Here is a 225,401-nt window from a genome sequence, read left to right on the forward strand (position 1 = left end):
TCGCACGAGGGCAAGCCGTTCACGGATGCGGACCTGAAGGGCAAGCCCTTCGCGGTGTTCTTCGGTTTCACGCATTGCCCGGAGGTGTGCCCGACGACCCTTTACGATCTCACCCAGGATCTGGAGGCTCTCGGGCCCGACGCGGACAGGCTGCGCGTCGCCTTCGTCACCGTCGATCCCGCACAGGACACGCCGGAGTTGATGAAGACCTATCTCTCGTCCTTCGATCCGCGCATCGTCGGCCTCACCGGAACGGACGACGAGATCGCCGCCGTCGCGAAGGAGTACCGGATCTATTACCGCAAGGTTCCGACCGATTCCGGCTACACGATGGATCACACGGCCACGATTTTCCTCATGGACAGCAAGGGCGATTTCTACGGAACCTCCAACTTCCAGGAAACGCAGGACGTGCGGCGCGCCAAGCTGAGGCAGTTGGTCAAGAACGGGTGACGCCTTTCGCTGCCGTCATCCCGGGGCAAGCGCGGCGATGACGGGAAAGCGGGGAGATGACACGAGAGGCGAGGATGATCGAGGATTCGAACGTCGGATGCGCCATTTCACGAGAAAAGCCCCGGCCCTTGCAGGACCGGGGCTTTTCCCTTTCGAGCCTCTGGAAGGCTTCGTTGTCGCATCGCCCGGCGAGCGGGATAGCCGTTGGGCGATGCGGGTTATGGCTCAGTAGTTGTAGGCGCGCTCGCCGTGGTCGGCGAGATCGAGACCCTCGCGCTCGGCGTCCTGCGTGACGCGCAGGCCGGTGATCAGGTCGGTGATCTTGAAGAGGATCACGGAGCCGATTCCTGTCCAGACCAGGGTGATGAGGACCGCCACGAACTGCGTGACGACCTGGCCGCCGATGCTGAAATCGGCCGCGCCCGTGCCGCCGAGCGAGGGCGCCGCGACGATGCCGGTGCCGATGGCCCCGACGATGCCGCCCACCCCGTGGATGCCGAAGACGTCGAGCGCATCGTCATAGCCGAGGGCATTCTTCACGGCCGTCACGGCGAAGTAGCAGACCGCGCCGGCCACGAGGCCGAGCACGATGGAGCCCATGGGGCCGGCAAGGCCCGCGGCCGGCGTGATGGCGACGAGGCCCGCGACCGCGCCCGACGCGATGCCGAGCAGCGAGGCCTTGCCCTTGCCCATGGCCTCGACCGTCATCCAGGCCAAGCCCGCCGCGGCAGGCGCCACGATGGTGTTGAGAAGCGCCAGGGCCGCGCCGCCCGTCGCCTCGAGATTGGATCCGGCATTGAAGCCGAACCAGCCGACCCACAGGAGACATGCGCCCACGAAGGTGAGGGTGAGCGAATGCGGCGCCATCAGGTCGCGGCCATAGCCGATGCGCTTGCCGACCAGGAGCGCGCCGACGAGGCCGGCCACGCCGGAATTGATGTGCACCACCGTGCCGCCCGCGAAGTCGAGGGCGCCGAGGCCGAAGAGATAGCCTTCCGAGAACCACACCATATGGGCGATCGGCAGGTACACGAAGGTCAGCCAGAGACCGGTGAACAGCATCACGGCCGAAAACCTGATGCGCTCGGCGAAGGCGCCGACGATCAGGGACGGGGTGATCGCCGCGAAGGTGAGCTGGAAGGCGATGAAGGTGAATTCCGGAATCGCCACGCCCTTGGTGAAGGTATCGGCGGTGGAATTGCCGCTCACGCCGGCCAGGAACGCCTTGGAGAAGCCGCCGATGACGGCGCCGAGCGCGCCTTCGGGGCCGGACGTGAAGGCGAGCGAATAGCCGTAAGTCACCCACAGGATGGCGACGAGGCTGAACACCGCGAAGATCTGCATGAGCACGGACAGCATGTTCTTGGAGCGCACGAGGCCGCCGTAGAACAGCGCGAGCCCGGGGATCGTCATGAGGATCACGAGGATCGTCGACACGAGCATCCAGGCGGTGTCGCCCTTGTCGACGGTGGGAGCGGCGGCGGCCGCGTCCTGCGCGAGGGCAGGTTGGGCGGCGGCGAGGCCGAGAGCCAGCGCACCGAGCGCGGGCACGAGAAGATGACGGAACTTCATCGGATCGGAACTCCGGAGAATGGCTGGAAAAATGAAATCAGAGGGCGTCGGCATCGGTCTCGCCCGTCCGGATGCGGACCGCCTTCTCGAGCGACGTGACGAAGATCTTGCCGTCGCCGATCTGGCCCGTGCGTGCGGCCGCCGAGATCGCGTCGATCACCGGATCGACCAGCTCCGACGCCACGGCCACCTCGATCTTGAGCTTCGGCAGGAAGCTCACGGCGTATTCGGCACCGCGATAGATTTCCGTATGGCCCTTCTGCCGGCCGTATCCCTTCACTTCGGTCACCGTCAGCCCGTGCACGCCCAGGGTGGTGAGCGCGTCGCGCACCTCCTCCAGCTTGAACGGCTTGATGACCGCCATCACGATTTTCATGGGTCAGGCCCCCTTTGAGACGCTGGCCCGAGAGTCTCGGGCCGTGGTTTCGGAACGAACCCGCCTCTCAAGGCAGGTCTCGGCAGGGGATAAGCAATAATCATGCCAAGTCCGCGCGGCAGGGCGTGACGGCCCTGCCTCTTTCCTGGGCAGGCCGGAAATGGGCAGAAAAAGTCCTGGCTGATGAATTCTTGAGCAACCGAATTCTTGGGCAACCGAATTCTTGGGCAAGCCGGTTCGCAGGCCATCGGCCCCGGGGGCTTTCCCGATAGGCGCGGGCAGCGCCTCTATCCCTCAAGCCCCGTACTGGCCCGCGACGGTTCCGTGCTTGCCACAAGCCGGAACACGCGGCTTGCAGGGGCGAGGAGATGGGACAGGCGGGTGAGCAGAAGCCCGACTCACCGCCCTCACGTCATCCCCGGCCTTGCGCCGGGGAGTCACGTCTTCATGGCAGGCCCCCAAGACGCGGATGATCGGGTCCGATCCTCGGATCAACTCCGGAGCGGCCATGACGTCGTACGGCCATATCCTGAAGCCGTCAGGCGCTGCGGTCGCGGATGAGCCCTTCCTGAGCGACCGAGGCCACGAGGGTGCCGTCCTGCTTGAAGATCAGGCCGCGGGAGAAGCCGCGCGCGCCCGAGGCGTTGGGAGTGTCCTGCGCGTAGAGCAGCCACTCGTCGGCCCGGAAGGGGCGGTGGAACCACATGGCATGGTCGAGGCTCGCCGCCTGGACGGTGGGATCGAACACGGTCAGGCCATGGGGGATGAGCGACGTGTCCAGCAGCGTCATGTCCGACGCATAGGCGAGAACGCATTGATGGATGGCGGGATCGTCCGGCAGCCGGCCGGTGGTCTTGATCCAGACATGGAAGCGCGGCTCGCCGGGAGCCCTGGAGGTGTAGCGGTTGATCTCCACGGGCCGGATCTCGAGGGGCCGCTCGCGCTCGTAATAGGTGCGCATGGGCTCCGGCATCTGAAGCAGCAGGCGGCCCTTCACCTCCTCCTCGGACGGAAGCTCGTCGGGACCCGGCACCTTAGGCATCTCGGCCTGATGCTCGAACCCGCCCTCGTCGACCTGGAACGAGGCCGACATGGCGAAGATCGCCTGTCCGTGCTGGGTGGCCACCACGCGGCGGGTGGTGAAGCTCTTGCCGTCGCGGATCCGGTCCACCTCGTAGATGATCGGCACCTTGGGATCGCCCGGCAGCATGAAATAGCAATGAAGCGAATGGGGATGGCGAGCGTCCACCGTGCGGGTGGCGGCGACCAGGGATTGTCCGATCACCTGCCCGCCGAAGACCCGCTGCCAGCCGCTCTTCGGGCTCTGGCCGCGAAACAGGTTCACCTCGAGCTGTTCGAGATCGAGAATGGAGAGAAGGTCTGTCACGGCGCCGGACATGAATCGGTCATCCTCTAGAGGAAAGCATCATCCATCGACGAGGGTGGCGAGAACGTCAAGCTTGACGCTGGCCGATGGATCGCTGACACCCAAACTAATAGGGTCAACGCGGCGCACGGCGAGGCGGTGCGCCCACAGACCCCTTCGAGAGGCAGGAGAACACCATGGCAGCAGCAGGCACGGAACGGTCGCGCATTGTCATCGCGGGCGGCGGGTTGGCCGGGCTCTCCCTCGCGCTGGCCCTCAAGCGCGCGCTGGCCGATGGGGTCGACGTGGTCATGTGCGATCCAGCGCTCGCCCGCGATCCGCATGGCGACCGGCGCTCCTTCGCGATCGCCGCGGCGGCGCGCCGGATGTTCGAGGCGCTGGGGCTCTGGGAGGCTGTTTCCGCCAAGGCGCAGCCGATCCTCGATATGGTGATCACGGATTCGAGCCTGCAGGACCCGGTGCGTCCCACCTTCCTGACCTTCGAAGGCGCGGTCGATGGCGAGCCCTTCGCCCATATGGTGACGTCGGGCGACCTGACGGCGGTCCTGCTCGACGCCTGCCGGTCCGGCGGTGTGTCCTTAAGACCCGAAGGCGTGACGGGCTTTACTCTGCGGGGCGGGCACACCGATATCACCCTGGCGGGAGGCGAGACGCTCTCGGCCGCCCTTCTGGTCGCCGCCGATGGCGCGCGCTCGCGGCTGCGGGAGCAGGCGGGTATCGGCTGGATATTCTGGCCCTACAAGCAGTCCGGCATCGTCGCCACGATCTCGCATGAGCGCGACCACGAGGGCAGGGCGGTCGAGCATTTCCTGCCCGCAGGCCCCTTCGCGATACTGCCCCTGGCGGACGAGGTCCAAGCCGACGGATCCGTGCAGCACCGCTCCTCCATCGTCTGGAGCGAGCGCAGCGAGAACGTGCCCGCCCTGCTCGAATCCCATCCGGAGGATCTGCTGGCGGAACTCGAGAAGCGGTTCGGCCTGCAACTCGGAACGATTGCCTTCGAGACGAAGCCGCAGGCCTATCCCCTGGCCTTCGGCGTGGCCCGCTCCTTCGTGGGCGAGCGCCTCGCGCTCTTGGGGGATGCGGCCCATCTCATTCACCCGATCGCCGGCCAGGGACTCAATCTCGGCCTCCACGACGTGGCGGTCCTGGCGGAGATCATCGCCGATTCCATGCGGCTCGGCATGGACCCGGGCAGCGCCGACGTGCTCATGCAGTACGAGCGCGCCCGACGGGCGGACATCACCGCCATGGGCATCGTGACCGACGGCCTGAACCGGCTGTTCTCGAACGACATGCTGCCGGTGCGCCTGGTCCGCGATCTCGGCCTCGGCCTGGTCGACCGCATGCCGGGCCTGAAGCGGTTCTTGATCCGGGAGGCCGCGGGCCTGAGACGCGACGACGCGCCGCGCCTGCTGAAGGGCCAGACGCTCTGAGTGCGGCCGACCTGCCGCGAGCTGTCGAAACATTTCGATAACCATGGTCGCCGGCTGCAGCGGCGCTGTCTTCGGTGCGACGGAAAGATGCGCGCTGGGCCCTTTTCGTTTTAAACGAAATAACGTATCGGATATGACCATCGATCCTTTGCTCGTTGGAAGAGACCCATGGCCGAGAATTACTACTTCGATCCCGACAACCTCCCGACCCGTGAAGCGGACGGCAGCGTGGCCCTGCTTGATGGGACGGCCTTCGTCGGCGTGACGATCAGCAACCGCACCGCAGGCAAGAATGCCATCAATGCGACCGGAATCCAGGACATCACGCTCATTCCGGGTGTGACAATCTTCGGCCAGAACGACGGCATCGCCTTTGCCGCTGAGGGCTCCGCGACCAAACCGAATCGGATTTTTAACGGCGGCGGGTTCATTTCCTCGGTCGTGGGTGCAGCGATCCATTTCTCTGCGGGCGGAGAGGGCATCGTCACCAATCAGGGCACGCTTACCGGCGTCACCGGCATTAAGATGGACGGCAACGGCAAGCTCGATGTGCTGAACACGGGCACGCTTATCGCCTCCGGAAAAGCCATCGTAAGCGGTTCCGCGGGCGACCGGGTCGTCAATGCCGGGCTCATCCGCTCCACGGGGCCGGAGGGGATCGCGGTCGACCTGGGCGACGGCGACGACATCTATGACGGCAGCGGCGGCACGATCATCGGCAGAATCGTGCTCGGCGACGGCAACGACCGGGCCTTTGGCGGCGCCGGCTCCGAGGTCTTCGTCGGCGGCAAGGGCAACGATGTCTATGACGGCGGCGCGGGCAGCGACACGGTCGATTACTCGGCCCCGCCGACCGGCACGACGAGCGGCATCAACGTCGATCTGTCGCAGACGGGCCAGCAGTTCATCGGCGGCGGCTTCGACTCCAACACGCTGGTGAATATCGAGAACGTCGTCGGCGGTGCCAACGGCGATTGGATCAAGGGCAACGTCGCGGACAACCTGCTCCAGGGCGGCGACGGCAACGACACGCTCGAAGGCGGTGCCGGTAACGACACGCTCGAAGGCGGCGAGGGCGAGGATACGGCGAACTATTTCGGGACGGCCGCGGTCAAACTGGACCTCAGGCTCAACGGCGTCTCCCAGAATACCTTTGGGTCCGGCTGGGACACGGTGAAGGACATCGAGAACGTCAACGGCAGCAGCAACTGGGACACCATCGACGGCAGCGACAGCGCGAACAAGCTCTGGGGCTGGAGCGGGAACGATAGTCTCAGCGGTCATGGCGGCGCCGATACGATCGAGGGCGGCGACGGCAACGACACGCTCGACGGCGGCGCGGACAGCGACAGCCTCAATGGCGGCCTCGGTCAGGACAGCCTCGTCGGCGGTGCGGGCATCGACAAGCTGATCGGCGATGCCGGCAACGACACGCTCTGGGGCGGCGATGGCGACGACACCCTGGAGGGCGGAGACGGCAACGACATGGCCGTCTTCTCGGGTACCAGGAACAATTATCTCGTCTCCGTACCGACCGGGACCGAGGAGACGTCCTATACGGTCGAGCATACGATCGAGGGCGCGACCGGCGGCAAGGACAGCCTCAAAGGGATCCGTCTGCTGAAATTCCTCGGAAATCCCGATACGGCGACCGACGACGAGACCTATGCGCTCACCAACTCGGCGGCTCCGACGACGGTCAGCATTTCAGGCAGCGGCATCCGGGAAAACAGCGCCAACGACGCCGCCGTCGGGGTTCTCTCGGCTGTCGATGCCGACGGCGATGCCCTGACCTTCACCCTGCAGGAGAACGACCTCTTCAAGCTGGACGAGGACGGCAAGACCATCCGGGTCAAGGACAAGGATCTCCTCAATTTCGAAACCCTGAGCAACGGGCTCGCGACCGCCACCTACACGATCCACGTGACGGTGAGCGACGGCCTCAAGAACCTCAGCGACGGCGCCATGACGGGCACCGCCACGCGGGACGTGGTGATCACGATCGTCAACGAATACGAGGATGCCGCCGTCATCCGTCAGGGAACCAATGCCGGCGAGCAGGTCGTCGGCGAATACGGCAACGACAGGGTCTATGGCCTGGGCGGCAATGATCAGGTCTTCGGCCACAAGGGCAACGATCTCGTCGATGGCGGAGCTGGCAACGATACCGTCGTCGGTGGTTACGGGACCCGCGATGCCGGATTGATCGCTACCGGCAACGACACCCTCTATGGCGGGGCCGGCAACGATTACCTCGTCGGAGGTGACGGCGCCGACATTCTCTATGGCGGCACGGGCAAGGACGTGCTCGATGGCGGTGTCGGCGACGATGTCCTTTACGGCGGCACCGGCAATGATACCCTGTATGGCGGTGCCGGGAAGGACAGCTTCGTGTTCAACGCGTCTCGGGCGGGGTCGAACATCCAGTACATCGCCGATTTCAAGCCCGCCGACGACACGATCAGGCTGTCGCACGCGATCTTTTCCAAGATCGCCAGAGGCACCCTGTCATCCAAGGCCTTCGTGGTGGGCGACCACGTCAAGGACAAGGACGACAGGATCATCTACTACAAGGCGGCCGGCGCCCTGTTCTACGATCCGGACGGGACCGGCAAGGCAAAGGCGGTTCAAGTCGCGTTCATCGGCAAGAACCTGAGCCTGACCCACAGCGATCTCGTCATCTTCTGAGCAAGGTGGAAACGAAAAGCCCGGCTTGCGGAAGCCGGGCTTTTCGAGAAACGCAGCGGCCGGAGGATCCCTCCGGCCGGTCTCATGAGGATGGCGGGCTTACTTCTGCTTGGCCCGCTCGACGGCTTCCTGGATCAGGCGCCGAGCGTCCGCCACGTCGCCCCAACGGATGATCTTGGCCCATTTGCCGGGCTCGAGGTCCTTATAGTGCTCGAAGAAATGCTCGATCTGCTTGAGGGTGATCTCGGGCAGGTCGGTATAGTTCTCTACCCGGTCATAGCGCTGAGTCAGCTTGCTCGACGGAACGGCGATGATCTTCTCGTCCTGGCCGCCGTCGTCCTCCATCACCAGCACGCCCACGGGACGCACGTTCATGACGGCGCCCGGCGCGATGGCGCGGGTGTTGGCGATGAGAACGTCGCAGGGATCGCCGTCGCCGGACAGGGTATGGGGGATGAAGCCGTAATTCCCAGGATACCGCATGGCGGTATACAGGAAGCGGTCGACGAAGAGGGCACCCGACTCCTTGTCCATCTCGTATTTGATGGGCTCGCCGCCGAGCGGCACTTCGACGACGACGTTCACGTCCTCGGGCGGGTTCTTTCCAATCGGGATCGCGTCAAGGCGCATAGAGCTGTTCTCCGGAACAAGGCTTGAGGCATCGACCTCGGTGAAGAAAGGGCTGTTTCACCGAACAATGCAGCAAAATGAAGCCCTCCGGGGCGGACGCAGCCGGATGGCTCGCCGCGCGCCCTGCAAGGCTTTGGCGCTTCACTAGCTGGACTGGGCTCCCGCAACAAGAACCAAGAATCGGTTTTCAGCGAAAGAGATAGGCGACTTTGGCGAGCGGCGTGCCGCCGATGCGCTCCTCGACATGGGCGATGCTGCGTCCGCCCAGGCCTTCGTAGAAGGCGCGGGCACGCTCGTTCTCGGCCAGGGCCCACACCGCCACCCGCGGCATGTCGCTGTGGCGCAGATCGTTGAGAACGGCCTTGAACAGGCGCCGACCCAGTCCGATCCCCTGATATTCCGGCAGCAGGTAGATCTCGTCGATTTCCCCTTGAGCGGGAAGCGAGCGGTCGCGGCAGCGGCCGTAGGATGCATAGCCGGCGATCCCCTGGCCGATATCCAGCACCACGAGCGGGCGGCCCCGGGTCACGGTGGAGCGCCACCAGCGCTCGCCCCTGCGGGCGAGCATCTTGTCCAGGGTCACCCCGGGAATGATGCCGAGATAGGCCTCGCGCCAGGCGGCGTCGAACACCCTAGACAGGGCGGGAGCATCATCGGGCTTGGCGTGACGGATACTGACGAGAAGGTCGCTCATGGCTTTATGGCAATGTCTTCAGGAGGCAATGACGGGAGTTTCGCCGGTTTATGGTTAACGAGCCGTTAACGGCTCGAAGGACCCCCGCCTGGGCAATACGTCGCTTCTTTAGGCCAAAGGGAAGCCATGCGGGACAGGCAAAACGCCGCAACGTTTGGGCCCGGGTGAATTGGCGCAGGTCAGTTCCCGCGATCGTCCGAGGTGCCGTGCGACGGCCCGACGAGGCGCTCGTTGCCCAGATTTGGGGCGGATGCGCTGGGACGCCCGGAGCCTTCGAGTTTCAGCTTGTCGTTTTGTGAAATGGAAGGATATAACGAAATAAGAGGATATTACAGCATGGCCAGCCCGCAGATCCTGAACCTCAACTCCTTTGCAAGAGTTCCCAATCAGGAAGTCCTTATCGACGAAGACCAGAACGCGCAGGTGCTGCCGGGCGACCACCCTCTCAGTGCTCTTGCTTTCATGAACTTCGGAAACACGGTCGAACTCGGAGTGCGAACCCAGCAAGGCGGAGTCGAGCTGCCCGACGGCCTGATCGTGGGCGGAAGGATCATGGTCGGCGGCGTTCGCATCGGGACGGTCGACGTGGCGAACATCTCATCCCAGCTCAACTTTTCCTTCGACGCCACGGCCACGCCCGAGCATGTGCAGACCCTCGTCCGGGCCCTGACCTGCAAGGACCTGTTCACCGGGATCGGATTCTCTGCAGACCGGGCGCTATACCTCCGCATGGTTGACACAGGCGATCAGTTAGCCTCTGTCGAACTTCCCATCGGCGACGCCGTAAGCGGCACGGACGGCAGCGACACCTTTGCCGTCTCTGGAAATCTGATCGGCTGGGGCGATGTCTTGGATGGCGGCGGCGGCGACGATACGCTCGCGCTGACCGGCGGCGGCCAATTCGCCCTGGATCAGATGGCGCAGCTTGCCAGCATCGAGACGATCCGGGGCAGCACCGCGTCGGATGCGATCGCGATCGGGGCCGGCCAATGGGCCGGCGTGACCCATTTCGACGGCGGCGGCGGCTTCGACCAGCTTCGACTGATGGGAAGCAATTTCGACCTCAGAGGCAAGACGATCACCAGCATTGTCGACATCCAAATCTTCACGGATGGAGCGCAGATCACGCTTCAGGATGCGGGCGATATCAATGACCTGGCGCTCGCCAGCCTGATCAAGGGAGATCGGGCTGCGAACGACGAGCTCACCTTCATCACCGGCGCGTTGACGCCCGAGCAGCGATCGGCCCTCCATCGACAGGGCATCGACAAGGTCACGGCCGGGGGCGTGACGACGATCCACGCGGCACCGGAAATCAGGGCGTTCGGAGAAGCTCGCGTCGCAGCCAGCGTCGGAGATGCGGTGTTCCTCGATCCTGACCAGGATGTAGCGCTGGACTCCGACGAAGGCCTACTGCGCTTTCTGTTCGTGTCCGTTCGGGAAGGAACCGCCCAGGAGGCGATCGGGATCGACACGTCGACGGGAATCACGCTGTCACCTCCATCGGATTCCGGCCAACGCAGCATCAGCGTGGACGGCGTCGAGATCGGCAGGACCAACGCATTCGACTTAGGCGGACCCGTCCTGTCCCTTGTGTTCAACCAAGATGCCACCCCCGAACGTGTCGAACGGGTCGTCAGGGCCCTGACCTACACCAGCAACGACGGAAGCGAAGGCGGAATCCGCACCATCGAACTCTCCCTGGCCGACGCAGGAGGGCGGCTGACCACGACCAGCGTCGAAATCAACTTCAACCGGGCACCGACGGATGTGCGCCTCGATCGGTTCAAGGCCGCCGAACTGGCTGCGACCGACACCAAAGTCGGCGATCTCATGACGGCCGACATCAATCCGAATGATACCTTCACTTACAGACTCCTCGATGATGCCGGAGGTCGCTTCCGGCTCAGCACCGACGGCAAGTCCATCCTGGTCGCGAAGGGTGCGAAGATCGACTACGAGCAGTTTCGCTCCCATACCATTCAGGTCGAGGCCAAGGATGCAGCCGGCCTGACCGTCGTCAAGAACATCGTCATTCAAGTGGGCAATGTCGCGGCCGAAACGACCTCCGGCACGGTCGGCAACGACACCTTCATTGGCGGCAGCGGCAGAGACAGGCTTTCGGGAAGCTCCGGCCATGACAGGATCACGGGCGGATCAGGGAAAGACACGGTCAACGGGGGCACAGGCAACGACACGCTCGACGGCGGCACCGGCAACGACACCCTCACGGGCGGCACGGGCCGGGACATCTTCGTGTTCAAGGACCGGCCGGGCCTCGCGAACGCGGACAGGATCATCGACTACAACAAGACTTCCGACAGCTTCCAGCTCGACAACAAATATATGACAAAGCTGGGCGGCCCGGGTCGGTTGAGCAGCTCCAAGTTCGTGGTCGGCAAGGTGGCCAAGGATCACGACGACCACCTGATCTACGACAAGGGCACGGGCAAGCTCTACTACGATGCCGACGGCTCCGGCGGCCAGGCGCAGGTGCTGATCGCCCAGTTCACCAACAAGATCGCGCTCACCGCCTCCGAGTTCACGATCATCTGAGGGTGGGGCGAGCGGCTGCAGCCGGGAGTTCCACCTTCACCCGCAGACCCCGCGACGCTTCCATATCGTGAAGCAACCGATCCGGCAAAAAAGCCCGGGTGATGAATGCATCACCCGGGCTTTTTGCGTCAGGCCCAGAGCATTGTTCGGCGAAGTGGATCCGGTTCGCCGCCAAAAATGCGGCCGAGCCAAAGAAAAGAGCTGATTCCACGCCAGCGGAATCAGCTCTAAGCCCGCTCTTCCAACGAAGAGCGGGCGCTTTGTCGTCGTCTTACGCCGCGAGCTGGCGCAGGACGTATTGGAGGATGCCGCCGTTGCGGAAGTATTCCACTTCCTCGAGCGTATCGATGCGGCAGAGCACCGGAACGCGCTTCACCGAACCGTCCGGGGAGGTGACTTCCATCTCCATGCGCTGACGCGGCTTCAGGTCGCCGGACAGGCCCTTGATGGTGATCGTCTCGTCGCCCTTCAGGCCCAACGACGCCCAGGAATCCTCGCCCTGGAACACGAAGGGAGCAACGCCCATGCCGACCAGGTTCGAGCGGTGAATGCGCTCGAAGCTCTCGGCGACGACGGCCCGGATGCCGAGCAGGTTCGTGCCCTTGGCCGCCCAGTCGCGGGACGAGCCGGTGCCGTATTCCTTGCCGGCCAGGACGATCAGCGGAACGCCCTCCGCCTTGTAGCGCATGGCGGCGTCGTAAATGTACATCCGCTCGCCGCTGGGCTGGTGGATGGTGTAGCCGCCTTCGACCACGTGCCCGCTCTCGTCCTTCACCATCTGGTTCTTGATGCGGATATTGGCGAAGGTGCCACGCATCATGACCTCGTGGTTGCCGCGACGGGTGCCGTACTGGTTGAAGTCGGCAACGCGCACCTGGTGCGACTGCAGGTACTCGCCGGCCGGCGAAGCGGCCCGGATATTGCCTGCGGGCGAGATGTGGTCGGTGGTGATCGAGTCCTGGAAGAGACCGAGGATGCGGGCGTTCACGATGTCCGTGACCGGCTGCGGCTCCTTGGTCATGCCCTCGAAATAGGGCGGGTTCTGCACATAGGTCGAACCGGTCGGCCACTCGTAGGTGAGACCCGGCTCGAAGGTGACCTTCTTCCAGTTCTCGTCGCCCGCGAACACGTCGGAATAGCGGGACTTGAACAGCTCGCTGGTGATCGTGCGGTCGATGAACTCCTGCACCTCCGCGGAGGAGGGCCAGATGTCCTTCAGATAAACCGGCTGACCGTCCGAGCCGGTGCCGAGCGGGTCCTTCGTCAGGTCCACGAGCATGGAGCCGGCAAGTGCGTAGGCCACCACGAGCGGAGGCGAAGCGAGGTAGTTCGCGCGCACGTCGGGGTTCACGCGGCCTTCGAAGTTGCGGTTGCCGGAGAGCACCGACACGGCCACGAGGTCGTTGTCGTTGATCGCCTTCGACACGTTCTCGGGCAGCGGGCCCGAATTGCCGATGCAGGTGGTGCAGCCGAAGCCGACGAGGTTGAAGCCCAGGGCGTCCAGGCTCTCCTGGAGACCGGCCTTCCTGAAGTATTCCTCGACGATCTGCGATCCGGGCGCGAGCGAGGTCTTCACCCACGGCTTGGACTTGAGGCCCTTCTTCACCGCGTTGCGGGCGAGGAGCCCCGCGCCGATCATCACGCTCGGGTTCGAGGTGTTGGTGCAGGAGGTGATCGCCGCGATCACCACGTCGCCGTGGCCGAGATCGAAATTGGCGTTCTCCACGCTCACGCGCTTGCCGATCTCCTGCGCCTTGCGGAACTCCTTCTCCATGGCGTCCGCGAACGAGACCTTGGAGGTGTCGAGGGTCACGCGGTCCTGCGGACGCTTGGGGCCGGCGAGCGAGGGAACCACGTCGCCGAGGTCGAGCTCGAGGGTGTCGGTGAAGACCGGGTCCGGCGTCTCGGCCGTGCGCCACATGCCCTGAGCCTTGGCATAGGCCTCGACGAGGGCCACGCGCTCATCCGTGCGGCTGGTGGTCTTGAGGTAATCGACGGTCTTCTCGTCGACCGGGAAGAAGCCGCAGGTCGCGCCGTATTCCGGAGCCATGTTGCCGATCGTCGCGCGGTCGGCCACGGACATGTCGGTGAGGCCGGGGCCGTAGAATTCGACGAACTTGCCGACCACGCCCTTCTTGCGCAGCATCTGGGTGACGGTGAGCACCAGGTCGGTGGCGGTCACGCCTTCCTTCAGCTTGCCGGTGAGCTTGAAGCCGATGACTTCGGGGATCAGCATGGAGATCGGCTGGCCGAGCATGGCGGCCTCGGCCTCGATGCCGCCCACGCCCCAGCCGAGAACGGCGAGGCCGTTGACCATGGTGGTGTGCGAATCGGTGCCGACGAGGGTGTCCGGATAGGCCACTTCCTGACCCGAAGCCACATCCTTGCGGGTCCAGACAGTCTGGGAGAGGAATTCCAGGTTCACCTGGTGGCAGATGCCGGTGCCGGGAGGAACGACCGAGAAGTTCTCGAACGCGGTCTGGCCCCATTTCAGGAAGCGGTAGCGCTCGCCGTTGCGCTGGTATTCCAGCTCCACGTTGCGGTCGAAGGCCTTCGGCGTGCCGAACTCGTCCACGATCACCGAGTGGTCGATCACGAGGTCGACGGGGACGAGCGGGTTGATCTTGCGCGGATCGCCGCCGAGGTTCCTCATGGCGTCGCGCATGGCGGCGAGGTCCACCACGGCGGGAACGCCGGTGAAGTCCTGCATCAGCACGCGGGCGGGGCGATAGGCGATTTCCTTCTCGTCCTTGCCCTTGTTGTCGAGCCAGGCGGCCACGGCCTCGATATCGGCCTTGGTGACCGTGCGGCCATCCTCGTAGCGGAGCAGGTTCTCGAGCAGCACCTTCATGGAGAAGGGCAGCTTCGAGGCGCCCTTGAGACCGTTCTTTTCGGCCTCGGCGAGGGAGTAGTAGGTATAGGTCTTGTCGCCGACATGGAGTGTCTGGCGGGCGTTGAAGCTGTTGGTGAGCGTCACGGCGAATCCTCGCGTGCATTTGGGTTACGAACAGTTTGTTCGGCCGAAAGCGCGATATGCGCGCGCCGCTCCGGGGGCGCCCGGACAGGGGAAAAGCGCGCGAGGCGGATTGGACGCCTTGGCGCGCGGCGCAGCCGAGGGTGCTATAGATCATTTCCAACCATCCCGCTACACGGTTTAGAACCATTCTGGGGTGCAATGAGGGCAGGGGCCGAGTTTGGGGCAGGGTTTGCGTCTGAGCGTTAACGATTTGGCATGCGAGCGGGGCGGCCGCCGGATCTTCGACGGCGTGTCCTTCACGCTGAAATCCGGCGAGGCCCTGGTGATCACGGGCCGCAACGGGGCCGGGAAATCGACCCTGCTGGAACTCCTGGCCGGACGGCTGACGCCTGCGGGCGGAACGGTCCTGTGGGAGGGCGCCGGCGAGCGCAGCCTGCCCGAAAGCCTTCATTACGTCGGCCACCGGGACGCGCTCAAAAGCGCCCTGACCGCCCGGGAGAACCTGGATTTCGCCCGCGACTTCCTCGGGCATCCGGCTCTATCCGCCGTCGAGGCGCTGGAGGCGGTGGGGCTCGCCCATGCGGCCCGGCTGCCGGTGGGTTATCTCTCGGCGGGGCAGCGCCATCGGGTGGCGCTCGCGCGCCTGCTCGTGGCGCATCGTCCGCTCTGGCTTCTCGACGAGCCGACCTCCGCCCTCGACACCGCCTCGCAGGACACCCTCCGCCGGCTGCTGGAGAGCCACCGCGCGACCGGCGGCATGATCGCCGCCACGACGCATGCGCCCCTGTTCCTGTCGGGCCCGAAGGAGATCCGGATCGAGCGTCCGTCCCGCCTCACAGGGAGGGACGCGTGATGTTCCGGTCCTTCCGCGCCCTCCTGGTCCGTGACCTGAAGCTCGCCGCCCGCGTGGGCGGCTCGGGCGTCATGGGCCTCATCTTCTTCCTGATGATCGTGACGCTGATTCCCTTCGCGCTCGGCCCCGATCTGAACCTGTTGTCGCGAATCGGTCCGGCGATCCTCTGGATCGCGGCCCTGCTCGCGACCCTCATCGGCCTCGACCGGCTGTTCCAGGCGGACCAGGAGGACGGCTCCCTCGAGCTTCTCCGGCTCTCGCCCGCGCCTCTCGAGGTCGTCGTGCTCGCCAAGGTGGTCGCCTATTGGCTCACCACGGGCCTGCCGCTCGCCGTCGCGGCACCGCTCTTCGGTCTGCTCGTCGCGCTCTCGCCCGAGGGCATGCTCGCCATGGTGGCGACCCTTCTGGTCGGCACGCCTGCGCTCACTTTCATCGGCGCGGTGGGGGCGGCTCTCACCGCTTCGCTCCGGCGCGGCGGCCTGATCCTGGCGATCCTGGTTCTGCCCTTCATGATCCCGACCCTGATCTTCGGGGTCTCGGCCGCGAATGCGGCGCTGGGCGGCACGATTCCCTTCGCGACACCCTTCCTCGTCCTGACCGCGCTCTCCCTCATCGCGGCCGTCGTCGGCACGGTGGGCGCGGCGGCGGCGCTCAGGTCGGGGGAATAATCCACCCTGTTTTATCCAGGGGCCGTGCAGGCGGGATGACATGAGGGGCCGGATGACAGAGCGTTAGCGGAGGGGCGAGGGGCCTCACGGTCCCAGGCTGACCCCGAAGGCCTGCTCGATGGCGGGCTTGCCGTCGCGCTCGACGCGATAGATCGCACGGTAGAGGCCGGGCCGGAAGCCGCCCGCAGGCTGCTTGACCCCGGCGAACATCATCCATTGTGCCTTGTCGCGGTCGAGAGGTGGGGCCGTGTTCCGGGCAAGCGGCTTCCCGTCGGTGTCGAACAGGGTGAGGCTCTGCACGTCGCCACCTTTGAGTCCGATGGCGCGCACATAGGCCACGAGGGCCGGGGAGGTGGTGGCCGGCGGGCTCTGCTCCGCCGCACCCGATTCGATGGATTCCATCGTGACGGGGCCCGGGGCGAAGCCCTCGTTCAGCACGCCGCCCGGCTCGTAGCCGAGATTGCGCAGCGCGGACGGCTCCCAGAGCGAGGCCGTCTGTTTCGTGCCGCAGGCCTCGGCCGCCGGGCCGGACGTGAACGGATCGACGACGTGCCCGTCCTTGCGGACGGTGAAATGCAGATGCGGGAATTCCGTCATGCCCGACAGGCCGATCCGTCCGATCGGATCGCCCGCCCGCACCGCATCGCCCGGCTTCACGGACAGGCTGCCCTTGGCCATGTGGCAGTATTGCGTCTGCCAGCCGTTGCCGTGGTCGACCACCGCGCCGTTGCCGCATTCGGCATTGGCCACGCTGTCGCGGCCCTGGCCCGCGACGGAGACGTCCTCCATCCCGTCCCGGATGCGCAGAACCCTGCCGTCGGCCGAGGCCACTACGGCGACGCCCGCCTTCTGGGCCGCCAGGGTCGGAAGGCGGATGTCAGTTCCGTCATGCCCGTCATAGGTGACGGTCCCGCACCGATAGTCGCGGGCCGCCGGGCTCGAATCGTGGTCCACGTAATGCTGGATGATGCAGGTGCGCCCGATCTCGCAGGCGACGGGCAGACGCAGCGAGATCCCCTGCGCGGAGGCGGCGCCGGACAGGCCCAGGGCAATCAGGAGGACAGGAAGACGCATGGCTTGCTCCGCAACAAAGATACGCCTAACCATAGGGCGGATCCCGTGGCGATTGAAAGGCACGGGCACCGAAGAGCGAAAGGGCGGATACGCCGATGCGTCTTAAAGCCATACGGGCAACACCGGATTGCCGGGGCAGGGGCTTGCCGCTACACACCGGCCACTCTGGCGAAATCGTTATCGGGCCGAAAAGCTGCTCCTCGTTGCAGGCGTCGGCGAAGGCCGCTACATCGTGCGTATGATCCGTGAGCTTGCCAATCCGTCCCGCTTCATGAGCTTCAGCGGCAGCCTGCTGCCCTGGGTGACGGGCCTGGCCGTGCTGTCGCTCGCCCTCGGCCTCTACATGGTCTGGTTCGTGGCGCCCGCCGACTACCAGCAGGGCGAGACCGTGAAGATCATGTACATTCATGTGCCGGCGGCCTGGCTGTCCCTGTTCTTCTACATGATCATGGCGTCGTCCGCGATCGGCACCCTGGTCTGGCGCCATCCCCTGGCGGACATGTCGCAGAAGGCGGCGGCGCCCATCGGCGCGGCCTTCACGCTGATCTGCCTCGTCACCGGTTCGCTCTGGGGCAAGCCCATGTGGGGCACCTACTGGCAATGGGACGCGCGACTCACCTCGATGCTGGTGATGCTGCTCATCTATCTCGGCATTCTGGCTCTCTGGCGCGCCATCGAGGAGCCGAACCGCGCCGCCCGCGCCGTGTCGATTCTCACGCTCGTGGGCGCTGTCAACGTGCCGATCGTGAAATTCTCCGTCGATTGGTGGAACACGCTCCACCAGCCCGCATCCGTGTTCCGCCTCGGCGGGCCGACGATTCATCCTTCCATGCTCGTGCCCCTGCTCGTGATGGCGGTCGGCTTCACGTTCATGGGGGTGGCGCTCCATCTTTCGGGCATCCGCACGGAAATCCTGCGCCGCCGGGTGCGCACGCTCCATCTTCTCGAGGCAGAGCGCCTCGACGCACAGGCCGCCTGATGACCCATACGTTCTTCATCGTCTTGTCTTATGCGGTCACGGCCCTGGTGGTCGCGGGCCTCGTTCTTCGCGCCGTGATCGATCATCGCGCGCAGGTCCGTACCCTGGCAGAGTTCGAAGCCCGCGGCATCGGCCGGAGGTCGCGCCGTGGCTGAGGCAACCGCGCCGCGCTCGCGGCTGATCTTCATCCTGCCGGTTCTCGTCTTCGTCGTGCTGGCGATGCTGTTCTTCCTGCAGCTCACCTCGGGTCGCAATCCGTCGGACCTGCCCTCCGCGCTCATCAACAAGCCGGCGCCCACCTTCAATCTCGCGCCGCTGGAGGGCCTCCTGGCCGAGGGCAAGCCCGTGCCGGGCTTCTCCAACGAGGACCTGAAGGGCCGCGTCACCATCGTGAATGTCTTCGCCTCCTGGTGCGCCCCCTGCCGCCAGGAGCACCCGCTCCTCGTGGACCTGGCGAAGGATCCGTCCGTGCGGCTAGTGGGCATCAACCAGAAGGACAACCCCGACAATGCCCGCCGCTTCCTCGGCGCGCTCGGCAACCCGTACACCGCCGTCGGAGTCGATCCGAACGGCCGCGCCTCCATCGACTGGGGCGTCTACGGCGTGCCGGAAACCTTCATCGTGGGCCCCGACGGCATGATCCGCTACAAGCATATCGGGCCGCTGACGCCCGGGAATCTGGCGGCCTTCAAAGAGAAGCTCCGCCAAATCCCGCGCGCTTGAGGCGGTTGATCGCCACGTCCAGCGCCGAGAGGAAGGCCGACCTGTCCTTTTGCGAGAACGGCTTCGGTCCGCCGGTCACGTCCCCCATGGCGCGCAGATCTTCCATCAGGTTGCGGGTGGCGAGCGCCATGCCGATCGAGGCTTCCGTGAACGGCTTGCCGGTCGGGCCGATCACATCGGCACCGGCCGTCACGCAGCGATGGGCCAACGGGATGTCGGCGGTGATCACGACGGCGCCGCGGCGCGCCCGTTCCGCGATCCAGTCGTCCGCCGCGTCGAAACCGGCGCCCACCACCACGCGTTCGACCAGGGGGCTCTGCGGCACGAGGAGGAAGCTGTTCGACACCACGAAGACCTTGACTTGGTGGCGTTCCGCGACTTTGTAGACCTCGCTCTTCACCGGGCAGGCATCGGCATCCACATAGATCGCAATAGCTTGAGAGGTCTCGGTCATGAGCCATTTATTCCTTCGGCATGGTCTGTCCTGAAGCGCGAGCCGATCCGCTCTTCCGGCGCCTGTTCGTGATAAACCCGAGATCGGACGAAGAGAACCCGTGGATCAATTGTCGCGCTTCCGCTCCGCCTGGATCGCGCTCCTCAGCCGCCGCAGATCGCGGGAGCTGAGCGGGACGACCCATCGGCTGATCCGCGAGGCCGATGCCGGAGCCCTCCAGAGGGCCGGACTGGTGCGCATGGTGGTGGCGGGATTGCTGCTCCTGACCGTCATCGCCGTGACCGGCGGAATCGAGCTCACCAATCCCGTGGCCGTGAGGCAGATCTGGATCGCCGAGCTCACCCTGACCCTGTTCGGGGCGCTCGGATGGTGCGGGGCCTGGCTCGCGTCCAAGCGGATCGCCGTGGACAGGCTGCCCATGATCACGGCCGTGCTCGACGCCCTCTTAATCCTCGGCAATCTCGCCTACACCCATTGGGGCTTAGGTATTCCCGGCAACCTCTTCGCGGCCTTTCCGGCCGCCTGGGTGGTGCCCATCACCATTGCGGCGGCGGCCATCCATTATCAGCCGCGCCTTCAGGCCTTCGTGGCCCTGATCTATGTCGTCGGCCTGTCGCTCCTCGCCTATGGCGGCGGCTCCCTCACCCCTGCGCAGCGGCAGCAGGACCTGTCGGAAATCTCCGGATTGTTCTCCGAGCAGGCCAATATGGTGCGCATCGCCATGGTGCTTTCGCTCGCGATGATCCTGATCCTCGTGGCGCGGCAGAGCCGGGTGCTTCTGGAGCGGGCCGTGCGGGAGACGACGCTTCGCCTCAACCTCACGCGCTACCTGCCGCGCGAGCTGGCGCCCGTCCTCACGGAGGAATCCTTCGCGTCCCTGAGACAGGGGCGGCGCACCCGGATCACCGTGCTGTTCGTCGACATGCGCGCCTCGACCTCTTTCGGCGAGACCATGGATCCGGCGCAGCTCGCCGTGTTCATCACGTCGTTTCGCCGCCGCGTGCTGCGGGCGGCGAGCCGCCACGGCGGCGTGATCGACAAGTTCACCGGCGACGGCGCGCTGATCCTGTTCGGCGTGCCAGGCGCGCAGGACGGCGATGCGGGCCGGGCGCTCGCCTGCGGGCGCACGATGCTGGAGCTGATTCAACGCTGGAACGCGAAGCGGCGCTTCGATCCGCCCGTGCGCGTGGGAATCGGCATCCACTCGGGCGAAGTCTTCTGCGGCGTCGTGGGCGACGAAAGCCGCCTGGAATTCACCGTCGTGGGCGAAACCGTCAACATCGCATCCCGCATCGAGCAGGCCACCAAGAACGCCGGCTGCGACATGCTGGCCTCACGGGAGGCGGTGCAGGAGGCCGGTGAGGACGGCCTATGGACCGAAATCGCGCACGAGCCCTTGCCCGGCGTCACGCGCACCATGGTGCTGATGCGGCCGGCCCAATGACCGCGCCCTATCGTTCATTGGATTCCTTCCGTCATGGCCGCACCGACAGCATCGGACCTAAAAGTGGAGTCCACTTTTGGGATCCATTCGATGCTCTAGGCCTCTTCCGCCTTCTTCACCTCGTAGCGCAGCAGCAGCGGCGTCTGCGCGAGGGCGAAGGCGATGGTCAGCGGCATGATGCCGAAGACCTTGAAGCTCACCCAGAAATCCGTGGTCTGCGTACGCCAGACGATCTCGTTGAGAGCGGCGAGCGCGAAGAAGAAGAGAGCCCAGCGGAGAGTGAGCTTGCGCCAGCCCTCTTCCGTCAGCTCGAACATGCTGTCGAGGACGATCTCGAGCAGCGGCTTGCGGAAATAGAGACCGCCCAGAAGGATCAGGCCGAACATCGTGTTCACGATGGTGGGCTTGAGCTTGATGAAGGTCTCGTCGTGCAGGAAGAGCGTGAGCCCACCGAACACCACGACGACCACGCCCGACACTAGCGGCATGATCGGAAGCTTGCGCAGGAGCGCATAGGAGGTGGCCAGCGCCGCCACGGTCGCGGCGATGAAGAGAGCGGTCGCCACGAAGATGCGCTGGCTCTCCGCGACGCCGAATTTGTCCGCATAGGCGTTCGCGATGAAGAACAGGGCGAGCGGCCCCATTTCGAGGGCGAGCTTGAGAACGGGCGGGAGGCGCTTTTCGTCGGTCATGGTGTTGCTTCTATCCCGGCGATGGCTTTTGCGAAATCCCCTGCGGTGAAAGGCTCCAGGTCCTCCACGCCCTCTCCGACGCCGATGAAGTGAACCGGCAGGCCGAACTTGGCGGCAAGCGCCACCAGAATGCCGCCGCGCGCGGTCCCGTCGAGCTTGGTCATCACGAGGCCGGTCACGCCCGCCGCCTTCTGGAACAGCTCGACCTGGCTCACCGCGTTCTGACCCACGGTGGCGTCGAGCACGAGCAGGGTGGCATGAGGCGCGCTCTCGTCGAATTTGCGGATCACCCGCACGATCTTTTCCAGCTCGGCCATGAGTCCGGCCTTGTTCTGCAGGCGGCCCGCCGTGTCGATGAGCAGCACGTCCGTGCCGTTGGCCTGCGCTTCCTGGAGCGCATCGAAGGCCAGGCCCGCCGCGTCGGAGCCCTGCTCGCGGGCGAGAACCGGCGCGCCGACCCGCTCGCCCCAGACCTTGAGCTGCTCGATGGCGGCGGCCCGGAAGGTGTCGCCCGCCGCCAGCATCACCTTGAGGCCCTGGCGCCGGAACTTCTGCGAGAGCTTGCCGATGGTGGTGGTCTTGCCGGCGCCGTTCACGCCGATCATGAGGATCACGAAGGGCTTTTTGGCGCGATCGATCTCGAGAGGGCGCGCCACGGGCTGCAGCGTCTTCTCCACTTCACTCGCGAGAATGGCTTTCACCTCTTGCGGCGAGATCTCCTTGTTGTAGCGGCCCGCCGAGATCGCCTCGGTGATCCGCATGGCGGTCGGCACGCCGAGATCGGCCTGGACGAGCGCGTCCTCGAGATCCTGCAGGGTCGCATCGTCGAGCTTGCGCTTGGTGAAGAGGCCCGTGACGCTGTCCGACAGGGACGTGGACGTGCGCCGCATGCCCTCCGTGAGGCGCTGCCACCAGCCCCGCTTCTCCGCCGGGGCAGGCCCGGCTTCGGGCAGAGGAGGTGGAACCACCTCGGCGGGCGCAGGCTCGGGGGAGGGCAGATCCGCGGCCGCGATATCGAGGCGCAGCTCGGGACCGGCTTCGGTGAGGATGTGCGGGATCGGCTCCTGCGGGCTGCCGCCTTCGGGCTCGCGTGTCTCGACGGGCTGCAGATCGGCCCCGGCAAGCCCGGGAGCTGTCTTGTTCTCCTCAGGCGTGTCCGGCGAGGCCGTGGTGACGCCCGGCGGAGCCGCCGTCAGATCGTCCGCCGCCGTCGCCGGCGGGGAGGGCATGGTCTCCGGCTCGCCGCCGACATGGGGAATCCGGGGAACCTCGGGTGTCTGGGGTGCCTGCGGCGTGGGTTCCGGCTGCGGTTCGGCCTTGCGCCCGAAGAGACGGGACAGGAATCCGGGCTTGGTCTCGGCCATGGGTCTTTGCTGCCTCGTGAATGCTTGTGCTTGATTTAGTGCCTGTGCCTCGATAGCCGAGGCGTCATGAATGCGGAAGAGATAGTGAGCCGTTTGCTGTATCGCGATGCCCTGATGCTCGTGATCGACAAACCCGCCGGTTTGCCGGTGCATCCCGGCCCCAAGGGCGGGGAAACTTTGTTTCATCATCTCGATGCCCTGCGCTTCGGCCTGCCCCGCCGTCCGGAAGCGGCGCATCGCCTCGACAAGGACACCTCCGGCTGCCTGATCCTGGGGCGGCACCCGAAAGCCATCGCCCGTCTTAACGAGCTGTTTCGCAAGAACGAAGTCGACAAGGTCTATTGGGCCGTGGTCGAGGGCGGGCCCGAGGCGGATGAAGGAGAGATCGATCTACCCCTGGCGCCGAAATCACCCGATCGCGGCTGGTGGATGAAGGTGGATCCCAAGGGCCAGCCTTCGCTGACGAAATGGCGGGTGCTTGGCCGCACAGAAGGCCTCTCCCTGCTCGAACTGCGCCCCGTCACGGGCCGCACCCATCAGCTGCGCGTCCATTGCGCCGCCATGAACTTCCCGATCCTGGGCGACCCGATCTACGGCACGGCCCCGCGCTTTCACGGCCCGGGCCTGCATCTCCATGCCCGCAGCGTCACGGTGCCGCTCTATCCCAGGAAGCCGCCGATCGCCGTGGAGGCGCCGGTGCCGGAGCACATGTGGGAGCGGGTGAGAATGTGCGGTGTGATCGCGGACGGCGAAGCCCATCCGGGATTGCACGACTGATATGCCCTTCGTCATGGCCGGGCTTGTCCCGGCCATCCACGCCTTCCTCCCATGGCTGTTTGCAAGACGTGGATCCCCAGCACAGGGCCGGGGATGACGGGTGTTTCACGCCGCCAGCAATTCCTTGCCGTCATGGCCCGCGATGGTGACCGGCACGATTGCGCCCGGCGTCACGTCGCCGGCAAAGCGCACGAGCGTAAAACCTTCCGTGCGGCCGAGCCGGCCGGTCTCGACCAGCACGTTGCGTTTGGCGCCGACTTCTTCACCGAGATGCTTCACCAAGGCGGCCTCGCCCTTCTCGCGCAGGCGGCGGGCGCGGTCCTTCACGAGGTCGCGGGCGACCTGCGGCATGCGCGCGGCGGGGGTGCCGGGGCGCGGAGAGAAGGGGAAGACGTGGAGGTGCGTCAGGCCGCATTCCTCGACGATATCGAGGGAGCGGGAGAACATCTCTTCCGTCTCGGTCGGGAAGCCCGCGATGATGTCCGCGCCGAACACCATGTCGGGGCGAAGCCGCTTCACCTGCTCGCAGAACGCGATGGCGTCGTGTCTGAGATGCCGGCGCTTCATGCGCTTGAGGATCATGTCGTCGCCCGCCTGGAGCGAGAGATGCAGATGGGGCATCAGGCGGCTCTCGTTGGCGATGGCGTCGAGCAGGTCGTCGTCCGCCTCCACCGAATCGATGGAAGAGATGCGCAGGCGTTCCAGTTCCGGCACGTGGCGCAGGAGGCTCTTGACCATGGTGCCGAGCTTCGGCTCGCCGGGCAGGTCCTTGCCGTAGCTCGTGATGTCGACGCCCGTGAGCACCACCTCGCGCGAGCCGTGCTCCACCAATGTGCGCACCTGATCCACCACCGCGCCCATGGGCACGGAGCGGGAATTGCCGCGGCCGTAGGGGATGATGCAGAAGGTGCAGCGGTGGTCGCAGCCGTTCTGCACCTGCACGAAGGCGCGGGTGCGCCCGCGCATGCCGTCGATGAGATGCACGGCGGTTTCCTTCACGGCCATGATGTCGTCGACGAGAACCTTTTCGGATGCGCCCACGCCGAAATCGCGCATGGCGCTCCAGGTTTCGGCCTGCATCTTCTCGTGGTTGCCGAGAACCTGGGCCACCTCCGGCATGGACGCGAAGGTTTCCGGCTCGACCTGGGCGGCGCAGCCCGTCACGATGATGCGCGCATCGGGCTTCTCGCGGGCGATCCGGCGGATCGACTGGCGCGCCTGGCGCGTCGCCTCGGAGGTGACCGCGCAGGTGTTGACGATGACGACCTCGCCCAGCTCGGCCGCTTGGGCGTGGCGCTGCATCGCCTCCGACTCGTAGGTGTTGAGCCGGCAGCCGAAGGTGACGACCTCGACACCCATCACGCCGCCCCCGCGAAGACGACCGGGGACAGGAAGCCCTCGTGCTCCAGCTCCGTCGCGCCGGTCATGAGCACATGGCCGTCGCTCTCGCGCCATGCGATGACGAGATCCCCGCCGGGAAGCGAGATCGTGGCCCGGCGACCGGTCAGGCCCTTGCGGGCGCCCGCAACCAGCGTGGCGCAGGAGGCGGAGCCGCAGGCGCGGGTTTCGCCCACGCCGCGTTCCCAGACGCGCAGGATCACGCGATCGGGGCCGACCACCTGAGCGAAGGAAATATTGGCGCGCTCGGGGAAAGCCGGATCGTGCTCCAGCACCGGGCCAATGGCGGCAAGATCATAGGCCGCGGCATCCCCGACCCAGAAGACAGCGTGCGGATTGCCCATGCCGACGGCGGAGGCGGTCCTGAGTTCGGGATGTTCGGGCAGATGCGTGTCCACCGCGACGGCGCGGGTGTCGGGATAGGGATCGCGCAGGGGAATTTCGTTCCAGTCGAGGCGCGGCGGACCCATGTCGACGGTGAAGACCGTCTCGGAAACCTGTGTGACCGGCAGAAGGCCCGCCTTGGTTTCGAGCACCAGCCCCCCGTCCGCCGGGCGGCTCATCACCGGATCGGTCACCATCGCCCAGGCCACGCAGCGGGTGCCGTTGCCGCAGGCGCCGGATTCCGAGCCGTCCGTGTTGTAGATGCGCAGATAAGCGTCCGTTCCGGGGGAAACCGGATCGTGGAGCACCATGAGCTGGTCGAAGCGAGAGCGGGGATCGACCGCGATCGCGCGGGCTTCCGCCGCCCCGACCACATGGGCCGAGCCGCGCAGATCGAGCACGGTGATCTCGTTGCCGAGACCGTTCATCTTCAGGAAGCGGTGGTTTGCGAGGGGGCTCATCGGGGGCTCGTTCATCGGGGGCTTATGGAGGCGCTCATAGGCCCGTGTATGGCAAAAAACGTCGAGAACCGCGAGAGGGGATGTCGGGCTGCTACCATCCGTCCTCCACAGAGGCCTCCGGACGCCCTCGCGACCGGACCAAAACCCTCCTATGCTCCGGCCCGTGATCTCTTCGTGATTCGAGGCTTAAGGCACTCTCCCATGCGGCTGCACTCTTCCTCCATCGTTCTCGTGCTTGCCCTCTGCTCGGGCGTGGCTCTGGCGCAGACGCCGCCCGCGAGCCCGCCTCCGGCCGATCCGGCGCCCGCTCAAGCGGCTCCTGCCCAGATGGCTCCTGCCGCTCCCGCGAAGCCGGAGGCCGCGCCCGCGAGCCCGACCCCCGAGGCGGCCCCGGCCGCCCCTGCTCCGGAAACGCCGGCCCAGAACCAGCCGCCCGCGACGGCACAACCCGCGCCCGCGAGCCCGGCTCCGGCGAACCCGGCCACGCCGGCACCGGCTCAGCCGTCGGCGAGCACGACGCTCTTTCCCAATCCCAGCGATGCCAGCGGCGTGGAGGAGGGCGTGCTCACGGCGAAGCCCGCCGTCGTGTTGTCCGGCACCAGCACCTGGGACGAGGCCTTCGCCAATCTCAAGAACGCCGTCGCCAAGCTCGACGGCGAACTGAAGAAGGCCGGGATCGCCCCGGCGGGCCGCCCCATCGCGATCTTCATCGATACCGACGACAACGGCTTCAAATACGAGGCCATGATCCCGGTCGCGCAGGTGCCGGAGGGCAAGACCGAGCTGACCCCCGAGATCAAGTTCGGCAAGACTCCGGAGGGCAAGGCTCTCCGCTTCGTGCACAAGGACGCCTATGACGAGATCGATGGCACCTACGAGACGATCACGGCCTATCTCGACATCAAGGAAATCGTCGCCAAGGACGCCTTCATCGAGGAATACGTGAGTCAATTCACGGATGCGCAGGACACCGATTTCGAGGTGAACATCTACGTTCAGCCCAAATGATCAGGCTGGCGGCGATCCAGCTTCCCAGGCCTCGCCGGGCCTGAGAGGCTTGAACCGCCCATCCGGAATTCCCGCCGCCCGCAGCGCCGCCGCCAAATCGGCAGGCGGCTCCTCGAAGCCCTCGTTGGTGAGTCGGAAGGTGCCCCAATGGTGGCCGAGCGCCTGGTCCGGCTCGACGATTCGGAACGCCTTCACGGCGTCCTCGGGATTCATGTGCTGCGGCTCCATGAACCAGCGCGGCTCGTAGGCCCCGATGGGGAAATGGGCGAGGCGGATCTTGCCGAAGCGCTCGCGGACGGCGTGGAAGATCCGGCCGTCTCCGAAGCCCGTATCGCCGATATGATAGATCGTGCCCTCGGGCGTCGTGAGCAGATAGGCGCACCAGAGCGCCATGCGACGGTCGTTGATGCCGCGCGCGGACCAGTGATAGGCGGGTTCCAGATGCACGGTGACGCCGTGGCCGAGATCCACCGAGCCGCCCCAATCCCGGGTCTCGACGGCAATCTCCGGGTGCTCCGCCCGGATCACCGCATCGTTGCCGAGCGGAGCGACGAAGCGGGGCCGGTGGACCTGCCAGAGGCGCCCGAGAGTGTCGGTGTCGAGATGGTCGTAATGGTTGTGCGTGATCAGCACCGCATGGATCGGCGGCAGGTCCTCGAACGCGATGCCGGGCGGATTGACCCGCTTCGGCCCAGAGAAGGAGACCGGGCTCGCCCGCTCCGAGAAGACCGGATCGATGAGGATGTTGAGCCCCGCCACCTGGACCAGAAAGGAGGCATGCCCGATGAGGGCCGTCCGCAGGCCCCTGACCGCGGCGGGAGGGCGGTCCCGAAAGGGGCTCGGAAAGGTCTCCGGCCACGGTTTCCTGCCGCCGCCGAGCTGCCAGCGCAGCAATTCGACGAAGCCCTTGTCCTGCGGCTGGCCGGGCGAGAAGAACCGCACCCCGTCGAAGTGGTCCGTCACGGGGCCCTGGTAGTAGCGGTTCGTGGCCCGGGCGACTTTCATCCAGCCGAAGAGGCCCGTGGCGGCAAGGGCGGGGATGCCCAGGCCTTTCAATATGGTGCGGCGGTTCATGGTCATCTTTGGTGCAGGCGGAGTTTCTAAGCTTGGGGATCGGCATTTCCTGTCGCAAGACCTGACGATGACGGGACTTTTCTGGTCTTTTCTTGACTCTTCGGCCCCTTTCCTCTATCGGCTGACCGCAAATCTGTAGAGCGAGCCCTTTGAGCCGCCGACCAGCCCGCGAGGCTGGAGGTCAACGTCCGACAGCGCGATGCGCCCTCGGGCGCGTTTCTCTTTGGGTCTTCCGCTCGCCCGTCATGGTCAGGTCTGTCCTGGCCGTGACGACGAAGGGATGGACGAGGCGATGGCCGACGAGACATTGCGCATCGAGGATGCGGTCAACGAGACCTGCCCGTGGTCGGGAAAGCCGATCGCGGCGGATTCGCTCACCCGTTATCGCGGAGAGGTCGTCGGCTTCTGCAATCCCGGCTGCCGCGACAAGTTCGAGGCGGCGATCCAGCACTTTGAAAAGGCCATCGCGGATCGCGATGTACCACTCATCGCAAAAGGAATTGAGTGAACATGTTCGAAGGCCTTTCCGACAAGCTCTCCAATATCCTCAATTCGCTCACGCGCCGTGGCGCGCTGACGGAAGAGGATGTGAACGCCGCTCTACGCGAAGTCCGCCGGGCGCTGCTCGAGGCCGACGTGGCGCTCGAGGTCGTGCGCTCCTTCACGGACAAGGTGCGGGCCCGCGCGGTCGGCGCGGAGGTCGTCAAGTCGGTCTCTCCCGGACAGCAGGTGGTGAAGATCGTCCACGACCAGCTCGTGGAGATGCTGGGTTCGGACGCGGAGGTGATCAGCCTCAACGCGGTTCCGCCGGTCGGCATCCTCATGGTCGGTCTCCAGGGCTCCGGCAAGACGACGACCACCGCCAAGATCGCCCGGCGCCTGAAGGATCGCGAAGGCCGCCGCGTGCTCATGGCCTCGCTCGATACGCGCCGCCCGGCCGCCATGGAACAGCTCGCCGTGCTCGGCAAGCAGGTGGGCGTCGACACGCTCCCCATCGTGGCGGGCCAGAGCGCGGTGCAGATCGCCCGGCGCGCCATGGAGGCCGCGCGCCTGGGCGGCTACGACGTGGTGATGCTCGACACCGCGGGCCGCGTGACCGTGGACGAGGCGCTCATGGTGGAAGCCGCGGACGTGCGCGCCGCCACCAACCCGCACGAGGTTCTGCTCGTCGCCGACGCGCTCACCGGTCAGGACGCGGTCAACACCGCCCGCGCCTTCGACGAGCGTCTGGGCGTCACCGGCATCGTGCTGACCCGCATGGACGGCGATGCGCGCGGCGGCGCGGCTTTGTCGATGCGCGCCGTGACCGGCAAGCCGATCAAGCTCATCGGCACGGGCGAAAAGGTCGATGCGCTGGAGGAGTTCCATCCCTCGCGCGTCGCCAACCGCATCCTCGGCATGGGCGACATCGTCTCCCTCGTGGAGAAGGCCGCCGAGAATTTCGACGCCGAGAAGGCCCAGCGCATGGCCGACAAGATGCGCAAGGGCAAGTTCGACCTCGAGGACCTGCGCGATCAGCTCAGCCAGATGGAAAAGATCGGCGGCATCGGCGGCATGCTCGGCATGCTGCCCGGCATCGCCAAGATGAAGTCGCAGCTCGAAAACGCGAATATCGACGACAAGGTCATCAAGCGCCAGTGCGCCATCATCGATTCCATGACCCCGGGCGAGCGCCGCAATCCGGACATCCTGAAGGCCTCGCGCAAGAAGCGCATCGCGGCCGGTTCCGGCGCGAAGGTCGAGGACATCAACAAGCTCCTCAAGATGCACCGCCAGATGGCCGACGTCATGAAGATGATGGGCGGCGGCAAGGGCAAGGGCATGGCGGGCGCGCTCGGCAAGATGTTCGGTCTCGGGGGCGGAATGGGCGGCATGCCCCAGCCGACGCCGGAACAGATCGAGGCGCTGCAGAAGCAGATGGGCGGCAAGCTCCCGGATTTTCCGGGCGGCGCGGGCGGGGCTCTTCCGCCCATGCCGAAGGGCCTGTCGGGCCTCGGCGGCGCGCCGAAGATTCCCGGGCTTCCCGGGCTCGGCGGCTTCCCGTTCGGAAAGAAGAAATAGGTTTCGCCGGTCCGGTCGGTCCGGACCAGCGCAAGGTTTGATCACAGGACACAACAAGGAGTTTCCCATGTCCCTGAAGATCCGTCTCACCCGTGGTGGTGCGAAGAAGCGTCCCTATTACCGCATCGTCGTCGCCGATTCGCGCTCCCCGCGCGACGGCCGCTTCATCGAGAAGGTCGGCACCTACGACCCGATGAAGCCGAAAGACGACGCCGGCCGCGTCGTTCTCGAAGCCGAGAAGATCCAGGCCTGGCTCGCCAAGGGCGCCCAGCCGACCGACCGCGTCCTGCGCTTCCTCGACGCTGCCGGCCTCCTGAAGCGTTCGGCCCGCAACAACCCGCAGAAGGCGGTTCCGGGCAAGAAGGCCCAGGAGCGCGCCGCCTCCAAGGCTGCCGCCTCCGGCGAAGGCGAGGCTGCGTAAGCACCATGACGAAGAAGGAGCGCTTCAATCAGCGCTCCACTTCTCCCTTCTCCCAAAACGAGAAGGGCAGGGGTGGGGGTGCCGGCGCAAACCAGCACAAGGTCGCGCATACACCCCCCTCTCCAGCTCTCCCCGACAAGGGGCGAGAAGGCAGGTCGGCGCCTGTCGGGGACGATCTCGTCCTCGTGGGCGAGTTTGGCCGTGCCCACGGCCTGAAAGGCGAGGTTCGGCTGAAATCCCATACCGGGGACCCGCAGGCGATCGCCGGCTACAGGCCGCTCGCCGGATCGAACGGCAAAAGCCATTCCCTCAAGACCGTCCGCCCCGCTCCCGGGGGAGCGCCGGATCTTCTCATCGCCGTCGTCGACGGCGTGACCACGCGCGAGGCGGCCGAAGCCCTCAACCGCGTGCAGCTCTTCGTCGAGCGCGCCAAGCTGCCGCCGCCCGACGACGAAGACGAGTTCCTGCTCGCCGATCTCGTCGGACTGTCCGTTCAGACCGAAACGGGCGAGACCATCGGGGCCATCGTCGGTGTGCCCAATTACGGCGGCGGCGATCTTCTCGAAATCGCGCCCGCCCAGCAGGGGCCGACCGTGCTCCTGCCGTTCACCAAGGCCTTCGTTCCGCTCGTGGACCTGGCGGGAAAACGCGTCGTCGCCGCGCTCCCGGACGATTTCTTCGAGGTCGGAAAGCCGGAGCCCGGCGAGGATCGCGCGTGAGCTTTTCCGCCACCATTCTGACCCTTTACCCCGAGATGTTCCCGGGCCCCTTAGGCCTGTCGCTCTCCGGCGATGCGCTGTCGCGCGGCGTGTGGTCGCTCGAGGCCAGAAACATCCGGGATCACGGCCTCGGCCGTCACCGCGCGGTCGACGACACGCCCGCGGGTGGCGGACCCGGCATGGTGATCCGCTGCGATGTCCTGGGCCAGGCCATCGACGCGGCGGTTCCTGCCGAGGACCCGCGCCCGAAGCTTCTCATGAGCCCGCGCGGCAGGCCGCTCACCCAATCTTACGTTCGCGAACTCGCGGCCGGTCCCGGGGTCGTGATCGTCTGCGGTCGCTTCGAGGGCGTGGACGAGCGCGTGATCGAGGCGCGCAACCTGACGGAAGTGTCCATCGGCGATTACGTGCTCTCCGGCGGCGAAATGGCCGCGATGATCGTTCTCGATTCTTGCGTCCGCCTGCTTCCCGGCGTCATGGGCAAGGAGGCTTCGGGGACGGAAGAGAGCTTCGAGACGAACCGCCTCGAGTACCCGCATTATACGCGGCCCCGCGAATGGGAGGGCCGCACCATTCCCGATGTCCTTCTCTCCGGCAACCATGCCCTCATCGAGCGCTGGCGGCGCGGGGAATCGGAACGGATCACGCGGGAGCGGCGGCCGGATCTGCTGGAGGATCAATAATCTGACCAGACGGGATGGCCGTTCTCACCCCAGTAGCGGCACCAGCGGGCGGTAGAGAGGATAATCAGGAGCAACTCCTCCTCGTGTGAGATCTCGTCCCCCATCTTAAGGCTCATGACACCGCACGTGATTTCTTGCTCCCGCACGTAATGTCGGGCAGCTGCCTCAAGCTGATCACTGTACTCAACCAGTTCCTGGGGTGAGAAATGCATCCAGGCTTGGATATGGAGATCTGATCCAAGGATCTCCTCGATGCCGTCCTCCGTCAGCGCCTTGCCGCGAAAAGCATAACCTTCCACGTACCTGCCAGGGCCGCTGGCGTAACTCGGCAAGCCATCACTGGGAGGAGCGAGCCCAAGCACGTACTCGCCATGAAGCCGACGCTTAAACTCTTCGAACGACATGCCCTCGCGCTTTTCAGCGCTCTTGTCATAGGCCGTCTCTGCCCATGTATCCGCAGCAGGGTCAATGCCGACCCGAGGGCATCCTAAAGTCTCGTATGGAGAGATGGAGATGCCTTCCAACTGCTTAAGAAGGATCGGCCCATTCGCCTGCCGACCTATGCTGACGTCGGATGTCGCTCTGAGCCTCAGGAGCACCTGAAGCTTTTTGCTTCATTCTCACCAATGCTGAGGGGGACGGTATGTCGACGAAACTGGCTGATTTGAGCGCTTCGAACAGTCGCGCGTGCTCATTCTCATGGCTTGGCTTGGGCTTTCCAAGCGGGATTAAGTCCAAGCCCATCGTTAATTCCCCTGGCGAATTCTCTGTTCCTAAGTAACAATTTGGATACAAGAAGCTCGTCGAAGTGAGAAAGTGCCCTGCAGGGCAATGAACAAAAAATTATGCGAGCTGCGCCCCGTACGTTCTCAGATACTTCATCCCCGTATCGCACATGACCGTGACGACATTGGCATGAGGCCCCAGGCGCCTGGCCAGCCGCAGGGCGGCCGTCACGTTGGCGCCCGTCGACGTTCCGGCGAAAAGGCCCTCCTCGCGCGCGAGCCGAAACGCCATCGCAGTAGCTTCCTCCGTGGAAACCCGCTCGATTTCATCGGCGATGGCGGCCCGCCAGAGCGGCACCACGTAGCCCGCGCCGATCCCATCGATCCTGTGGGCGCCGGACGGGCCGCCGGACAGGACCGCGGATTCGTCGGGCTCCACGGCGACGATAAGAATGTCCCCGTCGCGCCGCCGCAAGCCTTCCGCAATCCCGCGCAGGGACGCCGCCGTGCCCACGCTCTGCACGAAGCCGTCGATCCTGCCGCCGGTCTGGCCGAGGATTTCCTCGGCCATGCGATGATAGGCGGAAAGCTGGTCCCGGTTCTTCATCTGGTCGGTCCAGAAGGCCCCGGTCTTGCGGGCCACGATTCCGGCCGCCTCGATCATGTCGCGGGTGAGCTTTTCCGTCATGCGGCCGGAATCGCTCGCAAGGACCTGGAGCGTCGCCCCGAGGATCCTCATGTGATCGAGCTTTTCGCGCGCGAACGCATCGGACGTGACGATGTGGAGAGGATGTCCCTTCACGGCGCAGACGAGGGCCAGGGACACGCCGGTGCTCCCGCCGGTATATTCGACGACGGAGCCTTTGTCCGGGAGGCGACCGTCCGCCTCCGCCGCTTCGATCATGGCGAGCGCCATGCGGTCCTTCATGCTGCCCGTCGGATTCTCGCTTTCCAGCTTCACCAGGATGCGGCCGCTGCCGGGCGGGACGATCCGGCGCAAGGCGACAAGGGACGTGCCGCCGATGCGGTTCAGAATGCTCGCTTGCGTCTCGGTCATGATCAGGGCTCGTGTCGTGATGGGCTCTGACGCAACCAATAGGCCGGCGCGTCCCGCTCGTCCGGTCCGGAATCCGGACTTCTCCGCCGCCTGAGGCCGTGGTAGCGCTCGACCATGTCCGGCTATGGTCAGTTCTGTTCGGTCGCGCGCGCCCATGAGGCCATCGGGGGACGCTGGACCTTGCTCGTCGTGCGCGAGCTTCTCTGCGGCAGCCGGCGCTTCAACGATATCCGTCGGGGCATACCGCGGATCTCGCGCACCATGCTGTCGGAACGGCTGCAGGAGCTGATCCATCTGGGAGTCGTCAAGCGCATCGAGGGCGGGCATGGTCCGGAATACGAGCCGACCGAGGCGGGCCGGGAGCTCATGGCCCTCGTCAGTGCGCTCGGCACCTGGGGACAGCGGTGGCTGCCCCGACACGCGGAAAGCGAGGATCTCGATCCCGAGCCTGTGCTCGTCGACATGCAAAGGCGGATCCGCTCCGAAGCACTGCCCAGGGACCCCCTCGTGGTCCGTTTCGACATCGACGGGCACCACAAGCCTCGCTTCCTGCTGCTGAGGGCGGGAGAGGCCTCCCTTTGCACGCAGAATCCCGGATTTCCGGAGCCCATATGCGTCCGGACGTCTCTCTCCGCCCTGGCTGCATGGTGGCGCGGGGACGTGAGCTTCACAGAGGCTCGCCGGCTGGGGATGAGCCTCGAAGGGCCGAAGGAGCTCGTCCGGGCGTTTCCCGGCTGGTTCGAGCGCTATCTCCTTGCCGATATCGGTCCTGCGGCGGCGGAGTGATGGAAGGGCCGCATCATCCGCGCTCGGCGGCGGCGCGGCCGATGAAGCGGTTCAGCCCCAGCTGCCATTTGAGATTCACCCCCGCGCTACCGATCAGGATCAGCAGGATGCCGCTCCATTGGTTGAGGGACAGCGTGCGCCCGAAGGCCAGATGATCGACGAGAATGGCCACCACCGGATAGATGAACGAAAGCACCGCGATCACGGTCGTCGGCAGTTTCTGAAGGGCCGAATACAGCAGAATGTACATGATGCAGGTGTGCACTACGCCGAGCACCAGCAGACATCCCCATTGCGCGGTATCGAGCGGCAGACGGGAGAAATCGGCGAAGGGCAGAAGCATCAGGGTGCCGAGAATCGCCTGCACCAGAGCGATCACGTGAGGCGAAAAGCCCTTGAGACGCTTGATGATCACGGACGCGACCGCATAGAGCAGAGCCGCTCCCAGGGCCTGAAGAAGCCCGGTCATGTACGTGCCGGTGAGGGCAATGCCGCCCGCATCGATCTGCGTCACCAGCAGGAGGCCGATGAAGGCCAGGGCGACGAAGCCCAGCATGTCTGCCGTGGGCCGCTCGCCGAAGAAGACTGCGCCCAGGAGAATGAGGAAAAAGGGTTGCGTGTTGTAGACGGCCGTGGCGATCGAGATCGTCGCATGGCTGTAGGAGGAAAACAGAAGGATCCAGTTCAGGACGATGGCTGCACCGCCCAGAAGCGCCAGCAGGAGAGCCTTCGCGGTGAAGCGCCAGGGCAGCAGCAGGCCCGTGGCCGCGCAATAGACGAAGAGGCCGAGCGCTCCGAACAGGCAGCGGAAAAACACGACGTTCCAGACGTCCTGTCCGGATTTGACGACGAAGAAGCCGATGGTCCCCGAGAGCACCATTGCGGCGATCATTTCCAGGCGCCCGACCAGAGTGGATGACAGAGTCGATGATGGTGTCATGGATCTTTCTCCCGAAGAGGTGAACTTTACCTTCTCGGGAAGGCGGCGTACCTTGCGGTCCTAAGGCGGATTAACCTTCATGGTCTATGAAACGATGGCAATTCCTGTCAAAGGCCTAAAAAACAGAAGCGGCGTCCTCGATGAAATCGATCAGTCGCTGATCGCGCTTCTCGCGGAGAACGCCCGACTGCCGGTGGCGGAGCTGGCCCGGAGCGTCGGGCTGTCCGCCCCCAGCGTGTCGGAGCGCCTCCGGCGCCTGGAGGAAGACGGAGTCGTGAGCGGGTACCGGGTCGAAATCGACCCTAAGGTCTTGGGCTACACGCTCACGGCCATCGTGCGCATCCGTCCTCTTCCCGGCCAGCTTCACACCGTCGAAAAGCTCCTGGTGGAGAGCTCTGAGGTGGTGGAATGCGACAAGGTGACGGGCGACGACTGCTACGTGGCCCGCTACCTCCTGCGGTCCATCGAGGAACTCGATCCAATCCTCGATCGGATCGCCCAACGCGCCCAGACGAGTACCTCCATCGTCAAGACGTCGCCCGTCAAGCGCAGGCTCCCTTTGCTCTGGTGACGGGTGAGGGGCGAATCCCCATCGACATGGCGGGAAAATTCCTGTATAGGCGCGACCTCAACTTAAAACAGGACGCCGAAATCCCGCTGGTCTGGGGCGAGCCCCAGCGCCAAGCAACGGCAGGAGTAGAACTCATGAACATCATCCAGCAGCTCGAGCAGGAGCAGATCGCCAAGCTCGGCAAGAACATCCCGGACTTCCAGCCCGGCGATACCGTCATCGTCAACGTGAAGGTGAAGGAAGGCGAGCGCAGCCGCGTGCAGGCCTATGAGGGCGTCTGCATCGCCCGTTCCGGCGGCGGCCTCCAGGAGAGCTTCACGGTCCGCAAGATTTCCTACGGCGAGGGCGTGGAGCGCGTGTTCCCGGTCTACTCGCCGAATGTCGATTCCATCAAAGTCGTGCGCCGCGGCGCCGTCCGTCGCGCCAAGCTGTACTACCTGCGCGATCGCCGTGGTAAGTCGGCCCGTATCGCCGAGCGCGTCGAGAAGAAGACCGAAGCTCCGGCTGCCAAGTAAGGTTTGCCGTTCAACACGATTTTAAGAAAGCGCGGTTTCAAAGCCGCGCTTTTTGTTTATGGAGGCGCGCCTTGCCGCGAGAGCATCGGACGCGGGAAGTGGAATCCACTTTTGGGGCCGATGCTCTCTTGTTGGAAAGAGCGCATCGTTCAGGCGAAAAACCGGGACCACTGTTTCGCACGATGCGCTCATCCGGGGCGAAAGAATTTTATTGCGCATCCCGGGCAATCAGCTATGCGATCCTTTCAAAGCGGTGCGCGTTCGGGACACCTTTTCCTCCCGCTCGAGTGCCGTTAGAAGACGTCCGAAGACCTTTCTCATTGCTGGAAGATTCCCATGGCCAAAGCCCGCACCCTCTACGACAAGATCTGGGACGACCACGTCGTCGATCAGCAGGATGACGGGACGTGCCTTCTCTACATCGACCGCCACCTCGTCCATGAAGTGACAAGCCCGCAGGCCTTCGAGGGCCTGCGCACCGCGGGCCGCAAGGTGCGCCAGCCGCAGAAGACCCTCGCGGTGGTCGACCACAACGTGCCGACCTCCGACCGGTCGCAGGGCATCGAGGATCCCGAATCCGCGACTCAGGTCGCGACGCTCGCCCAGAATGCCGAGGAGTTCGGCGTCGAGTACTATAACGAGCTCGATACCCGTCAGGGCATCGTCCACGTGGTCGGACCGGAGCAGGGCTTCACCCTGCCGGGCATGACCATCGTGTGCGGCGACAGCCATACCTCCACTCACGGAGCCTTCGGGTCGCTCGCCCACGGCATCGGCACGTCGGAAGTCGAGCATGTGCTCGCGACGCAGACGCTGATCCAGAAGAAGGCCAAGAACATGCGCGTGACCGTGGACGGGCAGCTGCCCTCCGGCGTCACGGCGAAAGACATCATCCTGGCCATCATCGGCGAGATCGGCACGGCGGGCGGCACCGGCCACGTGATCGAATTTGCCGGCGAGGCGATCCGCTCGCTGTCGATGGAAGGCCGTATGACGGTCTGCAACATGACCATCGAGGGCGGCGCCCGCGCGGGCCTGGTCGCGCCGGATGAGAAGACCTATGCCTATCTGAAGGATCGCCCCAAGGCCCCGAAGGGGAAGGCCTGGGAGGCCGCCGTGCGCTACTGGGATTCCCTGCGCACGGACGAGGGCGCGTTCTTCGACGCCGAAATCAGGCTCGACGCCGCCAATCTCCCGCCCATCGTCACTTGGGGCACGTCTCCTGAGGACGTGATCTCGGTCGCCGGCGTCGTGCCGAACCCGGACGACATCCAGGACGAGAACAAGCGTCTCTCCAAATGGCGGGCGCTGGAATATATGGGCCTCACCCCGGGCAAGAAGATCACCGATATCGAGCTCGACCGCGTGTTCATCGGCTCCTGCACCAACGGCCGCATCGAGGACCTGCGCGCCGTCGCGAAGGTGGTCGAGGGCAAGAAGGTGCACGAGCGCGTCAACGCCATGATCGTGCCGGGCTCCGGCATCGTGAAGATGCAGGCGGAGGCCGAAGGCCTCGACAGGATCTTCAAGGCCGCGGGCTTCGACTGGCGCGAGCCCGGCTGCTCCATGTGTCTGGCCATGAACGCGGACCGCCTCGCCCCCGGCGAGCGCTGTGCGTCCACCTCGAACCGCAACTTCGAAGGCCGCCAGGGCTTCAAGGGCCGCACCCATCTCGTCTCACCCGCCATGGCGGCGGCTGCGGCGATCGCGGGCCGGTTCGTGGATATCCGCACCTTCGGCCGACCGATTTCTTGAGACCGATAAAAAGGCGGCGGGTCTGAAGACCCGCCGCCTTTTTCATGCCAATGCGCTCCCCTAGGAAGGGAGCATCGGATTCAATCCCAAAAGTGCAAATCCACTTCCCGCGTCCGATGCTCTAAGGACCCGGGTTTGCTCGGCTTGGCCGATCAGTCCACGTAGGCCCGGCGGCCCGCGACGACGCGGCGGCAGACCTCGACCGGACGGCGCACCACCACGCCGCCGGGGCGCACGCGCTCACGCATTTCCGTGCGGCACACGGTGCGGGACCGGACAGGACGCACCACGCGGCGCTCGACGACCCGCTCGCGATAGACCGGACGATGATGCCGCTCCTGCACCACGCGAACGCCCGCCGGACCTACATGCACGCCCACGCCCTGAGCCGATGCCGCACCGGCGCCGAGAACCGTCAGCCCGGCCACGGCCAGGATACCAAGAATCTTACCCATTGTTGCCTCGTTTCGAGTTACCTATTCCGAGAGCATCAACGGCCAAGCCCGCAAGACGTTCCGTTGAGCGGGGCCGAAGCCGGGCTTATGGTTTCGGGAAACTTGCGTCGGAAAGGACATCGATCATGAACGATGAGGAGCGCCAACGCGAAGCCCGGGAGGCCCTGGAGCGCGTGCGCCGCGACACGGAAGCCGTCGGCTCCTCGGCGCTCGCCCGCATGAGCCGGCAGGCACAGGAGCATTTCGGCGCCCGCGATGCCGTCGGGGCCGGCGAGGACGGCGGCACGGACCCCATCGAGCTCTGGGGCCGGCGGATCGGGCGCGCCCTGTCCCTGGTCGGCGTCGTTATCCTGGGCTTGTGGCTCCTGATCCAGCTTGGCATGCTCTGAACCCATGACAGACTGGGCCTCTCTCCACGCTCCCTCCCTCGCGACCTTCGAGACGCTCGCCGAAGCGGCCTATGCGCGCCTGCCGGAAGAGTTCCGGGCGCTGTGCGAGGGCGTCGTGATCCGTGTCGAGGATTTCCCGGACGACGAGACCCTCACCGAGATGGAGTGCGAGACGCCCTTCGATCTCCTGGGCCTCTTTCGCGGCATCGGCCTTGCGCAGGGTGGCGCCACGATGCAGACTGGCCAGTTTCCCAACATGGTCTGGCTCTACCGCCGCCCGATCCTCGATTACTGGGCCGAGCACGAAGAAAGCCTCGGCCATCTCGTCACCCATGTGCTGGTGCACGAGATCGGCCATCATTTCGGCCTCTCGGACGAGGACATGGAGGCCATCGAAGCGGCGGCTTCATGAACTTGAATTTCAAGGGGCTTCCTTCTGCAAGTATTGCCAGAGCACAAGAAGCGGCAGCGCCAGGGCAAGCGCGGCAACAGCCGTTAGAAGAATAACGTACGACTGAGAGGCCAGGAGGGAGATGCACCCTCCCGCCAGGCCGAGCGCAAGGAGCCAGAGGGCGAGCATGGCCATCCCGATCAGCCGGATGGCGACCTCCTCCAGAAGGCCGGACAGGATTTTACGAAGACGCCGTCTCATTGCAATAACGTTGCCTAAGCGCGTCTTCGGATCAAGCGCGGAATGAAGAGGTTTGGCACGACGGTCTGCTGCTCGTATCAGATCGTTGCGCCAGACGTCGTCCCGCCGACAAATTCTTGCCTGGCGCGACCATCGCGAGGCTAGTCCTGTCGCGAAGCCTTTGCTAAGAGGCAATCCACAAAGCTCTTTGCCGCTTGAAGGAAGGTTCGTCCATGGAAAAGTTCACCGTGCTGGAAAGCGTCGCGGCGCCGCTGCGGATCATCAATATCGACACCGATATGATCATCCCCAAGCAGTACCTGAAGACCATCAAGCGCACGGGGCTTGGAACCGGCCTCTTCTCCGAGATGCGCTATCGCGAGGACGGATCCGAGAACCCGGATTTCGTGCTGAACCAGCCCGCCTACAGGAATGCCCAGATCCTGATCGCCGGCGACAATTTCGGCTGCGGCTCGTCGCGCGAGCATGCCCCCTGGGCGCTGCTCGATTTCGGCATCCGCTGCGTGATCTCCACGAGCTTCGCCGACATCTTCTACAACAACTGCTTCCAGAACGGCATTCTGCCGATCAAGGTCTCGCCGGAAGATCTCGAGAAGCTCTTCGACGACGCCAGCCGCGGCGCCAACGCCACGCTCACGGTCGATCTCGAAGCCCAGGAGATCCGCGGCCCGGACGGCGGCAAGATCACCTTCGACATCGATGCGTTCAAGAAGCACTGCATGCTCAACGGCCTCGACGGCATCGGCCTGACCCTCGAAAAGGCCTCGACCATCGACAGCTTCGAGGAGAAGCTCTCGGAACGCGCCTGGGCCTGAGCGTTCCGCATTCCGTCTTTTCATTCCAGGCTTCACGCCTCTTGTCATGGCCGGGCTCGTCCCGGCCATCCACGTCTTGGAAGCCCTGCGCCAAAAGCCTACAGCATCGGACGGGACATCGAACCCACATCCGATGCTGTCAGTTTCTGTTTTGGAGCATCTTTTCACGCAAAACCGGGTCCCACTTTTGCGCTCGATGCTTTGGATACCCGGCCCAAAGGCCGGGCATGACGGGGAGCGCAGGCCCGTTACCATAAGTTTAACCAAATTGCCTGCAAGGTCGCGGGCATGAAACGCATCCTTCTCCCCGCGATCTTCGGCGTGCTGTCGCTGGCCGCCGCTTCATCGGCCTCCGCTCAAGGAGATTTCCGTTCGTGCCTGTCGTCCCTGCGCGCCCAGGCGGCCGCCAAGGGCATTTCGGGGCAGGCCTTCGACGCCGCGACCCGCGGCATCCAGCCTGATCTGTCGATCCTCGACCTGATGAGCAACCAGCCGGAGTTCAAGACCCCGATCTGGGATTACCTCTCCGCCCTCGTGGATGACGAGCGCGTGCAGGACGGAAAGGCCGCCATGCGGCAATGGGGACAGGCCTTGGCCTCCGCCGAGGCGCGCTTCGGCGTCGACCGCTATGCGATCGCGGGCGTGTGGGGCGTGGAATCCAATTTCGGCAAGGATATCGGCGGGCGGCCCCTCGTGCAGTCGCTCTCGACACTCGTCTGCTACGCGCCACGCCGCAACGACTATTTCAAGGGCGAGCTGATGGCGACCCTCAAGATCGTGCAGGACGGGGACATGGACCCGGCGTCCCTGCGCGGCTCCTGGGCCGGGGCCTTCGGCCATACGCAGTTCATGCCGTCCACCTTCCAGCGTCTCGCCGTCGACGGCGATGGCGACGGGCGGCGCGACATCATGGCCTCCGTGCCGGACGCGGTTCACTCCACCGCCAACTTCCTGAAAAAAGCCGGCTGGGTGAACGGCATGCCCTGGGGCTACGAGGTGCGCCTGCCGCGGTCCTTCGACGCCAAGCACGCCGGCCGCAAGAACAAGCGCCCGGTCTCGTCCTGGGCCTCGATGGGCGTGACCCGCATCGACGGGCGGCCGCTTTCGGGCAGTTACCAGGCCGGCATCATCATTCCGGCGGGCATCGACGGCCCGGCCTTCCTCGTCACCAAGAACTTCGACGCGGTCTATTCCTACAACGCGGCCGAATCCTACGGCCTCGCCATCGCCCTGTTGGGTGATCGGATGAAGGGCCTGCCCGGCATCCAGGCCGCTTGGCCGACGGACGACCCGCCGCTCTCCCGCGCCCAGCGCCGCGAGCTGCAGAGCCTGCTCGCCGCCCGCGGCTACGATATCGGGGATGTGGACGGCAAGATCGGCTCCAAGACCCGCGAGGCCATCAAGGACGTGGAGCGCCGGATCGGCCTCGAACCGCGCGGCCGTCCCGGCGGCAAGGTGCTGGAAGCGCTGAGGGGATAGAGACCATGTCGGGGAGTGGGCTGCTTCTGTTCGTCCCGGCGTGCTTTGCACTCAACATGGCGTTCGGGCCTAACAACCTGCTCTCCCTGACCTACGGTCTGCGGGAAGGGGTCCGCACCGCCGTGATGGCATCCTCCGGCCGCCTCGTCGCCTTCGCGCTCATGATCGCCCTGACGGCGCTCGGGGTCGGAGCCGTGCTGGCCGCCTCCGAAACGGCGTTCTCGTTCCTCAAATGGCTGGGTGCCGCCTATCTGATCTGGCTCGGCGTCAAGATCCTCAGGGGAAACGCCGCCATCGATGCGCCGGCGGCCTTTGTTCGCCGGCCCCTGAAGGCCCTTGCCCTGCAGGAATTCTGGACCGCCATCGGCAACCCCAAGGCGATCCTCATCTTCACCGCCTTCCTGCCGCAATTCATCGAGCCCGGCGCCTATTGGCTCAGTTTTGCGATCGTGGGCGCGATCTTCCTCGTGCTCGAAGTGGTCGCGGTCTTCGTCTATTCCGTGCTCGGCCACCGGCTCAACCGGCTCTCCCGCAACGGACGGGTGTTCGGCTGGCTGAACCGTCTGTCCGGCATCACCATGATCGGCTTCGGGATCGCGCTCCTGTTTACCAGGAAAGCGTCTTGAGGGGGAAAACCCGTTTCCCGCCGGCCCCGGCGAGGTTGCGTTAAGGAAGGGTTAGGGGTTTAGTGCGCGCATGCTCATCGCGCTCCTGACCGACATCCATGGCAATCGCGAAGCCTTCTCGGCCTGCCTCGCCCATGCCCGTTCGCTCTCGGTCGACCGTTTCATCCTCCTGGGCGATTATGTCGGCTATGGGGCCGATCCGGCCTGGGTCGTCGATACGGTCAGAATGCTCGTGAGCGAAGGCGCCGTCGCGCTCCTCGGCAATCACGACGCCGCCATCGACGGCTCGGACGAGGACATGAACAGCCTGGCCCAGGAATCGATCCGTTGGACGAGGGGCCAGCTCGGCATGGAGCAGCGCGCGTTTCTCGCGGACCTTCCCCTCGTGCACGAGGAGGGAAGCGTCCTCTACGTCCATGCCAACGGCTACGCGCCGCGCAGCTGGAACTACATCACCGACACGCTGGAGGCCGCACGGCATTTCAGCCGGGTGGATGCGCACATCACCTTCTGCGGGCATGTGCATGTACCGATGCTCTACCACATGAGCACGACCGCGAAGGTGGGCTCCTTCGCGCCCGTCGGCGACAACGAGATTCCGCTTCTGGCCACCCGCACGTGGCTGGCCGTGATCGGCGCCGTGGGACAGCCGCGCGACGGCGTCCCGGCCGCGAATTACGCCGTGTTCGACGCAAGCCGCCAGAGTCTGCGCTATTTCCGCGTGCCCTACGACACGGTCACGGCGGCCCGGAAGGTGCGCGAGGCGGGTCTGCCCGAAAGGCTTGCCCAGCGTCTCGAGGAGGGTCGCTGAGCATGCGCCTTCGCCTCGCGCCGGGCATGGTGATCGACGGGTTCACGCTCAAGGAGCATCTGAGCACCGGCGGCATGGCCGAGATCTGGTCGGCGGAGCGGGAGGACGATCCGGCGCTACTGGTCATGAAATTTCCCAGGCTCATCGACAGCGACGATCCCATTCCCATCGTCTGCTTCGAGACCGAGCAGATGATCATGCCGCGCCTGTCGGGCCCGCACGTGCCCCGCTTCGTCGCCGCGGGACCGCTCGATCCCCAGGCCTACGTCGTGATGGAGCGCATCCCGGGGGAGTCCCTGAAGGCGCGCCTCTCCCATGTGCCGCTGCCGTGGCAGGAGGCAGCCCGGATCGGCGCAAAGGTCGCCCGCGCCTTGCACGACCTGCATCTCCAGAAGGTCATCCATCTCGACGTGAAGCCCAGCAACGTCATGTTCCGCGAGACGGGCGAGGCGGTGCTCGTCGATTTCGGCTTCGCGCGGCACGAGCAGCTTCCCGATCTTCTGGCGGAGGAGTTCCGCGAGCCCCTGGGCACCACGCCCTACATGGCGCCCGAGCAGGTGCTGGAGGATCGCGCCGACCCGCGCAGCGACCTCTTCGCGCTGGGCGCGATGCTGTATTTCCTCGTGACCGGCGAGCGCCCCTTCGGCGTGCCGAAGGGCGGCCAGATCCGCCGCCGCCTGTGGCGCGATCCGGTGCCGCCGCGGGCGATCAATCCCGATTGCCCGCCCTGGCTGCAGGAGATCGTCCTGCGCTGCCTGGAGGTGGACCCGAACGACCGCTACGCAACGGCGGCGCAGCTCGCGCTCGACCTCGAACACCCGGATCAGGTCACGCTCACGGAACGCGCCGGGAGGCTGGAACGCAACGGCGGCATGCAGACCTTCCGGCGCTGGCTGAAAGCACGCCGCGCTCAGCCGCTCGAGACCCCCAACATCGCGCGCCAGCTCTCCCAGGCGCCGATCATTCTCGTCGCCATCGATCTCGCGCCGGGCAGCGAGGATCTGAACGAGGCGCAGCGCGTCCTTCTCGGACGCATCCTGTCCATGGAGACCGAGGCGCGGGTGGCCTGTGTGAACGTCCTCAAGCTCTCGCGCCTTGCCGTCGACGTGCTCGAGGACGAGGAGGGGCGCAGCCTGCACGTGCAGCGCCTCATCCAGCTCAAGCACTGGGGCGCGGGCCTCGAGATCCCGAAGGAGCGGATCACCTACAGCGTGCTGGAGGCCGTCGATCCGGCCGACGCTCTCGTCGAGTACGCGCGCCACAACGATGTGGACCACATCGTCATCGGGGCGCGGGCCTCCTCGGCGCTCCGCCGCTATCTCGGCAGCGTCTCGTCCCAGGTGGTGGCGCAAGCGCCCTGCTCGGTGACGGTGGTGCGCACGCCCCGCGACCGGCGGCCGGCGGAAGAGTGAAAGAAGGTGGAACTTCGGCTTCCGGTGCGCTTACGCCTAACGGCCAAGGCGGAAAAGCTTGCCAATCAGGCTGTTCGGCCGTTTAAGAACCCGGCACATCACTTTTTGCACAACAAGGGGCCTCTCCCATGGCAACGCACAAGCTTCTCCTTCTTCCCGGCGACGGCATCGGTCCGGAGGTCATGCGCGAGGTCGAGAAGGTCGTGGGCTGGTTCCGCCAGCGCGGCGTCGGCTTCGAGACCGAGACGGATCTCGTCGGCGGCTCGGCCTATGACGCGCACGGCAAGTCCATCTCCGAGGAGGCCATGGGCCGGGCTCAGGCCGCCGACGCGGTGCTCTTCGGCGCCGTGGGCGGCCCGAAATGGGACGACGTCCCTTATGACGTGCGCCCCGAGGCCGGTCTTCTGCGCCTGCGCAAGGAGCTCGGCCTCTTCGCCAATCTTCGTCCGGCCATCTGCTATCCGGCCCTCGCCGACGCCTCCTCGCTCAAGCGCGAGATCGTGGAAGGGCTCGACATCGTCATCGTGCGCGAGCTCACCGGCGGCGTCTATTTCGGCGAGCCGAAGGAGCTGGTGACCCTTGAGAACGGCCAGCAGCGCGCGGTCGATACGCAGGTCTATACGACCGGAGAGATCGAACGCATCGCCCGCGTCGCCTTCGACCTCGCTCGGAAGCGCCGGAACAAGGTGTCCTCGTCCGAGAAGATGAACGTGATGAAGACCGGGGTGCTCTGGCGCCAGGTGGTGTCGCGCGTCGGCAAGGCGGAATTCGCGGACGTGGAGCTCGAGCACGTGCTCGCCGACAACTGCGCCATGCAGCTGGTGCGCAATCCCAAGCAGTTCGACGTGATCGTCACCGACAACCTCTTCGGCGACATCCTGTCCGACATCGCCGCCATGCTCACGGGATCGCTCGGCATGCTGCCTTCCGCCTCGCTCGGCGCGGAGGATCCGAAGACGGGCAAGCGCAAAGCGCTCTACGAGCCGGTGCACGGCTCGGCTCCCGACATCGCCGGCAAGGGGCTCGCCAATCCGATCGCCATGATCGGCTCCTTCGGCATGGCGCTGCGCTATTCCTTCGGCCTGATCGAGGAGGCGGATCGCCTGGAGAAGGCCATCGCCAACGTGCTGGCCGCCGGCATGCGCACCAAGGACATCGCGGCTCCCGGCATGAATGCGGTCGGCACGCAGGATGTGGGCGACGCCATCGTAAGGGAGCTGGAAGTCCAGTCCTGAGACACGCTGGTCAACGTCAGGAACAGAAAAGCCCCGGGGCCTGCCGGGGCTTTTTGCTGATCTGGATCATCGGATCGATCCGGTCGCCTCCACGTCTGGAACGCCGAATTTCGGGAAGGGATTACGCGCGCCGACGAAGGGCCCACCGAGGGGATCGGGCAGTACGCCTTCGCCGAACCGTTCGCGCTGGCCAATCCAGGGCGGGCTCAACAGGTAGGACAGCATGCCCTGCGTGGCATAGTGGTTGAGGGAGCCCACGGGTACGTCGTTACCGGGGTTCAGGAAGCTGCGGGGCTGAACGCGGAAGACGAGCGGACGCTCTTGGGTCTGCGCTTCCGCCGCGACCGAGACGGCCGCGAGCGACGCGAGCGAGACCAAACCGAGAAGCGCGGAGCGGCGCACCATGTCACAATCTCCAAGGTCGGCGCCAGCATCTGCCGCTGGGCCGCGTGATCGAATCTAAAAGCTGTCAGAACAAGGCAACCTGCCTAAATTGGTTCCTTCGAATCGCGAGGTTCGAAGGTGAGTGAGAGGCAAACCGCATGCAGGAACGGATGAAGGCCCTTGAGCTGTTCGGGAAGGATCGCCTCTCGGTGCTGGGCGAAACGCCCTTCGTGGCCGAGACTCCAGAAGCGCTGCTCGACGATGAAACGACCCCGGTTTTTCGCTTCTTCATCCGCAACAACGGCCTCCTGCCCGAGCCGGTGGAGGATCCGGAGGCATGGCGCCTGATGATCGACGGAGAAGTGGAGTGCCCGCTCGATCTGTCGCTGGCCGAGTTGAAGAGCCGGTTTCCGGCCAGGACATTCCGCATGGTGCTCGAATGCGGCGGCAACGGGCGCTCGTTCTTCGAGCCGCCGGCGGAAGGCAATGCCTGGACGAATGGCGGTGCGGGCTGCGCGGAATGGACGGGTGTTTCCCTGGCCGACGTCCTTCGGGCGGCAGGCCTGAAGAAAACGGCGCGCTTCACCGGCCATTTCGGAGCCGATCCGGACAAGACGGGAAGCCGGGAGCAGCAGGCCATGTCGCGCGGCATGCCGATCGCGAAGGCGCTGGAGGAACATACGCTGCTCGTCTGGGCCATGAACGGCGAGCCCCTGCCTTTCGTTCACGGCGGCCCTCTGCGGCTGATCGTGCCCGGCTGGCCCGGTTCCTTGAGCCAGAAATGGCTGACGCGGATCTGGATCCGCGACCGGGAACATGATGGTCCGGGCATGACGGGTCTCTCCTATCGGGTTCCGGTCCGGCCGCTGCCGCCCGGTTCCGACGGGCGGCACGTGGAGACACGGATTCTCGAATCGATGCCCGTGCGCAGCATCGTCACGGCTCCGGCCCATGGCTCGCGCCTTGCTTCGGGGACGAAGAGCATCGCGGTCCGGGGAGCGGCCTGGGCCGGGGACGATACGGTGGCGTGCGTGGAATGCTCCATCGACGGCGGCGCGACGTGGCTCGCCGCGCAGATGACGCCGCCACGCAACCGCTACGACTGGGTGCGCTGGACCACAACGGTCGCGCTGCCCGGAGACGGCTATTATGAGATCATGGCCCGTGCGACGGATTCACGGGGCCGCGCCCAACCGTTCCGGGCTGTCAACTGGAACCCGAACGGCTATGGCTGCAACATCATGCACCGGGTGGCGATCACGGTCGGGGAGGGGGCCTGACGCCCGCCGAGGACGTCCGGGCTGCGATGGCGCAGGCCTCCGTCCGGTTCCGATCGACGCGCAGGAACAGGGCTTTCAGCGAAGGGCTTCCAGCACCGGAGAGCGCGATGCCGTCGATGAGGCAAGCGAGCTGCGCATCGTCCGGGGCACCCGCCTGCCCGTCGCAGAGCCAGCCCTGGAATCCGAAGCCGGAATCACCATCGGAGAACCGGAGGGCTTGGCATTCCTGTTCCCGAGACCCCACGAGGGTCACGACAGCGGCCTCGACGGGACCGAACTTGGTCGCCACCATCCGGCTTTGCGCAAGACGCGAGACGGCCAGGCCCGCCTGGGCGGCCCGGCGCGCCACGTCGACGAAGAAGCTGCGGGGCGGCTCCGCCGAGCCCTGGACCAGGGTGAGCCTGGCATAAGGGGCATTCCCGAAGCGGCCGAGGATCAGGATATCCTCCCGCGCTCCGCTCGCGTTCTGCCGCGCCTCGATGGTGAGGGCGCCCGTGGCCTTCTCGAGCGCATAGAGAGCCGGCGCCGGCGCAAGTGGCGTCCAGGCGGGAGCGGGCGCAACCAGAACGGACGGGGAAGCGCTTCCACGGGCAGAAACCCGGGCCTCGTCGTTCTTCTGCCGGGCGAAATAGACGAGCCCTGCGATGATGAGGCCCGACATGAGCGTGACGCGAAACCACCGGGTCGGCCTCCTGCGCGCGCGGCGAGCCGGGCGTTCGTCGAAAAACGCCTCGTCCTCGTTCCACGCGGGAGAGCCGGCCCGTGCCATCTCGCTTCAAACACCTGTCGGTTGGATCCGTCCCACCATGTTCTAGCGTGTCAGAGCATGGTCCCGAACGTTTTTGCCCAGCAAGGTAAACGAAAGCTTGTTGCTCGGTCCGACCGCCGGATGTGCCATTCTTGCAGAGAGTGCTTGACGAACACGCGCCTTTGGTGTGTTGCTGGGCGCATCGAGGCCCGGACCGGGCCTGGAGCATTTTTGGGCGAAGCGGATTCCAGTTCGCCGCCGAAAAGTGCGGCAATAGAGAGATCAAGAGCCGATTGCACGCCCGTGAAGGCGGCTCTGGATGGACGAAGGCAAATGGCGCTGCTCACCCTCACGACGAGCAAAACGAAAACCGCCACGACGGCCGTGAAAACGACGGCCGAATAAGCCTCGTCGTCCCCGGTCCTCTCTCCCGTCGGGGCGAGAGGCGACACCCGAAAAGGGTTCATGACAAGTCCCGGGGAGAGCGATAACAGGAGAAGTCCAATGGGTTACAAGATCGCCGTCGTCGGTGCGACCGGCAATGTGGGCCGCGAAATGCTGAGCATTCTGGCCGAGCGGGCTTTCCCGGCCGACGAAGTGGTGGCTCTGGCCTCCCGCCGCAGCCAGGGATCGGAAGTGTCCTACGGCGACAAGACCCTGAAGACGAAGACGCTCGATACTTACGACTTCTCCGACGTCGACCTCTGCCTCATGTCCGCTGGCGGCGAAGTGTCCAAGGAATGGTCGCCGAAGATCGCCGCCCAGGGCGTGGTGGTGATCGATAACTCCTCGGCCTGGCGCTACGATCCGGAGGTGCCGCTGGTGGTGCCGGAGGTGAATGCCGAGGCGCTGCGCGAGATCAAGAAGGGCATTATCGCGAACCCGAACTGCTCGACCGCCCAGCTCGTCGTGGCGTTGAAGCCCCTGCATGACCGCGCCACCATCAAGCGCGTGGTCGTCGCCACCTACCAGTCCGTGTCCGGCGCGGGCAAGGACGGCATGGACGAGCTCGACCGTCAGACCAAGGCGCTCTATTCCCTGCAGGACGTGCAGGAGAAGAAGTTTCCCAAGCGCATCGCCTTCAACCTGATCCCCCACATCGACGTGTTCATGGAGGACGGCTACACGAAGGAAGAGTGGAAGATGGTAGCCGAGACCAAGAAGATTCTCGACCCGAAGATCAAGCTCACCGCCACTTGCGTGCGCGTGCCGGTCTTCATCAGCCATTCGGAAGCGGTCAACGTGGAATTCGAGAAGCCGATCACGGCGGACGAGGCTCGCGAGATCCTGCGCGCCGCGCCCGGCATCATGGTGGTCGATAAGCGCGAGCCCGGCGGCTACATCACGCCCCACGAGGCGGCGGGCGAGGACGCCACCTACATCTCCCGCATCCGCGAGGACATCACCGTCGAGAACGGCCTCGCCTTCTGGTGCGTCTCCGACAACCTGCGCAAGGGCGCGGCGCTCAACGCCGTGCAGATCGCCGAAGCCATGGCCAATCGCGGCCTCTTGAAGGCGAAGAAGCAGGCGGCCTGATCCAAGATGAAAAGGCGGGAGCGGGCCCGGTGCCGCGCCCCCCGTCGTTTTCCGGCCCTGCGGCGCGGGATCCCGCGCCGCCGCTCCTGCCGCTACAGCGTCGGACGTGACATCGAACCCAGATCCGATGCTGTCAGTCTTTGGACTTGAGCATCTTTTCACGCAAACCGGTTCCCACTGCCCGCGTTCGATGCGCTGTTCTATCGTGGGAGCATCATTCTCGTCATGCCCGGCCTTGAGCCGGGCATCCACGTCTTTGTGGCGCAGTCGTTCCCAAGACGTGGATGGCCGGGACTGATCCCCGGATCAAGTCCGGGACGGCCATGACGATGAATGGCTACAGCGTCGGACGTGAAATCGAACCCACGTCCGACGGCTTCAACAGTTTGGTTTCGAGCATCCTTTCCACGCAAAACCGGTCCCCACTTTGGCGTCCGATGCTCTAGTACTACAGCCGGGGTTTGCGCGTTGTCCTAGACACGGAGGTGTCGTGCCATGACGCATGCAAGCGAGGCCCACCGCTGGGCCAACCAGTTGGACGATCTGTGCCTTCGGATTGCTCCCCGCTTCAGCCGGATCGAGCCGCGTTGACGGGCCCGAGCCAATCTGCGGGGATTGCTCGCCCCGCTTGAACGGAAGAACGGCTGGCATCTGGCGGAAGCCGCCGGCGATGTCACCCCCGATGGCGTGCGGGATTTCCTCGCCCGCATGCGCTGGGATGCCGATACGGTCCGCGATGATCTGCGCGCCTACGTGGTCGAGCATCTCGGCGACCCCGAGGCCGTGCTGGTGCTCGACGAGACGGGCTTCTTGAAGAAGGGCGACAAGTCTGTCGGCGTCAAACGCCAATACTCCGGCACCGCAGGCCGCATCGAGAACAGTCAGATCGGGGTATTTCTCGCCTATGCCAGCCGGTATGGCCATGCGCTCATCGATCGGGCGCTGTACCTGCCCAAGACTTGGGCCTTCGATGCGGCGCGCCGCATGCAAGCCGGCGTGCCGGACGAGGTCATGTTCGCCACCAAGCCGAAGCAAGGGCAAGCCATGCTGCAGCGGGCGTTTGCGGCCGGCGTGCCGTGTGCCGGGGTGGTGGGCGACAGCCGCTATGGCGCCGATTCCCAGACGCGGCGCCTGGTCGAGGCGCCTAGTCGAGGCGCATGGGTGTGGCTATGTGCTGGCAGTGACCTCGGCCCAGCGGCTCGGCTTTAAGCACGTCGAGGATTGGCTTGAGGACGTGCCGGCGAGAGGCTGGCCGCGGCTGAGTGCCGGCGATGGCGCCAAAGGGCCGCGGCTGTATGACTGGGCCTATCTGCCCTACGGCCTCCCGCCGACCGGCTGGCAGGCCAGCTTGTTGATCCGGCGCACGAGGGGCCGGCCGCATCAGTTGACGTTCTATCTCACCTGGGCGCCTGTAGGCACGGCGCTGACCACGCTGGTGCGCGTGGCAGGCCAGCGCTGGACGATTGAACCTTGCTTTGAGGAGGCCAAGGGGGAAACCGGGCTTGATCAGTACGAGGTGCGCTCGTGGACGGGCTGGCATCGCCACATCACGTTGTCGATGCTGGCGCATGCGTATATCACCGTCGTGCGGCGGCACGCCATCGGGGGGAGAGGAGCTCGTCGTGCACGCGGCGGGACCGGTACCCTTCACCGTACCGGAAGTGCGACGGCTGCTTTGGCATCTGGTGTGGGAGCAGCTACCGTCGGTTGAGGCTGTCGCGCATTGGTCTGTCTGGCGACGACGGCACCAGCAACGGGCCCGTGACTGCCACTGGAGCAAACGAACCCGACACCGGCGCAAACCCCGGCTGTAGTATTAGGAGCCCCTTTCAGATCTGATGTTGGAATGCCCAGCCCTCGGCTCCGGTATATGATGCGCTATTATATTTCATTGAAGGGCGAGCCGTAAAGCCCGCCCTCGACATGTCCTGCGCTAGATGAGATGGAAGTACTCGTTTGTGAGAGCCGGCTTGGTCGTGCTGATGATCGTGGCGATCAGGTTGGCCGCCACTCCTACCCCGAAACCATCCCGGTCGTACCAGATCTCCCCTGTCGCCTGATTGTAGACGATGCGGTGGTTCGCCTGCGCCGTTGCGAGCGTCCCTGCATGGAAGACGCTGGCCTTCAAGATGCCACTATCCACGTCAGCCGCCGTGATCCCTGTGAAACGGCTCTGGGCCAATTCAATGCGGTCACCATTCACGGCCGGATTTCCTGGATCCTTCAGGTCGAACTGGACAATCTTGTCCGTGTTCAGATTCGTGATAGCCGCATCAAATCGGAATGCATCGTCACCTGCGCCTCCGTTCAGGCGGTCGGATCCACCGCCTCCACTCAGGGTGTCGTTACCGATACTGCCGTTCAGCGTGTCGTCGCCGGCTCCTCCCCTGAGATAATCGTCGATGCCGATCCCCGGGATACTGGTCGACAGCCCGTTCACCGTCTCCTTCTGGAGATTCAGGATCGTAATGGTCTTCGTAAACCGCACGGTGGTGGTACCGTCGAAGACATCGACCACGACATCGAAAGTGGGGGCGAGTTCGCTGTCGATTTTCGTCTGGTTCTTGACAAGCAGCGTGCCATTGCTGCCCAACTCGACGCGCCCTTGCGCATCGTCGACCAGGGTCCAGGTCAGCGCATCCGTGTCCGTTGCGGTGAACCGGCCGATGATGTTGCCACGCCCTAAATTCTCGCGAACCGTGTTGTCCGTGAAGGCGATGTTCGCTGGCGGCGGATTTTCGTCCGCACCAAGGACACGAACAACGTAATCGACGACCGGGCTCACCAAGTTCCCGTCATAGGCCTGAACCTTCAGCGTATGATTGCCTGCGTCGGCAGCCGTCGCGTCGCGGTTCAGTTCGATCAGACCCGAATTGGCGTTGATCTTGAACAGGCCATCCTGACTGACCAAACCGTTCGATCCGGCCAGAGCATCGGTGAACCGGAACTTGTTGACCTGGAATTCGGGATGGACGGTATCCGGATCCTGCGCCGTCGCGGTCGTGACATCGTCCCCAGCCCTGCTGTTGACGCGGACGGCATTCGCCGGGCTGAACGAAACGCCGGTCGGCGCCTCGTTCACGTCGGTGACGTAGACCCTGAGGGTCGTCGTCTGCGTCTCCCAGCCGGTCGCGGTTTCGGTCCCCTTCACGGTGAGCAGGTAGAATTTGCGTTCCTGGGGCGTGCCGCCGAACTCGGTCTGCAGATCCGGATCATCGTTCGGCCCCGCCTCGTAATCGACCGCGCCGATCAGCGTGATGGTCCCGCCCGCCCGGTCGATCGCGAACCTGTTTCCGGGATTGCCGACGAGGGAATAGGCGATCTCGCCCGCCGCGACATCGGGCGATCGCACCACGGCAACGGCCGTCTGCGGGGCGGCGTTCTCGTCGATCGTGCGGACCGTGCCCTGCACGACGGGCGCCGTCGGCGAGGAGGGCGAAAGGGAGATCGTCCCGTCCGTGAATTGCAGAGACTCGAAGTTGCTTAAGGTATCCTGGCCGTCGCCGCCGACGCGGCTGTCGGTCACCGTGAGGGTGCCGTCGAATTGCCGGGCGATGACGTAATTCGTCCGCGCTCCCGAAAACACCGCAACATCCCGACCCGCTCCTCCGTCCAGGAGATCGTTGCCTTTTCCTCCGGTCAGGACGTTATCGCCGCCATTACCCGTGATGACGTTCGAGAGGTCGTTGCCTGTGCCGTGGATGTCGGCGGCTCCCGTCAGGACGAGATGCTCGGCATTCGCTCCGAGGGTGAAGTTGACGGAGGCCCGGACCGTGTCGGTGCCTTCGCCCTCGTTCTCGACGACGACGTCGCCTTGATCGTCCACGATGTAGGTATCGTCGCCGCGCCCGCCGGTCAGCGTGTCGGCGCCTGTGCCGCCGTCGAGCATGTTGTTGCCGTCGTTGCCGGTGATCGCATTGGCGAGAGCATTGCCGGTGCCGCCGACATCGGCGGCTCCCGTCAGGACGAGGTTCTCGACATTTGCTCCGAGCGTGAAGGAGAGGAAGGTCTCGACCGTGTCGATTCCCCCGCCGGCACTCTCGGTCACCACATCGCCCGCGTCGTCGACGATATAGATGTCGTTGCCCCTGCCGCCCACGAGCGTATCGGCGCCCGCTCCACCGTCGAGCCTGTTGTTGCCGACATTGCCCCTGATGGTGTTGGCGAGGCCGTTTCCCGTGCCGGCGATAGAGTCGCTCCCACTTAGCGATAGGCGTTCGATATGGGCCGCGAGCGTAAACGAAACGGTGGCCACAACGAGGTCGTTGCCGGGATCGTCCTCCTCGATGACAACGTCGCCTTCATGGTCGACGACATAGGTATCGTTGCCGAGACCGCCGATCAGCGTGTCGGCGCCGGCCGCGCCGTTGAGCGTGTTGTTGCCGGCATTGCCCTTGATGGTGTTGGCGAGGTTGTTCCCGTTGCCGCTGAGGTTGCCCGATCCCGCCAGAACCAGGCATTCGACCTCGTCAGCGAGCGAGAAGGACACGAAGGCCCGGACCGTGTCGGTGCCTTCGCCGCCATTTTCGACGATGACGTCGCCCGTATTGTCCACGACGTAGGTATCGTCGCCGCGCCCGCCGGTCAGCGTGTCGGCGCCTGCGCCGCCGTCGAGCATGTTATTGCCATCGTTGCCCGTGATCGCATTGGCGAGCCCGTTGCCGGTGCCGTTGATGTCGGCCGCCCCCGTCAGCTCAAGGCGCTCGATATTGCCTCCGAGGATGTAACTGACGGAAGCTTTGACCGTGTCGGTGCCTTCACCCTCGTTCTCGACGACGACGTCGCCTTGATCGTCCACGACGTAGGTATCGTCGCCGCGCCCGCCGGTCAGCGTGTCGGCGCCTGTACCGCCGTCGAGGGCGTTGTTGCCGTCGTTGCCGGTGATCGCGTTGACGAGAGCATTGCCGGTGCCGTTGATGTCGGCCTCGCCGGTCAGGACGAGGTTCTCGACATTCGCCCCGAGCGTATAGGAGAGGGAGGTTTCGACCGTGTCGGTGCCTTCACCCTCGTTCTCGATGACGACGTCGCTTGCGTCGTCCACGATGTAGGTATCGTTGCCGCGCCCGCCGGTCAGCGTGTCGGCGCCTGCGCCACCATCGAGCGTGTTGTTGCCCTCATTGCCCGTGATCGCGTTGGCGACTTCGTTGCCCTCGCCGCGCAGATGAGCCGATCCGGTGAGAACGAGGTTCTCCAGAGCGGAGAAAAGACCGAGACTGTAGGAGATGGACGCCCGGACGGTATCGGTTCCGTCGCCGGGATTCTCGCCGACGGCGTCGCCCTCGTCGTCGACGATGTAGGTGTCGTTGCCCGCGCCGCCCCCGAGGGTGTCGGCGCCTGCGCCACCGTCGAGCGTGTTGTTGCCGGTATTTCCGATGATCGTGTTGTCGAGGCCGTTGCCCGTGCCATCGATGTCGTCCTCGCCGATCAGGAAGAGGTTCTCGATGTGATCGCCCAGCACGAAGGAAATCGAGGCAGCGACCCCGTCGGTTCCCTCCCGGTCGTTTTCGATGACGGCGTCGCCTACGTCGTCGACAAAGTAGACGTCGTCGCCGAGCCCGCCGATCAGCGTGTCGGCTCCCGCAGCCCCGTCCAGAACGTTGCTGCCCGTATTGCCGGTGATGACGTTGGCGAGGTCGTTCCCGGTGCCGGAGAGATCTCCCGTTCCCGTGAGGATGAGGTTTTCGATATGCGGCCCAAGCGTGAAGGAGATCGAGGTCTCGACCGTGTCGGTGCCTTCCCCGGCCTCTTCCTGGGCCCAGTCGCCTTCGTCGGTGACGATGTAGGTGTCGTCGCCGAGGCCGCCCACCATGTCATCGATACCCGAGCCGCCATCGAGCGTATCGTTCCCGGCACCGCCTTCGAGAACGTCGCTCCCGCCCTCGCCGTGGAGGGCATCGTCACCATCGCCGCCGGTCAGGGTATCGTCCCCGTCGCCACCATGGGCCGTGTCGTCTCCGTCGCCGAGATCGATCATGCCGATCACCGTTCCGCCGCGCCCGTCGAACATGTCGTCGCCCCCGAGAAGATGGATGTCGCCTGCGATCATGCCGCCGTTGCGGATCGCCTCTCGTCCGTCGCCGCCCTGAACGGCGGTGCCGCCGATGATTCTTCCCGTGTTGGCGAGCGTCGCCAGAGAGGCGGGAAGGCCGAAGAGGGAAGCCCTGGTGCCCAGCCACACGCCGATGCTGTCCGGGCCGCCGATCGCTTGAATCGTGCCCGCATTGGTGGTCCGGCTGCTGTTGTCGAGCCAGAGGCCGTGGGTGATGCCGACGATCGTGCCGGTATTTCCGACTTCCGTCCTGTCGACATCGAGCGATGCGAGACCCTGAATGCCGATTTCGCCGAAGATCACGCCGCTATTCGCAACGGCGACGTCGGCATAGCTGGCGAAGATGCCGATCCGGTCGCCCTGAACCTGACCGTTGTTGAAGACCCGGCCCCCATTGCCGATGTCGATGCCCGTCTCGCCCCCATGGACGAAGCCCGTGGATCCTACGAAAGCCGTGCTGTACTGGTTGCTGAAGTTGATCCCGGCGATCGCCCCCGAGATCTGCCCGAACACGGAGACGGCGGAATAGTCGTTGAATTCGAAGTACGAGACCGCATAGGCGAGATCGTTGCCGGGGTTGAGGATAAGACCTGCCTGCGTAACGATGAGATGGTCGCCCGATCCGACATATTGCGTCTCTTTCTGGAGGTCCAAAACATAGAGGATCGTCATGATGGGAGCTCGCGATCGCAGACATCAAGTCTAGATCGCTTATATGTTATATAATATCAATAGTTCGTCAACGTGACACCCGAAACGCCTTCGGAACGACGGAGCCGGCCCGCCCCCGCGACAGACTCCCGGCTACGGCCCTGCCGCATGGCCGGAGCCCGTCCCCTGAGTGGGCGCGGCCGTGACGGCCGATCCCATCGCTCCCCCCACCAGGGCGCCGATCGGCCCTCCGAGAAGAGCGCCTGCGAGGAATCCGAAGAAGATCCCGAAGGTCTGATCCTGCGAGACGCACGGGGCTCCGGCAGGGCACGCGGCCGGAGCGGCCGGAGCGGCCGCGTGAGAAGCCGTAATGGCTCCGGTACGGATCGGCGATGCGGCGACGACGTGCCGCACCTGTCGTTTCGCCCCGCCCAACCGGGCGCCGTGCTTCGCGGCCAGGTTCTTCGGCCTATTCCCCGACACATGCCTCGGCGCGGGACGGGGCGTCGCCTTCGCGGATTCGCCCGGCGGGTTGATCGACGAGACGGCAATGTCAGGAGGGTAGGGGGGCGGTGGGATATCGGGTTCCGCCTGCGGCTCCGGAGCGGCCGCGGGGCTCTCCGGGCCGGGCTTGCGGGGCTCGACGGAAGCCGTGCTCTGCGCGGGCTGCGGTTCGGCCTCCGCACCGGCCGCAAGGGCGGCGGGAGGACCTGAGGACGACCCCGGAGCCCCTGCCGAAGGCGGCAGCGAGGCGATCAGGGCCTGAACGTCGGGGCGGGTGAAGACCGGCTGAGCCCGGATGCCGGGAGAAAACCGCTCCTGGAACTCAATGCCGGGATCGGCCTGCGGCTGATCGGCGGACGAGGGCAAAGGCTGCGCGTCCAGTGGCAGCGATGCGGCATGCAATCCGCAGACGAGACTGGCGACGGCGATGGCACAGGTGCCCGAATGAGTCCTGCCGCGACGCGACACGGATCGACTCCCGACACGATCTCCGTGGTGTCGGTGAACCCGGGGCGAAACCGATCGTTCCGTGTCGACCGCCGCGGCGACCGCTTGTCACGTGCAGTTGACGATCGGGCCGTTAGAGCGGCCCCGCATCTCTGGCAGAGAACATCGACACGCGTGCGGGAACGTCCTCCACGGCAGGCTTGAACTCTCCGGTCTCGGGATCGCGCACCAGCAGGACGCCCGTGGCCACGCCGAAATAGGCGCCGTGAAGCTGAAGCTTCCCGCGCTCCACCAGGATGCGCACGCACGGGAAAGTCATCAGGTTCGTCAGGCTGTTCTCGACGGCGGCCAGTTCGAGGCGCGGCAGGTACTCGTCGAGCTTGCCGGGAGGGGGGCCGAGGCGTTCACCCGCGGGCTTGATCAGGGACATCCACCGGCCGATGAAATCGCCCGGCGACAGGGGGGCGGTGTCATCCGCGAAGGCACGCACGCCACCGCACCGGGCATGGCCGAGCACCACGATGTGCTTCACGCGAAGCGCCTGCACGGCGAATTCCAGCGCCGCCGAGGTTCCGTGAAAGTCGCCTCCGGTTTCGAAGGGCGGCACGAGGTTCGCCACGTTGCGCACCACGAACAGCTCGCCCGGGCTCGCGTCGAAGATCACCTCCGGCGAGACCCGGCTGTCGCAGCAGCCGATCACCATGGTCTCCGGCGACTGCCCCTTTTCCGCGAGAGCCTCGAAACGCCCCTTCTCTCGCGGAAAGCGGTCGTCGAGAAAGGAGCGGTAGCCATCGGTGAGGCGCTGGGGAAACATGGGCAGTTCCTTGGCTGTTAATGGGTCAGTTCGGCGAGTCTGACGAGTTCGACATTGGCTCCGCACAGGAGAATGCCGATCCGCTCGCCGGCTCGGGGTTTATAGGCCCCCGAGATCAATGCCGCCAGTGCGGCACCGCCGCCGGGTTCCGCAGCGATGCGATAGTCGCGCCAGAGAACCCGCTGCGCATCGCGAATGGCCTCGTCGGCGACGAGCGCCACATGGTCCACCGTCCGGCTGCAGATATCATGGACGAGATCGCCCGTGTTGCGGGCTCCGAGCGAATCGGCCGCCACCGAATCCACCTCCACGTCGACGGGCCGGCCCGCCTGCAGGGCGGCATGAAGCGCGCGCGAGCCCTCGGGCTCCACGCCCACCACCTTCACGCGGTCCGCCCACCAGCTCGCGATGCCGCCGATGAGCCCGCCCCCGCCGACCGCCACCAGAACCGTGTCGAGGGCGGGGCCGTCCTGCTCCCATTCGAGGCCCACCGTGCCTTGACCGGTCATGGTGCTCTCGGCCGCGAAGGGGTGGACGCGAAGGGCGCCGCTCTCGGCGACGTAGCGGTCGCAGGCATCCTGCGCATCGGCATAGCGGGCGCCGCCGATCGCCACCTCCGCTCCATGGGAGCGGATCACGGCGATCTTCGCCGGGCTCGAGATCTCTGGAACGAAGATGCGGGCCGCCACGCCGAGCCGGCGTGCCGCATAGGCCACCGCAGCGCCGTGATTGCCGCCGGAGGCCGCCGCGACCCCTGCGGCCGGAATCGGCTTCGACAGGAGCGTGTTGAAGGCGCCGCGGGTCTTGAAGGAGCCCGCATGCTGCAGAAATTCCAACTTCAGGCTCACCGGCCCGTCATGTCCGAAGGCGCCCGGCGCGTTGAGGAGCGGGGTGCGGCGGATATGGGGGGCGATGCGGGCATGAGCTTCTTCGATATCGGCGCGGGTGATGGTCATGACGGGTCCCTGAGCGTCCAGATAGCGACCGGCAGGCCGTGGGCGTCACGGCCGGGCGGATCGGGAAAGGATCGCCCTCCACCTGTCGCGAGATCGAGCGCCACGGTCAACCCCGCCAATGCGTCGAGCAGGTCGTCGGCCGCTGCGCCCCTCGGCGGCGCCGCATCGACGAGCGCCTCGCCCAGGAGTCCGGACTGCGCCAGCAGCGAGCGGCGCAGGTGCAGGCCGGGCGCGAAGGGAACGCCCTTCACCTTCTTGGGCTGGTCGAGGGCCGTTCTTCCGTTCAGGGCCCAGAAGACGAGTTCGGGATGCACCTCGAAGATCGTCTCCGTCAGGACGGGCCTGATCCGCAGCAGCGTGTCGATCTCGCGGATCTTGGGAAAGATGCCAAAGCCCTGCCGCGAGACTTTTCGCGGCGGATCGGATGTGGCGAGCGCCAAGGCGCAGGCTTCGCCGTAATCCTTTGCATAGACCGCCCGCCGCGAGGGAATGGCGAAGACCGAGGATTGCCGCTGCCCGAGGAGAGGGCGGATGAGCTGTTCCGGGATCCGGCCCGACCCTCTCGTCTCCTCGGGCAGACCGATGGGCATGTCGACCGCGATCACGGTGGGCCGCTCGGGCGCGTCGACGATGGCGACGAGATCGGCCGCGACGGCGATCCTGGCCGAGGCGGGACGGCCCACCTGCATGAACGCCGCGATCCATCCGGCCCGGCAGCCATCCACGCCCGCGACCCACATCGCCTGCTCCCCTTTGCGTCCACCCGCGCACCTGATTACAACCGTTTGCGCAACGAGGAACCATCATGATCGCGATCCGTCCCCGCCGTAGCGCCCTCTACATGCCGGGCTCGAATGCCCGCGCCGTCCAGAAGGCCAAGACGCTTGCCGCCGACGTCGTGATCTTCGACCTCGAGGATGCGGTCGCGCCCGACCTGAAGGCGCAGGCGCGCGATGCGGTTTGCGCCGCCGTGACGGCGGGCGGCTACGGACCGCGGGAACTCGTGATCCGCGTCAACGGCCTCCAGACGCCCTGGGGCGAGGCGGATTTCGCCGCCGCCGCCGGGGCCGCACCCCATGCGGTCCTGCTTCCGAAAGTCTCTTCGCCCGAAGATGTGCTGGAGGCGGGCCGGCGTCTTGATATCCTCAGCGCGCCCGAAAAAGTCCGCATCTGGGCCATGGTCGAGACGCCGCTCGCGATCCTGCAGGCGCAGGCGATCGCGGCAACGGCGCAAAACGACGGGTCGCGTCTCGCCTGCTTCGTCATGGGCACGAACGATCTCGCCAAGGACACCCGCGCGCGCCTCGTCCCCGGACGCGCCGCGATGCTGCCCTGGCTCATGACGGCGCTTGCGGCGGCGCGCGCCTACGGCCTCGATATCCTCGACGGCGTCTACAACACCCTGTCGGACGAGGCCGGCCTGCGTGCGGAATGCATGGAAGGACGCGATTGCGGCTTCGACGGCAAGACGGTCATTCATCCCGGCCAGATCGCGGCCGCAAACGAGATCTTCGCGCCGTCACTCGAGGAGGTCGAGACTGCGCGCGAGATCGTCGCCCTGTTCGAAATGCCGGAGAATGCCGGCAGGGGCGCTGTCAGCCATAACGGCCGCATGGTCGAACGGCTGCATGCGGACATGGCGCAAAGGACGCTGGCTCTGGCGGAGGCGATCGCGCGGAAAGAATCGTGAGTGGCGTGATCCCGGTCCGAATGGGCCGCTCCCTCGCCGATTTATCTCGCGAGCCATTCTTTCCTATCTGGCACCGGCCGGCAGCCTTGCTATAAAAGGCTATGGCTTTCGGGGGAGCAGGACCATGGCAAGAGACAATTCACTGACGACGCTGACCGACGAGGACCTCGCGCAGGTCGTCGGGGGCGCCGGTCCTTCGAACGCGTCCCACCTTCCGGACCGTTCGGGCGAAGGGTTCCCGGGCATCGATGCCGCCGATCTCGGCTCCGTCATCGACAGGGAACTCACCCTTCCGGCGCGTTTCGCGCAGGCCGTCGCGCACGCGAACGAGCAATGGAGGCAGGCCATCGAAGAGGGGGCTTCGCGACCCGTGCTTGAGAAAGAGCCGCGGATCGCTGAAGAGGCGGCCAAGCTCCAGAAGCTCGTCAACGACTACCGCAACGCTCTTTCGAAAGATTAGAGCATCGTGCGAAGAAGTGGGAACCGGTTCTTCGCGAAAAACGATGCTTCGCCAAAGAGAAAGAGCAAGCATTCTGACCCCGTCAGAATGCTTGCTCTAGAGCCTTTTCCGCAAAAGTGGATGCCGGTTTTGCGAAGAAAAGGCGTCTTTCTCAAACAACAAATGCCTTTTCCGTGAACCGAAGTTCATGGAAAAGGCTCTAGTCCGCAGGGCTTCCGTCCCGGTCCAATGGAGCCGGCAAGTGAGTGGATGGTGAGAGGATGGCCCGTCAGTCGATCCCAAGCCCCAGGAGAGCCGGAAGCTGGTTCATATCCGTGAAGGGATGCGCGCCTTCCGCCTCGAGCTGCTCGCAAGCGAGTTCCTTGGCGAAGCCGAGCACCCGGCAGCCCGCGGCGATCCCGGCGCGCACGCCGGGCAAGCTGTCTTCGACGACCACGCAATCCTCAGGTTCGGCGGAGCAGGCCAGCGCCGCTGCCAGGTAGATGTCCGGCCAGGGCTTGGGCCGCGGCACGTCTTCGAAGGAGAGGACGCGTCCTGAAAACAGGCTCGTGAAACCGAGACGATGCAGCTTCGTGCCGAGCTCGAGACGGGTCGAGTTGGACGCGACGGCGATCGGAAGTCCGTGCGACGCGATGGCCTGGAGGGCCTCCGGCGCTCCCGAGACAGGCTCGACCTCCTCCTTCATGACCGCGGCCACCTGGTGCGAGATCAGGGTCATCCAGTCCGCCGGCAATGCCCCGACCACCGCCTCGATCCGCGGCACCATGTCGGGCAGCGCGGTTCCGAGAAAGGTGTGGCCCGCCTCGTCCGGCGTCATGGGCCACCCCCGGACGGTGAGGTCCGCCGCGATCACCCGGTTCACGAGGGGTTCGCTGTCGGCCAGGACACCATCGCAATCGAAGAGGACGGCCGCAGGGCGGCGCGCCGGTCGAGAGGAAATCATCGAGCTTCTCTGCCTTTGTCTCGAAAACGAAGGGTACGGCCGTCGGGCCGCGCCCTTCAGGATGTCCGCCTTCGTTACTGCATCAGCGCGGTCGTGTCCTTGATAAGCTTGTCGAGGCCCGCTTCGGGCGAGGTCTCGCCCCGCATGACGCCGTTGATGATGTCGCGCTGCAGGCGCCAGATCCGCACCGAGCTGCCGCCCGGATAGCCCTGCCAGGGGACCGAGCGGTCCGTCTGGTACGTGATGGTCTTGAAGTTTGGATTGGCATCGTAATACGGCCCGAGGAATTCGGGGCCCGACGCGCGCTGGTTCGTCGGGAGATAGCCGGTGATTTCCACCACGATCTTCTGCGCCTCCGGACCGGTCATGAACTTGACGTATTCCCACGCGGCCTTCTGCTTGGCCGGATCCCGCGCCGTGATGACCGCCGAGCTGCCGCCGGTGGGCAGGCCGCCCTTCGCCTTGTCGTCGACGGGGAAGATCGCGGTTCCGAGGGTGAATTTGGTGCCGATGAGGTCCGTGATCTGGCGCAGCCGGGCGGGGGTCTCGAAGAGAATGCCCGTCTGGCCGGCGGTGAATTGCTGGCGCGACGAATCGAAGTCGATCAGCGGCATGCCCGTCTCGGTCACGAAACGGCGCATATAGGTCAGCGCCTTGAGGCCTGGCTCGCCCCCGAAGGCGACCTTCGTGCCGGATTCGTCGAGCATGTTCGCACCGCCCTGGTGGATGAGGGCGCGGAACAGCCAGTCGTCGGGCCAGTCGTGGACGTTGTAGGACAGACCCGCCACGCCCGGCGAGGCGTCGCGGATCTTCGTCGCGAGGGCGATCACGCCATCCCACGTATCCGGCATCTTGCGCGGATCGCCGCCGGCCTTCTTCACGAGCTCTTCGTTGAAATACATCAGCGGTGTCGAGGCGTTGACCGGCATGCCGTAGAGCTTCCCGTTGACGCGGCCGAGATCGATGATCTTCTCGGAGTAGTTGGCGTTACGCCATTCCGCCGGCTCGGCGTCGAGCAACGGCCCGAGCTCGGTGATCTGCTTGCGCTTCAGGAGCGCGTTGACGAGTTCGGTCTGCAGGTGGAAGCCGGAGAAGTATAAATCCGGCAACTGGTTCGTGACCGCCTGCCGCAGCATGACCTGGTGGCCTTCGTCATAGTTCGCGACGGGAGCCCGGAAGGTGATCTTGATGTCGGGATGGCGCTTCATGAATTCCTGAGCGATAGGCTCATGGAACTTGGCGAAGGAAGGCTGGGGATACAGAACGTCCAGCGTCGTTTCCGCCAGAAGCGGGGTAGCGGTCACGCTACCCGCGAGCGCCATGCCCGCGAGCGCCGCCGTGAATTTCGAGTAATAGCCCATAGCTGTCTCCTCCCAGGGTCCGTAGTGCAGATGTCGGAAGTGTCGGAAGCTGCCGTTCCTTCGGCAGTCGTTATTTGACGCCCGTCATCGTGATGCCTTGAATGAACTGACGGCGGGCGAAGAGAAACGTGATGACGAGGGGCGCGGTCAAAATCGCGGCGGCTGCGGTCAGCGCGCCATAGTTCGAGCCGGTCTCCGCATTGGCGAAGAACATCATGCCGAGCGGGGGCGGGGCCAGGGAGGCGTCGGTGATCACGATCAGCGGCCAGTAGAGGTCGTTCCAATGCGCGACGATCGAGAACACCGAGAAGGCCGCGATGGCCGGCCAGGCGCTCGGCGTCACGATGCGCCAGACGATTTCGAACTCGCTCATCCCGTCGAGGCGCGCCGCGTGGATGATGTCGTCCGGAAAGCTCTTGAAGAACTGACGAAGCAGGAAAATGGCAAAGACGGAGAGGAAAAACGGGACCATCATGGCGAAATAGGTGTCCAGAAGCCCGAGATTCGCCAGGCCGATATAGAGCGGCAGGGCCGGCACCTGCACGGGGATCGCAAGCCCGAGCAGCACCAGGACGAAGAGCAGGTCGCGCCCGGGGAAACGCAGCTTCGCCAGGGCATAGGCGCATGGAATGGCCACGAGCAGCTGCACGGCCAGGATGCCGCCGCACAGGATCACGCCGTTCAGGGCGAACCGGAGAAGCGGCGCCGCCGTCAAGGCATAGGAATAGTTCTCGACACCGTAGAACCGCTTCGGCCACAGGCTGAAGGTGGCGGTGAACACCTCGTCGGGGGGCTTTATCGATGTGGCGAGCATCCACACGAACGGCATCAGGATGAACACGGCGCCCGCCAGCAGGAACCCGTGCGTGAGCGCGAGCCCGAGCATGCGTCGCGCGCGGGCCAGTCCCGGCGAGGGCCGGGCGGTGGAGGGGAGCGGAGACTGCGTGCTCATCAGTAATGCACCCGGCGATCGAGAACGAAGGTCTGGATGACGGAGAAGATGAGGATGAAGACGAGGAAGATGATCGTCAGCGCGGCCGCATAGGCCGTGTGGAAGTACTGGAAGCCTTCCAGGTAGACCGCGTAGAGCAGCACCTCGGACGCCCCGGCCGGGCCGCCGCGGGTCATCACCGCGACCGTGTCGAAGACCTTGAAGGCGGTGATCGAGGTGGTGACGATCACGAACATGGTCGTCGGCCCGAGAAGCGGCCAGGTGATCGTGAGGAACCGGTCGATCCCGCTGGCGCAGCCGTCGATCTCGGCGGCCTCGTAGAGGTCCTTTGGAATGGCCGAAAGGCCCGCCAGGAACAGGACCATGTTGAAACCCACGAGCTGCCATATGCCGATGACGGCGAGCGTCGGCAGCGCAAGAGACGGATCGCTGAGGAAGGCGACCTCGCCGATGCCGATCGCGCGGAGAAAGGCATTGATGGGTCCGAGCCGCGGATGGAGCAGAACCTGCCAGACCGTCGCCATGGCGATCAAGGTCGAGGTGACCGGCAGGAAATAGATCACCTCGTAGAACGAGCGGGTTCTCCTGCGGCCATGGACGAGCACCGCCACCAGGAGACCGAGCCCAACCGCGCCGGGCAGGACGATGGAGACGTAAAGAACCGTGTTCCAGAGAGAGCGCCTGAAGACCGGATCCGACATCGCCTTCTGGAAATTGCCGAGGCCGACATTCGTGAAGTCCAGTGCGCCGAGTTCGTAATCTGTGAGGCTCAAATAGAAGAGGACGATCAGCGGAGTGATGGTGATGACGACGAGAAGCAGGAAGGCCGGGAATGCAAATCCCATCCCGACCAGCTTCTCGATCATGGCCTGCCGGTTGACGCGGGCCCGCGGCGGAACGGCCTCGATCGGGGATGCGGCTGTCGCGGCCATCACGCGGCTCCTCCGCGCGTGACGAGCGTGAGCGGACGCGCGATCGGCTTCCCGTTCGACTGGTCAGGATCGACGCGTTCGCCCCGCTCGTCGAAGATGTGGCAAGCCGCCACGTCGAAGCTTAGTTCGACGTCGCCGCTGACGGCCTGAACCTCGGGACCGGCGGGAACGCGCGCGACCACCGATGCGGGCCCGGCGACGTCGAAATGGAGGATGAATTCCGAGCCGAGATTTTCCTTGCGGCGCAGCCTCGCCGGCAGCGACGCGCGGCCGGGGCGCGCCTCCCCGGTCGTGGCCGGGGACACCGCCTCCGGCCTGATTCCGAGCGTCACGTCCGAGCCCGGCGCCAGTGAGGTTTTGAGCGGAAGCCGCCTGCCCATCAGCTCGATGCAGCCGTCATGGCCCACCTTCGCTTTCAGGAGATTGATGGTGGGACTCCCGATGAAGGACGCGACCTTGATGTTGACCGGCCGCTCGTAGAGTTCGGTCGGGGTGCCGAGTTGCAGAATGCGTCCGGCATCCATCATGGCGACGCGGTCGGACATGGTCATCGCTTCGACCTGATCGTGGGTCACGTAGATGAATGTCGTCTTGAGTCGCTGATGAAGCTCCGCCAGTTCGGTCCGCATGTGGACGCGCAGCTTGGCGTCGAGATTCGACAGCGGCTCGTCCATGAGGAACACGTCGGGATGGCGCACCATCGCGCGCCCGAGCGCGACGCGCTGGCGCTGTCCTCCCGAAAGACGCGCCGGCCGGCGGTCGAGCAGGTGCTCGATCTGGAGCTGCTCGGCGATGGCGCGCACCTCGCGCGCGATCTCGGGCATGACCCTCCGGCGGCGGCTCGAAAAGTGCTTGATCAGCGGCAGCCGCTCCCACAGCGACAATCGCTGCATCGTCAGTGGAAGCGCGATGTTGGAGAACACCGACATATGGGGATAGAGGGCGTAGGACTGGAACACCATCGCGACCCGCCTCTCGTGCGGGCGAAGATGGTCGATGGGCGCGCCGCCGATGAACATGGAGCCCGACGTCTGCGGCTCGAGCCCGGCGATCATTCGGATGAGGGTCGACTTCCCGCATCCCGATGGACCGATGAGCGTCAGGAACTCCCCGTCGGCGATGTCGAGATCGATCCCGCTCAGGACCGGAACCGCCCCGAAGGACTTGGCAAGGGCACGCAATTCAACTCGGGCCATCTCGGGCTCCTCTACGCTGGTCCCACGTCGTCAGGCCGCTTGCCGCGGCGGATAGACCTCGTGCACCACGTCGTCGATCCAGTATGTGGTGAGCCCGGGCACGTCCTCGCGGGTCGCCGTCACGTCGGAATCCGCGAAGTCGTATATCACCGCGCCGAGGCGGCACTCTCCCGGCATCGGCGGCTGCATCTCGGGTCCCACGACGAAGCCGGCGGATGGACCCCAGATGTAGCGGCAGCCATCCACGCGCAGGTCATGGGATTTGTGGAGATGTCCCGTCGCGATGAGTGCGACGTCGAACTCCCGCACGAGGTCCAGAAGCGCCTTTCGCGGCCCGGGTTTAACCGACCAGTAGCCTGTATCGGGCTCGTCCGGTCCTTCGAGGAAGAGCGGCTTGTGCGTGAACCAGGCGATCCGGCGCCCCGTGGCGTCGGTCATGGCCTTCCGGAGCCAGGCGAGCTGCTCCTCCTCGTCGGGCAGGTCCGAGCCGAACAGCATCGCGTTGAGACCCAGCAAACGCCAGTTTTCCACGTCCCGGAGCCACCAGTCGCCACCGAAATGACGGCGCCAGCGCTCGAGCCGCGCCCGGTCGACGGGCTGGTGCGGATGATAGGCCTCGCCGACATCGTGGTTCCCAGGCACCGACAGGACGGGCGCCGGGAGATTCCTGAAGATCGAAGCGCAGTAGGCCAGATCCTCCTCCTGATCCGCCCCGTCGACCGACACGTCGCCGGTATGGATGATCAGATCCGGCCGCTGCTCCGTTGCCCATGCCAGAAGCGCCGGCCAATTGGCCGCGAAGTGCCTCTTCGTCGGACTCAGATGGGTGTCGGAGATCTGAAGCACGCGCATTATGGTGTTCACCCTCTACGGTTTTCGTGAGAGCGCAAATCGATCCGCCGCGCCCGGCCTGCTTCCGATCCTGGCTCGAACGGCATCGACGTGCCTCCCGATCTTGCTGGGTTCGCGACCGGCTCATTCGGCTAATCGGCAACGGCCGATCTCGCGAACCTTCAAACCTTCTCGAATTCAGAATACATATGCATTATGAATTTTACAAATGGTTAGTTCGTTGAATTTGCAATCTCCATCGTCCGGACGAGGCCCGCGGGCACCAGGGCTTCTCGCGGCCTCGATGAAGCAGCGCCCACGAGCGCTGCTCGCCCCGTTGGGGCTTATCCGGGAGGCAGGCTGGACCGGCGGATATGACATGCGAACGTCGAGGATTTGAGGAACGAAGCGGCGTCAGCGCCCGCCGCGCCGCCGCTCCGGTCTCGCCTGAGAGGCCACGCCGGTGCCGATCAGATCGCAGGCGCCTCTGGCCGTCTCCTCATCGCAGACGATCACCGAGGCGAAGCGCGCCTTCAGGGCTCCGGCGATGGCTTGCGTCTTGTTCTTCCCGCCCGATGCGAGAATGACGGTGGGGATCCGCGAAAGCTCGTCGAGCGGGAGCGCGATGGCGCGGCGGTTCAGCGGATGATCGATCATCCGTCCCTCCGCATCGTAGAACTGCCCCAGGATGTCCCCAACCGCGCCGCACGCCGCGAGTTCGTCGACGATCACGTCGCGCGGCAGGCCATAGCGGATCAACAGCGAGCGGGGAGACAGATCGCCGATGCTGAGCACCGCGACGTCGTTGGTCGCGATGCGCTCGAACGTCTCGCGGAACACGTCCTGCGCCAGAATGATGTCGCGGGACTGCGGGCTCCCCGCGTAGATGGGCGCGGCCAGATATTGGCACTCGGCATTCAGGAGGTTGGCCAAGCTGCTCGCGGTCTCGAAGGTATTGAGTTCAAGCCCATGCGTCAGGCCGCCCATCATCGAGTTGACGCACAGGTCCGGGTAGCGTCCGGCGCGCGTCTTGCGGATGGTTTCACGAAGCGTTGCGCCCCAGCCCAGTCCCAGGCCCGTGATCCGGTTCGTCTCAAGAAGGTTCGACAGATATTCGCCCGTGGCCTGCCCGATCAGGACCGGAACGAGATCGGGGTCGCCGGGCGTCGGGATGATGACCGCGTCCTTGAGGCCGAATTCGCGAACGAGGAATTGCTCGAGTTCGACACAGGTCGCGAATTGCGAATTGAGCGTGATGTTCACGAGGCCGCTCGCGCGGGCGTCCACCAGCATCCGGTTCACGCGCAACCGGGTCATGCCGAGTTTTTCCGCGATCTCGGCCTGCGTCAGCCCTTCCATGAAATAGAGCCAGGCGACGCGGGTCTCGAGAGAGTTGTCTGCCGAATTGATCATGGGCTCAGGGCTTCAGCAGCCTCCCTCATGTGGCGACAGGCCCCGGAGTGATCGGCCTGCGGCGGTCTTGGCTCGGTCATTCTCTAAACCCTCCGCGAGGGCTGTGGAAGCAGGGACGGCCCGTTGCCAGTCTTATACATATGTAATACAAAGTATTCAAATGTATGGCCAGTGAGGAATCAATGACAGATCAGGCGCAGGTTCTCGGCGACGCGATCCGGACGGCGGCAACCACGCGCTTCGTGCGGGTGGCTCCGTCCGCTCTGGCCGCGTTGCCGGACGCCGTCAGGGTCGCAGGAGACCGGCCGCCCATGATCGTCGCCGACCAGAACACGATGGCCGCGGCCGGGCGCGATGCACTCTCCCTCCTGGAGCAGGCGGGGTTTCTCACGGAAGCCCCGGTCATCCTGGAAGGCAAACCGCGCCTGAAGCCGAATGCCCAGGTTGCACGCGACATGGCGAACGCGATCAAGGCGCGGGGCGTGATTCCGGTCTCGGTCGGGTCTGGCGTCGTCAACGACCTCACGAAATATGCCGCCGAGCTGGCGGGTGTCGCCTATGTCAGCGTCCCCACGGCGGCGTCCATGGACGGCTATGCGGCCTCGGGCGCCGCACTGCTCGACAACGGGTTCAAGCGCACGCTCGCCTGTGCTCCGCCTGTCAGCATCGTTGCGGATCTCGACGTGATTGCCCGGGCACCGCCCCGCATGGCCGGCTGGGGTTACGGCGACCTTGCCGGCAAGATCGTCGCGGGTGCCGATTGGACGCTGGCCGACGCCCTCGGCGAGGAGCCGCTCAACCGGGAGCCGTTCGCGCTCGTCCAGGAGAATGTGCGTGCGTGGCTGTCGAAGCCCGCTGACATCGGCAGAGCCGATCCGGCGGCACTCGGTGATCTGATGGATGGCCTGCTCGTCTCGGGTTTCGCGATGCAGGCCCACGGCAATTCCCGGCCAGCGAGCGGAGCCGAGCATCTCATCTCCCATGTCTGGGAAATGGAGGGGCTGACCCATCGGGGTGAGCCGGCTGCACATGGCGCCTGCGTCGGGATCGGGACGGTGGCGATCCTGGCGCTCTACGAATGGTTCCTGGCGCAGGACATCGATGACGAGGTCGTCCGCCGTGCTGCCGGCAGGACGGCCTCGCCTGACAGCATCGAAGCCGAGATCGCTGCGGCCTTTCCCAATCAAGCCATCGCCGAGAGCGCCCGCATCGAGATGCGCGAGAAGCTGGGGCAGGCCACGCGACGCGCCGAGCGGCTTTCCACGCTCCGCGCGACCTGGCCGAGTCTGCGGGAAGAACTGCGCCGTTTCTGCGTTTCACCGGGCGAGGTCGAAGGCTGGCTCCGAGAGGCCGGCGCGCCGACCCATCCGGAGGATCTCGGGGTGCCTTTGCAGACGCTGGCGGCGGAGTATCGGAGGGCCCGCCTGATCCGCCGGCGGTTCACGATCCTCGACCTTCTCGACGATCTGGGATGGCTCGACAGGGGAGTCGTCGCGCTCTTTGCCGAGGGTGGCTTCTGGGGTCGTCGCTCCAGGGAGGGAGAGCGGCCCGCCGCGTCGGCGCAAGGCTGCTAGCCCCTACAGCATCGGGTGTGAAATCGGCCCCACATCCGATGCGGTCAGCCTATGGTCTTGAGTATCTTCTCACGCAAAACCGGGTCCCACTTCCCGCGTTCAATGCTCTCCTTGCTTGAGCATCTTTTCACGCAAAACCGGTTCCCACTTTTGCGTTCGATGCTCTCATGAGATGCCGGATGCGCTGCAAGGGGTGGAGCGCTTCGGCCTTCGCCAGGAGGCTGCTCTGGCAGCGGCAGGAAAAGCCGGTTGCCAGGATGGCTCCGCCCGCTTCGTCCACGTGCCGCTTCCAGGAGAGATCGAAAATCCTGGCTGACGTGTCGGCATTGCGCGTCTCGTGCCCCCAGGTTCCCGCCATGCCGCAGCAGCCCGCGTTCGGGACCGAGATTCCTTGCCCGAGCGTCTCGAAGATCGAGACCCACTCGCCCTTGCCGCCCGGGTGGAGCGTGCGTTCGGTGCAATGCAGCATAAGGGTGAGGCGCTCTCGGGCCTTGTTCCCCGCGCAAGCGGCCAGGGCCTCGGTCTGCGTGGCAAGCCATTGCTGCGGCAATAGAACCGGGATGCCCGCGGGGATCACGTCCCGGTACTCGTCCCGATAGGCGAGAGTCATGGCAGGCTCGATCCCGACGAGGGTGAAGCCGTCATTGGAGAGCTTTTGCAGGCTGGCGCCCGTTCGGCGCGCCTGTCTTTCGAAGGCCTTGAGACGGCCGAGCACGTGCAGCGGCTTCCCGTTCGGGCGGAACGGCAACAGGTAGGGTTCAAAGCCGAGAGCCCTGATCACGAATGCCAGGTCGAGCACCAGATGGGGTTCGAAATAGCGCGTGAAGGCGTCCGGCACGATCACGACGGCCCTGTCGGGGCGCGGTGGAGCCGCAAGGTTCAACGGCTTCAGTCCGGCGGCCGCCAAATCCCCCCGGCCGAGGGCTTTCGGCAGAGCCGGAACATGGGTCAGGCCGAGGCTCTTGAGAAGTGGCGAGAACGGCCCTTTCAGGGCGAGGTTGGCGAGCCTTGGAAAGGCCGACGCGAATGGCAGAAGCTTCTCGAGGCAGCCGAGAAGATGATCGCGGGCGGGGCGTGGGTTGCGGGCATACCAGCTTTCCATGAACTTCGCGCGAAAGCGCGGCACATCCACCTGCACAGGGCACGCGCGTGCACAGGCCTTGCAGGAGAGGCACTCGTCGAGGGCGTCCTTGACCTCCCGTTCAAAGCCTGGATCGGCGCGGCCTTCGGGCCCCCCTTGGCGCAGCCACTCGCGCACGAGGGCCGAGCGGCCCTTGGGCGAGTTCCGGCGATCGTTCGTGGCCTTGTAGGACGGGCACATGACCTCGTGATGCGCGTGATTGAAGCAAGCGCCGTTGCCGTTGCACGACACCGCTCCCTCGTATTGAGCGCGCTGCGCCTCGGGGATCTGCCGGTCCGCCGCGCCGCGCAGGGGCACTTCGTCGATCTTGAGAAGCGCCGCCCCTCGGGCGGAGGCGATCTTGCCCGGGTTCAACTGGTCGCCAGGATCGAAGGCGCGCTTGATCTCCTCCAGAGCCGGGTAGAGGGGCCCGAAGACCTTGGGTACGAATTCCGAGCGCACGCCCTTGCCGTGCTCGCCCCACAGAAGCCCGCCGTATTTGCGCGCCAGCGCCTCGACCCGCTCGGTCACGCGGCGCACGAGCGGCTCCTCCGCCGGATCGATGAGATCGAGGGCGGGGCGCACGTGCAGCACGCCCGCATCGACATGGCCGAACATGCCGTATTGCAGCCCCTCTTCGTCGAGCACCGCGCGGAACTCTCGAATGAAGGGCTCGAGGTTCTCGGGCGGGACGGCGCAATCCTCCACGAAGGGCATCGGCCGCCGCTTGCCCGCGGTGCGGCCCAGGAGGCCCACGGCCTTCTTGCGCATCTCCGTGATCCTGGCGACATCGCCCCCTCGTGCGAGGGTATGGCTGCGGCGCCCTTCCGCCGGTTCGCGCAGCCGGGTCAGGGCGGCCTGGATTTGCGCCTCGACGGATGCCTCGTCGTCGCCCGTGAACTCGACCAGGTTGACGCCCTTGGCTTCAGTGTCGGGGAAGAAAGGCGAGACGTATTCCCAAACCGGATCGGCTTGAGCGAGGCTCAGCACGCGGCTGTCGACGGTCTCGACGGCGGCCGCGCCGAGGCCCGCCATGACCCGGGCATCCCTCAAGGCAGCCTGGAAATCGTCATAGAAGACGTTGATCTGCTGCGAGGCCTTCGGGATCGGTACGAGATTGATCCTGGCCTCGGCCAGCATCGCGAGGGTGCCTTCGGAACCGCAGAGAACGGCGCGGGGATCGATGCGCCCATCCGCATCGCGCAGATGCGCCAGATCGTAGCCCGTGAGCGAACGGTTCAACTTGGGGAAGCGCTCCGCGATGAGCCCGGCATTGTCGCGTGCGACCCGCTCGAGGATGCGCAGGATGTCTCCCTCGCGGCCCTTGAGGGTGGCGATCTCCCGGGCGGTGCGAGGCTTGGTATCGAGAACCTCGCCGCCCACCAGAACGGCCTTCAGCTCCAGAACGTGGTTCGATGTCTTGCCGTAAAGACAAGAGCCCTGGCCGCAGGCATCGGTCGAAATCATCCCGCCGATCGTGGCGCGGTTGGAGGTCGAAAGCTCGGGCGCGAAGAAGAGGCCGTGCGGCCGGAGCACCTCGTTGAGCCTGTCCTTGATCACACCGGGCTGCACCCGCGCCCAGCGCTCCGCGACGTTGATCTCCAGGATCCCGGTGAGATGGCGCGAGAACTCGACAACGACGCCGTGACCCAGGGACTGGCCATTGGTGCCGGTGCCGCCGCCGCGCGGGCGCAGCACCACGTCCTCGAAGCGAGGGTCGGCGAGAAGCCGGCCGATGCGTTGAAGGTCCTGAACGGATCTTGGAAAGACGACGATGTCGGGCAGGACCTGATAGATCGAGTTGTCGGTTGCCAGGACCTGGCGCTCGGAGCGTTCATCCGAGAGGTCTCCCTCGAATCCTTCCGCCTTCAGGGCCGCCAGAAAATCCGCATAAGGTCCCATTGCTCTGTCATTCGCCACATATGTGCGGGGGCGGCTAGAGCATCGGACGTGAAAAGTGGAATCCACTTTTGGGTCCGATGCTCCCTTCTTGGAAGGAGCGCATCGTGCGAAAAACCGGATCCACTTTTTCGCACGATGCGCTAGGCCGCCCCACCGGCCGTCCGGCGTCACTTGCCGAGGGCAAGGCGCTTTTCGACGATTTCGGAAATCGCATCGCTCATTTCGGTTTTCCGGAGCTCCTTGGCATCGATCGTGCCCTGGTTCTCCTGAACATCGGCTACGGCATCCGCGAGGCGTCCGACAAAGCCGAGCTCGTCGTAGGTCTTCGCCACTTCCCGCATTTCTGCCGCACGGCGGATACCATGGCGAAGGGTTCGCTCAAACATGTATTCAATGTTTTTCGGCCAGCCGAGGCCCGGGAAGGTCTCCGCAAGCGAGCCCATCACGCGATCGAGGCAGCCCGAAGCGCGCGCGGCCAGCATGGTCTCGACCGTGAGCGCTTCGAGGCCCTTCACAAAGAGCGACCGGACCATCTTGATGGCGGTGGCGGCACCCACCTCGTGACCCACGGTTTCGAACGCGAAGCCGTGAGCGGCAAGAATGGGCTCCAGCGCGTCGGCGGTCTTGCCCGCGATGAGAACCGGAGTCGCATGGCCGCGCGGGTGCACGGGAGCCATCACGGCCATGTCGAGGTAGGACGCGCCCGTGGCCTCCACGAGCGCCGCCGTCTCCCGTTTGCGACCCGGCGAGACGGAGTTGATGTCGATGTAAAGCTGACCCGGCTTCAGAGCGGACAAAGCCGATTTCGCAGCCTCGAGCGATTGGTCGGCCGTCACGGCGGCGAAAACCCAGTCCACGCCTTCGATGGTCGCTTTCACGGACTGTTCGAACCGCAATCCCCGCGAGCGAGCCTCGGCCGCCATGGCCTCGTCCTGCCTGAGGTCATAAGCTGCGACGAATTCGGCCTCGCCCTTGCCCTTGAGAGTATCCGTGAAGGCGCGTGCAGCCTCGCCAAAGCCGATGAACGCAATTTTCATGTGGTGACCTCGGTTCTGAGTGCAGGATCGGCCTGCCTTAAAATGACCTCCAGGGACGTCCCTTCGTCGCCAAGGAAAGGCCGACCTCTTTCTGGGATCGATTTGTGCACTCCAAATCACGGAAATGCTTCATCGGAAGTCGTCGATCCTCTATAAAAAAATGTGAAACGAGGCTATTTCGGCGGGACGAAACCTTCGATCTCCTCGGAGAGCACCTCGTAGAAGCTCTCCAGGAAAAGCAGCTGCGTCCGGCTCGGCAGCCAATCGCTTCTCATCGTGATGCCGATGGCGCGTCCCCCGGCGGAGACGTGAAATCGCAAGGGGGTGAGCAGGCCCAGTTTCACCTCCAGGGCCACTTGCCGCACGGAAAGAACCGCGAGCGCGTCGCTGTCGAGAAGAATGGAGCGCATCAACAGGGTCGAGGGGGCTTCGATCCTCACCCGGGGCCCTTCCTGCCGCCCCGCGAAGAGAGCGTTGAGGGCATTTCGCACGGGCGTGCCCTCGCGCTGGGCGACCCATTCGCACGATGCCAGATCGTCGATGGACACATCCTTTCCTTCGAGGGGATGTCCCTTGCGGGCGATGATCGTATAGGGGTCGCTGAAAAGGTACGTCTCGGTCACGTCGCTGGCGGGCGGGGGATGGCGGATCGCGCCGATGAGCATGTCGGCCTCGCCGGAACGCAATGCCCTCAGCATCGTATCGTATACCCCTTCCAGAACGACGAAATTCACCTGCGGCGCCCGCGCCCGGGTGCGGTTGATGGCCTTGCCCAGGATCGCGGACCGGATCATAGGGAGGGAGGCGATGAGCACGCGCCCCTTCAGCGATCCGTCCGAGCCCTTCAGCTCCTCTTCCGCCGTGACGATTTCGCGAAGGGCAATCTGGAATTGACGCGCCAGTTCCGCGCCCGCCCGGTTGGCGGCGAGGCCCTGCGGGGTCTTGGTGTAGAGTTCGTAGCCGAGATTGCTTTCGACATCGCGTGCCGCCCGATGAAGTGCGGACACGGAAATGCCGTCCGCCTTCGCGGCCAGGAGCAGAGAGCCATGATGGCTCACCGAGACATGCGCGAAGAGCTGCGACGCCGTGAGGCGCGCGACAATGTGACCGCTCTGCGACAAGGTCGGCGCGACCGCGCGTTCGGACGCGACCATGATCCCCCTTTGGAGGATGCGAAAGAAACGGTCGCAACGTTGCCAGAGAACATTGCCCTCCCGGGTCGGCTGACTGCCGCCGCTTTTTCGCGTCAGGAGCGGCACCGCGTAATGCTCTTCCAGGCGGGAAATGGCCTGCGTAATCGCCGGCTGCGCGATGTTCAGGCCCTTCGCCGCCGCGTTCAGCGATCCGAGCTCGCAGACCGATAGAAACATTCTCAGGTGGCGCAGGTTCGGGAAGTGTGCGGGCCGTTTCATCAAAACTTATATCACATTTCGTCACTTCTATTATCGCTGCGCGACCATTCCGACGCAATATGACCAGAGTTTTATCCTATGCGCCCAAGGACAAGGCAAGCGGCGTGCGCGCTTGATCGAAAGTCCGTTTTCTCACAAACGTAGATAGGCATAGATCCCAGGGAGGGAGGAAACATCATGGCTGAGATTCGGCCGTTCAATCAGCCCGGGCAGGATCGGCGTCCTGAAACGAGATCTGGCTTCTAACAGCCTCCTGTGACACGATCTAAGGCTTCACCATGCAAATATTCATCGACACCCTTGGCGTGCTGTTCTCGCTGCCTGGGCTTTTGTCGCTCATCGCCGGCACGGCAATCGGGATCATCGTCGGGGCTCTGCCCGGCCTTGGACCATCGATCGGCATCAGTCTTCTGATCCCGTTCACCTACACGATGACGCCCGAAAACTCGATGCTTCTGTTGATCTCCCTCTATATGGCGGCGGAGTACGGCGGTTCGGTTTCGGCAATTCTGCTTTCGACACCGGGAACGGCCGCCGCCGCCGCCACGACCATCGACGGCTTTGCGATGACGCAGCGGGGGCAGGCCAACAAAGCGCTCGCGATTTCGCTCTCGGCCTCGACCGTCGGCGGCCTCGTCGGTGGCGTCGCTCTGCTTTTTCTCGCAATGCCGCTCTCCAGGCTTGCGTTGCAGTTCGGCCCTGCAAGCTACTTCGCGGTCGGCCTGTTCGGCCTGACCTCGGTCGCGGCCCTATCGGGCGGATCCCTCACCAAGGGTCTGATCGGCGCTGCCTTCGGTCTGCTGCTCGCCTTCGTGGGCATCGATCCCATCGCCGGCATGCCGCGCTTCACCTTCGATCAGATCGCGCTCTTCGAAGGCATTCCGATGCTGGCCGTGCTGATCGGTCTCTTCGCGGTCTCCGAGGGCTTCATTCTGGCGGAAAGCGCGGGTAAGGCCCGGGATCGCGTCTCCAAGGGCGCCGTGCGCGCGGTGTATCTGACGTTTTCAGAATGGAAGGAGCTGATCCGCACCATGATCTCGGGGTCGGTGATCGGCACCTTTCTCGGAATCCTGCCCGGAGTCGGCGGCAACATCGCGTGCTGGGTGGCCCGCGACTATGCCATGCGGCGCAATCCGAAGCTCGCTTTCGGCAAGGGCGAGCCGCGCGGCATTGCGGCGCCGGAATCGTCGAACAACGCGACCGTGGGCGGCGCGATGGTTCCGCTTCTCGCGCTCGGAGTGCCCGGATCGCCGACCACGGCCGTCATCGTCGGCGCACTCGTGCTTCACGGCTTGCGTCCCGGCCCTCAGCTCTTCACCGAGCAGCCTGTCCTCGTCTACACGATCCTTCTCGGATTGCTGCTCGCATGCGTGATCATGTTTCTTCTGGCATCGCTCTCGCTGCCCTGGATGGCGCGCGTAATCAATCTGCCTGATTCGGTGCTCGCCGCGGGCATCCTGATCTTCGCGATCCTGGGCGCATACTCGCTGCGCAACCTCGCCTTCGACGTGTGGCTCACCATCGCCTTCGGGGCTCTCGGGTATCTCATGAAGAAGCTCTCCTTCCCGGTTGCGCCCGTCGTGCTGGCGCTGGTTCTGGGTTATCTGGTGGAGACGAACTTCCGCACGGCTCTCGTGACCTCGCGCGGTTCCTACAGCATCTTCTTCACCGACCCCGTCTCGGTGATCTTCCTGGTCCTCAGCCTGGTGAGCATTCTCTATCCGGCCTGGCGGTCCTGGCGCGAAAAGACACTCAAAACAGCGTGAAAACATCTCTCGGAGGAAAAGGCATCATGACGTTCAACCCATCACGCCGCTCGCTGCTGACCGCTCTGGGAGCAGCGCCGCTCGTGCTCAGCGCCAAAGGCGCGTTCGCGGCCGGTTTCCCGAACAAGGCGGTCAATCTCGTTGTCTGGTCCGGCGCAGGCGGCGCGCTCGACACCTACGGCCGTCAGCTCGCGGAGCTGCTCACCAAAGAGGCCGGCTGGACGGTCTCGGTACAGAACCGTCCCGGCGGTTCGGGCGCCGTCGGCGTGTCGACCGTTCTGGCTCAGAAGGCCGACGGCTACAACATCCTCGTCTGTACCGGCACGCTGACGTTCGGCATCGCACAGGGCCTCATCCCCTTCAAGCTGGAGGATCTGCGTTACGTCCGCGCCATGCAGGCGGAGCCGTCATCCGTGGCGGTTCGCGCCGACAGCCCGTTCAAGACCCTGGACGACTTCGTCGCCTCCATGCGCGACAACCCGAACAAGCTCCGCGTCGGCGGCCATGCCCCGGCGGGCTTCCACCAGTTTATCCTCTATCAGCTCGGCAAGATCGGAAAATTCGAAGCGGGATGGATCCCGCACGATGCGTCCGGCAAGGTTCCGCTCTCCCTGCTCGGCGGCCACATGGACGTCGCGATCATGACGCCGTCGAGCGGGCTGTCCCAGGTGGAAAGCGGTGAGATCCGCCTGCTCGGTATTTCGACCGAAGAACGCTCGCCGTTCTTCCCGAACGTGCCGACCTTCAAGGAGCAGGGATACGACATCGTCGACTCCGTCTGGCGCGGCATCGCCGTTCACGGCAAGACTCCCGACGACGTCATGGGCAAGATCCAGGAGGCGATCGACAAGGTCGAAGCCTCCCAGGATTGGCTCGATTTCCAGAAGCGAGAGAAGCAGGAGAACATCAACCTCGGCGAACAGGCCTATACACAGCTGGTGCAGCGGCAACTTGCGACCCAAAGCGAGTTCCTGAAGTCCGTAGGGCTGATTCAATGAGCTCGGTCGAGGCGATCAAGGAAAAGGACGGCGGAGCCACCGTCCTTCTGCTCGTACAAAAACTCGCCGTCACGGCGGCGGCGCTCGTCTTTTTCGCGGTGTTCTTCTGGATTGCGCGGCAGATGCCGCCCGTTCGCGCCTCCGGCGACGTGGGCTCGGCCTTTCTTCCGTCGATCCTGGCCGTATTAGGCTTCTGTCTGAGCCTGTTCTATCTGTTCCAGATCGTCACGGGCCGCGACAGAACCAGAGCGCCTGTCCAAGCCATCGCGCTCGCGCTTCTGATTCTGACGCTGGCGGCCGTCGGGTCGGTCTACTGGCTCGGCATGCCCGTTGGACTCGGAATCGGCGCGGCCCTCATGGTCCTTGTCCTCGAGCGCGGGAAGCGGCCTTTCTGGGCCATCGGAACAGGCATCATGTTCTGGGCGATGACACAGTTCGGCTTCGGCATGCTGCTGGGCGTGCCTTTGCTCTGAGCGTTCCGGCCGGATTGCGATCTGCAAAAGAGGGGGCCTGCCGTTGGCTGGCCGCTGCCAGAACGAGTCGGCCATCCTGGTGGCCGACCTTGGCTCCAGCGCCAATGGCATGCTTCAAGAACGGACGCCGGAGGAGCTGCGTTTCCAGCATCGACGGACTGAAATCCCGATCCGCGGACCCGCCCGGATGAACCATGGCGCCGCGCAATATTTGACCGCAGATGCACGGAATTGATCGTTTTCGTCAGATTATTCATTTGTCTTGCCGGTCCTCCCCCCGCACAACCAGTAAGGCGTCAGGTGCATCTCCACGACAGCCTTGAACAGACTTGAAAGGTGTTCCGATGATCATCGACTGTCATGGCCATTACACGACGGCCCCGAAGGCGCTGGAGGATTGGCGCAAGCGCCAGGTCGCCAGCATTTCCGATCCGTCGCGGCGGCCATCGGTCTCCGCGTTGAAGATCAGCGACGATGAGCTGCGCGAATCGATCGAGGGCAACCAACTCCGCCTGATGAGAGAGCGGGGCCTCGATATGACGATCTTCAGCCCGCGCGCGAGCTTCATGGCGCACCATATCGGCGACTTCTCGATTTCATCGGAATGGGCCGCGATCTGCAACGAACTCTGCCATCGCGTCTCGCAGCTCTTTCCGGACAATTTCATCGGCGCGGCCATGCTGCCGCAGAGCCCGGGCGTCGATCCCAGGACCTGCATTCCCGAGCTCGAAAAATGCGTGAAGGAATACGGCTTCGTCGGGATCAACCTGAACCCCGACCCGACCGGCGGCTATTGGAAGAGCCCGCCCCTGACCGACCGGCACTGGTATCCGATCTACGAGAAGATGGTGGAATTCGACATTCCCGCCATGATTCACGTATCGACGAGCTGCAATGCCTGCTTCCATACGACGGGCGCGCATTACATCAACGCCGACACGACCGCCGTGATGCAGCTCATCGAAGGCGACCTGTTCAGGGATTTCCCGACGCTCCGCTTCGTCGTACCTCACGGCGGCGGCGCCGCGCCTTATCACTGGGGCCGGTATCGCGGTCTCGCGCAGGCGCTGAACAAGCCGGAGCTGCGCGAACATCTCCTCAGGAACGTCTTCTTCGATACCTGCATCTATCATCAGCCGGGGATCGATCTGCTGACCAAGGTCATCCCGGTCGAGAACATCCTTTTCGCCAGCGAGATGATCGGTGCGGTGCGTGGGATCGATCCCGAGACCGGGCATCACTTCGACGATACCAAACGCTACATCGAGGCGGCTCAGAACCTGAGTTCCGAGGACCGCTACAGGATTTACGAAGGCAACGCGCGCCGCGTCTACCCACGCCTGGACGCCGCCCTGAAGGCGCGCGGACGATAAAGGACACCATCATGACCGAACTCGGAATCGTCAAACGCAACATCAACCGCGCGGATCGCACGACCGTCGACCGGCTTGCAGGACATGGCGTCTCGACCGTGCACGAGGCGATGGGGCGCACCGGGCTCATGAAGCCGTACATGCGGCCGATCTACTCCGGCGCCCAGGTGTCGGGCACGGCCGTCACCGTCCTGCTGCACCCCGGCGACAACTGGATGATGCATGTCGTCGCGGAGCAGATCCAGCCGGGCGACATCGTGGTCGCGGCGATCACCGCCGAATGCACGGATGGCTATTTCGGCGACCTTCTCGCGACGAGCTTCAAGGCACGCGGCGCGAAGGCGCTCATCATCGACGCGGGCGTCCGGGATGTGAAAACCTTGAGCGAGATGGGCTTCCCCGTGTGGAGCAAGTGCATCTCCGCGAAGGGCACCGTCAAGGCGACGCTCGGCTCGGTGAACATCCCGATCGTCTGCGCCGGGGCGATGGTGGAGCCGGGCGATGCCGTCGTGGCCGACGACGACGGTGTCGTCGTCGTGCCCGCCGCGCTGGTGCACAAGACGGCCGAGGCGGCCGCAGCGCGCGAGGCCAACGAAGAGAAGAAGCGCGCCACGCTGGCCGCCGGCACCCTCGGCCTGGACCTGTACCAGATGCGCGAGCCGCTGGCCCGGGCGGGGCTGAGATACATCGACTGAACTCGATGGAGCAGGTCCCGCAAGGGAGGAGATCCTCATTGGCCCAACACGTTGACGGCATTTCGTCCATGGCGACCCGGCAGATCCTGGCCGAACTCGCCGCGCTCTACGAGCAAGCGACCGGATCGCGGGTTGCGATCCGGTCCATGGGGGGAGTGGAGGCGGCAAGGCTCGTCCGCGCCGCCGAGCCGACCGATGTCGTTATCCTCGCGGCGAGCGCGATGGAGCAACTGGAGGGCGAGGGGCATATCCTTCCGGGGACCCGCTCCGGTTTCGCGCGCTCCGCCATAGCGGTGGCGGTCCGCGCCGGCGCGGAGCGGCCGGACATCGACAGCGAGGAGGCCGTGATGCAAGCCCTCATGGCCGCCCGGAGGATCTGTTACTCCACAGGGCCCAGCGGCGATCATCTCCTGCGTCTGCTGGACAGGTGGGGAATCGCCGAAACGGCGTCCCAGCGCCTGCTCCAGGCACCTCCGGGCGTACCGGTGGGCGCCATGGTCGCAAGAGGGGAGGCGGAGCTGGGCTTGCAGCAGTTCAGCGAATTGCTGCCCGTCCAGGGCATCGAAATCCTCGGTCCCCTGCCGCCGGAAATCCAGGCGACGACCGTGTTCACGGCCGGCATCGCGCAAACGTCCGCCCAGCCGGAGAAGGCGCGCGCTCTGATCGGCTTTCTGAATTCGGACCAGGCGTGCGAGGCGAAGCGCAGACACGGCATGGAGCCTGCCTAGAGCCTTTTCCGCAAAAGTGGATGCCGGTTTTGCGAAGAAAAGGCGTCTTTCTCAAACAACAAATGCCTTTTCCGTGAACCGAAGTTCATGGAAAAGGCTCTAGCGCATCGTGCGAGAAAGTGGTCTTGGTTCTTCGCAAGAAGCGATGCTCAAAAACATAGACTGACAGCATCGGACGCGGGTTCGATTTCACGTCCGATGCTCTAAGTCGCTTTTCCCAGGCGCCTCGTTGCCAGGATGTCTCGGAGGCGGGCAGGGCCCGCCTCACGATCGGCCGATTAGCGCTTCACGCGCTCGATCAACGCCTGCAGCATGTGTTCTTCCTCCGCCGTCAGGTCTGTCAAAGGCGGCCTCACCGGACCGGCCGGGAAGCCTTGAAGGCGCACGCCCGCCTTGACGGCGGACACCGCATAGCCCTTGGCCCGGCTGCGCAGGCGCATGAAGGGATAGAAGAACTCGTGCAGGATCGCCTCGCAGCGTGCCCGATCATTGGCGCGTACGGCCGTGTAGAATTCCATAGCGAGAGCCGGAACGAAGTTGAACACTGCCGAGGAATAGGTCGTAAATCCCGCGCTTAGGTAAGCTTCGGCGAAGAGCTCGGCCGTCGGCATGCCGCCGAGATAGGTCAGCCGGTCTCCGAGGGTCGCCGTGATCTGGCGAATCGTGCCGATCTCGCCTGTGCCATCCTTGAAGCCGACAAGGTTCGGGCATTCGTCGCAAAGCCGCGCAAGGGTGTCCGGCTGAAGCACGGAATTGTCGCGATTGTAGACCATCACCCCAATCCCGACCGACGCGCAAACCCGCTTGACGTGCTGGTAGAGGCCCTCTTGCGGCGCATCGATCAGATAGTGGGGAAGCAGCAGGATTCCGTCAGCGCCGGCACCCTCGACCGCCCTGGCGATGGACATGGCGACTTCGGTGCCATACCCGCAGCCGGCGATGATCGGCGTGGCGCCTGCCGCTTCCTTCGCGGCCCTCACGACCTGCGGAACCTCGTGGGGCTGGAGCGAGAAGAACTCGCCGGTCCCCCCGGCAGCGAACAGAGCCGCCGCCTTGTACTCCGAGAGCCAGGCAACATGTCTCCGGTAGCTTTCGGCATTGAACCGATGCTCGGCATCGAAATGCGTGACGGGGAAAGACAATAGGCCGGCGCCGATTGCCGCCTTCATATCCCGAGGATCCATGTGAAGCTCCTGTTTCCTGGCCCTTATTCCGCAACCCTTAGCGGTTCGAAGGAAACAGGTCAACAGTTGTATGATGAATTACATCATGCAAGAATCCGGCCAGCGCCGCCCAGCTCAGGGCGGCTGCAACGCAAGTCACATGAAATCATGTCATCATACATATTACGTCCTTGACGCGCCTGAGCGGGCCATTCTACGTTGACGGCATGTGCTCTGATCGATGCGCCAAGGCTGTTTCGTCAGCCGCATCGCGGGTGCGCTCCGACAGCATGGCGTTCAAGACCAGGCATCGCGACAGAGGCAGAAATCCAGAAGACGGGAGAAGCAGCAGAAATGACGGTTGACGGCAATCAGGTCAGGGTCGGCGTCGATATCGGCGGAACGTTCACCGACGTCGCCATGGAGATCGGCACTCAGCTCCATTCCACGAAGGTGCTGACCAATTACGCATTTCCCGAACAGGCCATCGTCGACGGAATCCGTCAGGTCGCGGAATCCGCCGGACTGGCGCTCTCGCAGATCGATATGGTCATCCATGGCACCACGCTCGCGACCAACGCTCTGATCGAGCGCCGCGGCGCGAAGATGGCCTTCGTGACGACCAAGGGCTTTCGCGACGTTATCGAGATGCGGACGGAAAATCGGTTCGAGCAGTACGATCTCGACATCGTATTGCCCGCTCCGCTGGTCGAGCGCAGCCACCGCTACGTCCTCGATGAGCGGATCGGGGCGGACGGATCGGTCCTCAAGGCGCTCGACCCTGCCGAGGTCTCCGAATTGGCGGACCGTCTCGCCGCCGGACCTTTCGAAAGCATCGCGATCGGGTTCATTCACTCCTACCTGAACGGAGTTCATGAGCGCCAGGTGCGTGATGCGCTCATCGCGCGCAATCCGAAGCTCTCGGTGTCGATCTCGTCGGAAGTCTCGCCCCAGATGCGCGAGTTTCAGCGCTTCAACACGGTCTGCGCCAACGCTTACGTCAAGCCGTTGATGGCCTCCTACCTTCACCGGCTCGTCGGACGCCTCTCCGAGGAGGGAATCGGCTGTCCGATCTTCATGATGCATTCCGGAGGCGGCATCATCAGCGTCGAGAGCGCCATCGCGTTTCCCGTGAGGCTCCTGGAGTCGGGGCCCGCTGGAGGCGCCATCTTCGCGGCCGATATCGCGGCGCGCTATGGGCTCGACCAGGTCCTGTCCTATGACATGGGCGGCACCACGGCCAAGATCTGCCTGATCGAGGGGCAGGTTCCGAAAACCGCAAAGACTTTCGAGGTCGCCCGCACCTACCGTTTCAAGAAAGGCAGCGGCATGCCGATCTCGATCCCCGTCATCGAGATGGTGGAAATCGGCGCCGGCGGCGGCTCGATCGCAACCGTCGATTCCATGCGGCAGATCCGCGTCGGGCCGCACAGCGCAGGTTCGGAGCCCGGCCCGGCCTGCTATGGCCGCGGAGGAGGCCATCCGACCGTGACCGATGCAGACCTGCTCCTGGGAAGGCTCGATCCGGAGGAATTCGCGGGCGGATCGTTCAAGCTGCACCCTGCGGCGGCGCACAATGCCGTGGAGCGTGACCTGGCGTTGAAATTGGACATCGACAGCACAACCGCGGCATTCGGGCTGAGCGAAGTCGTCGACGAAAACATGAGCAACGCCGCCCGCATGCATGCGGTGGAGAATGGCAAGGAGCTCTCCGAGTTTACGCTGATCGCATTCGGGGGCGCAGCGCCCATCCACGCATCCCGCCTCTGCGAGAAGCTCGGCGTGCGCGAATTGCTGATCCCGCCGGGCGCCGGCGTCGGGTCGGCCATTGGCTTCCTCCGCGCTCCCTTCGGGTACGAGTCCGTGCGCAGCGCCTATTTGCGGCTGAGCCGGTTCGACGCGGCCAAGATCAACGCCGTGCTGAAGGACCTGATCGACGAGGCGACATCCTTCGTGCATCTGGGAGCTCCGGGAATCACCCCCAATCTGGAATGCGTGGCCTATATGCGCTACCTCGGTCAGGGCTGGGAGGTCCCCGTCCCGGTGGAGGTCCGCGACTATGCGGATGCGGACGGGGCGACCTTCCGCAAGAATTTCGACGATCAATATACCCGGTTCTTCGGCCGCCTGATCGACGGCCTGGACGTCGAGATCGTCAGCTGGTCGCTTCGGGCGAGTTCCGAAGTTCCCCAGCCCAGCGCCGTCGCCCGGACGCATGGCCTGCGGGCCATCGATTCTGCCGGTAAGCGACAGGTCTTCGACGCGCAGAGCGGCCGATTCGTCGAGGCAGGCGTCATTGCCCGCAGCGCAATGAAGACCGGCGATTTCATCAACGGGCCCGCCGTCATCACGGAACGGGAAACGTCGACGATCGTCACCGTCGGGCGAGAGGCCGTGATGCAGGCCGACGGCTGCCTGCTGATCCGCGCGTCATCCGTCTGAGGCCGAGGAGATTACATCATGACCAATTCCGCACTGTCCGATGTCCACATGCAGATCATGTGGAACCGCCTCATTTCGGTCGTCGAGGAACAGGCCGTCACCTTGATCCGCACGGCCTTCAGCACCAGCGTGCGCGAGTCGGGCGATCTCTCGGCCGGCGTCTTCAACCGCGGCGGCAAGATGATCGCTCAGGCCGTCACCGGCACACCCGGCCATGTGAATGCGATGGCCGAGGCCGTGGGGCATTTCATCAACGACATCGGCCCGGGCAACATCTTCGAGGGCGACGTCTATATCACGAACGATCCCTGGAAAGGGACCGGCCACCTGCTCGACATCACCATGGTGACGCCCTCGTTCCGCAACGGCCAGCTGATCGGCTTCTTCGCCTGCACGGCGCATGTGGTCGATGTCGGCGGCCGGGGCTTCGGCCCCGACGCCAACGAGGTGTACGAGGAAGGCATCTTCATTCCGATCATGAAGTTCGTGGAGCGCGGCGTCGTCAACCGCGATCTCGTCAACATCCTGCGCCACAACGTCCGGGAAGCGCATCAGGTCGTCGGAGACGTGTATTCCCTCGCGGCCTGCAACGAGATCGGACATCGCCGCCTGATGGACATGATGGACGAATTCCATCTGGAGGACCTTGAGGCTCTCGCCGGCTTCGTGTTCGAGCGAAGCTATACGGCGACGATCGAGAAGATCGCGGCGCTGCCCCGGGGAGCCTACGACAACGTCATGCGGGTGGACGGCTACGGAAGCCCGATCGACATTGCCGTACGCATCGATGTCGCGGCAGATCATATCCTGGTCGATTTCGACGGAACCTCGGGTCCCAGCCCCCTCGGCATCAACGTGCCGATGATCTACTCCAAAGCCTATGCGTGCTACGGGCTCAAATGTTCGCTGGCACCGGAGATCCCGAACAATTACGGTTCGCTCCTGCCGTTCCAGGTGACCGCGCCCGAAGGTTGCATCCTGAACGCACGGCATCCCGCGCCGGTCGCGGTCCGTCACGTCCTGGGCCACTTCATTCCGGACGCCGTGCTGGGAGCCGTCCACAAGATGCTGCCTGGAAAGATCCCGGCCGAAGGATCGGGCGCACTCTGGAATCTCCATCTCAGCGCACGCCCGCTTCAGGGAGACAGGGCGCCCGAGGATGGAGGGCAGCGAGCCGAAGTGCTGCTGTTCAACAGCGGAGGCGCGGGTGCGCGCCCGACCCTCGACGGGCTCAGCGCCACGGCTTTTCCGAGCGGCGTTCACACGATGTCGATCGAAGCGACCGAACATGTCGGTCCGGTCGTTTTCTGGCGAAAGGAGCTTCGCAACGGTTCAGGGGGAACGGGTCAGTACCGCGGCGGGCTGGGCCAGGTCGTCGAGATCGCCGCGACCGGAGGGCACGAGTTCTATTTCAACGCGATGTTCGACCGGATCGATCACCCTGCGCGGGGCCGTGCGGGGGGAGGGGACGGCGCCCCCGGCGCCGTGCTTCTGGACGACGGGACCCGGCTTGCGTCCAAGGGACGCCAACATGTGCCCTCAGGCCGGCGGCTCGTGCTGCAGCTTCCGGGCGGCGGCGGTTACGGTCCCGCGGAGAAGCGCAGTCCGGAGGCCGTCAAGCGAGACTTCGCATTCGACTACGTTCTCAACGATTGAACCCGTATGCATGAAGAGGATCCGGGACCGAGCGGGCCGTTGCCGCCGCCTGGATCCTCTTCCTCATGGAGAAGGCAGGATGAAGTACGAAGCCGACGTGATCAGGACGATCAAGGCCTCTCCGGCGATGGCGATCTCGATGAAGGCGAGGGCGATGACGGCAGCGGGAACCGATGTTGTCGATCTGAGTGTCGGCGAGCCCGATTTCGCCACGCCGCCCCACATCGTCGACGCGGCGATCGCAGCCATGCGCCGAGGGGAGACCCACTACACCGCCGCCGACGGCACGGCCGAATTCAAGGATGCCGTCATCGAGAAGTTCCGACGTGAGAACGGTCTCGATTTCGCGCGGAATCAGATCTCGGCGGGCAATGGCGCCAAGCAGATCATCTTCAACGCGCTGATGGCGACGCTCGAGCCCGGCGACGAGGTTCTCGTTCCGACGCCGTACTGGGTTTCGTATACCGACATGGTCACGCTGCTGAGAGGCACGTTCAGGCTTCTCCCCTGCACGTATGAAGAGGGCTACAAACTGACGCCCGAGAAGCTCGATGCCGCGTTGAGCGAGAGCACCCGCTGGCTGTTGTTGAACGCACCGAACAATCCTTCTGGCGCCAGCTACACCCGCGCCGAAATGCGCGCTCTGGGGGATGTGATCGCCCGTTACCCGAATCTCCTGGTCCTGTCGGACGAGATCTACGAGCAGATCACCTATGGGACGGATCCGTTCTGCTCCTTTCTCAGCGCATGCCCGGAACTCCGGGAGCGCGTCGTCATCGTCAACGGGGTCTCGAAAGCCTATGCCATGACTGGCTGGCGCATCGGCTTTGCCGCCGGGCCCGCGGATTTGATCTCCGCCATGGCGAAGATTCAGTCGCAGAGCACCTCCAACCCCTCTTCGATCTCGCAAGCGGCCGCTGTTGCCGCGCTCACGGGACCCCAGGACTTCGTGCGGGAAGCCCTCGCCGAATACAGGGCGCGCCGCGATCTCGTTCTCGATGGGTTGCAATCCATTCCAGGTCTGCGGCTGCGCGCACCGGACGGCGCCTTCTACGTCTTCCCCGAATGCGGCGCCCTGATCGACTCGAGATCCGGAAGCGAAAGAGCCATTGAAGACGATGCTCGCCTCGCATCCCATCTTCTCCACGAGGCTCATGTGGCGGTCGTGCCGGGCGCAGCCTTCGGGGCGCAGCCCTGTCTGCGCATGTCGTTTGCGACGTCGCGGAACAATCTCGAGAAAGCCGTCGACCGGATCGGCCGGGCGCTCGCCCGCCTGGCTTGAAAGACCGGGTATTCCGCTGATGGAACGATCTTGTAGGGACGAGCGCCATGAGTCCTGAAAAGCGTCTGACCGCGTTGGGTCTCACCCTGCCCGCGCTTCGACCCTCCGCGGGAGCCTATCTACCCTTCCGCTGGGCCGGAAATCTCCTCTTCGTCTCGGGCCGAGGCGCGACCCGGAGCGATGGGAGATTCATGACCGGACGCGTGGGCCTGGATGTCTCGGTCGATCAAGCGCGCCTGCATGCGCGCGATGCCGGACTGCAGCTTCTGGCGGCCGCAAAAGCCGCCCTGGGCGATCTGGAGAGGATCGGCGCTGTGGTCAAGCTCACCGGGATGGTGAACGCCGTCGAGGGATTCACCGAGCATCCGGCGGTCATCGACGGCTGCTCGCAGTTGCTCGCCGATGTGCTGGGAGAGGCCGGGCGCCATGCCCGAACGTCCATGGGCGTCGCAAGTCTCCCTCACGGGATGAGCGTCGAGATCGAGACGATCCTGTGGGCAGACCGGCCGTCCGGCTGAGACAGACCGGACAGGGCGCCTTAGAGCATCGAACGCGGGAAGTGGGAGCCGGCTTTGCGTCAAAAGATGTTCAAGATCATCGACTGACTGCATCGGGTGTGGTTCCGATGCCGCAGGCCGCCTCCTGCGGCCCGGCATCGTAGGGCCTTGCCCATTCCCGCTCCGATTACCTTGGGAGATCGGGGTGGGGGACGCTCGATACCGTCGACTGGCGCGCTGTACTCATATGTCATACATATGAGCATCGATTGGAATGTAATCGCGTTCGAACAGGAATAGCCTCATGCTAGGCAGAAAAGAGAGCCTTTCTTCGCAACTGACGAAAGAGCTCACGCAGAAAATCGAAGCGCACGTCTATGCGCCGGGCTCGCGGATTCCGACCGAGGCGGAACTCTGCCAGGAATATGGCGTCAGCCGGACGGTCGTGAGGGAGGCCATTGCCTCCTTACGTGCCGACGGTCTCGTGATCCCGCGCCAGGGCATTGGCGTTTTCGTCAGCGAAAGAACGAGACTTCTTCCCTTCGAGTTCGATGCGACATCAGAAGGGGCGCTCGCCGATATTCTCTCTATCCTGGAGCTTCGGCTGAGCGTTGAACTCGAAGCCGCGGCTCTTGCCGCGGAACGTCGCAATACCCGGCAGCTTCAGGCGATCAAAGCCCGCTTCAAGGATATCGCCAAAGAGATCAGCGACGCCCAAGGAGACGGTGGCCGCAGCGACTTCGAGTTCCATCTGGCAATCGCCCGGGCGACGAACAATCCTTATTTCGAGAAGTTCCTGAGCTTCATCGGCCCGCAGATCATCCCGAGAATCAGGATGAGCAGCCTGCAGACGCAGCGGGTGTCGGATCAGGAATATCACGCGACGCTTCAAAAGGAACACGTCGCCATCGTGGAGGCTATCGCCGATCGGGACCCGAATGCTGCACGAGACGCGATGCGGGCCCACCTGTCTGGGAGCCTGGAACGTTACCGCGCGCAAAACCCGCGCAGCTGACGAGAGCCGGCGACCTTTCGAAAGCCCGGAACTGCGATCGTCTTCGGATCAGGATGGCGTATGGAGCGATGCTCCGGCGCCTTGTCGCCGAATTCCTTCGAGCGCATGCGCGGGCAAGGCTTTCCGGAAGTCCTGTTGGTGTCGAATACGCCAGGCCGACGGCAGTTGACATATATGACAACTGATGACAGGTTTTCATATCAGATGCCGTGCAGCGGTCGTTCTCAAGAGAAGAGACGAGACAGCGCAGCAAAGCTGCCCGAACTCGTCCGCCACTCCAGCGAACAGAGGGAAAATCATGTCATTCAAAGCCTATCTTGCCGCAGCGGCTCTTTCGGCAGCCGGTCTCGTCACAACAACCGCATCCTATGCCCAGACCGTCTGGACGATGGCTTCGGGATATCCGGAAAGCAGTTTCTTCACCAAGAACGTTCGGGAGTTCATCAAGGAGGTCGAGACCAAAAGCAGCGGAAAGCTGAAGATCGATCTGCGCCCGCATGACAGCCTGATCAAGCTCGATGCGATCAAGCGGGCGGTGCAGTCGGGACAGGTGCAGATCGGCGAGATCCGCATGGGCGTCTACGGCAATGAAGCCGCGATGTACAATCTCGACAACATTCCCGGCGTCGTGCCTACGTTCGACAAGTCGTACAAGCTGATGGAGTTTCAGAAGCCGTTCTACGACAAGCTCTTCGGCAAGAACGGCATGCGGGTCATCACCTATGTCGCCTGGCCCGGACAGGGATTCTTCACGAAGGAGCCCGTGACCTCGCTCGCCGACCTCAAGGGCCAGAAGCTGCGCATCTATTCCAAGCAGACCCAGATCATGGGCGAAAAGCTCGGACTGGAATCCTTGATCCTGCCGTTCGCTGAAGTGCCGCAGGCCTTCGCGACGGGCATGATCCATGCGCTGTGGACGAGCGCCCAGAGCGGAACCGACGTTCAGATTTGGGACTACGTGAAGAACTTCACCTATACCGGCACGATGCACAACAAGAACGCGATCATCGTCAACGAACGGGCCATGCGGGCACTTGATCCGGAGCTGCAGAAGATCGTCATGGATGCCGGTGCTGCAGCGACGGATCGCGGCTGGCAGATGGCCAAGGAAGCCAGCGCCGAGCGCGAACAGGTTCTGCGCGACCATGGCGTAACGATTGCTCAGGCTCCCAAAGATGTGCTCGATAAAATCGACGAGATCGGCAAGGAGATGGTTCAGGACTGGCTGAAAGAAGCCAATGCGGAGGAGAGAGCCGTCTATGAGCAGTACCAGGCTGCACTGAAGTAAAGGGGCCTGAAGCCTTCGACCGGCCAAAAGGAGAACGCCGCTCATGATCAGGCTCGTCCTGAACAAGCTCTATCTTTTCAGCGGTTACATCGCAGCGGTGTTTCTGGTTGGAATCGCGATCGCCATCATGACCCAGATCATCGGGCGCATGAAAGGCGTCACCGTCGATGCGACGGAGGCGGCGGGACTTTGCCTCGCCGCCGCCACTTTCTTCGGTCTTGCCCATACCTTCGGCCATGGGGGACACGTGCGCATCACGGTCGTCATCGAGCGCCTGACCGGCGGTACCAGGCGCGCCGTCGAGATCTTCAACTGCCTGATCGCATCCTTGGCCGTGTGCTACCTGTCATGGAACGTCATCCTGCTCGCCGTGCAGTCATACGAGTTTCATGACGTGAGTCCCGGGCTCCTGGCGATGCCGTTTTGGATTCCCCAGGCAGGCATGGCATTCGGCGTGACCATGTTCGCGGTCGCGCTTCTCGACGAGCTGTTCTGGGTCATCGGTGGGCGAAAGCCTCGATACGACCATGTCGACGATCCGGCGCAAGACGACAGGCCCGTGGCTTAGGAGGAACCGATGGATCAGACCATTCTTGCCTCTATCGTTCTCGTCGTCCTGACGTTCGGATTGCTGGCTTCCGGAGTTTGGGTCTCGGTGACGCTCCTCATCGTCGGCATGGCCGTCATGGAGCTATTCACGACCGCGCCCATGGGGTCTCTCATTGCGTCGACCTTGTGGGATTCCAGCTGGGGGTGGGCGCTGACGTCGCTGCCGCTCTTCGTATGGATGGGAGAGATCCTGTTCCGGACGAACCTGTCGTCGGACATGTTTCGCGGGCTGGCGCCCTGGCTGTCGCGCCTGCCCGGCGGATTGCTGCACGTGAACGTCATCGGATGCGGCATCATGGCGGCCGTTGCGGGCTCGTCGGCCGTGACCTGCGCCACGATCGGCCGCATGAGCGTCCCTGAGCTCACCCGGCGCGGTTACCCGCTGAATATGACGATCGGGACCCTTGCGGGATCGGGAACCCTGGGCCTTCTGATTCCGCCCTCGATCGTCATGATCGTCTATGGAGTGACCGCCGAGCAGTCGATCGGTCGGCTCTTCATTGCAGGCGTTCTTCCAGGGCTCGTTCTGATCCTTTTGTTCATGGGCTACACGGCGATCTGGAGCCTGCTGAACAAGGAGAAGCTCCCGCCGCCGGAGCCGCGCATCAGCCTTCTTGCGCGGATCAACAAGTCCCGGAGCCTCATCCCCGTTGCGCTGCTGATCGGATTGGTCGTCGGCTCCATCTATGGGGGAATTGCGACGCCGACGGAGGCTGCGATGTTCGGGGTCGTCGGCGCCCTGATCCTTGCGGCCTTCAGCAGAACGCTGACCTGGGCGAGCTTCATGGACAGCCTGATGACGGCGGTCCGCACCTCGTGCATGATCTCGTTCATCATCGGATGCGCCGCCTGCCTCTCGATCGCCGTCGCGTTCGTCGATATTCCCCGAACGCTGGCAGCCTGGGTCGACGCGATGCAGCTCTCGCCCTATGTGCTTCTGGCGGTTCTGGCGGTCTTCATGCTGATCCTGGGATGCTTCCTCGAGGGCATTTCCATCATCGTGCTGACGTCGTCGGTCATGCTGCCCATGGTGCAGAGTGCCGGCATCGATCTGATCTGGTTCGGAATCTTCATCGTCATCCTGATCGAAGCGGCGCAGATCACCCCGCCTGTCGGATTCAACCTGTTCGTCCTGCAGAGCATCACGGGCAAGAACATCATCACCGTCACCAAGGCGGCGACGCCGTACTTCTTCGTCCTGATGCTCCTGCTCGTGCTGATCACGATCTTCCCGTCGATCGTCCTCGTTCTACCGAGCTTCATGAGCGGGTAGCGACATCAGCTCCGTCGATGAACCGGCGAAGCCGCACCGGTCGCTCCGGCGTGGCTTCGTCATGCCGGCGAGCCTCATGACATCGGTCCTGGAGGGGCTCACAACCCTGTCCGCGCACGGGGACGCTGCGCAGTCCTCGCACTCATCGCCATTTCTCAAGGTTCCGGTGTAAAAGAAGAGCGCCACGTGGGCGCTTTGAAGTGCACGACCGTAGGGGCAAAAGGCGGTCGATGGATTCAATTTATACGTATAATCGGAAAACTCGATTGATCCTTCGATCTACCTCTTCAGAGGTAGGACTCACTCTATTGTCGTACACCGAACGAATCAAATATCCCTATATCTGCCGTGGGGGCATGACGGTACAGGGCCGCTGACCAGAACCATCCAAGAGTTCCGGCGCGGCCCTTTTTTCTTGCGCGACGGTTCGTTGCACTTGGCTCGACTGACTGGAGCATCGGACGTGAAAAGTGGCTTCCACTTTTGGGATCGATCCGATGCTCCCTTCTTTGAAAGTGCGCATCGTTTGAGTGAAAAACCGGGGCCACTTTTTCGCACGATGCGCTATGAACGGCGACGGGGCGGGGCAATTCAAGCGGCGGTGTAAACGACGCTGCGGTCGCGGCCTTGTTGCTTGGCCTGATAAAGAGCCGCATCGGCCTGAGCGATCAACGTCTCTGGGCTTCCGGCACTTTCAGGGCCAAGTGTTGCGATGCCGATGCTGACCGTGACGAGATCATCGATTCCGTAAGGGTGCGGGATCCGGGCCGAGGTCAGCAACGATCTCACCCGCTCGGCCGTCTCCAAGGCCTGGGCGCCACCGGTATCCGGAAGAATCAACGCGAATTCTTCACCCCCATACCGGGCCGCCAGGTCCTCGGAGCCGCTGCCCGCTTCCGACAATATGGGAGCACAGCGCCGGAGAGCCTCGTCCCCGGCCTGGTGCCCCCAACAATCGTTCAGGAGCTTGAAGCGGTCGAGATCGACCAGCAGGAGGGACAGCGGGCGCTGTGTCCGCTGAAACCGCCGCCAGGTGCGCTCGAGAGCTGCGTCGAAGGCGCGGCGATTGGCCAAGCCGGTGAGACTATCGGTTTCCGCAAGCTGCCTCAGGTCCTGGTTGCGACGCCACAGTTCCAGTTCATCCATGGCGATCGCGCCAAGATCCTGAAGAGGCGACAATTCAAATTCCTCTGCCGGCTGGGGAGCGTGCTTGAGAACGCACAGCGACGCGACAGTGATGCAATCCTCCGTCATGAGGGGCACGCCGGCATAGAAGCGGAACGGCAGATGAGGAAGAGCCGGATGGCCCTCAAGACGAGGGTCCGACTGTAGGTCGCCGATCACGAGCGGCTCTCCCGACGCGATCATAATCTGACAAATCGTCTGGTCCCGGTCGGCCCATGGCGCGATGCCGCCGCCGTGAACGGACTTCATCCATTGGTACCTGTCATCGACGAAGCCGATAAAGGCGGCATCGGCATCATAGAACTGCGCCGACAGACGGGTGATTCGGTCGAAGCGCTCGTCCTTTTCCGTGTCGAAAATTCCGCAGGAGAAAAGAAACTTGAGGCGCTCTGCTTCGTTCGAGGGCCGCTGAGGCACGACAAACATGTCAGAACTCCTGCTTTTCGAAACGTCGGACTGAGATGGCCTCCATATATCATGCGTGGCGGGCTTGCGACCGGTTGCGGACAAAAAGGGACACTGGGCCCGTTCGGACGAAGGGGTGCCGGTTCGCCGCTCGAAAAGTGCCGCTGAGCCGAAGACGTGAGCTGATTCCACAAAATCGGGAAACAGATCGGGCCCCATCGATCACGCCAGATGGCTGAAACTTGGCTTGGCCAGTGGCTCACGGCGGCAATTTCGGCGGCCTTGTCGGGTTGGACGCCATGGATTCCAGAGTTGGACCCAAGACCTTGATGGCGAAGCCGAGAGCCCCGCCGATCAACAGGCCGGTCACGATGACAAACGGCAGCAGGCTCCAATCACGGTGATTATCCATCCTGCGAGCCATGATGTGCCCAATCTGATTTGCTCGGAGTCCCGATCCGAGTTTAGCGCTATTCCGTCATCCATGGGAGCATCGTGCGTGCGAATGCAGGCTCACCCTAGAGCATCGGATTGGATCCCAAAAGTGGGTCCACTTTTGGGATCCAATCCGATGCTCCACTCCGAAAAGAGCGCATCTTTCGGAGCGGACCCGAAGGGCCACGGCCGTGAAAACCGGTCCACTTTTCGCTAGCGCGGCCCGCTGGGTCCGCACGATGCGCTAGTTCCACCCGCCTGCAGGCTCGTCGTCATCGTCGCTCGGCGGCACCATTTTCGCGTTGGCCAGTACCGCGATCAGCTTAACCGCGAGGGCAAAGCCCACGAGGAGAATTATTGCGCGCGGGAGCGTCATCTCCGAAATGAGTTGAGCCATTCCCGCTCTCCAATCGTACATATGATTGAAGCGATAAGATATGTATGATACTTCCGTCAATCATAGATACGATAAAAAAATTGACGAAAAGAGGCCCGCTTGACTCAATTTCGTATATACGTCACTCCATCCAAGGTTGGACGTAAAAAGCCGTCTAAAGTGGGTCGCAAAAAGCAATTTCAGACGCGGATCACACTGCCCCTCTCCGACGAGATGGCGGAACGCATCACTGCGACGTTACGTCCTGACGAAGTTCGTCTCGATTTCATCCGCGATGCCATCGAGCGGGAGCTGAAACGGCGGGAGCGCCTCAAGGACGGCCCAGTCAAAAGGACCGAATCGGGCTCAGACGCGTAGAGCATCGGACGTGACAAGTGGAATCCCGAAAGGGGATTCCATCCGATGCTCCCTTCCTGGAAAGAGCGCATCGGGTCCCGACGACAATGCGAAACGGCTCGCCTTGCACAGCAGGGCGAGCCGTTACTTTTTCCTGGTCTCTGCGTTGCAGGCTCGGCACCGTCTGCTCCGGAGCGACGCGCCCTTTAATCCGTCAGCTGCCGCGCCTCTTCCGGCAGCATGATCGGGATGCCGTCGCGGATGGGATAGGCGAGTTTGGCGCGCCGGCTGATCAGCTCCTGGCGTGCGGCGTCGTATTCCAGGGTTTCCTTGGTGAGCGGACAGACGAGAAGCTCGAGGAGCTTCGGATCGATGCGCGTTGCCTCGACGGGCTGCGGAGCATCGGTGTGGGGCGAGGCATTCGTCTCTGCAGACATCGTTTTCAACCCTATTGCAGCGTCGAATCGGAGCTGACGCCACCGCGGGCGAGCTCGATCTCGGTGAGCGCGATGAGAACTTCCGCGCGGGTTTTCAGATTCGGCGCTTCGAGGAGCGCCTGCTTCTCGCGTACGCCGAAGGGGCTCATCATGCACAACGCATTGACCAGCGCCTCGTTGGGCGCCTCCTCGATGCCGCGCCAATCCACCTTCACATGGGCGGCATCCACGAAGTCGCGAAGAGCCTTGACGACGCCGTTCCGATCCACCTCGTTCTCGCCCGCGCGGGCGATGAAGTCGTTCCCGAAAGGCTCGAAGTCCACGCGGCAGCGGCGGAAGAGCTCGACGGGCGGCAACTCCTCCTCGACACGGAACCGCGCGATGCCGATCAGCGTGATGAGATAGCGGCCGTCGCCCGTTTCGGCGAATTGCGTGATGCGGCCCGCGCAGCCGACGGAATAGAGCCTGGGGATGACCGAATTGGGATTGCTGTCCGCGTCCGGCTGAATCATGCCGATCACCCGGTCGGCCTTGAGCGCCTCGTCCACCATGGAGAGATAGCGCGGCTCGAAGATGTTGAGCGGCATCTGCCCGCGCGGCAGCAGCAGCGCGCCGGGGAGGGGAAAAACGGGAATGACCGACGGGCAATCTTCCGGCCCCCGGTATACCGCGTTCATTCCCATGCCGATCTCCCCGTTGACGTCGAGCGACGTCAGGCAAACAGAAGCGAGGAAAGCTTCCGCCGTCCCGCGATGGTCATCTCGTCCATCGGGCCCCAGGCCTCGAAGAACTGGACGAGCTGCTTGCGTGCGCCGTCGTCGTTCCAATTGCGGTCGCGGCGGACGATTTCAAGGAGGTGGTTGACCGCTTCCTCGCGCTTTCCGCGCGCATTGAGGGCGATCGCCAGATCGAAGCGCGCCTGGTGATCGAGCGGGTCGGCTTCGACCCGGCGCTGAAGTTCGGCCGCATCGCCCAGGGAGCCCGCCTGCTCGGCGAGCTCCACGGCGGCCCGGGCGCCGGCGATCGCCGGGTCGTTCGCCTTGGCGGCGGGCGCCATGGCGAGGAAGCGCTTCGCGCCTTCGAGATCGCCGACATCCACATGGAGCTTCACCAGCGCGGCGAGAGCCGCCGTGTTGTCGGGCTCCTGCGAAAGGACGGCGGCATAGAGCTCGGCCGCGCCCGCCATGTCGCCGGCGGCTGCGAGCTGGTCCGCTTCGCTTAAGATTTCTTCCGTGGCGCCGGGGCCCAAGGGGCCGACGAGGCGTTCGATGAACGCCTTCAGCTGGCTCTCCGGCAGGGCGCCCATGAAGCCGTCCACCGGCTGACCGCGCTGGAAGGCGAAGACGGCGGGAATCGACTGCACCCCGAGCTGGCCCGCGATCTGCGGATGATCGTCGATGTTCATCTTCACCAGCTTCACCTTGCCGCCGGCGGCGCGAACCACCTTCTCCAGGACGGGGGTGAGCTGCTTGCAGGGGCCGCACCAGGGGGCCCAGAAATCGACCAGCACAGGGCGGTTCATCGATTCGGCCAGCACGTCCTGGCGGAAATCGGCCGTGGTGGTGTCCTTCACGAGATCGTCGGACGGCATTCCGGAGGAGGGGGTATCGGTCAACATGCGATCCTCGAGGGGGTGATCGTGAAAAGAAGGTCTGTCCCTAGATGGGAGCTCAACCGTTGTCTGGCAAATCCGCAGGCGGTTCCGGCAGCTTCAGGATCAGCGGGTCGTGACCGGTCGCGCGCAGGAACTTCACCAGATCCTCCCGCGACACGCCAGTGGTCATGGAATTCACCAGGGGATGAAAGTTCACGCGCTCGTGCTCCATCAGATTGGCGTCGAGCACCATAGTCACCTTGCCTTCCGTATCGTTCACCACCGCGAAGGCGGTCACCGAGCCGGGCTCCACGCCCAGCATGGTGCGCAACTGGTCGGCGGAGCCGAAGGAGAGGCGGCCCGAAGCCCCGAGGGCCTCGTGGGTGCGCTTGAGGTCGATGGCGGTGTCGTGCTTGGCGGAAATGAGAAAGAAGCGCCCCTTCTTGTCCTTCACGAACAGGTTCTTGGAATGAGCGCCCGGAACCTGCTCCTTGACGGATTTCGATTCGGCGACCGTGAACACGGGCTCGTGCTCGACGGTCTCGGACGGAATTCCCAGCGCGTCGAGGCGGTCCAGGAGTTCTTTGGGGGAGAGATGGGCCAAGGCAGGAAACTCCGACAGATCCCCGGCTTCTAGCGCATCGTGCGAAAAAGTGGACCCGGTTTTTCGCCAGAACGATGCACTCTTCCCAGGAAGGGAGCACCGGAGGCGATCCCGAAAGGGCAAATCCACGTTTCACGTGCGCGGCTCTCGCGGTCCTGGAAACCGGGCTCGAGCGCCGCGTCAAAAAGTTTGGCGAAAACCCCCGAAGCCCCTCTTGCCAAGCGACCCGATTTGGGGCAAATCAGCGGCCTCGCAACGATGCTTTGCCGCATCGCGGAGCGCGGGTGTAGCTCAGGGGTAGAGCACAACCTTGCCAAGGTTGGGGTCGAGGGTTCGAATCCCTTCGCCCGCTCCATTCTCTCAAGCGAGAGTCTTACGAAAGCCCGCCGTCAGGCGGGCTTTTCGTTTTTGCGGTCCAAGCTGCGGTCCAAGCCGTCTGCCGGCGGTCTCCCGGAGAATCTCTTTAGACATTTGCTTCAGGATGGCTTTCAATCCTGAAGGTCAGGGTTCGCGGTGTCGCCGGATGGACTGGAACGATCTCAGATATTTTCTCGCTGTCGCCCGGACCGGGAGCCTGTCGGCTGCAGCACGAGACCTGCGGGTCAGCCAGGCGACGATCGGCCGGAGGATTCAGGCTCTGGAAGCCGCTCTCGGAGGCGTCTTCTTCGAACGCCTGAACACCGGCTATGTTCTGACCTCCGCCGGCCGCCAGATTCAGAGCCGGGCGGAAGCGGCGGAGGCGGCCGTCCTTGCAGTCGCGCGCGGCGCGGATGCGGAGCGCGGGAACCTGGAAGGGAGCGTGCGCCTGGCGACGGGGGAGGCTCTGGCCAGTCATCTGATCACCCCCCACATGCCGGCCTTCCGGACGGCCTATCCGGCTCTCCAAATCGAGTTCGTGACAGGAATCCGTGCCGTGAGCCTGTCCCGGCGCGAGGCCGATCTGGCATTGCGGCTGATTCGTCCCGATGAGGGGGATCACATCCGACGTCGGGTGGGGCAGGTCGGGTTCGGACTTTACGCAGCCTCCAGCCTCATGGAGGTCCGGCCCGACATCAGGGAGAACCCCTGGGGTTTCGACTTCATCGGCTGGGATGCGTCGATGCAGGACACTCCCATGGCGGAATGGACGAAGGAGCAGGCTCTCAGCCGGATCGTCGCGACGACCACCAGCATGAATGTCCAATTGGCTCTGGTTCGGCAGGGAGTCGGGACGGCGATTCTGCCCTGCTTCGTTGCCGAGACCGTTCCCGGGCTGGTACGGCTCGTCGACCCGGCGGGGGTCGGTTCGCTCGATCTCTGGCTCGTCGCGCACCGGGATCTCAGCCGCGCACCGCGAGTCCGGGCAGTTCTGGATTTCGTGCGGGATATATGTGCGCGGGAAAAACCCCGGCTTTCGGCTCTCTGAAGCTCCGGCGGACCCGCTGTCCCTTCGCTGGAGCTGTTCTTCGGGTCATCCACATTTTTTGACCACGAACCGGATCCTCATCGCCGAAAAATGCTCTGGGTCCCGCCTCGGACTTGCGCTTTTCATCCTTGAAAAGGGTATCGCCACAAGCGTGGCTTCCGATGCCTGGAAGGCCCGGCCTATGACCAGCCCTGGTTTCAGTCGAAAGGGGTAAGTCATGCCGACCGTCATCGAAATGTCCAGGCTTGGTGGCCCGGAAGTTCTTGTCGCGAAAGAGGTTCCCGTAGAGGCACTCGGACCGGGCCAGCTGCGCCTGCGTCACACCGTGATCGCCTTCAACTATGTCGACGTGTATCTTCGTCGGGGTGTGTACGAGGTGCCGCTCCCGTGCGTGCTTGGCGTCGAAGCCACGGCCATCGTGACGGAGGTGGGCGAGGCCGTCGCCGGCTTCAAGATCGGCGACCGCGTGGCTTACACGAACGAGCTGGGGGCTTACTCGACGGAGCGGACACTGGAGGCGTCCCGCGCCATTCCCCTGCCGAACGATCTCTCGGACGAGAGCGTGGCCGCGCTGCTCTTCAAGGGGCAGACGGCTCACATGCTCGTCAGGCGCGCCTACAAGGTCGCCGCGGGCGACACGATTCTCGTCTATGCGGCCGCGGGCGGCGTCGGCATGGCCGTGACGCGCTGGGCCAGGGCGCTGGGCGCCACTGTGATCGGCGTCGTCGGCTCCGAGGCGAAGGTCGAACTGGCCAGGGTCAACGGCTGCGATCACGTCGCCGTGCTTGGCAAGGACGACGTGGCCGCCTTCGCTCGCAAGGTCACGGATGGCGCAGGGGTCCAGGCTGTTTACGATTCCATCGGGCGTGACACCTTTGAAGCGAGCATGAAGAGTCTGGCTCCGTTCGGAACCATGGTTTCCTATGGGCGGGCCTCGGGCGAGATCGATCCGATCGAGCCGCGTCCCCTCAGCCGCTACGGTTCGCTGCTGTTCACGCGCGCCAATGTCGACTGGCACATCGCCGATATCGCGATGTACCACAGCTCTGCGTCGGAGGTTTTCGATCTCATGCGATCCGGGGCCCTGGTCCCGCATATCGGTCAGCGCGTTCCGCTCAGCCAGGTCGCCGAGGTGCACCGGCAGGCCGAGGACCGTAAAACCCAAGGGGCGACGCTGCTGATCCCCTGATAGGCGAGATGGGGGACTGCGGGGCGATGATCCTTGCAGGCCCCCGCCGCTGGGCGTCCCCTTCCCGGGAAGCGCCTCGCGAATCGGACAGGGCGTCACTTTCCCCTCGCCAAGCCGAGCCGGCGCTATAAGATGATCCCCGCACGATGAAGGGGGTCCCATGGCCGACGCGCGGCATCTTCGTTTTCTGTCGGAGCTCGAGCGCAAGGTGCTCTGGCTATCGACCTGGACGATTCACAACGCCAATCACCTGCGCTCCAACGAGGACGGGCTGAAAATCGGCGGGCACCAGGCCTCCTCGGCCTCGCTCTCGACGATCCTGACGGCGCTCTATTTTTCCGTGCTGCGTCCCGAGGACAGGGTGGCGGTCAAGCCCCATGCGAGCCCGATCTTCCACGCGATCCAATATCTCTTCGACAACCAGACCCGCGAGAAGCTGGAGAATTTCCGCGCCTACAGGGGCGCGCAATCCTACCCGTCCCGCACCAAGGACGTGGACGACGTGGATTTCTCCACGGGCTCGGTGGGCCTCGGCGTCGCCCAGACGCTCTTCGCGAGCCTCGTGCAGGATTACGTGAAGGCCCATGGCTGGGCCAAGGACAGGCCCGAAGGCCGCATGATCTCGCTCGTGGGCGATGCGGAGATGGACGAGGGCAACATCTTCGAGGCGCTGCTGGAAGGCTGGAAGCACGGCGTGCGCAACACCTGGTGGATCGTCGACTACAACCGCCAGAGCCTGGACGCCGTGATCCGCGAGGGCCTCTGGGAGCGTTTCGAGGCGCTGTTCCGCAATTTCGGCTGGGACGTGGTGATCCTGAAATACGGCTCGCTCATGCAGGAGGCCTTTGCCGAGCCGGGCGGCGAGCGCTTGCGGGCCTGGATCGATACCTGCCCGAATCAGCTCTATTCCGCGCTCACATTCCAGGGCGGGGCCGCGTGGAGGAGGCGTCTCCTCGACGATCTCGGCGATCAGGGCCCGGTCACGCGCCTCATCGAGAGGCGTACGGATGAGGAGCTGGCGCGCCTCATGTCCAATCTCGGCGGGCACGACCTGCCGGGTCTCTTGGACGCCTTCGAGAAAGCGCGGACGCACGACCGCCCGGTCTGCTTCATCGCCTATACGATCAAGGGCTTCGGCCTGCCGCTGGCCGGCCACAAGGACAACCATTCGGGCCTGCTGACGCCGACCCAGATGGAGGCCTGGCGCGCCACCCAGGGCGTGCGCCCCGGCCATGAATGGGACAAGTTCGAGGGCGTCGCGATCCCCCGGGCCGAGCTCGAGGATTTCCTGCGGAAGGTGCCCTTCGTGCAGAAGGGGCGGCGGCGATATTCCGCCCCGACCGTGCCGGTGCCGGAGAGGCTCTCGTTCCCGGCCAATCCGGCCATGTCGACCCAGCAGGGATTCGGGCTCATCCTCAACGAACTCGCCCGCTCCGATCAGGCGCTGGCGGACCGCATCGTCACCACCGCGCCGGACGTGACCGTATCGACCAATCTGGGCGCCTGGGTGAACCGGCGCGGGCTGTTCGCCCGCAACAGCCTGGTCGACACCTTCAAGAAGGAGCGGATACCCTCGACCTATAACTGGGAGTTCTCGCCGAAGGGCCAGCATCTGGAGCTCGGCATCGCGGAGATGAACCTCTTCATCACCCTCTCGGCCCTGGGGCTCTCGCATTCGCTGTTCGGGGAGCGGCTCATTCCCATCGGCACGCTCTACGATCCGTTCATCTATCGCGGCGCGGACGCGCTGAACTATGCCTGCTACCAGGACGCCCGCTTCATGCTGGTCGCCACGCCCTCCGGCGTGACGCTGGCGCCGGAAGGCGGCGCGCACCAATCCATCGGCACGCCGCTCGTCGGCCTGGCGCAGGACGGCCTGGCGTCGTTCGAGCCGGCCTTCGTCGACGAGCTCGCCGTGATCATGCGCTGGGCCTTCGACTACATGCAGCGCAACGGGGAAGGCGAGCCGAACGAGACCACGTGGCTTCGCGACGAAACCGGCGGCTCGGTTTACCTGCGCCTCTCCACCCGGACCCTCGAGCAGCCCCAGCGCCCGATGCCGCAGGAGTTCGCCGACGACATCATGGCCGGGGCCTATTGGCTGCGCAAACCCGGGCCGAACGCCCAGGTGGTCGTCGCCTATACGGGCGCGGTCGCGCCCGAAGCCATCGAGGCGGTCGGCCTCATGGCCGAGGACCGGCGCGATATCGGCCTGCTCGCCATCACGTCCGCCGACCGGCTCAACGCGGGCTGGACGGCGGCGCAGCGCGCCCGCGAGCGGGGTCTCGTCCATGCGCGGTCCCATGTGGAGCGCCTGCTGGCCGACGTGCCGCCCCATTGCGGGCTCGTGACCGTGATCGACGGCCATCCGGCGACGCTCGCCTGGATGGGCTCCGTCGTGGGCCATCGCACCCGCTCGCTGGGCGTGGAGCATTTCGGCCAGACGGGCACGATCAAGGATCTCTACCGCCATTTCGGCATCGACGCGCAGGGCATCATCGCGGCGGCCGAGATGATCGCACCGGGCAAGCCGATGCGGTACCTGAAGGTGGTGTGACGCCCTTTACAGCGTCGGACGTGACATCGAACTCACGTCCGATGCTTCAACATTTTGGAACTCACGTCCGATGCTTCAACATTTTGATCTTGAGCATCTTTTCGCGCAAACCGGGTCCCACTTTCCGCGCTCGATGCTCCACGCCTTCAGTGGCGCATCGTTTGAGCGGACCCGAAGGGCCGTGTCCGTGAAAACCGGGTCCACTTTTCGCTAGCGCGGCCCGCCGGGTCCTCACGATGCGCTAGGACTGCCCCGCCTTCAGGGCCACGGTGGCGATGCCGGCGCCGATCAGCAGGCTGCCGCCGGTCTTGTTGACGAGGCCGATCGTGCGCGGGTTGCGGATGATCCGACGGGCCCGCGCGGCGACGAGCGCATACGCGAAGACGTTCGCGAAGGCCAGGATCAGGAAGGTCGCGGCGCACAGGCTCACCTGCGGCAGAAAGGCGAGCTTCGGGTCGATGAACTGCGGCAGGAAGGCCACGAAGAACACGAGGCCCTTCGGGTTGAGGGCCGTCACGAGCCAGGCGTGGCCGAGCATTTTCAGGGATGAGGTCGCGTCCGTGCGGGGCGTCACGTCGAGGCTTCCGCCAGCGCGCCAGAGCTTGATACCGAGCCAGACGAGATAGGCGGCCCCGATCCATTTGAGGATCGTGAACACCGTTGCCGATGCGGCCAGCAGCGCGCCGAGGCCCAGAAGAGACAGCGTCATGGCCGTGAAGTCGCCGAGCGCGACGCCGGCCGCCATGGGCAGGGCCGTGCGCCAGCCTTGTCCGAGCGCATAGGAGACGACCAGCAGAATGGTCGGCCCCGGGATGACGAGCAGCACGGCGGCGGCTGCCGTAAAGGCAAGCCAGGTTTCAAAGGGCACGACCGTTCTCCTCTCCGGATCACCGGAACTCAGCCACAGAACGCCGGGCCTGTCGAGGGGAGGGGCGATTTTGCCGGCAAAGCGTCACCCGGCGGCAGAAGGGTTTGCCGCTCAAGGGATCGCGTGGTAACTCGCGAGGCGAAATTACGAGAGAACCAAGCATTCCGATGGCCCGCACACGTCCGATCCGCGGCAGCACCGCCCCCCTGGTCAAGCGCCTCTGGCGCGAATGGATGCGTCCGCATTCCAGGGCCCTGGTGGCTGTGCTCGTGTTCGTCGGGCTCGTGTCGGGCGCGACGGGGCTCTACCCGGTTCTCATCAAGGCGGCTTTCGACGCCTTCGACACGAAGGATATGACGGCGATCTACCTCGCGCCGCTCTTCGTGATCGCGGTCACCTCCGTGAAGGGCTTTTCCCTCCTGGCGCTCACCATCCTGACCAACAAGGTGGTGACGCGCATCGAGGCGGACATGCAGACCAGGCTCTACGGCCACATGATCGAGGCGGATCTCGCCCAGATCGGGCGGGAGAGCCCAGCTGCGCTGACCCAGCGCTTCACCACCGACTTCATGTTCATCAAGGAGGCGCTGACCCGCCTCTCCACCGTGTTCCTGCGCGAGGTCTCCACGGTGATCGCCCTGGTGGGCGCGATGATCTGGATCGACCCGATGATGACGCTGGTGGCCGGCATCACCATGCCGTTCTTCATCTATCCGGTCGAGAAGATCGGCCGCAAGCTGCGCCGCGTCGCCACGTCCACCCAGGAGCAGACCGGCCAGATGGCGGGGCTCATCACGGAGAGCCTCGCCGGTACCCGCTTCGCCAAGACCTACCGGCTGGAGGGCTATCTCAAGGACAAGGCGGCCAGCACCTTCGACGAGATCCGCCGCCTGCGCATGAAGGGCGCGAATGCCCGCGGGCGCCTCGATCCCCTGCTCGAGGTCGGCGGCGGCGTCGCCGTGGCGGCGGTGCTCGTGCTGATTGGCCAGCGCATCCTCTCCAACAGCAGCACCGTCGGCGATTTCACGGGCTTCGTCAGCGCGCTCCTCCTCGCGGCTCAGCCGATCCGGGCGCTCGGCAATCTCAACGCCATCGTGCAGGAGGCCGCCGCCGCCCTGCAGCGCACCTTCACGGTCATGGACGAGGCTCCCCTGATCAAGGACAGGCCGGATGCGAAGCCGCTCGCCCTGAAAGGCGGCGAGATCCGCTTCTCCGACCTCTCTTTCTCCTATACGGGCAATGCAATCGCCGTGGACGGCGTCGACTTCGCGGCGGAGGCCGGCAGCACCACCGCCCTCGTCGGACGCTCAGGCTCCGGCAAGTCGACCCTGCTCTCCCTCGTGCCGCGTCTGTACGACGTGACGGGCGGCGCGATCCTCATCGACGGCCAGGACATCCGCGACGTGACGCTGGCGAGCCTGCGCCAGGCCATCGCGGTGGTGAGCCAGGACGTGGTGCTCTTCGACGACACCATCCGGGCCAATATCGCCTTCGGTCGTCCCGGCGCCACCGAGGAGGAGATCGTCGATGCCGCCAAGGCCGCGGCCGCCCACGACTTCATCATGAAGCAGCCGAACGGCTACGACACCATGGTCGGCCCCGGCGGCGGACGGCTTTCGGGCGGCGAGCGCCAGCGCGTGTCGCTGGCCCGCGCCTTCCTGAAGAACGCCCCGATCCTGCTGCTGGACGAGGCCACGAGCGCGCTCGATTCGGAATCCGAGCGCCTGGTGCAGGCCGCCATCGGCAAGCTCATGAAGGGCCGCACGACCCTGGTCATCGCCCATCGCCTCTCGACCGTGCGCGACGCGGACAAGATCGTCGTGATGGAAGCGGGACGCGTCATCGAGATGGGGCCGCACGAGGCCCTGATCGCCAGGGGGGGCACCTATGCCCGCCTGCACCGGCTGCAATTGTCGGACGATCTGGAGCCGAGCTGGGCGGCAAATTCCTGAGCCCGGACGCTTCGACGCAAGGCCTTGTCGGGCCCGGATAGCGCCAGGCTTTCCCGCGAGAGCATCGGACGTGAAAAGTGGAACCCACTTTTGGGATCGATCCGATGCTCCCTTCTTGGAAAGAGCGCATCGTCCTTGCGAAAAACCGGGACCACTTTTTCGCACGATGCGACAGGGGGCGCGGGGAACGGGCGGCCGTCCGCCGCTATTCCCGCCGCATGATCTTGTCCACGAGCAGGTTCGACCAGTAGCCCGGGCGGAACTCCCGCTCGAGGGCCTTGGCGTCGTAGACGGTTTCCAGCCAGGTCAGGAACGATAGGCCCCTGGCCGCGCCGTCGCGGCGATAGGCGTCGAAAAACGCATCGAGGATGCCGGTCTTCGAGAACCGGAAATGGCCGTAGCGCATGTGGAGCTGCCGCTGGGCCTCGTCCACGCTCCGGCCCTCGTGCAGGATGAGATAGAGCGCCGCCATGAAGCCCGCCCGGTCGGCCCCGGACTTGCAGTGCATCACGGCCGGATATTCGATGCGCTCGAAAAAGTCCTTGGCCGTGAGGAGGGACTTCCGGTCCGGTGCGCCGCGGGAGCGGATGACGAATTCCACGAGATTGATGCCCAGGCGCTCGCAGGCTTCCTTCTGAAGCTGCCAGGAGCCGTGCTCGTGCCCACCGCGCAGGTTCACGATGGTGCGCACGCCTTTCTTCTTGAGCGCCTCGATCTGGTGCGGGGCCGGCTGGGCCGTGCGCCAGAGCCGGTCGGTGACCCGGTGCTTGTTCAGGTAGACCAGGCGGAAGACTCCATGGTCGACGAGGAGCATGTTGGCCCAGGCGCACAAGCGGCCAAAGGTGCCCTGGACGGGTTTATCCCATCGGGCGATGCGAGCCATGCGTCGTGCGCGACGAACGGCAGGTCTGCGGAACCTGTTGAGCACGTTGATCCGGTCTCGAAATCGTATTCTGCCAGTGAGATCAGGAGCCTTGGGGGCGCCGGGTTGGCCCTTATCGACGATCGAAATGGATTAATCAATCGGCTGCCCTCTTAACCTTTGCCGCAGGTTCTGTCATCGTGCGGCGATCAGGAAAGAGCCGGGACGCAACCAATCGGTTGCCGCTGAGGCCCCCGTCGTGTAAGGGGAGCGTTCCGATACAACCCTCCTTGACGAAAAGAGCGGCTGGATCTGGGCCTGATAGGGTCCGGTGGCGGCGGAATCGTTGAGAGTCAAGCATTTCAGGAGAGCGGCGTCATGTCGTCCACCTTCGAGACCGTCGCCGGCATCATTTCAGAGACCGCCGACATCCCGCGCGAGCAGATCACGCCCGAGAGCCACGCCATCGACGATCTGGGCATCGACTCGCTCGCCTTCCTCGATATCGCGTTCGCCGTCGACAAGGCCTTCGGGATCAAGCTGCCCCTCGAGCAGTGGACCCAGGAAGTCAACGAGGGCAAGGCTCCGGCCGAGGAATACTTCGTTCTCAAGAACCTCGTGGCGCGCATCGACGCGCTCGTCGCCGCCAAGCAGGCTTGAAGCACCACAAGATTTCCATCCCGGTGGGCCGGACCGACCTGAGGCCGGCCCGAAGAGGCGATCCATTCCAGAGCCCCGCCTCATGGATTCCTTTTCCTGGACCGCCCGCCGGGAACGATAGAGACCGGGATCGGGATGCGCCTCGAATATTTTGAAATGATCGACCGGGTGGTGTCCCTCGACCGCGACGCGAAGCGGATCGAGGTGACCTCCACGGTGCCGCAGGAAAGCCCCGTCTTCGAAGGGCATTTCCCCGGACATCCTCTCGTGCCCGGCGTCCTGCTCACCGAGACCATGGCCCAGGCCTCCGGCTATCTCGTGCTCGGCCTCATGGGCTTCACCCACATGCCGTTCCTCATGGCCGTGGACAAGGCGCGTTTTCGCACCTTCGTGGGCCCCGGCGCGGTGCTCACGGTTCAGGCCCAGCTGGAGCATGAAGGCTCGGGCTATGCAGTGACCAAGGCCAAGATTCTGGCCGAGGGCAAGCCGATCTGCGATGCTGAGCTGCGGTTCAGGATCATGCCTTTCCCGAACGGCATGGACGGCCAGATGCGGGCTCAGGCCCAGCGCATCGGCCTGATAGGGGAGATCCAGGATGCGTGACGTCGTGATCACCGGAATCGGCATCGTCTCCTGCGCGGGAGAGGGCCTGGACGTGCATCTGGCCGCGTTGTCCGGCACACCGAACACGGACGACGAGACTTTCGCGCCCCATCCCGTTCATCGGGCGAGGGCGCTGGAATGGGACCGCCAGATCCCGAAGAAATCCGACCAGCGGCAGATGGAGGCCTGGCAGAGGCTCGGCTGCTATGCCGCAGGCCTGGCCCTCGACTCGGCGGGAGCGAAGGACGATGCGGGGCTTAAAAGCCGCATGCAGCTCATCGTTTCGGCCGGGGGAGGCGAACGCGATTACGCGGTCGACGGGCAGATCCTGACGGGCCTCCGGACGGCCGGGGATCCTGGCGTGTTTCTCAACGAGCGCCTGATGGGCGACCTGCGGCCCACGCTCTTTCTCGCTCAGCTCTCGAACCTGCTCGCGGGCAACATCTCCATCGTGCATGGCGTCACGGGCGGATCGCGCACCTTCATGGGCGAGGAATCGAGCGGCGTGGACGCCATCCGCATCGCCCGTCAGCGCATCGCCTCGGGCCAGGACGACATCTTCCTCGTCGGCGGCGCCTACAATGCCGAGCGACCCGACGTGCTGCTGATCTACGAGATGGGCGGATTCCTCTGGAAGAAGCCCTATCGGCCGGTCTGGAGCCGCCCCGCGGAAGGCGGCGGCATGATTCTCGGTTCGGCCGCCTGCTTCCTGGTGCTCGAAGCCCGCGACCATGCGCAAGAGCGTGGCGCCAAGCCGCTCGCCGCCCTCGCGGGCGTCGCTTCGGATCGCTCCCGCCGCCAGCCCGGCAGCGTCGAGCAGGCGCTCCACGGCCTTTCCGCGCAGCTTCAGGCGAAGCCCGACGTCGTGATCTCCGGCGCGACCGGCGTAAAGGGTATCACGGAAGAGGAGCAGGCCGCTCTGAGGGACATCGCTCCGGGGGCCGCCATCCACGCGACTGGCGACCTGATCGGCCATGCCATGGAGGCTCAGGCGCCCGCGGGCGTGGCGCTCGCGGCGGGCCTCATCGCGCAGGCCAAGGCAAACGACGCCCTCGTGACCTCGGTCGGTCACTGGCGCGGCGAAGGCGCCCTGCGGCTCACCAAGGCTTGAACAGGAGAACGGCATGGCGCTTCGCGACAAACAGGGCCGTCCGCTCGTCGCCGTCACCGGCATCGGCGTGGTCACCTCTCTCGGCCAGGGCAAGGACGCCACCTGGGCCGCGCTGACGGCCGGGCAATCGGGCATTCACCGCATCAACCGCTTCCCCACGGAAGGCCTGCGCACCACGATCGCGGGCACCATCGATTTCATCGACGTGGAGCCCTTCTGCGCCCCGATGCTCTCCGAGCGCCTCGCCGTTCTCGCGGCGGATGAAGCCGTCGGGCAGTCTGGACTGGCGTCGGGCGATTTTCCGGGCGCGCTGTTCATCGCCGTGCCGCCGGTCGAGATGGAATGGCCGCAGCGCAAGGCGCTGGCAGAGGCCTCCGATCAGGCCGGCGAGATCACCTACAAGGATCTCTTGCAGGCTGCGGCGACCGGCCGCTTCAAGGCGTGGCACGACCTGTTCATCTTCGGCACCGTGGCGGACCGGGTCGCCGACCGCTTCGGCACGAAGGGCTCGCCGATCTCGCTTTCGACCGCCTGCTCGTCGGGCGCCACCGCCATCCAGCTCGGCGTCGAGGCGATCCGCCGGGGCGAGACGGATGCGGCGCTCTGCATCGGCACGGACGGCTCGGTCAATCCGGAATCGCTCATCCGCTTCTCCCTGCTCTCGGCGCTCTCCACCCAGAACGAGACTCCGGAGGGCGCCTCGAAGCCCTTCTCCAAGAACCGCGACGGCTTCGTGATGGGCGAGGGCGGCGCCGCCCTCGTTCTGGAGAATGCGGAGACCGCGAAGGCGCGGGGTGCGACGATCCTCGGCTATGTGCTCGGCTGCGGCGAGAAGGGCGATCATTTCCACCGTACCCGCTCGTCCCCGGACGGCTCGCCCGCCATCGCGGCCATCCGTCAGGCGCTCGACGACGCGGGCGTCACGCCCGACGAGATCGGCTACATCAACGCGCACGGCACCTCGACGCCCGAGAACGACAAGATGGAGGCCATGAGCTGCACGGCCGTATTCGGCGAGCGCATGGGAAGCCTTCCGATCTCGTCCAACAAGTCGATGATCGGCCACACGCTCACCGCCGCGGGCGCGGTGGAGGCGGTGATGTCGCTGCTGACGCTCTCCACGGGCCGCCTGCCGCCGACGATCAACTACCAGATGCCCGATCCGGCGATCCCGCTCGACGTGGTGCCCAATGTCGCGCGCGACGCGGATGTGAAATTCGTGCTTTCCAATTCCTTCGGCTTCGGCGGCCAGAACACCTGCCTCGTCTTCGGGGCCGAGCCCAAGGGGGCTTAAACTCATGACGCGCATTCTCGTCACCGGCGGCGGCAAAGGCGTCGGAGCGGCCATCGTGCGCGCGCTCGCGGCGGCCGGCCACGACGTGGATTTCACCTATCGCTCGTCGGGCGATGCCGCGAAGGCGCTGGCCGAGGAGGTGATGCAGGCTCATCCCGGCCGCGGCGTCAGGGCGCATGCGATCGACCTTGCCGACAAGGCGGCCCTCGAAACCTTCTGCGAGATGCTGGAGGGCGAGAGCTTTTTCGGGCTCGTCCACAATGCAGGCCAGCCCTACGACGCGCTCGCCGCCATGATGCAGCAGGACAAGGCCGAAGCCGCCATGCAGGTGAACTTCTGGTCGCTCACCCGCATCGCCAAATCCCTCATGCGCGGCATGGTCCGCGCCCGGGCGGGGCGTATCGTCGCGATCGGCTCCGTGGCGGCGCTCCAGGGCAATCCCGGCAACGCGGCCTATGCCGCCTCCAAGGGCGCGCTGATCTCCTATTGCCGCACGCTCTCCGTCGAGACCGCCAAGCGCAACGTCACCGTCAACGTGATCGCGCCGGGCTTCATCGACACGGACATGATGGCCCCTTACGCAGCCTATCGCGACACCATGGAAAAGCAGATCCCGGCCGGACGCTTCGCGAAGCCGGAAGAGATCGCGGGCCTCGCGGCATTTCTGATGAGCGAACCTGCCGCCTACATCACCGGCGCGGTGCTGCCCATCGACGGCGGCCTGACCGCGATGCTGGGCGTGCATCGGTAATTCCGAGGACACCCGTTCAATCGAGTTTCCGGATCTCCTCGGGCGGCAGCGCCGCGAGGGCCTCCGTGATGCGCTGCCCGCGCACCATGAGATCCGGCGCGATCTCGGCGAGCGGGACAAGGACGAACAATCGCTCCAGCATGCGCGGATGCGGCAGGACCAGGCCGGGCTCGCCGAGTTCGAGATCGTCATAGGTCAGAACGTCGATGTCGATGACCCGCGGCCCCCATTTCATCTCGCGGATGCGCCCCAGTTCCCGCTCGATCCGCAGGCACAGGGACAGCAGGGCCACCGGGGCGAGGCCGGTCTCCACGAGGATGCAGGCATTCACGAACCGGTCCTGCTCCACCGGCCCCCACGGCTCGGTGAGGTAATCGGCGGAACGGGCCAGGATCGTGATGCCGTCGTGTTCGAGTGCGGCGATCGCGCCCGCGATGGCGGCGCGCTTGTCGCCGAGATTGCTGCCCAGGCTCAACGTGGCCCTAGCCATGGCGGGCGCGCCTGATCTCGACCGAGACGCCCTCGATCACGAAAGGCACCGGAGCCTCCGGCTTCTCGACCAGAACGGTCACTTCGGCGACGCGCGGAAAGGCCTCCAGAACCTTCGCGGCGATCGCCTCGGCCAGGCCTTCGATGATGCGGAAGCGGCGGGTCGTCGCCGTCTCGTGCGCCACGCGAGCGAGCGCGGCATAGCAGACGGATTGCCCGTAATCGTCCGCTTCGCCGGCGGGCCTGAGGTCGAGCGCGCAGGTCAGGCTGATATAGAAGCGCTGGCCGAGCCGGGCCTCTTCCTCGTGCAGGCCGTGATGCGCATAGAGCGCGAGGCGGGACACGGTGATCCGGTCGCTCATGCCGGGTGTACTCGTCCTGAATTCGCTCATGCCGGGCTCCTCACCAGGGCGTCCGCCACGCGGCAGGCTTCTGCGTGCGCCTTCACGTCATGGACGCGCACGATATCGGCTCCGCGCGCCACCGCCGCCACATGTCCGCCGATGCTGCCGAACAGCCGCTCTCGCGGCGGCACGTCCGGAGCGTAGAACCGCCCGAGCACGGATTTGCGCGAGGCGCCGATGAGCAGCGGAAAGCCGAGCGCCTTGAACTCCGGCAGGCGGCGGAGCGCCTCGATATTCTGCTCGCCCGTCTTGCCGAAGCCGATGCCGGGATCGAGGATGACGTTCCGGTCGGGGATGCCGGCCCGCCGCGCGAGATCGAGCGAACGCTCGAAGAAGGCGAGCATGTCGGCGACGATGTCGATGGCCGCATCGGCCTGCGGCCTGTTGTGCATCATCACGACAGGGGCGCCGTGCTCCGCGACGACCGCCGCCATGTCGGGATCATGCTGGAGGCCCCAGATATCGTTGACGATGCGGGCCCCCGCCACGAGGGCCGCGCGGGCGGTCGCGGCCCGGTAGGTGTCGATCGAGATCGGCACCGTCAGCTTCGGGGCGAGTTCCCGGATCACCGGAAGCACGCGCCGCTGCTCCTCCTCGGGGCCGATCGGGACGTATCCCGGACGGGTGGATTCCCCGCCGATATCGATGATGTCGGCGCCCTCGGCCTCCAGCCGCTCCGCATGCGCAAGGGCGTCTGGCAGATCGAGGAAAAGCCCTCCGTCCGAGAAGGAATCCGGCGTGACGTTGAGCACGCCCATCACGAGGGTGCGGGAGCCGAGGCCGGGAAGGATAGTTGGAGACGATGTCATCGTGGCGCCATGCTGAGACGAAATTGTGCCCCTTGTCGGATTCTGTCCGGCAGGTCGAGAGGCAGGTCGACAGGGAGATCGAGAGCCTCGACCGGCCCGCGGAGCGGATCGGGGCAGCGACAAGAGCTTGTCATTCGCTTTGGCACACTTTAAGCCGCCGCCAACAGATTTCTCCCGTCATGGCAGGTATGTTCCGGCCATTCAGGTCTCAAGAACCCGGCGGATCAAAGACACGGGATCCCCGAAAATGTTCGGGGTGACGACGAACAGGATTGTCCCTCATGCGCTCCCTTCAGCTTTTCGGCGACCGTGACATTCGCATCACCGAGATCGACGCGCCGCCGCCGCCCGCCGCGGGCGAGGTGCAGGTGCGGGTCAAGGCGCTCGGCCTGAACTATCTCGACGTCTGGGGCTTCCGCGGAATGGCGTTCGCCAAGCGCAAGATGCCGCAGGCCGTGGGCGTGGAGGCCGCGGGCGAGATCGCGGCCGTGGGCGAGGGCGTGACCCGGTTCAAGGTGGGCGACCCCGTCACCATGTACGGCGCCGAGACCTGCGGGCATTGCCGGGCCTGCCGGGAGGGCCGCGACAATCTCTGCGAGAACGTGGCCGGGATCATGGGCTTTCATATCGACGGCTTCGCCCGCGAGCTCATCAACCGCCCCGAGCGCCTCGTGATCCCGGTGCCGAAGGGGGTGAGCTTCGAGCAGGCGGCCTGCGCGCCCATCGGCTTCGGCACGGTGCAGCACATGCTGTTCGACAACGCCAGGCTCGAACCGGGCGAATCGATCCTCGTCCATGCGGGCGGCTCCGGCATCGGCACGGCGGCGATCAAGATGGCGAAGGCCATCGGCTGCACGGTCTACACGACTGTGGGCGATGACGAGAAGGGCGAGAAGGCCAGGGCCCTCGGCGCGGATCACGTGGTCAACTACCGCACGGAGCGCTTCGAGGGCGAGGTGCGCCGGCTCACCAAGCGCAAGGGCGTCGACGTGGTGTTCGAGCATGTGGGCGCGGAGACCTGGAACGGCAGCCTACTCTGCCTCAAGCGCGGCGGCCGCCTCGTCACCTGCGGCTCGACCTCGGGCGTGTCCACCACCATGAACCTGATGCAGCTCTTCCAGCAGCAATACCGGATCTTCGGCTCCTTCGGCTGCCGCATGGAGAATATCGCCCAGTCCCTGGACAAGATGGCGGGCGGGATGAGTCCGGTGATCGACTCGGTGTATCCCCTCGACGAGTTCCGGCAGGGTCTGGAGCGTCTCGAAGGCCGCAAGGTCTTCGGCAAGGTCATCGTGACCTTCTGACCCCTGGTACGAACCGGCCTTTCACCATAGATCTTGACGAAACGGGCTCCTCGCGAAAAACACGCGGAGCCTTTTTCCTTGTCCACGCCCGGATTTTCCCATCGTGCAGCATAACTCCCGCCCTCGCAGCCTTCTCTCGCGTCTCGTGGAGACGGTCATGGTCGGCGTCGTGCGCGGCGTGTTCGCCTTCTCGCGCGCCATCGGGCCGGAGCGCTCGGGCTCGTTAGGTGCGGCGCTCGCCCGCACCATCGGGCCGCTCCTGAAGGCGCATCGGACGGCACTCGCCAATATCCGGGCGGCCTATCCGGACAAGCCCGAGGCCGAGGTGAGAGCCCTGGCGCGCGCGGCCTGGAATAATCTCGGCCGCACGGGCGGGGAATATCCGCATCTCGGCAACCTGTTCGATTTCGACCCGGACGGCACCGTTCCCGGACGCACGGAGGTCGACGGCATCGAGCATTTCCTCAGCCTGCGTGACGACGGCAGGCCCGGGATCATCTTCTCGGCCCATCTCGCCAACTGGGAATTGCCCGCCATCTGCGCGGCCCGTTTCGGATTGGACGCCACCGCCGTCTTCCGGGCGCCGAACGATCCGGCCATTGCCCATGTCCTGCACGAGATCCGCAGCGAGACCATGGGGAATCTCGAGGCGGCGCGCCAGGGAGCAGCCTTCGCCATGCAGGGGGCGCTGGAGAAGGGCGGGCATCTGGGCATGCTCATCGATCAGCATTTCACCCGGGGCGTCATCGTGAACTTCATGGGCCGCCCGGCCCTGGTGAACCCGATTCTGGGCAAGTTCGTCCGCCGCTTCGACTGCCCCGTTCACGGGGTGCGCGTCATCCGCCTGCCGGGCCACCGCTTCCGCCTTCAGCTCACGCCCCCCCTCGACCTGCCGCGCGATCCGGACGGGCAAGTGAACGTGCAGGGGGCGATGCAGGCCATGACGTCGGTGGTGGAAGCCTGGGTCCGGGAATATCCCGAACAATGGCTCTGGATGCATCGCCGCTGGCGGGTTCCCGCCAAAACCGAGGGCCTCGCTCAAGGTAACGTGAGTTCCCAATGAACGGGCCTTGGTGTTTCATGACGGGCATCATGGCGTCCCGATTGAAACTCGTTCTGGTGGCCTCCGGCCTTACCGCTCTCCTGCAGCCCGCATTCGCGGAACCTCCCCGCGCCGTTGTCGAACTCTTCACCAGCCAGGGCTGCTCGAACTGCCCGCCGGCGGATGCGCTGTTGGTGGAATATTCCCAGAAGCCCGACATCGTGGCGCTCTCCTTTCCGGTGAATTACTGGGATTATCTCGGCTGGAAGGACACGCTTGCCCATGCCGAGTTCACCCACCGGCAGAAGGATTATGCCCACGCACGCAGCGACCGTCAGGTGTTTACGCCCCAGATGATCGTGAACGGGAAGAAGTCCTGCATCGGCTCCGATCGGGCGCAGATCGAGAAAGCGATCCAGACGACCGCGAAGGGCCGCTCCACTCTTCCGGTCGACATCGCGCTGACCGAGCAGAATGGCATGATCATCGTGTCGATCACGGAGATCGCCGAGGTCGCCCATCGCGAAGCGGAGGTCTGGGTGCTGCCGGTCCTGCGGTCGCAGACCGTGCCCATCGAGCGCGGCGAGAACAAGGGCAGGACCGTCACCTATGCCAATGTGGTGCGGGGCTTGAAGCGCATCGGCGAATGGCACGGCGGCTCCGCCCGCTTCGAGCTGCCCGCCGAGGCTGCCCGCAGTGGCGCCGACGGCTACGTGGTGCTCCTGCAGGCCGAGGAGGATGACAAGCCCAGCGTGATCCTCGGAGCCGCCAAGAGCGCCGGCCTCTGAGCGCGCGGGTCTCCGCCCCCCAAGAGCATCGGACGTGAAAAGTGGGAACCGGTTTTGCGTGAAAAGATGCTCAAGACCATAGGCTGACTGCATCGAATGTGGGTTCGATGTCACGTCCGATGCTGTAGAACAACGCATCGTTTGCTGCGAAAAACCGGGTCCACTTTTTCGCACGATGCGCTAGAGAATCACCACCTTGTTCGGCAGTTCATTCCTGTCCTGCGCCCCGGGCGGCGCGTGCTCGGCCAGGATGACGCCCGCGCGGTGGACGGCCCGGAGCAGCCCGTCGGCCGGTTTCTCCCGGCGCATCGCCTCGACGAGATCCGCGATGATCTCCTGCCACGCGGCAGGGCCGGCCCGGTCGGCGATCCCGATATCGGCGATGATTTCGGCATAGCGCTCCGCCGCCGCGACATAGATCAGGACGCCGGTCCGTCCCTGCGTGCGGGACAATCCATGGCTCGCAAATTCCCTGACGGCCGCCTCGTGGGCCCGCGCCCTTTTGATCGATCCGGGAACAAGCGCCAGATGCACCCGGGGCCACCCGAAGACGAGATTGAGGCCGCAGGCCACGACGAGCTGGATCAGGAAGATCCGGGAGGGGCCGAGCTCGGTGAACCAGATCAGCGGCCAGGGCACGAGGAGCGCCACGAACAGGCCCAGGAGAGCCGGGATCGCCAGATAGGCATTGGCTTGGCGCGTCACCACCACGACGATTTCGCCCGCGGTCGTCTTCTCGGCGTCGTGGATGGCCTGCGAGATCCGGGTCCGGTCGTGTTCTGAAATCATCTACCAGCTCCCCGAGGCACCGCCGCCGCCGGACGAGCCGCCCCCGCCCGAAAAGCCTCCGCCCCCACCGGACCAGCCTCCGCCTCCCGACCAGCCCCCGCCGGTCGGAATGATCCAGGGGCCGGAACCGCGTCTGCGGCCGTAGGCGCCTGGTCTGCCGCCCCCGCCGCCGCCGCCGCCGCGCATGGCGCGGAAGACCTGGAACAGGATGAAGGCGATGATCAGGAAGGTGATGAAGGTGTCGAGATTCGAGGTCTGATCCTCGCGGACTTCCGCGCGGCGCTGCCATTCCTGGGCATCCCCGGTGAGAATCGACAGGATGGCGTCGACGCCCGCGTTGATGCCGCCCGCGAAATCGCCTTTCTGGAATTGCGGCGCGATGGCGGTGGTGATGATGACCTTCGAGAGCGCATCGGTGAGCGCCCCTTCGAGCCCATAGCCGACCTCGATGCGCACCTTGCGCTCGGTGGGAGCGACGAGCAGCAGGACGCCGTTGTCGTTCTTCTTCTGCCCGAGCTGCCAGGCCCGGAAGAGGCGATTGGCGTAATCCTCGATGCTCGTGCCTTCGAGCGAGCGGATCGTGGCCACCACCACCTGGTCGGAGGTCTTATCTTCGTACGCCTTGAGCTTGGCCTCGAGCGCCGCCCGCTCGTCGGGCTTCAGGACATTGGCCGCGTCGACCACGCGTCCGGTGAGCGGCGGGAATGTCTGGGCGAAGGCATCGAGGGCGAAGAGGGCAAGGACGAGCGCCGCGATGAGAGCGCCCGCATGGTGCGGCCGCACCCGTCTCCCAAAGGAGGAGAAGGCACCCGGGCCCGTCATCCGCTTAGAGCATCGGACCCAAAAGTGGATTTGCACTTTTGGGAATGGATCCGATGCTCCCGTCTTGGAAAGAGCGCATCGTTCTTGCGAAAAACCGGGGCCACTTTTTCGCATGATGGGCTAGAATTTCACTTCGGGCGGCCGGTCGGAGCCGGCGGTGGCCGTGAAGGTCTCCATGGGCTTGGCGTCCGGATAGACCACGGCCGCTATCCAGCGGCCGGGGATCGTGCGCAGCTCCGTGTTGTAGGCCTGCACGGCCGAGATGTAGTCGCGGCGCGCCACGGCGATGCGGTTCTCGGTGCCCTCCAGTTGCGATTGCAGGGCCAGGAAGTTGGCGTTGGACTTCAGCTCCGGATAACGCTCGACCGTCGCGAGCAGGCGGCCGAGTGCGCCGGAGAGCTGGTTCTGCGCCTCCTGGAACTGGCGGAACTTTTCCGGATCCGTCACCGTGGAGGCATCGACCTTGATCTGCGTGGCCCGGGCGCGGGCTTCCGTGACCTGGGTCAGCACCTCGCGCTCCTGCTGGGCGAAGCCCTTCACGGTCTCGACGAGGTTCGGGATCAGGTCGGCCCGGCGCTGATACTGGTTCTGCACCTCGCTCCAGGCGGCCTTGGCCTGCTCTTCCAGGGTCGGCACGTTGTTGATCCCGCAGGCGGAGAGGCCGAGCGCGAGAGCCAATCCGGTCAGGGCGGCCCTGATCCGTGTCCGCAGGGGCGAAGCCGTCATATCTGTCCTCTCGGGATTGAAATTTTTCGCAACGTTACCGGGTTCAACAGATGGGTCAGGCGTAGCGTTTCTACAAGGCATTTTTCACTGGCTGCGCATGGGCGATTGGGGCAAGATCCGCGGATTCACGAGCAAAGCCTAAAACTCCCATGACCTTCCTGCCGAACTTCAGTACCCTGATTGCCTATTCCCTCGCCTGCCTCCTGCTGTTCATCACGCCGGGGCCGGACATGAGCCTGTTCCTCGCCAAGACAATGTCGGGCGGGCGCAAGGCCGGCATGGCCGCGATGCTGGGAGCGATGGCGGGGTGCTGCGTCCATACGCTGCTCGCGGCCTTGGGCCTCTCGGCCCTGCTGGCGGCCTCGGTCACGGCGTTCACGGTTCTGAAAGTCGTGGGAGCGCTCTATCTTCTGTGGCTCGCGGTGGATGCCGTGCGCCACGGCTCGGCCCTGTCGGTGAAGCAGGAGGGTCGTGCCGAGGTCTCGTTCTGGAAGACGTTCTTCGTGGGCGTGGGCATCAATCTCACGAACCCGAAGGTGGTCCTGTTCTTCGTGACCTTCCTGCCGCAATTCGTCGACGCGCACGATCCCCACGCCTCCGACAAGCTCCTGTTCCTCGGCCTCTACTTCATCGCGCTCACGGGCCCCATGGGGGCCGCCATGATCTTGGGCGCCGAGAAGGTGATGGCGCTCCTGCGCAACCATCCGAAGCTCATGCGGGGAATCGATTATTCCTTCGCGGGCCTCTTCGGGGCCTTCGCGGTCAAGATCCTGACGGCGTCTGCGCGGTAGATCGGATCAGTCCCAAAAGTGACTTGCACTTTTGGGACTGATCCGATGCTGCATTCTCTCAAAACCGCATCGTCTCGTCTGGAATAGGGGTGCCTACTTTTCCAGACGAGACGATGCGGTCGGAGGCGGGGGAGTGCCGCGCCCGCCTGCGTCCCGGCCCGCGATGGTCCAATAGACCAATCCCGCTACCGCGCCGGTCAGGCCGAGGATCGCGCTCACATGGAGTTCCGCCGGATTGGCGACCCGCGCCGCCCCGCGCAGGATCCACGGCACGGAGGCGGTGAACACGCCGGTGGCTACCGCATACCAGACGAGGCTGCGTATCTTCAGCGCCTCGCTGATCACCGCGATCACCAGGGGCGGCAGAACGAGAAGCGTGAACATGATCCGGCCGACGCCGAGCATGGCCTCGGCCACGATAGGACCCGGATCCTGGCTGGAAAACACCGCGTCCACGAGGTTCCAGAGCCCCACGAACAGCGTCTCCCCCGTGAGCGTCGCCATGAGCGGATCGACCATCGAGGCGATGAGGAAGAACACGCTGCTCATGCCGATGGCGATGAGGAGCGCGAAGGGGACGAGGAGCAGCCAGCGGATCATGGCTCGGCTATAGCATGGCCCGCCTCGGGAGTCCGCCGGATTGCGATGCGCCAATAGATGAAGCCGCAGATCGCGCCGGACAGTATCATCGAGATGCGGATTAGCCAGAAGCCGTTTCCCGTCCGCTCCTGTCCAGCCTGAAGAACACAGCCGAACAAAGCTCCGAGTGCCGCACCGAACATGATCGCGATGGCTGGGTGACGAAAGCCTATCCAGATCAGGACGCCTCCAAAGCCGCCCGCCGCAATAGCGATGGGAAGGCCGTAGATCACGAGTCCGGCGGTTCCCACGATTAAGGTCGCCGCCAAGTATTCGAAGGCATCGCCAATGCCGCTGAGGCCGTGTTCGGCGAGAGACGGAAGGCCCATGAATAGGGATGTCAGATAGGGTGCGGACGCACTTGCAATGACCAGTGCCTTCACATGTCTGGATACGTCGTCAGGCATCCGGCTCACGGCTCCAGAGGCGTCGGCAGTTCGATTGAAAGAAGATCGATCTGAAGAACGGGCTCGAGTGCGAGCACGATGAAGACCATGGCATAGGGAGCCATCGCACTGGCTGCTAAAAGTCCGACGATCTGCCGCCTCATCAATCCGCCGCGTTGTTGGCGGACCCGACCAGCGCATTATAGGCATTCACGAGCGCCTGGGCCTGCTGTCCTCCCCCGCGGCGGAGATCGCCTTTCAAGGGCTTGATCGTATCGCGAAACTCACGCGCCGCTGCCACGAAAGATCGGACGCCACCCTGGAGGCTCTTCAGGGCGTCGGGGTCGGATTTCCGGTAATCCTCGAAACCCGCGGAGGCGTTCACCAGGGCCGTCACGTCGGCATCGAGGGCAGCCACATCGACGGTGGGATCGTCGCTGTCCGGCAGGCGGTCGACGATGCGCCGGGCCGTGATCATCAGATGGGTGCGGTGCCAATGGGCCTTCCGGCCCTCCCGCTGCTCGATGGCCGCAAGCTCTCTCATGGCGAGGTTCGCCCGCTCGGCCTGGAAATCCTGCTCCACCTTGGCGCGGGCCGCCAGGAATGCCTTGGCGCGGGCCGCCAGGAATGCCTTGGCGGCGGGCGCGAGCCTCGCATGGATCTGCTTCCCGCGCGCCAGATTGTCGTCCAGATAATCCTTGCGCTCGTAATAGGTGTTGGCTTCGTCGATGATGGGCGCTAGCCCCGAATAGGCTTCGATATAGGCCTTCATGCTGCTGTCGAGATCGGGCAGCTTCGGCCCCTGGCCGAGGGCTTCCGATGCCTCCGCGATCAGGTCCGTCACATCGTAGAGCTCGTAGACGCCGAAGGCCCGGTTCTTGTTGACCGGGCCCTTCTCCATATCGACCCAGCTCTTGTAACGTTCGATGGATTCGCTGGCCCGGAGGGTCCGGTTCATCAGCGCCACATAGGCGTTCATCTTCGCATTGATCGTTTCGAGAGCGGCATCGTCCGTCTGCTGTCGCCGGGCCGCATCGGGAGCTTGGGCAGCCGCCATGGGGACTGTGCTGAGGAGCGCGATAGAGAGGAGCAGGGTGCGGATCATGGCGGAGGTCTCAAGGGGAGGGCTAGAGCCTTTTCCGCAAAAGTGGATGCCGGTTTTGCGAAGAAAAGGCGTCTTTCTCAAACAACAAATGCCTTTTCCGTGAACCGAAGTTCATGGAAAAGGCTCTAGCGGCGTCGCTTGGATGCCGGCGGCTCCGGACATCCCTTCATTGGTACTTTATATCATATTCTGGTGCGCAGCGACAACAGGTTCGGGCGGCCCGACGATGTCGAAGGGGCGCAGCTTCTCGGTTTCGCTCTAGAGCTGGCCGCAGGTGGCGAGAATATCGCGGCGGCAGAACGGACCGGTTTTCTGTCCTTGGCGACGCGCTACTTAAAGAACCGGGCAGCGGGCATTCACGCAGGAGAACGCCATGGCGACGTCTAAGCTGGACGAGCGGCGGCTCATGAACGACGAGGAATACACCCTCGTCGAACAGACCCGGTATCCAGTGCTGGGCAAGCTGGAGGACGCGGCGCTCAAGGAGCTGACACAGCGCCTACGGGAGCGGCGCGACCGCGCTCGGGATATTGCCCATCGCCAGCGCCGCGAGGTCCGTGGCAAGGGCCGGCAAGCCACGGCCTTCGAGAAGAAGGATGCGGGCAACCGTCAGAAAGCCCGTGTCCTGGCCGAGGCGCTGACCCGAATCAACAGTGAGCGCACGCGCCGCAAAGCAGAGGAGCTTCGCGCCAACGCCCACCGTGCATTCGCCTTGCGGCAGGGTTCGGAGGCATCAGCGCGGCCCGATGCCGGCAGGACGCCTCGGAAGGGCATGCACAAGAACGCGAGCAGCCGTCGCGATCGGATCGTCAGGCCAATGGACGTCGGTCGCGTCTCGCAGGCGGGCAAGCGCGCGCAGGCGGTGCGGGACAGCGCTTAGAACGTTGCGCGGCTTCCGACGCGCACCCGTCGGTGCTCAAGGTTCTTGGGGCGCCTGTTCCTCTCACGTCATCACCGGCCCCGTGTCGACGATCCCGATCCGACGTGCGCGGTGCTTCACGCAATCGAGATGGCCGGGACCGGTCCTCGGATCACGTCCGGGAACGGCCATATGATCTGGGCCGTCAGGGAACTGAATCCCGCATAGAGGGTGGCAGCCAAGTAAGGGACGAGGGTGCTCGCCGTGAACACGCTCAGGAGCTGGCGCTTCATGATGGCTGAGGCTCGACGGTTTGACGGGGCCGTATGGCGATGCGCCAATAAATCCAGCCGCAGATGGCGCCGGAGAGAGCGCTTGACATCAGGAACGGGATTGGCGGGCTGTCATCGGTAGAAAGGGCCGCCGTGAAGCCGAGGCCGAGGATGATCCCGCCCAATACTGGTCCGCACCAGGTCGGCCGCTTGGCGGTATTCACCGCCATTGCGCAGAGGCTTGCGAGGACCAGCAGGGGGATTCCAAACACCACAACGCCGAAGGTGCCCATGGAAATGACCTTGAGCAGATCGAGAGGCTCCTTCATCCCAACCTGATCGCCCGAGACGAGGCCGAATAGGCTCCACAGGAACAAGACGAGATAGGGAGCGGCGATGGTGGCGGCCAGAACGCCGAGAATGTGTCGGCGCGTGGTTATGCTCGCTTTGCCGCTTCAGCCAGGATCTTTCGTGCCATCAGCTAGTAGAGCCAGGCGCAGACGAGGCTGATGGCCATGATCTCGTAGAAGAACGGCCGGAGCAGGAGACGGACGGTGAAGCCCCAGTGCAACAGGACGAACCCGAGTCCGATAGCCGCTCCTCCTGCCTGACAGATCCAGGGAGAGCGCCAGCGACAACAGAATCCGATGAGCGCAAAGAGAAGCGAAGCGGGAAGCGCCGTCGAGAAGACCGCGTTGAAGCTGAGTAGCAGGACCGCGAAGGATACCCCTAGATGTGATCCTAAAGTCCTGGGAAGGTTCGGGTCGGTCAGCGCCATGGCAGTGCCGACCACGAGGACGAACAGGCATGGAGCCGCCGCGTTTGCCGCGACCGCGGCGATCAGGACCCGAAGCATCATAGTCCCTCCGAAGAACGTTTCGGAGAGTCTTATACGTTATAATGAATCGGAAAAGGAACTGCCCGTTGTGGCAGACAGGTCTCGCCTACTCCCCGTTCCCCACAGCGTAGACGCCTTCGGCCCCGATGCCCTGCTCGGCCATCATGCGGGCGCGGGCGCGGAGTTTCTCCGTCTCGCTCTTGAGCTGACCGCAGGCGGCCAGGATATCGCGGCCGCGCGGGGTGCGGACCGGGGAGGCGTAGCCCGCCCGGTAGACGATCTCGGAGAAGCGCTCGATCCGCTCCCAGTCCGAGCACTCGTATTTCGAGCCGGGCCAGGGATTGAACGGGATCAGGTTGATCTTCGCCGGAATGCCCTTGAGGAGGCGCACCAGCTCGCGCGCATCGGCGTCCGAATCGTTCACGCCTTTCAGCATCACGTATTCGAAGGTGATGCGGCGCGCGTTCGAGAGCCCCGGATAGGCGCGGCAGGCATCGAGGAGCTGCTTGATGTCGTATTTGCGGTTGATCGGCACCAGCACGTCGCGCAGGTCGTCGCGAACCGCGTGGAGCGAGATCGCCAGCATGGTGTTGGCGTCCGAGCCCAAGCGCTCCATCTGCGGCACGACCCCGGAGGTGGAGACCGTGATGCGGCGGCGCGAGAGGCCCAGCCCCTCGTTGTCCGACAGCACGCCGATGGCGTCGACCACGTTGTCGATGTTGTAGAGCGGCTCGCCCATGCCCATGAACACGATGTTGGACACGAAGCGTCCGCCGTCGGTCGGCACGAAGGCGCCTTCCGGCGGCGTGGCATGGGGCCAGTCGCCGATGGAATCGCGCGCCACGATGAGCTGGGCCACGATTTCCGCTGAGGTGAGATTGCGCACGAGGCGCTGGGTGCCGGTGTGGCAGAAGGAGCAGGTCAGGGTGCAGCCGACCTGGCTCGACACGCAGAGCGTGCCCCGGTCGACTTCCGGAATGTAGACGCACTCGATCTCCGCGCCCTTGTCGAGCGGGCCCGTGGAGGCCATGCGGATCAGCCACTTGCGGGTGCCGTCCTTCGAGACCTGCTCGGACACGACCTGCGGGCGGGCCAGCGTATAGGCCTGGCTGAGCCTGGCGCGCAGCTCCTTGCCCACGTTGCTCATCTCGGAGAAGTCTTTGGCCCCGCGGAAATAGATCCAGTTCCAGATCTGGGCGACGCGCATCTTGAGCTCGCGCTCGGGCACGCCGATCGCCGCCAGGGAATCCTTCAATTGATCGCGGGTGAGACCGACAAGCGACGCGCCGCCGGGGGCGGCTCCCGCCACCACGTTCATCTCGGCCGTCTTTTCGATGGACAAAGCGGTCTGCCCCGCCGCGCGCGCGGCATCGCTCACGGCCAGGGGGGCCGCATTGGGGTTACGCTTGGCGATGTCGAGCGCCGTCGCCATGGGAAATCTCAAGCCTCGTTGTTGGGAGTGGCTGCGTCGTATAACACGATTGCGCCGAAACCGTGAGCTTCGCACAAGCAAAATTCCGGGCGCGAGGCCCGGAAAATGCTCATTCCCAGCACAATTTGCAAGGGCAGGGGACCTTGAAGGAGCTCTGGCAGAGGCTCCGGCAGGAGTTTTGCAGGCGCTTTAGACGCCGCATTCCCTGCGGGCTTGTTCCAGAGCCTTGGTGAAGCCGCTCAAGGAATAGCGGTCCGTCAGGCTGGACCCTCGGGTGGATTGGCTCTTCACCATGAGGCTCGACCCCTTCGCCATGGTGGCGATGGCCTGTCCCTCCTCGGCGGGATTCTTCAGCCAGGCGTTGGCGGCCTTGGTCACCAATTCGTAGGAGGCGTTGCCGATGGCGGCCGAGGCTGGGCCGTTCTCCTTCGCCGTGAAGCCCAGCACGAGGGCCACCTCGTTCTTCACGTTCTCGGCCGGGCGGAAGGACACGAAGAGATAGGCCGGATCCCGGCTCAGGTTCTTCGGAAGTCGTTCCTGGGGCTGGCTGAGGGCATAGCAGATCTTCGAGCGGCCGGTCTGGGCCGTGTAGACGCCCCAGTCGCCGTAGGTGTTCACGAGCGAGGCGCCGCCCGGGCCGGTGGCCGCCTGAGCGGGCTTGGCGGCAGCCGCCGCGGCTCCGGCGGCGGCCGCAGCGGCCGGCTTCGCCGCCGATGTCGCCTTGCCGGTCGCGGGCTTCGCCTTCGAGGGAGCCGTCGCGGGCTTGGCGGTCGGAGCAGACTTCTGTCCGGTCGCGCGCTGGGGCTGAGCCAGGGCGGCGGACCCGGTTCCCATGGCGAGGACGGCGGAAAGGACGCCCGCGGCAAGGGCGCGCTGGAAAGATGCTGTATTCATGAGGGCGGACAATACGCGCGGATGGTTAAGAACTCTTCACCATCCCGTAGCCTCAACGCCCGAGCCTTGGCGATGCGTCGAAACGTGGCAGCATCGCCGCCGGCAAAATAAAAGGGCCGCATCCGCGGCCCGTCGAGTTGTCTACTCATAAAGGTGTTCATTGTTCAAATGGAGGAGGATCAAATGACTTCTGATGAACGAGAATCAATTTAGCGATAATATATAATATTGCAACAGGTTCATATTCTTTGTTCTGACCATAATCCTATCGATTCTCCTGGATTAACGATCGCCCTCGGCGACTTCCCCTAGGGATTCCCGGGCTTTGGCCCGGTGCTCTTCCGTAATGGAACTCGCCACCTGCGTGATCGCGGCCGCCAGAACGGCCGCGTCGTCGGCAAAGCCGATCAGGGGAAGGAAGTCGCTCACCGCGTCCAGGGGCATGACGAAATAGGCGATCGCGCCGAGCAGGATCAGTTTCACGCGGCTCGGCGTCTTCGGATCGACGGCGCAATAGAAGGCCGCCACGAGATCCTCCGTGAAGGGGATCTTTCCGGCCACGCGCCTGAGCTTGTTCCAGAACCGCCGCTTCAACCCCTCCTCGTCGCGGGTGGCCGCGCGCATGGCGTCCATCTCGGCCTTGGTGAAAGGTTTCACGATCGTTTCGCTCATGCGGGTTCAGCTCCTCGTCGATCTCAGGTATCCGCCTTCGCCAGGATGACATAGAACCATCCTTTCACGAGGAGAGAACCCATGAAGCTCGACAAAATGATGGCAGCCATCGTCACGGGAGGCGCTTCGGGCCTCGGAGAGGCGACCGCGCGGATGCTCGCCGGACAGGGCGTCAAGGTCGCGGTCTTCGACATGAATGCCGAACGCGGCGAAGCAGTCGCCCGCGACATGGGCGCCCTGTTCTGTCAGGTGGACGTGACCGACGAGGCGTCCATCGATGCGGGCCTGGTCAAGGCGCGGGAGGCGCATGGGGTCGAGCGCGTCCTCGTCAATTGCGCCGGGATCGCCCCGGGCCGCCGCACCGTCACGAAGAAGCGCGAGACGGGGGAGCTCATCCCGCACGATCTCGCGAGCTTCCGCAGGACCGTGGAGATCAACCTCATCGGCACCTATGCGATGATTTCCAAATGCGCGGCCGCCATGGCGGCCCTCGAGCCCGTCACGCCGGACGGTGGACGCGGTGTCATCGTCAATACCTCGTCGGTCGCGGCGCAGGACGGCCAGATCGGGCAATCCGCCTATTCCGCCTCCAAGGGCGGCGTCCTGGCCATGACCCTGCCGGTGGCGCGCGACCTGTCGGGCTTCGGAATCCGCGTGATGACGGTCATGCCGGGCCTCTTCCACACGCCGCTCTTCGAGGGCATCGCGGAGGATTACCGCAAGGCGCTGGAGGCCAATGTGCCGTTTCCCTCGCGCCTGGGGCGGCCCGAGGAATATGCCCAACTCGTCCGGAGCATCCTCGAGAACGACATGCTCAACGGCGAAGCGATCCGTCTCGATGGCGCCCTGCGCATGCAGCCGAAATAACGGCCGTCAGGCCAGTTCCAGGAAGCGCGCCGTATCGGGATCGACCGGGATCCCGGTCCGGCTCCGCTCCGCGAGGGTCCGCCACTCCCGGTCGCCCGGCGCGAGAACCGGTTCGCCGGTCTTCGCCGGCGAGGCGCGCAGCCCTGCGAGATACTGCGCCATGAGTCCATCGTAGGCCTCGCGGCCGACGAATCGCGCCGGGTCGATGGCGAGGCAGAAATGGCCGATATCATGAGGCCTCACGTTCCCGTCGCCCATCGGCGTGACGAGGTGGTCCGGCGTCGCTCCGGTCAGGACGGCCGAGAGAATCGTCACGAGACCCGCGAGGCCCGCTCCCTTGAACCCGAAGTCCAGTCCTCCGAGCGGCGTCAGGATCTCGGCCCGGTGGGGATCGCGCGTCGGCTCGCCGTCGATGTCCGCCGTCACGTCGGCGGGCAGCTCCCGCTGCAGCGAGCGGTAGAGCAGAACCCGGTTATAGGGGATGGCCGAACTCGCCATGTCGAGGAGCCAGGGCCTCGAATCGCGCACGGGCGCCGCCGCCGCAACCGGGTTCGTGCCGTGAAACCGCGTCTTGCCGCCGTAAAGGGCCACGAGCGAATCGGCATTCGTGGTCGAGATCGCGATGAACCCGGCCTCGGCTCCGCCCAGGGCATAGGCCCCCGCCGCGCCGTAATGGGTCGAGTGGGCGATCCCGACGGCGCCGACCCCGCTCTCCCGCGCGATCCTGCAGGCCTCCTCCATCCCGCGATAGGCCGCCGCATGGCCGAGGCCGTGATCGGCGTCGAGCATGGCGCTCGCGGCGGCGGTGCGATGGAGCTTGAACGCGGGAGCGCCGTTGATCTGTCCGCTTCGCAGGCACTCGGCATAGAAGGATGCGAGCCGGACGCCGTGGCTGTCGATGCCGAGGCGCGAGGCATGCATCATCGCGCGCGTGGCGGCGGCTGCGGACGCCTCGTCCGCGCCTGCCTCCCGCAAGGCCAGGTCGACGCGTTCCTGCAGGAGCTCGGCCGGAAATCTCGGGCTCTCGACCGGCCCGCTCGAAGCGTCAGACAAAGTTCCATCCTCCCAAGATGTCGCCCAAGGTTTCGCCCAGGATTTCGTCATCCCGATAACGGCGATTGCTGTGTCAGGCCGGAGGCCGCGTGGCAAGCCTGACCGGTTCTGCGCCATGGCTTCCGCGGACCGCCCGGCGAGGATCAGGACGTCACGTCGCCTCGGTTCTCGGGATAGCCAATCAGATCCGGCGTGCAGAGCCAGGATTCCCGACGTTTCGTCCAGGCCTCGTAGGTCGGCCTGAACAGATCCGTCCGGTCGAAGGCGCCGAGCATGATCTCGATTTCGCCGCCGCCATCCGAATAGACGACGAGCGAACCGCATTGGGGGCAGAAACGACGCTGGCCTCCAGGCATGGCCTCCCAGCTTCGGCTCTCACCCGAGATCGTCACCCTGTCGGCGGGAAAGATCGCGAAGGCATTGAAGACGCTGCCGGTCGTCTTGCGGCAGGTCATGCAATGGCACAGGCCCACGCGCTTCGGCGCGCCATGCGCCCGAAAGGTGAGCTGGCCGCAGGCGCAACCGCCCGTGAAGGTCTCCGAATCCTGCATGGTTCACGCCTTCGCCAGACCGGCCGCCAGCTGATCCATGCGTTGCGCGAGCTCGATGTCGCGGCGCGTGAGACCCTTGGCGTCGTGGGTGGAAAGGGTCACGTCGACCCTGTTGTAGACGTTGAACCATTCCGGGTGGTGGTTCATGGGCTCGGCCACCAGGGCCACGCGGGTCATCCAGCCGAAGGCCGCGTTGAAATCGTCGAATACGAAGCGCTTGCGAATGGCATCCCGGCCTTCCACGAGCGTCCAGCCGTCGAGGCCGGAGAGAAGGTCATGGCGTTCGGAATCGGTCAGGCGGGGCATGGGGCGTCATCTCCGGGAAACGCTCCCGTTCGCGCATCGTGCGGCCCTTCGGATCCGCTCGAACGATGCGCTCCTCTCGGAGGGAGCATCGGATTCAATCCCAAAAGGGCACATCCACCTTTGGGTCCGATGCTCTAGTGATGAAGCGCGCGGGCGATGTTTCAAGCCCCGGACGTCCAGTCCCCGGGTGTCAAGCCACGGATGTCTTGGAAGGAACGGCGGCTTCCTCGATGGTGCGCCAGTCCTCGTGGAGGGAGAATGTTTCGCGGTCCATCACGAAGAAACAGCCGCCGCCGGGATGCTGCGGCCGGCTTTCCCGTCCGATCTCCACCGCCTGCAGATGGGCCATGAGCAGGCAGCCGACCCCGCCATGAGCCACAACGAGGGTGTCGCCGGGCTCCTCGGCCGCGATCCTGCGCACGGCCGTCACGATGCGCGTCTGCGCATCGATGGCGCGCTCCCAGCCGCGGATGCTCTCATGGGGATTGGCGAAGAAGGCGTCGACCACCTCCCAGAATTCCGGCGGCGCGATGTAGCCCGTGGCCGAGCGGTCGTTCTCGCCGAGATCCTCGTGCGTGCGATAGGAGAGACCCAGGCGCTCGGCCACGATGGCGGCGCCGTCCATGGCCTTGCGCTCGGTGCTGGCATGGATCGACGTGAGGCCGCTGTCGGAAAGCGCCTCGGCGAATTGCTCCATCCGTCCGCGCCCGATGGCGTTCAAAGGCCATTGCGGCACGGGCACGAGCGGGTCGATCACCACTTCCGGGTGGGTGAGGAAAATCAAGGAAGCCATGCTTCATGGCGTAGCGGCTCGAAGCTCGGCCGTCGAGTCATCCGAAGGGGTAGGCCGCTTCGACGATGTAGGGGCCTCCGCCCACCGAAGCCCGGGACGAGTAGAGGACGAAGCGGTCGGCCGTGAAGGTGAGCTTCGGGAAATGCCCGCGGACCGCCATGTAATCCGCCACGTCGAGGGGGGAGACGTTCTTCAGGCGCGCCAGCGTCACGTGCGGGGTGAATTTGCGGGTCTCCGGCGCCAGGCCAATCTGGCGCATCATCCGCTCCTGCTCGGCCTGAAGATCGGTTAGCTCGCCGCTGCCGGAGACGCGCGCGAAGACCGCGCGCGGCTTGCCGCCGCCGAAGGTATCGAGCCCGTCGAGGGTGACGGCGATGGGTTCGCGCCAGCGCGAATCGCCCAGGATCGAGCACACGTCGTCCGCCATGCGTCCGTCCACGTCGCCCATGAAGCGAAGGGTCAGGTGATAGTTTTCGGGATCGATCCAGCGCGCCCCCGGCAGGCCGCCGCGACAGGCCGACAGGGCAAGACCGATCTCGGGAGGAATCTCGATGCCGGTGAAAAGACGTGGCATGCGATCCCTCCCGTGATTCGTTTACGCTTGATGATTCAGACGACGAACGGGCAGGCTTTGTTCCTGCCGGGCCGCCGTGCGGCCATGCCCGCAACCGGTGCAGGCATGGCCGGCACGGCCGTTACGGGCACGGATTGCAATGCTCGACATGGATGGCGTCGATGCGCTGTTCCAGCTCCGGCGTGATGGTCACGCCGATGGAAGCGATGTCCGTCTTCAGCTGCGTCATCGAGGTCGCCCCGATGATGTTGGACGTCACGAACGGCCGTGAATTCACGTAGGCCAGCGCCATCTGGGCGGGATCGAGGTCGAATTCCCGGGCGAGGGCGATGTATTTGCGGATCGCCGCCTCCGCGGTCGGATTCTCGTAGCGCTGGCCGCGGTTGAAGAGCGTGGTGCGCGCGCCCTCGGGCCGCGCCCCGTCGAGATACTTGCCGGTCAGGTAGCCCTGGGCGAGCGGCGAATAGGCGAGCAGGCTCACCTGCTCGCGCGTGCTCACTTCGGCGAGAGCGACCTCATAAGTGCGGTTGAGCAGGTTGTAGGCGTTCTGCACGGATTGCACCCGTGCGAGGCCCCTGGCCTCTGCGTGCCTGAGAAAGGTCATCGTGCCCCAGGCGCTCTCGTTGGAGAGGCCGAAATGACGGATCTTTCCGGCCTTCACCAGGTCCGTCATGATCTCCACCGTCTCGGCGATGGGGTGAGAATCGCCTTCCTGGTGCTTGTAGATGGTCGGGTTCGAGCCCCAGGGCATGGGGCGGTCCGGCCAGTGGATCTGATAGAGGTCGATGTAATCGGTCTGGAGCCGCTTGAGGCTCTTGTTCACGGCCTCCTCGATCTGCAGGCGCGAAAGCTCGGCCTTGGAGCCGTCGCCGCGGAACCAGGTATTGTCGGAGCGGCCCACCACCTTGGAGGCGAGGATCACCTTGTCGCGGGCGCCGCGCGACCTGAACCAGGAGCCGATGATCCGCTCCGTGGACCCTTGGGTCTCGGGCCGCGGGGGGATCGAATAGAGTTCGGCGGTGTCGAAGAAATTGATGCCCTGGTCGAGGGCGTAATCCATCTGCTCGTGGCCGTCGGCCTCGGTGTTCTGCTGACCCCAGGTCATGGTGCCGAGGCAGATCAGGCTGACATTGAGATCGGTGCGGCCAAGCCGGCGGTATTGCATTGTCAAGGCTCCTGGCGGCGGGCGGACCACCGCGCGTGGGAAGGAATTGAAAAGCGCCAAACAGGAATTTCAGCGCGAGGTCAGGCGGGCAAGAAAGCTCTCGACGCTGGGAAGGATGCGTTCGACGATGATCTCCACCCCCTTCGCCGTCGGATGCATGCCGTCGGACTGGTTGAGGGAGAGCTTGCCGGCGACGCCGTCGAGGAAGAAGGGATAGAGCACAAGGTCGTGCTTCTTCGCAATGTCGGAATAGAGGGTGTCGAACTTCTCCGTATAGGCCGCGCCCAGGTTTCGCGAGGCGTACATGCCCGCGAGCATCACCGGAATGTTCCGGGCCTTCAGGCGTTCCACGATGGTCTCGATGTTCTTGCGCGTGACGGCGGGGTTGAGGCCGCGCAGCATGTCGTTGGCGCCAAGCTCCAGGATCACCCCGTCCGTTCCGTCGGGCACGGACCAGTCGAGCCGGTCGACGCCGCCGGAGGAGGTATCGCCCGACACGCCCGCATTGGCGATCTCGACATTGTAGCCCTTGGCCTTGAGGGCGCGCTCCAGCACCACCGGGAAGGCGGCCTCCTGAGGCAGGCCGAAGCCCGCGGTCAGGCTGTCGCCCAAAGCCACGAGATGCAGGGTCCTGCCCTGGGCCAGCGGCGCAAAGGAGGGGGTGATCATGGCGGCAAGGGCCGCCGCACACGCAAAAATGATCGTCATGAGAGAGCCGGATTGGCGCTTCATCGGTAGGATTCCCATCTATGCCGGATTAGACGAACGTCTCTTGGCTGCCAACAAATCGGGTGAACGGGCATGAAGGACAAGGCCATCGCGCTGCACGATGTCGACCTGAGCCTTGGGCGCGGGGCGGCCCGGGTGCATATTCTGAAAGGAATCTCGCTTGACGTCGACAGGGGCGAGGCGGTCGGTCTCGTGGGGCCTTCGGGCTCCGGAAAATCCACCCTGCTCATGACGATGGCGGGCCTCGAGCGCCCGGATTCGGGCCGGGTGATCGTCGACGGCACCGATCTGTCGGGCCTCGACGAGGACGCGCTGGCGCGCTTTCGCGGACGGCGCATCGGCATCGTGTTCCAGTCCTTTCATCTCGTCCCGACCATGACGGCGCTCGAGAACGTGGCGCTGCCCCTGGAACTGGCGGGCGAGGACGACGCCTTCGAGCGGGCCGAGGCCGAGCTCAAGGCGGTCGGCCTGGGGGGCCGGCTCCATCACTATCCGGCGCAGCTCTCCGGCGGCGAGCAGCAGCGCGTGGCCATCGCCCGCGCCATCGTGCCCAATCCCGCCATCCTGGTGGCGGACGAGCCCACCGGCAATCTCGACGAGACGACGGGCCAGTCCATCGTCGACCTGCTATTTGCCCTCAAGCGCGACCGCGGGGCGACCCTGGTGCTGGTGACCCATGACCTGAACCTCGCCCGCCTCTGCGACCGCATGGTGCGTCTGCGCTCGGGCCAGGTCGATGCCGACGCGGCTCCGGCCGTCGCGTAAGGGAGTGAGCGCATGCACGGCACCCTGTCCGCGCCGCGGCGTCGAGCCCCGGCCTCGCGCCTGCCGCTTCTCCTGCGTCTGGCCCTGCGCGAACTGCGCGGCGGCCTGAAGGGCTTCGGCATCTTTCTCGCCTGCATCGCCCTCGGGGTGGCGGCGATCGCGAGCGTCTCCTCCCTGTCGCGGTCGCTGACGGAAGGCATCTCCCGCGAAGGCCGGCGGATCCTCGGCGGCGACATGGCCTTCTCGTTGATCCAGCGGGAGGCGAGCGGGCCCGAGCGGGCCTTTCTGGACGGAAAGGGCCGCGTGAACGTCATCGCGTCCATGCGCGCCATGGCGGTCGCGGGCGACAAGGGCTCCGGCCTCGTGGAGATGAAGGCGGTCGATGCCGGCTATCCGGCGGTGGGCCTCCTCGAAACCGATCCGCAGCTCGCGCCCGCCGATCTCTTCGCGGAGCGGAACGGCGCCTACGGGGCGGCCGTCGATCCGGCGCTGCTGGCGCGCCTCGACCTGAAGGTGGGCGATCGCGTGACGGTGGGCGGCGCGAATGTGGAACTGCGCGCGCGTCTCGTGACCGAGCCCGACCAGATCGCCGATGGCATCGGGTTCGGTCCGCGTCTGCTGATCTCCCAGGATGCCTTGAGGGCGACGGGCCTCGTCCAGCCCGGCAGCCTCGTGCGCTGGACCTATCGGCTGGTCTTGCCTCCGGCCCTGTCCAACGAGGAGGGGCTCGCGCGGATCGAGGCGGAGGCGAACCGGGTGCTGCCCGAGGCCGGGTGGCAGATCCGCACGCGGCTGAATGCCGACCCGCGCTTTGCCAAGAATATCGAGCGCTTCACCCAGTTCCTCACCCTCGTCGGCCTCACGGCCCTTCTGGTCGGCGGCGTCGGGGTCGCCAATGCGGTGCGCGGCTTCGTGGACCGCAAACGCGCCTCCATCGCCACGCTGAAAAGCCTCGGCGCGCCGGGCGGCCAGGTGGTGATGCTGTATCTGACGCAGGTGATGCTGATCGCGGCCGTCGGCATCGGCATCGGCCTTGCGGTCGGAGCGGCCCTGCCCTTCGTCCTGACGGGGCTTTTCGGCCATCTGCTGCCCATCCCGATCCAGCCGGTCGTCGCGGTTCCGGAACTCGGCGTCGCGCTTCTCTACGGCGTGCTCACGGCGCTCGTCTTCGCCATCGCGCCGCTGGGCCGCGCGCACGACGTGCCGGTCTCGGGGCTGTTCCGCGACCAGATCGATCCGGAGCGGCGCTGGCCGCGCCGACGCTATCTCGCGGCGCTGGCCCTGTCCGTCGCGGCGCTGGTCGCGCTCGCGGTGATCGCGGCCTATGACCGGCGCATCGCGCTCATGTTCGTGGCTGCGGCGGCGGGCTCCTTCCTGCTCCTGCGCATCGTCGCCATCGGCATCATGGCGCTCGCCCGCCGCCTGCCGCGGCCCCGGCGCACGGCGCCGCGCCTCGCGCTCGCGAACATCCACCGGCCCGGCGCGCTCACGCCCTCGCTGGTGCTGTCGCTCGGGTTGGGGATCACGCTTCTCGTCACCCTCTCGCTCATCGATTCGAACCTGACGAGGCAGCTGACGCAGAGCCTGCCCGAGCGCGCGCCGAGCTTCTTCTTCCTCGACATTCCCAACCAGCAGGCGGATGCGTTCGAGGGTTTCCTGAAGGAGCAGGCCGCCGATGCCCGGGTCGAACGCGTGCCGATGATGCGCGGACGGCTCGTCAGCCTGGGCGGACGGCCCGTCTCCGAGGTGAAGGCCCCTGAGGATATCGCCTGGGTGCTCGAGGGTGACCGCGGCATCACCTACGCCAAGACCCTGCCGGAGGGCTCGAAGCTCGTGCAGGGGGAATGGTGGCCCGAGGACTACCGGGGCAAGCCGCTCGTGTCCTTCGACGGCAAGATCGCGGAGGGTCTGGGGCTGAAGGTCGGGGACGACATCGTGGTCAACGTGCTCGGCCGCAACATCGCCGCCACCATCGCCAATCTGCGCGAGGTCGAGTGGCGCTCGCTCGGCATCAACTTCGTGATGGTGTTCTCGCCCAACACTTTCGCGGGGGCTCCGCACACGCATCTGGCGACCGTCACCTTCCCGCACGGGTCCGATGCGGCCACCGACGCCAGGATCATCAGACGCTCGGCCCAGGCCTTTCCAATGGTCACGAGCGTGAGGGTGAAGGACGCCCTGGAAGCGGTGAACGATGTTGTCTCCCAGCTCGTCATGGCGATCCGCGGCGCGAGCTCCATCGCGCTCGTGGCAAGCCTGCTCGTGCTCGCGGGCGCGCTCGCGGCGGGGCATCGCGCCCGCCTCTACGATGCCGTGGTGCTGAAGACGCTGGGCGCCACCCGGGCCCGGCTGCTGTCGGCCTACGCTCTCGAATACGGCATGCTCGGCCTCGCCACGGCTGCCTTCGGGCTCCTGGCCGGCGGGATCGCGTCCTATTTCATCGTCACCCGCCTCATGAACCTAAGCTTTAGCCTAGATTTATCTGGCGCGCTTCTCGCGTCGGCCTTGGCCGTTCTAGTGACGATCGGCCTGGGGTTGATCGGGACATGGCGCATCTTGAGTCAAAAGCCGGCCCAATACTTGAGAAATCTTTAAGGCCGAGCTCGCCCTCGGGCATTATCGGGAGGCGCCTTGCGTTTTTTGGGGAGCGGCTTCTACTCCGCTCCCCAAAACTATTGCTCACAAAAAGGTGAAGCTTGGCGTTGCCTCTTGCGAAGCAAGGGCGGTCCCCTCATATTTCCGATGTCGCCGGGAATCGCCGGCGGCCGAGGGCTGACTCCCCAGCCTTTCGAGGGAACACAACGGGACACCGTGAGAAAGGACTCCGATGCAACCGTATGAGCAAAACCAAACCGCCTATGGCACCGGCTTTGCCCGGACGGCGGCACAGGTCGACCAGGGCCTGCGCGCCTTCATGCTCGGCGTCTACAACAACATGGTCCTGGGTCTGGCGATTTCGGCTGTGGTCGCGCTCGGCATCAACATGCTGGCCACCACGAGCGATCCGTCTCAGGCGGTCGCCCGCATGGGCGGCATCGGCCTGACCCAGTTCGGCGCGACCCTGTACGGCTCGCCGCTGATGTGGGTTGTGGCGCTGGCGCCTCTGGCCTTCATCTTCTTCTTCTCGTTCCGCATGGACCGCATGTCGGCGGCCTCGGCCCGCGGCACCTTCTTCGTCTTCGCGGCGGTGATGGGCGCTTCGCTCTCGACGCTGCTGCTGCGCTATACGGGCGCGAGCGTCGTTCAGGTGTTCTTCATCACGGCGGCGTCCTTCGGCGCGCTGTCGCTGTGGGGCTACACCACGAACCGCAGCCTGTCCGGCATCGGCTCGTTCCTGATCATGGGCCTCTTCGGCCTGATCATCGCCTCGATCGTGAACATCTTCGTCGCCTCGAGCGCGCTGCAGTTCGGCATTTCCGTGATCGGCGTTCTGATCTTCGCGGGCCTCACGGCCTACGACACCCAGAAGCTGAAGGAGATGTATCTCTACGGCAACTACGACACCGAAGCCGCCGGCAAGGTCGCGGTCTTCGGCGCGCTTCAGCTCTATCTGGACTTCATCAACATGTTCCAGTTCCTCCTCGCGCTGCTGGGCAACCGCAACCAGTAAGAGCGAACGGATTTCGAACCTCCAATGAGCCCCGGCGCAAGCTGGGGCTTTTTTCTTGAGCGGGTTTCTTTCTTGGGCGGATTTCTCAAGCGGAATTCTCGGGTGGAATTCTTGGGCGGATTGCCCGCGGCGCAGCTTCCGCCTACCAATGGCGCATGAGCCTTCTCGTGCGCCCCTCGGCCGACGCGGACCTGCCCGCCATCGCGGCCATCTATGCCCATGCCGTGACACACGGCACAGCCTCCTTCGAGCTCGATCCGCCCGACGAGGCCGAGATGGCGCGCCGCCGGGAGGCGGTTCTCCAGGCCGGCTATCCCTATCTCGCGGCGGAGCGGGACGGCGAGATCCTCGGCTATGCCTATGCGGGTCCCTACCGCACCCGGCCGGCGTACCGGTCGACCGTCGAGGATTCGATCTACGTCGCGCCCTCCGCTCAGGGACGGGGCGTCGGGCGGGTTCTGCTGGAGCGTCTCATCGGGGAATGCGTCGCGCGGGACTTCCGGCTCATGGTTGCCGTGATCGGCGACGAGGACTCGAAGAGCTCCATCGCCCTGCACAAGAGCCTCGGCTTCGAGCCTGTCGGCGTCCTCAAGGGCATCGGCTACAAGCACGGGCGCTGGCTCTCCACCGTGCTGATGCAGCGTCCTCTCGGGCCCGGCATGGCCGCGCCGCCGTCGCGGCCCGTCGCTTAGCTCGGCTCAGCTTCGCCGCATGCGCGCGGCGGCCTTCGTTCCGAGCAGCAGGGCGAGCCCGGTCAGGGCGACGGCCCCGATCACGCGGCTCGTGTTCCTCGCCGAGGACGGCAGGCCCTTGCGCTCGCGCCACCCGCCGCTGACGCCTCGCCCGGCCGGGCTCGGATCGAGCAGCGCGCCTTCCGTGCGGGGGGCGGGGGACGCGCGCTTCAGGGCCCGGCGCATGGCCGCACCCATCAGATGCTCCGTCGGGCCGGGCGCCAGGGCATAGGCGATCTGCGCCGCGCGGGCGGGCCAGCCGACCGCCACCTCGTCACGCGGCCAGCGCACGAGCGACACGAAGGTTTCCGCAACGTCCTCGGGCGCGTAGACGATCGGCCCGATGTCGATCCGCCGTCCGGACACATTAGCCCCATGCGCGAAGCCCGGCGTGTCGACGATGGCGGGAAACACGCCGCAGACATGGATATCCGGCCAATCCTTCAGCTCCTGCCGCAGGCTCGCGGAAAAGCCGCGCAGGCCGAATTTGGAAGCCGAATAGGCGGCTGCGAAAGGAGACGGCGCCCATCCGCCGATCGAGATGGTGTTGATGAGAATGCCGTGACCCTGTCTCAGGAAGAGCGGCAGAACCGCATAGGCTCCGTGCATCGCGCCGAGCAGGTTGACCTCGATGGTGCGCCGGTGCAGGGCGAGGTCCGCGTCCTGATAGGGGCCGAAGACGCCCGTGCCGGCATTGTTGATCCAGACATCGATGCGCCCGAAGGCGCGCTGCGCCTCTTCCGCCAGCCCGGCGACGGCTGCGGCATCGGTCACGTCGGTCGGCACGGCAACAGCTTCTCCGCCCAGGTCCCGGCATTCGCGCGCCGCTTCCTTGAGCAGATCCGCACGCCGCGCCGCCAGAGCGACGCGAGCCCCGCGCTGCGCGAAGGCACGGGCCGCCGCGCGGCCGATGCCGCTCGATGCTCCCGTGATCACAACGGAAAGGCCGGCCATCTCGTGTGCCATGGAATCCTCGGGAATCGTCGTCGCTGCATGATCCTGCGGCAACGCGAGGGGCGGAAGGGTGTTCCGGAGGCAGGCTTACGGATGAAGGCGTCATGTGGCAGCGGGCAGGATCAGTTCGACACCACCTTAGGCTTGTCGAGCACGCGCAGGACGCGGGCGAGTTCGTGTCCGCGCTTGAGGATCAGGCCCGTCGAGACGATGATCGAATACGCGCCCTGCTTCTTGGCGAGCTTGGGATCCTTTTCGATACGGTAGAGAGGCATTTCCGATGTGCGCCGGTAGACCGAGAAAATCGCCTTGTCGGGAGTGAAATCGATGGCGTAATCGCGCCATTCGCCGGCGGCCACCATGCGGCCATAGAGATTGAGAATGGTCTGCAGCTCGGCTCGGTCGAAGGACACCTGCTTCGGCGCGGCGGGGAAGGGCAGGATGCGAGCCGAGCTCTGCACCGAGCCGCCGCGCAGCGGCTCCGAGATGTCGCCTTCGCTCATGAAATCTCCCATCCTGTTCGTCTCATGCTGATGATGGGTCCGGCTCAGGATCGGATCAAGGCGTAAAGATCATATGAATCGCTCGTTTCAGGGCAAATCTTATTCCTGCCGCAATCGCGCCCATAAGGCGCCTCACTAAATGGCGTAAATGCTTGCGTTGCCTCGACGGCCCGGCTTGCCCATCGGCTTGGACACGTCAGCCCCCCAGCCCTCCAGGCTTTTGGAGAGCCGGGCCACCAACCCTCGAGACACAGGCCGCCTTTCCAGGCGGCCTTTCTTTTTTCTGCAGCATCGGACGTGACATCGAAGTCCCATCCAATGCTGTCAGTCTATAGTCTCAAGCCTCTTCTCACCCAAAGCCGGTTCCCACCTTTGGGTCCGACGCTCTAAAATCCCGCCAGCACGATTTTGCCCCGGGCGCGGTTGCTCTCGATGAAGGCATGCGCCTTCCTGAGATGGGCGGCGTCGATCGGGCCCATCACGTCCGCGAGCGTCGTCCGGATCGTGCCGTCGTCCACGAGGTGTGCCGCTTCGTTGAGAATCTCATGCTGCCGCTCCATGTCGGCCGTCTGGAACGTCGAGCGCGTGAACATGGATTCCCAATGGATCGAAACGCTCTTGCCCTTCAGAAGCCTGATGTCGATGGGGTTTTGCGGATCGTCGATCAGCGCGAAGCGACCCTGGGGGGCGATCATCTCGGCGATCTCGGGAAAATGCGCCTCCGTGTGGGTGATCGAGAACACGAAGGCGGGAGCGCCGATGCCCAGCGCCTTCACCTGCTCGGCGAGAGGCTTCGTGTGGTCGATCACGTGGTGGGCGCCGAGCGTCCGGCACCATTCCTGCGTCTCGGGCCGAGACGCCGTGGCGATCACCGTCACGTCGGTGAGGCGACGCGCGAGCTGGATTGCGATGGAGCCGACGCCGCCCGCACCGCCCACGATCAGGATGGCATGGGCCGCGCCCTTGACGGGCCTGCGGATGTCGAGGCGGTCGAACAGGGTCTCCCAGGCCGTCAGGGTCGTCAGCGGCAGGGCCGCGGCCTCCTCGAAGCTCAGGCGCGCGGGCTTCCGGCCGACGAGCCGTTCATCGACCGCATGAAACTCCGCATTGGTGCCGGAGCGCGTGATGGCGCCCGCATAGAACACCTCGTCGCCCGGCTTGAACAGGGAGGCCTCCGACCCGACCGCCCGAACGATGCCGGCGGCGTCGTAGCCCAGCACCTTGTACGTGCCGGGTTCGGGCACGGCGCGGCGGCGCACCTTGGTGTCCACGGGATTGACGGAAATCGCCCTGACCTCCACCAGAAGGTCCCTGGCTCCCGGCTCGGGGCGGGGCAGCTCGATATCCATCAGGGAGGCTTCCGAATCGATCGGCAGGGATTGCTGGTAACCGACGGCGCGCATGGCTTGTCTCCTTATCGATGGAGACAGAGTCGAGCACAGGGGCTATGATTGCAAGAACGCACATTAAGCGCCCATAGTGTCAAAAAGGATACCGTCATGCCGCGTGCCGCCAGGAAGCCGACCTCCTCCGGATGCTCGGTCGAGCGTGCGCTCAATCTCATCGACGGCAAGTGGAAGATTGTCATCCTCTACAAGCTCCTGCGCGGAACCCTGCGCTTCAACGAGCTGCGCCGGCTCATTCCCGGCGTGACACAGCGAATGCTCACGCATCAGCTGCGGGAGCTGGAGGCGGACGGCCTGATCGTGCGCGTGGTCTATGCGCAGGTTCCGCCGCGAGTCGAGTATTCGCTCTCGGCCCGCGGACAGAGTCTGGAACCGGTCCTCATGGCGCTGAAGCACTGGGGAGACACGAATCTGTCGTCTCTCGAGGCGAAAGCGGCATAAAATTGCTGCCTCCGCAGAAACTTAACCCTCAGACCGGAAGACTCTAGGGTTGTGTTGCGCGATCGGATACTCTGTGGCAACGCTCGCGCAACGAACATAAGAGGATACGCGCATGAAGCTGGAAACGCCGACCAGCGGAAGCGAACTGACGGCCGAGGCCGTTGCGGTTCTGGAAGCCGGGCATAAAGCCATTCCGCCTACCTTCGTCCGTGATCTTTACGGGCGCGTCCCGCCCGAGGATCTGGCGGCCTATTCGCCGGCCGCGCTCGCCGAGCTGGCCGCAGCGGCCTACGAGCATCTCAAGGCGCCCCGGGTCGGAGGAGGGGAGGACATCCGCCTCGTCGATCTGGAGGTCGAGCGCGAGGGCCGGCGCCGGGACGTGACGGTTCTCGAAATCGTCAACGACAACATGCCCTTTCTGCTCGACTCGACCCTCGCCGAGCTGGTCGACCTGGGCTATGAGCCGTATCTCGTCGCGCATCCGATCCTGGCCGTGGAGCGTGACGCCCAGGGCGGCCTCGTGCGCCTCGTGGGCGAAGCCACCGGCACCGGCCGTCACGGCGTCAAGCGCGAGAGCTTCATCCACGTCCATCTGCCGCGTATCGACGACGCCGAGACCCGCGAAACGCTCGTCGAAACCATGCGCCGCGTCCACAAGGACGTCTCGCTCGCGGTGCACGACTGGCCCGCGATGCGCGCCCGCATCACCGAGATCGTTCATAACTACCGTCTCAATCCGCCGCCGCTGCCGGACGACGAGGTGAAGGAAGCCGTGGCCTTCCTCGACTGGATCGCGCGCGACAACTTCACGTTCCTGGGCCTTCGCGAATACCGGCTGCCGGCCGGCGATGCCGCCGCCGATCCCGTGGAGGGGTCGGGCCTGGGGCTTCTGCGCGACCCGTCCGTGCGGGTGCTGCGCCGCGGGCGCGAACTGGTGGCGATGACGCCGGAAATCCGCGCCTTCCTGGAAAAGCCCAAGGCGCTCATCATCACCAAGGCGAACGTCAAGTCGCGCGTCCATCGCCGCGCCCATCTCGATTATATCGGGGTCAAGCTGTTCGACACGGACGGCAGGCTGCAGGGCGAGCTGCGCATCGTCGGCCTCTTCACCGCGAGCGCCTATACCAACACGACGTCGGAGGTGCCGTATCTGCGCCTCAAGGTGGCGCACGTCGTCCAGCGGGCCGGGTTCGATCCGTCGAGCTATGCGAGCCGCGCGCTGCTCAACGTTCTCGAGAATTACCCGCGCGACGAGCTGTTCCAGATCGACGAGGACACGCTCTATCACTTCGCCATCGACATCATGAACCTGTCGGAGCGTCCGCGCGTGCGGGCGCTGGCCAGGACCGACGAGTTCGACCGCTTCGTGTCGGTGCTCGTCTTCGTGCCGAAGGACCGCTACGACACGAGCGTGCGCCAGCGCATCGGGCAGTTCCTGGCGGGAATCTACGAGGGGCGCGTATCCGCCTCCTATCCGGCCTATCCGGAAGGTCCGCTCGCGCGCACCCACTACATCATCGGGCGCGACGAGGGACAGACCCCGCAGGTCTCCCGCGACACCCTGGAAAAGGGCATTTCGTCGATCGTGCGCACCTGGGGCGATTCCTTGCGCGACCAGCTCGACGAAACCATGGGCGGCGCACGCGCCCGTGCGCTCGCGGCCCGCTATGCGGATGCCTTCAGCGCGGCCTATCGCGAGGCCTTCGGGGCGGATCAGGCGATCAAGGACATCGCGCTCCTGGAGCAACTGTCCGAGGCCCGTCCCCGGGCGGTCGATCTCTATCGCCGCGAGGGCGACGGCGAGACGCGCGTCAACCTGAAGGTATTTTCGCGCGGCGCGGCGCTGCCTTTGTCGGACCGCGTCCCGCTGCTCGAAAATCTCGGCTTCAGGGTGGTGAACGAACGGACCTACCGCGTGGTCTCCACGGGCGTGACGGGCATGGATCGCGTCTGGCTCCACGACATGGCACTTGAGCGCGCCACGGGCGGCGCAATCAGGATCGACGAGATCCAGGCGCTCATCGAGGCGGCCCTGCTCGCCCTGTTCCGGGGGCTCGCGGAATCGGACGGCTTCAACCGTCTCGTGCTCGAAGCCGGGCTCGGCTGGCGCGACGTCGCGATGGTTCGCACGCTCGGCCGGTACCTGCGCCAGATCCAGGTGGCCTATGCGCAGGATTATCTGGCCAACACCCTCTCGCGCCATGCCGCGATCACCACGAACATCGTCAAGCTCTTCTACATGCGCTTCGACCCCCGGCACGGGGGCAAGGCGGAGGCCGAAGCCGCCGTCCGCTCGGCCATCGAAGAGCAGCTCAAGGACGTCACGAGCCTCGACGACGACCGCATCCTGCGCCGTTTCATCAACCTGATCGAAGCCGCGGTGCGCACCAACTTCTTCCAGCTCGAAGGCAACGGCCTGCCGCGCCAGACCATCGCGTTCAAGTTCGAATGCGCGAAGGTGGAGGGGCTGCCGCTGCCCAAGCCCCTCTACGAGATCTTCGTCTATTCGCCACGGGTCGAAGGCGTGCATCTGCGCTACGGCAAGGTCGCGCGCGGTGGCCTGCGCTGGTCCGACCGTCCGCAGGATTTCCGGACCGAGGTGCTGGGTCTCGTGAAGGCCCAGCAGGTCAAGAACGCCGTGATCGTGCCGGTCGGCGCCAAGGGCGGCTTCGTCCCCAAGCGCCTGCCGCCCCCGAGCGACCGTCAGGCCTGGCTCGCGGAAGGCACCGAGAGCTATCGCATCTTCGTGCGCACGCTCCTGCAGCTCACCGACAACATCAAGGGCGATCACGTGGTGCCGCCCGCCGACACGGTGCGCCACGACGGGGACGATCCCTATCTCGTGGTCGCGGCCGACAAGGGCACGGCCACCTTCTCCGACATCGCCAACGAGATCTCCCTCGAGAAGGGGCATTGGCTCGGCGACGCCTTCGCGTCCGGCGGCAGCCAGGGCTACGACCACAAGAAGATGGGCATCACCGCCCGCGGCGCCTGGGAGGCGGTGAAGCGCCACTTCCGCGAGATGGACATCGATATCCAGAAGGAGCCGGTGACGGTGGCGGGCGTGGGCGACATGTCCGGCGACGTGTTCGGCAACGGCATGCTGCTCTCGCGGGCGATCAAGCTTGTCGCCGCCTTCGACCACCGCGACATCTTCCTCGATCCGAGCCCGGATCCGGAAGCATCGTACAGGGAGCGCGAGCGCCTCTTCAACCTGCCGCGCTCGAGCTGGCAGGATTACGACAAGGCGCTGATCTCGGCCGGCGGCGGCGTCTTCCCGCGCAGCGCGAAATCGATCAAGCTGTCCGCGGAAGTGCGCGCGCTCATCGACCTCGACAAGAGCGAGGCGACGCCCGCGGAGGTAATGTCCGCGATCCTCAAGGCCAATGTGGGCCTGCTCTGGTTCGGCGGCATCGGCACCTATATCCGCTCGTCGGCCGAAACCGACGAGCAGGTGGGCGACCGCGCCAACGATTCGATCCGCATCGCCGGCACGGATGTGCGCGCCAAGGTGATCGGCGAGGGCGCCAATCTGGGCGTCACGCAGCGCGGCCGCATCGAGGCGGCGCAAAGCGGTGTCCGCCTCAACACGGATGCCATCGACAACTCGGCGGGCGTCAACACCTCCGATGTGGAGGTGAACATCAAGATCGCGCTCGCCACGCCCGAGCGTGACGGGCGGCTGACGGAGGAAGCACGCAATGCGCTTCTCGCCGCCATGACCGACGAGGTCGCGGGCCTGGTGCTCCGCAACAACTACCTGCAGACCCTGGCGCTCTCGCTCTCCGAGCAGCACGGCGTCGCCGATCTCGGCTTCGCCAGCCGCCTCATGCAGATGCTGGAGGCTCAAGGGCGCCTCAACCGCAAGGTGGAATACCTGCCCGACGACGCGACGCTCACGGAGCGCGCCCGCCGCGGCGAGGCCCTCACCCGGCCGGAACTCGCCGTGCTGCTGGCCTATGCCAAGCTCTCGCTGCACGACGAGTTGCTCGACAGCGCCGTCCCCGACGATCCCTACCTCGGCAAGGAACTCGAACGCTATTTCCCGGCCGAGATGCGCGAGCGCTTCCCGGACGCGATCGCAAGCCACCGCCTGCGCCGCGAGATCATCGCGACGCAGCTCGCCAACGCCATCATCAACCGGGGCGGGCCCACCATGGTGGCGCGGCTCGTCGACCAGACCGGGGCGGATGCGCCGACCATCGCGGCGGCCTATGCGGCCACGCGCGATTCCTTCGGCATGACCGAGATGAACGCCGCCATCGACGCCCTAGACGGGGTGGTGCCGGGCAGCCTGCAGCTCACTCTCTACGGCGAACTGCAGGATCTGTTGATGAACCGCATCGTCTGGTTCATCCGCAACATGGATTTTTCGAGCCACTCCCTCGACACGATCATCGGCGCCTACCGGTCCGGGATCGCCGAGATCGAGCGCGGACTGCCGGAGACCCTGTCGCCCGAGGCGCTCACTGCCTTGGACGCCCGTGCGGCGGCGCTGATGGAGCTCGGCGCTCCCGAGGATCTGGCGCGCCGCATCGCGGCCCTGCCGGATCTGGTGGCGGCTCCCGACATCGTGCTGACCGCCCAGAAGACGGGCAAGCCCGTGAGCGACATCGCCTGCACGCATTTCGCCCTCGAGGCGGCCTTCCGCCTCGGTTCGCTCATCAGCGCGGCGCATGAGATCGCGGTCAGCGATTATTTCGACCGCCTGGCGCTCGACCGCGCCATCGACAGCATCGCCTATGCCCATCGCGGCCTGACGGCGGAGGTCGCCGCACAGGACATCTCCGGCGTGGACGCGGTCCGGGCGTGGAGCGAGAAGCGGGGTGCCGACGTGGAGCGCATCCGCAGCGCGGTCGACAGCATCGTGTCCTCGGGCCTGACCCTGTCCAAGGTCACCGTGGCAGCGAGCCTGCTCGGCGATCTGGCGCGGACGGGCTGAGGCGTGGCGCGGATCATCGACGAAGACAGGCCGGCGAGCGGGAGCGGGCGGCAGGTCCGGCCCGTCATGGCCTCGCGCCCCGCCATACTGGGTTGGCTTCTGTTCGACTGGGCCTGCCAGCCGTTCTTCACGCTGGTCACGACCTTCGTGTTCGCGCCGTATTTCGCGGCCTCGCTCGCGCCCGATCCCGTGACGGGCCAGAGCCTGTGGGGCTACGCGACGGCGGCGGCGGGCTTCGCTCTCGCGATTCTCTCGCCCGTTCTCGGCTCGGTGGCCGACGCCACGGGGCCGAAGAAGCCCTGGATCGCCGCCTGCGGCCTCGCGCTGTTCGTGGCCTCCTTCGCCCTCTGGTACGCCGCGCCGGGCGCGCCGCATGCGATCGCAACCGCCCTGGTCGGCTTCGCCTTCGCGACGATCGCCGTGGAAGTGGCGGCCGTGTTCAACAACGCGATGATCCCGCATCTCGTGCCGCCGGATCGCTACGGGCGGCTCTCGGGTACCGGCTGGGCAATCGGCTATCTCGGCGGGCTGATCTCGCTGGTGATCGTGCTGGGCTTCCTCGCGGCGGATGCAGGCAGCGGCAGGACGGTTCTCGGCTTCACGCCTCTCTTCGGGCTCGATCCCGTCTTACGCGAAGGCGATCGGGTCACCGGTCCGTTCTCGGCCCTGTGGTTTCTCGTCTTCGTCCTGCCGCTCTTTCTCTTCACGCCCGACATCGCGCGCTCCAAGCTGCGGTTCGGCGAGGCAGTGCGCCAGGGGCTCGCGCAGGTGCGGAGCACGCTCGAGGACGCCCGGCGGCACGAAGGCGTGCTGAGATTCCTCATCGCCAACATGGTCTATCAGGACGCGCTCGTCGCGCTCTTCGCGTTCGGGGGCATCTATGGCGCGGGTGTCTTCGGATGGCAGGCGACGGAACTCGGCCTCTTCGGCATCCTGCTCACCATCACGGGAACGGCCGGGGCGCTGATCGGCGGGCGTCTCGACGACCGCTTCGGCGCGAAGCCCGTGATCCTGGGTGCGATCCTGGTGCTCGCCCTCGTCTGCGTGGGCGTGCTGTCGCTCGGCCGCGAGCACGTTCTCTTCGTGATTCCGACCGCACCGTCCGCGCCCGACGGCGGCCTCTACGATTCCGCGCCCGAAAAGCTGTTCGTTCTGCTCGGCCTCGTCATCGGGGCAGTGGCAGGGCCGCTGCAGGCCTCGTCCCGCAGCATGCTCGCGCGGCTCGTGCCGGCCCGCGAGGCCGGGCGCTATTTCGGTCTGCTGGCCCTGTCCGGCAAGGTCACGTCCTTCCTGGCGCCGCTCGCCGTGGCTCTTGCCACCGCGATCTTCAGGACGCAGGCCGCGGGACCGGCGGTGCTGATCCTGTTCCTGCTCGCGGGTTTCGCCCTTCTGAGCGGCGTGAAGAAGGCGTAAGCCGATTGTCTGTCAGTTCGTCATCCCCGACGCCGGGCTGGGGATTCAGTTCTTTCTTTCAGACGTAGCGCATCGCGCGAAACAGTGGCCCCGGTTTTTCGCGAGATCGATGCGCTCTTTCCAAGAAAGGAGCATCGGATCGAATCCCAAAGGTGCAAATCCGCTTCCGCGTCCGATGCTCAAGTGCTGCCAAAGACGTGGATGGCCGGGACGAGCCCGGCCATGACAGAAGGAGCGTGGGGACAGCTCTGACATTCAGTGCCTGAAATGCCGATGGCCCGTGAAGACCATGGCGAGACCGGCCTCGTCGGCGGCCTTGATGACCTCGTCGTCGCGCATGGAGCCGCCGGGCTGGATCACGGCGGTGGCGCCGGCCTCGGCTGCGGCGAGCAGGCCGTCCGCGAAGGGGAAGAAGGCGTCGGATGCCACGACCGAGCCCTTGGCGAGGGTCTCGGGCAGGTTCGCGGCCTTAGCGGCCTCCGCTGCCTTCCAGGCGGCGATGCGGGAGGAATCGACGCGGCTCATCTGGCCCGCGCCGATGCCGACCGTGGCCAGGTCCCTGGCATAGACGATGGCGTTCGACTTCACGTGCTTGGCGACCCGGAACGCGAAGCGCAGATCCGCGAGCTCGCGCTCGCTGGGCGCGCGCTTCGTCACCACCTTCAGGTCCATGGCGTCGACGATGGCGTTGTCGCGGCCCTGCGCCAGGAAGCCGCCCGCCACCGTGCGGATGGTCAGGCCCGGCTGGCGCGGATCGGGCAGGGATCCCGCGAGCAGCAGGCGCAGGTTCTTCTTGGCGGCCACGATGGCGATGGCCTCCTCGCTCGCTTCCGGCGCGATGATCACTTCCGTGAAGATCTCGGTGATGGCTTTTGCCGCCTCCGCGTCGAGCGGGCGATTCATGGCCACGATGCCCCCGAAGGCGGAAACGGGGTCGCAGCGCAGGGCCTTCTCGTAGGCCTCAACGAGGCTCTTGCCTTCCGCCACGCCACAGGGGTTGGCGTGCTTGACGATCACGATGGCGGCGGAGCGGTCCGGGTTGAACTCGGCCACGGCCTCATAGGCCGCGTCGGTGTCGTTGATGTTGTTGTAGGAGAGCTGCTTGCCCTGTACCTGGCGGGCGGTGGCGACGCCGGGGCGCTGCTCGGGGGTGCGATAGAAGGCGGCGCTCTGGTGCGGATTTTCGCCGTAGCGCATCACCTCCGCGATCGCGCCGCCAATGGCCCTGAAGGGCGGGTTCGGCTCGTTCAGCTCGTTGGCGAACCAGTTGGAGATCGCGGCGTCATAGGCGGCCGTGCGGGCATAGGCCTTCTGGGCGAGGCGGCGGCGCAGGGTCGCGGTAACGGCGCCGTCGTGCTGGGCGAGATCGAAAAGGACCGCGGCATAATCGGTGCCGTCCACCACCACGGCCACGTCGCCGTGGTTCTTGGCCGCCGCGCGGATCATGGCGGGGCCGCCGATATCGATGTTCTCGATGCAGTCGTCGAAGGGCTTGCCGGCCGCCACCGTCGCCTCGAAGGGATAGAGGTTCACGACCAGGAGGTCGATGGGCTGGATGCCGTGGGCGAGCATCGCCGCCTGATGCTCGGGGTTGGCCCGGATGCCGAGGAGGCCGCCATGAACGGCGGGATGGAGCGTCTTCACTCGCCCGTCCATCATCTCGGGAAAGCCCGTGAGATCGCTCACGTCCTTCACCGGAAGGCCGGCCTCGCTCAATGCCTTGTGCGTGCCGCCGGTGGAGACCAGCTCGACCCCGCGCTCGGACAGCGCCCGGGCGAAGTCCACGAGACCCGTCTTATCGGATACGGAAAGCAGAGCGCGGGAGATGCGCTTCGGATCGCTCGGCATGGCGGCCGCTCCATTGAAGGGGTAAGAATGCGGGCGCGATAGCACGATGAATCCGGGTTGGGAACCCGAGTGGCCGGATTTGCAGCCCTGCGGTCAGAGCAGATCGGAGTTGGCCTCGGAGGGCTGGCCTGGATTGAACGTGCGGGCCAGGCGCTCGAAGCGCCAGCGGACGGACGGGGTCTCGCCCGGGCGGATGCCGAGAACGATCTGCTCCGTGCGGCGCATGCCGTCGGGCGCGGCCAGGAACACGCTGTCCTCTACGGAGGCTTCGACGGGAAGGGCCGAGAACTGCCAGGCCTCTTGGTTGGGCAGCACGAGCATGACCACCCGGCCGCCCTGCGCCCGGCTCGCCCGGACGCCGGGGGCGAGATGGAAGCGGATGACCGCTTCCGTCGTGGCGGCGCCTTCGCCCCAGAAGACGTCCTCGCCCTCCAGGAGATTGCCCTTGGGAGCGAGCTGCAGCCGACGTTCGTGGGTCAGGCCGAAACGCGGGCGGTAGCCGTCGTGGCTGGCGGTGAGAACCTGCGCGTGCTCGCGCTCGCTGCGTTCGGAGGTGACCCGCTCGGGGCCCGAGATCACCACCGGCCCGATGCGGCCGAGGAGCCAGCGCCCGATCCGGCGGTTCAGCCAGGTGCCCCTGTCGCCGACCATCTGGCAGGACGAGACGTCGCTGATCGAAGCGGTGGAATGCGCGGCCGTCGAGCGCGAGGCCTGGATGATGGCGTCGCCCGCAATCCGGGGCGTGCCGCAATTGACCACGATCCGCTGCGAACCCGAGGAGAACTCGAAGGACAGGCAACCCGCCCCAGCCTCCGTCGACAGGGGCGTCGGTGGCGGCGCGCCCACATCCATCACCAGCAGGCTGCGCCCGGCCTCCATCCGCTCGTAGCCCGAATGGGGCGCGTGCTGGATCGGCTGGCTGCGCATGTCGTCGTAGGTGAGCAGGGTGGCGAGATGATCCGCCGCCGTCACGCCCATGCCGTTGAAATGCGAGAGCGTGCCGTCTCCGTGACGGAACATCCGCACCATGGGCAGCATGCGATCGATGGCGTTGAGCAGGGCCCCGGGCGTGTCGACCTCGCGGCTGGCGAACATCTGGCGCAGCGGCAGAAGGTCGAAGAGCAATTCGACCAGGATGCGCGGATTGCGGCTCGCATGGCCTCCGTCGGCGAGGATCTGGCGTTCCAGCTCGCGGGCGAGCAGGCGGCTCGCCCGCCTCAAGTGCCGCTCGAGCCCCTCGCAGCACAGGCCCGCATAGCAGAGCGCGATGGCGGCCATGAGCTGCTGCTGGGGCAGGGCGCCGGAGCGCACATGGCGCTCGAGCTCGCGCACATGCTGCCCGATGAGGCGCAGGAAGCGCTGATAGAACGCATGGTCCGCCCCTTCGAGGATCAGCGGCGACTGGCTGATGAAGGACATGAGGCGGCGGGCGATCACCTGCGTGTCGCAGGCGGTCTTCCGGTCGCCCAGCTTCGACGAGACGAACTCGTCGACCAGCGAGCGGGCATTGGCCTGCGCGAGAGCGGTGCCGGCGGCGCGCAGGTGCCGCAGCCAGCCGAAGCCGTAGAGCGCCTCGGCCCATGCCCGGCTCGGCGGCGCGAAGGCGAAGGGCGATCGGCCGCTCGTGGTGATGGCGCGGCCCGCGAAGGCGAAAAAACCGGAATAGATGTCGGTCGCGATGGTGGGGTCGGCGGTGCGCAAATCCTGCGGCGCGAAGAGCAGGCGCACCGGCTGCGGCGTCCTGGTGAACACCTTGGACAGGCTCCAGACCGTGGCCCCACGCATGCCGCGGCCCGCCTCCGACAAGGCGAGCCTGTACAGACGCCAGCGATCTGGCCCGAAATCCACCCGTGGCGCTCCTTCACGTCAAGCTCGTCCGCGCCAGCATAAGGGGGAGTTCCTGCTGACTGGTTAACAACGCGTAAGCGCTTGCCGCATTGTTCGGGTTCATCAGGCTTGTCCTCAACCCGGCGAGGATTGCGGGGGCAACCCGTCCCGAATGAAAATCGGCCTTGCTTCTCCTTCGAGGCACCGCGGACGCAGCGCCTCAGGATGAGGACAGGGCCCGGCCTCTTGCAATCAGGATGCCTTCACGAAGCGTGCGACAAAGAAGCCGTCGAGGCCACCCCGCTCGTGACCGGGGGATACGAGATGGCAGGGCAGGGTGCGCAGGTCGCCCTCGGGGGTGAGGCATTCGGTGAGGCCGCCGATTTCGTCGGCCGTGATCGGCTGGCGGGCGAAGTCGGGATGACGGACGAGAAAGCCCGCGGCCTGCCGTTCGCCTTCCTCGGCTTCGAGCGAGCAGGTGCAGTAGACCAGGCGCCCACCCGGCTTCAGCAGGCCCGCCGCCTTGTCGAGCAGGCGCGTCTGAAGTCCCGAGAGCTTGCGGATGTCCTCCTCGCTCTTGGTCCAGGCCACGTCCGGATGACGGCGGATCGTGCCGGTGGCCGAGCAGGGCGCGTCGAGCAGGATGGCGTCGAAGGGCGCTTCATCGAGCTTTTCGGCATCGATGGCGCGGGTCTCGGCTTTGAGGTGGAGGCGGGCGAGATTGTCCTCCAGCCGCTTGAGGCGCTTTGCCGAGCGGTCGACGGCGAGCACGTCGGCGCCGGTCACGGCGAGCTGTGCCGTCTTGCCGCCCGGAGCGGCGCACAGATCCGCGATGCGCTCGCCGGGCCGGGCCTGGAGCAGGCGCGCCGGAAGGGCGGCAGCGGCGTCCTGCACCCACCATGCGCCCTCGTCGAAGCCCGGAAGGTCGCGGATCGCGGTGCGCTCCTGAAGGCGGATGCTGCCGGTGGGCAGCAGAACGCCGTTGACGCGCTCCGCCCAGGAGGCGGCCTCCTCCTTCACGGACAGGTCGACCGACGCCATGGCGCGATGCGCCTCCGCGATCCTGGCCGCGAGCTCCTCGCCATATTGCGCCACCCAGCGCTCTTCAAGCCAGGTGGGCGTGTCGAGCCAGGGCTCCTGCCGTGCCAGGATCATGTCGCGCTCGCGGGCGACGCGCCGCAGCACGGCATTGATGAAGCCGCCCGCGTGGGAAAGCTTCGCGTCCTCCTGCGCGAGCTGCACGGCACAGTCGACGGCGGCATGGTCCGGCACGTCGAGAAAGAGGATCTGGGCCGCGCCGGTGGCGAGAAGATGCAGCAGCCGCTCGTCCTTGGGCTCCCGGTTGAGGCGCTCGTTGAGCGCGCGGCCGAGGGTTCCGAGGCGGCGGAAAGTCACGATCGCGATGGCCCGCGCGAGGGCCTCGTCGCGCGCAGACAGGTTCTCCTTGGGCGAGAGCTCGTCCAGCACGTCGTCGAGCGGCACGCGCCGCTTCATGGTTTCCGTAACCGCCATCCAGGCGAGGCGGCGGGGACCTAAGCCCGCCTGTTCTTCCGATTGACTCAAAATTCTTAACCCCAAGGTCCGCGGCGGGGCGGCTGGCCCCAGGGACTCGATGCGCTTTGCGTGACGAAGCCGGCCTGCGGCGCGGCCCCCATCTCCTGCGCCAAAGATTGGAGCGCCGCAATCCTGTTTTCCGTCGCCGGATGCGTGGAGAACAGGTTGTCCATGCCGTGGCCGGAGAGCGGGTTGATGATGAAGAGGGGCGCCGTGGCCGGATGGCGCTCGGCGTCCATGTTGGGCACATGGGCCACGCCGCCCGCGATCTTCGCCAGCGCCGAGGCCAGCGACAGGGGCTGGCCGCAGATCTGGGCGCCCATCCGGTCGGCGTCGTATTCCCGCGAGCGGCTGATCGCCATCTGGATGATCATGGCGGCGATCGGCGCGATGATGACGGTCGCCAGCATCACGATCGGGTTGGGCCGCTCGTTGCCGCGCCCGCCGAAGAAGAAGCCGAACTGCGCCAGCGTCGCGATGGCGCCCGCGATGGTGGCGCTCACGGTCATGATGAGGGTGTCGCGGTTCCTGACATGGGCGAGCTCGTGCGCCATCACGCCCGCGACCTCGTCGTAGGAGAGCATGTTGAGAAGGCCCGTGGTGGCCGCGACTGCGGCGTTTTCCGGGTTGCGGCCGGTGGCGAACGCGTTCGGCTGCGGGTTGTCGATGAGGTAGACCCGCGGCATGGGAAGGCCGGCGTTGCGGGACAGATCCCGTACCATGCGGACCAGATCCGGCGCGGTCCGTTCGTCCACCTCCACTGCGTGATGGGCGGCGAGCGCCAGCCGGTCGGAGTTCCAATAGGCATAGAGATTGGTAGCAAGGCCTAAGCCCAGCGCGATCATCATGCCGGTCGCGCCGCCGAGCAGATAGCCGACGACGCCGAACAGGGCCATGAGGCCGGCCAGCAGCATTCCGGTCTTGACGGTGTTCATCGGGGTCTCCACGTCGAGCAGACAATCATCCGTTTCGCCCCTCATGTGGGAACGGTCGAGCTCCCGACCAAGAGCTCCCGACCAAGAGCGTCCGCGCCCATTGGCCTCTCCCGCAGCCAGTCCGGACCTGTTAAAAGCCTTGTCATGAGCACCAACGATACTCCCGAGAACACCTCGCGTCCCGTCCTGGATGGGGCCGCGCCCGGAAAAATCCTCTCGCCCGCGGCCCAGCGAGCCCTCGAAGAGGCCGCCCGGCGGCGCCATGAGATCGACGCCCACGCGGCCGAGATCGCCAGGGAGAAGGAACATCAGGGCCGTGGCGGGCTGGAGCCCGTGCGCTACGATGACTGGGAGGTGAAAGGCCTCGCCAGCGATTTCTAGAGCATCGAACGCAAAAGTGGGAACCGGTTTTGCGCGAAAAGATGCTCAAGATCACAATGCTACAGCGTCGGACGTGGGTTCGATCTCATGTCCGATGCTGTAGAAAATAATCGCGCCGGCATGTCACATCCGGCGTCGCCGCCTCGTCTTCGTGTCGTTCGCAACGCAATGCATAAGGACAAGACGATGAAAGCACGGTTGATGCCCTTCGAAGTGGCGGCAGGCACCCTGAAGCCCCTGATCGACCTGGAAAACACCCTGAAGAACAGCGGGCTGGAGCACAGCCTGATCGATCTGGTGAAGACGCGCGCCTCTCAGATCAACGGCTGCGCCTATTGCATTCACATGCACACCAAGGATGCGCGCGCCCGTGGCGAGACCGAGGAGCGGCTTTACCTCCTCGACGCTTGGCGGGAATCACCCCTCTACAGCGACCGCGAGCGGGCGGCCCTGGCCTGGACCGAAGCCCTGACGCTGGTGGCCGAGACCCATGCCCCCGACGAGGATTACGCCCGGCTCAGCGCGCATTTCACGCCCGAGGAGCAGGTGAACCTGACCGTGCTGATCGGCGCGATCAATGCCTGGAACCGCCTCGCCATCGGCTTCCGTTCCGTTCATCCGGCCGGAGCGGGCCGTGCGGCCGCCTGACGCCGATGCGGCGGATCAGTTCGAGCCCCTGAGGCCGGGGCTGATCCGCCATGCCTATCGGATGCTCGGCTCCGTCGCCGAAGCGGAAGACGTCGTGCAGGAGGCTTTTATCCGCTGGCACCAGACGGACCGCTCCGTCGTTCGGGAGCCGGCCGCCTTCCTGTCCAGAACGGTCACGCGCCTGTGCCTCGACGTGCTCAAATCGGCGCGGGTCCGGCGCGAGACCTATGTGGGCCCCTGGCTGCCCGAACCGGTCCTGGAGCCGTCCTTCGAGGAGGAGCAGGCGGAGGATCTCTCCCTCACCCTCATGCTGGCGCTGGAGCGGCTGTCGCCTCTGGAGCGTGCCGCCTTTCTCCTGCACGATGTCTTCGGGATGGGCTTCGATGAGATCGCCCTCACCCTGAACAGGGAGCCGGCCGCCTGTCGGCAACTGGCCGCACGCGCGCGAAAGAACGTCCAGGCCGCAAGGCCGCGCTACACGATCGCCCGGGACGAAGGTGAGCGCATGACGGACGCGTTCTTCGCAGCCTCGCGCAGCGGCGACCTGACGGCTCTCCGGAACATTCTGGCCGACAACGTCGTGGCCTATTCGGATGGCGGCGGCATTCGAAGCGCGGCCCTGAATCCGCTCTTCGGATTCCGCAGGGTTTCCGGCCTGTTCGTGGGGGTGGCGAAAAAGTCCCTCTTTCAAACCCCGCCCGTTCTCTACCGGGGACTGATCAACGGGTTGCCCGGATACGTCACTCTTGAGCAGGACGGCCTTCCGCAAACGACGGCGCTCGACATCCGGGACGGCCGGATCGTCGGCATCTATCTGGTCCGGAACCCCGAAAAGCTCCGGCATCTTTCCGCCCTGGCCGGCCCGGACGGCATCTGAAGATGTGCAGAGCGGATAACGGAACGGTTGTTCCGGCCCGGACCACCCGCCAGAGCATCGGACGCGAAAAGCGGAAGCCACTTTTGGGACCCCCTCCGATGCTCCCTTCTTAGGTGAGCGCATCGTTCCTGCGAAAAACCGGATCCACTTTTCCGCACGATGCGCTAACGTGCCCGAAACAAGGAGGGCTCATGGCTGAGGCGGGCAAGACGGCACGGCTGGAAATGTTCCGTGATATCCTGGGCGATGCGCACAGGGCGCTCGATCTGTCGTTCGGCTTCGAGCTGTGGGACGGATCCTCGGTTCCTGCCGACCTGCCGTCCTATGCCATGCGCCTCGTCATCCGGCACGAGAACGTGGTCGCGAGCCTCGTCCGGCGCCCGAACCTGGACACGGCCCTCAACGCCTATGTGTCGGGCATGCTCGACCTCAAGAACGGCACCATCTTCGACCTCGCCGCCCAGCGCCCGCAGAAGGCGGGCCGGCGCCTCAGACGCGTGGGCAAGCTCAAGGCCCTGAGGGTCGCCTATCATTTCCTGCGCGCGCCCGCCGACATGCCGCGCCCCCTGAACGAGGTCCAGGAGGATCCCGACGCGCGGGAAGGAAAGCCCCAGACCAACAAGAAGAACGTCGCCTATCACTACGACGTGTCGAACGATTTCTACGGCCTCTTCCTCGATCCGGAGATGGTCTATACCTGCGCCTATTTTCAGCCCGACTGGCACGACGACCTCGCCCGCGCTCAAACCGACAAGCTCGACATGATCTGTCGCAAGCTGCGGCTCAAGCCCGGCGACCGCCTCCTCGACATCGGCTGCGGCTGGGGCGCCCTGATCTGCCATGCGGCGCAGCATTACGGGGTCAAGGCCACGGGCGTGACGCTCGCCGAGGAGCAGGCGAAGCTCGCCCGCGAGAAGGCCGCACGCCTCGGGCTGCAGGACCGCGTGGAGGTTCTGGTGAAGGATTTCACCCAGATGGAGGGCGAGTTCGACAAGATCTCCTCCATCGGCATGTTCGAGCATGTGGGCATCAGGAACCACCCCACTTACTTCCGCTCGGTGCATCGGCTGCTCAGGCCGCGTGGCCTCTATCTGCACCACAGCATCGCACGGCGCGCCAAGAAGAGCGACAGGGCCTTCCGCAAGCTCAAGCCCGAATACAAGGCGCTCACGCGCTACATCTTCCCCGGCGGGGAGCTCGACCATCTCGGCATGTCGGTCGCCAATCTGGAGCGCTTCGGCTTCGAGGTGCACGACGTGGAGGGCTGGCGCGAACATTACCAGCGCACCACGCGCCTGTGGTGGGAGTCCTTGAGCGCCCGGCAGAAGGAGGCCGAGGCCATGGTGGGCCGGGAGAAGACCCGCATGTGGCTTCTCTATCTCGCCGGCTGCTCCTTGGCCTTCGAGCGCGCGGCCGTGGGCGTGAACCAGACCCTCGTGTCCAAGCGCACGCGCGGGCCCTCGGGCCTTCCGCCGTCGCGGGCGGATCTCTATGCCTGAAGCATCGGATGCGGGTCTGGCGTCTCGTCCGATGCTTCAGGGAGTGACCACCACCCGCGTTCCCACGCTCACCTGATCGTAGAGATCGATAATGTCCTGGTTGAGCATGCGGATGCAGCCGTAGGACGCGTAGGTGCCGATGGAGCCCGGCCGGTTGGTGCCGTGGATGGCGTATTCGTCGAGATCGAGGGTGAGGGCCCGCGCACCCATGGGATTGTTGGGCGCGCCGCCCGGAATCACGTCGGGCAGGCGCGGATTGTCGCGTTTGACTTCTCTCGGCGGCGCCCAGGCGGGCCGCACGTATTTCCCGTCGACCCGCGCCTCTCCGAACCATTGCTTGCCGGGCTTGCCCACGGCCACGCGGTAGCGCAGGGCCGTCCCATCGCCGCGCACGTAATAGAGCTGCCGCTCGCCCGTCCTGATCACGATGGTGCCGGGCGAGACGCTCTCCCGGAACGGCACGACCTCGCGGGCGGACGCGCCCGAGGCGGCCAGGAGCAGGGCGGCGAGCGCAACGGCGATCCGGTCAGACATGTCTCAAAACCCTCCAGCTTCGACAGCATGGGGATGAGACGCGAAGGAAACGGCCGCGGTTCCCGCTATTCGGTCAGCTTCTTGCGGCCCATATTCTGTGCGAAGCGGATGAGGTAGCCGTCCGGGTCCTGGACCAGGAACTCGCGCGAGCCGCTCTCTACATCGTCGCCTAAGCGATACCAAGCCTCGAACGGCTCCCGGTACAGAGGCCAGCCGGCCTCCCTCAAGGCGTTCACGACCGGATCGATGTCGCGGGCCGCGATCTGGAAATTGATGCCGCGCCCGAAGGGACGCTCCAGGGCACCCACCTCCCAGTTGCGGTTGATCTGGCACAGCATCACCTGCGCGCCCTCGCGCTGGAGATAGGCGAATTTCGCCTGCGGCCGGTCATACGCGACCGCGAAGCCGAGAAGGCCGCACCAGAAGCGCAGGCTCGCGTCGATGTCGGTGACGTCGAGTTCGGGCACGAGCGCATTGAAGCCGCCTTCCGGCAGGCGGCCCGTGCCGGAGGAGAGATTCCGCTCGGCCGAGGTCGGAAGGGTCATGGGAGTTCGTATCCTGGTGGTGTTTCGGATGACGCACCACCCCGCCATGCCCGGCCTTGGGCCGGACATGGCCGTCTTGATGGCGCGGTGGTTCCGAAGACGTGGATGGCCGCGACGAGCGCGGCCATGACGGGAGGGGCCTGATGAGGAGCCGAGCCTCGAACGATTACGCCGCCTGCGTGCGCTTGTTCTGGCGGTTGGTGATGAGGTCGTCGACTACGGCGGGGTCGGCCAGCGTCGACGTATCGCCGAGAGAGCCGAACTCGTCCTCGGCGATCTTGCGCAGGATCCGGCGCATGATCTTGCCGGAGCGGGTCTTGGGCAGTCCCGGCGCGAACTGGATCAGGTCCGGCGACGCGATGGGGCCGATTTCCTTGCGCACCCAGGCCGCCAGCTCCTTGCGCAGATCTTCCGAGGGCTCGATGCCCGCCATCAGCGTCACATAGGCGTAGATGCCCTGGCCCTTGATGTCGTGCGGATAGCCCACGACGGCGGCCTCCGAGACCTTCGGGTGGGCGACGAGAGCGGATTCCACCTCCGCCGTGCCCATGCGGTGGCCGGACACGTTGATCACGTCGTCAACCCGGCCGGTGATCCAGTAATAGCCGTCCTGGTCGCGGCGGCAGCCGTCGCCGGTGAAGTACTTGCCCGGATAGGTGGAGAAGTAGGTCTGCACGAAGCGCTCGTGGTCGCCGTAGACCGTGCGCATCTGTCCAGGCCAGGAATCGGCGATCACGAGATTGCCCTCGGCCGGGCCCTCCAGGACCTTGCCGTCCGCGTCCACCACTTCCGGCTTCACGCCGAAGAAGGGCCGCGTGGCGGAGCCGGGCTTGAGCTTCGTCGCGCCCGGCAGCGGCGTGATGAGAATGCCGCCGGTCTCGGTCTGCCACCAGGTGTCCACGATGGGGCAGCGGCCGTCGCCGACGACGCGGTGATACCACTCCCAGGCTTCCGGATTGATCGGCTCGCCCACGGAGCCGAGGAGGCGCAGCGATTTGCGGGAGGTCTTCTTCACCGGCTCCTCGCCCGCCTGCATAAGGGAGCGGATCGCGGTCGGCGCCGTGTAGAAGATGTTCACGCGGTGCTTGTCGATGACCTCCCAGAAGCGGGAGATCGACGGATAGGTGGGCACGCCTTCGAACATGAGCGTCGTCGCGCCGTTCGCGAGCGGCCCGTAGAGAATGTACGAATGGCCCGTCACCCAGCCCACGTCGGCGGTGCACCAGTAGATGTCGCCGTCATGATAGTCGAACACATATTGATGCGTGATCGACGCGAAGACGAGATAGCCGGCGGTGGTGTGCAGCACGCCCTTCGGGGTGCCCGTGCTTCCCGAGGTGTAGAGGATGAACAGCGGATCCTCCGCGTGCATCTCCTCGTAGGGGCAATCGTCCGAGACCATCTTCGCGGCCTCGTCGTAATAGACGTCGCGGCCGGGCACCATGTTGAAGGCTCCGCCGGTGCGGCGAACGACGAGCACGTGATCGACCACGCCCGGGCCGACGCGCTCGATGGCGGCGTCCACGTTCACCTTCAGGGGGACTTTGCGCCCGCCGCGCAGGCCCTCGTCGGCGGTGACGATGAAGGCGGACTTGGCGTCCTGGATGCGGCTTGCGAGCGAATCCGGCGAGAAGCCGCCGAACACGACGGAATGGATGGCGCCGAGACGCGCGCAGGCCAGCATCGCATAGGCCGCTTCCGGGATCATCGGCATGTAGATCGTGACGCGGTCGCCTTTGCCGACGCCGCGATTGCGCATGATGTTGGCCATGCGGCAGACTTCCGCATGCAGCTGGCGGTAGGTGATCTTCTTGGATTCGGAAGGATCGTCGCCTTCCCAGATGATCGCGACCTGATCGCCGCGGGTGTGCAGGTGCCGGTCGACGCAATTATAGGCCACGTTGGTGATGCCGTCCTCGAACCAGCGGATCGAGACGTTGCCGGGGCCGAAATGGGTGTTCTTGATCCGGGTCGGTTCCTTGAACCAGTGGATCCGCTTGGCTTCCTCGGCCCAGAAGGCCTCCGGATTCTTCACCGAAGCCTCGTATTTCGCGCGATAGCCCGCATCGTCCAGATAGGCGCGGTGGGTCCATTCGGACGGGACGTCGTAGATCTTCTCTTCCATGGCGCTTCTCCCAGACACCTCATGAGGGGGGTATTTAGGTCTAGGTTTAAGGAAAGAGAGTGGGGCTGAGCAAGCGGGACCGGGATCGGACTTTGGTCGTTGCCCCTTTCAAGGACAAAACTCAAACCCAAGACAGTGAAACTATATTGCTTTATTGACTGAAAGGACCTAGTCGTACTTGGCGACTTAGGGTGTGAGCAATGCGTTTCATGATCTACCCGCTCCTTGGCTTTATCGTCGGTGCCGGACTGGGCGCTTTTGGGGGCTATTACGGGTCTGAACTGCTCTCCTGGCTCACCCTCATCGATAGAATTTGTATGGAGGGCTCGTGCAAATTTGGCTCCAAAATGAATGGTTTCATAGGAATGATGGGAGGCGCCGGTTTGGGGCTTCTCATCGGTCTCTGGCGAGCATGGAGCCGTAGCAACAGCCCGCCCTTTGCTCCCACGGTCCCATAGCATGCGCTTTATCGCCCACACGCTGATAGGCGCTGTCATCGGCAGCTTGACCGGCGCTACGGTCGGGTTCTTCGGGTGGCTTGAATATGTCAGAATCAAAAAGCTCGACGGCGTGGCTGTTGCCTTCGGAGCTGTCTATTTCGGCTTTTCCCTCATGCTGATCATGGGCGTGCTTGGAGCTGCCATTGGCCTGTGGCGCGCCCGGTTCTTTCGCAAGCGCAGCGACCGCTATGGGCCTCCAACACTGATCAAGACCCTGAATGCCTGTCGCGCGTGGCCGACAGCCTTCCTGCTCCTGTCTGTTTGGATCGCAACGCCCCATGCGTGGGCCGAGACGGCCGAAAATCCCGCGCGGCGGCTGGTTAACGCCGCCCGTGCCCAAGTCGGCGTAACGCTCACCTACAACCCCGCTTACGTCCGCCTGTCGTATCCTGGAGGCGATGTCGCTCCCGAGCAGGGCGTTTGCACGGATGTGATCGTCCGCGCCTATCGTGCAGCCTTGAAGATCGATCTCCAGAAGCTTGTGCATGAGGACATGAAGTCTTCATTCGCGGCCTATCCCAGGCAATGGGCGTTGAGGCAGCCCGATCCGAACATCGACCACCGCCGCGTTCCCAATCTGCAGACGCTCTTTCAGCGCAAGGGCGCGTCGCTTCCCGTCACACCCGACCCTACCGATTATCGGCCGGGGGATCTGGTGACTCAGATGCTGCCTGGGAACCTGCCTCACATCGCGATCGTGTCGGATCGGCGCAGCCTCGATGGCGCAAGGCCGCTCATGATCCACAACATCGGCGCGGGCGCACGCGAGGAGGATGGGCTCTTCGCGTTTCCCATCACGGGGCATTACCGCTTCGTGTCGGCTTCGCCTTAAAGCCCGCCCATCTGGCAGAGGATGGACCATTCCTCGTCCGTCACCGGCTGGACCGAGAGGCGGGAATTGTTGACCAGGATCATCTTCTCGAGGCCGGGATGCTTCTTGATCTCGTCAAGGGTCACCGGCCGCGGAAAGGCCTTCACGGCTTTCACGTCCACCATGCCGAACCTGCCCGTCTCGTCGGTGTGATCGGGATAGTATTCCTTGATCACCTCCACGATGCCGACGACCGCCTTGCCCTCGTTGGAATGGTAGAAGAAGCCCTGCTCGCCCAGTTTCATCGCCATCAGGTTCTGCTTGGCGACGTGATTGCGCACGCCGTTCCAGTGGGTGCCCTTGTCGCCTTGCGCGACCTGGTGGTCCCAGGACCAGACGGAGGGTTCGGACTTGTAGAGCCACTTGGCCATGTTCTTCTTAACTCAATGTTCGGACTTGATGGGACGGTTCATGAGCACATCGACCGCCTCGTCGAGGGTCCATGCGCCCGAGAGGATTTTCTCGACGGCTTCGGCAATCGGCATGTCGATGCCCTTTTCGCGCGCCAGCGCCACGAGGGCACCGGCCGTCGTGGCGCCCTCCACGAGCTTTCCGCCCGAGGCGGCCTGCACGCCCATGCCCTGGCCGAGCCGAAAGCCGAAGGAGAAATTGCGCGATTGCGTGGACGAGCAGGTGAGCACGAGGTCGCCGAGCCCCGACAGGCCCATCAGGGTCCCGGCCTCCCCGCCATAGGCGCGGGCGAAGCGCAGAAGCTCGGCGAAACCGCGGGCGATCAGGGCGGCCTTCGCGCTCTCGCCGAGGCCGCGTCCGGTCACTGCGCCGCACGCGATGGCCAGAACGTTCTTGGCGGCGCCGCCGATCTCCACGCCGCGCACGTCCGTGCCGTGATAGACGCGAAGGGTCGGGCCCGAGAGGGCGACAGCGAGATCCTCGGCCAGGGCCGCGTCGCGGCAGGCCAGCGTCACGGCGGTGGGCAGGCCACGCACCACGTCATGGGCGAAGCTCGGGCCCGACAGGACAGCGACCGGAGCGCCGGGGCGGACCTCCTCAACCACGTCGCACAGGAAGGCCCCGGTGGTTCGCTCGATGCCCTTCGCGCAGAGCACGAGGGGCGTCTCGCGCGGGAGAATGCCCGCGAGTGCCCCTGCCAGTTCCCGCGTCGTCTGCGCGGGCGTAACGAGAAGGACCGCATGGCTCGCGGCGAGGAGGCTCAGGTCGGCGGTCGGCGCGATGCGGTCGAGCAGACGGGCGCCGGGGAGGAAGCGCTCGTTCGCGCGGGTGCCGGCGAGCTCCGAAGCCTGCTCCTGAGAGCGCATCCAGAGAATCACGTCGTTCCCGGCGATGGCGGCGGCATTGGCGAGCGCCGTTCCCCAGGCCCCGGCTCCGGCGATGCCGATGGGACCCGTCGCCCCGGGCATCAGGCCTTGGCTCCCACGGCTTGGCCGCTGGTGTCGAGGGGCCAGCGGGCGCGTGCGGGGGCGTCGATGTCGTCGATGAGGCCGAGCCGCATGCGCTCGAGGCCGGCCCAGGCGATCATGGCGGCGTTGTCGCCGCACAGCGCCAGGGGCGGCGCGACGAGCTTGAGGCCGGTCTCGACGGCCAGGCGCTGGAGGGCCTGGCGCATGGCCTGGTTCGCGGCCACGCCGCCCGCCACCACGAGCGCCTTCGGGGCGCCCGCGATCTCACGGAACCGGCGCAGGCCCACGCGGGTGCGGTCCACGACCACGTCGACGATGGCGGCCTGGAAACTCGCGCAGAGATCGGCGATGTCGGTCTGGGTGAGGGGGGCGATCTTCTCGGCCTCGATCCGCACGGCGGTCTTGAGGCCCGACAGGGAGAAGTTCGGCTCCGCCCGCCCCTGCATGGGCCGGGGCAGGGCGAAGCGCTCGGGGTTCCCCTTCGCGGCCTCGCGCTCCACCTGGGGCCCGCCTGGGTAGGCCAGGCCCAGCATCTTCGCCACTTTGTCGAAGGCCTCACCGATGGCGTCGTCGATGGTGGTGCCGATGCGCACGTAATCCCCCACGCCCTTCACGGCCACGAGCTGCGTATGGCCGCCGGACGCGAGCAGAAGCAGGTAGGGAAAGCCGATCCCGTCCGTGAGCCGCGCCGTGAGCGCATGGGCTTCGAGGTGGTTCACGGCCATCAGGGGCTTGCGGGTCACGAGCGCGATGGCCTTCGCGGTGGTGAGGCCCACGAGCACGCCGCCGATGAGGCCGGGGCCCGCGGCCACCGCGATGCCGTCGATCTGCTTGATCGTGCAGCCCGCCGCCTTGAGGGCGCGGGCGATCAGGCGGTCGAGCACCTCCACATGGGCGCGGGCCGCGATTTCCGGCACCACGCCGCCATAGGCCGCGTGCTCGGCAATCTGGCTCAGGACCTCGCTGGAGAGGATCTCGCCGCGCCCGTCGAAGCCGACGCCCACCACGGCGGCCGCGGTTTCGTCGCAGGTGGTTTCGATGCCGAGGATGCGCATGGTCTGTCGGTACCGTTGGCTCTAAGTGATCTTTCGGGCTTTCGGCCCGGCTGTCCTCACCCTATAGTCCGCCCCGCCGCACAAGATCAAACGCGGATGTTGTCCTCAAGCAGGAGTAAGCAGCGGGAATGACCTCTTCACCGACCCTGGTCATCGGCACGCGCGGCAGCCCTCTGGCGCTGGCGCAGGCCCACGAGACGCAAGACAGGCTGGTGGCCGCCCATAGCTGGGCGATCGAAAACCTCCCTCTGTCGATCATCAAGACCACGGGCGATGCGATTCAGGACCGTCCCCTCTCGGAAGCCGGCGGCAAAGGGCTCTTTACCAAGGAACTCGACATCGCGCTGCTCGAAGGCGCCATCGATCTGGCCGTCCACTCCGCCAAGGACCTGCCGACCACCCTGCCGGAGGGCATCGTGATCGCGGGCTTCCTGCCCCGGGAAGATGTGCGCGACGCCTTCATCAGCCACCGCTACAACAGCCTCGCCGAGCTGCCCCCCGGCGCCGTCGTCGGCTCCGCGTCCCTTCGCCGCCAGGCGCAGGTCCGCCGCCTGCGGCCCGACCTGAAGGTCACGCTGCTGCGCGGCAACGTCCAGACTCGGCTGTCCAAGCTGGAGCGCGGCGAGGTGGATGCCACTCTGCTGGCCATGGCAGGCCTGCGCCGTCTCGGGCTGACCGATCATGTGACCGCCATGCTCGATACCGACGACTTCCTCCCGGCCGTGGGGCAGGGGGCCATCGCGATTGCGATCCGTGCCGAGGACGCCCGGGTGCGCGAGAGCCTGCAGCCGATTCTCGATGCCGCCACCGCCCATGCGCTTGCCGCCGAACGGGCCTTCCTGACCATTCTTGACGGCTCCTGCCGCACACCGATCGCCGGCCATGCCCGCATGGTGGGAGACGAACTGGAGATCCGCGGCCTCGTCCTGCGCCCGGACGGCTCCGAAACCCTGGAGACGGTCCGGCGCGGCTCGCCGGACGACGCCGTGACGCTCGGACGCGAGGTCGGAACCGAGCTTCGCACCCGCATGCCGGCCGGATTCCTGGCAATCTGATGCGGATCCTCCTCACACGCGCCTACGAGGATGCGGAGCGCACGGAAAAGAAGCTCGCGGCCCTGGGTCACGAGGTGGTGATCGCGCCTGTGCTCCGCGTCGTGCTGACCGGCGATCCCGCGCCCGCGAATCCTCATGACGCCCTCATCGTCACCAGCGCCCATGCGGTGGAGGGCCTCGCCGCGTATCCGGACAAGGCCGTTCCCGTTTTCTCCGTCGGCGAGCGGACTACCGACGCGCTGCTGGAGGCGGGATTTACCTCCGTCGCCACGGCCGAGGGCGATGCGGTGTCCCTGTCCCGGCTGATCCGGGAGACGCTTCGGCCGCCCCGGACCTTGCTTCACGTTACGGCGCGCCATCATAAGGAAGAGCCGGCGGCCTCCCTGAGCGCCGCCGGATTCACGATGCTGTCCTGGGAGGTCTACGAGGCCGAAGCCTTGGCGGCCTTGCCCGAGGCGGCCCTGGAGGCCCTTCGCACTGGCAAAATCGAGGCCGTGCTCCATTATTCCCGTCGGAGCGCGGATCTTTTCGTACGGCAGGCGGAGAAGGCGGGGCTTCGATCCGCCATCCTGGGCTGCCTTCATGTCTGCCTGTCCGAAGATGTCTCGGCCCCTCTCAAGGCCATCGGCGCCGCTACGCGCATGGCAAGCTGGCCCCACGAGGATGCGCTCCTCGAACTGGTGCGGAGCCCTTCGTGACCTTCGTCACCGCTTCGCTTACGATGCGCTGATTGAGAGAAGGGGCATCGGACGCGGCGTTGTCGCGTCCGATACTCCGGGATCTTTGCCGAAGGAGAGGACCTTGTCCGAGAAATCCATCCCCTGTCCCTGATGCGCCGGCGCCTCCGGGGAACCGAAGGGTGCGCTCAAGCTTGCCTCAATTGCGTTCCAGTCCGAGTCCCCAGTCTGAGCCCGACGTGTCCGAATTGCCCTTCCAAGAGTGACCTGTGACCGATTCATCCGATCCCAAAGCTCCCAAGACCTCCCGCAGGAAACCTGCCCGCGAGCCGGCGACCATCGACCTGAAGGCGACGGTGGTCGACGAAGGCGTTCAGCCGGGCAAGGACACCGACAAGGCCTGGGATGCCGTGAAGCCCGAGGAAACGATCATGCCCAAGGCCGAGGCACCGGCCGAGGACAGCCCGGCTCCGGGGGAGGCGGCACCCGACTCGGGCCTTGCCGCCGACACCCTCGGGGCCGGCGCGGCCGCCGATGAGGGGCCGCCGCCCCCGCCAGACGAGCCGGACAGCGCCTCTTCCGGCCCGGCTCCGGCGCCCGCTCCGGAGCGCCGCGGTTCGGCCGCCGCCCTGATCGGGTCCGGCCTCCTCGGCGGCCTGATCGGTGCCGGTCTCGTCTATGGCCTCGGACAATGGCAGCAGACCTCACCGGCCCCGGAGGATCCACGCATCGCGCAGCTGGAGCAGCGGGTGAGTGCCTTGAGCCAGTCCCGGCCTGCCCCGCAGCAGCCGGGTCCGCAGAATGTGGACCTGTCGCCGATCGAAGAGCGCCTGAGGGTGCTCGAAGAGGCCCGCGCTCCCCTCGATCAGCGCCTTCAGGAGATCCAGGACGCCGCGAACCGCGCCGCCGCGCGGGCCGAGGAGGCGCTCAACCGGCCGCTGCCGGAGCCTGCCGCGCCGCCGTCCCAGAACGATGCGGCGCTGACCGAACTCTCCGGCCGCGTCGCCGATCTCTCCAATCGTCTCGGCGCCCTGGAGAAGTCCGACCGTCTCGAGACCGTGGAGAATACGGTCCGGACGCTCGAGGGCGAAGTGCGCGCCGGGGCGCAGAGCGCCGCCGGGGCCTCGAACGCGGTGCAGGATCTGAACCGCCGCCTAGGCGAGCAGGATCAGCGCCTCGCGGCCCTGTCCCAGCAGGTCGCCGAGAGCGGCAAGAGCGCAGAGGCGGCGGGCCAGACCAGCACGCGGGTCGTTCTCACCGAGCGCCTGAGCGATGCGTTACGCAACGGCACGCCCTATGCGGAGGTGCTGGACGCCTTGCGCAAGAACGGCGCCGATGCCGGGCGGCTGCAGGCCCTGGAGCCGTTCGCCGAGAAGGGCGCACCGACCGCTGCCGCCCTGCGCGCGAGCTTCGAGCCTCTCGAGGCGCAGATCCTGCGGGACGAGCGATCGGCCTCGGGCGAATGGTCCGACCGGGTGCTGCGCATGCTGGACAAGGTGGTCACCGTGCGGCCGGTGAACGAACCTAATGGGACCGGCGCCGAGGCCACGGCGGCGAGGATCCGGCAGGCCCTGGCCTCCGGTGACGTGTCGGAGGCGGCAGCCGCCTGGTCCTCCCTGCCCGAGCCCGCGCGGAGGATCTCGGAGGCGTGGGGGCGGCAGGTCCAGGCCGTGGCGGAGGCCCGGCAGGCCTCCCGCGATCTCTCCGGGGAAGCCCTCGCGGCCCTCAACCGTTCGACGCAATAAAAGGAACAGCCCAGAATGTGGCGTGCTCTACTTTTCATCGGTCTTCTCTGCGTCGCGGCCTTCGGGGCGGTCTGGCTCGCCGACAGGCCCGGAACGGTTCTGATCACCTTCGGCGGCTATGAAGTGCAGATGTCCGTCGCGGTGGCGGCCGTCGCCCTCGCGGGACTGGCTTTGGCTCTGGCCCTGCTCTGGGCGGCCGTGAGCACGATCCTGCGGCTGCCCTCGCGCTTGACCTTCGCGTCGCGGGCGCGCCGCCGCTCCCGGGGCTATCAGGCGGTCTCGCGGGGCATGGTGGCCGTGGGCGCAGGCGATACCATCGCGGCCCGCCGCTATGCCAACGAGGCCGAGCGGCTCCTCGGCCACGAGCCTCTGACGCTTCTCCTCAAGGCCCAGGCCGCCCAGGTCTCGGGCAACCGGGAAGCGGCGGAGGCCGCCTTCAAGCAGATGATGGACGAGGACGAGACGCGGGTGCTGGGCCTGCGTGGCCTCTTCGTGGAGGCCCGTCGCCGGGGCGATGCCGATGCGGCGCGGGAATTCGCCACAGAGGCCGTGCGCCTGGCTCCGGCGGCCGCCTGGGCGAGCGATGCGGTCCTGGAGGCGCGCTGCGCCGAGGGCGATTGGCGCGGGGCGCTCGACGCCATCGAGCGGCGCACGTCCCTCGGCCTTCTCGACAAGGCCACCGCCAAGCGTCACCGGGCGGTGCTTCTGACGGCCGATGCCCTCGACCGGACCGAGCGCGATCCCGAGGGCGCTCTGCGGAGCGCCCAGGACGCGGTCAAACTCGCGCCCGATCTCGTGCCCGCCGCCGCGCTCGCCGGAAAGCTCCTGGCGCGCCGGGGCGATCTGCGCCGGGCTGCCAAGATCGTGGAGACGGCGTGGCGCAGCCAGCCGCATCCGGATCTCGCCGAGGTCTATCTCAACCTGCGCCCGGGCGATTCGGGCCTGGACCGGCTCAGGCGCGCCGAGACCTTGTTCAAACTCTCGGGCGGCGCGCCGGAGGGACGCCTGGCGGTGGCCCGCTCGGCGCTCGAAGCGCGCGAGTTCGACCGCGTCCGGGATGCGCTCGAACCGCTGCTCGCGGACCGGCCATCCATGCGGGTCTGCCTCCTGATGTCCGATCTCGAACAGGCGGAGCACGGCTCCACCGGCAAGGGACGCGAATGGCTGGCCCGCGCCACCCGTGCCCCGCGCGACCCCGCCTGGATCGCGGACGGGGTCGTGTCGGATCACTGGGCCCCGATCTCCCCGGTGACCGGCCGTCTCGACTCTTTCGTCTGGCAGGCCCCGCCGGATGTGCTGATCGCGCCGGAAATCACCATGAGCGACGACGTCACGGCGGATCTCGACGACGAGCCCAGGGCACTGTCGGTGACCCCCGTCCGGGATGAACCGCAACCGGCCGCAGCCGCTTCCTCCGTCGCAGAGCCCGCATCGGCGCCGGCGGAGACCGTCGCGGCCGTGGAGACGGTCGAGGCGGCCTGGCCGGAGCCCGCGAAGGAGGACATGCCTTCGCCTCGGGCGGAAGCGGTGGTTTTTCCCGCGACGCCGCCGGACGTGCCCAAGCCCGAGGAGCCGGCGTCGGCCCGTCGCAGCGCTTTTTCTCTTTGGTAGGCAAAATCAGTTCTCGCCTGCCCTTGCCAAGCGGCAGGCGAGAGGGTATGAGGACGCCCTCTTCGATCGCATGATCGGCACGCCGCAATAGCTCAGCTGGTAGAGCACCTCATTCGTAATGAGGGGGTCGGGGGTTCGAATCCCTCTTGCGGCACCATTCTTCCTCTTGAATTTCAAGAGGTTGGAAAGGGGTTGCCTTAAGGGCAGGTTGCCGTTAAGCGATTGGGAGAGGGGCACGGGTTTCCACCGTGCCGCAGATCAGACTGGGGTCGTAGCTCAGTTGGGAGAGCGCGTGAATGGCATTCACGAGGTCAGCGGTTCGATCCCGCTCGGCTCCACCAATCTGATCGAAACGGAGCGTGCGGGTGTAGCTCAGGGGTAGAGCACAACCTTGCCAAGGTTGGGGTCGAGGGTTCGAATCCCTTCGCCCGCTCCAATTTCCAAAAAGGGCCGCCTTCGGGCGGCCTTTTTGCTTTTTCCGATGTCCGTGCCGGCGACTCTGCATGCGAAACGGGCCCTCTCGCCAGGGAGTGCGGAGGGCCCGCAGGGGTGACCTTGCAAAGGTTAGTCCCGAAGGTCATGCATCAGGGATGCTCGATCCGGCTAAACCGGTTCTGTAGGGTGTCGATTGTAAAGCTGGGAGTCGTCCGCCATGCTCAATCCGGCACGGTGGAGGACGCCATCAGCCCAGGCGGTGTTTCGATCTCAGCCTCCATCTCGTCCGGACCGGGGCGGGTGCCCGTCCTGTCATGACTGCGGTCGGCGGCCGATTCGGGAACCCGCACGGGCGATCTGCCGATCCGCTGTTTGCGACAGGCTCGTTCTCGGCGCGCGGGAGTGAGGCCTGTCATTGTTAAAAAGGCCCGCCGGGCCAACTTGTTTCAGCGTGGCGGAAAAGAAAAAAGCCCGGTATTGCCGGGCTTTAGGAGCGATCCTTCATGGCGGTGGGATCAGGTCAGGGCTCTCGCTCCTGCCCTGGAGCATCGGACGTGAGAGGTGGCCTCCGCGTTTGGGATCCATGCGACGCTCCCTTCTTGGATCAGCGCATCGTTCGTGCGGACCCGAAGGGCCGCACGATGCCCTAGCCTCAGGCGGCCTTGACGCCGGAGAGGAAGCTCGCGACCTCGTGGTCGAGCTCGCTGGAGTGGCGCGCCAGCTCCTGGGCGGCGCCCAGCACCTGATGCGCCGCGGCCCCGGTCTCGCCGGCCCCGTTCTGCACATCCGCAATGCTGCCGGTGACCGCCTCGGTGCCGCGCGCCGCCTCCTGGACGTTGCGGGCGATCTCGGCGGTGGCCGCGCCCTGCTCCTCCATGGCGGCCGCGATCGAGGTCGAGATCTGGCTCATCTCGGCAATCGTGCGCGCAATCTCCCGGATCGCCGTCACCGTCTCCTGCGTCGCCTGCTGCACCGCGCCGATCTGGGCCGCGATCTCCTCGGTCGCCTTGGCGGTCTGGGAAGCGAGCTCCTTGACCTCGGTCGCCACCACGGCAAAGCCCCGGCCGGCCTCGCCGGCGCGCGCCGCCTCGATGGTGGCGTTGAGCGCCAGCAGGTTGGTCTGGCCCGCAATCGTGCTGATCAGCTGGATCACGTCGCCGATGCGCTCGGCGGAAGCCGCGAGCGCCTGCACGGTGAGGTTGGTGCGCTCGGTGCCCTGCACGGCCCGTTCGGCCACCTGCGAGGACTGCCCGATCTGGGCGGCGATCTCGCGGATCGAGATCGACAGCTCCTCGGTGGCGGCCGCCACCGTCTGCACATTGGCCGAGGTCTGCTGGGCGGCCGAGGACACCGTCACGGTCTGCCGGCTGGTCTGGCCGGCCACCGCGCTCATCGACTCGGCCGTGGCCTCCATCTCGGTGGCGGCCGCCGACAGCCCTTGCGTCAGGGCCGAGACCTTGCTCTCGAAGCGCTGCGTGAGCGCGTCAAGCACCGCGGCCCGGCGCATCTTGGCCTGGGTCTCCGCCTCCTGCGCGGCCGCAAGACGACGCGCCTCCACCGCATTCTCCTTGAAGACCTCGACGGCCTTCGCCATCACGCCGATTTCGTCGCGGCGGGTCGTGCCTTCGACCGTCACGGCCAGATCGCCGCCGGCGAGGCTGCGCATGTCGGCGACAAGTTTCTGGATCGGACGGGAGATGCTGCGTCCCAGGCCGAAGGCGATGACGATCAGAATCACGGTCGCCAGCACGACGAAGATCAGGAACTGGTTGCGGTAGGAGGCCGCCACGGCTTCGAGATCGTCGATATAGACTCCGGTTGCTACCACGAGGCGCCATTTCTCGAAAGCCGCCGCGTAGGTCAGTTTCGGAGACGGCTCGGTCTGTCCCGGCTTCGGGTAGAAATAGGCAGTATAGCCACCGCCGGCCCGCGCGCCGGCGATCATGGACTTGACGTATTGCGATCCGGTGGAGTCGCGCAGCTCCGATCGGTCCAGGCCTTCCGTTTGAGGATTGATTGGGTGAACCCGCAGGAAGTGGTCGTAGTCATAGACCATGAAATATTCGGAACCCGAATAGCGAAGGGCGCGAATGGTGTCGAACGCGCGCTTCCTGGCTTCCTCCGCCGTCAGCTCGCCTTGCTCGGCGCGTTTGCCGTAATCCGCCATGATCGTCAGAGCGGCTTCGGTCAGATGCTTCAGCTCGTCCTTCTTGCGCTCCATCAGGATCGTCGAGATCGTCATCGAGCCATAGATCGACAGAGCCGCGAGGGCCAGAATGCCGAAGGCGATCCCGGCATAGAAGCGGCCGGCAACGCCCGTAAAGGCACGCAGCCATTTCGAGCGTGCTGTGAAAGTGTCCTGAGACATCCCCATCCCCATTTCGGCGCCGGCATCACGACGGCGCGCATTTGCAAGTCGGTGGGGACTTAGTGAGGGAAGCTTGCTTGGAGATTTCGCAGGAATTCGTCCTAGACGAGGGCGTACACTTTGCCGCACCCCAGCCGCAGACGCGTCGGCGCATCATGCGGAAAACCGGGTTCACGTTTCGGGCGATGGCTTAGAGAACCACGATGCCCGCGTGCTTCGCCTTATCGTCGGGCTCCACGTGAATCGTAATCAGCGCATCCTCGACCTCGTCCTTCAGCGCACGCTCCAGGCCGTCGCAGATGTCGTGGGCGTCCGTCACGCTCATGGTGCCGGGCACGACGAGATGAAAATCGATGAAGGTCATCCGGCCCGCATGCCGCGTGCGCAGGTCATGCGCCTCGATGGCTCCTTCCGCGTTACCGGCGATGATGTCCCTGACCCGCGCGAGGGTCGCCTCCGGAAGCGCTTCGTCCATCAGCCCGCCGACGCTCTCCTTGATGAGACCCCAGCCGGACCAGAGAATATTGACCGCCACGAAGGCCGCGAGAACCGGGTCGAGCCAGGCCCATCCGGTCACGGGCACGAAGACGAGGCCCGCGAGGACGCCCGCGGAGGTGAACACGTCCGTCATGAGGTGGCGTCCGTCGGCGGTGAGCGCGGGCGAGCGCAGTCGGCGACCCTGGCGGATCAGGATCGACGCCCAGATGCCGTTGATGACGCTCGCGACCGCGTTGGCGGCAAAACCCAGGCCGGGCGCTTCGAGCATCTTGGGCGAGAGAAAGCCGAAATAGGCCTCGCGCAGAATCATCAGCGCCGCCACGATGATCAGCACGCCCTCGAGAACGGCGGAGAAGTACTCCACCTTGTGGTGGCCGTAAGGGTGATTGGCGTCGGCGGGTGCCGCGCTCATGCGAACGGCCATGAAGGCCGCGATCGCCGTCACCACGTTGATGACGCTCTCCAGCGCATCCGAGTAGAGCGCGATACTGCCCGTCAGATGATAGGCCAAGTATTTGAGCGCGAAGACCAGCGCCCCGATGAAAATGCTGCCGATGGCAAGCTTTTGAACGCGATTCATGGCAGACGTCACAGGTGGTGCGGCGGGACGGGCGAAGCCGCCCTTATAGTGATCGAGCTTCCAAGCGCAAGCCTTTCAATTCACTTGCAAATCGCTTGCAGAAGCGGCCGGGTCATCGTGGCGTCCGGCCGATTTTTCGCATGAGCGTGCGGTAATAGCCCGCAAGCCAAGGAGCCAGCGACTGGCAGCGCACGATCAGACCGAGCGCCTCGTCGCCGCGCTCCTGGCGGAGACCCGCGAGGGCCTGGGCATGGAGCTGCGTGAGCTCCGCGATGGTCGGATCGCGCCGCTGCGAGGCCGGCGCCACGACGGTGAAGATGGCCGATTCCGTCGCGCGCCCGCGCACCGCGATGCGGTCGAGCTCGACGAGCACGTAATCGTCCTGCACGGCTTCGGCCGTCGCGGGGCCGAGGATCAGGGAGACGGCGTATTCCTTCGACAGGCTTTCCAGGCGCGAGGCGAGGTTCACCGTATCGCCGAGCACCGAATAATCGTAGCGCCACCGCGAGCCCACGTTGCCGACCACGCAGTCGCCCGTGTTGATGCCGACGCCGACGGCGAATTGCGGCGCATGTTCTCCCTCTTCCTGGCGCAAGGCGGCGTTCAGCGTCGTGACGGCGTCCATCATGCGCATGGCCGCGCGGACCGCGCGCAGCGGGTGGTCGTGGCTCGGCAGAGGCGCGTTCCAGAAGGCCATGACGCAGTCGCCCATGTATTTGTCGATCGTGCCGCCCTCGGCGAGCACCGCTTCCGAGAGCGGATCGAGCAAGCGGTTGATGAGGCCCGTCAGGCGCTCCGGCTGGTCTTTCAGTTTCTCCGACAGAGTGGTGAATCCGCGCACGTCGCAGAACAGGATCGAGAGATTGCGGCGCTCGCCGCCGAGCTTGAGCGCGCCCGGGTCGCGCGCGAGCTGCGCGACGAGCTCGGGCGAGAGATAACGCGAGAAGGCCTCCGACACGGCGTGGCGAAGCTGCCGCTCGCGGGCGTAGTCGAGCCCGAAGCGCGCGCCGAAGACCGCGAGCGATGCGGCGGCGGGAAGAGCCGGCGGCATCCACACGCGCCCGAACCGCAAGGCGAGCCATGTGCCCAAAAAGATCAGCGCCACCACGGACAGAGCGGCCAATCCGGTGCGCCAGGTCACGCCGTGGGCCGACAGGGCCGCCGCGACGAGAGCGGCGGCCAGGAGAAGGCCCAGGACCGCGCTGCGCGGCACGGGGACGACAAAGAGATCGTGGCGCAGATTGTCGAGAATGGTCGCCTGCACCTCCACGCCTGCCGTGAGCTCGCGGGTCGTCACCGTGAAGGGCGTGGGAAAGGTGTCCGGGGCTCCGGCATTCGTGGAGGTCGCCGCCTTGAGGCTCAGTCCCACGAGGACGATCTTGTCCTTGAAGCGTCCGGGCTGGAGAAACTCCTCCGGATCGAGCGCCTGGTAATAGGACACGGTCGGATAGGTGCGGGCGGGGCCGAAATACTGGATGAGGGCTCCGGCGGGTGGAGGCGCCGCCGGCTCCCCGGCAACGCGCAGGATCTCGGCCGCGAAGCTGTCGGGCTGCGTGGGCATACGGCGAAGATAGACGTCCGGATCGGGGTCGACGGACGCGACGCCGGCCTTAGCGTCCGCATCGAGGAACGGATCGATGGGATTGACGCGCGTCGTCTGGATGCCGTGATCGAGCTTGGTCAGCACGTCGTCGGCAGCCAGCACCACGTCTGGCCCGAGTGCTGAAGCCAGCGTCCGGTCGTCCTCCTCGGTCGAGGGTTCGGCGAAGATGATGTCGATGCCGACGACCCGCGCGCCCGCCGCGCGCAGGCTTTCGACGAGCCGGGCATGCAGCTCCCGCGACCAGGGCCAGCGCTGCCCGATCTCGGAGAAGGACGGTTCATCGATGGCCACCACCTCCACGCTGGTGGGGAACGGGCGGGGCGGGGCAATGATCGAGAGAAGGTCGAAGAGCCTTGCCTCGATGAGGGCGAAGGGCGGGAAGAAGACGAGCGGCGCCAGGAGCGCTGCGATGAGGCCCGCCATGACGAAGTGCCGCCAGAGCGGCTCTCCGTCGTGCCTTCGCAGGGCGGACCTTGCCGAGGCCGGGGCGCTCACCGTCAGAACCGGGCCTTCAGGCTGGCCGCGATGGTGCGTCCCGGTCCGGGTATGTCCCGCGCCACCTCGAAGGCCTCATCGAACAGGTTGAGGACGCTCAGCCCCACGAGAAGCCGGCGGTCCGGCGTCTCCCACGTCAGGGCGGCGTCCGCCGTCCAGTAATCGTCGAGACGGCTGCCTGCGAGGTCGCCCGTGAAATCTCCCACATAGGTGGCCGCCATCGTGAGCTTGAGCCGGCTCGGATGGACGAAGGTGACGCCCGCGCGTGCAAAGGTGCCGGCGGCCAGCGGCACGTCGTTGCCGCGCCCTAGGCCTGAGCGTATGTCCGTCGATTGCGTGCCAACGGTGCCGAACACGCCGAAGCCGTGCGTGAGCCAGAGATTGGCCGTCGCCGCCAGCCGCTCGATACGCGCCTTGTCGACCGCGATGGTGTCGAAGGTGTTCGGCACGCCGATGCCGAGGTTCACGGCATCCTGCCGCTGATATTCCAGGGCCGTGAAGAGATAAGGAGACCATTCCGCGTCCCAGCGCAGGGCGAGCGTATCGACCTTTCCCGAGGAGTCGATCGGAAGCCCATAGGGCACGAGGCCCACGGTCGTGATGGGCGAGAGCGTGTAGGCGAGGGGCATCAGGCCGTCGCTGCGATAGGCCGCCCGCAGCCAATGGCCTTCGAAGGGCGAGATGCCGATGCCCAGGCGCGGAGACACCAAGCTGTCGTCGCCGAAGCCTGTGTCCAGCGCCGTGCGCTGAATGCCGGCCTGGGCCTCGAACCAGTCGGAGGGACGCCAGAACAGATCGGCATAGAGGCGGCTCGCCTTGAACGTGGTGTCGGTTTCGTCGTCGATGGGAGCGGATATGAACTCGCCGGTATTTGCGTTGTAGAAATAGGCGGTCCCTTCGGCATTGCTCGAACTGTGTCCGCGCTGCGCCTCGATGCCGTATCGGAGCGTGACGTCGCCGAAACCCACCGTGTGGGACAGGGCGGCGACGGCGCCTTCGATCCGCAGGCGCTGCCATTGAGTGCCGCCGATGACGATGCCGGGCACTTCCGCGCTCGCCGCGCTCGAATAGCGGTTATCGAACCCGCGCTGGCCGAAGACGGCGGCCGTCAGCACGTTCCTGTCGCTGAAGCTGTGGCTCCATCCGGCGCCGCCGACCACGGCCGTCGTGTTCTGCGTGCCCGTGAAGACGCGGGTGGCCGTGCCGATCGCCGCAACCCCGGGTTCCAGATCGGTGGCCACGCCGAACAGCACGAAGCGGTCGGCCGCGGTCGGGGCCGAGCCCACGAAGACGGAGCCGTTGGCGATCTCCTGCCGGTCGATGGCCGCTCGCGCATCCGTCTGCGCCCGGCCGGCCGTCAGGGCGAAGGAGGTGGGGAGCGGCTCGTTCGAGTAGCCCTGGACATTCGCCTCCGTTTCCCAGCCGATCTTGCCGCCATGGGAGAGAAGGCCGCCGCCGATCTCGACATCGAGGAAGGGACGGCGGATCAGGTCGATCCGTCCGATGCGGCCGGAGACCGCGAGGGGATCGAAGAACAGGCCCTGGAGCGTCAGGTTGAGCGACGTGAGGTCCGCGCCCACGCCCGTCTCGATGGTGGAGACGTCGGGCCGCTCGGTGAACAGGCGCGGCCGGTCGACCGCGGCCTGGTCGAAATAGCTCGAGGCCTCGAACGGGTCGAACACGCGGTCGCCGTAGAAGCGGGACCATTCGTTCAGGTTCAGGAAGCGGTAGGCCTGGGCCGGATAGGACCCGCCGTCCTTGTTGACCGCGAGGCCGGCGAAATCGCCGCCGCGCTGACGGTAGCGGCGCAGCGTCTCGCGCGCCGCGAGCACGGCCTCGTCCGCCTGGTACTGATCGATGGCGATCGCCGTGCGCGCGCTCGACACTACGGGATCGTTGGGATCGAGACGGTCCGCGTTGTCGAGGGCCTGCTGGGCGAGCACTTCGTCGCCGTTCTGATAATAGGCGGCCGCGGCCACGAGCAGACCCTGGGACCAGGCCGGATTGGCGGCGGAGCCGGCGAGAATCGCCTCGATCGCCTTGTCGGTCTCGCCCTTCTGCAGGAGATAGCGGCCCCGAGCGATATACGCGACGTGGAAGCCGGGATCGAGGGCAAGCGCCTTCTCGATCAGGGCGCCCGCCTCCTCGACGCGGTTCTGATCGAGGAGCACGAAAGCCAGATTGGCGAAGGAGACGGGGCTTTCCGGATCTTCCGCGATGGCGCGGCGAAAGGCCTCTTCCGCGGCCAGGGGCCGGTCGCGGTCGGACTCGAAGAGCCCGAGGCTGTTCCAGATATTGGAGTTGCCGGGCGCGATCGCCGCCGCCTCGCGTAAGGACTCGACGGCCGCATGGACCTCGCCGTCGATGTCGCCGCGGATGTTGCTGTCGGCGGCGATCACGTCCGGATCGTCCGGATCGAGCATCTTGGCGCGGGCGATGGAAGCGCGCATCGCCTCGCGCTTGTTCAGGGCGTAGGAGACCTGCGCGGCCATGACGGCGATGCGGGTATCCTTGGGAAAGCGCTTTTCGGCGGCCTCGAGCACCCTGGCGGCGGCGTTCAGGTCCTCGCGGAAGGCCACCACATAGGCATGGGCCAGCGCGGAGAGAGGATCGTCGCGAAGCCCTTTCGGCTCCGGATAGACCTTCTTCGGATCGGCGAGCGATTGCGCGATGTAGCGACCGTAGGACGCGATCACGCGGCGTCTGGCGTCGACGCCGCGCTCGGCTTTCGCAAAGGCGGCGGCGGCTTCCGACCAGCGATGCTGCGACCCGAGAAGAGTGGCCTCCACGAGGTCCGCGCGGGCGCGCTGGGCGGCGCTCAGACGCTTGGCGCGCGCCTGTGCGAGGGCCTGAGCGGCTGCGGGGCGCCCGTCGAGGAGGAGGGCGGCCTCGGCAAGACTCAGCCAGTCCTCCGCGCTGCGCCGCTCGGGCGCGACGGCTGTGGCCCGCGCGCGCTCGGCTCTCAAGGCCGACCCGGTCAGCGGAGATACGGGCATCGACGAGAAAGTATCGCGCAGGCTCAGGTAGAAGAGCATCTGCTCCCGGTCTTCGGAATTCGTGAGTACGAATTTCGTCGGCGCCTGCCCGATCGACGCCACCGCACCCTCGCCCTGGTTCACGGTAACGGAGCCCTGCGCGTTGCGCAGCTCCACGACGCCTTCGAGCACCATCAGGGAGGTGCGCCCGCCTTCGACGGAGAGCGACCAGTCGGTGCCGCGAATGGCCGCCACCGCGGCCGGGGTCTTCACATCGACGCCCGATCCGCCGCGCGCCGCGCGAGCCCAGATCTGGCCGGTTTCGAGGCCGAGCGTCGTCGTGCCGCCGGCGCTGCCGGCGATTTCGTTCACCGTCAGAGTGGAATTGCGGCCGACGCGGATCTGGGTCCGGTCGGCGAACAGGATCGCCAGATTGCCGATGGCGTTGGTGCGCAGCACGTCGCCGCCGATAACATCCTGCTGGATGAGCGCCGTCCGCCAGAGATCCTCACGGACGAAGCGCATCTCTTCCCCGCCCTTGGCCGCTACGATCGAGCCTGCGACGGGAACGGGCCTGGGAACGGGGACTTGGGCGTGAGCTTCGGTCAGGCACAGCACCAGGGTGCTTGCCGCGGCAAGGAGTTTGAGCGGAGATCCGGCCATGATGGTGATGTGATGACGTGTCTGATAGGTTGCCATTCGAGCTTAGCAGGAAAGCGGCAGGATCAAAGCCGAATCAGAAATCGTCTGTGCCGAATGGCACACAGGCCATTCCTTAGGGCATCGTGCGGAAAAGTGGCCCCGGTTTTTCGCCAGAACGATGCGCTCCTTCCAAGAAGGGGGCATCGGATTCCATCCCAAAAGTGGATTCCACTTTTGGGTCCGATGCTCGAGAAGGGGCGGACCTTCCGGGCCGGGAGAGGGCTTTTAAGAAGCGCCTTTGCCCCGGGCCATGATCAGCTTCTGCTTCAGGTCGTTCTGAGCGAAGGGCTTCTGCAGGACGGGGCGGTCGCGGAAGGAGTCGCGGATGCCTGCGCTGCCATATCCCGTCGAAAAGACGAAGGGGATCGAGCGCTGGGCCAGGGCCTCGGCTACGGGATAGATCGGCTCGCCTGCCACGTTCACGTCGAGAATGGCGAGATCCACCTGCTCCCGGGCGACCGCGTCGAGGGCCGCGGAAAGGCGCGCGGCCGGACCGATCACTTCGCAGCCGAAATCGAGCAGCATGTCCTCCAGCAGCAGGGAGATCGCCGCCTCGTCTTCCACCACGAGGATGCGCAGGCCGTTCAGATCACCGTCGCTCGTCAGGCTTTCGGTCACGTGTCTACTCTCTCTTTCACGCAAGGGCCGCAGGATCGACATCCGCCGCACCGGAACAGGTCCTGGCGCCGACGAAGGCCGGACCGGGAATCAGAGGGTTCTATCATTCTTGCACAAAGGTGCAAAAGCCGATGGCAACCCTTCGGAGTCCCGAAGCTTTATAGCTTAGTTGATCTTAGTGCAGCCTTCCGCAATTGCATAGGTCTCGAAGGGCTTGAGTTTGTTGGATAAAGCGATGGTGACATCCCGGCTCGCCACGGCATTCGTGCGACTCTTCGCCTTAGGGCGACCCTGGCCCCGCGCCTGCATCGGGCTTGGCCGGGGACGCCCTTCGGTGGTGGTCGCCTGCAAGGCGCATACGGAAGGGGCGCTTCTCGGGAGCCCCATCGCCTTAGCGCTCGAGCGGAAGGGGGATCCCGCTCGTGCCTCGCCTGCAGCTCGGCCCGACCCAGCGGGTTCGCGCGGCTCTCCTGGCCGACACTCCTAGCCGGCGAGATCGACCTCTATCCCGAATATACCGGCAACGGAGCCTTCTTTCGTCCCATGGAAAGCGATCCGGCCTGGAAATCGCCTGACTGGCCTTCGAGACGATCAGGCGGCTCGATGCCCGGGAGCACGATCTCGTCTGGCTGGCGGCGTCGGTGGAATTCGTGGAGAGCCCGGCAGCCCTCCCGTCCTTCGAGAAAGCCTATGATATCCGGTCTCCCCGCGACAGGATCGCGCTACAGCCCACGGGAAACACGATGGCGACCATGCTCGCGGCGGTGCGCAGCACGGTCGGCGTGAATGCCGCCATGGTCTACGGTGCCGACGGCGCCATCGCGGTCTTCGACCTGGTGGTGATGAAGGACACCAAGGGCGCTCAGATCGTCTAAGAGCCCGCTCCCGTGGTCCGCGCCGGGGGCCTGCGCCTCGACCCGGCCATCGCCCGGACGCTGAACCCGGTCTTCCGGTCCCTGACCACGGCGAAGCTTCACGCGCTCGATGCCGAGATCACCATCGAGGAGAAGCCGGAGCGGGACGTCGCTACGCGCTACCTCGACGGGCTCGGATCCGCGGGACCGGGCTCGGGAATGTCGCCATGAGCCTTGCGCGGACGGCGTCTTTTCCTGAATAATAGCGCCATGTTCAGTCGATTTGGTCTCGTGCGTGCCCGTCCTTGCTCCTCACGGCATCCGAAAGCCTTCGTGGCGGAGCGGGATCGTGGTTAGACGAGACACGAAGCCGCCCGTCCTCATCGTCCTGCACCAGGAGCAATCGACTCCGGGTCGGGTCGGGCGCCTGCTCGCGGAGCGCGGGCACCGGCTCGACATCCGCCGTCCCCGTCTCGGTGATCCTTTGCCCGAGACCCTCGCCGGGCATGCGGGCGCGATGATCTTCGGCGGCCCCATGAGCGCCAACGACCCCGACGACTTCATCAAGGCGGAGATCGACTGGGTCGGCGTTCCGCTGAAAGAGAAGAAGCCCTTCCTGGGGCTCTGCCTGGGAGCCCAGATGCTGGCCAAGCATCTGGGCGCCGACGTGCGGGCGCATCCGGAAGGGCGTGCCGAGATCGGCTATTATCCCCTCGTGCCGACCGAAGCCGGAGAGCGCCTGAGCGATATCTGGGGCGTGCCGTGGCCGAGCCATGTCTACCACTGGCACCGGGAGGGCTTCGATTGCCCCTCGGGCGCCGAGACCCTGGCCACGGGCGACGATTTCCCGACCCAGGCCATCCAGGTCGGCGGCCGGGCCTTCGGCCTCCAATTTCACCCGGAGGTCACCCACGCCATGATCTGCCGCTGGACCGTGGTCGCGGAGGAGCGCCTGTCCATACCCGGCGCCCAGGACCGCATCCGTCAGCTCGACGGGCGCTTCCAGTACGACCCGCATGTCTCGCGCTGGATCGACCGGTTCCTCGATCATTGGCTCGATGAGCCGTCGACCGCGACAACGGAAGCCGCCGTCTAGAGCATCGGGGGGAATCCCAAAGGTGGATTCCCCCCGATGCTCCCATCTTGGAAAGAGCGCATCGTTCCGGCGAAAAACCGGGTCCACTTTTCGCTAGCATGGCCCGCTGGGTTCGCACACTGCGCTAGGTCGCGTCGAACTCGAAGGGCGAGATGCCGCGCCGCATCTCGTCGACGATGAGCGCGTGCATCAGGGGCGGCGCCGCGCGCTGCGGGCAGGCGGCGCGCTCGCATAGGCGGCAATTGATGCCGATGGGGGTCGCGTCGGCGGCCGCGAGGTCGAGGCCGCGCGCGTAGACGAGGCGATGGGCGTATTTCAGTTCGCAGCCCAGGCCCACCACGAATTGCGGATCGGGCATGCCCCAGGGATTGGAGGCGCGCTTCACCGCCCGCGCGATGGAGAACCAGCGCGATCCGTCGGGCAGCTCGATGATCTGGGTCGCTACCTGCCCGGGTGTCTTGAAGGTGGAGTGGAGGTTCCAGAGCGGGCAGGTGCCGCCGAATTGCGAGAAGGGAAAGCGGCCCGACGAGAAGCGTTTCGACACGTTGCCGGCCGCATCCGCGCGCACCAGGAAGAACGGGATGCCGCGTGCGCCCTGACGCGCGAGCGTGGTGAGGCGGTGCGCCACCTGCTCGAAGCTCGCGCCGAAACGGGCGCCGAGCACCTCGACATCGTATCCAAGAGCTTCCGCCGCCGCATGGAACTTGCCGTAGGGCATCATGAGCGCGCCCGCGAAGTAATTGCCGAAGGAGACGCGCAGGAGCCGCCGCGCCGGACCGTCCACGGGCTCGAGCTTGGCGGCCAGCGCGTCGATGGTCGCGCGCATTTCCGCGAAGGCGAGCTGATAGGCGGCCTGGAAGGTGCGGCCGGACGGGTCGACGAGTTCGGAAATCAGGAGCTGGCGGCGATGGTGATCGTAGCGGCGCAGGTTGTCCGACATCACGTCGATAGGCATCACGCGCACGCGAATGCCGTGCTTCGAGCGCAGCCGCTCCGCGATGGCGAAGAACGGCTCGTGCCCGCCGACCGCGAGATCGGACGCCAGGGCCTCGGCGGCCTCGTCCAGTTCCGGGAAATGGTTCCTGGCGTCGCGAATCAGTTCGCGCACCCGGTCCACTGGATTGATCTGCGGCGCGTCCTCCGCGCGGTCATGGTCGCTGAGATGGGGCGTCACGGCCTCGCGCGCCCCGCGCATGGCCTGGTAGGCGCGATAAAGGCGGTTCACGGCATCCACGAGGGAGGGCGCGTTCTCGATGGTCTCGCGCAGCTCGATGCGCGACACGGGGGCGTTGCGGAAGAGCGGGTCGGCGAAGATCTCCTCCAGCTCCGAGACGGTGCGCTCGTGATCGTCGTTGGCGAATTCGCGCGGGTCCAGGGAATAGGCGTGCGCGAGCCGAATGAGCACCTGGGCCGTGATCGGGCGCTGATTGCGTTCCATCAGGTTGAGATAGCTGGGCGAGAGCCCGAGCTCCTCCGCCATCCGGGCCTGGCTCAGGTTGAGATCGCGGCGCAGGCGCTTGAGGCGGGGGCCGACGAAGAGTTTTCTGCTCTCATCCATTTGTAAATCTTTTTACAAGTTTACTGGGCCTCGGCGTCGGGAATTTACAACGCTACCTTTCTTTCGAAATTGGGCGTTGAAACAAAGACTTCTTCTGGAATTATACCCATCAGACGCCTCGCCGATGCACAGAGTTTGTGGGCCCGGGAGGCGCTTTGTCAATGGATGTAAATTCAAAAACCGGGGCGTTGGCCCCTCAGGTCACAACGGAGAACGGCCATGCAACAATCTCGTTTCTGGGTGGTGGGCGGCGAATACACCTCCTGCGCATGCGAAGCCCTGGTTCAGGGCACCGAGCGCGTCGTCGGTCCCTTCGAGAGCCGCACCGAAGCCGAACGCGCCTGGCGTCTCCTGTCCGAGGATCACCGTCCGCAGGCGCAGGTGCGCTTCACCATCGCCCAGGAGCCTCCGCTGGGCGTGAGCGCGTGATACGCCTGCGACACGAAGTTTTTATCGCCGGGGCCGGGACTCGGGCGTCTTTCCCTGCTTAAATGGCGGGCGCGGCCTGGCGCATCGCGCGGAAAGCCGGTTCCGGTTTCTCGCGGCGAATGATGCGCTATCTCAGGGCTGGAGCGTCGGACGAATCCCGAAAGTGGAGTCCACTTTTGGGGCCGGTGCTCTAGACTATCCTGACGCATGTGCTGCCGCTGAGGGGGAATCATGACGCCCGTTCTGAAGAGTGTTGTCGCCGCTCTGGCCCTGGGCCTGACGGCTTTGAGTCCGGCCAAGGCCGATGTCGTCGTTTCGTCGAAGATCGATACGGAAGGGTCGGTTCTCGGGAACATGATCCTGCTGACCCTCGAGGCCAGCGGCATCAAGACCCAGGATCGCATCCAGCTCGGCGCGACCCCGGTGGTGCGCAAGGCGATCACCGCGGGCGAGATCGACATCTATCCCGAATATACCGGCAATGCGGGTTTCTTCTTCAACAAGGCGGACGATCCGGTCTGGAAGGATGCCGCGAAGGGCTACGAGACCGCCAAGAAGCTTGATTACGAGGCGAACAAGATCGTCTGGCTCGATCCCGCGCCCGCCAACAACACCTGGGCCATCGCGCTGCGACGGGACGTGACGGAGGCCAACAAGCTCAAGACGCTCTCCGATTTCGGAAAATGGGTTTCCGGCGGCGGCCAGGTGAAGCTCGCGGCCTCCGCCGAGTTCGTCAATTCGGAAGCGGCCCTGCCGTCGTTCCAGAAAGTCTACGGATTCACCCTCAAGCCCGATCAGCTCATCGTGCTCTCCGGCGGCGACACGGCGGCGACGATCAAGGCCGCGGCCGAGCAAACCAGCGGCGCCAATGCCGCCATGGTCTACGGCACGGATGGCGGCATCGCGCCGTCCGGCCTCGTGGTGCTGGAGGACGACAAGGGCGTGCAGCCCGTCTACGCTCCGGCGCCGATCATTCGCGAGGCGGTGCTGAAGGAACATCCGAAGATCGCGGAGATTCTCAAGCCCGTCTTCGCCTCCCTCGACCTCACGACCCTCCAGAAGCTGAACGCCCGCGTGCAGGTGGGCGGCGAGGCGGCGAAAGCCGTCGCGGCCGACTATCTGAAGTCCAAGGGCCTCATCAAGTAAGGCACGCCGGAGCTTTCGCGCGATGCGGACGGCAGGGCGTCAAAGGAAAGACCAGAGTTCAACGTGAGTTCCGCGACATCCAGGACGGGCACGTTGGGAGTGGTTCCGCCACGCCCGGCGTTTTCCCTCGATCATCTGGGCGTTGTGATCGCCATCCTCAACGGCGTTGCGCTCTTCGCGGCTCCGTTTGCGACCTATCGCGCAACCCGCATCGCGTCGGGCGAGTCGCGCCTCCTGATCGAGGCGCTTCCCTTTGCGATGGCGGCGGCCCTCGCGCTCGTGACCCTCGCGGTCGCGGTCGGAGCCGTCTTCGTGCGCGATCCCCTCAGCCGGCTCTGCTCCGCCGTGATCGGGCTTGCCGTCCTTCTCCCGGCGCTGGGCCTCTCGGCCGGTTTCCTGACGCCGGTGGACAATACCTTCGCGCGCGTGTCGCCTTCGCTGGGCTTCTGGCTGCTCACCCTGTCGTTCTCGCTTCTCGCCATCGACGCCCTCGCGCGCATGAGGCTCGGCCCCTATGGAAGACTCGCGGCTCTGGCGGTCGGCGCGAGCGTCCTGGTCTTCCTGCTGTTCTCGGGGGTGTGGGACAACCTGTCGATCCTCAAGGAATATCACACCCGCGCCGACAGCTTCTGGCGGGAGGCCCGCCAGCATCTCCTGCTCGCCTTCGGGTCGATGGCGGCCGCATGCCTCATCGGCATGCCGCTCGGCGTCGCCGCGCACCGGCAGAGGACATTGCGGGCGGTGGCGATGCAGAGCCTCGGCATCGTGCAGACGATTCCGAGCATCGCGCTCTTCGGGCTTCTCATGGCGCCGCTCGGCGCGCTGGCAGCGAGCGTCCCGCTCGCGGCAGCCTTGGGCATCAGGGGAATCGGCGCGGCTCCCGCTTTCATCGCGCTGCTTCTCTACGCGCTGCTGCCGATCGTCGCGAACACGATCGCGGGGCTCGACGGGGTGCCGGCGACCGCCGTCGACGCGGCGCGCGGCATGGGGATGTCGGTCCGGCAGCGGCTGGTGCAGGTCGAGGTGCCGCTCGCGCTTCCCGTGATCCTCGCAGGGATCCGAATCGTGCTGGTCCAGAATCTCGGCCTTGCCACGGTGGCGGCGCTGATCGGGGGAGGCGGCTTCGGAACTTTCGTGTTCCAGGGCATCGGCCAGACCGCCCTCGACCTCGTGCTCCTGGGCGCGATCCCCACGGTCGCCCTGGCCTTCGCGGCCTCCATCGTGCTCGATGCGCTCGTCGATCTCTCGAAGGGAGCGCTGGCATGATCGAGATCGACCGCCTCTCCAAGCGCTATGGCCAGACCGTCGTGGTCGACGACGTGTCGTTCACGGTGGCGGAGAGCACGCTCACGGTCGTGGTCGGTACCTCAGGCGCCGGCAAGTCGACCTTGCTGCGCATGATCAACCGGCTCGTGGAGCCGAGCGCGGGGCGCGTTCTGATCGACGGCGAGGACACCCGCGCGATTCCGGAAGACGAACTACGTCACCGCATCGGTTACGTCATCCAGGGCCATGGCTTGTTCCCGCATCGCACCGTGGCCGACAACATCGCCACGGTGCCGCGCCTGCTCAAATGGGACCGCAGGAAGATCGCACAGCGCGTCGACGAGCTGCTCGATCTGTTCCAGCTCGATCCGGCGGAATTTTCGGGCAAGTTCCCGCACGAATTGTCGGGCGGCCAGCAGCAGCGCGTCGGCGTGGCGCGGGCGCTGGCGGCGCGGCCCGCGCTGCTCCTGATGGACGAGCCCTTCGGCGCACTCGACGCGGTGATCCGCTCCAAGGCCCAGGACGATCTCCTCGCCATCCAGCGGCGGCTCGGGACCACGATCGTCCTCGTCACCCACGATCTGAGCGAGGCCTTCCATCTCGGCGACCGCATTGCCGTCATGGATCAGGCCCGCCTCCTGCAGCATGCGACGCCGGCCGAACTCCTGAGGCATCCCGCCGACGATTTCGTGGAGCGTCTCGTGGGGACGGCGGAGCGGCCCTTCCGCCTCCTCTCCCTGACGCGGGTGCGGGAGGCCCTCGAACCGGGCGAAGCCGAAGGCGAGCCGGTCACGATGTCCGACAGCCTTCACGAGGCGCTCTCGCGCCTCCTCTGGACCGGGCGCAAGGCCCTGCCGGTCGCGGACGCGTCCGGCGCCATCGTCGGGAAGGTGAGCGTCGGCGGCATCCTGCAGCACGGACGTCCGCCGCCATGACGCTGCCCAATCTCGTCCGGCTGGCCGCGATGCTCCTGCTCGTGGCCTTTCTCACGATGCCACAGGCCTTCGCATTTCTCTTCGAGCCGCTGACCGCACACGGCGCGCCCGCCATCTACAACCAGGGCAGCCTCCTCATGCTGACCCTGCAGCATCTGCGCACGGTGTGCCTGGCGACGGCTGCCAGCACACTTCTCGCCGTGACGCTCGGCATCTTCGTCACCCGTTCCTCGGGGGCCGAGTTCCTGCCGCTCTCGCGCAGCCTCGTGAATATCGGGCAGACCTTTCCGCCGATCGCCGTTCTGGCCATCGCGGTGCCGCTCGTCGGCTTCGGGGAGGAACCCACCTTCATCGCGCTGTTCCTCTACGGTCTGCTGCCGATCTTCGAGAACACCCTGACGGGACTGACGCAGGTTCCGACCCAGGCTCTCGACGCCGCGCGCGGCATGGGGATGAACGCGCGGCAACGTCTGATGCAGGTCGAGCTTCCGCTCGCCTTCCCGGTGATACTCGCCGGCATCCGCGTGTCGGTCATCATCAGCCTGGGCACCGCGACCATCGGATCGACGGTGGCCGCCAAGGGGCTCGGGGAGGTGATCATCGCGGGCCTGCAATCCAACAACCTCGCCTTCATCCTTCAGGGTGGCCTGGTGGTTGCGCTGCTGGCGGTTCTGATCCACGACGGGCTGGGACTCGTGGAGCGAGTCGCCGCCCGAAGGCTGGGCCGCTCCCTTGATGAGGTGTCATGACTCTGCTCGAACGGCTGAAGCTCGAAACCGGACCCGCCCACGAGCGCATCGAGACGGCAATGGATCTCGACCGCCGGATCGCCACGCGCGACGGCTACAGGGATCTGCTGATCCGCTTCTACGGCTTCCACTCCGCATGGGAGAATGTCGCAGGCGCGGCCGCTCCCGACCTGGAATTCTTCGAGAGGCGGTGCAAGACGCGGCTTCTGGCCCAGGATCTTGCTGCGCTCGGCCTCGACGAGGACGAGATCATCCGCCTGCCGCAATGCGATCCGCTCATGCCGCTGCATTCCTCCGCTGCCGTGCTCGGCAGCATGTACGTGGTCGAGGGCTCGACGCTCGGCGGCGCGATCATCGCGCGCGAGGTGGAGCGCAGACTCGGTTTGGATGCCGGGACGGGCTGCGCCTATTTCCGGAGCTACGGGCGGGAGATCGCAGCCATGTGGAAGCAGTTCGGGAGCGTGCTCCTGGAAGCGTCCTCCCCCGACACCGACGATGTCATCGTGGCGACCGCGCAGGAGACCTTCGACGTCATGCATGATTGGCTTTGCGAGGCCCCATGAGCAGCCACACGAACAACCCCGCGAAAAGCCTGGTGAACAACCCGACGAGCGGACAGGTCCCGCACCACGTCGAGCGCGAGATCGATCTCACCGCCTGCGAGCGCGAGCCGATCCATATCCCGGGCAGCATCCAGCCGCACGGCGCCCTGTTCGCCTTCTCCCGGGTCGACATGACGGTGACCCATGCGAGCGCCAATGCCGCTTCGCTGCTCGGCGTCGATCCGGATCTGCTCCTGAAGCGGCCTTGGGGTGAGGCGCTTCCCGCGATCGCCGCGCAGCTGGAGGCGGATCTTGAGACGCCGATGCCAGCGGGAACGTCCCATTACCTCCGCACGATCACGCTGACGGGGGACGGCGGCGAAGCGGCCTACGACGCCGTGCTCTCCCGTTCCGACGGGCATGTGATCCTGGAACTGGAGGCCGTGCCGGAAGGCCAGGCGTCCAGTATCGAAACGCTCTACCCGATCCTGCGCCGTTTCGTGGAGGATCTTCAGGGGGCTGCGACGGTGGAGCGCCTCTGCCGTCTGGCCGCGGAGGACATCCGCCGCATGACCGGGTTCGACCGGGTGCTCATCTACCGCTTCGACGAATATTGGAACGGCACCGTGATCGCCGAGGACCGGAACGACGCCCTGCCGTCCTATCTCGACCTGCGCTTTCCCGCCTCCGACATTCCGGCGCAGGCGCGGGAACTCTACCGGCGCAACCGGCTGCGCATCATTCCCGATGCGACCTACACGCCGGTTCCGATCCGCTCCCACGATCCCGCGCCGCTTGATCTGAGCGATTCGGTGCTGCGCAGCGTCTCGCCCGTGCATCTCGAATATATGCGCAACATGGGCACGCCCGCCTCCATGTCGATCTCGATCCTGCGCGGCGGCGCGCTCTGGGGGCTGATCTCCTGCCACAACAGCGAGCCGCGGCGCGTCCCGCTGCCGGTGCGCAATGCCTGCGATTTCCTCACCCAGATCTTTTCTCTGCAGCTCGAAGCGCGGGAGAACACGGCGCTGGCGGACGCGAGGGTGCGGCTCGGCGCGATTCAGGCGCGCCTCCTCGCCTCCATGGCGGGAGAGAACGCCTTCATCGACGGCCTCGTCGGCCATCCGGACGATCTGATGCGGCTCGCCGGCGCGCGGGGTGTCGCCATCCTGACCGAGGAGCATTGCTGGCGCCTCGGCGAAACTCCCGGCGAGGCTCAGGTCAAGGCGCTCTGCGGCTGGCTCTCGGAGCATCACCAGGAAGACGTGTTCGCCACCGACCGCCTGTCGGAGATCTTTCCCGAGGCGCGGGCCTATGCGGACAAGGCGAGCGGTCTTCTGTCCATTTCCATTTCGAAGATGCGTTCGAGCTACATCCTCTGGTTCCGCCCCGAACTCGTCGAGACGGTCAAATGGGGCGGCAATCCGGAAAAGCCCATGCGGGAGGAGGCCGGCACCTTGAGGCTCCATCCCCGGCGCTCCTTCGAGATCTGGAAGGAGACGGTGCGCGCGCGCTCGGCCGCCTGGGACCGCAGCGAGATCGAGGCCGTTAAAGAGCTGCGCAACGCCATCGTGGGTATCGTGCTCCGCCGCGCCGAGGAGCTCGCGGCCCTGGCCGACGAGCTGCGGCGGTCGAACAAGGAGCTGGAAGCCTTCTCCTATTCGGTCTCCCACGATCTGCGTGCGCCGTTCCGCCACATCGTCGGCTATTCCGAGCTCCTGAAGAAGCAGGAATGGTCCGAACTCTCCGAGCGCGGCAAGCGCTATATCGATACGATCATCGAGGCCGCCTATACGGCCGGCACCCTCGTCGACAACCTGCTCCGCTTCTCGCATATGGGCCGCACGGCCCTCAAGCCGCGCCAGGTGGACATCGCCGCGATGGTGGAGGAGATCCGCCAGAAGCTCGCCATGGAGACGGGCGCGCGCCGGATCGAATGGACCATCGGCGATCTGCCTTCCATCAAGGCTGATCCGGTGCTGATCCGGCTGGTTTTTGAGAATCTTTTGGATAATGCCGTCAAATATTCTCGAAGGCGGGATACTTCCCGTATCGAAGCGGGTTCCTATCGGGATAACGGGGAGATCGTCTTCTTCGTGCGCGACAACGGGGTCGGGTTCGATATGAAATACGTCGACAAGCTGTTCGGCGTCTTCCAACGCCTGCACCGGATCGAGGAATTCGAGGGAACCGGGATCGGGCTGGCCAATGTCCGCCGCATCGTCGAAAGGCATGGCGGCCGCAGTTGGGCGGAGGGCGAGCTGGACAAGGGCGCGACGTTCTATGTCGCCCTGCCCGAAAGTGAAGGAGCGGCTTGATGCCGGAACTGAAACCGATCCTTTTGGTCGAGGACAATCCGAAGGATCTGGAACTGACCCTCGCGGCCCTGGAACAGAGCCAGCTCGCCAACGAGGTCGTCGTCGTGCGCGACGGCGAGGAAGCGCTCGATTTTCTCAATCGGCGCGGCCCGCATGCCAATCGCAACACCAGCGATCCGGCCGTGGTGCTGCTCGACCTGAAGCTTCCGAAGATCGACGGGCTCGAGGTGCTGGAGAAGGTGAAAGCCGACCCACGGCTGAAGCAGACCCCGGTGGTGATGCTCACCTCCTCGCGGGAGGAGAGCGACCTGATCCGCAGCTACGAGCTCGGCGTCAACGCCTTCGTGGTGAAGCCCGTAGGGTTTCGCGAATTCTTCGACGCGATCCAGGATCTCGGCGTATTCTGGGCCATTCTCAACGAGCCGCCGCCGCGGCGAGACGAGTCGTAGGAGCGTCGATGGCTCAGGCGGCCGCTCTCCAGTCCAGCCGAATGCTCCGCATCCTCCTCCTGGAGGACAGCGCGCTCGATGCCGAACTGGTGACGGAGGCGCTGCTCGCCTCGGGCCTGACGGTCTACGTCGAGAGGGTCGTCCTGGAGGAAGAGTTCGCCGGGATGCTGCGCGACGGCTCATGGGACCTCGTGCTGGCCGATTATCTTCTGCCCGGCTTCGACGGACTTCACGCCCTCGCCCTGGCGCGGGCGCAGCGGCCGGAACTCCCCTTCGTGTTCGTGTCCGGCGCGCTCGGCGAGGAGGTGGCCGTCGAGGCGCTTAAGCGCGGGGCGACGGATTACGTCCTCAAGGACCGGCTGGACCGGCTTCCCGTCACGGTGCTCAGAGCGCTCGCGGAGGCCCGTGAGCGGACCCAGAAGCGCGAGTCCCAGGAGGCCCTGCAGAAGCTCCTCGACGAGCGGACGTCGCTCCTGCACGAGCTCGATCACCGCGTGAAGAACAACCTGCAGCTCCTCCTGTCGCTGATCGGGATCGAGATCCGCCACGCCGAGGACGAGGCGACCGGCAGGGTGCTGGGGCGCATGCGGGAGCGGCTTCAGGCCCTCGGGGCGGCCCATCGCGATCTCTATGACGGGAACGGATCCTCCCGGTTCGACGTGAGCAGCTTCGCCCGGGGGCTGTGCCAGGAGCTCACGGCCTCCATCCCCGATGTCGTCATCGTGCCCGAATTCGACCTCGGGACCATCGAGGTCGAGGCGGCCAAGGCCGCGCCGATGGCGCTTCTCTTCAACGAGATCGTCGTGAACGCGCTCACCCATGCCTACCGGGAGAGGCACGGCAAGCTGAAGATCGCCATGCATGTGGGCAACGGTCGTCTGATGTTCCAATTGTCCGACGACATCTTCAGTCCCGAGGAGAAGAAGGCCGCGCAGGAAGGGGCCTCCGGCACCGTGCTGAAAGGCTTGGCGCGGCAGCTCGACGCGAGCGTCGAATGGCCCGCGGAGGAGCCGGCGGTGCTCGTGCGCGTCCTCATGCCGGTTCAAGAAGTCGGCTGACATGCAAGAGAGCGACGGCCCTGCACCGACATCATTTCCGCGCCCGCCCAACCTCCTCGACGGATCGCGCACATCGCTGCGCCAGATCCTCTGGGCGCTCGTCTTCGCCCTGACCCTGCCGGCCGTCCTGATCGCCACCGCAGGGTTCCGTTCGGGCTATCGCGCCGAGCGCGAGACCTCGGATCGGCGCCTTCAGGAAACCGCCAGGGCCTTGAGCCTGTCGCTCGATCGCGAGATCGAGAAGAACGAGATGGTACTGCGGGTGCTCGCCCTGTCGCCTGCCATCGCTCAAGGGGATTTCGCCGCCTTCCACCGGCAGGCGCGGGAGGTCGGACTTGCCAGCCAGTCCCGGATCGCCCTGATCGATATGGACGGCAGGGTGCTGCTCAACACCCGTACGACCTACGGCGCGCCCTTGCCGGACAACTGGCGCGAGAGCGTCCTGCGCAAAATGCAGGAGACCCACAAGGCGCAGCTGTCGGATCTCCATGCGGATCCGATCACGGGCCAGGCCCTGATCACGATCGATCTTCCGGTCGTCATCGACGCGAAGGTCGCCTACATCCTCTCGGCGGCCATCGGCCCCGAAATCTTCCAGCGGATCATCGCGGACCAGCGCGTGGATCGGGACTGGAACGCCGCCGTGCTCGACCGCAGCGGGCGGATCGTGGCGCGCTCCCGATCGCCCGCCGAGTTCATCGGCCAGCTCGCGAACCCAAACATCCGCGATGCCTCCGCCATGTCCCCCGAAGGCAATGTCCAGAGCGTGACGCTCGACGGCATCTCGGTGCGGGCCTATTTCAGCAAGTCGCCCGCCTATGGCTGGACCTTCGTGGTGAGCGTGCCGGTCACGGAGCTCGCGGCATCCTTCCAGCGTTCCCTGTTCTGGCTTTTCATCCTCGTCGGATGCATCCTGCTGGGGGTGCTCCTGGCCGCCATCCTGTCGCGCCTGATCGCCAAGCCGGTCGACCGGCTCGTGGCCGCCGCGCAGGCGCTCGGAACCGGCCGCGAGGTGACCGGGACGACCACTCGCGTGCTCGAGTTCGACACGATTCAGAAAGCCCTGGCCGACGCGGCGTCCGACATCCGCGCCCAGGAACGTCACCGGGAGGAAGCCCTGGCTCGGATCGCCGAGAGCGAGGCGCGCCTGCGTCTGGCCCTCCATGCGTGTCATCTCGGCTCGTGGGAATACACGCCTTCGACGGGTGCCTTCGAGGCCTCCTCCCAGTGCCGCGCCCATTTCGGCCAGGGTCCCGACGGGCCGTTCTGCTATGACGACCTGATCGCCGGCATCCATCCTGAGGATCGCGCCCGGCAGGCCGAAGCCGTCGCCCAGGCCCTCGATATCCGCTCCGGCCTCGAGGTCGAATTCCGCGTCGTCCAGCCGGATCATGGCGAGCGCTGGATCCGCATCAGCGGCCGGGTGCGCAGCGGAACAGATGGGGACCTCTCGCTCGTGGGCGTGTCGCAGGACATCACGGAGCAGCGTCTGGCCGACGAGCGCCAGGGGCTTCTGCTGCACGAGCTGAACCACCGGGTCAAGAACACGCTCGCCACGGTGCAATCCGTCGCCACGATGACGCGCCGCGCCGCCGAACAGGGCGACGAAGGCGCGTGGGACGCCTTCATGGGGCGGGTGCAGGGCTTGGCCAAGACCCACGACCTGCTCACCGCCACCCAATGGCAGGGCGCATCGCTGGAGGATGTGCTCAGAAGCGAGCTCGACCCCTATCAGGACGCCATGCGCCAGCGCATCCGCCTGCGCGGTCCGAGGGTCAATCTGCAGCCGGGCGCCGTTCTGGCGCTGGGGCTCGCCATCCACGAGCTGGCGACCAACGCCACGAAATACGGAAGCCTCACGCTGCCCGAGGGCCGGGTGAGCGTCATGTGGGCGGTCGCGCTCTCCTTGAGCCCGCCCGTGCTGATCGTGGAATGGGTCGAGAGCGGGGGGCCGCCGGTAACGCCGCCCCGGCGCCAGGGCTTCGGAACCCGGCTGATCCAGCGCGGCCTCGCGCAACAGCTCGGCGGCGAGATCAAGCTCGATTTTCAGCCCGAGGGTATCCGCTGCGTCATCACCTTCCCGGTCAAGGCCGTTCTGGCCGAGCCCGCCCCGGCGGAAGACAGCGCCGAGCGATACGCTTCCTGACGCGAGGCGCGGTAGATCGCTCCTGCCTGTCTCTCTTGCCTGTCTCTCTTGCCTGTCTCTCTTGCCTCTTGCCCGTCTCGTCCAAGAGTGGCAGACCCGACCCAGAGCATCGGACGCGGGAAGTGGATTCCACTTTTGGGTTTCCTCCCTCCGATGCTCCCTTCTAGAGGAGCGCATCGCTTGAGCGGAAAACCGGGTCCACTTTTCGCTAGAGCCTTTTCCGCAAAAGTGGATGCCGGTTTTGCGAAGAAAAGGCGTCTTTCTCAAACAACAAATGCCTTTTCCGTGAACCGAAGTTCATGGAAAAGGCTCTAGCGCGGCCCGCCGCGTCCGCACGATGCGCTAGTGTCCAGACAGGCTTCCCCATGATGACGGCGCGAGACAAGCTCGAGATGATCCTGGCGCGGCTCTCCGACCGGGCGGAGGACGAGCGCGTGTTCACGAAGCTCTATCCCGAAGCAGCCCGGGCCGCCGCCGATGCCGCGGATGCCCGAAGGCACGCGGGAATTTCCCTGGGCCCGCTCGACGGCGTGCTCGTCTCGATCAAGGACCTGTTCGACGTGGCCGGAGAGGCGACGGTCGCGGGCTCCCTCGTGCTGCGCGAGGCCGCGCCCGCAGCCCGGGACGCGCTCGTCCTTCGCCGCCTGCGCCAGGCGGGCGCCGTGATCCTGGGCAAGACCAACATGGTCGAGTTCGCCTTTTCGGGCCTCGGCCTCAACCCCCATTACGGCACGCCCGGCAATGCGACGGACCCTTTGCGGATTCCCGGCGGCTCGTCCTCGGGGGCGGGAGTCGCCGTGGCGGAGGGCACCTCGGAGATCTCCATCGGCAGCGATACCGGCGGCTCGGTGCGCATTCCGGCGGCGCTCAACGGCGTCGTGGGCTTCAAGCCGACGACGGGGCGCGTGCCCCTCGACGGCGCCTTTCCCCTCTCGCCCAGCCTCGATTCCATCGGCCCGCTCGCGCGCTCCGTGCAGGACTGCGCCTTCGCGGACGCGATCATGGCCGGGGAGGAACCCCGCGCGCCGGAGCCCTATCGGCTCGCGGGATTGCGGATCGGCGTTCCGCGCGGGCGTTTGTTCTCGCGCAGCGAGGCGCTGGTCGAGGAGGCTTTCGAGAAAACGCTCGGCCGCCTCTCGAAGGCCGGCGCGGCCATCGCGGATCATCCCATCGACGATCTCCTCCTCGCCATGCGCGACACGACGGCAGCCGCCTCCATCGCGTCCATCGAGGCCGCCGAGGTTCATGCGGACTGGCTCGAGAGCCGTGCGGACGAGATCGATCCGCGCGTCCATTCCTGGCTCGTGCGCAGCAGCGCGGTTCCGGCGCCGGTCTACCTGCGCATGATGCGCCGCCGCCGCGACCTCGTCGCCGCGATGGACAGGCGGCTCGCGCCCATCGACGTGCTGGCCCTGCCCACGACGGCCATCACGGCTCCCCTGATCGCGCCGCTCGAGGCCGACCCGAACCTCTATGACGCCACCGACGGGCTGATCCTGCGCAACACGCAGGTCGCCAACCAGTTCGATCTGACGGCCATATCGCTGCCGCTTTCCATCGGTGAGCGGCCTGTCGGTCTCATGCTGATGGCGCGGCACGGGGGGGACCGCAGGCTTCTCGACATCGCGGCGGGCGTGGAGCAGGCCCTTCTGGCCTGAGCCGCCCGGAGTCAGACGACGAGGAAGTCCGCATAGGTCATCTTGAGACCCGCCGAAATCTTGGCGAAGGCGATCCCGTCCGTGCCGCCCGCGCCGTCCGGGTCGTAGGAGAGAACGCCGTGGGTCCGGTCGTAGACGATCCGGTCGGTGGCGTCGTGCGCGGCCGCGCCGGTCCAGAACATGGACGGCTTCAGGTGTCCCGCCGGTCCGAGCGCCTTGAAGACGGCGTTGTCGAGCCAGATGGTGTCGTCGGCGACCGAGAAGTCCACGATTGTGTCGATATTGGTCACGGGATCGGGCCTGGTGTTGAACACGAAGGCGTCCTTGCCCGCATCGCCCCGCAGCGTATCCCGGCCGATTCCGCCGTAAAGGATATCGTTGCCGGCGCCGCCACTCAGGCGGTCATGGCCCGCCTGTCCGTAGAGCCTGTCGTTCCCGCTGTCGCCGACGAGGCTGTCGTTCCCGGCCCGGCCGACGAGGCTGTCGTTGCCGACGCCGCCAAACATGATGTCCCGGTGCGCTGTTCCGAAGAGCGAATCGTTCACTTTCATGAACTGGAGCTGGCCGTAGAGCGGCGCTTCGCCGGGCCGGATGCCGACCGGAGAATGGGTGGCCCAGTTGATGCCGACGCTGTGCAGCACCGAGGCGACGACCGAATTGCTGTTGAGGTCGCCGCCTGGCGCCTGCCGGTAGATGTCGAGGCTGTAGGGCAGATGGGCGGCGTCGATATCTTGGGCATGCTTGACCATCACGCTCCAGACATCGTCGGCGTCGCGGGCGTCGAGATCGAGGACGGTGCGGTGCCGCTCCTGCGGCGTCTCCGAGCCACGCCGGTCGGGCGAGGAGGCGAGGCTCACATCGGCGATCGCCCCGAGACTGCCGTCCGATTCGAAGCTGCCCCGGATCACCTTCTCCGACACGACGCGTCCCTGGCTGTCGGTGACCGTCTTCACGAGGTAGAGGTGATGAAACTCGCTGTTGATGTCCCTGATACCGAGGGGCTTGGCTTCGATGGCGATAACCGTTGGCATGGCGGATCCCCGTCCCTTCCGCTTGATGATGCAGAGCTCAACAACGTCAGAGGTTCTACCGTTCCATGCGGAGGCCAAGGCCGTTTTCGGCGAAGCGGCTCCGGTTCGCCCGTCACTCCCGCCTCCCGCCGTCATCCTCACGATGACGGATGAGCGGATTGTAAGGTCTTTACACCGTCCGATCCCTGGGGCGGAAGCCGCGTGGCCAGCGGGCGCCGAAAGCCACTACTCCAAGCTTTCGGCTCTAATGGCATAGACTTATGGCGTATGCGTCTTCGCCGGGACGGCCGGCGCCGCAGCCGGTTTCGAATAGCTTAAGAAAATCAACCGCAAGGCCGTTTCGATGTTGTGTCAAAGATTTACAGCGTGACAGAGCGCATGCTGTAAAGCTCCACACCCGGACCTTTACGCGCCTTCCGGCGCATGAACGCCCCGGGTACTTCCTCGTTCAACCAGTCCAGAAACGAGGAACACGACCGTGGCTTATCAAGATCAGATCGCGCAGGCTCATCGCATCGTCGAAGAGGCCCGCACCTGGAGCGGAATCGATCCGGAATCGGTGGCGCGCATGCGCCTGCAGAACCGCTTCCGGACGGGCCTCGACATCGCGCGCCACACCGCCAGGATCATGCGCGAGGACATGGCGGCCTATGACGCCGATCCGTCGCTCTACACACAGTCGCTCGGCTGCTGGCACGGATTCATCGGCCAGCAGAAGATGATCTCCATCAAGAAGCATTTCGGCTCCACGCAGCGCCGCTATCTCTACCTCTCCGGGTGGATGGTCGCGGCCCTGCGGTCCGAATTCGGGCCGCTGCCGGATCAGTCGATGCACGAGAAGACCAGCGTTCCCGCCCTGATCGAGGAGCTCTACACCTTCCTGCGCCAGGCCGATGCCCGCGAGCTCGGGCTTCTCTTCCGGGATCTCGATGCCGCGCGCAAAAGCGGCAACACGATCCGGGAGAGGGAGATCCTCAGCGCCATCGACAATCACCAAACCCACATCGTGCCGATCATCGCCGATATCGACGCAGGGTTCGGCAACGCGGAAGCGACCTATCTGCTCGCCAGGAAGATGATCGAGGCCGGCGCCTGCTGCATCCAGATCGAGAACCAGGTGTCGGACGAGAAGCAGTGCGGCCACCAGGACGGCAAGGTCACGGTCCCGCACGAGGACTTCATCGCGAAGCTGCGCGCCGTGCGTTACGCCTTCCTCGAACTCGGTGTCGATGACGGCCTCATCGTGGCGCGCACCGATTCCCTGGGCGCGGGCCTGACGAAGCAGATCGCCGTCAGCCGCCGGTCCGGCGATCTCGGCGACCTCTATAACGGCTTTCTGGATTGCGAGGAGATCACCCCCGAGACCTGCGTCAACGGCGATGTGGTTCTCAACCGGAACGGCAGGCTCATGCGCCCCAAGAGACTGGCCAGCAACCTGTTCCAGTTCCGCCCCGGCACGGGCGAGGACCGCTGCGTGCTCGACTGCATCACGGCGCTCGAGAACGGCGCGGACCTTTTGTGGATCGAAACCGAGAAGCCCCATATCGAGCAGATCGCCGGCATGGTCGGCCGCATCCGCGAGATCATCCCCGATGCGAAGCTCGTCTACAACAACTCGCCGTCCTTCAACTGGACCGTCAATTTCCGCCAGCAGGTCTACGATTCCTGGGAGAAGGCCGGGCGGGACGTGTCGTCCTACGAGCGCGCGAGGCTCATGAGCGCGGAATACGACGAGACCGAGCTTGCGAGAGAAGCCGACGAGCGCATCCGCACCTTCCAGGCCGACGGCTCTCGGCGGGCGGGCATCTTCCACCATCTCATCACGCTGCCGACCTATCACACAACGGCGCTCTCCACCGACAATCTCGCGAAGGAGTATTTCGGTCGCGAGGGCATGCTCGGCTATGTCCGCAACGTGCAGCGCCAGGAGATCCGCCAGGGCATCGCCTGCGTGAAGCATCAGAACATGGCGGGCTCCGACATCGGCGACGACCACAAGGAGTATTTCGCCGGCGAGGCGGCGCTCAAGGCCGGCGGCGCGCACAACACGATGAACCAGTTCGGCTAGGGCATCGAACGCGAAAGTGGGAACCGGTTTTGCGTGGAAAGATGCCCAAACCAAGATGTTCAAGCCTCGAACGCGAAAGTGGGAACCGGCTTTGCGTGAAAAGATGCTCGAGACCATCGACTGACAGCATCGGATGTGGGTTCAATGTCACGTCCGATGTTGTGGAGCGTCGGCCGGGAACGGCCTCTCGCGTCATGCCGGTCTCCGCTGCACGGGGATGACACCGGAGGCGGGAGTGACGGCGATGGCCGGGCGATGACAGAAGGCGGATCGCGGCCCATCGTCCGCGATCCGCCTTTCTCTTTCAAGCTTGAGGGCTGAACCAGAGCCCCTGTCCGCCGTTGGATAGCAAGACCGAGGCGGCCGGTCTCCGGCATGTCCGATCCGGTCCTTCCGGAGGACAACGTGGCCAAGCGCATTCTTCTCATCGCCATTATCGGTCTGGCGCTTGCCGCTGGCCTCTACGTGTTCGTGTTCCGCTCGTCTGGGAAATCGCCGGTGTCCCAGACCGCCTCGGCCTCTGCGATGCCTGCGCCCCAGGTCGGCATCGTCACGGTCAAGCCCGCCGAGGTTCCCTATCCGGTCGAATATGCCGGGCGCGTCTCGGGCTTTCGCGACGTGGAGGTGCGCCCGCGCGTCGGCGGCCTCCTGCTCGAGCGCACCTTTGACGAAGGCGCGAAGGTTACCGAGGGCCAGGTGCTGTTCCGGATCGATCCGGCCACCTACGAGGTGGCCCAGAGCCGGGCCGAGGCCCAGCTCAAGCAGGCGCAGGCGGCCCTCGTCCAGGCGCAGCAGAATTTCGACCGCATCGAGCCGCTCGCCCGCCGGGGCGTCTCGACGGACGTGCAGCTCGATGAGGCCCACTCGCAGCGGGATCAGGCGCAGGCCGGGGTGCAGCTCGCCGAGGCGGAGGTCCGCAGCGCCCAGCTCAACCTGAGCTACACGACGGTGACGGCACCCGCGACCGGCACCACGGCGCTGCAATCGCCTCCGGTCGGCGCCCTCATCCAGGCGCAGCAGACGCTCCTGACCACGATCTCGCAGCTCGATCCGGCCTACGTGGACTTCTCCATTCCCGACGCGGAATGGCGCGCCTTTCAGGCCCTCAACGAGCGGCGGGACAAGCCGATCTCCGAGAAGGACCTGAAGGTCGAGCTGCGCTTCGCGCAGGAAACCTCCTATCCCCAGCCCGGCCGGATCGACACCGCCGCCCAGCGGGTCGATCTGCAGACCGGAACGATCCAGGCGCGGGCGATCTTCCCCAATCCCGACGGCGTCCTGCTTCCCGGTCAGTTCGTACGCGTGCGCATCACCGGCATCACGCTTCCCGATTCCATCGTCGTTCCGGAGCAGGCGGTCAGCCAGGGCCCGCAAGGGCCATCGGTCTACGTGCTCGGGGAGAACGACGTCGCCCAGGCGCGGCCGATCCGCCTCGGCCCCGAAGTCCCGTCGGGCTGGGTCGTGCGCGACGGCCTGAGCGGCGGCGACAGGGTGGTGGTCGACGGCGTGATCCGGGTGCGCCCGGGGCAGCCCGTCAGGCCGGTTCCGGTGGGCGCGGGAACGACCGGGGCGGCGACCGGCACGGCGGCGTCGGGAGCCCAGGGCGGTCAAGGCGGCCCGGGCGGTCAGGCGGGGGCGCGGCCATGATCTCGAAATTCTTCATCGACCGCCCGATCTTCGCGTCCGTCCTGTCCATCGTGATCGTGCTCGTGGGGATCATCGCCATGCGGATCCTGCCGGTGGCGCAATATCCCGAGATCGTGCCGCCTCAGGTCGTGGTCTCGGCGACCTATCCGGGAGCGAGCGCCGAGACCATCGCCGAAACCGTGGCCGCGCCCTTGGAGCAGCAGGTCAACGGGGTCGAGAACATGATCTACATGCAATCGACCTCGACGGGCTCCGGCACCATGAACCTGTCCGTGTATTTTCAGACCGGCACCGATGCGGACCAGGCCACGATCAACGTGAACAACCGCGTCCAACGCGCCAACGCGGTCCTGCCCGAGGAGGTGCGGCGGCAGGGCGTGACGGTCACGAAGCGCTCGTCCTCGATCCTGCAGATCGTCGCATTGTCCTCGCCCGACCGGCGCTACGACACGATCTACATCTCCAATTACGCGCTGGTGAACGTCATCGACGAATTGCGGCGCACGCCCGGCGTCGGCGACGCCTCGCTGTTCGGCGCGTCGGACTACTCGATGCGCATCTGGCTCAGGCCCGACAAGGTCGCCCAGTTCAACCTGACGCCGGGCGACATCGCGGAGGCCATCCGGGACCAGAACGCGCAGTTCGCCGCCGGCCGGTTCGGCGAGGAGCCGATGCCCGGGCGACAGACCTTCACCTATTCGGTCACGACGCAGGGGCGCCTCGCGGATCCCCGCGAGTTCGAGCAGATCATCCTGCGTTCGGACGAGAACGGCGGGGCCCTGCGGCTCAAGGACGTGGCGCGGGTGGAGCTCGGCTCCCTGAACTATTCCACCGTGGCGACGCTCAACGGAGCCCCGACGGTGCCGATCGGAATCTATCTCCAGCCCGACGCGAATGCACTCCAGGTCTCTGCCGCCGTCAACGCCACGATGCAGCGGCTCGCGCAGCGCTTCCCCGACGGGCTGCGCTACGACGTGCCGTTCAACACCACGACCTTCATCGAGGTTTCCATCGACGAGGTGATCCGCACCTTCGTCGAGGCCATCGTGCTGGTGGTGATCGTGGTGTTCATCTTCCTGCAGAACTGGCGCGCGACGCTGATTCCGCTGCTTGCGGTTCCGGTCTCCATCATCGGCACCTTCGCGGGCATGTATGCGCTGGGCTTCTCGATCAATCTCCTCACGCTCTTCGGGCTCATCCTGGCCATCGGCATCGTGGTGGACGACGCCATCATCGTTCTCGAGAACGTCGAGCGCATCATGACCACGCAAGGCAGGCCTCCCCGGGAGGCCGCCATCCAGGCCATGCGCGAGGTGAGCGGGCCGGTGATCGCCGTGGTGCTGGTGCTCTGCGCGGTGTTCATCCCCGTCTCCTTCCTGGGCGGGCTCGCGGGCGAGCTCTACCGGCAATTCGCCGTCACGATCGCGGTCTCGGTGGTGATCTCCGGCATTGTCGCGCTGACGCTGACGCCGGCGCTCTGCGCGCTTCTCTTGAAACCCGGCCATCGGGAGCCCTGGCGGCCGTTCCGCATCTTCAACCGCGGCTTCGGAGCGGTGACGGGGGCCTTCACGTCGGGCACGGCGTTCTTCCTGCGCCACGCGGCGGCCGCCCTCGTGGTCATTGCGCTCATGCTCGGCGCGACCTGGTGGCTGTTCGAGCGGGTGCCCGGCGGCCTCGTGCCCGCGGAGGATCTGGGCAATGTCTTCGTCGTGACGATGCTGCCGCCTGCAGCATCCCTCGACCGCACCCTCGACATCACCGCCAAGGTGACGGAGGGGCTGACGCAGAACCCCGCCGTCGCCGACGTCGTGACCCTGGCGGGCTACGACTTCCTGTCCGGCGCCCAGAAGACCAATGCGGGCATCTCCTTCGTGACCCTCAAGGACTGGTCCGAGCGCACCGATCCACGACTCGATGCGAGAAATCTCGCACCGTCATTCGCGGCCCTCAACGCCAATTTCCGCGACGGGATCGTGATCGGCTTCAATCCGCCGCCGATCATGGGCCTGAGCACCACGGGAGGCTTCGAGTTCTACCTGCAGGATCGCTCCGGCGGCAGCCTGGAGAATCTCGCGCAGGCCGCCCAGAGCGTGGTCCAGGCGGCCAACCGGCGTCCGGAGCTTTCGGGCGTGTCGACCACCTTCAACACGGGCGTGCCACAATACCGGATCGACGTGGACCGCGATAAGGCGAAGGCGCTCGGCGTGCCGATCTCGGCGATCTTCGACACGATGCAGAGCACCTTCGGCAGCCTCTACGTGAACGATTTCACCCTGTTCGGGCGCACCTACCGGGTGAGCCTCTCGTCGGAGCCCGCCTTCCGGCAGTCGCCCGACGATCTGCGGCACGTCTTCGTGCGCTCCGGCAGCGGCGCCATGGTGCCCCTCAACGTTCTCCTGACCACCACCCGCGTCTCGGGGCCCGACGTGGTCGACCGGTTCAACGTGTTCCCGGCCGCGAAAATCCAGGGCAATCCGGCGCCCGGCTTCTCGTCGAGCCAGGCGATCGCCGCCATGGAGCAGGTGGTGGCTCAGACCCTTCCATCCGATTACTCGATCGGTTGGACCGGCTCTGCGTATCAGGAACTGCAATCGGCCGGAACCGGAACGCAAGGGTTCCTCCTCGGCCTCGTGATGGTGTTCCTGATCCTCTCCGCGCAATACGAGCGCTGGTCGCTGCCCTTCGCGGTCATCACGGCGGTGCCGTTCGCGGTATTCGGGGCCATTCTCGCGATCTGGCTGCGCGGCATCGAGAACGACATCTACTTCCAGGTCGGTCTCGTCACGTTGATCGGCCTTTCGGCCAAGAACGCGATTCTCATCGTCGAATTCGCGGCGGAGCGCCATCGCGAGGGTGCCTCCGTCTTCGATGCCGCGCTCGAAGCGGCGCGTCTGCGCTTCCGTCCCATCGTGATGACATCACTCGCCTTCATCCTCGGCGTCGTGCCGCTCGCCATCTCGACGGGCGCGGGCTCCGCGAGCCGCCACTCGGTCGGCACGGGCGTCATCGGCGGCATGTTGGCCGCGACCTTCCTGGCGATTCTGTTCGTGCCCCTGTTCTTCCGCTTGGTGACTCGTGACAGGAAGAGGCGGAGCGAGGAAGAGGCCGTGACGGTACCAGAGGCGCAGAGCTGAAAACGCCGTTCCGGGCCGTTGACGCCTGACTTGAGGGCTCAAGAAATGGAACGCGCAGTGTTTCATGCCGAGCCTGCGTGGGAAGGAACCTCAAGTTATCGTAGATCACGTTAACGTAATAATATTAGATACACAAAAGGATTGCTCATAAATTCCTTTACCAAGGAACAAGTCCCTCTCGAAAGATTCTTTGTCAATGGGGGCTCAAGATCCCTATCGAGAGGAGATCCGGCATGAGAACGTCCTTATTACTTAGAAGGCGCAGAGAACTTGCTTGCAGCGTGGCAGTAATGCTTGCGCTATTCTTGGTTCCTCAATCATCCGAGGCACGCCCCGGCGGGAGCGGCAGCAGCGCCTCCGGCAGCGCCGCAGACAGTGGCGGTTCTCGCGGCTCGCGCGCCGGCGAGGGCGGGCTGGGCATCGGAGCCAGCGTCGGGGGCATCAGCGCCGGAGTCGGGGCAAGCCTTGGCGGCTCTGAAGGTCTGGGCGCGGGTCTCGGTGCGAGCATCGGCGGCTCCAACGGCGTCAATGCCGGGGTTGGTGCGAGTGTCGGCGGACCCGGGGGCGTCAATGCCGGAGCCGGCGCATCGGTCGGCGGATCGAGGGGCGTCAGCGCCGGAGTCGATGCCTCCATCGGTGGATCGAGGGGCGTCAATGCCGGACTGGACGCGTCCATCGGCGGATCGAGAGGGGTCAATGCAGGCCTCGATGCATCCATAGGCGGAGCGAATGGTGTCAATGCCGGCGTCGGCGCGAGTGCCGGCGGCTCCAGAGGGGTCGATGTCGGAGTCGGAATCGGGATTGGCGGGGTGGCCGGCCCTGGAGCAACTCCCGGCAATCCGGGACAACCCGGCGCGGGCCGACCCGGTACCGGCGGCGTCATCGGTAGCCCAGGAACACCGCCAGGGCCCGGCGCGAATCCCGCCGTCCTGGGCCGCATGGCCGCCGAGTGGAATGCGATGAGCGATGCCGAGAAGCAGAGGCTTCGCAAGACATGTGCGGGCGTGCTCGCATCGCCCGACGGCTACGAGGCCGACCTGACCGCCTTGTGCCGGTTCATGGGCCGGGTCTCCTCGCGATAGGCAGACGGCTCTTCGTATGAGTGGCGGTCCGCCACTCATACGATCGTCGGCTTACAGGCTGAGATCGCCCCTCACCAGCGACGCGATGATCTTCAGGAAAATGGCAAAGTAGGATTTGCCGTCCCGATTCACGTCTCCATAGACACAGGCGTCGTCCGCCACCTTCTGGTCGCGCAATTCATGGCTGTCTTGGCCTCAGCCTTTATTGGCCTGTAGGAGCAGCCAAGGGACATAAAATACGCTGACAAACCCACGGCTCAGCAAATTCTTTCAGCAGCGATAGTCAGCTTCCGAGAGAGTATCTTGTTAGCAACAAGCTAGATCGCCAAACGGGTAAGGCGCTGACGTGAGCCCTGAGTGGGCGAAGTTCATGGCATGAGGGCGATCTACCGCGTTGCGCCGACAACAACCTAACGGTTGCGTTCTCATGCCAGACATGAGTCAATATCGAGGACGAGGAGAGCAGCGATCTCGCCGAGTGGGAGGTGCTTATGAGGACCTACTACGTCTTTCAGTCTCAAAAATCCCCCAAGCTTCAGGGCTTCACGGACGAGCCTCAAGGTCAGTATCTTCCCGGTGACGAAGGGCCATGGAAGGTGGTCAGAAGGATTGAGCCTGACGAAGAGTGGGACGTCGATACCAGCAGAGCCGTCGTGGCCGCCGGGATACTGGAAAACGGCTACTATCTATCAGGTCCGATCGAGCGACCCGGATCGCTTCATCCCGAAATCGAAAGTGATCGTGTTGAAGGCACCCCGGTCTTCAATGGCGCCAATGAGCGTATCGGCACCATCAAACGTCTCCTGATCGAGAAGATAAGCGGTCGCGTCACAAAGGTGGACGTAACATTTGGCGGCTTCCTCGGTGTCGGTGTCCATCACAGCACAATCCCGTGGGAGAAGCTTGAGTATGACCCTGATCTGGAGGGATACCGGACTGATATCACAGGGGGCTAGAGCATCGGACGCAGGAAGTGGATTCCACTTTTGGGCTTCCCTCCGATGCTCCCTTCCTGGAAAGAGCGCATTGTTCCCGCGAAGAACCGGTTCCCACTTCTTCGCACGCTGCTCTCAGTGGCTGTTACTCATCCTCATCAGAGGCAGTTTGCCACTCAGCAACTTCTTCGGGTGTGGCCGTCCTTCTGCTCATCAGATCAGAAAGCAAGGCAACAGGAAACGAAATGCTTTTCCGTATGGTGCGAATGAAAGCGTCCTGATCCAGTTCTAACAAGCGGAGTGTCACCCTGTCGGGATGCTCGGGATCGTACTCAATGTCAAAGGAGTAATGTGGATGCTCCAAGCCATCGTCGCTTTCCGCCGGAACATTGAGGGACACAACTTGATCGTCGGGGGCTGAAAAGCCAAACCGGATGCCGCGAATGGGAGGATTGTGCATTTTTCTCTTTGGCGCTTATCCATCAAGCTGCTGATGGTGATTGTTGTTGCCGCCGCAAGGCTTTATGGCGAAAAGAAGTTATGCCGCAAAGTTTACACAATTGTTCAGGTTTGAGAAGATTATATATATGCATACGAGTATGACTATTGTCTCTTGCTAGTGAATTCCTTGGCGCTGAAAGCAAGGATAAGAAAATGGGCCGCGCCTGAACTCTGATTTGGTCAAAGTCTGCGGCCCTGCGCTCGTATGCCCCTATGGTCTACTTTAGCCCTATCTGGTTTGGCTTGCTGGTGAACAGGTATCCTCAAGGAGTTGTGCCATTGGCTCGCGTTACTTCGCTGAACGGTCGTTTCCCGTAACCTAGCACATCGTGCGGACCCTGCGGGCCGCGCTAGCGAAAGGTGGCCCTGGTTTTTCGAGAGAACGACGCGCTCATCTAAGAAGGGAGCATTAAATTGATCCCAAAAGTGGATTCCACTTTTAGATCCCGTGCTCTCGCAGCCATGATTTGCCCCTACGGCTGACCACTTGGAGGCGCCCCTTTCGGGCGCTCTTCCTTTGCTGTTTCTATAATCTTTCAATATCTGCCAGTGATCTACGAAACGTATCGTGAAGTAACGCGTTGGACCGTACCTGTAATTTTCGAGGGAATGGCAAGATGAAGAAGGTAACTTGGCTATTGGAAGCAGCGTTGATTGGGTCAGGTATTGTTGCTTCAACGCCTTCATTTGCTCAAGTCCAGGTTGGTATCGGGCCGGATGGTCCGAGCGTCAGAGTTGGACCTGATGAGCGTCGTTACGAGCGCCGCTACATTGAACGTCGTCGTGTGTACGACGAGGATGATCTAAGGACAGGAAGCATCAATCGCTGCCGGACCGTGGTCATCCGTGAAGAAGGCGACAACGGCGACTTGGTCACGCGCCGGATACGCCGCTGTCGATAACCTTTTACTTGCGAAGGTGGAGGGCTTGGGAGGCGATCGGTGTCTCCCAAGCCTCTTGGCCAAACTGCTGCATCGGGTGTGGAATCGAACTCGGATCCGATGCTGTCAGTCTATGAGCTCGAGCATCTTTTCACGCAAAACCGGTCCCCACTTTCGCGTTCGATGCTCTAACCGTAGCCTTGGCCACCTCCTGAGCCGCCTTTTCCGGCCTCAGGTGAGTCTGTCGACCAAATGTCCTTGGGTTTCTATGACGGCTGATCAGAGCTACGTCAGGAAGGGTGAGGCCATACTCGAAGAAGCGGGATACAGCCTCATGGCGAAGGTCATGAAGCCTTGGGTCTTCCAGGCGAGCTCGTTGCCTTAGCTTTACCCGAGTGCGCCGCACAGCATTGGGCGTAACGGGCAAGACCTGTTCACCCTTCCGCTCTAACAGAGCCGGAGCCTGGATAGCCTTGGGTATGAGCGGAATAGTGCGAGGATGACCGTTCTTGTTGGAGCCTGGTGGAGCTGAGGGGATTCGAACCCCTGACCTCTGCAGTGCGATTGCAGCGCTCTCCCATCTGAGCTACAGCCCCGGTCGCTTCATCAGACCAAGCGGCCCGAGTTTTAGGCCTGCTGGCTTCGGTCTGTCAATCGGCGAGAGGGCGGTTGGAGGAGCCTTTTGGAGAAGAGAGACCGTTTTTCAGCGGTTTCCGGGTTGTTCAGCCCCGCTTGGAAGGTTACATGAGCAGCGCCCGATCCCGACAGGTTTCCCATGCGCGCTCTGTTCGAAGTCATTCTGGTTGCCCTGCAGCTCTACACCTACCTCATCATCGCCTCGGCGATCCTGAGCTGGCTGGTGGCGTTCAACGTGGTCAACACCCGCAGTGAATTCGTCCGCTCGGTCTGGAAATTCCTGGATGCGGTGACCGAACCCGCCTTGCGGCCGATCCGCAACATCATGCCCAATCTCGGCGGCGTGGACATCTCTCCCGTCATCCTGATCCTGCTGATCATGCTGGTGGACCGCGCCATCCGCTACTACGTCCTGCCCTACGTCTTCTGAGGAGAGGGGCTTGAGCCAGCCCTGGCACATCCGTCCCGAGGGCCTCGAGGTTCGCGTCCGCGTGACGCCCAAGGGCGGGCGCGATGCCGTGGACGGGGTGGCGGCGCTCTCCGACGGCAGGCCGGTCCTGAAGGTCCGGGTGAGAGCCGCGCCGGAAGACGGGGCGGCCAACGAGGCCGTGAGGCGTCTGCTCGCCAAGACATTGGGGCTGCCGGCCTCCGCCGTGGGCCTGGAGGCGGGCGCGACCGCCCGGCTGAAAACGTTTCTGATTGCCGGCGAGGGGCAAGCCCTTGCCAATGACCTTGCCGTTTTGACAGGACCGACTTCATGACCGCATCGATCATCGATGGAAAAGCCTATGCCGCGGGATTGCGGGACCGGATCGCACATGCGGTCGGGACCCTGTCCGGCCAGGGTGTGACGCCCGGACTTGCCGTCGTGATCGTGGGCGAGGATCCGGCGAGCCAGCTTTATGTGAAGAACAAGGCGCGCCAGACCGTGGAAGTGGGCATGCGCTCCTTCGAGCACGTCCTTCCCGCCTCGACCACCGAGGCCGAACTCCTCGCCCTGGTCGCCCGGCTCAATGCCGATCCGGCGGTCGACGGCATTCTCGTGCAACTGCCCCTCCCGAAGCAGATCGACGCCCAGAAGGTGATCGAGGCCATCGACCCGACGAAGGACGTGGACGGCTTCCATCCGATCAATGCGGGCCGGCTCATGACCGGCGTGCCGGGGCTCGTCTCCTGCACGCCCCTGGGCTGTCTTCTCCTCATCCAGTCGGTACGCCGTGACCTCGCTGGGCTCAACGCCGTGGTGGTGGGCCGCTCCAACATCGTCGGCAAGCCCATGGCGCAGCTGCTGATCGCCCAGAGCTGCACGGTGACGGTGGCTCATTCCAAGACCCGCGATCTGCCCCGGGTGTGCCGCGAGGCCGACATCCTGGTGGCGGCCGTCGGGCGGCCCGAGATGGTGCGGGGCGATTGGGTCAAGCCCGGCGCCATCGTGGTCGACGTAGGCATCAACCGGGTGCCGAACCCCGCCGCCGGCGAAGGCAAAACCAAGGTGGTGGGGGACGTCGCCTATGCGGAGGCCGCGAAGGTCGCGTCCGCCATCACGCCGGTTCCGGGCGGCGTCGGTCCCATGACCATTGCGTGCCTGCTGCGCAACACCCTGGAGGCCGCGTGCCTGCGCCGCGGCCTCGCCATGCCGGCAGTCGACTTCGCCGCCTGATCAGTTCGCGGCGAAACAATAGAACAGGCCTGCGCCGCCCGTGCTCTTCAGGGCGTCCAGGCTGCACCCGCGCGAGGGATGCGACGAGTTCCAGGATCGCCCCGGAGGTCCCGGGTCGGTTCCCATCCGGTCGTCGTGTCCCAGCATGGCGGCGCCGTCCGCGCCGCTCTTCGTCCAGTTGCCGCAGGTCATGTCCTGAGAACCCGTGAAGGCGGTGCCGTCGGGCTGGGATCCGGTGAGCATGTCGTGTTCGTTCGGCGTGTCGCCCCGTCCCTTGACCATCTCGCCCTTCTCGGTGAGGGCGGTCTGCTTGTTGATGTTGTTGTCGGGGCCGTGCAGATCCGCCACGTCCTTGGCGATCACGACGCCCTTGGCGTTCTGCCACGGCCCGCTCCCGATCCGGTCGCGGGCATTGACGGCGGCCGCGCCGCCCGTAGCCTGGGTGGACAGATAGGCACGCCAGACCTTGCCGCGAATGCCGGCGGCCTCCGCGAGGGACTGGCAGTGCCGGTCGGCTCCCTCCAGGCCGCCGAGATCCGCGCCCTTGCCCAAGCCCACGCTGGTGACGAAGAAGGTCGTGTCGGCGGAAGCGCCGGCGCTCTGGGCGTGCGCGCCGGCCGGAATGGCGGCGAGAAGGCCCAACATCGGCCACGCGAGCGTCGTTCTCTTCATGCGAACCTCCTGTGCTTGTCCCGGCAGGTGCGAGAGGCTGCCGCTGCGCCAAGGATCTTCGGCATCCTGCGGCGTTTTGAGGGCAGGAGGAGAGAAAAGAATTCCCAAAGCCGTGATCGGGCCCGGTGCGCGGTTGACGCCGCTCTAAACCCTGCGCCGCAGATGCTCCGCCAGTTGCCGGGCCGAGGGCGGCAGGTCCTTGAGCGACCGGATGCAGAGGGTGAGATCGCGGGCGGCCCAGGGATCGTCCAGAACGACGCTCTGGATCGCCATGGTCCGGGTGGCGGGCTGGGCTGTGGTCTCGGGCACGATCCCGAGCCCCACCCCGGCCTCCACCATGCGGCAGACCGCATCGAAGCTGCGGAGCTGGACTCTCAGGCGCAGGGGCTTTCCGATCCGGCTGGCCTTGCCGGCGAGGAAGCGCTGAAGGGCGCTCGCCCGGTCGAGGCCCACGAAGTCGTGCTCCAGGACCTCGGCGAAGGCGATGCTCGACCGGCTGGCGAGAGAATGCCCCTGCGGGACCACGAGCACGAAGCGGTCGCTGCGGAAGGGATAGGTCTCGAGCTGGCCGGTCTCCACGGTCCCTGCGACGATCCCGATATCGCCTACGCCTTCGGCGATCAGCCCCACGATCTCGTCGCTCAGGCGCTCCTCCAGGTCGATGGAGACCTGCGGGTGCTGGGCCAGAAACGCGCCGAGGGCCTCGGGCAGGAACTCGGTCAGCGCATTGGTGTTGGAGAGAATCCGGATCTGGCCGGCGAGGCCGCCCGTATAGGTGCCGAGATCCTCCCTCAGCCTCTCGGCCTGGGCCAGGAGCGTGCGCGCATGTTGGAGGAGGGTTCTGCCGGCAGGGGTCGGCGTCACGCCGGCCCGCGTCCGCACCAGCAGTGGGGCTCCCAGGGACTTCTCCATGTTGCGGATGCGGGTGCTGGCGGCGGCCAGCGCGAGATGGGCGCGCTCGGCACCGTGGGTGATGCTGCCCGCCTCGACGACATGGCGGAACAGGCTCAGATCGGTGAGGTCGAATTGCATAAGCATCCTTCGTCGTTTGCGAAGGGAGATAAGAATAATTAAAAATTGCGCGTTATGCGAGCCCGGTGCATCTTCGTCACTGACGAAGTGTGCCTCTTGTAACCATCTTGGGCGGAAGGCGCATTGCGGTGTTCCCGCGCTTCCGATACGAACCATTCCAAACTACGGGCGATGATCTCGCCGATCAGGAGTGAAAGCTATGGCTGAGGCGAAAGTGGCCCCGCGGCCCTTGTCCCCACATCTTCAGATTTACCGGTGGAGCTGGACGATGGCGATGTCCGTCTTCCACCGCGCGACGGGCATTGCCCTTTACGTCGGCATCGCGCTTTTCGCGATCTGGCTCGTGGCCCTCGCGTCCGGCCCTTCAGCCTTCGACGCCGTGCAGGGCTTCTTCGGCTCGCCCATCGGGTACCTGATCCTCTTCGGCTACACCTGGGTGCTCATGCACCACATGCTCGGCGGCGTCCGCCACCTCGTCTGGGATTTCGGCTACGGCATGGAAGCGGTCCAGCGCATCGCCATGGCCCGCTTCACCCTCATCGGCTCGATCGTGCTCACCGTGGCGATCTGGGTCATCGCGTTCCTCGTGTTCTAAGGAAAGAGAGCCATGGCCGACAACAGGGCTGATACCCGCGTTTCCATGCGCACCCCGCTCTCCCGCGTGAAGGGCCTCGGCGCTTCCGGACACGGCGTCGAGCATTGGTGGATCCACCGCGTCACGGCGGTGTCGAACGTCCCGCTCATCATTTCCTTCGTGATCATCGTGGCGGCTCTGGCCGGCTCCTCCTATCAGGAGGCCATCGCCATCGTGTCGCATCCCCTGGTGGCGATCATCCTGATCCTCGCCGTGATCTCGGTGGCGAACCACATGCGGCTCGGCATGCAGATCGTCATCGAGGATTACGTGCATGACAAAGGCACGAAGATCGTCGCTCTCATCGCGAACAATTTCTACGCGGTGATCGTCGGCGTGGCCTGCCTTTATGCCATCCTCAAGGTCAGCCTCGGCCGCATCCTGGTTTAAGGAATACTCTCATGGCTCAAGCAACGAACGGCGCAGCCATCAACGGCAAGGCCTACAACATCATCGACCACACCTTCGACGTGGTGGTCGTGGGCGCCGGCGGCGCGGGTCTTCGCGCCACCGTCGGCTGCTCGCAGGCGGGCCTTCGCACCGCCTGCATCACCAAGGTGTTTCCCACCCGCTCGCACACGGTCGCGGCGCAGGGCGGCATCTCCGCCTCGCTCGGCAACATGGGGCCCGACGACTGGCGCTGGCACATGTACGACACCGTGAAGGGGTCGGACTGGCTCGGCGACCAGGACGCCATCGAATACCTGGTGCGCAACGCGCCGGCCGCAGTCTATGAGCTCGAGCACTGGGGCGTTCCCTTCTCCCGCACGGCGGAAGGCAAGATCTACCAGCGCCCCTTCGGCGGCATGACGACGGATTTCGGCAAGGGCACGGCGCAGCGCACCTGCGCGGCCGCCGACCGCACGGGCCATGCGATCCTGCACACGCTCTACGGCCAGGCGGTGAAGCACCAGACCAACTTCTTCATCGAGTATTTCGCCCTCGACCTGATGATGGACTCGGACGGCCGCTGCATCGGCGTGGTGGCTCTTGACCAGTCGACCGGCGAGATCCACCGCTTCCGCGCCCACATGACGATCCTCGCCACGGGCGGCTACGGACGCGCGTATTTCTCCGCGACCTCGGCCCATACCTGCACGGGCGACGGCAACGCCATGGTGCTGCGCGCAGGCCTGCCCCTGCAGGACATGGAGTTCGTGCAGTTCCACCCGACCGGCATCTACGGCGCGGGCTGCCTCATCACCGAGGGCGCACGCGGCGAGGGCGGCTATCTCACCAATTCGGAAGGCGAGCGCTTCATGGAGCGCTATGCGCCCTCCGCCAAGGACCTCGCCTCCCGTGACGTCGTGTCCCGCGCGATGACCATGGAGATCCGCGCCGGCCGCGGCGTGGGCAAGAACAAGGACCACATCTATCTCCACCTCGACCATCTCGATCCGAAGATCCTGCACGAGCGCCTGCCCGGCATCTCGGAAAGCGCCAAGATCTTCGCGGGCGTCGACGTGACCAAGGAGCCGATCCCGGTTCTGCCGACCGTGCATTACAACATGGGCGGCATTCCCACGAACTATCACGGCGAAGTGCTCACCCTGAAGAACGGCAATCCCGACATGGTGGTGCCCGGCCTCATGGCCCTGGGCGAGGCGGCCTGCGTGTCCGTGCACGGCGCGAACCGTCTCGGTTCGAACTCGCTCATCGACCTCGTGGTGTTCGGCCGCGCGGCGGGCCTGCGCTGCGCCGAGATCCTGGAGCCGAACGCGCGCCACGCGGACCTGCCCAAGGGGGCCGACGAGCTTGCGCTCTCGCGCCTCGACAAGTTCCGCTACGCCAATGGCTCGACGCCGACCGCCCAGCTGCGCCTCCAGATGCAGAAGACCATGCAGAACAACTGCGCGGTGTTCCGCACCGGCGACGTTCTGGAAGAGGGCAAGAAGCTCATCCACGAGGTCTGGAACGCGGCTGCCGACGTGAAGGTCACGGACCGTTCGCTCATCTGGAACACCGACCTTCTCGAGACGCTCGAGTTCGACAACCTCATCGGGCAGGCGGTCGTCACCATGGAGGGGGCCGCCAACCGCGAGGAATCCCGCGGCGCCCATGCCCGCGAGGACTTCACCGAGCGCGACGACAAGAACTGGATGAAGCACACCCTGGCATGGCTCGACGACACCTCCCACAAGGTGACGATCGATTACCGTCCGGTGCACACCTACACCATGTCGAACGACATCCAGTACATCGAGCCGAAGGCCCGCGTGTACTAACAGCACCCGTCATGGCCGGGTCCGACCCGGCCATCCACGTCTTCCCACGCCCAAGCGGAGCAAAGGCGCGGATTCCCGGTGCGAGGCCGGGCATGACGAAGTCAAGGCAAGGTAAGTCCTAATGGCCCAATTCACGCTTCCCAAGAATTCCCAATATACCGAAGGCAAGACCTGGCCCAAGCCGGCCGGGGCCAGCAACGTCCAGGAATTCCGCATCTACCGCTGGAACCCGGACGACGGTGCCAACCCGCGCATCGACACCTACTACATCGATCGCGACGATTGCGGCCCGATGGTTCTCGACGCACTGCTCTGGATCAAGAACAACGTCGACTCGACCCTGACCTTCCGCCGCTCCTGCCGTGAAGGCATCTGCGGCTCCTGCGCCATGAACATCATGGGCGGCAACACGCTGGCCTGTACGCTCGGCATCGACGATTGTGGATCGGGTTCGATCAAGATCTACCCGCTGCCGCACATGCCCGTGCTGAAGGACCTCGTGCCCGATCTCACGAGCTTCTTCGCCCAGCACGCCTCCATCCAGCCCTGGCTGCAGACGGAGACGGCGGCGCCCGAGACCGAGTGGCGCCAGACGCCGGAGGAACGCTCCAAGCTCGACGGCCTCTACGAGTGTATTCTCTGCGCCTGCTGCACCACCTCCTGCCCGAGCTATTGGTGGAACGGCGACCGGTTCCTGGGCCCGGCGGCCCTCCTCCAGGCCTATCGCTGGCTCATCGACAGCCGCGACGAGGCCACGGGCGAGCGTCTCGACAACCTGCATGATCCGTTCCGGCTCTATCGCTGCCACACGATCATGAACTGCGCCAACACCTGCCCGAAAGGCCTGAACCCGGCAAAGGCCATCGCCGAGGTGAAGAAGATGATGGTCGCGCGGTCCGTCTAACCGGACAAAAAGCCTGGCGCGAAACAACTGTTCTATTATAACACTCCGTGAGTGGCTCTCTGGCCGCTCCCGGAGTTTTTCATGCCCGCTCTTCTCGCCGTCCTCGGGGCGCTCGGCGCCGCCGCCTTCTGGTATTATCGCCTTCGTGACATGGGTCGTGTGGCCGGTGAGGTCGTCGACGCCGCCCAACGCTTGCGCAGCGCTCACAGGCGCCGGCAGTTTCGCAAGAAAGCCGAAAGCTCGCCAATCGAGGCGGTGGACGATCCGGTTGCGGCAGTGGCCGCCATGCTGATCGGCCTCGCCTCCGAGCGGGGAGGCCTCAGCCATGCGGCGGAGGCGGCCATCAAAACCGAGATGCAGCACGTGATGGGGTTGACCGGAATCGAGGAGGCTTTCACCTTTGCACGATGGGTGGCCGGTCATGTCACCGACCCCAACACCCTGTCCTTGAGGTTTGCAAAGCTGTGGCTGGCCACTCTCGAACGACCACAACGGGAAGACATTCTCGACATGGCCAGAAGAGTGATCGAAGCCGATGGCGAGCCGACCCCCGGACAAATCAGTGCTCTCAAGCTCCTGCGAGACCGCCTCGGCTTGACTCGGCCCTGATCTCTGCCATTTCACAGTAGCCCGCCAAGATCGTCCCTTGACTCTAAATCCCTGAGACAGAGAAGCTCCTGCTGCCACACGATCATGAGCTGCGCCAACACCTGCCCGAAAGGCCTGAACCCGACAAAAGCGATTGCCGAGGCGAAGAAGATGACGGCCGCGCGGTCCGTGTGACGCTTCTTTGCAACACCCTCCGAAAAGGCGCCTCGTGCGCCTTTTTTTGTTGGTGCGGCTCCCATAACTTCGGGCACCGAATTTCCTCGGCACACGTCCGACTCCCCGTACACGGGCCGCCGAAACCCTGTGCCCAAGGCGACAGCAACATGAGGACCACAATGAAGAGCCGCTCCTGGATCGTGACCGCAACGCTCTGTTCCACGCTGGCGCTCGGTGCATGCTCCTCCACGCGCTTCAGCGGACCGGGGGTGGGCAGCGCATCCGCGGCGCCCGTGTCGCCCGCGCCGATCGAGGCGATCCCGTCCGGGCCGGTGGAGTCCGCGCCGCTCGCCCCCATCGAAGGTCAGCCGCTTCCGCCGATCGCCGGTGCACCAGCTCCCATGGGCTCGGGCCTCGCTCCGGCTCCCGGAACGGAGGTCGCCGGCTTGCCCCCGGCCGCCGCACCAGCTCCTGCCGCGCCCTCCAGCCGCACCGCCATGGTCGGCAACTGGAGCGCACGCGACGCCTCCGGGAAATCGTGCCGCATCCAGCTGTCGAGCACGCCGGCGCTCGACCTCTACCGGGCGTCGGCTTCGGGCTGCTCCAACCAGGACCTCTCGAAGGTGAACGCCTGGGATTTTCGCGACGGCGAGGTCTATCTCTATCAGACCGGCGGCTCGGTCGCGGCGCGCCTGCGCGGTTCCTCGTCGGGGCTCTCGGGCGTGCTCGCCAAGTCCGGCGCTCCGCTGTCGCTGTCGCGATAATCGCGTTGCCCTTGCGTCAGGTGAACGGTATCGGTTGATCCGTGACCGATACCGATTTCCATCCCCCGCAATCCATTACCGCCCGCTACGACGCGCTCGTGGCCTCAGGGGCGATCGAGCGCGATCCCGCCCAGGTGAAGCTTCTGCGGCAGCTCGAGGTCCTGGCGAACAGTCTCGGCGGCTATCGCCTCGCCCGCAAGCCCAGCGCCCTGGGATGGCTCTTCAGCAAGAAAAATCCGGCGCCGCCGAAAGGCCTCTACGTCTGGGGCTCGGTCGGACGCGGCAAGACCATGCTCATGGACCTGTTCTTCGAGGCGCTGCCGGTCAGGCGCAAGCGCCGGGTCCATTTCCACGCCTTCATGGCCGATGTGCATGAACGCATCCACGACTTCCGGCAGAAGCTGAAGGCGGGTGTCGTCAAGGGAGACGATCCCATCGCGCCCGTCGCCGAGGACCTGGCCGCGGAGGCCTGGGTTCTCTGCTTCGACGAATTCACCGTCACCGACATCGCCGACGCGATGATCCTGGGGCGGCTGTTCACGGCGCTCTTCGCCCATGGGGTCGTGGTGGTCGCCACCTCCAATGTGGAACCGCAGAATCTTTACGAGGGCGGCCTCAACCGGGCGCTCTTCCTGCCCTTCATCGCCCTGCTGCAGGAGCGGATGACCGTCCTCAAGCTCGAATCCCGCACGGATTTCCGACTCGAAAAGCTCGCGGGCAGTCCGGTTTTCTACACGCCTGCCGACGAGCGGTCCCACACGGCGCTCACACGCGCCTTCAAGAGCCTGACGGGCCGCGAGCAGGGCAAGCCCGTGACGCTCACGGTCAAGGGCCATCCCGTCGAGGTGCCGCAAGCCGCCTCCGGCGTCGCGCGCTTCGCCTTCGCGGATCTCTGCTCCAAGCCGCTCGGCGCGGCCGACTACCTCGCCATCGCGGACGAATACGAGACGGTCATCCTCGAGGACATCCCCAGGATGACGTTCGAGCGCCGCAACGAGGCCAAGCGCTTCATCATGCTCGTCGATGCGCTCTACGATGCCCGCGTGAAGCTGCTCGCTTCCGCCGAAGCCGAGGTCCACGAGCTTTATCATGCCGATACGGGACGCGAAGCGTTCGAGTTCGACCGCACCGTGTCGCGCCTCATCGAAATGCGCTCGGAGGACTATCTCTCGCTTCCCCATGGACGCGAGGAATCCGGCAGTTCGGAAGGTCTGGTCGAAACCTGAGGCCCGTCAGTCGAGAAACAGGCTCGCGATCAGGCCGACGACCGTAAACGCCATCAGCAAGGTTGCGCCCCAGCCGGCCCAGGCGAGCCATGTCTTGACCGTATAATCGCCCAGCACGCGCCGGCTGGTGACGAGGCCCATCATCATTCCCATGATGGGAGCGGCCGCGATGCCGTTGATCACGGCGCTCCAGAGCAGGAGCCTGATCGGGTCGATTCCGGAAAATGCCAGCAGGATGCCCAGGGCCGTTGCGCCGCCCAGGATGAGATAGAACCCGCGGGCTTCGAGCACATTCAGTTCGAGGCTGTTTCGCCACCCGAAGGCATCGGCCACCGCGTAAGCGGCGGAGCCGCCGAGAACCGGCACCGCGATCAGGCCGGTCCCGATGATTCCGGCGGCGAACACGAAGAACGTGAAGGGGCCTGCGATGGGGCGCAGGGCCTCGGCCGCCTGCGATGCGGTCTGAATATCGGTGACGCCGCCCGCATGCAGCGTCGCCGCGGTCGTCACGATGATGAAGAACGCGACGGCATTGGAGAAAGCCATCCCGATGCAGGTATCGATGCTGATGTCGTTGAGCCGGACCTTCGCCCTTTGAGGTGAGCGCGAGAAGCTCCTGAGGTGCTTCAGATTGTTCTCCTCCACCTCTTCGGAGGCCTGCCAGAAGAAGAGATAGGGGCTGATGGTGGTGCCCAGGATGGCGACCACGAGGAACCAATAATCCGCATGGGGCGAAAAATGCGGCAGGACGGTCGCGGCCAGAACCTCGCGCCAGGGCACGTCGACGCTGAAGGCCGCCGCCACATAGGCGAAGAGGACGAGGGTCAGGCATTTCAGATAAGGGGCGTAGCGCCGATAGGAGATGAAAACCTCGAGCACGAGGCAGAAGAGGCCGAACACGGCCGCGTAGACATGGGGCGGACCGCCGACCAGCATCCGAAGAGCCTCGCCCATCGCCGCGAGATCCGCCGCGATATTGATGATGTTGGCGCCGCAGAGCAGGGCGACCAGCGCCAACACGACGGGGCGCGGATAGATGGTTCGCGCATTCGCCACGATCCCGCGCCCCGTCACCGCGCCGATCCGGGCGCTGATGATCTGAATGGCCGCCATGAAGGGCGTGGTCAGAAACACCGTCCAGAGCAGGCCGAAACCCGTCTGGGCGCCCGCCTGGGAATAGGTGGCGATTCCGCTGGGATCGTCGTCGGCCCCGCCGGTGACGAGACCCGGACCCAGCAGGTTGAACAGGGATCGGCGATGTCTCGGCACGGGCTTGGCCATGCTCGATTCTAACAGAAATTCCGCCTTGGCGCCTGCCCGGAGCATCGGACGTGAAAAGGGGAACCCGCTTTTGGGATTGCATCCGATGCTCCCTCTATGGAGCATCGAACGCGAAAGCGGGAACCGGTCTTGCATGAAAAGATCCGCAATAACATGCCCTTAAAACATAGGACGTAGGTTCGATTTCACACCCGATGCCGTAGAAGATGCGGGGAGCGAGGGTCTTCGAGCTTGGTTACCGTCTGGCGCGGGTTCCGGGGCGATGCTATCGCTGCCGAGGCATTCTCAAGACTTGAGGATCGATCCGGCCGGGCCGGTTCCGATCTTCTCCGATCCGGGCCGGACATCATGAAGAACGCGCGCCATACGGTGCCGGTGGACGTACAGCTCCTCAACATCGCGGCCGATCAGCTGCGCCGCCACGGGCCCAAGCACGTGACCGTGGTGGGCATTGCCGATGCCGCCGGCATGACCCATGCCAACGTCTACCGCTACTTCGCCTCGAAGGCCGCCCTCATCGATGCGATCGCGGGGCAATGGCTGCGACGGATGGAGGCGATCATCGCCGATATCGCCGACTCGCCCGACCCCGCAGACGACAAACTGGAGCGGCTGATCCAGGCCTGGGCCCATACGCATCGGGAGCTCCTGAAGGAGGATCGCCACCTCTTTAGTGTCTATTGCTCCGCCACCGAGACCTCCAGAGCCCTCGTGCGCAAGCACCGCGCCCGGATGAGGGTGCTCATCGAGCGGGTGCTGGACGAAGGCATCGTCACGGGAAAATTCGATCCGCGGGACCGGGAAAGGGCCCTTCATTTCATCAGCGATGCCGTCTATCGCTTCATCAATCCCCTGACGGTCCGCCTCGATGCGGACGTGCCGCAGGATATCCTGGACCAGCGTCTGGCCGCGATGATCAGAGTCATTCTCCGGTCTCTCGAGATCGGTACGATCTAGGGTTGGTTACATTTTTGGAAAAATGTAACAGGAAATATTGCCGCACCCGTGGGCTAGTAAGACATTGAAAAAAGGGGCTTATTTCAAGCGTCCCGACCGGCGGCCGGGCTCGGGTCAGCCCAGGGCCCTGCCCGTTAACCTTTTGCTGGCTTGAAGCGTCCCCATTTCTGGTGTCAAAGAGCGCCACCTTTTATAGGGTGCTAGCCCTTACCAACATCCAAGGACAGACCATGGCCCGGAAAAAGATCGCGCTCATCGGTGCAGGCCAGATCGGCGGAACGCTCGCCCATCTCGTCGGCTTGAAGGAACTCGGCGACGTCGTTCTCTTCGACATCGCGGAAGGCATTCCCCAGGGCAAAGGTCTCGACATTGCGGAATCCGCGCCGGTCGACGGCTTCGACGCCAAGTACAAGGGCGCGAACGACTACGCCGCCATCGCGGGCGCCGACGTGATCATCGTCACGGCCGGCGTGCCGCGCAAGCCCGGCATGAGCCGCGACGACCTGATCGGCATCAACCTGAAGGTCATGGAAGCGGTCGGCAACGGGATCAAGCAATACGCCCCGAACGCCTTCGTCATCTGCATCACCAACCCGCTCGACGCGATGGTCTGGGCTCTCCAGAAATTCTCCGGAGTGGCCCCTGAGAAGATCGTCGGCATGGCCGGCGTTCTCGACAGCGCCCGCTTCCGCCACTTCCTGGCCGAGGAATTCAACGTATCGGTCGAGGACGTGACCGCCTTCGTGCTCGGCGGCCACGGCGACGACATGGTGCCGCTCGTGCGTTATTCCACGGTCGCCGGCGTTCCGCTGCCCGACCTCGTCAAGATGGGCTGGACGAGCCAGGAGAAGCTGGACGCCATGGTCGAGCGCACCCGGAAGGGCGGCGGCGAAATCGTCAACCTGCTCAAGACCGGATCGGCCTTCTACGCTCCGGCCGCTTCCGCCATCGCCATGGCCGAGAGCTACCTGAAGGACAAGAAGCGTGTTCTGCCCTGCGCCGCCTACCTGAACGGCCAGTATGGCGTGACGGATATGTTCGTCGGCGTGCCGATCGTGATCGGCGAGAACGGCGTGGAGCGCGTCGTCGAGGTCGAGTTCTCGGCGGACGAGAAGGCCATGTTCGACAAGTCGGTCGCTTCCGTGCAGGGCCTCGTGGACGCCTGCAAACAGATCAATCCGTCGCTTGCATAAACACCGTACGTCATGGCCGGGCCGGCCATCCACGTCTTCAACCGCCACGCTTCGAGGGCGTGGATGCCGGGGCGAGTCCTGGCATGACGGAGAGGAAAACACATGAATATCCATGAATATCAGGGCAAAGCCGTTCTGCGGGAGTTCGGCCTGCCCGTCTCCAACGGCGTCGCCATCTTCTCCGCTGAAGAGGCGGAGGCCGCTGCAAAGCAGCTCGGCGGCCCTCTCTGGGTCGTGAAGTCCCAGATCCACGCGGGCGGCCGCGGCAAGGGCAAGTTCAAAGAGGCCGAGGCCGGCGAGAAGGGCGGCGTGCGGCTCGCCAAGTCGGTCGAGGAGGTGAAGGAATTCGCCAAGCAGATGCTCGGCAAGACCCTCGTGACCGTGCAGACCGGCGAGGCCGGCAAGCAGGTCAACCGCCTCTACATCGAGGACGGCTCCGACATCGAGCGCGAGCTCTACCTCTCCATGCTCGTCGACCGCGCCACGGGTCAGGTCGCCTTCGTCGTCTCCACCGAGGGCGGCATGGACATCGAGCAGGTCGCCCACGATACTCCTGAGAAGATCGTCACCTTCTCGGTCGATCCGGCCACCGGCATCATGCCGCATCACGGCCGCACGGTCGCCAAGGCTCTCGGCCTCAAAGGCCCGCTTGCCAAGGAGGCCGAGGATCTGGTCACGAAGCTCTACAAGGCCTTCACCGCGAAGGACATGGAGATGCTCGAGATCAACCCGCTGATCGTCACCCAGGACGGTCACCTCAAGTGCCTCGACGCCAAGATCTCCTTCGACGGCAACGCTCTCTACCGTCACCCCGACGTGGTTGCGCTCCGCGACATCACGGAAGAGGACGAGAAGGAGATCGAGGCCTCCAAGTACGACCTCGCCTATATCGCCCTCGACGGCACCATCGGCTGCATGGTCAACGGCGCGGGTCTTGCCATGGCGACGCTGGACATCATCAAGCTCTACGGCGAAGAGCCCGCGAACTTCCTCGATGTCGGCGGCGGCGCTTCCGAAGAGAAGGTGACGGCGGCGTTCAAGATCATCACGGCCGACCCGAACGTGAAGGGCATTCTCGTCAACATCTTCGGCGGCATCATGAAGTGCGACGTCATCGCGCGCGGCGTTCTCGCCGCCGTGAAGGCGGTCGGCCTGCAGGTTCCGCTGGTGGTCCGCCTCGAGGGCACGAACGTCGAAGAGGGCAAGAAGATCATCCGCGAGTCGGGCCTCAACGTGATCCCGGCGGACGATCTCGACGACGCCGCCCAGAAGATCGTGAACGCCGTGCGCGGCGGAAAGTAAGGTTTCGAGCTGATGTCCATCCTGATCGACAAGAATACCAAGGTCATCTGCCAGGGCTTCACCGGCAAGAACGGGACCTTCCACTCCGAGCAGGCCATCGCCTACGGCACCAAGATGGTCGGCGGCACCTCGCCGGGCAAGGGCGGCTCCACGCATCTGGGCCTTCCCGTGTTCGACACGGTGATGGAAGCCCGCGAGGCGACCGGCGCCGACGCTTCCGTGGTCTATGTTCCGCCGCCGGGTGCGGCCGACGCCATTTGCGAGGCGATCGCCGCCGAGATCCCGCTCATCGTCTGCATCACGGAAGGCATTCCGGTGCAGGACATGGTGAAGGTGAAGCGCTCGCTCTCGGGCTCCAAGTCCCGCCTCATCGGCCCGAACTGCCCCGGCATCGTGACGGCGGGTGAATCGAAGATCGGCATCATGCCGGCCAACATCTTCAAGCCGGGCTCCGTCGGCATCGTGTCGCGCTCCGGCACGCTGACCTACGAGGCCGTGTTCCAGACCACGAGCGAGGGCCTCGGCCAGACCACCGCCGTCGGCATCGGCGGCGATCCGGTCAAGGGCACCGAGTTCATCGACATGCTCGACATGTTCCTCTCCGATCCCAAGACGGAATCGATCATCATGATCGGCGAGATCGGCGGTTCGGCCGAGGAAGAGGCGGCCGAGTTCATTGCCCGCGAGGCCAAGAAGGGCCGCAAGAAGCCGATGGTCGGCTTCATTGCCGGCCGGACGGCGCCTCCCGGACGCCGCATGGGCCACGCCGGCGCGATCATCTCCGGCGGCAAGGGCGGTGCGGAAGACAAGATCGCCGCCATGGAAGCGGCGGGCATCCGCGTATCGCCATCCCCCGCCCGCCTCGGCAAGACTCTCGTCGAGGTTCTCAAGGGTCAATAACGAGAACAGGCCGCCCCGCTGTCGGGGCGGCCGATCAGCTTTTGGATTGTAGGTTGCCATGGCACGCCAAGACGCCAACGAAAACTTCCTGAACACCGCTTTCCTCTATGGGGCCAACGCGTCCTATATCGAGGAACTCCAGGCCCGCTACGAGAAGGATCCGTCCTCGGTCGATGCCGAGTGGCAGGCGTTCTTCGGCGCGTTGAAGGACGACAAGCAGGCTGTCGAGAAGGCTGCCAAAGGTCCCTCCTGGGAAAAGCCGAACTGGCCGATCCACGCCAACGGCGAGCTGATCTCCGCGCTCGACGGAAACTGGGCCCAGGTCGAAAAAGCCGTCGGCGACAAGATCAAGGCGAAGGCCAAAGACAAGGGCGCCGAGATCAGTCAGGCCGACGTGCAGCAGGCGACCCGCGATTCCGTGCGCGCCATCATGCTGATCCGCGCCTATCGGGTGCGCGGCCACCTCCACGCCAAGCTCGATCCGCTCGGCATCAATCCGCGTCAGAGCGACGAGGAACTGCATCCGTCCCACTACGGTTTCACGGAGGCCGATTGGGACCGCAAGATCTTCCTCGACAACGTGCTCGGCCTCGAATTCGGCACGATCCGCGAGATCGTCGCAATCCTCGAGCGCACCTATTGCCAGACCCTCGGCGTCGAATTCATGCATATCTCCGATCCGGTCGAGAAGGCCTGGATCCAGGAGCGCATCGAAGGGCCCGATAAGGAGATCTCCTTCACGAAGGAGGGCAAGCGCGCCATTCTCAACAAGCTGGTCGAGGCCGAGGGCTTCGAGAAGTTTCTCGATCTCAAATACACCGGCACCAAGCGTTTCGGCCTGGACGGCAGCGAGTCGCTCATTCCGGCGCTTGAACAGATCATCAAGCGCGGCGGCAATCTCGGCGTGCAGGAGATCGTGCTCGGCATGGCCCATCGCGGCCGCCTCAACGTTCTCACGCAGGTGATGGGCAAGCCCCACCGCGCCCTGTTCCACGAATTCAAGGGCGGCTCCTTCGCGCCCGACGACGTGGAAGGCTCCGGCGACGTGAAGTACCATCTGGGCGCTTCCTCGGATCGCACCTTCGACGGCAACAACGTCCACCTGTCGCTCACGGCGAACCCCTCGCACCTCGAGATCGTCGATCCCGTGGTGCTCGGCAAGGTTCGCGCCAAGCAGGACCAGCACGGCTGCACGCCGGACAACCGCAGCGCGGTGATGCCGCTCCTCATCCACGGCGACGCCGCCTTCGCGGGCCAGGGAGTCGTGGCGGAATGCTTCGGGCTATCCGGCCTGCGCGGTCACCGCACCGGCGGATCGATCCATTTCATCATCAACAACCAGATCGGCTTCACGACCGATCCGCGCTTCTCGCGCTCCTCGCCTTATCCGTCCGACGTGGCCAAGATGGTCGAGGCGCCGATCTTCCACGTGAACGGCGACGACCCGGAGGCCGTGGTGTTCGCCGCCAAGGTTGCGACCGAATACCGTCAGCGCTTCCAGAAGCCCGTCGTCATCGACATGTTCTGCTACCGCCGCTTCGGTCACAACGAAGGCGATGAGCCGTCGTTCACGCAGCCGCTGATGTACCGCAAGATCCGGTCGCATCCGTCGATCATGGAGATCTATACCAGGAAGCTC

The 225,401-nt window shown here is 65.4% G+C and carries 210 protein-coding genes, 5 tRNA genes and 2 pseudogenes (2 of these 217 running past the window's edge); 122 read left to right on the forward strand and 95 right to left on the reverse strand.

The annotated features are described in order from the left end of the window. Positions 1-453, forward strand: the 3' portion of a protein-coding gene (locus tag AB8841_RS09680) for an SCO family protein (RefSeq protein WP_370435647.1). Its footprint begins 147 nt before the window's first position; 453 of the gene's 600 nt are visible here — the last part of the coding sequence; its start codon lies beyond the left edge, outside the window; its stop codon occupies positions 451-453. Positions 454-678: 225 nt separating this feature from the next. Here the strand turns inward: AB8841_RS09680 and AB8841_RS09685 are convergent, their stop codons facing one another. The 3 genes from AB8841_RS09685 to tesB all read right to left on the reverse strand — a co-directional run bounded on the left by AB8841_RS09685 (position 679) and on the right by tesB (position 3,800). Beyond that, positions 679-2,025, reverse strand: coding sequence for an ammonium transporter (locus AB8841_RS09685; protein ID WP_370435648.1), 1,347 nt, complete (start codon positions 2,023-2,025; stop codon positions 679-681). Positions 2,026-2,062: 37 nt separating this feature from the next. Beyond that, positions 2,063-2,401: a P-II family nitrogen regulator gene (locus AB8841_RS09690; RefSeq protein WP_370435649.1), complete on the reverse strand. Its 339-nt coding sequence runs from the start codon at positions 2,399-2,401 to the stop codon at positions 2,063-2,065. A gap of 538 nt (positions 2,402-2,939) precedes the next feature. Further along, entirely contained in the window at positions 2,940-3,800 is an 861-nt protein-coding gene (gene tesB / locus AB8841_RS09695; protein WP_370435650.1) for an acyl-CoA thioesterase II, read from the reverse strand. 164 nt (positions 3,801-3,964) lie between these two features. Here tesB and AB8841_RS09700 point away from each other — a divergent pair, with 164 nt between their 5' ends. Together AB8841_RS09700 and AB8841_RS09705 are read left to right on the forward strand one after the other, a co-directional pair. Beyond that, positions 3,965-5,224: a ubiquinone biosynthesis hydroxylase gene (locus tag AB8841_RS09700; protein WP_370435651.1), complete on the forward strand. Its 1,260-nt coding sequence runs from the start codon at positions 3,965-3,967 to the stop codon at positions 5,222-5,224. A 168-nt stretch (positions 5,225-5,392) separates the two neighbouring features. Then, complete coding sequence (locus tag AB8841_RS09705; RefSeq protein ID WP_370435652.1) at positions 5,393-7,912, forward strand: calcium-binding protein; 2,520 nt, start codon at positions 5,393-5,395, stop codon at positions 7,910-7,912. A gap of 99 nt (positions 7,913-8,011) precedes the next feature. Here the strand turns inward: AB8841_RS09705 and ppa are convergent, their stop codons facing one another. Both ppa and AB8841_RS09715 read right to left on the reverse strand, forming a co-directional pair. Then, positions 8,012-8,542 (reverse strand): inorganic diphosphatase, encoded by a 531-nt coding sequence (gene ppa / locus AB8841_RS09710; RefSeq protein WP_370435653.1) that lies wholly within the window; start codon positions 8,540-8,542, stop codon positions 8,012-8,014. A gap of 187 nt (positions 8,543-8,729) precedes the next feature. Next, on the reverse strand, positions 8,730-9,236 hold the full coding sequence (locus AB8841_RS09715) for an N-acetyltransferase family protein (RefSeq protein ID WP_370435654.1): 507 nt from the start codon (positions 9,234-9,236) through the stop codon (positions 8,730-8,732). A gap of 336 nt (positions 9,237-9,572) precedes the next feature. Here AB8841_RS09715 and AB8841_RS09720 point away from each other — a divergent pair, with 336 nt between their 5' ends. Continuing rightward, positions 9,573-11,792: a calcium-binding protein gene (locus AB8841_RS09720; protein WP_370435655.1), complete on the forward strand. Its 2,220-nt coding sequence runs from the start codon at positions 9,573-9,575 to the stop codon at positions 11,790-11,792. 271 nt (positions 11,793-12,063) lie between these two features. Here the strand turns inward: AB8841_RS09720 and acnA are convergent, their stop codons facing one another. After that, the gene (gene acnA / locus AB8841_RS09725; protein ID WP_370435656.1) at positions 12,064-14,769 is read right to left on the reverse strand and encodes an aconitate hydratase AcnA; all 2,706 of its coding nucleotides are present in this window, start codon (positions 14,767-14,769) and stop codon (positions 12,064-12,066) included. Between the two features lie 229 nt (positions 14,770-14,998). Between acnA and ccmA the strand changes: the two genes are divergently transcribed. Next, positions 14,999-15,622: a heme ABC exporter ATP-binding protein CcmA gene (gene ccmA / locus AB8841_RS09730; protein ID WP_370435657.1), complete on the forward strand. Its 624-nt coding sequence runs from the start codon at positions 14,999-15,001 to the stop codon at positions 15,620-15,622. Beyond that, positions 15,622-16,290 (forward strand): heme exporter protein CcmB, encoded by a 669-nt coding sequence (gene ccmB, locus AB8841_RS09735; protein WP_370439235.1) that lies wholly within the window; start codon positions 15,622-15,624, stop codon positions 16,288-16,290. The genes ccmA and ccmB overlap by 1 nt, the downstream gene beginning before the upstream one ends. An 84-nt stretch (positions 16,291-16,374) precedes the next feature. Here the strand turns inward: ccmB and AB8841_RS09740 are convergent, their stop codons facing one another. After that, on the reverse strand, positions 16,375-17,364 hold the full coding sequence (locus tag AB8841_RS09740; RefSeq protein ID WP_370435658.1) for a M23 family metallopeptidase: 990 nt from the start codon (positions 17,362-17,364) through the stop codon (positions 16,375-16,377). A 238-nt stretch (positions 17,365-17,602) separates the two neighbouring features. Here AB8841_RS09740 and AB8841_RS09745 point away from each other — a divergent pair, with 238 nt between their 5' ends. From AB8841_RS09745 to AB8841_RS09755, 3 genes are read left to right on the forward strand one after another with little or no spacing between them, the layout of a single operon-like run. Beyond that, positions 17,603-18,343 carry a heme ABC transporter permease gene (locus tag AB8841_RS09745; protein WP_370439236.1) on the forward strand — a complete coding sequence of 247 codons (741 nt, stop codon included), beginning with the start codon at positions 17,603-17,605 and terminating at the stop codon, positions 18,341-18,343. Further along, positions 18,343-18,498 (forward strand): heme exporter protein CcmD, encoded by a 156-nt coding sequence (ccmD, locus tag AB8841_RS09750; RefSeq protein WP_370435659.1) that lies wholly within the window; start codon positions 18,343-18,345, stop codon positions 18,496-18,498. The genes AB8841_RS09745 and ccmD overlap by 1 nt, the downstream gene beginning before the upstream one ends. Further along, positions 18,491-19,066, forward strand: coding sequence for a DsbE family thiol:disulfide interchange protein (locus AB8841_RS09755; protein ID WP_370435660.1), 576 nt, complete (start codon positions 18,491-18,493; stop codon positions 19,064-19,066). The genes ccmD and AB8841_RS09755 overlap by 8 nt, the downstream gene beginning before the upstream one ends. Here AB8841_RS09755 and AB8841_RS09760 read toward each other — a convergent pair. Continuing rightward, entirely contained in the window at positions 19,032-19,520 is a 489-nt protein-coding gene (locus AB8841_RS09760; protein ID WP_370435661.1) for a YaiI/YqxD family protein, read from the reverse strand. The two genes, AB8841_RS09755 and AB8841_RS09760, sit on opposite strands and share 35 nt — an antisense overlap. A gap of 100 nt (positions 19,521-19,620) precedes the next feature. Here AB8841_RS09760 and AB8841_RS09765 point away from each other — a divergent pair, with 100 nt between their 5' ends. After that, positions 19,621-20,964: an adenylate/guanylate cyclase domain-containing protein gene (locus AB8841_RS09765; protein ID WP_370435662.1), complete on the forward strand. Its 1,344-nt coding sequence runs from the start codon at positions 19,621-19,623 to the stop codon at positions 20,962-20,964. 95 nt (positions 20,965-21,059) lie between these two features. Here the strand turns inward: AB8841_RS09765 and AB8841_RS09770 are convergent, their stop codons facing one another. Together AB8841_RS09770 and ftsY are read right to left on the reverse strand one after the other, a co-directional pair. Further along, positions 21,060-21,656 (reverse strand): septation protein A, encoded by a 597-nt coding sequence (locus AB8841_RS09770; protein WP_370435663.1) that lies wholly within the window; start codon positions 21,654-21,656, stop codon positions 21,060-21,062. Further along, positions 21,653-23,020, reverse strand: coding sequence for a signal recognition particle-docking protein FtsY (gene ftsY / locus AB8841_RS09775; RefSeq protein WP_370435664.1), 1,368 nt, complete (start codon positions 23,018-23,020; stop codon positions 21,653-21,655). The genes AB8841_RS09770 and ftsY overlap by 4 nt, the downstream gene beginning before the upstream one ends. Positions 23,021-23,086: 66 nt before the next feature. On the opposite strand from ftsY, the gene AB8841_RS09780 reads away from it, so the two are divergent. Continuing rightward, on the forward strand, positions 23,087-23,797 hold the full coding sequence (locus AB8841_RS09780; protein ID WP_370435665.1) for an RluA family pseudouridine synthase: 711 nt from the start codon (positions 23,087-23,089) through the stop codon (positions 23,795-23,797). A 105-nt stretch (positions 23,798-23,902) separates the two neighbouring features. On the opposite strand, the gene mtaB is transcribed toward AB8841_RS09780, so the two are convergent. Together mtaB and dapF are read right to left on the reverse strand one after the other, a co-directional pair. Beyond that, positions 23,903-25,156 carry a tRNA (N(6)-L-threonylcarbamoyladenosine(37)-C(2))-methylthiotransferase MtaB gene (gene mtaB / locus AB8841_RS09785; protein ID WP_370435666.1) on the reverse strand — a complete coding sequence of 418 codons (1,254 nt, stop codon included), beginning with the start codon at positions 25,154-25,156 and terminating at the stop codon, positions 23,903-23,905. Next, positions 25,156-26,040, reverse strand: a complete 885-nt coding sequence (gene dapF, locus AB8841_RS09790) for a diaminopimelate epimerase (protein WP_370435667.1) — start codon at positions 26,038-26,040, stop codon at positions 25,156-25,158. Before dapF ends, mtaB begins: the two co-directional genes overlap by 1 nt. 201 nt (positions 26,041-26,241) lie before the next feature. Between dapF and AB8841_RS09795 the strand changes: the two genes are divergently transcribed. Beyond that, positions 26,242-27,048, forward strand: a complete 807-nt coding sequence (locus AB8841_RS09795) for a GyrI-like domain-containing protein (protein WP_370435668.1) — start codon at positions 26,242-26,244, stop codon at positions 27,046-27,048. Here the strand turns inward: AB8841_RS09795 and AB8841_RS09800 are convergent, their stop codons facing one another. After that, the gene (locus AB8841_RS09800; RefSeq protein WP_370435669.1) at positions 27,049-28,122 is read right to left on the reverse strand and encodes an MBL fold metallo-hydrolase; all 1,074 of its coding nucleotides are present in this window, start codon (positions 28,120-28,122) and stop codon (positions 27,049-27,051) included. A gap of 292 nt (positions 28,123-28,414) precedes the next feature. Here AB8841_RS09800 and AB8841_RS09805 point away from each other — a divergent pair, with 292 nt between their 5' ends. The 5 genes from AB8841_RS09805 to trmD all read left to right on the forward strand — a co-directional run bounded on the left by AB8841_RS09805 (position 28,415) and on the right by trmD (position 32,006). Then, positions 28,415-28,630 (forward strand): glutathione S-transferase, encoded by a 216-nt coding sequence (locus tag AB8841_RS09805; RefSeq protein WP_370435670.1) that lies wholly within the window; start codon positions 28,415-28,417, stop codon positions 28,628-28,630. Positions 28,631-28,632: 2 nt separating this feature from the next. Beyond that, entirely contained in the window at positions 28,633-30,183 is a 1,551-nt protein-coding gene (gene ffh / locus AB8841_RS09810; protein ID WP_370435671.1) for a signal recognition particle protein, read from the forward strand. A gap of 67 nt (positions 30,184-30,250) precedes the next feature. Further along, on the forward strand, positions 30,251-30,604 hold the full coding sequence (gene rpsP, locus AB8841_RS09815) for a 30S ribosomal protein S16 (RefSeq protein ID WP_370435672.1): 354 nt from the start codon (positions 30,251-30,253) through the stop codon (positions 30,602-30,604). 5 nt (positions 30,605-30,609) lie between these two features. Beyond that, positions 30,610-31,323 (forward strand): ribosome maturation factor RimM, encoded by a 714-nt coding sequence (rimM, locus tag AB8841_RS09820; protein ID WP_370435673.1) that lies wholly within the window; start codon positions 30,610-30,612, stop codon positions 31,321-31,323. Next, positions 31,320-32,006, forward strand: coding sequence for a tRNA (guanosine(37)-N1)-methyltransferase TrmD (trmD, locus tag AB8841_RS09825; RefSeq protein WP_370435674.1), 687 nt, complete (start codon positions 31,320-31,322; stop codon positions 32,004-32,006). The genes rimM and trmD overlap by 4 nt, the downstream gene beginning before the upstream one ends. Here the strand turns inward: trmD and AB8841_RS09830 are convergent. Next, entirely contained in the window at positions 32,000-32,605 is a 606-nt protein-coding gene (locus AB8841_RS09830) for a hypothetical protein (RefSeq protein WP_370435675.1), read from the reverse strand. The two genes, trmD and AB8841_RS09830, sit on opposite strands and share 7 nt — an antisense overlap. A gap of 244 nt (positions 32,606-32,849) precedes the next feature. Beyond that, positions 32,850-33,788 (reverse strand): PLP-dependent cysteine synthase family protein, encoded by a 939-nt coding sequence (locus tag AB8841_RS09835; RefSeq protein WP_370435676.1) that lies wholly within the window; start codon positions 33,786-33,788, stop codon positions 32,850-32,852. Positions 33,789-33,902: 114 nt separating this feature from the next. Between AB8841_RS09835 and AB8841_RS09840 the strand changes: the two genes are divergently transcribed. After that, positions 33,903-34,574: a winged helix-turn-helix transcriptional regulator gene (locus tag AB8841_RS09840; protein WP_370435677.1), complete on the forward strand. Its 672-nt coding sequence runs from the start codon at positions 33,903-33,905 to the stop codon at positions 34,572-34,574. Between the two features lie 13 nt (positions 34,575-34,587). Here AB8841_RS09840 and AB8841_RS09845 read toward each other — a convergent pair whose 3' ends face one another. Continuing rightward, a complete protein-coding gene (locus AB8841_RS09845; RefSeq protein ID WP_370435678.1) occupies positions 34,588-35,514 on the reverse strand; it encodes a DMT family transporter in 927 nt (308 codons plus the stop codon). 79 nt (positions 35,515-35,593) lie between these two features. Here AB8841_RS09845 and AB8841_RS09850 point away from each other — a divergent pair, with 79 nt between their 5' ends. The 3 genes from AB8841_RS09850 (at position 35,594) to leuC (ending at position 38,355) form a co-directional block, all read left to right on the forward strand. After that, positions 35,594-36,085, forward strand: coding sequence for an Lrp/AsnC family transcriptional regulator (locus tag AB8841_RS09850; RefSeq protein ID WP_370435679.1), 492 nt, complete (start codon positions 35,594-35,596; stop codon positions 36,083-36,085). A 134-nt stretch (positions 36,086-36,219) separates the two neighbouring features. Then, positions 36,220-36,600, forward strand: a complete 381-nt coding sequence (gene rplS, locus AB8841_RS09855; RefSeq protein ID WP_370435680.1) for a 50S ribosomal protein L19 — start codon at positions 36,220-36,222, stop codon at positions 36,598-36,600. Between the two features lie 336 nt (positions 36,601-36,936). Then, complete coding sequence (gene leuC / locus AB8841_RS09860; protein WP_370435681.1) at positions 36,937-38,355, forward strand: 3-isopropylmalate dehydratase large subunit; 1,419 nt, start codon at positions 36,937-36,939, stop codon at positions 38,353-38,355. Positions 38,356-38,507: 152 nt separating this feature from the next. Here the strand turns inward: leuC and AB8841_RS09865 are convergent, their stop codons facing one another. After that, entirely contained in the window at positions 38,508-38,810 is a 303-nt protein-coding gene (locus AB8841_RS09865; RefSeq protein WP_370435682.1) for a hypothetical protein, read from the reverse strand. A 125-nt stretch (positions 38,811-38,935) separates the two neighbouring features. On the opposite strand from AB8841_RS09865, the gene AB8841_RS09870 reads away from it, so the two are divergent. Together AB8841_RS09870 and AB8841_RS09875 are read left to right on the forward strand one after the other, a co-directional pair. Beyond that, a complete protein-coding gene (locus tag AB8841_RS09870; RefSeq protein WP_370435683.1) occupies positions 38,936-39,199 on the forward strand; it encodes a hypothetical protein in 264 nt (87 codons plus the stop codon). A gap of 4 nt (positions 39,200-39,203) precedes the next feature. Continuing rightward, positions 39,204-39,611 (forward strand): metallopeptidase family protein, encoded by a 408-nt coding sequence (locus AB8841_RS09875; RefSeq protein WP_370435684.1) that lies wholly within the window; start codon positions 39,204-39,206, stop codon positions 39,609-39,611. 9 nt (positions 39,612-39,620) lie between these two features. On the opposite strand, the gene AB8841_RS09880 is transcribed toward AB8841_RS09875, so the two are convergent. Then, positions 39,621-39,851 carry a hypothetical protein gene (locus AB8841_RS09880; RefSeq protein WP_370435685.1) on the reverse strand — a complete coding sequence of 77 codons (231 nt, stop codon included), beginning with the start codon at positions 39,849-39,851 and terminating at the stop codon, positions 39,621-39,623. A 212-nt stretch (positions 39,852-40,063) separates the two neighbouring features. Between AB8841_RS09880 and leuD the strand changes: the two genes are divergently transcribed. The 6 genes from leuD to leuB all read left to right on the forward strand — a co-directional run bounded on the left by leuD (position 40,064) and on the right by leuB (position 46,229). Beyond that, entirely contained in the window at positions 40,064-40,666 is a 603-nt protein-coding gene (gene leuD, locus AB8841_RS09885; RefSeq protein ID WP_370435686.1) for a 3-isopropylmalate dehydratase small subunit, read from the forward strand. Between the two features lie 288 nt (positions 40,667-40,954). Further along, positions 40,955-42,145 carry a lytic murein transglycosylase gene (locus AB8841_RS09890; protein ID WP_370435687.1) on the forward strand — a complete coding sequence of 397 codons (1,191 nt, stop codon included), beginning with the start codon at positions 40,955-40,957 and terminating at the stop codon, positions 42,143-42,145. 5 nt (positions 42,146-42,150) lie between these two features. Then, on the forward strand, positions 42,151-42,771 hold the full coding sequence (locus AB8841_RS09895; protein WP_370435688.1) for a LysE family translocator: 621 nt from the start codon (positions 42,151-42,153) through the stop codon (positions 42,769-42,771). A gap of 70 nt (positions 42,772-42,841) precedes the next feature. Next, positions 42,842-43,582: a metallophosphoesterase gene (locus AB8841_RS09900; protein WP_370435689.1), complete on the forward strand. Its 741-nt coding sequence runs from the start codon at positions 42,842-42,844 to the stop codon at positions 43,580-43,582. 2 nt (positions 43,583-43,584) lie between these two features. Further along, a complete protein-coding gene (locus AB8841_RS09905) occupies positions 43,585-44,994 on the forward strand; it encodes a serine/threonine protein kinase (RefSeq protein ID WP_370435690.1) in 1,410 nt (469 codons plus the stop codon). Between the two features lie 128 nt (positions 44,995-45,122). Next, positions 45,123-46,229: a 3-isopropylmalate dehydrogenase gene (leuB, locus tag AB8841_RS09910; RefSeq protein WP_370435691.1), complete on the forward strand. Its 1,107-nt coding sequence runs from the start codon at positions 45,123-45,125 to the stop codon at positions 46,227-46,229. Positions 46,230-46,295: 66 nt separating this feature from the next. Here the strand turns inward: leuB and AB8841_RS09915 are convergent, their stop codons facing one another. Continuing rightward, positions 46,296-46,634 (reverse strand): hypothetical protein, encoded by a 339-nt coding sequence (locus AB8841_RS09915; RefSeq protein ID WP_370435692.1) that lies wholly within the window; start codon positions 46,632-46,634, stop codon positions 46,296-46,298. 137 nt (positions 46,635-46,771) lie between these two features. Here AB8841_RS09915 and AB8841_RS09920 point away from each other — a divergent pair, with 137 nt between their 5' ends. Next, complete coding sequence (locus AB8841_RS09920; protein ID WP_370435693.1) at positions 46,772-47,893, forward strand: sulfite oxidase; 1,122 nt, start codon at positions 46,772-46,774, stop codon at positions 47,891-47,893. On the opposite strand, the gene AB8841_RS09925 is transcribed toward AB8841_RS09920, so the two are convergent. Continuing rightward, positions 47,871-48,662 carry a hypothetical protein gene (locus tag AB8841_RS09925; protein WP_370435694.1) on the reverse strand — a complete coding sequence of 264 codons (792 nt, stop codon included), beginning with the start codon at positions 48,660-48,662 and terminating at the stop codon, positions 47,871-47,873. The two genes, AB8841_RS09920 and AB8841_RS09925, sit on opposite strands and share 23 nt — an antisense overlap. 483 nt (positions 48,663-49,145) lie before the next feature. Between AB8841_RS09925 and AB8841_RS09930 the strand changes: the two genes are divergently transcribed. Beyond that, positions 49,146-50,177, forward strand: coding sequence for an aspartate-semialdehyde dehydrogenase (locus AB8841_RS09930; RefSeq protein WP_370435695.1), 1,032 nt, complete (start codon positions 49,146-49,148; stop codon positions 50,175-50,177). Between the two features lie 495 nt (positions 50,178-50,672). Beyond that, positions 50,673-51,888, forward strand: a pseudogene (locus AB8841_RS09935) (IS701 family transposase). Positions 51,889-52,110: 222 nt separating this feature from the next. Here AB8841_RS09935 and AB8841_RS09940 read toward each other — a convergent pair. From AB8841_RS09940 to AB8841_RS09960, 5 genes are all read right to left on the reverse strand, one after another. Beyond that, a complete protein-coding gene (locus tag AB8841_RS09940) occupies positions 52,111-56,898 on the reverse strand; it encodes a beta strand repeat-containing protein (protein WP_370435696.1) in 4,788 nt (1,595 codons plus the stop codon). Positions 56,899-57,030: 132 nt separating this feature from the next. Further along, positions 57,031-57,849, reverse strand: coding sequence for a hypothetical protein (locus AB8841_RS09945; protein ID WP_370435697.1), 819 nt, complete (start codon positions 57,847-57,849; stop codon positions 57,031-57,033). 112 nt (positions 57,850-57,961) lie between these two features. Beyond that, positions 57,962-58,642: a carbonic anhydrase gene (locus AB8841_RS09950; protein ID WP_370435698.1), complete on the reverse strand. Its 681-nt coding sequence runs from the start codon at positions 58,640-58,642 to the stop codon at positions 57,962-57,964. A gap of 17 nt (positions 58,643-58,659) precedes the next feature. Beyond that, positions 58,660-59,598 carry a threonine/serine dehydratase gene (locus tag AB8841_RS09955; protein WP_370435699.1) on the reverse strand — a complete coding sequence of 313 codons (939 nt, stop codon included), beginning with the start codon at positions 59,596-59,598 and terminating at the stop codon, positions 58,660-58,662. Further along, positions 59,595-60,338, reverse strand: coding sequence for a DUF429 domain-containing protein (locus tag AB8841_RS09960; RefSeq protein WP_370435700.1), 744 nt, complete (start codon positions 60,336-60,338; stop codon positions 59,595-59,597). Before AB8841_RS09960 ends, AB8841_RS09955 begins: the two co-directional genes overlap by 4 nt. A 65-nt stretch (positions 60,339-60,403) precedes the next feature. Between AB8841_RS09960 and AB8841_RS09965 the strand changes: the two genes are divergently transcribed. Continuing rightward, complete coding sequence (locus AB8841_RS09965) at positions 60,404-61,288, forward strand: CoA ester lyase (RefSeq protein WP_370435701.1); 885 nt, start codon at positions 60,404-60,406, stop codon at positions 61,286-61,288. 124 nt (positions 61,289-61,412) lie between these two features. Continuing rightward, on the forward strand, positions 61,413-61,748 hold the full coding sequence (locus tag AB8841_RS09970) for a hypothetical protein (protein ID WP_370435702.1): 336 nt from the start codon (positions 61,413-61,415) through the stop codon (positions 61,746-61,748). A 268-nt stretch (positions 61,749-62,016) separates the two neighbouring features. Here the strand turns inward: AB8841_RS09970 and AB8841_RS09975 are convergent, their stop codons facing one another. From AB8841_RS09975 to AB8841_RS10005, 7 genes are all read right to left on the reverse strand, one after another. Continuing rightward, positions 62,017-62,691 (reverse strand): HAD family hydrolase, encoded by a 675-nt coding sequence (locus tag AB8841_RS09975; RefSeq protein ID WP_370435703.1) that lies wholly within the window; start codon positions 62,689-62,691, stop codon positions 62,017-62,019. A gap of 74 nt (positions 62,692-62,765) precedes the next feature. Then, on the reverse strand, positions 62,766-64,052 hold the full coding sequence (locus AB8841_RS09980; protein ID WP_370435704.1) for an ABC transporter substrate-binding protein: 1,287 nt from the start codon (positions 64,050-64,052) through the stop codon (positions 62,766-62,768). Positions 64,053-64,122: 70 nt separating this feature from the next. Further along, positions 64,123-64,938 (reverse strand): carbohydrate ABC transporter permease, encoded by an 816-nt coding sequence (locus tag AB8841_RS09985; RefSeq protein ID WP_370439237.1) that lies wholly within the window; start codon positions 64,936-64,938, stop codon positions 64,123-64,125. A 65-nt stretch (positions 64,939-65,003) separates the two neighbouring features. Next, complete coding sequence (locus AB8841_RS09990; RefSeq protein ID WP_370435705.1) at positions 65,004-65,936, reverse strand: carbohydrate ABC transporter permease; 933 nt, start codon at positions 65,934-65,936, stop codon at positions 65,004-65,006. Next, positions 65,936-67,132: an ABC transporter ATP-binding protein gene (locus AB8841_RS09995; RefSeq protein WP_370435706.1), complete on the reverse strand. Its 1,197-nt coding sequence runs from the start codon at positions 67,130-67,132 to the stop codon at positions 65,936-65,938. Before AB8841_RS09995 ends, AB8841_RS09990 begins: the two co-directional genes overlap by 1 nt. A 30-nt stretch (positions 67,133-67,162) precedes the next feature. Then, positions 67,163-67,984, reverse strand: a complete 822-nt coding sequence (locus AB8841_RS10000; RefSeq protein WP_370435707.1) for a metallophosphoesterase — start codon at positions 67,982-67,984, stop codon at positions 67,163-67,165. 393 nt (positions 67,985-68,377) lie between these two features. After that, complete coding sequence (locus AB8841_RS10005) at positions 68,378-69,376, reverse strand: sugar-binding transcriptional regulator (RefSeq protein WP_370435708.1); 999 nt, start codon at positions 69,374-69,376, stop codon at positions 68,378-68,380. A 182-nt stretch (positions 69,377-69,558) separates the two neighbouring features. Here AB8841_RS10005 and AB8841_RS10010 point away from each other — a divergent pair, with 182 nt between their 5' ends. Then, entirely contained in the window at positions 69,559-70,950 is a 1,392-nt protein-coding gene (locus AB8841_RS10010; RefSeq protein WP_370435709.1) for a sn-glycerol-1-phosphate dehydrogenase, read from the forward strand. Positions 70,951-71,077: 127 nt separating this feature from the next. On the opposite strand, the gene AB8841_RS10015 is transcribed toward AB8841_RS10010, so the two are convergent. The 3 genes from AB8841_RS10015 to AB8841_RS10025 all read right to left on the reverse strand — a co-directional run bounded on the left by AB8841_RS10015 (position 71,078) and on the right by AB8841_RS10025 (position 76,421). Continuing rightward, positions 71,078-73,972 carry an FAD-binding and (Fe-S)-binding domain-containing protein gene (locus AB8841_RS10015; RefSeq protein WP_370435710.1) on the reverse strand — a complete coding sequence of 965 codons (2,895 nt, stop codon included), beginning with the start codon at positions 73,970-73,972 and terminating at the stop codon, positions 71,078-71,080. A 167-nt stretch (positions 73,973-74,139) separates the two neighbouring features. Next, the gene (locus AB8841_RS10020; RefSeq protein ID WP_370435711.1) at positions 74,140-75,009 is read right to left on the reverse strand and encodes a DUF1932 domain-containing protein; all 870 of its coding nucleotides are present in this window, start codon (positions 75,007-75,009) and stop codon (positions 74,140-74,142) included. A gap of 173 nt (positions 75,010-75,182) precedes the next feature. Next, entirely contained in the window at positions 75,183-76,421 is a 1,239-nt protein-coding gene (locus AB8841_RS10025; protein ID WP_370435712.1) for a LysR family transcriptional regulator, read from the reverse strand. A gap of 278 nt (positions 76,422-76,699) precedes the next feature. On the opposite strand from AB8841_RS10025, the gene AB8841_RS10030 reads away from it, so the two are divergent. The 6 genes from AB8841_RS10030 to AB8841_RS10055 all read left to right on the forward strand — a co-directional run bounded on the left by AB8841_RS10030 (position 76,700) and on the right by AB8841_RS10055 (position 82,454). Then, positions 76,700-78,187, forward strand: a complete 1,488-nt coding sequence (locus AB8841_RS10030; protein ID WP_370435713.1) for a tripartite tricarboxylate transporter permease — start codon at positions 76,700-76,702, stop codon at positions 78,185-78,187. Positions 78,188-78,213: 26 nt separating this feature from the next. Then, positions 78,214-79,185, forward strand: coding sequence for a Bug family tripartite tricarboxylate transporter substrate binding protein (locus tag AB8841_RS10035; protein ID WP_370435714.1), 972 nt, complete (start codon positions 78,214-78,216; stop codon positions 79,183-79,185). After that, complete coding sequence (locus AB8841_RS10040) at positions 79,182-79,658, forward strand: tripartite tricarboxylate transporter TctB family protein (RefSeq protein WP_370435715.1); 477 nt, start codon at positions 79,182-79,184, stop codon at positions 79,656-79,658. The genes AB8841_RS10035 and AB8841_RS10040 overlap by 4 nt, the downstream gene beginning before the upstream one ends. Positions 79,659-80,002: 344 nt before the next feature. Next, on the forward strand, positions 80,003-81,031 hold the full coding sequence (locus AB8841_RS10045) for an amidohydrolase family protein (protein WP_370435716.1): 1,029 nt from the start codon (positions 80,003-80,005) through the stop codon (positions 81,029-81,031). 11 nt (positions 81,032-81,042) lie between these two features. After that, the gene (gene ligK, locus AB8841_RS10050) at positions 81,043-81,726 is read left to right on the forward strand and encodes a 4-carboxy-4-hydroxy-2-oxoadipate aldolase/oxaloacetate decarboxylase (RefSeq protein WP_370435717.1); all 684 of its coding nucleotides are present in this window, start codon (positions 81,043-81,045) and stop codon (positions 81,724-81,726) included. Positions 81,727-81,764: 38 nt separating this feature from the next. Then, a complete protein-coding gene (locus tag AB8841_RS10055; RefSeq protein WP_370435718.1) occupies positions 81,765-82,454 on the forward strand; it encodes a substrate-binding domain-containing protein in 690 nt (229 codons plus the stop codon). 278 nt (positions 82,455-82,732) lie between these two features. Here the strand turns inward: AB8841_RS10055 and kdgD are convergent, their stop codons facing one another. Continuing rightward, positions 82,733-83,638, reverse strand: coding sequence for a 5-dehydro-4-deoxyglucarate dehydratase (gene kdgD / locus AB8841_RS10060; protein ID WP_370435719.1), 906 nt, complete (start codon positions 83,636-83,638; stop codon positions 82,733-82,735). Between the two features lie 333 nt (positions 83,639-83,971). Here kdgD and AB8841_RS10065 point away from each other — a divergent pair, with 333 nt between their 5' ends. From AB8841_RS10065 to AB8841_RS10100, 8 genes are all read left to right on the forward strand, one after another. After that, positions 83,972-86,059 (forward strand): hydantoinase/oxoprolinase family protein, encoded by a 2,088-nt coding sequence (locus AB8841_RS10065; RefSeq protein WP_370435720.1) that lies wholly within the window; start codon positions 83,972-83,974, stop codon positions 86,057-86,059. Between the two features lie 18 nt (positions 86,060-86,077). Continuing rightward, positions 86,078-87,715 carry a hydantoinase B/oxoprolinase family protein gene (locus AB8841_RS10070; protein WP_370435721.1) on the forward strand — a complete coding sequence of 546 codons (1,638 nt, stop codon included), beginning with the start codon at positions 86,078-86,080 and terminating at the stop codon, positions 87,713-87,715. Positions 87,716-87,794: 79 nt separating this feature from the next. Then, positions 87,795-88,997, forward strand: coding sequence for a pyridoxal phosphate-dependent aminotransferase (locus AB8841_RS10075; protein ID WP_370435722.1), 1,203 nt, complete (start codon positions 87,795-87,797; stop codon positions 88,995-88,997). 47 nt (positions 88,998-89,044) lie between these two features. Continuing rightward, the gene (locus tag AB8841_RS10080; protein WP_370435723.1) at positions 89,045-89,515 is read left to right on the forward strand and encodes a RidA family protein; all 471 of its coding nucleotides are present in this window, start codon (positions 89,045-89,047) and stop codon (positions 89,513-89,515) included. Between the two features lie 283 nt (positions 89,516-89,798). Further along, complete coding sequence (locus AB8841_RS10085; RefSeq protein ID WP_370435724.1) at positions 89,799-90,509, forward strand: FadR/GntR family transcriptional regulator; 711 nt, start codon at positions 89,799-89,801, stop codon at positions 90,507-90,509. A 298-nt stretch (positions 90,510-90,807) separates the two neighbouring features. After that, on the forward strand, positions 90,808-91,797 hold the full coding sequence (locus AB8841_RS10090; protein ID WP_370435725.1) for a TRAP transporter substrate-binding protein: 990 nt from the start codon (positions 90,808-90,810) through the stop codon (positions 91,795-91,797). Positions 91,798-91,840: 43 nt separating this feature from the next. Next, a complete protein-coding gene (locus AB8841_RS10095) occupies positions 91,841-92,365 on the forward strand; it encodes a TRAP transporter small permease (protein WP_370435726.1) in 525 nt (174 codons plus the stop codon). 9 nt (positions 92,366-92,374) lie between these two features. After that, positions 92,375-93,679, forward strand: coding sequence for a TRAP transporter large permease (locus AB8841_RS10100; RefSeq protein WP_370435727.1), 1,305 nt, complete (start codon positions 92,375-92,377; stop codon positions 93,677-93,679). Between the two features lie 591 nt (positions 93,680-94,270). Here the strand turns inward: AB8841_RS10100 and AB8841_RS10105 are convergent. The 3 genes from AB8841_RS10105 to AB8841_RS10115 form a co-directional block, all read right to left on the reverse strand. Continuing rightward, on the reverse strand, positions 94,271-95,290 hold the full coding sequence (locus tag AB8841_RS10105) for a diguanylate cyclase domain-containing protein (RefSeq protein WP_370435728.1): 1,020 nt from the start codon (positions 95,288-95,290) through the stop codon (positions 94,271-94,273). A 238-nt stretch (positions 95,291-95,528) separates the two neighbouring features. Next, positions 95,529-95,681 carry a hypothetical protein gene (locus tag AB8841_RS10110; RefSeq protein ID WP_370435729.1) on the reverse strand — a complete coding sequence of 51 codons (153 nt, stop codon included), beginning with the start codon at positions 95,679-95,681 and terminating at the stop codon, positions 95,529-95,531. A 267-nt stretch (positions 95,682-95,948) separates the two neighbouring features. Beyond that, complete coding sequence (locus AB8841_RS10115) at positions 95,949-96,101, reverse strand: hypothetical protein (RefSeq protein WP_370435730.1); 153 nt, start codon at positions 96,099-96,101, stop codon at positions 95,949-95,951. 99 nt (positions 96,102-96,200) lie between these two features. On the opposite strand from AB8841_RS10115, the gene AB8841_RS10120 reads away from it, so the two are divergent. Continuing rightward, entirely contained in the window at positions 96,201-96,458 is a 258-nt protein-coding gene (locus tag AB8841_RS10120) for a hypothetical protein (RefSeq protein ID WP_370435731.1), read from the forward strand. A 185-nt stretch (positions 96,459-96,643) separates the two neighbouring features. On the opposite strand, the gene AB8841_RS10125 is transcribed toward AB8841_RS10120, so the two are convergent. Genes AB8841_RS10125 through AB8841_RS10140 form a run of 4 tightly spaced genes read right to left on the reverse strand, consistent with a single transcriptional unit; the run spans position 96,644 to position 99,072 of the window. Next, positions 96,644-96,874, reverse strand: a complete 231-nt coding sequence (locus AB8841_RS10125; protein WP_370435732.1) for a Trm112 family protein — start codon at positions 96,872-96,874, stop codon at positions 96,644-96,646. Between the two features lie 11 nt (positions 96,875-96,885). Beyond that, positions 96,886-97,557 (reverse strand): LON peptidase substrate-binding domain-containing protein, encoded by a 672-nt coding sequence (locus tag AB8841_RS10130; RefSeq protein WP_370435733.1) that lies wholly within the window; start codon positions 97,555-97,557, stop codon positions 96,886-96,888. Positions 97,558-97,586: 29 nt separating this feature from the next. Further along, positions 97,587-98,492 (reverse strand): thioredoxin, encoded by a 906-nt coding sequence (trxA, locus tag AB8841_RS10135; RefSeq protein WP_370435734.1) that lies wholly within the window; start codon positions 98,490-98,492, stop codon positions 97,587-97,589. Positions 98,493-98,544: 52 nt separating this feature from the next. Next, positions 98,545-99,072, reverse strand: a complete 528-nt coding sequence (locus tag AB8841_RS10140; RefSeq protein ID WP_370435735.1) for a prolyl-tRNA synthetase associated domain-containing protein — start codon at positions 99,070-99,072, stop codon at positions 98,545-98,547. A 280-nt stretch (positions 99,073-99,352) separates the two neighbouring features. Here AB8841_RS10140 and AB8841_RS10145 point away from each other — a divergent pair. The 4 genes from AB8841_RS10145 to AB8841_RS10160 all read left to right on the forward strand — a co-directional run bounded on the left by AB8841_RS10145 (position 99,353) and on the right by AB8841_RS10160 (position 104,223). Next, positions 99,353-99,427, forward strand: a tRNA-Gly gene (locus tag AB8841_RS10145). Positions 99,428-99,595: 168 nt separating this feature from the next. Next, on the forward strand, positions 99,596-100,477 hold the full coding sequence (locus tag AB8841_RS10150; protein ID WP_370435736.1) for a LysR family transcriptional regulator: 882 nt from the start codon (positions 99,596-99,598) through the stop codon (positions 100,475-100,477). A gap of 217 nt (positions 100,478-100,694) precedes the next feature. Next, positions 100,695-101,666 (forward strand): quinone oxidoreductase, encoded by a 972-nt coding sequence (locus AB8841_RS10155; protein WP_370435737.1) that lies wholly within the window; start codon positions 100,695-100,697, stop codon positions 101,664-101,666. A gap of 160 nt (positions 101,667-101,826) precedes the next feature. After that, a complete protein-coding gene (locus AB8841_RS10160; protein WP_370435738.1) occupies positions 101,827-104,223 on the forward strand; it encodes a transketolase in 2,397 nt (798 codons plus the stop codon). 241 nt (positions 104,224-104,464) lie between these two features. On the opposite strand, the gene AB8841_RS10165 is transcribed toward AB8841_RS10160, so the two are convergent. Continuing rightward, on the reverse strand, positions 104,465-105,091 hold the full coding sequence (locus AB8841_RS10165) for a LysE family translocator (RefSeq protein WP_370435739.1): 627 nt from the start codon (positions 105,089-105,091) through the stop codon (positions 104,465-104,467). Positions 105,092-105,258: 167 nt separating this feature from the next. Here AB8841_RS10165 and AB8841_RS10170 point away from each other — a divergent pair, with 167 nt between their 5' ends. Then, positions 105,259-107,043: an ABC transporter ATP-binding protein gene (locus tag AB8841_RS10170; RefSeq protein WP_370435740.1), complete on the forward strand. Its 1,785-nt coding sequence runs from the start codon at positions 105,259-105,261 to the stop codon at positions 107,041-107,043. A gap of 205 nt (positions 107,044-107,248) precedes the next feature. Here AB8841_RS10170 and AB8841_RS10175 read toward each other — a convergent pair whose 3' ends face one another. Next, the gene (locus AB8841_RS10175) at positions 107,249-107,971 is read right to left on the reverse strand and encodes a protein tyrosine phosphatase (protein ID WP_370435741.1); all 723 of its coding nucleotides are present in this window, start codon (positions 107,969-107,971) and stop codon (positions 107,249-107,251) included. A gap of 312 nt (positions 107,972-108,283) precedes the next feature. Between AB8841_RS10175 and AB8841_RS10180 the strand changes: the two genes are divergently transcribed. From AB8841_RS10180 to AB8841_RS10200, 5 genes are all read left to right on the forward strand, one after another. Beyond that, entirely contained in the window at positions 108,284-108,565 is a 282-nt protein-coding gene (locus AB8841_RS10180) for an acyl carrier protein (RefSeq protein WP_370435742.1), read from the forward strand. Positions 108,566-108,700: 135 nt separating this feature from the next. Next, positions 108,701-109,168 (forward strand): 3-hydroxyacyl-ACP dehydratase FabZ family protein, encoded by a 468-nt coding sequence (locus AB8841_RS10185; protein WP_370435743.1) that lies wholly within the window; start codon positions 108,701-108,703, stop codon positions 109,166-109,168. Beyond that, positions 109,161-110,279: a beta-ketoacyl-ACP synthase gene (locus tag AB8841_RS10190; protein WP_370435744.1), complete on the forward strand. Its 1,119-nt coding sequence runs from the start codon at positions 109,161-109,163 to the stop codon at positions 110,277-110,279. The genes AB8841_RS10185 and AB8841_RS10190 overlap by 8 nt, the downstream gene beginning before the upstream one ends. A 13-nt stretch (positions 110,280-110,292) precedes the next feature. Further along, complete coding sequence (locus AB8841_RS10195; RefSeq protein WP_370435745.1) at positions 110,293-111,573, forward strand: beta-ketoacyl-ACP synthase; 1,281 nt, start codon at positions 110,293-110,295, stop codon at positions 111,571-111,573. 4 nt (positions 111,574-111,577) lie between these two features. After that, on the forward strand, positions 111,578-112,324 hold the full coding sequence (locus AB8841_RS10200) for an SDR family oxidoreductase (RefSeq protein WP_370435746.1): 747 nt from the start codon (positions 111,578-111,580) through the stop codon (positions 112,322-112,324). A gap of 16 nt (positions 112,325-112,340) precedes the next feature. On the opposite strand, the gene folK is transcribed toward AB8841_RS10200, so the two are convergent. From folK to folP, 3 genes are read right to left on the reverse strand one after another with little or no spacing between them, the layout of a single operon-like run. Further along, positions 112,341-112,814 (reverse strand): 2-amino-4-hydroxy-6-hydroxymethyldihydropteridine diphosphokinase, encoded by a 474-nt coding sequence (gene folK, locus AB8841_RS10205; protein ID WP_370435747.1) that lies wholly within the window; start codon positions 112,812-112,814, stop codon positions 112,341-112,343. Continuing rightward, complete coding sequence (folB, locus tag AB8841_RS10210; protein ID WP_370439238.1) at positions 112,807-113,175, reverse strand: dihydroneopterin aldolase; 369 nt, start codon at positions 113,173-113,175, stop codon at positions 112,807-112,809. The genes folK and folB overlap by 8 nt, the downstream gene beginning before the upstream one ends. A 26-nt stretch (positions 113,176-113,201) precedes the next feature. Next, positions 113,202-114,026, reverse strand: coding sequence for a dihydropteroate synthase (gene folP, locus AB8841_RS10215; RefSeq protein ID WP_370435748.1), 825 nt, complete (start codon positions 114,024-114,026; stop codon positions 113,202-113,204). A gap of 281 nt (positions 114,027-114,307) precedes the next feature. Between folP and AB8841_RS10220 the strand changes: the two genes are divergently transcribed. From AB8841_RS10220 to AB8841_RS10230, 3 genes are all read left to right on the forward strand, one after another. Then, on the forward strand, positions 114,308-115,330 hold the full coding sequence (locus AB8841_RS10220; RefSeq protein WP_370435749.1) for a zinc-binding dehydrogenase: 1,023 nt from the start codon (positions 114,308-114,310) through the stop codon (positions 115,328-115,330). A 103-nt stretch (positions 115,331-115,433) separates the two neighbouring features. After that, complete coding sequence (locus AB8841_RS10225; protein WP_370435750.1) at positions 115,434-116,393, forward strand: lipid A biosynthesis lauroyl acyltransferase; 960 nt, start codon at positions 115,434-115,436, stop codon at positions 116,391-116,393. Positions 116,394-116,410: 17 nt separating this feature from the next. Then, complete coding sequence (locus AB8841_RS10230) at positions 116,411-117,160, forward strand: DUF1223 domain-containing protein (RefSeq protein WP_370435751.1); 750 nt, start codon at positions 116,411-116,413, stop codon at positions 117,158-117,160. A 180-nt stretch (positions 117,161-117,340) separates the two neighbouring features. On the opposite strand, the gene AB8841_RS10235 is transcribed toward AB8841_RS10230, so the two are convergent. The 3 genes from AB8841_RS10235 to AB8841_RS10245 all read right to left on the reverse strand — a co-directional run bounded on the left by AB8841_RS10235 (position 117,341) and on the right by AB8841_RS10245 (position 119,497). Further along, entirely contained in the window at positions 117,341-117,949 is a 609-nt protein-coding gene (locus AB8841_RS10235; RefSeq protein WP_370435752.1) for a TPM domain-containing protein, read from the reverse strand. Further along, a complete protein-coding gene (locus AB8841_RS10240) occupies positions 117,950-118,771 on the reverse strand; it encodes a YgcG family protein (RefSeq protein WP_370435753.1) in 822 nt (273 codons plus the stop codon). It lies immediately after the preceding gene. A 120-nt stretch (positions 118,772-118,891) separates the two neighbouring features. After that, complete coding sequence (locus AB8841_RS10245; RefSeq protein WP_370435754.1) at positions 118,892-119,497, reverse strand: LemA family protein; 606 nt, start codon at positions 119,495-119,497, stop codon at positions 118,892-118,894. A 149-nt stretch (positions 119,498-119,646) separates the two neighbouring features. On the opposite strand from AB8841_RS10245, the gene AB8841_RS10250 reads away from it, so the two are divergent. Beyond that, positions 119,647-120,288, forward strand: a complete 642-nt coding sequence (locus tag AB8841_RS10250) for a LysE family translocator (RefSeq protein ID WP_370435755.1) — start codon at positions 119,647-119,649, stop codon at positions 120,286-120,288. Positions 120,289-120,381: 93 nt separating this feature from the next. Here the strand turns inward: AB8841_RS10250 and AB8841_RS10255 are convergent, their stop codons facing one another. The 4 genes from AB8841_RS10255 to AB8841_RS10270 are packed head-to-tail and all read right to left on the reverse strand — an operon-like array spanning position 120,382 to position 122,418. Next, the gene (locus AB8841_RS10255) at positions 120,382-120,888 is read right to left on the reverse strand and encodes a hypothetical protein (protein WP_370435756.1); all 507 of its coding nucleotides are present in this window, start codon (positions 120,886-120,888) and stop codon (positions 120,382-120,384) included. Continuing rightward, positions 120,885-121,334, reverse strand: coding sequence for a hypothetical protein (locus tag AB8841_RS10260; protein WP_370435757.1), 450 nt, complete (start codon positions 121,332-121,334; stop codon positions 120,885-120,887). The genes AB8841_RS10255 and AB8841_RS10260 overlap by 4 nt, the downstream gene beginning before the upstream one ends. Before the next feature lie 5 nt (positions 121,335-121,339). Next, positions 121,340-121,477, reverse strand: coding sequence for a hypothetical protein (locus AB8841_RS10265; protein ID WP_370435758.1), 138 nt, complete (start codon positions 121,475-121,477; stop codon positions 121,340-121,342). Then, positions 121,477-122,418, reverse strand: a complete 942-nt coding sequence (locus tag AB8841_RS10270; protein ID WP_370435759.1) for a DUF3829 domain-containing protein — start codon at positions 122,416-122,418, stop codon at positions 121,477-121,479. Before AB8841_RS10270 ends, AB8841_RS10265 begins: the two co-directional genes overlap by 1 nt. Positions 122,419-122,556: 138 nt before the next feature. Between AB8841_RS10270 and AB8841_RS10275 the strand changes: the two genes are divergently transcribed. Continuing rightward, positions 122,557-122,805, forward strand: a complete 249-nt coding sequence (locus tag AB8841_RS10275; RefSeq protein WP_370435760.1) for a hypothetical protein — start codon at positions 122,557-122,559, stop codon at positions 122,803-122,805. Further along, positions 122,792-123,298 (forward strand): hypothetical protein, encoded by a 507-nt coding sequence (locus tag AB8841_RS10280; RefSeq protein WP_370435761.1) that lies wholly within the window; start codon positions 122,792-122,794, stop codon positions 123,296-123,298. The genes AB8841_RS10275 and AB8841_RS10280 overlap by 14 nt, the downstream gene beginning before the upstream one ends. A 116-nt stretch (positions 123,299-123,414) precedes the next feature. Here the strand turns inward: AB8841_RS10280 and AB8841_RS10285 are convergent, their stop codons facing one another. The 6 genes from AB8841_RS10285 to AB8841_RS10310 form a co-directional block, all read right to left on the reverse strand. After that, a complete protein-coding gene (locus AB8841_RS10285) occupies positions 123,415-123,570 on the reverse strand; it encodes a hypothetical protein (protein ID WP_370435762.1) in 156 nt (51 codons plus the stop codon). Next, on the reverse strand, positions 123,567-123,878 hold the full coding sequence (locus AB8841_RS10290; protein ID WP_370435763.1) for a hypothetical protein: 312 nt from the start codon (positions 123,876-123,878) through the stop codon (positions 123,567-123,569). The genes AB8841_RS10285 and AB8841_RS10290 overlap by 4 nt, the downstream gene beginning before the upstream one ends. 152 nt (positions 123,879-124,030) lie before the next feature. After that, positions 124,031-124,408 (reverse strand): hypothetical protein, encoded by a 378-nt coding sequence (locus AB8841_RS10295; protein ID WP_370435764.1) that lies wholly within the window; start codon positions 124,406-124,408, stop codon positions 124,031-124,033. An 85-nt stretch (positions 124,409-124,493) separates the two neighbouring features. Continuing rightward, positions 124,494-125,705, reverse strand: a complete 1,212-nt coding sequence (gene rlmN, locus AB8841_RS10300) for a 23S rRNA (adenine(2503)-C(2))-methyltransferase RlmN (protein WP_370439239.1) — start codon at positions 125,703-125,705, stop codon at positions 124,494-124,496. 303 nt (positions 125,706-126,008) lie between these two features. Beyond that, positions 126,009-126,713 (reverse strand): hypothetical protein, encoded by a 705-nt coding sequence (locus AB8841_RS10305; RefSeq protein ID WP_370435765.1) that lies wholly within the window; start codon positions 126,711-126,713, stop codon positions 126,009-126,011. Positions 126,714-126,995: 282 nt separating this feature from the next. Beyond that, positions 126,996-127,385, reverse strand: a complete 390-nt coding sequence (locus AB8841_RS10310) for a YkvA family protein (protein ID WP_370435766.1) — start codon at positions 127,383-127,385, stop codon at positions 126,996-126,998. Between the two features lie 81 nt (positions 127,386-127,466). On the opposite strand from AB8841_RS10310, the gene AB8841_RS10315 reads away from it, so the two are divergent. Then, entirely contained in the window at positions 127,467-128,252 is a 786-nt protein-coding gene (locus tag AB8841_RS10315) for an SDR family NAD(P)-dependent oxidoreductase (protein WP_370435767.1), read from the forward strand. Positions 128,253-128,258: 6 nt separating this feature from the next. Here the strand turns inward: AB8841_RS10315 and AB8841_RS10320 are convergent, their stop codons facing one another. The 7 genes from AB8841_RS10320 to AB8841_RS10350 form a co-directional block, all read right to left on the reverse strand. Further along, positions 128,259-129,305, reverse strand: coding sequence for an Ldh family oxidoreductase (locus AB8841_RS10320; protein WP_370435768.1), 1,047 nt, complete (start codon positions 129,303-129,305; stop codon positions 128,259-128,261). A 143-nt stretch (positions 129,306-129,448) separates the two neighbouring features. Beyond that, a complete protein-coding gene (locus AB8841_RS10325) occupies positions 129,449-129,856 on the reverse strand; it encodes a GFA family protein (protein ID WP_370435769.1) in 408 nt (135 codons plus the stop codon). Between the two features lie 3 nt (positions 129,857-129,859). Beyond that, complete coding sequence (locus tag AB8841_RS10330; RefSeq protein WP_370435770.1) at positions 129,860-130,162, reverse strand: 4a-hydroxytetrahydrobiopterin dehydratase; 303 nt, start codon at positions 130,160-130,162, stop codon at positions 129,860-129,862. A gap of 190 nt (positions 130,163-130,352) precedes the next feature. Continuing rightward, on the reverse strand, positions 130,353-130,955 hold the full coding sequence (locus AB8841_RS10335; protein ID WP_370435771.1) for a histidine phosphatase family protein: 603 nt from the start codon (positions 130,953-130,955) through the stop codon (positions 130,353-130,355). Positions 130,956-130,992: 37 nt separating this feature from the next. Beyond that, positions 130,993-131,529, reverse strand: a complete 537-nt coding sequence (gene thpR / locus AB8841_RS10340) for an RNA 2',3'-cyclic phosphodiesterase (protein WP_370435772.1) — start codon at positions 131,527-131,529, stop codon at positions 130,993-130,995. A 121-nt stretch (positions 131,530-131,650) separates the two neighbouring features. Further along, positions 131,651-132,694, reverse strand: a complete 1,044-nt coding sequence (locus AB8841_RS10345; protein ID WP_370435773.1) for an aldo/keto reductase — start codon at positions 132,692-132,694, stop codon at positions 131,651-131,653. Positions 132,695-132,763: 69 nt separating this feature from the next. Then, complete coding sequence (locus AB8841_RS10350) at positions 132,764-133,426, reverse strand: arylesterase (protein WP_370435774.1); 663 nt, start codon at positions 133,424-133,426, stop codon at positions 132,764-132,766. A 69-nt stretch (positions 133,427-133,495) separates the two neighbouring features. Between AB8841_RS10350 and AB8841_RS10355 the strand changes: the two genes are divergently transcribed. From AB8841_RS10355 to AB8841_RS10370, 4 genes are all read left to right on the forward strand, one after another. Then, positions 133,496-134,188, forward strand: a complete 693-nt coding sequence (locus tag AB8841_RS10355) for an ABC transporter ATP-binding protein (RefSeq protein WP_370435775.1) — start codon at positions 133,496-133,498, stop codon at positions 134,186-134,188. 12 nt (positions 134,189-134,200) lie between these two features. Continuing rightward, entirely contained in the window at positions 134,201-136,783 is a 2,583-nt protein-coding gene (locus tag AB8841_RS10360; RefSeq protein ID WP_370435776.1) for an ABC transporter permease, read from the forward strand. Between the two features lie 232 nt (positions 136,784-137,015). Continuing rightward, positions 137,016-137,798, forward strand: coding sequence for a Bax inhibitor-1/YccA family protein (locus tag AB8841_RS10365; protein WP_370435777.1), 783 nt, complete (start codon positions 137,016-137,018; stop codon positions 137,796-137,798). Positions 137,799-137,953: 155 nt separating this feature from the next. Then, positions 137,954-138,490 (forward strand): N-acetyltransferase family protein, encoded by a 537-nt coding sequence (locus AB8841_RS10370; RefSeq protein ID WP_370435778.1) that lies wholly within the window; start codon positions 137,954-137,956, stop codon positions 138,488-138,490. Positions 138,491-138,496: 6 nt separating this feature from the next. Here the strand turns inward: AB8841_RS10370 and AB8841_RS10375 are convergent, their stop codons facing one another. From AB8841_RS10375 to AB8841_RS10385, 3 genes are all read right to left on the reverse strand, one after another. Continuing rightward, entirely contained in the window at positions 138,497-139,495 is a 999-nt protein-coding gene (locus tag AB8841_RS10375; RefSeq protein WP_370435779.1) for an SDR family oxidoreductase, read from the reverse strand. 110 nt (positions 139,496-139,605) lie between these two features. Continuing rightward, positions 139,606-139,986: a DUF2794 domain-containing protein gene (locus AB8841_RS10380; protein ID WP_370435780.1), complete on the reverse strand. Its 381-nt coding sequence runs from the start codon at positions 139,984-139,986 to the stop codon at positions 139,606-139,608. A gap of 386 nt (positions 139,987-140,372) precedes the next feature. After that, complete coding sequence (locus tag AB8841_RS10385; protein WP_370435781.1) at positions 140,373-141,389, reverse strand: zinc-binding alcohol dehydrogenase family protein; 1,017 nt, start codon at positions 141,387-141,389, stop codon at positions 140,373-140,375. Between the two features lie 96 nt (positions 141,390-141,485). On the opposite strand from AB8841_RS10385, the gene AB8841_RS10390 reads away from it, so the two are divergent. From AB8841_RS10390 to AB8841_RS10400, 3 genes are all read left to right on the forward strand, one after another. Beyond that, positions 141,486-141,833: a winged helix-turn-helix transcriptional regulator gene (locus AB8841_RS10390; protein WP_370435782.1), complete on the forward strand. Its 348-nt coding sequence runs from the start codon at positions 141,486-141,488 to the stop codon at positions 141,831-141,833. A gap of 112 nt (positions 141,834-141,945) precedes the next feature. After that, positions 141,946-146,775 (forward strand): NAD-glutamate dehydrogenase, encoded by a 4,830-nt coding sequence (locus AB8841_RS10395; protein ID WP_370435783.1) that lies wholly within the window; start codon positions 141,946-141,948, stop codon positions 146,773-146,775. A gap of 66 nt (positions 146,776-146,841) precedes the next feature. Further along, positions 146,842-148,188: an MFS transporter gene (locus AB8841_RS10400; protein ID WP_370439240.1), complete on the forward strand. Its 1,347-nt coding sequence runs from the start codon at positions 146,842-146,844 to the stop codon at positions 148,186-148,188. Between the two features lie 255 nt (positions 148,189-148,443). On the opposite strand, the gene purH is transcribed toward AB8841_RS10400, so the two are convergent. From purH to htpX, 4 genes are all read right to left on the reverse strand, one after another. Continuing rightward, entirely contained in the window at positions 148,444-150,036 is a 1,593-nt protein-coding gene (purH, locus tag AB8841_RS10405) for a bifunctional phosphoribosylaminoimidazolecarboxamide formyltransferase/IMP cyclohydrolase (RefSeq protein WP_370435784.1), read from the reverse strand. Between the two features lie 93 nt (positions 150,037-150,129). Continuing rightward, a complete protein-coding gene (locus AB8841_RS10410) occupies positions 150,130-151,884 on the reverse strand; it encodes a heparinase II/III family protein (protein ID WP_370435785.1) in 1,755 nt (584 codons plus the stop codon). Positions 151,885-152,115: 231 nt separating this feature from the next. Further along, positions 152,116-153,426, reverse strand: a complete 1,311-nt coding sequence (locus AB8841_RS10415) for an RsmB/NOP family class I SAM-dependent RNA methyltransferase (protein ID WP_370435786.1) — start codon at positions 153,424-153,426, stop codon at positions 152,116-152,118. Positions 153,427-153,431: 5 nt separating this feature from the next. Beyond that, on the reverse strand, positions 153,432-154,352 hold the full coding sequence (htpX, locus tag AB8841_RS10420) for a zinc metalloprotease HtpX (protein ID WP_370435787.1): 921 nt from the start codon (positions 154,350-154,352) through the stop codon (positions 153,432-153,434). Positions 154,353-154,496: 144 nt separating this feature from the next. Here htpX and AB8841_RS10425 point away from each other — a divergent pair, with 144 nt between their 5' ends. From AB8841_RS10425 to AB8841_RS10440, 4 genes are all read left to right on the forward strand, one after another. Beyond that, positions 154,497-154,733 carry a DUF1674 domain-containing protein gene (locus tag AB8841_RS10425; RefSeq protein ID WP_370435788.1) on the forward strand — a complete coding sequence of 79 codons (237 nt, stop codon included), beginning with the start codon at positions 154,497-154,499 and terminating at the stop codon, positions 154,731-154,733. A gap of 186 nt (positions 154,734-154,919) precedes the next feature. Then, positions 154,920-155,381: a carboxymuconolactone decarboxylase family protein gene (locus AB8841_RS10430; RefSeq protein WP_370435789.1), complete on the forward strand. Its 462-nt coding sequence runs from the start codon at positions 154,920-154,922 to the stop codon at positions 155,379-155,381. Continuing rightward, complete coding sequence (locus AB8841_RS10435; RefSeq protein ID WP_370435790.1) at positions 155,368-156,258, forward strand: sigma-70 family RNA polymerase sigma factor; 891 nt, start codon at positions 155,368-155,370, stop codon at positions 156,256-156,258. Before AB8841_RS10430 ends, AB8841_RS10435 begins: the two co-directional genes overlap by 14 nt. 191 nt (positions 156,259-156,449) lie before the next feature. Then, positions 156,450-157,757, forward strand: coding sequence for a class I SAM-dependent methyltransferase (locus AB8841_RS10440; protein ID WP_370435791.1), 1,308 nt, complete (start codon positions 156,450-156,452; stop codon positions 157,755-157,757). Between the two features lie 36 nt (positions 157,758-157,793). Here AB8841_RS10440 and AB8841_RS10445 read toward each other — a convergent pair whose 3' ends face one another. From AB8841_RS10445 to acs, 3 genes are all read right to left on the reverse strand, one after another. Beyond that, positions 157,794-158,291 carry a L,D-transpeptidase gene (locus tag AB8841_RS10445; protein ID WP_370435792.1) on the reverse strand — a complete coding sequence of 166 codons (498 nt, stop codon included), beginning with the start codon at positions 158,289-158,291 and terminating at the stop codon, positions 157,794-157,796. Between the two features lie 65 nt (positions 158,292-158,356). Beyond that, entirely contained in the window at positions 158,357-158,836 is a 480-nt protein-coding gene (locus tag AB8841_RS10450) for a bleomycin resistance protein (RefSeq protein ID WP_370435793.1), read from the reverse strand. A 166-nt stretch (positions 158,837-159,002) separates the two neighbouring features. Then, positions 159,003-160,961 carry an acetate--CoA ligase gene (gene acs, locus AB8841_RS10455; RefSeq protein ID WP_370435794.1) on the reverse strand — a complete coding sequence of 653 codons (1,959 nt, stop codon included), beginning with the start codon at positions 160,959-160,961 and terminating at the stop codon, positions 159,003-159,005. A gap of 459 nt (positions 160,962-161,420) precedes the next feature. Between acs and AB8841_RS10460 the strand changes: the two genes are divergently transcribed. Beyond that, positions 161,421-162,293, forward strand: coding sequence for a DUF1287 domain-containing protein (locus AB8841_RS10460; protein WP_370435795.1), 873 nt, complete (start codon positions 161,421-161,423; stop codon positions 162,291-162,293). Here the strand turns inward: AB8841_RS10460 and AB8841_RS10465 are convergent. Genes AB8841_RS10465 through tsaD form a run of 3 tightly spaced genes read right to left on the reverse strand, consistent with a single transcriptional unit; the run spans position 162,290 to position 164,766 of the window. After that, the gene (locus AB8841_RS10465; RefSeq protein WP_370435796.1) at positions 162,290-162,703 is read right to left on the reverse strand and encodes an EVE domain-containing protein; all 414 of its coding nucleotides are present in this window, start codon (positions 162,701-162,703) and stop codon (positions 162,290-162,292) included. The genes AB8841_RS10460 and AB8841_RS10465 overlap by 4 nt on opposite strands. A 12-nt stretch (positions 162,704-162,715) precedes the next feature. Further along, entirely contained in the window at positions 162,716-163,711 is a 996-nt protein-coding gene (locus AB8841_RS10470; protein WP_370435797.1) for an NAD(P)H-dependent glycerol-3-phosphate dehydrogenase, read from the reverse strand. After that, the gene (gene tsaD, locus AB8841_RS10475; RefSeq protein WP_370435798.1) at positions 163,711-164,766 is read right to left on the reverse strand and encodes a tRNA (adenosine(37)-N6)-threonylcarbamoyltransferase complex transferase subunit TsaD; all 1,056 of its coding nucleotides are present in this window, start codon (positions 164,764-164,766) and stop codon (positions 163,711-163,713) included. Before tsaD ends, AB8841_RS10470 begins: the two co-directional genes overlap by 1 nt. Positions 164,767-164,894: 128 nt before the next feature. Here tsaD and hemC point away from each other — a divergent pair, with 128 nt between their 5' ends. From hemC to AB8841_RS10510, 7 genes are all read left to right on the forward strand, one after another. Beyond that, on the forward strand, positions 164,895-165,821 hold the full coding sequence (hemC, locus tag AB8841_RS10480; protein WP_370435799.1) for a hydroxymethylbilane synthase: 927 nt from the start codon (positions 164,895-164,897) through the stop codon (positions 165,819-165,821). Continuing rightward, positions 165,821-166,519 carry a uroporphyrinogen-III synthase gene (locus tag AB8841_RS10485; protein ID WP_370435800.1) on the forward strand — a complete coding sequence of 233 codons (699 nt, stop codon included), beginning with the start codon at positions 165,821-165,823 and terminating at the stop codon, positions 166,517-166,519. Before hemC ends, AB8841_RS10485 begins: the two co-directional genes overlap by 1 nt. Before the next feature lie 248 nt (positions 166,520-166,767). Further along, positions 166,768-168,243 carry a COG4223 family protein gene (locus AB8841_RS10490; protein WP_370435801.1) on the forward strand — a complete coding sequence of 492 codons (1,476 nt, stop codon included), beginning with the start codon at positions 166,768-166,770 and terminating at the stop codon, positions 168,241-168,243. Between the two features lie 15 nt (positions 168,244-168,258). Then, positions 168,259-169,854 carry a heme biosynthesis HemY N-terminal domain-containing protein gene (locus tag AB8841_RS10495; RefSeq protein WP_370435802.1) on the forward strand — a complete coding sequence of 532 codons (1,596 nt, stop codon included), beginning with the start codon at positions 168,259-168,261 and terminating at the stop codon, positions 169,852-169,854. Between the two features lie 81 nt (positions 169,855-169,935). Further along, positions 169,936-170,011 (forward strand) — tRNA-Thr (locus tag AB8841_RS10500). A 108-nt stretch (positions 170,012-170,119) separates the two neighbouring features. Further along, a tRNA-Ala gene (locus tag AB8841_RS10505) sits at positions 170,120-170,195 on the forward strand. 20 nt (positions 170,196-170,215) lie between these two features. Continuing rightward, positions 170,216-170,290 (forward strand) — tRNA-Gly (locus AB8841_RS10510). Between the two features lie 220 nt (positions 170,291-170,510). On the opposite strand, the gene AB8841_RS10515 is transcribed toward AB8841_RS10510, so the two are convergent. The 6 genes from AB8841_RS10515 to AB8841_RS10540 form a co-directional block, all read right to left on the reverse strand. Further along, on the reverse strand, positions 170,511-170,639 hold the full coding sequence (locus tag AB8841_RS10515; RefSeq protein ID WP_370435803.1) for a hypothetical protein: 129 nt from the start codon (positions 170,637-170,639) through the stop codon (positions 170,511-170,513). A 302-nt stretch (positions 170,640-170,941) separates the two neighbouring features. Beyond that, positions 170,942-172,657, reverse strand: coding sequence for a methyl-accepting chemotaxis protein (locus tag AB8841_RS10520; RefSeq protein WP_370435804.1), 1,716 nt, complete (start codon positions 172,655-172,657; stop codon positions 170,942-170,944). Positions 172,658-172,847: 190 nt separating this feature from the next. Further along, positions 172,848-173,735 (reverse strand): cation diffusion facilitator family transporter, encoded by an 888-nt coding sequence (locus AB8841_RS10525; protein ID WP_370435805.1) that lies wholly within the window; start codon positions 173,733-173,735, stop codon positions 172,848-172,850. A 112-nt stretch (positions 173,736-173,847) separates the two neighbouring features. Continuing rightward, positions 173,848-175,761 (reverse strand): CHASE2 domain-containing protein, encoded by a 1,914-nt coding sequence (locus tag AB8841_RS10530; protein ID WP_370435806.1) that lies wholly within the window; start codon positions 175,759-175,761, stop codon positions 173,848-173,850. A gap of 74 nt (positions 175,762-175,835) precedes the next feature. Further along, positions 175,836-179,507, reverse strand: a complete 3,672-nt coding sequence (locus AB8841_RS10535) for a FecR domain-containing protein (protein ID WP_370435807.1) — start codon at positions 179,505-179,507, stop codon at positions 175,836-175,838. A gap of 228 nt (positions 179,508-179,735) precedes the next feature. Continuing rightward, positions 179,736-180,170: a response regulator gene (locus AB8841_RS10540; protein ID WP_370435808.1), complete on the reverse strand. Its 435-nt coding sequence runs from the start codon at positions 180,168-180,170 to the stop codon at positions 179,736-179,738. Positions 180,171-180,769: 599 nt separating this feature from the next. Here AB8841_RS10540 and AB8841_RS10545 point away from each other — a divergent pair. From AB8841_RS10545 to AB8841_RS10555, 3 genes are all read left to right on the forward strand, one after another. Continuing rightward, complete coding sequence (locus tag AB8841_RS10545) at positions 180,770-181,003, forward strand: hypothetical protein (RefSeq protein WP_370435809.1); 234 nt, start codon at positions 180,770-180,772, stop codon at positions 181,001-181,003. 12 nt (positions 181,004-181,015) lie between these two features. Then, entirely contained in the window at positions 181,016-181,213 is a 198-nt protein-coding gene (locus AB8841_RS10550; RefSeq protein WP_370435810.1) for a hypothetical protein, read from the forward strand. Between the two features lie 118 nt (positions 181,214-181,331). Continuing rightward, a complete protein-coding gene (locus AB8841_RS10555) occupies positions 181,332-182,078 on the forward strand; it encodes a glutamine amidotransferase (RefSeq protein ID WP_370435811.1) in 747 nt (248 codons plus the stop codon). A 124-nt stretch (positions 182,079-182,202) separates the two neighbouring features. Here AB8841_RS10555 and AB8841_RS10560 read toward each other — a convergent pair whose 3' ends face one another. After that, positions 182,203-183,636, reverse strand: coding sequence for a short-chain fatty acyl-CoA regulator family protein (locus AB8841_RS10560; RefSeq protein ID WP_370435812.1), 1,434 nt, complete (start codon positions 183,634-183,636; stop codon positions 182,203-182,205). 219 nt (positions 183,637-183,855) lie between these two features. On the opposite strand from AB8841_RS10560, the gene AB8841_RS10565 reads away from it, so the two are divergent. From AB8841_RS10565 to AB8841_RS10615, 11 genes are all read left to right on the forward strand, one after another. Next, positions 183,856-184,065, forward strand: a complete 210-nt coding sequence (locus AB8841_RS10565; RefSeq protein ID WP_370435813.1) for a hypothetical protein — start codon at positions 183,856-183,858, stop codon at positions 184,063-184,065. 231 nt (positions 184,066-184,296) lie between these two features. Next, positions 184,297-185,211, forward strand: a complete 915-nt coding sequence (locus tag AB8841_RS10570; RefSeq protein ID WP_370435814.1) for an ABC transporter substrate-binding protein — start codon at positions 184,297-184,299, stop codon at positions 185,209-185,211. 93 nt (positions 185,212-185,304) lie between these two features. Continuing rightward, positions 185,305-186,477 (forward strand): ABC transporter permease, encoded by a 1,173-nt coding sequence (locus AB8841_RS10575; RefSeq protein ID WP_370439241.1) that lies wholly within the window; start codon positions 185,305-185,307, stop codon positions 186,475-186,477. Next, entirely contained in the window at positions 186,474-187,412 is a 939-nt protein-coding gene (locus AB8841_RS10580; protein WP_370435815.1) for an ABC transporter ATP-binding protein, read from the forward strand. The genes AB8841_RS10575 and AB8841_RS10580 overlap by 4 nt, the downstream gene beginning before the upstream one ends. Next, positions 187,409-188,161: an ABC transporter permease gene (locus AB8841_RS10585; RefSeq protein ID WP_370435816.1), complete on the forward strand. Its 753-nt coding sequence runs from the start codon at positions 187,409-187,411 to the stop codon at positions 188,159-188,161. The genes AB8841_RS10580 and AB8841_RS10585 overlap by 4 nt, the downstream gene beginning before the upstream one ends. Further along, on the forward strand, positions 188,158-188,724 hold the full coding sequence (locus AB8841_RS10590; RefSeq protein WP_370435817.1) for a biliverdin-producing heme oxygenase: 567 nt from the start codon (positions 188,158-188,160) through the stop codon (positions 188,722-188,724). The genes AB8841_RS10585 and AB8841_RS10590 overlap by 4 nt, the downstream gene beginning before the upstream one ends. Beyond that, positions 188,721-191,021: an ATP-binding protein gene (locus AB8841_RS10595; RefSeq protein ID WP_370435818.1), complete on the forward strand. Its 2,301-nt coding sequence runs from the start codon at positions 188,721-188,723 to the stop codon at positions 191,019-191,021. Before AB8841_RS10590 ends, AB8841_RS10595 begins: the two co-directional genes overlap by 4 nt. Further along, positions 191,021-191,470: a response regulator gene (locus tag AB8841_RS10600; protein ID WP_370435819.1), complete on the forward strand. Its 450-nt coding sequence runs from the start codon at positions 191,021-191,023 to the stop codon at positions 191,468-191,470. The genes AB8841_RS10595 and AB8841_RS10600 overlap by 1 nt, the downstream gene beginning before the upstream one ends. A gap of 8 nt (positions 191,471-191,478) precedes the next feature. After that, a complete protein-coding gene (locus AB8841_RS10605) occupies positions 191,479-192,528 on the forward strand; it encodes a sensor histidine kinase (RefSeq protein WP_370435820.1) in 1,050 nt (349 codons plus the stop codon). Between the two features lies 1 nt (position 192,529). After that, positions 192,530-194,674: a sensor histidine kinase gene (locus AB8841_RS10610; protein ID WP_370435821.1), complete on the forward strand. Its 2,145-nt coding sequence runs from the start codon at positions 192,530-192,532 to the stop codon at positions 194,672-194,674. 299 nt (positions 194,675-194,973) lie between these two features. Further along, positions 194,974-196,332 carry an amidase gene (locus AB8841_RS10615; RefSeq protein WP_370435822.1) on the forward strand — a complete coding sequence of 453 codons (1,359 nt, stop codon included), beginning with the start codon at positions 194,974-194,976 and terminating at the stop codon, positions 196,330-196,332. Positions 196,333-196,343: 11 nt separating this feature from the next. On the opposite strand, the gene AB8841_RS10620 is transcribed toward AB8841_RS10615, so the two are convergent. Continuing rightward, positions 196,344-197,363, reverse strand: coding sequence for a hypothetical protein (locus AB8841_RS10620; protein ID WP_370435823.1), 1,020 nt, complete (start codon positions 197,361-197,363; stop codon positions 196,344-196,346). A 478-nt stretch (positions 197,364-197,841) separates the two neighbouring features. Here AB8841_RS10620 and AB8841_RS10625 point away from each other — a divergent pair, with 478 nt between their 5' ends. The 4 genes from AB8841_RS10625 (at position 197,842) to AB8841_RS10640 (ending at position 205,294) form a co-directional block, all read left to right on the forward strand. After that, entirely contained in the window at positions 197,842-199,431 is a 1,590-nt protein-coding gene (locus AB8841_RS10625) for an isocitrate lyase (protein ID WP_370435824.1), read from the forward strand. A 375-nt stretch (positions 199,432-199,806) separates the two neighbouring features. Continuing rightward, positions 199,807-201,078 (forward strand): efflux RND transporter periplasmic adaptor subunit, encoded by a 1,272-nt coding sequence (locus tag AB8841_RS10630; protein ID WP_370435825.1) that lies wholly within the window; start codon positions 199,807-199,809, stop codon positions 201,076-201,078. Continuing rightward, positions 201,078-204,212, forward strand: a complete 3,135-nt coding sequence (locus AB8841_RS10635; protein WP_370439242.1) for an efflux RND transporter permease subunit — start codon at positions 201,078-201,080, stop codon at positions 204,210-204,212. The genes AB8841_RS10630 and AB8841_RS10635 overlap by 1 nt, the downstream gene beginning before the upstream one ends. Before the next feature lie 290 nt (positions 204,213-204,502). Beyond that, the gene (locus tag AB8841_RS10640) at positions 204,503-205,294 is read left to right on the forward strand and encodes a hypothetical protein (RefSeq protein ID WP_370435826.1); all 792 of its coding nucleotides are present in this window, start codon (positions 204,503-204,505) and stop codon (positions 205,292-205,294) included. A gap of 51 nt (positions 205,295-205,345) precedes the next feature. On the opposite strand, the gene AB8841_RS10645 is transcribed toward AB8841_RS10640, so the two are convergent. After that, positions 205,346-205,471, reverse strand: coding sequence for a hypothetical protein (locus AB8841_RS10645; protein WP_370435827.1), 126 nt, complete (start codon positions 205,469-205,471; stop codon positions 205,346-205,348). A 314-nt stretch (positions 205,472-205,785) separates the two neighbouring features. Between AB8841_RS10645 and AB8841_RS10650 the strand changes: the two genes are divergently transcribed. Further along, positions 205,786-206,250, forward strand: coding sequence for a PRC-barrel domain-containing protein (locus tag AB8841_RS10650; protein WP_370435828.1), 465 nt, complete (start codon positions 205,786-205,788; stop codon positions 206,248-206,250). A gap of 124 nt (positions 206,251-206,374) precedes the next feature. Here AB8841_RS10650 and AB8841_RS10655 read toward each other — a convergent pair whose 3' ends face one another. Beyond that, a complete protein-coding gene (locus AB8841_RS10655) occupies positions 206,375-206,689 on the reverse strand; it encodes a hypothetical protein (protein ID WP_370435829.1) in 315 nt (104 codons plus the stop codon). A gap of 658 nt (positions 206,690-207,347) precedes the next feature. Here AB8841_RS10655 and AB8841_RS10660 point away from each other — a divergent pair. After that, positions 207,348-207,632 carry a hypothetical protein gene (locus AB8841_RS10660; protein WP_370435830.1) on the forward strand — a complete coding sequence of 95 codons (285 nt, stop codon included), beginning with the start codon at positions 207,348-207,350 and terminating at the stop codon, positions 207,630-207,632. A 499-nt stretch (positions 207,633-208,131) separates the two neighbouring features. On the opposite strand, the gene AB8841_RS10665 is transcribed toward AB8841_RS10660, so the two are convergent. Then, positions 208,132-208,207 (reverse strand) — tRNA-Ala (locus tag AB8841_RS10665). A gap of 179 nt (positions 208,208-208,386) precedes the next feature. On the opposite strand from AB8841_RS10665, the gene AB8841_RS10670 reads away from it, so the two are divergent. From AB8841_RS10670 to folD, 3 genes are read left to right on the forward strand one after another with little or no spacing between them, the layout of a single operon-like run. Continuing rightward, positions 208,387-208,677 (forward strand): YggT family protein, encoded by a 291-nt coding sequence (locus AB8841_RS10670; protein WP_370435831.1) that lies wholly within the window; start codon positions 208,387-208,389, stop codon positions 208,675-208,677. Between the two features lie 10 nt (positions 208,678-208,687). Beyond that, entirely contained in the window at positions 208,688-209,008 is a 321-nt protein-coding gene (locus tag AB8841_RS10675; protein ID WP_370435832.1) for a DUF167 family protein, read from the forward strand. After that, positions 209,005-209,907 (forward strand): bifunctional methylenetetrahydrofolate dehydrogenase/methenyltetrahydrofolate cyclohydrolase FolD, encoded by a 903-nt coding sequence (folD, locus tag AB8841_RS10680; RefSeq protein ID WP_370435833.1) that lies wholly within the window; start codon positions 209,005-209,007, stop codon positions 209,905-209,907. Before AB8841_RS10675 ends, folD begins: the two co-directional genes overlap by 4 nt. Here folD and AB8841_RS10685 read toward each other — a convergent pair whose 3' ends face one another. Continuing rightward, a complete protein-coding gene (locus AB8841_RS10685; RefSeq protein WP_370435834.1) occupies positions 209,908-210,579 on the reverse strand; it encodes a hypothetical protein in 672 nt (223 codons plus the stop codon). A 144-nt stretch (positions 210,580-210,723) separates the two neighbouring features. Beyond that, entirely contained in the window at positions 210,724-211,611 is an 888-nt protein-coding gene (locus tag AB8841_RS10690; RefSeq protein WP_370435835.1) for a LysR family transcriptional regulator, read from the reverse strand. Between the two features lie 199 nt (positions 211,612-211,810). Here AB8841_RS10690 and sdhC point away from each other — a divergent pair, with 199 nt between their 5' ends. The 8 genes and pseudogenes from sdhC to zapE all read left to right on the forward strand — a co-directional run bounded on the left by sdhC (position 211,811) and on the right by zapE (position 218,129). After that, positions 211,811-212,206, forward strand: a complete 396-nt coding sequence (gene sdhC, locus AB8841_RS10695) for a succinate dehydrogenase, cytochrome b556 subunit (protein WP_370435836.1) — start codon at positions 211,811-211,813, stop codon at positions 212,204-212,206. 12 nt (positions 212,207-212,218) lie between these two features. After that, positions 212,219-212,635: a succinate dehydrogenase, hydrophobic membrane anchor protein gene (gene sdhD, locus AB8841_RS10700; protein WP_370435837.1), complete on the forward strand. Its 417-nt coding sequence runs from the start codon at positions 212,219-212,221 to the stop codon at positions 212,633-212,635. 11 nt (positions 212,636-212,646) lie between these two features. Next, a complete protein-coding gene (gene sdhA / locus AB8841_RS10705; protein WP_370435838.1) occupies positions 212,647-214,470 on the forward strand; it encodes a succinate dehydrogenase flavoprotein subunit in 1,824 nt (607 codons plus the stop codon). 121 nt (positions 214,471-214,591) lie between these two features. Then, positions 214,592-215,374 (forward strand): succinate dehydrogenase iron-sulfur subunit, encoded by a 783-nt coding sequence (locus AB8841_RS10710; protein ID WP_370435839.1) that lies wholly within the window; start codon positions 214,592-214,594, stop codon positions 215,372-215,374. Between the two features lie 81 nt (positions 215,375-215,455). After that, complete coding sequence (locus AB8841_RS10715; protein ID WP_370435840.1) at positions 215,456-215,983, forward strand: hypothetical protein; 528 nt, start codon at positions 215,456-215,458, stop codon at positions 215,981-215,983. A gap of 72 nt (positions 215,984-216,055) precedes the next feature. After that, positions 216,056-216,157: pseudogene (locus AB8841_RS10720) on the forward strand (succinate dehydrogenase iron-sulfur subunit); the annotation flags it as partial. Positions 216,158-216,306: 149 nt separating this feature from the next. Next, positions 216,307-216,903, forward strand: coding sequence for an AprI/Inh family metalloprotease inhibitor (locus AB8841_RS10725; protein ID WP_370435841.1), 597 nt, complete (start codon positions 216,307-216,309; stop codon positions 216,901-216,903). A 41-nt stretch (positions 216,904-216,944) separates the two neighbouring features. Next, positions 216,945-218,129 carry a cell division protein ZapE gene (gene zapE, locus AB8841_RS10730; RefSeq protein ID WP_370435842.1) on the forward strand — a complete coding sequence of 395 codons (1,185 nt, stop codon included), beginning with the start codon at positions 216,945-216,947 and terminating at the stop codon, positions 218,127-218,129. A 6-nt stretch (positions 218,130-218,135) separates the two neighbouring features. Here zapE and AB8841_RS10735 read toward each other — a convergent pair whose 3' ends face one another. Then, a complete protein-coding gene (locus AB8841_RS10735; protein WP_370435843.1) occupies positions 218,136-219,410 on the reverse strand; it encodes an NRAMP family divalent metal transporter in 1,275 nt (424 codons plus the stop codon). Between the two features lie 348 nt (positions 219,411-219,758). On the opposite strand from AB8841_RS10735, the gene AB8841_RS10740 reads away from it, so the two are divergent. From AB8841_RS10740 to AB8841_RS10760, 5 genes are all read left to right on the forward strand, one after another. After that, entirely contained in the window at positions 219,759-220,367 is a 609-nt protein-coding gene (locus AB8841_RS10740; protein WP_370435844.1) for a TetR/AcrR family transcriptional regulator, read from the forward strand. 230 nt (positions 220,368-220,597) lie between these two features. Continuing rightward, on the forward strand, positions 220,598-221,560 hold the full coding sequence (mdh, locus tag AB8841_RS10745) for a malate dehydrogenase (protein ID WP_370435845.1): 963 nt from the start codon (positions 220,598-220,600) through the stop codon (positions 221,558-221,560). Positions 221,561-221,662: 102 nt separating this feature from the next. Continuing rightward, a complete protein-coding gene (gene sucC, locus AB8841_RS10750) occupies positions 221,663-222,862 on the forward strand; it encodes an ADP-forming succinate--CoA ligase subunit beta (RefSeq protein WP_370435846.1) in 1,200 nt (399 codons plus the stop codon). 12 nt (positions 222,863-222,874) lie between these two features. Continuing rightward, positions 222,875-223,762, forward strand: a complete 888-nt coding sequence (gene sucD, locus AB8841_RS10755) for a succinate--CoA ligase subunit alpha (protein WP_370435847.1) — start codon at positions 222,875-222,877, stop codon at positions 223,760-223,762. 58 nt (positions 223,763-223,820) lie between these two features. Next, a protein-coding gene (locus AB8841_RS10760) for a 2-oxoglutarate dehydrogenase E1 component (protein ID WP_370435848.1) crosses the window boundary here: on the forward strand, positions 223,821-225,401 show its 5' portion. 1,380 nt of this gene lie beyond the right edge of the window; 1,581 of the gene's 2,961 nt are visible here — the first part of the coding sequence; the start codon lies at positions 223,821-223,823; its stop codon lies off the right edge, out of view.

Source organism: Microvirga sp. TS319, assembly GCF_041276405.1.
Lineage (GTDB): Bacteria > Pseudomonadota > Alphaproteobacteria > Rhizobiales > Beijerinckiaceae > Microvirga.

What these genes read in the sequence shown, in the direction of transcription:
- AB8841_RS09685 (WP_370435648.1), bottom strand. Translation starts at nt 2,025, where the DNA reads ATGAAGTTCCGTCATCTTCTCGTGCCCGCGCTCGGTGCGCTGGCTCTC.
- AB8841_RS09690 (WP_370435649.1), bottom strand. Translation starts at nt 2,401, where the DNA reads ATGAAAATCGTGATGGCGGTCATCAAGCCGTTCAAGCTGGAGGAGGTG.
- tesB (WP_370435650.1), bottom strand. Translation starts at nt 3,800, where the DNA reads ATGTCCGGCGCCGTGACAGACCTTCTCTCCATTCTCGATCTCGAACAG.
- AB8841_RS09700 (WP_370435651.1), top strand. Translation starts at nt 3,965, where the DNA reads ATGGCAGCAGCAGGCACGGAACGGTCGCGCATTGTCATCGCGGGCGGC.
- AB8841_RS09705 (WP_370435652.1), top strand. Translation starts at nt 5,393, where the DNA reads ATGGCCGAGAATTACTACTTCGATCCCGACAACCTCCCGACCCGTGAA.
- ppa (WP_370435653.1), bottom strand. Translation starts at nt 8,542, where the DNA reads ATGCGCCTTGACGCGATCCCGATTGGAAAGAACCCGCCCGAGGACGTG.
- AB8841_RS09715 (WP_370435654.1), bottom strand. Translation starts at nt 9,236, where the DNA reads ATGAGCGACCTTCTCGTCAGTATCCGTCACGCCAAGCCCGATGATGCT.
- AB8841_RS09720 (WP_370435655.1), top strand. Translation starts at nt 9,573, where the DNA reads ATGGCCAGCCCGCAGATCCTGAACCTCAACTCCTTTGCAAGAGTTCCC.
- ccmB (WP_370439235.1), top strand. Translation starts at nt 15,622, where the DNA reads ATGTTCCGGTCCTTCCGCGCCCTCCTGGTCCGTGACCTGAAGCTCGCC.
- AB8841_RS09740 (WP_370435658.1), bottom strand. Translation starts at nt 17,364, where the DNA reads ATGCGTCTTCCTGTCCTCCTGATTGCCCTGGGCCTGTCCGGCGCCGCC.
- AB8841_RS09745 (WP_370439236.1), top strand. Translation starts at nt 17,603, where the DNA reads ATGATCCGTGAGCTTGCCAATCCGTCCCGCTTCATGAGCTTCAGCGGC.
- ccmD (WP_370435659.1), top strand. Translation starts at nt 18,343, where the DNA reads ATGACCCATACGTTCTTCATCGTCTTGTCTTATGCGGTCACGGCCCTG.
- AB8841_RS09760 (WP_370435661.1), bottom strand. Translation starts at nt 19,520, where the DNA reads ATGACCGAGACCTCTCAAGCTATTGCGATCTATGTGGATGCCGATGCC.
- AB8841_RS09770 (WP_370435663.1), bottom strand. Translation starts at nt 21,656, where the DNA reads ATGACCGACGAAAAGCGCCTCCCGCCCGTTCTCAAGCTCGCCCTCGAA.
- ftsY (WP_370435664.1), bottom strand. Translation starts at nt 23,020, where the DNA reads ATGGCCGAGACCAAGCCCGGATTCCTGTCCCGTCTCTTCGGGCGCAAG.
- AB8841_RS09780 (WP_370435665.1), top strand. Translation starts at nt 23,087, where the DNA reads ATGAATGCGGAAGAGATAGTGAGCCGTTTGCTGTATCGCGATGCCCTG.
- mtaB (WP_370435666.1), bottom strand. Translation starts at nt 25,156, where the DNA reads ATGGGTGTCGAGGTCGTCACCTTCGGCTGCCGGCTCAACACCTACGAG.
- dapF (WP_370435667.1), bottom strand. Translation starts at nt 26,040, where the DNA reads ATGAGCCCCCTCGCAAACCACCGCTTCCTGAAGATGAACGGTCTCGGC.
- AB8841_RS09795 (WP_370435668.1), top strand. Translation starts at nt 26,242, where the DNA reads ATGCGGCTGCACTCTTCCTCCATCGTTCTCGTGCTTGCCCTCTGCTCG.
- AB8841_RS09800 (WP_370435669.1), bottom strand. Translation starts at nt 28,122, where the DNA reads ATGAACCGCCGCACCATATTGAAAGGCCTGGGCATCCCCGCCCTTGCC.
- AB8841_RS09805 (WP_370435670.1), top strand. Translation starts at nt 28,415, where the DNA reads ATGGCCGACGAGACATTGCGCATCGAGGATGCGGTCAACGAGACCTGC.
- ffh (WP_370435671.1), top strand. Translation starts at nt 28,633, where the DNA reads ATGTTCGAAGGCCTTTCCGACAAGCTCTCCAATATCCTCAATTCGCTC.
- rpsP (WP_370435672.1), top strand. Translation starts at nt 30,251, where the DNA reads ATGTCCCTGAAGATCCGTCTCACCCGTGGTGGTGCGAAGAAGCGTCCC.
- rimM (WP_370435673.1), top strand. Translation starts at nt 30,610, where the DNA reads ATGACGAAGAAGGAGCGCTTCAATCAGCGCTCCACTTCTCCCTTCTCC.
- AB8841_RS09835 (WP_370435676.1), bottom strand. Translation starts at nt 33,788, where the DNA reads ATGACCGAGACGCAAGCGAGCATTCTGAACCGCATCGGCGGCACGTCC.
- AB8841_RS09840 (WP_370435677.1), top strand. Translation starts at nt 33,903, where the DNA reads ATGTCCGGCTATGGTCAGTTCTGTTCGGTCGCGCGCGCCCATGAGGCC.
- AB8841_RS09845 (WP_370435678.1), bottom strand. Translation starts at nt 35,514, where the DNA reads ATGACACCATCATCGACTCTGTCATCCACTCTGGTCGGGCGCCTGGAA.
- AB8841_RS09850 (WP_370435679.1), top strand. Translation starts at nt 35,594, where the DNA reads ATGGTCTATGAAACGATGGCAATTCCTGTCAAAGGCCTAAAAAACAGA.
- rplS (WP_370435680.1), top strand. Translation starts at nt 36,220, where the DNA reads ATGAACATCATCCAGCAGCTCGAGCAGGAGCAGATCGCCAAGCTCGGC.
- leuC (WP_370435681.1), top strand. Translation starts at nt 36,937, where the DNA reads ATGGCCAAAGCCCGCACCCTCTACGACAAGATCTGGGACGACCACGTC.
- AB8841_RS09865 (WP_370435682.1), bottom strand. Translation starts at nt 38,810, where the DNA reads ATGGGTAAGATTCTTGGTATCCTGGCCGTGGCCGGGCTGACGGTTCTC.
- AB8841_RS09870 (WP_370435683.1), top strand. Translation starts at nt 38,936, where the DNA reads ATGAACGATGAGGAGCGCCAACGCGAAGCCCGGGAGGCCCTGGAGCGC.
- AB8841_RS09875 (WP_370435684.1), top strand. Translation starts at nt 39,204, where the DNA reads ATGACAGACTGGGCCTCTCTCCACGCTCCCTCCCTCGCGACCTTCGAG.
- AB8841_RS09880 (WP_370435685.1), bottom strand. Translation starts at nt 39,851, where the DNA reads ATGAGACGGCGTCTTCGTAAAATCCTGTCCGGCCTTCTGGAGGAGGTC.
- leuD (WP_370435686.1), top strand. Translation starts at nt 40,064, where the DNA reads ATGGAAAAGTTCACCGTGCTGGAAAGCGTCGCGGCGCCGCTGCGGATC.
- AB8841_RS09890 (WP_370435687.1), top strand. Translation starts at nt 40,955, where the DNA reads ATGAAACGCATCCTTCTCCCCGCGATCTTCGGCGTGCTGTCGCTGGCC.
- AB8841_RS09895 (WP_370435688.1), top strand. Translation starts at nt 42,151, where the DNA reads ATGTCGGGGAGTGGGCTGCTTCTGTTCGTCCCGGCGTGCTTTGCACTC.
- AB8841_RS09900 (WP_370435689.1), top strand. Translation starts at nt 42,842, where the DNA reads ATGCTCATCGCGCTCCTGACCGACATCCATGGCAATCGCGAAGCCTTC.
- AB8841_RS09905 (WP_370435690.1), top strand. Translation starts at nt 43,585, where the DNA reads ATGCGCCTTCGCCTCGCGCCGGGCATGGTGATCGACGGGTTCACGCTC.
- leuB (WP_370435691.1), top strand. Translation starts at nt 45,123, where the DNA reads ATGGCAACGCACAAGCTTCTCCTTCTTCCCGGCGACGGCATCGGTCCG.
- AB8841_RS09915 (WP_370435692.1), bottom strand. Translation starts at nt 46,634, where the DNA reads ATGGTGCGCCGCTCCGCGCTTCTCGGTTTGGTCTCGCTCGCGTCGCTC.
- AB8841_RS09920 (WP_370435693.1), top strand. Translation starts at nt 46,772, where the DNA reads ATGCAGGAACGGATGAAGGCCCTTGAGCTGTTCGGGAAGGATCGCCTC.
- AB8841_RS09925 (WP_370435694.1), bottom strand. Translation starts at nt 48,662, where the DNA reads ATGGCACGGGCCGGCTCTCCCGCGTGGAACGAGGACGAGGCGTTTTTC.
- AB8841_RS09930 (WP_370435695.1), top strand. Translation starts at nt 49,146, where the DNA reads ATGGGTTACAAGATCGCCGTCGTCGGTGCGACCGGCAATGTGGGCCGC.
- AB8841_RS09940 (WP_370435696.1), bottom strand. Translation starts at nt 56,898, where the DNA reads ATGACGATCCTCTATGTTTTGGACCTCCAGAAAGAGACGCAATATGTC.
- AB8841_RS09950 (WP_370435698.1), bottom strand. Translation starts at nt 58,642, where the DNA reads ATGTTTCCCCAGCGCCTCACCGATGGCTACCGCTCCTTTCTCGACGAC.
- AB8841_RS09955 (WP_370435699.1), bottom strand. Translation starts at nt 59,598, where the DNA reads ATGACCATCACCCGCGCCGATATCGAAGAAGCTCATGCCCGCATCGCC.
- AB8841_RS09960 (WP_370435700.1), bottom strand. Translation starts at nt 60,338, where the DNA reads ATGTGGGTCGCGGGCGTGGATGGCTGCCGGGCCGGATGGATCGCGGCG.
- AB8841_RS09965 (WP_370435701.1), top strand. Translation starts at nt 60,404, where the DNA reads ATGATCGCGATCCGTCCCCGCCGTAGCGCCCTCTACATGCCGGGCTCG.
- AB8841_RS09970 (WP_370435702.1), top strand. Translation starts at nt 61,413, where the DNA reads ATGGCAAGAGACAATTCACTGACGACGCTGACCGACGAGGACCTCGCG.
- AB8841_RS09975 (WP_370435703.1), bottom strand. Translation starts at nt 62,691, where the DNA reads ATGATTTCCTCTCGACCGGCGCGCCGCCCTGCGGCCGTCCTCTTCGAT.
- AB8841_RS09980 (WP_370435704.1), bottom strand. Translation starts at nt 64,052, where the DNA reads ATGGGCTATTACTCGAAATTCACGGCGGCGCTCGCGGGCATGGCGCTC.
- AB8841_RS09985 (WP_370439237.1), bottom strand. Translation starts at nt 64,938, where the DNA reads ATGCTCGGGCTCGCGCTCACGCACGGGTTCCTGCTGGCGGGCGCCGTG.
- AB8841_RS09990 (WP_370435705.1), bottom strand. Translation starts at nt 65,936, where the DNA reads ATGGCCGCGACAGCCGCATCCCCGATCGAGGCCGTTCCGCCGCGGGCC.
- AB8841_RS09995 (WP_370435706.1), bottom strand. Translation starts at nt 67,132, where the DNA reads ATGGCCCGAGTTGAATTGCGTGCCCTTGCCAAGTCCTTCGGGGCGGTT.
- AB8841_RS10000 (WP_370435707.1), bottom strand. Translation starts at nt 67,984, where the DNA reads ATGCGCGTGCTTCAGATCTCCGACACCCATCTGAGTCCGACGAAGAGG.
- AB8841_RS10005 (WP_370435708.1), bottom strand. Translation starts at nt 69,376, where the DNA reads ATGATCAATTCGGCAGACAACTCTCTCGAGACCCGCGTCGCCTGGCTC.
- AB8841_RS10010 (WP_370435709.1), top strand. Translation starts at nt 69,559, where the DNA reads ATGACAGATCAGGCGCAGGTTCTCGGCGACGCGATCCGGACGGCGGCA.
- AB8841_RS10015 (WP_370435710.1), bottom strand. Translation starts at nt 73,972, where the DNA reads ATGGGACCTTATGCGGATTTTCTGGCGGCCCTGAAGGCGGAAGGATTC.
- AB8841_RS10020 (WP_370435711.1), bottom strand. Translation starts at nt 75,009, where the DNA reads ATGAAAATTGCGTTCATCGGCTTTGGCGAGGCTGCACGCGCCTTCACG.
- AB8841_RS10025 (WP_370435712.1), bottom strand. Translation starts at nt 76,421, where the DNA reads ATGAAACGGCCCGCACACTTCCCGAACCTGCGCCACCTGAGAATGTTT.
- AB8841_RS10030 (WP_370435713.1), top strand. Translation starts at nt 76,700, where the DNA reads ATGCAAATATTCATCGACACCCTTGGCGTGCTGTTCTCGCTGCCTGGG.
- AB8841_RS10035 (WP_370435714.1), top strand. Translation starts at nt 78,214, where the DNA reads ATGACGTTCAACCCATCACGCCGCTCGCTGCTGACCGCTCTGGGAGCA.
- AB8841_RS10040 (WP_370435715.1), top strand. Translation starts at nt 79,182, where the DNA reads ATGAGCTCGGTCGAGGCGATCAAGGAAAAGGACGGCGGAGCCACCGTC.
- AB8841_RS10045 (WP_370435716.1), top strand. Translation starts at nt 80,003, where the DNA reads ATGATCATCGACTGTCATGGCCATTACACGACGGCCCCGAAGGCGCTG.
- ligK (WP_370435717.1), top strand. Translation starts at nt 81,043, where the DNA reads ATGACCGAACTCGGAATCGTCAAACGCAACATCAACCGCGCGGATCGC.
- kdgD (WP_370435719.1), bottom strand. Translation starts at nt 83,638, where the DNA reads ATGGATCCTCGGGATATGAAGGCGGCAATCGGCGCCGGCCTATTGTCT.
- AB8841_RS10065 (WP_370435720.1), top strand. Translation starts at nt 83,972, where the DNA reads ATGACGGTTGACGGCAATCAGGTCAGGGTCGGCGTCGATATCGGCGGA.
- AB8841_RS10070 (WP_370435721.1), top strand. Translation starts at nt 86,078, where the DNA reads ATGACCAATTCCGCACTGTCCGATGTCCACATGCAGATCATGTGGAAC.
- AB8841_RS10075 (WP_370435722.1), top strand. Translation starts at nt 87,795, where the DNA reads ATGAAGTACGAAGCCGACGTGATCAGGACGATCAAGGCCTCTCCGGCG.
- AB8841_RS10080 (WP_370435723.1), top strand. Translation starts at nt 89,045, where the DNA reads ATGAGTCCTGAAAAGCGTCTGACCGCGTTGGGTCTCACCCTGCCCGCG.
- AB8841_RS10085 (WP_370435724.1), top strand. Translation starts at nt 89,799, where the DNA reads ATGCTAGGCAGAAAAGAGAGCCTTTCTTCGCAACTGACGAAAGAGCTC.
- AB8841_RS10090 (WP_370435725.1), top strand. Translation starts at nt 90,808, where the DNA reads ATGTCATTCAAAGCCTATCTTGCCGCAGCGGCTCTTTCGGCAGCCGGT.
- AB8841_RS10095 (WP_370435726.1), top strand. Translation starts at nt 91,841, where the DNA reads ATGATCAGGCTCGTCCTGAACAAGCTCTATCTTTTCAGCGGTTACATC.
- AB8841_RS10100 (WP_370435727.1), top strand. Translation starts at nt 92,375, where the DNA reads ATGGATCAGACCATTCTTGCCTCTATCGTTCTCGTCGTCCTGACGTTC.
- AB8841_RS10105 (WP_370435728.1), bottom strand. Translation starts at nt 95,290, where the DNA reads ATGTTTGTCGTGCCTCAGCGGCCCTCGAACGAAGCAGAGCGCCTCAAG.
- AB8841_RS10110 (WP_370435729.1), bottom strand. Translation starts at nt 95,681, where the DNA reads ATGGATAATCACCGTGATTGGAGCCTGCTGCCGTTTGTCATCGTGACC.
- AB8841_RS10115 (WP_370435730.1), bottom strand. Translation starts at nt 96,101, where the DNA reads ATGGCTCAACTCATTTCGGAGATGACGCTCCCGCGCGCAATAATTCTC.
- AB8841_RS10125 (WP_370435732.1), bottom strand. Translation starts at nt 96,874, where the DNA reads ATGTCTGCAGAGACGAATGCCTCGCCCCACACCGATGCTCCGCAGCCC.
- AB8841_RS10130 (WP_370435733.1), bottom strand. Translation starts at nt 97,557, where the DNA reads ATGGGAATGAACGCGGTATACCGGGGGCCGGAAGATTGCCCGTCGGTC.
- trxA (WP_370435734.1), bottom strand. Translation starts at nt 98,492, where the DNA reads ATGTTGACCGATACCCCCTCCTCCGGAATGCCGTCCGACGATCTCGTG.
- AB8841_RS10150 (WP_370435736.1), top strand. Translation starts at nt 99,596, where the DNA reads ATGGACTGGAACGATCTCAGATATTTTCTCGCTGTCGCCCGGACCGGG.
- AB8841_RS10155 (WP_370435737.1), top strand. Translation starts at nt 100,695, where the DNA reads ATGCCGACCGTCATCGAAATGTCCAGGCTTGGTGGCCCGGAAGTTCTT.
- AB8841_RS10160 (WP_370435738.1), top strand. Translation starts at nt 101,827, where the DNA reads ATGGCCGACGCGCGGCATCTTCGTTTTCTGTCGGAGCTCGAGCGCAAG.
- AB8841_RS10170 (WP_370435740.1), top strand. Translation starts at nt 105,259, where the DNA reads ATGGCCCGCACACGTCCGATCCGCGGCAGCACCGCCCCCCTGGTCAAG.
- AB8841_RS10180 (WP_370435742.1), top strand. Translation starts at nt 108,284, where the DNA reads ATGTCGTCCACCTTCGAGACCGTCGCCGGCATCATTTCAGAGACCGCC.
- AB8841_RS10185 (WP_370435743.1), top strand. Translation starts at nt 108,701, where the DNA reads ATGCGCCTCGAATATTTTGAAATGATCGACCGGGTGGTGTCCCTCGAC.
- AB8841_RS10190 (WP_370435744.1), top strand. Translation starts at nt 109,161, where the DNA reads ATGCGTGACGTCGTGATCACCGGAATCGGCATCGTCTCCTGCGCGGGA.
- AB8841_RS10195 (WP_370435745.1), top strand. Translation starts at nt 110,293, where the DNA reads ATGGCGCTTCGCGACAAACAGGGCCGTCCGCTCGTCGCCGTCACCGGC.
- AB8841_RS10200 (WP_370435746.1), top strand. Translation starts at nt 111,578, where the DNA reads ATGACGCGCATTCTCGTCACCGGCGGCGGCAAAGGCGTCGGAGCGGCC.
- folK (WP_370435747.1), bottom strand. Translation starts at nt 112,814, where the DNA reads ATGGCTAGGGCCACGTTGAGCCTGGGCAGCAATCTCGGCGACAAGCGC.
- folB (WP_370439238.1), bottom strand. Translation starts at nt 113,175, where the DNA reads ATGAGCGACCGGATCACCGTGTCCCGCCTCGCGCTCTATGCGCATCAC.
- folP (WP_370435748.1), bottom strand. Translation starts at nt 114,026, where the DNA reads ATGACATCGTCTCCAACTATCCTTCCCGGCCTCGGCTCCCGCACCCTC.
- AB8841_RS10220 (WP_370435749.1), top strand. Translation starts at nt 114,308, where the DNA reads ATGCGCTCCCTTCAGCTTTTCGGCGACCGTGACATTCGCATCACCGAG.
- AB8841_RS10230 (WP_370435751.1), top strand. Translation starts at nt 116,411, where the DNA reads ATGACGGGCATCATGGCGTCCCGATTGAAACTCGTTCTGGTGGCCTCC.
- AB8841_RS10235 (WP_370435752.1), bottom strand. Translation starts at nt 117,949, where the DNA reads ATGATTTCAGAACACGACCGGACCCGGATCTCGCAGGCCATCCACGAC.
- AB8841_RS10240 (WP_370435753.1), bottom strand. Translation starts at nt 118,771, where the DNA reads ATGACGGGCCCGGGTGCCTTCTCCTCCTTTGGGAGACGGGTGCGGCCG.
- AB8841_RS10245 (WP_370435754.1), bottom strand. Translation starts at nt 119,497, where the DNA reads ATGACGGCTTCGCCCCTGCGGACACGGATCAGGGCCGCCCTGACCGGA.
- AB8841_RS10250 (WP_370435755.1), top strand. Translation starts at nt 119,647, where the DNA reads ATGACCTTCCTGCCGAACTTCAGTACCCTGATTGCCTATTCCCTCGCC.
- AB8841_RS10255 (WP_370435756.1), bottom strand. Translation starts at nt 120,888, where the DNA reads ATGATCCGCTGGCTGCTCCTCGTCCCCTTCGCGCTCCTCATCGCCATC.
- AB8841_RS10260 (WP_370435757.1), bottom strand. Translation starts at nt 121,334, where the DNA reads ATGCCTGACGACGTATCCAGACATGTGAAGGCACTGGTCATTGCAAGT.
- AB8841_RS10265 (WP_370435758.1), bottom strand. Translation starts at nt 121,477, where the DNA reads ATGAGGCGGCAGATCGTCGGACTTTTAGCAGCCAGTGCGATGGCTCCC.
- AB8841_RS10270 (WP_370435759.1), bottom strand. Translation starts at nt 122,418, where the DNA reads ATGATCCGCACCCTGCTCCTCTCTATCGCGCTCCTCAGCACAGTCCCC.
- AB8841_RS10280 (WP_370435761.1), top strand. Translation starts at nt 122,792, where the DNA reads ATGGCGACGTCTAAGCTGGACGAGCGGCGGCTCATGAACGACGAGGAA.
- AB8841_RS10285 (WP_370435762.1), bottom strand. Translation starts at nt 123,570, where the DNA reads ATGAAGCGCCAGCTCCTGAGCGTGTTCACGGCGAGCACCCTCGTCCCT.
- AB8841_RS10290 (WP_370435763.1), bottom strand. Translation starts at nt 123,878, where the DNA reads ATGAAGGAGCCTCTCGATCTGCTCAAGGTCATTTCCATGGGCACCTTC.
- AB8841_RS10295 (WP_370435764.1), bottom strand. Translation starts at nt 124,408, where the DNA reads ATGATGCTTCGGGTCCTGATCGCCGCGGTCGCGGCAAACGCGGCGGCT.
- rlmN (WP_370439239.1), bottom strand. Translation starts at nt 125,705, where the DNA reads ATGAACGTGGTGGCGGGAGCCGCCCCCGGCGGCGCGTCGCTTGTCGGT.
- AB8841_RS10305 (WP_370435765.1), bottom strand. Translation starts at nt 126,713, where the DNA reads ATGAATACAGCATCTTTCCAGCGCGCCCTTGCCGCGGGCGTCCTTTCC.
- AB8841_RS10310 (WP_370435766.1), bottom strand. Translation starts at nt 127,385, where the DNA reads ATGAGCGAAACGATCGTGAAACCTTTCACCAAGGCCGAGATGGACGCC.
- AB8841_RS10315 (WP_370435767.1), top strand. Translation starts at nt 127,467, where the DNA reads ATGAAGCTCGACAAAATGATGGCAGCCATCGTCACGGGAGGCGCTTCG.
- AB8841_RS10325 (WP_370435769.1), bottom strand. Translation starts at nt 129,856, where the DNA reads ATGCAGGATTCGGAGACCTTCACGGGCGGTTGCGCCTGCGGCCAGCTC.
- AB8841_RS10330 (WP_370435770.1), bottom strand. Translation starts at nt 130,162, where the DNA reads ATGCCCCGCCTGACCGATTCCGAACGCCATGACCTTCTCTCCGGCCTC.
- AB8841_RS10335 (WP_370435771.1), bottom strand. Translation starts at nt 130,955, where the DNA reads ATGGCTTCCTTGATTTTCCTCACCCACCCGGAAGTGGTGATCGACCCG.
- thpR (WP_370435772.1), bottom strand. Translation starts at nt 131,529, where the DNA reads ATGCCACGTCTTTTCACCGGCATCGAGATTCCTCCCGAGATCGGTCTT.
- AB8841_RS10345 (WP_370435773.1), bottom strand. Translation starts at nt 132,694, where the DNA reads ATGCAATACCGCCGGCTTGGCCGCACCGATCTCAATGTCAGCCTGATC.
- AB8841_RS10350 (WP_370435774.1), bottom strand. Translation starts at nt 133,426, where the DNA reads ATGAAGCGCCAATCCGGCTCTCTCATGACGATCATTTTTGCGTGTGCG.
- AB8841_RS10355 (WP_370435775.1), top strand. Translation starts at nt 133,496, where the DNA reads ATGAAGGACAAGGCCATCGCGCTGCACGATGTCGACCTGAGCCTTGGG.
- AB8841_RS10360 (WP_370435776.1), top strand. Translation starts at nt 134,201, where the DNA reads ATGCACGGCACCCTGTCCGCGCCGCGGCGTCGAGCCCCGGCCTCGCGC.
- AB8841_RS10365 (WP_370435777.1), top strand. Translation starts at nt 137,016, where the DNA reads ATGCAACCGTATGAGCAAAACCAAACCGCCTATGGCACCGGCTTTGCC.
- AB8841_RS10370 (WP_370435778.1), top strand. Translation starts at nt 137,954, where the DNA reads ATGAGCCTTCTCGTGCGCCCCTCGGCCGACGCGGACCTGCCCGCCATC.
- AB8841_RS10375 (WP_370435779.1), bottom strand. Translation starts at nt 139,495, where the DNA reads ATGGCACACGAGATGGCCGGCCTTTCCGTTGTGATCACGGGAGCATCG.
- AB8841_RS10380 (WP_370435780.1), bottom strand. Translation starts at nt 139,986, where the DNA reads ATGAGCGAAGGCGACATCTCGGAGCCGCTGCGCGGCGGCTCGGTGCAG.
- AB8841_RS10385 (WP_370435781.1), bottom strand. Translation starts at nt 141,389, where the DNA reads ATGCGCGCCGTCGGTTACCAGCAATCCCTGCCGATCGATTCGGAAGCC.
- AB8841_RS10390 (WP_370435782.1), top strand. Translation starts at nt 141,486, where the DNA reads ATGCCGCGTGCCGCCAGGAAGCCGACCTCCTCCGGATGCTCGGTCGAG.
- AB8841_RS10395 (WP_370435783.1), top strand. Translation starts at nt 141,946, where the DNA reads ATGAAGCTGGAAACGCCGACCAGCGGAAGCGAACTGACGGCCGAGGCC.
- AB8841_RS10400 (WP_370439240.1), top strand. Translation starts at nt 146,842, where the DNA reads ATGGCCTCGCGCCCCGCCATACTGGGTTGGCTTCTGTTCGACTGGGCC.
- purH (WP_370435784.1), bottom strand. Translation starts at nt 150,036, where the DNA reads ATGCCGAGCGATCCGAAGCGCATCTCCCGCGCTCTGCTTTCCGTATCC.
- htpX (WP_370435787.1), bottom strand. Translation starts at nt 154,352, where the DNA reads ATGAACACCGTCAAGACCGGAATGCTGCTGGCCGGCCTCATGGCCCTG.
- AB8841_RS10425 (WP_370435788.1), top strand. Translation starts at nt 154,497, where the DNA reads ATGAGCACCAACGATACTCCCGAGAACACCTCGCGTCCCGTCCTGGAT.
- AB8841_RS10430 (WP_370435789.1), top strand. Translation starts at nt 154,920, where the DNA reads ATGAAAGCACGGTTGATGCCCTTCGAAGTGGCGGCAGGCACCCTGAAG.
- AB8841_RS10440 (WP_370435791.1), top strand. Translation starts at nt 156,450, where the DNA reads ATGGCTGAGGCGGGCAAGACGGCACGGCTGGAAATGTTCCGTGATATC.
- AB8841_RS10445 (WP_370435792.1), bottom strand. Translation starts at nt 158,291, where the DNA reads ATGTCTGACCGGATCGCCGTTGCGCTCGCCGCCCTGCTCCTGGCCGCC.
- AB8841_RS10450 (WP_370435793.1), bottom strand. Translation starts at nt 158,836, where the DNA reads ATGACCCTTCCGACCTCGGCCGAGCGGAATCTCTCCTCCGGCACGGGC.
- acs (WP_370435794.1), bottom strand. Translation starts at nt 160,961, where the DNA reads ATGGAAGAGAAGATCTACGACGTCCCGTCCGAATGGACCCACCGCGCC.
- AB8841_RS10460 (WP_370435795.1), top strand. Translation starts at nt 161,421, where the DNA reads ATGCGCTTTATCGCCCACACGCTGATAGGCGCTGTCATCGGCAGCTTG.
- AB8841_RS10465 (WP_370435796.1), bottom strand. Translation starts at nt 162,703, where the DNA reads ATGGCCAAGTGGCTCTACAAGTCCGAACCCTCCGTCTGGTCCTGGGAC.
- AB8841_RS10470 (WP_370435797.1), bottom strand. Translation starts at nt 163,711, where the DNA reads ATGCCCGGGGCGACGGGTCCCATCGGCATCGCCGGAGCCGGGGCCTGG.
- tsaD (WP_370435798.1), bottom strand. Translation starts at nt 164,766, where the DNA reads ATGCGCATCCTCGGCATCGAAACCACCTGCGACGAAACCGCGGCCGCC.
- hemC (WP_370435799.1), top strand. Translation starts at nt 164,895, where the DNA reads ATGACCTCTTCACCGACCCTGGTCATCGGCACGCGCGGCAGCCCTCTG.
- AB8841_RS10485 (WP_370435800.1), top strand. Translation starts at nt 165,821, where the DNA reads ATGCGGATCCTCCTCACACGCGCCTACGAGGATGCGGAGCGCACGGAA.
- AB8841_RS10495 (WP_370435802.1), top strand. Translation starts at nt 168,259, where the DNA reads ATGTGGCGTGCTCTACTTTTCATCGGTCTTCTCTGCGTCGCGGCCTTC.
- AB8841_RS10520 (WP_370435804.1), bottom strand. Translation starts at nt 172,657, where the DNA reads ATGTCTCAGGACACTTTCACAGCACGCTCGAAATGGCTGCGTGCCTTT.
- AB8841_RS10525 (WP_370435805.1), bottom strand. Translation starts at nt 173,735, where the DNA reads ATGAATCGCGTTCAAAAGCTTGCCATCGGCAGCATTTTCATCGGGGCG.
- AB8841_RS10530 (WP_370435806.1), bottom strand. Translation starts at nt 175,761, where the DNA reads ATGGCGGGCCTCATCGCAGCGCTCCTGGCGCCGCTCGTCTTCTTCCCG.
- AB8841_RS10535 (WP_370435807.1), bottom strand. Translation starts at nt 179,507, where the DNA reads ATGGCAACCTATCAGACACGTCATCACATCACCATCATGGCCGGATCT.
- AB8841_RS10540 (WP_370435808.1), bottom strand. Translation starts at nt 180,170, where the DNA reads ATGTCGATCCTGCGGCCCTTGCGTGAAAGAGAGAGTAGACACGTGACC.
- AB8841_RS10560 (WP_370435812.1), bottom strand. Translation starts at nt 183,636, where the DNA reads ATGGATGAGAGCAGAAAACTCTTCGTCGGCCCCCGCCTCAAGCGCCTG.
- AB8841_RS10565 (WP_370435813.1), top strand. Translation starts at nt 183,856, where the DNA reads ATGCAACAATCTCGTTTCTGGGTGGTGGGCGGCGAATACACCTCCTGC.
- AB8841_RS10570 (WP_370435814.1), top strand. Translation starts at nt 184,297, where the DNA reads ATGACGCCCGTTCTGAAGAGTGTTGTCGCCGCTCTGGCCCTGGGCCTG.
- AB8841_RS10580 (WP_370435815.1), top strand. Translation starts at nt 186,474, where the DNA reads ATGATCGAGATCGACCGCCTCTCCAAGCGCTATGGCCAGACCGTCGTG.
- AB8841_RS10585 (WP_370435816.1), top strand. Translation starts at nt 187,409, where the DNA reads ATGACGCTGCCCAATCTCGTCCGGCTGGCCGCGATGCTCCTGCTCGTG.
- AB8841_RS10590 (WP_370435817.1), top strand. Translation starts at nt 188,158, where the DNA reads ATGACTCTGCTCGAACGGCTGAAGCTCGAAACCGGACCCGCCCACGAG.
- AB8841_RS10595 (WP_370435818.1), top strand. Translation starts at nt 188,721, where the DNA reads ATGAGCAGCCACACGAACAACCCCGCGAAAAGCCTGGTGAACAACCCG.
- AB8841_RS10600 (WP_370435819.1), top strand. Translation starts at nt 191,021, where the DNA reads ATGCCGGAACTGAAACCGATCCTTTTGGTCGAGGACAATCCGAAGGAT.
- AB8841_RS10605 (WP_370435820.1), top strand. Translation starts at nt 191,479, where the DNA reads ATGGCTCAGGCGGCCGCTCTCCAGTCCAGCCGAATGCTCCGCATCCTC.
- AB8841_RS10610 (WP_370435821.1), top strand. Translation starts at nt 192,530, where the DNA reads ATGCAAGAGAGCGACGGCCCTGCACCGACATCATTTCCGCGCCCGCCC.
- AB8841_RS10615 (WP_370435822.1), top strand. Translation starts at nt 194,974, where the DNA reads ATGGAAAAGGCTCTAGCGCGGCCCGCCGCGTCCGCACGATGCGCTAGT.
- AB8841_RS10620 (WP_370435823.1), bottom strand. Translation starts at nt 197,363, where the DNA reads ATGCCAACGGTTATCGCCATCGAAGCCAAGCCCCTCGGTATCAGGGAC.
- AB8841_RS10630 (WP_370435825.1), top strand. Translation starts at nt 199,807, where the DNA reads ATGTCCGATCCGGTCCTTCCGGAGGACAACGTGGCCAAGCGCATTCTT.
- AB8841_RS10640 (WP_370435826.1), top strand. Translation starts at nt 204,503, where the DNA reads ATGCTTGCGCTATTCTTGGTTCCTCAATCATCCGAGGCACGCCCCGGC.
- AB8841_RS10650 (WP_370435828.1), top strand. Translation starts at nt 205,786, where the DNA reads ATGAGGACCTACTACGTCTTTCAGTCTCAAAAATCCCCCAAGCTTCAG.
- AB8841_RS10655 (WP_370435829.1), bottom strand. Translation starts at nt 206,689, where the DNA reads ATGCACAATCCTCCCATTCGCGGCATCCGGTTTGGCTTTTCAGCCCCC.
- AB8841_RS10660 (WP_370435830.1), top strand. Translation starts at nt 207,348, where the DNA reads ATGAAGAAGGTAACTTGGCTATTGGAAGCAGCGTTGATTGGGTCAGGT.
- AB8841_RS10670 (WP_370435831.1), top strand. Translation starts at nt 208,387, where the DNA reads ATGCGCGCTCTGTTCGAAGTCATTCTGGTTGCCCTGCAGCTCTACACC.
- folD (WP_370435833.1), top strand. Translation starts at nt 209,005, where the DNA reads ATGACCGCATCGATCATCGATGGAAAAGCCTATGCCGCGGGATTGCGG.
- AB8841_RS10685 (WP_370435834.1), bottom strand. Translation starts at nt 210,579, where the DNA reads ATGAAGAGAACGACGCTCGCGTGGCCGATGTTGGGCCTTCTCGCCGCC.
- AB8841_RS10690 (WP_370435835.1), bottom strand. Translation starts at nt 211,611, where the DNA reads ATGCAATTCGACCTCACCGATCTGAGCCTGTTCCGCCATGTCGTCGAG.
- sdhC (WP_370435836.1), top strand. Translation starts at nt 211,811, where the DNA reads ATGGCTGAGGCGAAAGTGGCCCCGCGGCCCTTGTCCCCACATCTTCAG.
- sdhD (WP_370435837.1), top strand. Translation starts at nt 212,219, where the DNA reads ATGGCCGACAACAGGGCTGATACCCGCGTTTCCATGCGCACCCCGCTC.
- sdhA (WP_370435838.1), top strand. Translation starts at nt 212,647, where the DNA reads ATGGCTCAAGCAACGAACGGCGCAGCCATCAACGGCAAGGCCTACAAC.
- AB8841_RS10710 (WP_370435839.1), top strand. Translation starts at nt 214,592, where the DNA reads ATGGCCCAATTCACGCTTCCCAAGAATTCCCAATATACCGAAGGCAAG.
- AB8841_RS10715 (WP_370435840.1), top strand. Translation starts at nt 215,456, where the DNA reads ATGCCCGCTCTTCTCGCCGTCCTCGGGGCGCTCGGCGCCGCCGCCTTC.
- AB8841_RS10725 (WP_370435841.1), top strand. Translation starts at nt 216,307, where the DNA reads ATGAGGACCACAATGAAGAGCCGCTCCTGGATCGTGACCGCAACGCTC.
- AB8841_RS10735 (WP_370435843.1), bottom strand. Translation starts at nt 219,410, where the DNA reads ATGGCCAAGCCCGTGCCGAGACATCGCCGATCCCTGTTCAACCTGCTG.
- AB8841_RS10740 (WP_370435844.1), top strand. Translation starts at nt 219,759, where the DNA reads ATGAAGAACGCGCGCCATACGGTGCCGGTGGACGTACAGCTCCTCAAC.
- mdh (WP_370435845.1), top strand. Translation starts at nt 220,598, where the DNA reads ATGGCCCGGAAAAAGATCGCGCTCATCGGTGCAGGCCAGATCGGCGGA.
- sucC (WP_370435846.1), top strand. Translation starts at nt 221,663, where the DNA reads ATGAATATCCATGAATATCAGGGCAAAGCCGTTCTGCGGGAGTTCGGC.
- sucD (WP_370435847.1), top strand. Translation starts at nt 222,875, where the DNA reads ATGTCCATCCTGATCGACAAGAATACCAAGGTCATCTGCCAGGGCTTC.